We start from the raw sequence: 230,686 nt of genomic DNA, 5'->3' as shown, positions 1-230,686 counted from the left end.
ACCGGGGAAGCAACCCGGGGGCGGGAGACTTCACCTACGAGGAACTCTTTCTGGGCGTTGTCAGTAGCTACGCGGTGCTCCGCACCCACGCGATGCTCGGCACTTACCTGTAGGACTGCGACGACGTGCTTCGAGAGCATGTCCGCGTAGCCCTCCTCGGGTTCTCACGGGCGCCGGAGGGGCGCTCGCGGGCGTTCGCCCAGACGACTCCGCCATGATCGAGGCTGGTACTCGACGGAAGGTTATCTGTGAGCATGTTCAAGCGCGTTCTCGGCATGGCGTCGAAGGCGCTCGATTCCAAGGGTGGATCGTCTTCGGGCGGAACGACCGACTGGCGCGATCTGGTGCGCACGGCCGCCGACAGGGTGACGGGCGACGCCCGGACCGGGCAGCCGCCGCACGGATCCGCGCAGCCGCGTTCCTCCGCCCGCCCTCAGGACGCCCGGCCCGGGCATCAGCCTGTGGTGACGCAGGAGGACCGCGCGGCGATCGCGCGCGACGACTACCTCCTCCGCACCGCCGACCCGGAGCAGCTGGAGCAGGTGCACCGCGATGCGTTCGCGAAGCTGACGCCGGCGCAGCGCGCTCAGGTGGAGGCGCGCCTCCGAGACGAGCTGCCCGCGAACGAGCAGCCGCGATCCTCCGCCCCCGACGACCTCGCGCGCGCGGCCACGCGGGGCGAGGCGAACAACCCGGGATTCCTGAAAAACATGTTCTCGAAGCCGGGGACCCGCGGCGCCCTCGCGGGCGCGGGCGTCGGAGCCGCGGCGGGCATCGGGCTCGGAGCGGCGGGCGGACTGCTTGCGGCGGTCGCCGGTGGCGCGGTGATCAGCAGCGTCGCGGGTCCGCTCCTGGCGCAGGCTTCGGGCCTCGGAGTGGACTTCGAGAACCTGGCCGGCGGGTTCGGCGACCTGGGTGAGTTCGGTGACATCACCGGCGGTGCGGGCGAGTTCGTCTCCGGCGCGGGCGAGCACCTGTCGGGGCTCGGGGAGCAGGTGTCGGAGTTCGGCTCGGACTTCCCACTGCCGGGACTCGGCGACCTCTTCGACCGCTAGGCGGTCTCAGCCGGAGCGGCCCGGCGGCGGAGGAACGGCGACACGATCGCGAGGGCCGCTCCGAGCACGAACAGCACCGCGCCGACGATCGCCACGGCGGTCGTCGACCAGTCCGGGCGGTCAACAACGGTCGTGCCGTCGAGCAGCGTCCACTCGCAGGCCGCGCCGAGGGGCCACCACGACCAGAAGCCGCGTACCAGCTGGCCGGCTTCGGGAGGGACGCCGCCGAGGCTCCCCCGGCAGAGGTCGTCGAAGCCCTGGGCGCTGAGGGTCGCGTATTGCGCCGGCACGAGTGCGAGTGCGGCGAGGCCGGTGAGGACCAGAACCAGGCCCGCGAGGAGCGCGAGGCGGGCGGTCGTCACTCGCCGCTTCGTCGGGGTCCGGGCGGGAGCGGGCGGCGTCTCGGTCATCGTCCGATGGTGTCATGAGCGGAGGGGGACGGGGCGGGCCGACGGCACCGAGGGGGAAAGGCGTGCATCAGTGCGATGCCGCCCTCTGCTTGACGGCTGCGCCTCGGTTGCGCGCACGTCACCAGAGTCCGCCCTTCGCGCTCAGTCCGGGGTGGGTGGACGCGATGAGGAGGAGGGAGAACGACGCGACCCCGAATACGGAGATCATCACGAGGGCGACGGCGCTGCCACGTGCAGCGCTGAGTCGACCGAGCAGGGGGTGCTCCTTCCTCGGAGCCGCCGGTGTGCACCGAACGGCCCGGTCGAGGAAGGCGTGGGACGAAGGGGGTTGCACGAGGTGCGCGGAGTCGGCGGCGTCGTACCCTCGTCTGCATGGGTGTCGTGTTCTCACTGCTGGTCATCGTCCTGACCGTTCTCGCGCTGGTCGACGTCGTTCGGCAGCCCGACAACGTCGTCCGGAATCTGCCGAAGATCGTGTGGATCCTGCTGATCTTCTTCCTCCCGATCATCGGCGTCTCGCTGTGGTTCCTGCTCGGCCACGAGTGGAAGCGGGGCGACGGCGGCTCGTTCGTTCCCGGCGGCCGTGTGCCCCGCCGCCGGAAGCAGGCGCCGCCGCCGATCGTGGTCCGGCCCGCTCCCAAGAGCACGGAGGAGCAGCTGGCCGATCTCGAGCGCGAGGAGGCGCACTATGCGCGGCTCGCCGAGGAGCAGCGTCGCCGCCGCGAGGGGGAGCGGCCGCTCGACGCGTGAGCGGCCGCTCCGATCGGAGCTACCTCGCGAAGTCCGAAGCGCCCCACTGGATAGCGGCGATCTTCGCCTGGCCTACGACGCTGGGGTGGAAGTCATCGACCGTGCTGATCACGTCTTCGGTGATGGGGGCGGCGGTGAGCGCACCGCCGTCCCAGTCGCAGAGCGGGCCGTCGAGGGTGCAGGCGTGCTGCAGGGCGGAGTTGTACTGCTCAGTCCGCGTCGCGGCTGCCTTGACGGAGGCGGCCGCGGCCGTGCTGTTCAGCGCGCTGCCATCGGCGCCGACTCCGCGGGTGGTCCGGCAGGCGTTGGCGGCGGGCCAGATCACACCTCCGGGTCCGTTCTTGACGACCGACCACTCGGCGGCGATGTTGGGCGTCGACGAGAGGACGATGTGGGCGGTGGGCCAGGCGGTGCGGATGCGAGTGATCGCAGAGAACGCTGCGGACTGGAAGGCGTCGGCCGGGGTCATCGTGTATCCGTCGGCGGCGACGGCGTTCGTGGGTGCGCACAGATCGTTCCCGCCGATCAGGAGGGTGACCACATCCGCATGCACACCGGCGGCGACCGCGGCATCCACATGCGAGGGGACCTGCGCGAGGACATCGCCGCTGTGCGAGTAGTTCGCGGTCGTGATCTGCGTGCCGGGACGCGCCGCGCCCAGTCGTGTGGCGAACGAGTTCACTTCGGGGTTCGTGCCGGTGGCCCAGCTGTTGCTGGGACAGTCCGCCAAGGAGCCACAGGTCGCGTAGCCCTGGGTGATCGAGTCGCCGAGGCTCACCACCGAGAGGGTGTGCGGAGCGCAGGCGCTGGCGGCCTGTGCAGGGACCAGAGCGGCAGCGAGGGCGACGGCTGCGCCGACGGCAAGAGCCCGCGCGCGGCGGGTCCTGGCGTGTCGACGGAGGGACGGGAACAGGCGCATGATCAACCAATCTCTAGGAGTGCAACGGTGAGAAACCGTCGGTCATGAGACTAGGGGCGACGTGCAGCGTTTGTCCCTGAAATGATGACCAAAGAACGAGTCCCGTCAGTACAGACTTCTCCTCGCGCAACGGCAGCAGCTCGGTGTGCACGGCCGTCGCGATCACGGCGATGAGGGCAGCCGCCGCGACGATGAGACGGACCAGCGCGACCGGTCGGCGACCCGCGTGCACCCACGAAGAGGGGGAGAGCGGGGTCGTCGCTCGAACGTAGCGCCGGAGCGCTCAACGCCCGGGCCCATGCTCTGGGCGCGACGCTGCCGGGGCCGGTGTTTGAGGGCCGGATCAGGCCGGGATCTTCGCCCCCAGCAGGTTCGCGGCCGCCTCCGCTGCGCGCTCGGCCTCCTCGACGCTGGAGAAGGGCCCGGTGGAGACGAGGGACGGCGCGCTGGTCAGGCGGGGGTCGATCTCGAGTCGGAACCGGGGCAGCTCCGCTCCGGGAACGACGACAATCCTGACTCCGTTCCGGCTCCATCGCGCGGGTTGGATCGAAGAAATCTGTGTCATGGTGCTCTCCGCTTTCGCGATCATCCGCACAGGTGGCTGACGCCTCGACCGTGCTGGTGTCACGCTACGACCGGTAGTGATCTCTCCGAACGGGCTTGATTTCTCAGGCTCGGCGGGCGTATCGGGTCAGTGCAGCCGGTCGAGGGTGTCGCTGATCCGGCGCAGGCACTCGATCAGCACCGACATCTGTGCGGCGTCGAGATCGGCCAGCACCTCGCTCTCAGCAGCGACCAGGTTGCGCATCGCCTCGTCGACGCGTTTGGAGCCTCGCGGGGTGAGCGAGACGATCTTGCTCCGGGAGTCCGCGGCGTTCTGCTCGCGGACCACGAGCCCGCGGGCTCCGAGCCGGTCGACGCGGCTGGCGAGGTTACCGCTGGAGAGGGCCAGGTGCGTGGCGAGCGCCGAGGGGGTCATCCCGCCCGGTCCACGCTGGCGCAGCAGCGAGAGGAGCTCGAACTCCCACGGGGCGAGGTCGCTGACGGCGAAGGACTGGCGCCGCACCTCCTGCACGCGCGGACTGAGCCGACGCAGACGCGAGACGACGTCGAGCGGCGCGAAATCGAGTTCGGGCAGGGCACCGGCCCACGCGTCGATCACCAGATCGACATCGTCGTCTTCGCGCATTCCCTGATTATCCCGGGTGGCGCGGACGGCGACGACGGGTGGCTCGCGGCGGTAGACGGGCCTAGCCTGTGCGGATGACCGGCTCGGATGCGGGCTCGAGGTCGGCGGCGCAGGGGCGAACGGCGCAGGGGCGCGGGGCTCAGGCGCGGGCGGCCCGCACGTACGCGACGATCGCGTTCGCGTGGCCGTGCCCGAGGCCGTGCTCGGTCTTCAGCCAGGTGACGACCCGTAGGTGCGGCTCGGTGCGCAGGCGTTCGTCGGCGAGGTCGAGCCAGTCCTGGACGGGGCGGCCGTAGGTCTTCTCGATGCTCGGGAAGTAGGAGGCGGGGCCCGTCGGTTTCGCGCCGTCGGCGGGCGGTTCAGGAGCGAGCACGCGGTCGGTCATGCGGTCACGATAGCGAGCGCGCGTCAGTGCGTGTAGGCGGAGGGGTCAAAGCGGCCGAGCTCCTCGCGGAAGGCGAAGGCGAAGTCGGGCCAGAGCAGGGTCAGGCGTCGGTTCTCGTCGAGGTACCAGCTCTCGCAGCCGCCGTTGGTCCAGACGGTGTCAGCGCTCAGGGAGTCCAGGCGGGCGACGGAGGCGGCCTCGGCCTCGGCGGTGACCTCGAGGACCTCCGCTCCGGCGGCGTCGCGGTGGTCGAGGGCGGCCAGGACGTAGTCGATCTGTGTCTCGATCATGTGCACGGCGGAGTTGTGGCCGAGGCTCGCGTTAGGGCCGTTGACGACGAAGAGGCTGGGGAAGCCGTGCACCGCGGTGGACTCGTAGGCCGCCATCCCGTCGGCCCAGCGATCGGCGAGGAGCAGACCGTCGCGGCCGCGGATCCGCCGGGCGAAGGGCGGCCGTGTAGAGAGGAAGCCGGTGGCGAAGACGAGGACGTCGACCTCGTGCCGGACGCCGTCATCGCCGAGGGCCGCGCCCGCCTCGACGCGCCGCAGCGGGCCGGGGACGACGCTGACGTGCGGCTGCGCGAGAGCTGGGTAGTAGTCGTCCGAGAGGAGGACCCGCTTGCAGCCGATCTCGTAGTTCGGCGTGAGGACGGCGCGCAGCTCGGGATCGGCGACCTGCTCGGCCAGGTGGTCCAGCGCCTCCGCCCGGAGCCGATCGATCACCTCGGGGACGGCGACCCGGCCGGCGAAGCCGAGTTCGGCCCGCCAGAACAGCTGCTCGCGGAGGCGGGAGAGGGCTCCGGGCGCGCGGGAGAGGGTGCGGCGCTCCTGCGGCGGGTAGGCGCGGTTTCGCCGCGGGACGACGTACGGGGCCGAGCGTTGGAAGAGCACCACCTCGGCCGCACGCTCCGCGAGGTGCGGCACGATCTGCACAGCGGAGGCGCCCGAACCGACGATCCCGACGCGCGCCCCGTCGAGGTCGACGTCCTCGCGCCAGCGCGCGGAGTGGAAGGCCGGCCCGTCGAACCTGTCGAGCCCCGGCACAGCCGGGAGCCGCGGCTCGGAAAGGCGTCCCGCGCACACGAGCAGGACGGCAGCGGAGTAGTCGCCGCTCGAGGTGCGCACCCGCCAGCGTTGCGACTGCTCGTCGAAGACCGCCTCGAGGACCTCGGTGCCCAGCCGGAGCCGCGGCGCGAGGCCCTCCCGCTCGACGACCCGCTCCAGGTAGGCCTGGATCTCGGCTCCGGGGGCGTACAGCGTCGACCAGTCGGCCTCGGGGGCGAACGAGTAGGAGTAGAGGTGCGAGGGGATGTCGCAGGAGACGCCCGGATAGACGTTGTCGCGCCAGGTGCCGCCGATCCGCTCCGCGCGTTCCAGTACGACGAAGGAGGTGCCGCCGCGTCGCTCGAGGCGCACGGCGGCACCGAGGCCGGCGAATCCGGCTCCGATCACGACGACGTCGACGTCCATCAGACCCTCATCGCGGCCAGGACGCTGCCGGGCGGATCGCGGTGCGGGTCGGCGAGGAAGCGCTCGAGGGTGGCGAGGAGCTCCGCCGGGCGCTCGGCGAGGACGGCGTGACCGGAGTCGACGACGGCGTAGCGGGCGTCGTCGATCGCGCCGAGCAGCGCCTCCGGACCGTCGACACCGACGACGGCGTCGCCGGAGCAGCCGACGATGAGGGCGGGGACGCGGCAGCGCGCGGCGGCCTGGACGACCTCGGCGCGCGCGGAGGCGGCGAGCATCCGCGCGGCGTCGGCGTCCCACGGGGAGGACGGGGTGTCGGAGCGGAGGAGGGCGAGCAGGAGGGCGGCCTCCTCCTGCGCTGTAGGCAGGAGCTGCGGCCAGAGCCGCGCGGTGCGGAGCAGGCGTTCGGTAGGGCGCAGCCAGCCGGCGACGAGGGCGAGGGCGCGCACCCGATCATCGACGGTGGCGAGGGCGACGGCGGCGCCGAGGGAGTGGCCGATCAGCACGGCCTCGTCGGCTCCGAGCGCGTCGAGGGCGGCACGGACGGCGGCGGGGCCGTCGAGCCACGGGTCGCGGAGGTCGACGAGTTCGAGTGCGGCGACCCGGTGCCGCCGAGCCAGCATCGGCAGCAGCAGGGCGGTGTCGCTCCGTGCGCCGCGGCCGACGCCCGTCAGGAGCAGCACCGCCCGGGAGCCCTCGGGGCCGGCGCTCAGCAGACGCACTGCGGATCCCGCGGCCTCGATGCGCTCCTCCCGGACCAGCTCGGCTTGGCGCCGGAGGTACTCGGACTGCGTCATGACACCCGGCGGGTGTGGCGGAGCGGCAGGCGCAGCCGCTGCGGACCCGCCGTCACCGTCGGCGATGCTTGCAGGGCGCGCTCGGGGGCGACCAGTCCGTAGGTGGTGGTGCGCTGGCGCCAGCCCCGGCCGATCTCACCGCTGAGGCGGGCGACGGTCGCGATGTCGAGCGAGCGGTACGCCTCCGCTCCCGCCTCGGGCCGGAGTGCGCCGTCGAGCAGCAGGCCACCGAGGTCGTCGGCTCCACCGCGGAGGAGGATCTGCGCCGCATGCAGCCCGAGCTTGGTCCAGGCGGTCTGCACGTGTGCGATGCGGCCGTGCAAGACGAGCCTGGCAACCGCGTGCACGGCGCGGGTCTCGCGGAGGGTCGGGCCGCCGCGGCTCGCGCGCACAACGGCGGGCGGTGCCTCCGCCGGGACGAACGGCATGGCGATGAACTCGGTGAACCCGCCCGTCTCGTCCTGGATCGCGGCGAGCGTGCGGAGGTGGGCGAGCTGCTGCTGCGGCGTCTCGACGTGTCCGTAGACCATCGTCGAGGTGGAACGGAGGCCGCTTCGATGCGCGGCCGTGATCGCCTCCCGCCAGTCGGCCGCACTCGGGTCGGTGCCTTCGCTGAGGACGGCGCGGACGTCGTCGTCGAGGATGCGCGCCGCGGTGCCGGGCACGGAGTCGACGCCCGCCTCGCGCAGGGCGTCGAGCATCGCGGGCAGGGTGCGACCAGTGCGGCGCGCGACCTCGAGGATCTCCGCGGGTCGGTAGGCGTGCAGGTGCAGCGACGGCTGCCGCTGCGCGAGGGTCCGGACGATGAGGAGGAGGTCGTCGCCCGGGTGCTCGGCAGCGATCGCGCCCTGGAGGCAGAGCTCCGTGGCGCCGAGCGCGACGGCTTCGTCGGCCAGTTCCTCCAACCGTTCGACAGTGAGTCCGCCGGCACCCCAGAGGGACGTGTCGATGTTGCGGTTCACGACGACCGAGACCTCGTCGCCGGCCGCCTCGCGGCGCAGGTCGTCCGCGAGCGCGGCGAGAGCGTCGAGGTCGTCGCCGTCGGCCGCGAGCAGGGCGAGATAGTCGGCGTCCTCGAGTCCGGCCGGGCTCGCTTGTGCCCGCGCGATCACCGGGCCGAGGGTGGGCGCGAGGGGCCGGGGCGGCGCGTCGAGCGACTCCCGGTAGGGCCGGGGGAGGACCGGTGCCGCCTCGTCGGCGAGCCAGGTCTCGCGGTCGGCGAGGGCGGTGACGTAGGGAGCGACGCGGGGGTCGATCCAGGTGTCGGAGTCGCGGAGGTACTGCGGGTGCGCGGTCAGCCGCTCGTGCAGTCGATAGCCGGCGGCCGCGGAAAGCCGAGCGAGGTCGTCGATGTGGGGCCAGGGGCGCTCCGGATTCACGTGGTCGGCTGTGAGCGGGCTGACACCGCCCCAGTCGTCGACCCCGGCGCGCAACAGCAGCCCGAGCTCCTGCTCGTCGGTGAGGTTCGGCGGCGCCTGGATCGTCGCATCGGGGCCGAGCACGAGTCGGGCGACGGCCACGTTCGCGACGTACTCCTGCAGCTCGAGGTCGACCTCGTTCTGCATGGCGGTCCGCGGCTTGGCGCGGAAGTTCTGCACGATGCACTCCTGCACGTGACCCCAGCGCTCGTGCGACTCGCGGATCGCGAAGAGGGCGTCGGCCCGCTCGGCCGCGTTCTCGCCGATGCCCAGCAGCACGCCGGTAGTGAAGGGGATGCGGCTGCGGCCCGCATCCTCGAGTACGCGCAGGCGCAGTGCGGGGTCCTTATCGGGCGAGCCGTAGTGCACGCCGCCCTTCTCGGACCAGAGCCGCTCGGCCGTGGTCTCGAGCATCATGCCCATCGAGGGGGCGACCGGGCGGAGACGTTGCAGTTCAGCCCACGACATCACGCCGGGGTTGAGGTGCGCGACCATGCCGGTCTCGCTCATCACCAGGACGGCCATCGCGCGCACGTACTCGAGCGTCGAGGCGTAGCCGTGCTCGGCGAGCCAGGAGCGGGCGACTGGCCAGCGGTCTTCCGGGCGGTCGCCGAGGGTGAACAGGGCCTCCTTGCAACCCAGCGCGGCTCCGGCGCGGGCGACCTCGAGGATCTCCTCCGGCTCCATGAAGGTCGACTCGCGCTTGGCCGCGAGCCCGCCCGGGGTCTCCACGAACACGCAGTAGTGGCAGCGGTCGCGGCAGAGCTTGGTCAGCGGGACGAAGACTTTGCGCGAGTAGGTGACGATGCCCGACCGTCCGCGGCGGGCGAGTCCCTCGTCACGCACGCGACCGGCGGCGTCGAGGAGCAGGTCGAGGTCGGCTCCGCGGGCGTCGAGGAGGGTCTGGGCACTCGCGCGCGTCAGCGGCTCGCCGCGGTCGAGTCGGGCGAGGAGGGTGGCCGTGGTCATGCGGGAGCGGCCCTTCCGGAGGGGATCGGGGTGGGACGGGAGGTCAGAGCGCGCGCAACCGCGGCGCGAGATCGCGTTCGAAGCTGTCGAAGAAGCGCTGCTGGTCGTCGCCTGGGCTGTGGAAGACCAGGTGGGTGAAGCCCGCATCGACGTAGGGCTTGATCTGCGCGACCGTCTCCTCCGGGTCTGAGCCGACGATCCAGCGCTTCGCGACCTGCTCGATCGGCAGCTCGTCGGCGGCGCGCTCCATGTCGACCGGGTCGGTCAGCGAGTGCTTCTGCTCGGGAGTGAGCGAGAGCGGCGCCCAGAAGCGCGTGTTCTCAAGCGCGAGAGCCGGGTCGGGATCGTAGGAGAGCTTGATCTCGATCATCCGATCGAGGGTGGAGGAGTCGCGGCCGCCCGCCGCCGCGCCCTCCTCGACCGCGGGGAGCAGCTTCTCGGTGTAGAGCTCCATCCCCTTGCCCGACGTGCAGATGAAGCCGTCGCCGGCGCGCCCCGCGTACTTGGCGACGACGGGGCCGCCCGCCGCAATGTAGACCGGCACGCCGTTCTCGGGCTTGTCGTAGATCGACGCCTCGTGGGTGGAGTAGTACTCGCCGTCGAACGTGACGCGGTCGCCCGCCCAGAGCGCGCGCATCAGGCGGACCGCCTCGCGCAGGCGGGCGAAGCGTTCCTTGAAGTCCGGCCAGGTCTGCTCGCCGGCGCCCTGGTAGCCGGTGGCGACTTCGTTCAACGCCTCGCCGGTGCCGACTCCGAGCATGATCCGCTCGGGGTAGAGCACGCCGAGCGTGCCGAACGCCTGTGCGATGACGGCGGGGTTGTAGCGGTAGTGCGGAGTCATCACGGAGGTGCCGAGGCGGATCGTGGAGGTGCGCTCGCCGGCGGCCGCGAGCCAGGCGAGGGAGAACGGGGCGTGGCCGCCCGTGTGCCGCCAGGGCTGGAAGTGGTCGGAGACGACCGCGCTCTCGAAGCCGTGCCGCTCGGCGCTGACCGCGAGCTCCACGAGCTCGCGCGCGCCGAACTGCTCCGCCGATGCCTTGTACCCGAGCGTGATCGTCATCTGCAGCCTTTGTGAGAGGTGGGGCGGCCCCTGGAGACGGGGCAACCCCTCCATTCTGCGCCTGCTGCGCCGACGAGCGGGACGGGTGGACGGACCTGGGGAGGCCATGTCCAGATTCGCGGTTGTGGAGGAGCGTTAGGCCGCGGGAGCCGCGATGTTCACCATCCAGCCGACGCCGTAGCGGTCGACCAGCATCCCGAAGCGATCGCCCCACGGCGAGGCGACCAGCGGTTCGAGGACCGTGCCGCCTTCGGCCAGGCCCTCCCAGTAGCCGCTGAGCTCCGCGTCGTCGTCCCCGAAGAGCGCGATCGTGATGCGGGCGCCCGTCTCGGCGGGGCCCGAGGAGGGGGAGTCGGAGCCCATCAGGATCATCCCGCTGGGTGTGACGAGCTGCGCGTGCATGATCCGGTCCTGATCGGCCGGGTCCTCGCTCATCCCGACGTCGCCGAAGCGGCTCGAGGTGAGTTCGCCGCCGAGGACGCCGCGATAGAACTCCATCGCCTCCTGCGCGGAGCCGTCGAAGCCGATGTAGGGGGTCAGTGAAGTGGGCACGGCGCGCCTTTCCGTCGAGGTCCGCCCAGTATCTCCGCGTCATGCCGCGAGCACCAGAGGGATCGGCGGAGGGGCGCTGCAGCCGCCCCGCTCAGAGGTCGTCGCGGGTGGGCGGGTTCGCGCCGGGGCGTGACGTCGTGATGCCGGCGACCTGCGCCGCGTGGCGACCGATCAAGTGCAGGGCGGGGCCGTCGAGCACCGGGCCGTTCGCCGCGCCGAGTCCCTGGCGGAACGCCTCGTCGAGGATCGCGCCCATCGCGGAGTCGCCGGCGCCGATCGTGTCGGCCACGACAATCTGCGCGGCGGGCACGGTGACCCGGGTGAGGGCTGAGGCCAGGAGCAGTCCCTCCGCTCCGCGCGTCACGACCGCGAGCTGCGGCCCGAGCGCGAGCAGGCGGCTGAGCACCTCGTCCAGCTGCATCGTCGGGTACAGCCACTCCGCGTCTTCATCGCTGAGCTTCACGACCTCGCAGGCGGCCGCCACCCGCTCGAAGCGGGCGAGCGCCCCGGCGTGGGCCCCGACCAGTGCCGGGCGGATGTTCGCATCGACGCTCGCCGTCACTCCGGCCGGCAGGGCCTCGAGCAGCTCGAGCACGGCGGATCCGCCCGGCTCGAGGAAGATCGCGATGGAGCCGGTGTGCACGTGCGCGGCGCCGCTGGGATCGGCGGCCGGAGGGTTCCAGGCGAGGTCGAACACGTAGCGCGCCGAGCCGTCCGCGGCGAGCACCGCCCGCGCGGTGGAGGTGCGCGCCGCGTCACCGTGCCGCACCTCGACTCCTGAGGCCTCGAGGTGCGCGCGGATGCGGCGGCCGCGCTCGTCGTCGGCGATGTCGGTGACGAGGGTTGCGGATCGTCCGAGGCGGGCGAGGGTGAGGGCGACGTTGGCGGGAGACCCGCCGACGTGCTCCGTGGCGCTGCCGTCGCGCTCGACGATGTCGATCAGCGCCTCGCCGATGACCAGGATGTGAGATGCCGCGCTGACGCGCTCGTCGGTGGAGGACATGCCGACATCATGCCGGGTGGCGGGTGTCCCCCGCGACGCGGGGCCGCCAGGAACCGAAGTCCGTCGGCCGCTGGCGCGTGTATGCGCTGTTCTCAGCCTCGGTTCCGTCCCTCCGCCAGCACGACGTCGAGGATCGTCACCTCGATCAGCGGCGCGTACAGCGCCATCGCGTCCAGCGCCCGCCGGTGGTCGGCCTCGGAGGCGCCCGCGCAGGCGTCGGCCACGACCCGCACCCTCACCCCGGCATCCGCTGCGGCAAGCGCCGTCGACAGCACGCAGCAGTCGGTGGCGACTCCGGTCAGGACCAGTTCACGGCTGTCATCGAGCTCCGCCTCGAGTTCCGGCCCCCACTTGCCGAAGGTCGTCGCGGTGATCGTCCGGTGCCCCTCGACCCCGTCCACGAGGTCGTAGAGCCGGTCGTCCTGAGGCACGAGTGCGAACGGCCACTCGCGGTAGTAGGGGATCCACGCGCCGCTGGGCTGCTCGGGTGCGACGAAGCGGGTGGTGACCACGCGCTCCCCGAACGCGGGCAGCAGGCGCCGCGTCCCCTCGACGGCGCGCGCGAATTCGGCCGAGCCCCACGGTGAATCCGCGTCGGCGAAGACATGCTGCAGGTCGATCGCGACGAGCAGGCTCACACCGAGGCCTCCTGGCGCCGGACCGCCCCGCGCGAGAGCGCGAGCGTGCCCGCGAAGCCGATCACGAGCGCCACGAGGACGCCGAGGTTCGCGCCCGCCCAGTCGCCCTCGCGGCCGCCGAGCGGCCCCAAGAGGTAGCCCTCCCACTCGAAGCCGGGGGAGTAGTTGACCACCAGTCCCCAGCCGAGGACCGCGCCGACCACCACGAGCGCGACCGGCACCGCCGAGACGCTCCCGTAGCGGCCGCGGGAGTTGTAGAGCGCCTCCTGGTCGTAGTCGCGGCGGCGGAGCAGGAGGTCGGCGAGGAAGACGCCGAGCCAGGCCGCGATCGGCACGCCGAGCGTGATCAGGAACCCCTGGAACGGGCCGAGGAAATCGCCCGCGACGAACACGACGTACACCGCACCGAGCACCATCAGCACGCCGTCGATCCCGGCGGCCAGCGGACGCGAGACCTTCAGCCCCGTGCTCAGCAGCGCTAGGCCCGAGGAGTAGATGTCCATCACCGCTCCGCCGATCAGGCCGAGTAGCGCGACGACGATGAAGGGAAGGAGGAACCAGGTCGGCAGGATTCCGGCGAGCGCGCCGATCGGGTCGGCGGCGATCGCGTCGGAGAGCTCCTTCGAGGAGCCGGCCAGGAGCAGGCCGACGACGACGAGCAGCACGGGTGCGACGGCTCCGCCGATCGTCGTCCAGGCGATCACACCGCTCGTGCGCGCCCCGCGGGGGAGGTAGCGGGAGTAGTCGGCCGCCGCGTTCACCCAGCCCAGCCCGAAGCCGGTCATCATGAACACCAGGCCGCCGATGACCGCGGCGGCGGAGCCGGCGGGCAGGGCGCCGACGGCAGCGAGGTCGATCCGATCGAGCACGAGAGCGATGTAGACCACAGTGAGCACGGCGGTGGCGATCGTGATCGCGAGCTGGAGCCGCATGATCAGGCGGAAGCCGGCGACCCCGGCGACCACGATCAGCGCGGCGACCACGATCAGCGCGACCACCTTGGTGAGCACGCCCCCGTCCCAACCGAACTCCTCGAACACCGTCGCTGTCGCGAGCACCGCGAGGGAGGCGAGCACCGTCTCCCAGCCCACTGTGAGGAGCCAGGAGATCACCGAGATCAGGCGGTTGCCGTCGACGCCGAAGGCCGCCCGGCTGAGCACCATCGTCGGTGCGGAGCCGCGCTTGCCTGCGACCGCGACCAGCCCGCAGAAGAGGAACGAGACGACGATTCCGATCACGCCGACGAGGGTCGCCTGCCAGAAGGAGAGCCCGAAGCCGAGCAGAAACGAGCCGTAGCTCAGCCCCAGCACCGACACATTCGCGGCGAACCACGGCCAGAACAGGTCGCGCGGGCGGCCGTGCCGCTCCGACTCCTGGATCGTGTCGAGGCCGTTGAGCTCGATGCCGCCGGCGGGGCGGGTGCTCGGACGATCGGGGGAGGTCATTGCGTCCTCGTTCTCACGGGTGCCGGCCCTGCGCCGCAGCTGCACCGAACCTACAGCGCGTCGCGCTCGAACAGCAGCCGGAGCGATTCCAGATCATCGGCGACCCGGGCGCAGTCCTCGTCCCACTCGTCCATGCTCATGCCAGGGCGCCGCCGCACGGTGAAGGCCACCTCGGCGCCGTCCCCGTTCGCGAGCACCCGGAGCGGATTGTCCACCATCGTCCCGTCCGGAAGGGTGACCTCGTGGTCCGCGACGCCGAACGGGTTCTGCGGGGCGAAGCGCACCTCGACCCGCCCCATCGGCGAGTCGGCGAACCAGCGTCCGTCCACCTCGTCGAGCGCGGAGGAGGCGAGGCCCGCCGCCCAGCGCGGGAGGTTCGCCGGGTTGGACACGAAGGCGTACACCTCCGCGGCCGGTGCCTCGATCACGACGCCCACGGGGCGCGACTCGTACACAGTCATCCGCTCATCCTTCTGCTGGGTACTCGGTGCTCGTCGCTCAGTGCTCGTTGCTGAAGCTGGCGACCAGCAGGGCGGCGAGCGCCGTCCGCTCCAGCATGCCCTCGATGCCGATCGACTCGCTGCGCGCGTGCGCCCCCTCACCCGGAGCACCGAGTCCGTCGAGCACCGCAAGACCCAGCGCCGCGACGAGGTTGCCATCGCTCGCTCCGCCGACCGCGATCTCGCGCAGCGGTACGTCGATCCGCTTCGCGACCCGCTCGGCCCGGCGGTAGAGCGCGGCGACGGAGGCGGTCCGCTCGAAGACGGGGCGCTCCCACGAGCCGCGGACCTCGAGCCGGATGCGCGGATCGGCGGCGGCGAGCGCCTCGAGCTCGGACTCGACCCGCGCCGCCTCGGCCGCGCCGCGGATCCGCGCCTCCAGCTCCAGGCGCACCCGCGCGGTCGTCACGTTGACGCGGGATCCGCCGGACACCACGCCGATGTTGACCGACGTGCCCTCCTCGGCCCGCGCAATCGCGAGCACCCGCGGAATCAGCGAGCCGAGCTCGTGGATCGCGCTCGCCCCCTTCTCCGATTCGACCCCGGCGTGCGCCTCGACGCCGACGACGTCGATCACGAATCGTCCGATGCCCTTGCGCGCCGTCTTCACCGCGTCGCCGATCGCGCCCTCGAACACCAGGACCGCGTCGGCCCCCCTGCACTGCCGCTCCAGGAACGGGCGGGAGGCGGCGCTGCCGACCTCCTCGTCCCCGCTCATCACCAGCCGGATCGCGGGGTGCGGAATCCGGGCGTGCCGGAGCGCGACCACCAGCCACACCATCTGCACCAGCCCGGCCTTCATGTCGTAGCTGCCCGGTCCGCTCAACCGGTCGCCCTCGACGCAGAAAGGCCAGGATCGGGTGGTGCCCAGCGGCCACACCGTGTCATAGTGGCCGAGCAGCGCCACGAACGGACGGATGCCGCGGTGCGGACGGGTGCCGTCGCTCGCCGCCACGGTCCAGCTGGTGGCCGTCGGCGCGTCCTGTGCTCGCTGGTGCTGCACGTCGGCGTCGTGCCCGAGCCGCTCGCCGACCCAGTGGACCAGGAAGGAGTGCAGCTCGCCGAGCGCCTCGGGCGAATCGCTCGGGCTCTCGATCATGACGAGGTGCCGGACGTCGTCGAGCATCCGGGAGCGGTTGTCACGGAGGAAGGCACGCACCCGGGCGGCGTCGTCGGCATCGGGAAAAGTCATCGACTCCGGAGTACCAGAGTGCGCCCGCTCGCGCGAACCCGCCGGCTCGCGCTCAGCCGCTGACGCGCGCCGACTCGCTGACTCGCGGTGACTCGCTGAACCGTTCGCGGCGCCGTTACGTTGGAGCAGGAAGAGGTGGAGATGTCCGAGGATCAGGCGCAGATGCTGCGTGCACTGCACGATGAGCACTCGAGCGCGCTCTGGCGTTTCGTGCTGCGCCTGACCGGCGACCGCCACATGGCGGAGGACGTCGTGCAGGAGGCGCTGCTGCGCGCCTGGAAGCACCCCGAGATCCTCGCGCAGGGCGAGGCCGCCGCCCGTTCCTGGCTCTACACCGTGGCGCGGAATCTCGTCATCGACGACCGGCGCAGCGCCCGGTATGCGCGGGAGTTGGGCACCGACGAGGTTCCCGAGCGCCCGACCGCCGACCGCACCGACCAGGTCCTCGACGCCTGGCTGCTCTCGGACGCCCTCAGCGGCCTCAGCCACGACCACCGCGCCGTGATCGTGCACGCCTATTACGGCGGGCGCACGGTCACCGAGATCGCCGCGCTGCTCGAGATCGCCCCGGGGACCGTGAAGTCCCGGATGTACTACGGGATGCGCGCCCTCAAGCTCGCCCTGCAGGAGCGGGGGGTGACGGAGCTGTGAGCCACGACCCCTCCTCCGACGCCACACACGGCGACGCCTTCCGCGACTGGGACGCCGCCTACCTTCTCGGAGCACTCACCGCCGCGGACCGCCGCGCCTACGAGCTGCACCTGCGCGCCTGCCCCGCCTGCCGCGAGGCCCTGGCCGAGTTCATGCCGTTGCCGGGACTGCTCGCCCACCTCCCGCAGGAGGAGGCGCTGCGCCTGATCGATCAGCCGGAGGAGAGCGCGGAGCCTGCTCCCGCTGCGCTGCTGACACGCCTCGCCGCGGCCGCCGACTCCGTCCGCCGGCGCACGCGTGTGCGCGTTGCCGGCCTCGTGCTCGCGGCCGCGGGTGTCTCGGCGGCCGCGGCTGTCGCGCTGCCGCTCGCGATCGGCTCGTCGCTCCCGCCGGTCGAAACCACCGCCTCGACCGTCTCGCTCGCCGCCGCGCCCGGCGTCCCGGTGGAGGCCTCGGTGGCGTTCGTCCCTCAGCAGTGGGGCACCCGGATCGACATGGACTGCAGCTGGGCGGAGACGGCCGAGCAGTACGCGGGGTCGGCCGGTTACGTCCTCTACGTCACGGACACCTCGGGCGACACCGAGGCCGTCGGCTCGTGGACCAGTGCGCCGGGGACGACGATGGAGCCCAGCCTGGCCACCGGTCTGCCGCTCTCCGAGATCGCGTCCGTCGAGGTGCGGCTGCAGGGCTCGGACACGGTCGTGCTCACCGGCCACCCCTGAGACGCGCCGGCATGAACTCGCCGACCGGCACGCAGATTCGCCGGCACCCCGAGCCGGCGATCGGATTCCCAGGCGACCGCCTCGCGGACTGAGTAACTTCTCAGTCATGACGATCGCGACTCTCGCCCTCGCCTCCGCGGCGACCGCCTCCTCCTCCGACAGCATCGACGAACTCTCCGGACTCGTCGGCGTCGCGGCACGGGTAATCGCCTCGCTCGGCGAGGTCGGCGTCGGCCTGCTGACGCTGATCGAGACGGTGTTCCCGCCGATCCCGAGCGAGCTGGTGCTGCCACTGGCCGGATTCCTCGCGCATCAGGGGCGGATGAACCTCGTACTGGTCGTGGTGACCGCGACACTCGGCGCCTACCTCGGCGGCCTCGTCCTCTACGCGCTCGGGCACCGCATCGGCACGGAGCGCTCGATCCGCCTGCTCTCGAAGCTCCCGCTCGTCGACCGCGAGGACTTCGAGAAGGCCGTCGGCTGGTTCCGTCGTCACGGCACCTGGGCGGTGCTCGTCGGCCGCCTGATTCCCGGTGTGCGCAGCCTCATCTCGCTCCCGGCGGGCGCCGAGCGGATGAATCTGCTGGTGTTCTCGGGGCTGACGATCTTTGGATCCGGGGTCTGGAACGGCCTGCTGATCGGGCTCGGCGCCGCCCTCGGTACGCAGTACGACCTCGTCGACCAGTACGCGGGCGTCCTCGACGCGATCATCTACAGCGCGATCGGCGTGCTGCTGCTGGCGCTCGTGGTGCGCAGTGTGCGCAGGCACCGAGCGGCCGCGCACACCGGCTCGCGCCGCTGACCCGGGAGGCCCGGCCTGTCGGCTGCGCAGTCAGCTGCCGACGCGCAAGGCCCAGCGCCACCCCGCCCCTGTGCCCTACCGTCGAAGGGTCCGCACTCCCCGACGCGAAGGAACAGCCATGTCCGAGACCGCCGCGCCCACGATGTCCCGCACCTCCGTCGAGCGCTGGTGGATCATCGCCGTCTCGCTGATCGCGATCGTGCTCGGCGTCATCGCCGTGCTGATCCCCGGCCCGACTCTGCTGACCGTCGCCATCGTCTTCGGCATCCACCTGATCGCCGCGGGCGTCTTCCGCCTGCTGCTGGCGTTCACCGCCGCACGGCTCGACGCCCGCGTGCGCTGGCTGGCCGGTCTGCTGGGCGCGTTGATCCTGGCCGCGGGCATCCTCTGCCTTTCGAACCCGTTCCAGTCGCTCAGCGTGCTGGGCCTGGTGATCGGCGCCGGCTGGATCCTCGACGGTGTCTCGAGCATCGCCAGCGGTCGCTCCGTCGCCGGGCCGGCCTGGCTGCCCATCGCGGCGGGCATCGCCTCCGTCATCGCGGGCGTGCTGACGATCATCATGCCCGTGTTGGCCCTGGCTTCCTTCGTCACCGTCGCGGCCATCCTCCTGATCGTCGTCGGCGTTTCGGGCCTGCTCCTGCTCCCGGGCCGCACCCAGCGCCCCGCGAGCACGGAGGCGTAGCGCCGGTTCAGGAGAGCCAGTCCTCCGGCACCCAGACTCGGCCGGTGGCGGCGAAGAGGATCCAGGACGCAGGAGCCAGGGTCCAGAGCGCCACGATCCACCGGTACCCCGGCAGGCGCGAGCGCACCGCGCGCACTTTGCCTCTGGCCACTCGTGGCGAGAAGATCAGGAGCGCGTTCGCCGCGATCGAGATCAGCGCGCCGACGATGACCGGACCGCCGATCAGGTAGATGACCAGGGCCTCGTCGCGCAGCATGCTCACCGCCCCGACAAGCCAGAGCGCGATGAGGGAGCCCGCGGTGACGAGCGACACGTTCCGCGCGAGTGCGTCACCGGGGCGCGCGGGCTCGGGTGCGTCGTTCGCCGCCTCTGAGCGGGCCCGCAGCCGGACCGCGACCGCGATGGCGATCGCCAGAACGGTGGAGAACGGCCCGAGGAGCGCGATGGACCGGGAGGCTCGTGATCGCTGCGCATCCGGCGACCCTAGCCACGGGCGTCCGCGGGCCCGGAGCTCTGGGGCGTCCTCCGTGCGAGCATCGTCGGCATGGCCGATCCCGATCTCGTCCCCGAGCTGCTCGTCGCCGACCTCGAGCGCAGCCTCGCGTTCTGGTGCGGTCCCTGCGGGTTCCGGATCCGGTACTCGCGACCCGAGGAGGGCTTCGCCTACCTCGTGCTCGGCACCGCTCACGTGATGCTGGAGGAGGCGGGGCGGGGACGCAACTGGATCGCTGGGCCGCTGGAGCGTCCACTCGGCCGTGGGATGAACCTGCAGCTGCACGTCGAAGACGCCGACCGGACGGCGGCGGCGCTCGCGAAGGCCGGGACGGTGCTGTTCTCGCCGCTCGAGACCCACTGGTACCGGATCGGCGCGGAGGAGGCCGGCGTGCGGCAGCTGGTGGTCGCGGATCCCGACGGCTACCTGCTGCGGTTCCAGTCGTCGCTCGGGCGCCGACCTGCCTGAGCACACCCGCCGGCCGTGCGTCGACGTGACGCGACCAGCGGCCGACGCGCCACCATCCGTTCGGCTCGTGACGTCATGCCAGCGAGTGATGCCGAGGACGTCTCGGGGCTGGTTCCATCGGGGACATGACCCAGCACACCGCCACCGCGACCCTCGAGAAGCCCCTTGCCGCCGCCCCCGCCGCCTCCGACCTCGCGCCGATCGCCGAGGTCGAGCGCGAGCCGCTCGTCCGCCCCGCCGACCTGGTGTCGGCGCTCACGGGCATCGCACTCTGCTTCTTCTCCCTTTTCGTCTTCGCCATCGCGCACTGGCAGTACTTCGGCACCGATGTCGACGAGGTGAGCGTCCTCGGCTGGCTCACCCCTCTGATCGCCGGCGTCGCCTGCGTGCTCGTGGCCGTCGTGTCGGTCTCTTCCCGCGCCGCCGGGCGCCGTGCCGAGCGGTCGGCAGCGTGAATCCCGTCCTCGCCGGTCCCGGCCTGCGGGCGGCCGAGCAGCTCCTCGTGCGCGCCGGCTGCCTCCGCCCCGAACACCCGTGGACGAGCGGTCCGGCCACCGCCGCGGCGCCCCGGATCGACTTCGCGGTCCTCGCCGAGCAGGCCTGCCTCCTCGACCTCTCGGAAGAGGCGGTCGCCCGCATCGCGGTGTCGCTCGCCACCGGCCGCGCCGTCGACCTGCGCAGCGCCTTCGGCCACCTCACCCGCGACCACGCGGCGCTGGTCATGACCGCGGTCGCCGTCGCCTGCGGGCACGACCAGGTGAGCAGCCGGATCCGTGTGGTCGGCGAGGAGCGGCGCGTGGAGACCGTCCTGCCGCTCGCCGACTGGCCCTCGTGAGCCCGCCACCGACCCGCGTCGCTACGGCCTTTCAGAGGTCCCCGGTTTAGGGTATCCGTGTGCAACGAGTCGACGATTCTCCAGGAGCCGGACCGGTGGCGACCTCACCCGAGTCCGGTGACCAGGGGGAGGCGTCCGCTCATCGGCTCTCCCCGACGGCAACCTCTCCCGTCCAGGTGACGAGCGGCGAGGCCGGTTACCAGGGCGGCAACGTGGCCGATCCGGTCTGGCAGTCGTGGCGCGACGAGCTCGCCGGGGTGGGCGGTCCATCGCCCCTGCTGCACTTCGTCGACTCGCCCCGGACCCGCATCGAGCTCTCGACCACTCACCCCGGCGGGCTGCCCCCGTTCATCTCGGGGAAGACCACGCTGCTCTCCTCGCTCATCCGCGACGAGCTCGCCCTGCGCACGGCCAAGATCGCGGCAGGAGCGATCACCGACAAGGGGATCGAGCTGCGCTCGGTCCGCGGTATCGAGGGCGTGCACCTCGCGATCGGCCTCGCCCAGTGGCGCGCCGGCGACACGGAGTTCACTGCTCCCGTGCTGCTACGACCGCTCGCAATCCGTCGCTACGGCCGCGACTTCGAACTCAAGCTCAAGGGCCAGCCCTACTTCAACCCGCAGCTGGCGCGCGCCCTCAAGCAGCAGTTCGGCATCACCATCGATCCGGAGCAGTTCGTCGAACTCGCCGTGCAGAACGGCGTCTTCAAGCCGCAGCCGGTCATCGACCAGCTCCGCGGACTGACGTCGCACCTGCCCTGGTTCGCCGTGCACCCCCGCCTCGTGGTGTCGAGCTTCGCCGACGTCGCAGGCGACATGCTCCGCGACGCCCGGATGCTCGAGCACCCGGTGCTGGACGCGGTCGCCGGCAACCCGGCTGCCAAGCGCGCCCTGCAGCAGTCGCAGAAGGTGGCGTCGATCATCCCGCAGGACGAACGGCCGCCGGCGACCGACACCCTCCTGCTCGACGCCGATGCCGAGCAGGAGCAGGTGATCGCGAACATCGCGGCCGGCAACTCGCTCGTCGTGAAGACCCTCCCCGGCACGGGCGGCACCCAGACGATCGTCAACGCCATCGGTGCCCTGGCAGCTCAGCACAAGCGCGTGCTCGTCGTCAGCGCCCGGCGCTCGAGCCTGGACAGCATCCACCAGCGCCTGCTCTCGGCGGGCCTGAGCGGCATCGCGGTGGGTCCGCGCACGCTGCGCCGTGACCTCATCCAGTCGATCGGCCGCAACGAGAAGGCCGCGCGTCCCTCGGTCAGCGAGATCGACGACGCGCTCCTGCGCCTACGGAAGGTGTTGCTCGATTACCGCGGTGCGCTCTCCCGCCGCGACGAGAGCTTCGGCGTCTCGGCCCTGCAAGCCCTCGAAGAGCTGGCGCGCCTCTCGCAGCTGCGCACGCCTCCCTCGACCGCCGCCCGCCTGGACCGCCGCTGCGTCACCGCCCTCGCCCACAGCCGCCCCGAGGCGACGCGGATGCTGATCGAGTCCGCGCGCCTGGGCGAATTCCGGTTCGGCCCGGGCGACTCGCCCTGGTATGGTGCGCAGTTCGACTCCACCGCCGACGCCGAGATCGCGCACGAGCTGGCCAAGCGGCTGCACCTGCGCGACCTGCCGCGCCTGCTCGACCGTGGTCAGGACGTCATCGGCCAAACCCGGATGCGCCCGTTCGAGTCGGTCGCCGAGCTCGGCATCTACCTGCGCCTGCTGCAGGACGTCCGTGACACTCTCGACAAGTTCCAGCCGGCCGTCTTCGACCGCTCGATCCAGGACCTCATCGTCGCGACCTCCCCGCGCCGCGAAGCCACCGAGATGTCCGCGACCAACCGGCGGCGGTTGAAGAAGCTCGCCCGCGAGTACCTGCGCCCCGGAGCGCACGTGACCGACCTCAACGCGGCACTGCGCCGGGTGCAGCAACAGCGGACGCTGTGGCAGCGCTACGCGGTCGCGGGCACGATCCCCGAGGTCCCGGTCGGCGTCGCCGACGTGCAGGTCGCCTACCAGGCAGTCACGGATCAGCTGAGCCGCCTCGACGAGCCGCTCGGCCGTCGAGGCACCAACCTCCAGCTGGCCTCCCTTCCGCTCGCGGAGCTGGCGTCGATGATCTCGGGGCTCGCCGAGGACAGCGAGGTGCTGGCCAACCTGCAGGAGCGCACAACCCTCCTGGCGACCCTGCGCGACTGGGGCCTGGATCCGCTGCTCACCGACCTCTCGCGCCGCCACGTGCCGGCCGAGCTGGTCGCGGGGGAACTCGACCTCGCCTGGTGGCGTTCGGCGCTCGAGATCATGCTGACCGACGAGCGTGCGCTGCTCGGCGGCAACACCGGCGTGCTCGACCGCCTCGAGGCCGACTTCAAGCTCGTCGACGAGGCGCACGCCGCCTCCAGCGCGGAATTGCTCGCCTGGAAGCTCTCGGAGACCTGGAAGATCGGGCTCGTCGACTGGCCCCAGGAGCGTGACGCGCTCCGGGCGCTGCTGCGCACCGAGTCGTCGACGACGCCGCAGGAGCTGCAGAAGGCGGCGCCGCACCTCTCGCGGGTGCTTGCTCCGGCCTGGCTCGCCTCGCCGTACGAGGTGCACCGTATCGGCACCGAGACGACCTTCGACGCGGTGTTCCTCGTCGACGCGGGTGCAACGACGCTGGCCGAGAACGTCGGAGCGATCCGTCGCGCCAAGCAGGTCGTCGCGTTCGGCGACCCGGTCACGCAGACGCCCACCCCGTTCGGCCTCCGCGTCGATGAGACGCCCGAGTTCGGTTCGACCGCATCGCGCACCGACGTCGAAGCGTTGCACGCACAGTCGGCGCTCGCCCGCCTCGGCGAGCTGCTGAACACCGTCACGCTGACCCGCAGCTACCGCGCGGGCGGCGAGGACCTGGCCGAGTTGGTCAACCGTCGCTTCTACGGCGGGCGCCTCGACGCGCTGCCGTGGGCGGGGTCGTTCCTCGGGCACGACTCGCTGCGCTTCCACTACATCGCGAGCGGGCACGGCATGCCCGAGAACGACTCCGGAGCCGTCGAGTCGGTCGACGCCGAGGTCGCGAAGGTGGTCGAGCTGGTGCTCGAGCACGCCGTGATCCGTCCGCGGGAGTCGCTGATGGTCATCACCGCGAGCCCTCGCCACGCGGTACGGGTGCAGCAGGCGGTGCTGACGGCGTTCGCCAAGCGCGCCGACCTCAGCGACTTCATCCTCGGCGACCGACCCGAGCCGTTCACCGTGGTGACGTTGGAGCAGTCGGTCGCGCAGAGCCGCGACCGCGTCATCTTCTCGATCGGCTACGGTCGTACTCCGCACGGCCGTCTGCTCTCCAACTTCGGTGCGCTCGCGGAGCCGGGCGGAGAGCGCCTGCTGGCGGTCGGGATGACCCGCGCGCGTCGGTCGATGGACATCGTCTCGTGCTTCCGCCCCGGCGACATCGACGAGTCGCGCATGCGCTATGGCATGGTCGCGCTCGCCCAGGTGCTGCAGGAGGCGGAGGATCGCGTCCAGCCGAGCGACCGCGACGACTACTCCGAGCCGATGCTGGTGGATCTCGCCGCGCGCCTGGAGCGCCGCGGCCTCCGGGTGAACATCGGGCACAAGGGCAAGCTCGCGCTGGTCGCCGCGTACGGGACTCGGGCCGTGGTGGTCGAGACCGATCGCGATGTGAGCACGCAGAGCCTGCGAGTGTCGCTGCGCCTGCGCCCGGAGCTGCTGCGCCGGCTGGGCTGGCACTACCTGCGGGTGCACAACTTCGAGCTGTTCGCCGACCCCGAGGCCGTGGCCGCGCGGGTGGCCGGGCTGATCGGCGCGACGGGTGAGGAGTCGGTTGCCGCTCCCGGTGTCGCCGCAGTCGCTGCTGCTCCTGCGTCGGGCGAGACGCAGCCCGTCGAGCCGCTTTCGCGCGACTGACTGTGGCGCCGGATCCGGACGCTCCCGCGGGTGAGGACCGGCCGCTGCGGCGTACTCGCGGCGGCCGCCGGGCGACGCTCCCCGCGAAGCCCGGCACCGACCCGTCCCCGCACGACGCTCCGGCCGCAGACCCCGCCGCGACACCTGCGCGACCCGACACCGGCCCGAACGATACCCGCCTGCGCCAGGACGTTCCGCCGCACTACTGACCCTCGCGGCCCGCTCGGTCTCCCCACGGTGGAGGTGTCTGGACGACACGCGTGTCAGCGTTTCGGGCGCGCCGTTCGCGGGACGCTCTGTGGAACGCGCCCGTGTGTGGAAGTCGACTGCGGTCTTCTTCCGCCTCGGCGGAAGAAGACAGAACGGTGGAGGTGTCTAAACGAAACGCGTGTCAGCGTTTCGGGCGCGCCGTTCGCGGGACGCTCTGTGGAACGCGCCCGTGTGTGGAAGTCGACTGCGGTCTTCTTGCGCCTCGGCGGAAGAAGACAGAACAACTCAGCTCGCGCTGTTCTTCGCGAGTAGGTCGCGGATGTCGGCGAGGAGTTCGAGCTCGGTCGGGGCCTTGGCGTCGGTAGTGGAGGCGTCGGCGGCCTTCTTGGCGAAGGCGGCGTTCTTGAGGTGGTTGATCGGCAGGACGAATGCGAAGTAGAGGATGAACGCGATAATCACGAATTGAATCAGGGCCGAGATGACCGCTCCGTAGGCGAGGACGGTCGGGTCGTCGCCGTTCTCGCCCGGGCGGATGGTCCAGGTGAGGGCGTCGAGTGACGAGGCGTCGAAGATCACGCCGAGGAGGGGGTTGAAGATGCCCGTCACGATCGCATTCACAATCGTGGTGAAGGCTGCGCCGATGACGACGGCGACAGCCAGGTCGATGACATTGCCACGGAGGACGAACTCCTTGAAGCCGTTGATCATGGTCGTTCCGTTTCTCGGGCCGGGTGGTGGGTGACGGGTCAGACGCCGGAGGAAGAGGAGCCGGAGGATCCTGAGGACGACGACGTGGACGAGCCGGAGCCGGACGAGCCGGAGCCGGACGAGCCCGAACCGGAGGAGCCGGCACCGGACGCTCCGGACGACGAATCGGACGTCCCGGATCCCGACGACCCCGATCCCGACGACTCCGATCCCGACGACCCCGAGCCGCCGTCGCCCGACGTCCCGCCCGAGCGTGAGTCGGTGCGGTAGAAGCCGGAGCCGTTGAAGGTCACGCCGACCGCGCTGAACACCTTCCGCAGTGCCCCCTGGCAGCTCGGGCACTCGGTAAGGCTGTCGTCGGTGAACTTCTGCTGGATGTCAAAGGCGTTGCCGCACTGCGTGCAGCGGTAGGAGTAGGTCGGCACAGGGGGGCTCCTCGGAGGCGAGTGGGGGAGAAAGAAGACGAGTCAGTGGCGCAGGTCGACAATGCCGGAGGGAGTGACGACTCCATCGACGGCTTGGTCGTGAACCTCACTGGGCACCCGGTCGACGAGCTCGCTGTCGAAGACGACGGCGTAGACGGGCGGGCACTTCTCCATCGAGCCCAGCGTCTTATCGAAGTAGCCGCGGCCCCAGCCCATCCGCATCCCCTGCCGATCGACGGTCGCGGCTGGAACCACGATGAGGTCGACGTCATTGATCGCGATCGGTCCGAGCAGCTGACCGACCGGCTCCGGCATGCCGAACAGGCCCTGCGTCTCGGTGTGTCCATCGCCGACGGCCCAGTCGAGCAGGCCGTCCTGGCGCGAGATGGGGAAGAGGACGCGGATGCCGTGGCTCTCGGCCCAGCCCAGGAACGGGCGGGTGCTCGGCTCGTCTGCCGCGGAGAGGTAGCAGGCGAGGGAGTGGGCGCCGAGACGGGTGGCGAGCTCGATCAGGTGGGTGGTGATCTGCTCCGCAGCCTGTTCGCGGGCGGTCGAGGTCTGCGTGCGGCGGCGCTCGCGCAGCTCGGCGCGCAGCGCCCGCTTCTCATGCGTGATGTCGGCTGGCATGCGCTCAGTCTAGAACCGGGCCTTCGGTTGAGCCGTGCGAGCGGGGCGCTGAGGGACGTCGCTCTCGCAGCATTTCGGAACGGAGTTCGGCGCTCTCTGGTGCCGGTTCTGGCGCGAAACGTCCGCGACTTCCACCGCCGCTAAGATGACGCCCCATGGGCACTCGAATCCGCAAAGCCGTCATCCCCGCCGCCGGCCTCGGCACCCGCTTCCTGCCGGCGACCAAGGCCATCCCCAAGGAAATGCTGCCGGTCGTCGACAAGCCGGCGATCCAGTACGTGGTCGAGGAGGCGGCGGACGCCGGTCTTCAGGACGTGCTCGTGATCATCGGGCGCAATAAGAATGCGCTCGCCAACCACTTCGACTCGGTGCCCGAGCTCGAGCACAACCTGTCGAAGAAGAAGGACGACAAGAAGCTCGAGCACGTCAAGTACGCCAGCGACTTAGCCGACGTCCACTTCGTCCGCCAGGGCGAGCCCAAGGGTCTGGGCCACGCGGTCGCCCGTGCACAGCGCCACGTCGGCGACGAGCCCTTCGCCGTCCTGCTCGGTGACGACCTGATCGATGCCCGCGACCCGCTGCTCTCGCGCATGATCGAGGTCGCCGAGGGCCGCGACACCACGGTCGTCGCGCTGCTCGAGGTCGACCCCGACCAGATCCACCTCTACGGCTGCGCCGCGGTCGAGACAACCGACGAGGACGACGTGGTGCGGATCACCGGCCTGGTCGAGAAGCCCTCCAAGGAGGACGCCCCCTCGAACCTCGCGATCATCGGACGCTACGTGCTGAAGCCCGACGTGTTCGGCGTGCTCGAGCACACCGCCCCGGGCAAGGGCGGCGAGATCCAGCTGACCGACGCGCTGGAGCGCATGGCCCAGGACCCGGCCGAGTTCGGCGGGGTCTACGGCGTGGTGTTCCGCGGCCGCCGCTACGACACCGGAGACAAGCTCGACTACATCAAGGCGATCGTGCAGCTCGCCTCCGACCGCGAGGACCTCGGCACCGACCTCAAGCCGTGGCTGAAGGACTTCGTCGCCGGGCTCTGAGCCCCGACTCGTTCGCCGCGTCGGACGGACGGGACCCCCTGCTGCGGCTGGGGATCCCGTCCGTTCCTGCATCCGGCGAGAGCACCGGCGGCCGCAGAGTCCAGTCCCCTCCTGCGGCGCGGCGGAGCAGTAGGGTCGCATCATGCCGCTCCCGATCCCGACGCTCACCGAGGGTCGTGTCACCGTCCGCCCGATCCGCGTGCGCGACGCCCGTCCTCTGGAGCGCGAGCTGATCGCGAACCGATCGTGGCTGCGCCAGTGGGAGGCGTCCGACCCGCGCGGGGGCGCCGCGTTCGACGTGCGCGCCAGCATCCGCTCGCTGCAACAGAACGCGCGCGCCGGCGGGGGAGTACCGTTCCTGATCGACTGGGACGGCGACCTGGCCGGGCAGCTCAACATCTCGAACATCGGCTACGGCTCGCTGTCGTCCGGCTCGATCGGCTACTGGGTGTCCGAGCGCTTTGCCGGCCGCGGCATCACTCCGCTCGCCGTGGCTCTTGCCGCCGACCACGCCTTCCTCGACCTGAGCCTGCACCGGATCGAGATCTGCATCCGTCCCGAGAACCGGCCGAGCCTGCGCGTGGTCGAAAAGCTCGGCTTCCGCTACGAGGGCCTGCGGCGCCGCTTCATCCACATCAACGGCGATTGGCGCGACCACTTCTGCTTCGCGCTGGTGGCGGAGGAGGTGCCGCGCGGAGTGCTCCGCCGCTTCTTGGACGGGCAGGTCCCATCCGATGTCGGCGTGCCGAGTGACGTCGATCTCCGCGCGTCTCGCCGCTCCGGGCTTTCCGGCCCCTCCGACGGCGCCGGTGTCCCTCCGACCGGGCCCCGCCTGATCCGCGATTCACACGGACACACCTACCCGTAATGACGGATGGAAGTACCCGGTACTCCTAGCGTTGTCCGCATGAGTAGCGACTGGCTGGGCGGGGGCGTCGTCTGGGCGCTCGCCGCTGTTTTGTGGGTCGCCTACTTGATCCCCACGTGGATGCGCCGACGGTCGTACAACGCGACCGAGCGCAACGCGGTGAGGCTGCAGCAGACGCTGCGGATCCTCGCCGAGACCGCGGAGGTGCCCGAGCACGTGCGTGCGGAGGCGACAGCCCGCGAGGTGGCGCTGCAGCAGCGCCGGCTCCGGGTGACCGAGACACGACGACGAGCCGAAGAGAAGGCACAGACGATGGAGCTGGCACAGGCGGAGAAGGCGGCGCGCGAGGCGCTGCGACGGGCGGCCGCGAGCGCACGGCGGAGCACACGGTCGGGGCCCTCGGCCCTGCGGTGGCGTCAGGGAGCCGCGCTGACCGTGTTGGTCGGCGTGGTCGCCGCGCTGGTCGGGCTCGTGATGCTGCCGTTCGGCGGCACGGGGGCGGTGCCGCTTGTCGGCCTGCTCCTGTTGGTCGCGGGCCTTGGCACGCTGATCCTGTTGGCGCCCGGTCGCCGCCGTACCGCCGCTCCGGCCGCGGTCGTGCCGACAGCCGCCGCGACCCAGCGGCGCCGCGCCGAGGTCTTCGAGGCCGAACTCGCGGAGGACGAGGCGGACACGGCCTCCGAGGAGTTCGACGAGGACCGCGCGAGCTGGACGCCGAGGCCGCTGCCGAAGCCGCTCTACCTCTCCCGCGGCACGGTCGCCGCTTCGGCGATGGCCTCGATCGACGCCGTCGAGCGGCTGCGCACGGCGGCGGCGGAGGCGGAGCGCGCCCAGCGCGCCGCCGCGAACGCGCCCGAGGTGGCCCCGCTGCGTGCCCCGCGGGCCGCCGCGTCGGCTCCCGAGGCCCACCGTCCCTCTTCCCGCTTCGCCTCGATGGGCGTCGTCGACGGTGTCGACGCAATCGACCTCGACCAGGCGTTGCAGCGCAGGCGCGGAGCCTGACGCGGAGGCAGGGTGCCCGCTCGGCCGTGCTAATGTGGACGAGTTGTTCGGGCCGGTGACGGCTCGGGAGGCACGGGTCCGTGGCGCAGTTGGTAGCGCGCTTCGTTCGCAATGAAGAGGTCAGGGGTTCGAATCCCCTCGGATCCACCAGAGTGTTTTTCTTCGGCTCATCCGCGCAAGCGAGTGCCGAAGAATGTTCGGCGCGAGACCCGCTCTTCTGAGCGGGTCTTGTGCGTTTCGGGCCTGTCGGTAACCGCCTGCCGTGCGAGGCTAGGCGCTGCTCGACCGTATCGGGCTCCCAGCCGGGCATCCGTGGGAATTCGACCCCCCAAAGGGTGAAGAGGGCCACTCTCGCTGATGAGCCGGTCGCAGTGCTCGCTTGGCGCGCTCGGCGGCCTATGCCGCGGCGAATTGTGTCCAGCCCCATCATTAGCGCACACTGGGGGAGTGGCAATCAAAGTGACCCTTGTTGATGATCTCGACGGCGTGCTCGCACCCGACGGCTCGACGGTGCAGTTCTCGATCGACGACGACGTCTACGAGATTGACCTCTCTCCGAGAAACCGACAGAAGCTCCGGGCGGCCTTCCGACCCTATATCGATGCGTCGCGGCGAGCGCGCTACCGCATCACCGATCTCCCGGCTGTGGGGCCGAAGAAGTAGAGCCTGACCGCTGTGGTCGGTCGGACGTGAGGTGGCCCTGCGTTCCTCCTGGCCGAGGGTAATCTCAGCATTCGTCTGACGTCAGCCAAGGGCGGTTGCGCGGCATCCACTCCGACATGATCGTCTGGCCCAGAAGGAATACTCGTCGACGATGACGGGAGGTTCCGACGTTCCCTGGCTGGGTCGGGCTGGTCGGACCGGTCTCCGTGACCGTTCCGAGCGCAGGGGGGTCACCGTTGCTCGCGCCTTGAAAGCGCTTCGAGAGTGGGGTCTTCGCGGGGGCCGGTGTACCGGAGTAGGACTCACTCCTGTCGCGGTCCTCCAGCAATCAGCGGAAACTTGAGTGCCGACGATTCGTGAGCAGCGGTCTCGGTGAGGTGCGCTCAACGATACCGACGTCTGCCCGACCAGAAGGGTGGCAGGCCCCGGCGTCGTGGTGGTGCGCCGTGCCTCCTCGCGGATCACGAGGTGTCCACTCGACCGACGACCTCGGCCCGGGCGCGTCGATGACGCTGAGCGGCATGTGGGCGACTGACGCTCCATGTCACCCGAACGCGGACGCGAGCATCCGTCGGGTTAGGGGATAGGGTCGCTGAACGTCGGCCAGGAAGAGACCCTCGATCGACCCGGAGTCGTCTGATTCCCTCTCAATCCCCGCTGGACGTCAGGAGGTTCGCATGTCGGAAGTCACGATGGACAACGCTCCGAGTGGTCGGCTCGCGCGGTCGGTCCTGTGGATAACAGGCGTCGCGGTCCTCATCTCCGTGATGGGATCGTCGTTGAAAAACACCGTGCAGGTCTACTTCGAGCCGATGGCCGAGTCGTACGGCGAGCCCCGAGGTGCGTTCGCACTGGCGACGACGATGTTCGCCCTCACCATCGCGGTGGCCTCGCCGATCGTCGGTGTGCTCTCGGACCGGCTCGGTCCACTGGTGGTCCTTCGCAGCGGCCTGGTCGTGTCGGCCGGGATGTTCGTTTCCCTGTCCTTCGCTCAGAACTTTGTGCTTCTCGCGGTGCTGTACGGAACGCTGGGGGCGATCGGCTACGCGTCGCTCTCGTACATCCCGATCGGTGTGCTCGCCGATCGCGCCTTTCCTCCCGAGCGGCGAGGTTTTTTCTACGCCCTCCTGACCAATGGGACCGCCCTCGGCTTCATCCTCCTCGTTCCTTTGTGGATCTGGCTGGAGAGCGTCACGACATGGCAGTCCGTGATGCTCGTCCTGGGGGGCGTCTTTATCGTCGTCTTCCTCCCGCTCTCCTTCACCGTTCGCATCGTCGAACCGGCGGCGCGCTCGGTGTCGGACTCACCTCAGCGTCGCCTCCGGGGAATGACAGCGGCGCTGAGCGTGCCGTTCGCTCCGCTCGCGCTCGCCTTCATGGCCTGCGGTGCCACGATGGCATTCGTCGACGTTCACCTCATGCCCGATATGGCCGATCATGGGGTGACCTCGACGGCGATGTCCAGCGCAATGATCCTGATCGGATCGACGGAGATCATCGGTGCCTTCATCGCCGGCCTTCTCTGCGATCGCGGGTTCGTTCGAGGCGTCCTGCTTGCCGCTTACCTGCTTCGTGGCTCGGCAGTTCTGCTGCTCGCCGTCGGTCCCAACGATGTCGTGGTCCAGTTCTTTGGAGTCGTCTTCGGTTCGAGTTACCTGATGACCGTCGTTGCGACAACGGTGTGGATCGTCGAGTCCTACCCTGCGCGGGTCCGCGGTTTGCTGCTCGGGGTGCTGTGGGCCGTCCATCAAGTCGGTGCCGCACTGAGCAGCCAGGTCGGCGCGGTCCTGCACGACCACGTCGGCGGCTACGAGCCCATCCTGTACACGGGAAGCGTCTCGTGTGCGATGTCGCTCGCCATCGTTGCCTGCCTCCGTGGTCCGAAGAAGCGCGAGAAGAACGCTGGACCCTCGGACGTATCGGTGCTCGACACCACGAATTGATCAGCGTCGACCGACGCGCTCGTCCGGTAGCGCGCTCGCCCGGTAGTACGCCACGTCCGTGCACGAGGCGGAGCTGCGATGAGGAGGAAAAAAAGGATGCACGTACACGACATCATTGGTATCGGTTTCGGGCCATCGAATATCGCTCTGGCGATTGCGCTCGAAGAATCGGGTAGATACGAGGACTGGCTATTCCTCGAGGCTTCGGAAACGCCGATCTGGCAGGAGGAAATGCTTTTCGAGATCAGCCTCGACACCTACTCGAATATCCAGAACATCCCGTACCGAGACCTTGTCACGCCCCGCAATCCTCGAAGCAAATATACATTCCTCAACTATTTGGTTGAAAACGAGCTCCTGTTCTCCCATCTCAACATGGATATGTTGATGCCGCTGCGGCCCGACTACGCACAGTACATCCAGTGGGTGGCGCAGCAGTTCGACAACCGCCTTCATTGCAATCGGCGAGTGCAGACGCTCACCTACGACGAGACCGTCCCCGGGGGAGGGGCTTACCACATCGTCACTACTTCGGGGAATCACTATCACGCGCGGCACGTGGTCGTCGGCACCGGCCGGGAGCCGAATGTACCGGAACAGTTCGCGGGGCTGGAGACGGACCGAGTCGTTCATCAAGCACAGTATCGGACCAGAACCACACCGGTACTCGCCGGACTCGGGCCTGACAGTAGAGTCGCAGTGGTCGGGAGCAGCCAGAGCGCAGGTGAGATCCTGCTTCACCTCACGAAGACGTATCCTGACATCTCGGTCCACTCAATCATGCGCAGATACGCCTTCCCGCTGAAGGACACTAGCCCCTTCATGAGCGAGGCGTTCTTCCCAGAATTCACTGACATGTACTATCACGCCTCTGCACAAGTAAAACAGCGGATAGATCGGGATATCATCAGGACTAATTATGGCGCGTGCGACATGGACGTGTTGGAAGAGCTTTACCGGCAGATGTACTACGACAAGCTCCGCGGGCGCGAGCAGATCGAGCTGCATCGGTTGACCGAGGTCGTCGAGGCGGCAGCCGACGAGTCCGGCGGTGTGCGTCTGATACTCGAGAACCACGCGACGGGTGAGGTGAAGGGCGCCCTGTTCGATCTCGTCGTGCTGGCGACGGGCTTCGTCACCACCGGATCAACTCCCGGAGATCTGCCGAGGATCGGGCTGCTGGAGGGCCTGTCAGAGTGGCAGGAGCCCGCGCTCGGAGCTCTCCAGGTCGACCGCGGGTACGCTGTCCGCTTCGCGAACGCCCCGCACGATGTTTCGGGGGTGGTCGCGTTGAACGGCCTGTGCGAGCGAAGTCACGGAATCGGCGACGGCGGGTCATTGAGTCTCACCTCCATCCGATCGGCCGAAATTCTCCGTCGAATCGAGGAAGCTGATGCCGACCGTCACGCACTGTCTGCGGTCGGTGCAGGCGGTGAAAGACGATGACGACGGGAATGCGGTTTGATACCCTGGCTAGTTCTGCCGGCTACGGACATGACGAGGCGGCACGGAATCAGGGATCGATCATCCCTCCGCTCTATCTCACGACCGCCCAGCACTTCTCGTCAGCGGCCGACATGGAGTCGGCGCTCTCGGGTGAGACGGACGGGTGGATCTACAGCAGGCTGGGTAATCCGACCGTTCGCACCCTCGAAGCCGTGGTCGCTGCTCTGGAAGGTTATTGTGTCGACGGCGAAGTGTCAGCGGTCGCGACACCGTCCGGAATGGCTGCCGTGACGCTCGCCACGTCACCTTTCCTCGCGGTGTCGCCGAACGGGCCCCTCAATATCGTTGCCTCCGCTGCCTGCTACGGAGCGACCTTCATGGTCTTCTCACAACGCTATGCCAAGGAGAGGGGAGTCGAGGTACGGTGGATCCCGGAGAACGCCTCCCCCGAGGAGTGGGCTGCGCGAATCGACCAGCACACGCGTTTCGTTTACGCGGAGGTTCCCGCCAACCCGCTACTCTCCCTCGTCGATATCCCCGCTCTCGCCGCTATCGCGCATAATGCCGGCGCTCCTCTCATTATCGACGCGACACTGGCCACGCCGGCTCTGATGCGTCCGCTCGGGTTGGGAGCAGACATCGTCGTCCACGCGCTGGGCAAAGCAGCGGGCGCCAGTGGGACCAGCCTTGCCGGCGCCGTGGTCGCCAGGCGGGGCATCACGTCCTCTGTTGCGGACCCGTCGGTGGCCGAGGACTTCGCGGACTATCTCCGCCGCGGGCCGGTGCGGGATATGGGTGCTGTCCTCAGTCCCTTCACTGCATTCATGATCCTGAATGAAATTCGGGACCTCCGGCGCAGGGTCGATGCGATGTCCTGCTCCGCGTTGACCATTGCCGAACAGCTCCAGACGTCGAATCGTGTCGCCGACGTGTTCTATCCAGGGCTGGCATCGCATCCGAGTCACGAGCTAGCCCGGCAGATGGTGCTGGTCGACAGCGGAGACGAGGCCGACCTCGTCCACCGGTACGGTTTCCTCCTCAGCTTCCGCCCGGTCGGCGGAATCACGGCAGCCACTCGGGTGTTCGATCGATTGAAGCTGGTATGGCGGGCGAACGACCTCGGCCGAGTGAAGAGCACCGCCACGATCCCCGCCATCGGTACGCATCGGCAGGTGGTCGCGACGCCGGGAACACCCCCGATACCACTCGACCTCATCCGGCTGTCCGTTGGTCTCGAGCACGGTGACGACATTCTCGACGACCTGATGCAGGCGCTCGAGACCACATGAGCGCCTGGCCGGAACAGGGCGATCGCAGCAGGCTCTTTCTCCTCGGACTCGGGACGTGGCTGCCCACTAGTCGAGAGACCGTGCGGAACGCCGTCGAGGCAGGTTCCTACGACCCACAGCGTGCTGACAAGGACGACTTCACCAGCGTCGCCGTAGAACCCGCGGCGTTCCCGGCGGAGATGGGTGTGACGGCGGCGCGGCGCGCTCTGGAGGGGGTGGACGTGGATACCGTCGACTGGCTGGCGTGGACATCCATTCACCGTCACGGTCACACGACGCTCTGGCCGCCGGCGAGCTTCGCCCACCACGAACTCCAGCTCAGCTCGGCGGCGCTCGCCTTTTCGCTTAGCCAGGGCTGCAATGCAGCCTTCGTTGCCATGCGGATCGCCGCGGATCATCTGCGGTTGCATCCGCGTTCTGCGGCGCTCATCATCGGCGCGGACCGCTTCGGTGGGTCGCTGTTTAAACGCTGGTCCTCCGACAGCGGCACCGTGTTCGGTGATGCGGCCTCCGCTGTCGTCCTGGCACCTCGCCCGGGTCCGCTCGAGATCCTCCACCTCGATGTCGAGCAGGGCAGCGAGCTCGAACGGCTCTACCGTTTTGAGCAGCCGAGCGAGGAGAACGGGCAGGAGCCGGGCCGAGACTACGACGTCAGCTCGGCGAAGCGTGCATACCTTCGCCAGTACGGCGACGACAGGATTCGGTCCGTCTTCGCGCAGGCCCTCGGGTCGTTGCGGTCACGCCTCCTGGCTCGATTTCCCCTTCTCGAACGGCCGGCGCGGTTCGTCGTCTACCCGAATGTGGGCAGGGGCATCAGCGCGAGTGTGTACGAGGACATCTTCGGCGGCCTCGCCGAGGCGAACTGCTGGGAGTACGGACGCTCGATCGGGCACACGGGGGTCAGCGATCAGATCCTGGCGCTGTCCGATCTCGTCGAGAGGAAGGTGCTGTCGGTCGGTGACCGCGTGCTGCTGATCGGCGCGGGTAACGGGCTGAGCGTCGCGGTGATGCTGGTGGAGGTTCGTTCCTGCAATTCTGGCGCGTTCTAACCCTGGATCGCGCCCGGAGTCCCCCGTACGGGGTCCGCTGAGCGGGAGCCGTTCTCCGCCGCGCTTGGCGAGCAGAACGCCGAACATACGCTCGGCGCTCGCGGCCCTTTCGGCTCGCGTTTCCACTTCTACGACACTCGGGAACGGTACAGACATGGGGAAGACAGCAGGACGATCAGGACGACGGATGGCCGGGGTCGGGGTGGCAGCGCTGGCGCTGCTCGGCGGCCTCGTCATCGCTCAGCCGGCGCAGGCGGCGCAGACGCGCACGGTACTCGCGCTGGGCGACTCGGTCACGCGGGCCGCAACGACCTGCGGGATCAACCGCGACTGCGCGGAGAACTCCTGGGCGACGGGTTCTGCGAGCGCGGTCAAGTCAATCGCGTCCAGACTGGAGGCAGCGGATTCGACGACGTCCGTGCGGACCGCGAACTACGCGAAGTCGGGCAGCCTCATCAGCGGAGTGACGTCGCGGATCTCCGCGGCGGTCGCGGCGGGCGAGCAGCCCGACGTCGTCACCCTTCTGATCGGCGGGAACGACCTCTGCTCGCTGACGCTCGAGCCGAGCGCCGCTGACGGGTACGCGATGACGTCTGCGGCAGGTTTCGCCTCCTCAGCCACTGGGATCATGCGCTCGATCTCGGCGGCGTGGCCGAGAGCGACCGTGCTCGTCTCCTCGATGCCGAACGTGACGGGCGAGTGGAAAGTCGTGAAGCCGACTCTCGGAGCGCTGATCTGGGCCCAAGCCGGTGTCTGCAGCACCACGAGAGGTGTCGACGCCGAGACTGGTGCGGCGCTCACAGGCACGGCGTACTCGGCGTCGGTCGCGGCCGCAGCTGAGCGATCGGCACAGTTCAATCGCAGTCTCGCGGCGGCGTGCTCAGCGACGTCGAACGGCTGCGTCTGGGATGGTGGAGCGCTGTCAGCGACACCCGTCGGGCTCGACAAGCTCTCGACGACTGTCGACTGGTTCCACCCCAACGTGGCGGGCCAGGCGCTGATCGCCGACGTGCTCTGGGATGCCTGGGACCTCGGCGCGGGTCCGACGTCGAGCCCCAGTCCGACTCCCGCGCGCGACACCACCGCGCCGGTGGTCGCGATCACGGCTCCTACCAGCGGTACAACGGTGCGCGGCTCGGTCACGCTCGTCGCCTCGTCGAAGGACGCCGTCGGCACGACTCGCCTGAGCTTCTGGAGCGGCACGACGAAAGTGGGCGATGCGACGAAGGCCAGTGACGGCTCGTGGCGTCTGACGCTGGAGTCGTGGACATACCCGGACGGTCGCTACACCCTGGTAGCGCACGCCTACGATGCCGCCGGCAACGACGGTCGGAGCCCGTCGTTCACGCTGATTCGGTGAGGCCAGCAGGAGGACGCGGTCCGCAGGGACTGCCTCCTCCTGCCCCTTCACCGCCGCGCGAGGAGCAGCGCGTCGGGGCGGTCCCAGTTCTCGACCGTCTGCAAGACCCAGAACACTCCGAAGAGGGCGAGCGCGAGCGCCTCGCCGAGCAGGAGCCACTGCTCGCCCAGCAGCTCCGTGCCGCGTCCGCTGAGGAGAAGGGCGATCAGGGTCGCGTCGACCGCGGCGATCAGCACCGCGAGGGCGGCGTAGCAGCGGGAGTAGAAGCGGGGCGTCCCTGGTCCTGAGGCCCCCTCCTCCCGCACAGCAGCGGCGTGAATGCCGGCGGTGATGGCGATCAGGAAGAAGAAGAGTCCGGCGGCGGCGTAGTGGCCGAGGCGCAGGAAGGATGGGAACGTACTCCATCCGGCCAGCGCGATCAGGAGAGCGGCCGCGATCCCGGTGCGGACGAGCGCCCAGCGGTCCAGAACCCGGTCGAGCGCGAGCAGGACCACCGAGGTCAGCAGGACAGCGGCGGCGGTGATCAGGTAGGCGGGCAGGGACGCGGCGACCTCTTTTGCGGCCCGGTCGGGAAGGCACGCCGTCGCGCCGCCCGGGCAGGCCGTTCCGAGTAGGCGCCGCAGCTCTTCCGAGGTGAGCGGCACCGGCACCAGAGCGATCACCGGCGCCGTCATGCCCGCCAACAGTAAGAGGAAGCGTCGCACGCTCCTCCCGGCGAGGACGACCAGCGCGACGCCGACTGCGACGAGCGCTCCGGTGAAGAGCGAGCGGATCGGCGTGTAGTACGAGGCACTGATCGAGCGCAGCGGGCCGCCGGTGGCGAAGTGCCAGGCGAGGCCGGTTCCGAGGAGTACCACGGCCGCGACCAGGGAGAGGCGCGCGTAGCGGTAGGTACGGAGAGAGGAGAGTACACCGCCCCCGCCCAGTGCGTCACCGTGGGTCATCCAGCTACTCCGCGCGGAGTCCGGAGGAGGCGAGAGCGAAGTCGACGTCGATACGGATCGCGACGCGGAGGGGGTTGGGCCGCGGCGTGCGGTAGCGCGCGGCGTAGAGCTCGACGGCATGCTGCACAGCGTTCGGCTCCTCCTCGATGGTCGCGGGGCCGCCCAGGCTCAGCCAGCGGATGCCGTCGACCTGGCTGACGGTCGCGGTGCCACCGCGCCGCACGTTCAGCACTTTCTGGCTCTCCCGGGAGGTGATGACGCGGACGACCCCGTCCTCGTAGGTGAAGCCGACGGCGACCACGTGCAGGCGGCCCTGGAGGCCGGGGGTGGAGAGGGTCGCCAGGTGGCGCTCGGTAACGAAGGCGAGGCCCTCAGCGCTCAGGATGCTCATGCCGCGAGCGTAGTCGGAGGCACCGACGGGCTCCTGACGCCGAGCCGGGGGGCAAATGCTCCTCCACAGGGTCAATTTGTGGCCATTTTGTGCAGCTCGGACGGATCGGGGCCAGTTTCCGCCATACTGATGTGCGAACGCGAGATAACGTCGGGTCGTCCCATTCAGGAGCGGGACGGTCCCGCTCCACGAAAGGAGGATCATGTTCCGACACACACGGAGAGCAGCATTCCTGGGGGTCGCCGCGGCGGCTCTCCTCACCGGGCTGACGGCCACGCCGGCTCTCGCCTACGGGTCCGGTCAGTCGCAGGTCCAGCCGGGCGGCGGCTGCAACTCCGGCACCTATTACTACCGCAGCGACGCCAAGAACGACCGGGCCAATGCCTTCACCTCGTTCGACGGCTATTGCTGGGGCAACAAGACGGCCGGGGCCCGGCCCATCGCCGACGCGAAGGTGGGCCCCTGGGCCTACAGCGTGGGGAACGTGAGCACGTCGATGGACAAGCCTGCGGGATCGACGGTTCACGGCAACCACACCATCAACGGCGGATACGAGCGGTCGACGTGAGTCGATCACTGAAGAGTGCGGTCGCGGCGGTCCTCGCCGCGGCCGCACTCGCGGGCTGCTCCACCGCGCCTGCCGTGCCGACACCGGGCCAGCCGATGGGAGCCGCGCAGATCCGCGCCCTCGCCCAGGAAGAGGGGGAAGCGGGTCACGCCCAGCAGCAGGCTGCACTCGAGGACGGCGCGGTGACCTTCCAGGAGTACGACGAGGCGTTCGCCCGTCTTGAGTCGTGTCTGACCGAGCACGGCGTCACGGTCGAGGGTCCCGTCGTCAGCCCCGTCGACGGGGTGCGCTACGAGTTCAGCTCCGACTTCGGCAGCCGCGAGCAGTCCGCGGCTCTCGCCGACATCGACGAGTGCAACGCCGTGCACTGGACGAGCGTGGCCAAGGCCTACGAACTGTCGCAGCCGCAGAGTATGGATCCGCCCCTGGTCGAGGCGACGTCCGCCTGCCTTCACGCCCGCGGGCTCGACCCCGCACCGGAGGCCGACGTCATCGCCGAGTTCGTGAAGTCGGTCGGTGAGGAGAACGGGGACGCCGTGCTCGAATGCGTGCAGCACGAAGGGGCACGCCTCTACCCGGATCTGCCCTCCCTCACGGCCGGGTACTGATCATGAGCGGTGTGGAACGGCACTGGGCGGCTCGGCTCCGGCGCGGCTCGGTGATCGCTGCCCGGACCCTGCTCGCGCTCGGACTAGTGGCCTGGACCGTGCTGCCGGTGGCAGGATTCGTGCTGCTCGAGCGTTCCACCGCGTCCGCTGGTCTCGCACCCCCGGTCGACGTCTGGGCTCCGGTGCAGCCGGGCGCGGAGCACGAGCGCAGGACGGTCGGAGTGGTGCTGAGTCGGGCCGCCGCGCCCGAGCTCTACGCGCCGGCCTGGAGCGGGGTGGTCGAGGCGTCGAGCGCGAGTCCGGGAGCCGTGCTGCGCAGCGGGGACATCATCGCGACGATCGCCGGGATCGACCGGATGGCCGTCGCTTCTGAGCGGCCGTTCTCGACGGAGCTGCGGGTCGGCGACGAGGGGGATGACGCCGCGGCTCTCAACGAGCTGCTACGCGGACTCGACCTCGACGCGCCCGACTCCCACCGGTTCACGGTGCCCACGCTGCGCGCGGTCCGGGAGCTCGCTCACTCCCTCGGAGTGCCCGGGACAGCGGACCTGCAGACCTTCGACCCGGCATGGCTCGTGTACCTCCCGAGCAGCCAGGTGACGATCGCGACCTCCGCCCTGTACGTCGGCGCGCTCGCACCGGCGCCCGGACAGTCCCTCGCCACGACCCGGCCGGCCGTGACCTCCGCCGTCCTGGACGCGGTGACGACGGCCGACGCCGGCGAGGGGGGCGCGACGGGCGTGCAGGAGGCGACTACCGCGGCCGAGAGCGAGCGGCTCGAGATCGTCGGCACGGCGCTGCCGCTGTCGGAGGACCGGCGCAGTATCGCTGCGTCCGGACTCGCCGATCTGCAGCGGCTCGTCGCGGACGACCGGGCCCGGGCCGACGGGGTGCTGGTCGCGGATGCCGCAGCGGGCACCGTGGTCGTCCCGAGCGCGGCGCTTGGCACCGACGGCACCTGCGTGCTCGCGCGCGCGGCGGGAGGCGCGGCGCAGCGGCGCGAGGTCGCTGTAGAGTCGAGTTCGCTCGGCCGTTCAACCGTCTCGGGAGACCTGGCGAGTGGGGATGAGGTACTGGTGGCCGCCGGCACCGGGGATCCGCCGTGCTGACCGGGGCGTCCACTACCTTCCGAGCTGCCGCAGCGAGAGAGTCGTCGATGCTGATCGAGGCGTCCACTGTGCGGGTGGTGTTCGGTGGCCGCCCGGTCCTGCAGGACGTGGCGCTCTCGGTGTCGGCGGGCGAGGCGGTCGCGCTCTGCGGTCCCTCGGGCGCCGGGAAGTCGACGCTGCTCGCGGTACTCGCCGGTCAGCTCCGCCCGGATTCCGGTCGAATCCGCACCGTGCCGCCGGAGCGGATCGCCTGGATCGTCCAGTCCACTCCTCTCCTCGCTCGGCGGACGGCCCTCGACAATGCAGCGCTCGGCGCACTTGCGCGGGGCGCACGGCGACGGGAGGCGGAGGCGGAGGCGGACCGTGCGCTGCTCGCGGTCGGGGTGGCGGGGCTGCGCGACCGGCCGGTGCACGAGCTGTCGGGAGGGGAACGGCAGCGGATCGCGGTGGCGCGCGCGGTGGTCGCCCGCAGCGAGGTGATCCTCGCGGACGAGCCGACCGCCTCGCTCGATCCCCAGTCGCGCGCGCTCGTGATCCGGGCGCTTCTCGGCGCTACGGCGACGGGTGCGGCAGTGATCGTCGCGACCCACGATCCGGTTGTGGCCGCGGCGTGCGATCGGGCGGTGCTGCTCGACGGCGGAGTGCTCGAGCACGAAGTACGCGAGCACACAACACGTGAGCACGGACTACTCGAGCGCGGTGAACCGCGGTGAGACGCCTCAGAGCGCACTCGGTCGTGACCGAGGCGGCGCGGAACGCCCGTGCGCGCCCCTGGCCCGGCCTGCTCGCTGCCGTTGCCGCGCTGCTGGCCGGGCTGCTGGTGCCGACCCTCACCTCCGTCGAGATCGGCGCACTCGAGGCCAAGGCCGCGGCGCTCGTCACCGACGGTGCGACGGTGGTCTCGATCACCGCGGCGGAGCGCCGGCCACTCCCGGCAGCGAGGTGCGAGGAGTTGCGCGGGGTCGAGGGAGTTGTCGCGGCGGGCGGCACGATCGCGACGAGCACCATCCACGACGCGGACGGATCGGCGATCTCGCTGCTGCAGGTGACGGCCGGCTTCCCCCGAGTCCTCTGGCCGGGCGACGCCCTCAGAACCGACCTGCCGGCCTCAGCTGTGGCGGGCCGGCTGCTCGCCGAGCGCGCCGGCCTCCTCGGTCCGGGCTTCGTCGTCGGGCTCGTCGACGGCGATCCGGCGGCGCAGACGCGGGTGGACCAGATCGCCGGCCCTTCGCCTCGACTGCCGTTCGCCGATCGGGCGCTGGTCGTGGTCGAGCCGGCCGGTCGAACCGTTCAGGAGTGCCTCGTCGAAGCGGAGCCGGGCGCGGCCGCGGCGGTCGGCGCACTCGCCGCCTCCTGGTTCCCGGCCGACCTCCAGACGACCGCCGCCCCGATCGCCCCCGCCCTCGGCGGGATCGGAGCGCTCGACGCGGAGGTCGAAGGGCGCCTTTCCCGAATCGGCGCACTCCTCGGCACCCTGCTCTGCGCGCTCGGGCTCGCGGCCTCCTGGCTCGCGCAGCGCGCCGACATCGCGCTCTACCGCAGCCTCGGCCTCTCGACCGGGCGCCTGCTCCTCATGCTCGCTGTGCAGGCAGCCCTCACCACGGGGGTCGGCGTCGTCACCGGACTGGGCGCGGCGGTCGTGCTCCTGCCGTGGTCGCCGCTGGCGCTCCGGCTCGCGGCGACGGACGCGACGGCGATGCTCGCGCTGATGACGGCACTGCCCCTCCTGGGTGCGGCGATTCTCCCCCGAGGACGGGGGCTCGATGCCCTGCGCGGACGGTGACCGGTGCGCTCAGCCCTCGAGGATCAGTGCCTCGCCCTGCCCGCCGCCGCCGCAGAGTGCGGCAACGCCCAGCCCCCCGCCTCGGCGGCGCAGCGCGAGCGCCAGGTGCAGGGCCAGTCGGGCGCCGGAAGCGCCCACCGGGTGGCCGAGCGCGATCGCCCCGCCGTCGAGATTGATCGACTCGGGTGCGACGCCCAGGTCGTCCGCCGACTGCAGGACCACCGACGCGAACGCCTCGTTAATCTCGATCAGGTCGAGATCCGTCACCGCGGCTCCGCGCCTGCCGAGTGCTTGCAGGATCGCGGCCGACGGCTGCGAGTGCAGGGAGTTGTCCGGCCCGGCGACCTGGCCGTGCTCGGCGATCGTCGCGAGCCACGGCAGCCCGCGCTCCCGGGCCCAACCGCGCGAGACGACCACGAGAGCGGCCGCTCCATCGGTGATCGGCGACGAACTGCCCGCCGTAATCGTGCCCTCCGGCGAGAACGCGGGGGCCAAGCGAGCGAGCGTCTCGACGGTGCTGTCCTCCCGGATCCCGTCGTCCGCCGAGACGACGAGATCCGCACCGCGACGCTGCGGCACCGCGACCGGCACACTCTCTTCGGCGAGTACGCCGGTCGCCCGCGCCTGCGCGGCTCGCCGATGCGACAGCGCGGCGAACGCGTCCTGGCGGTCGCGGCGGATGCCCCGCGCGGTGGTGCCATCGTCCGTCACCCGTCCCATCAGACGCCCGTCGAACGGATCGAGCAGGCCGTCATGCAGCAGGGCGTCCTCGAGCGGACGTGCGCCGACGCCCAGACCGGAGCGGGAGGCGAGCAGGAGGTGCGGCGCGTTGGTCATCGACTCCTGCCCGCCGGCCACGACGACCTGCGCCTCGCCGAGCCTGATCATCCGCGCGGCGTCGATGACGGCGGTAAGGCCCGACAGGCAGAGCTTGTTGATCGTGACCGCCGGGACGTCCCAGCCCAGGCCCGCGAGGACGGCGGTCTGTCGGGCCGGTCCCTGGCCGGCTCCCGCCTGGATCACCTGACCGAGCACGACCGCGTCGACGTCGGCAGCTGAGGCGCCCGAGCGGTCGAGGGCCCCGCGGACGGCGACGGCGCCGAGCTCGACGCCGGACAGGGGAGCGAATAGCCCGGCGAAGCGGGCGAACGGGGTGCGGGCTCCCCCCAGAATCACGGGGGTGGTGTCGTCAGTGGACACGAGGACTCCTTCTCGACGGTGAGAGCGGTGGAAGCGGTGGAAGCGGTGGAAGCGGTGGAAGCGGTGGAAGCGGTGAACGCGGTGGGCGAGACGGGCGGCGCGGGGATCGGACCCGGCTCACGGCACGAGCACGATCTTCCCGCGCACGTGCCCGTCCTCGCTGAGCCGGTGCGCCTCGGCGGCCTGCTCGAGGGGGAGGCGCGGGCCGATCTCGACCGAGAAGCGGCCTTCGCTCGCCAGCCGGGCCGCCAGCGGCACGCCCTCGCGGCGGAGGCGCTGCTCCTCCTCGGTCAGCGGCACGGGACTCCCGCCCATCCAGGCGCGAATGCCGAGCTCGGCGGCCCGCGCGCCGACCACGACCGTGCCGATGTGCTGCGGATCCGCGACCAGCGCGAGCGAGGCCTCCAGGGCCTCGTCCGTCCCCGCCGCGTCGAGCACGCGGTCGACGCCCTCGGGCGCCGCGGCGCGCAGCCGCTCCAGTAGTCCCGGCCCATAAGCGACAGGCACCGCTCCGAGTCCGCGCAACACCTCGTGGTTCGCCGGGCTCGCGGTGGCGATGACCCGGGCACCCCGGTCGACGGCGAACTGGATCGCAGCGCGACCGACCGCTCCGGCACCCGCGTGGACCAGGAACGACGATCCTTCCGCGACTCCGAGCGAGATGACGGCCTGGTAGGCGGTGGAGGCCGGGATGCCCAGAGCCGCCGCCTCCTCGAAGCCGAGTCCGTCCGGGAGCGGGTCGAGCGCGTCGGGGGAGACGGCGAGCGCGGAGGCGTAGGTGCCGGTGGCGCCGCTGACGATCACCCGGTCGTCGACGCTCCACCCCACCACACCCGGACCGACGGCCACGATCACTCCGGAGCCGTCCGACCCGAGCCGCCGGGGACCGTCGAACGGCGGGCTCGGGCGCAGTCCGGAGCGCACCTTCCACTCGATCGGGTTCACGCCGGCGGCGCGGATAGCGACCACCACGGCTCCGGGCCCCGCCACGGGATTCGGTGCCTCGACCAGCTCGAGTACCTCGGGCCCGCCGATGCGCTCGTACTGCACGATCCTCGCCATGTCGTCCTCCTCGCCGCTGGGCCGCCGCCCGCGCCCGTCTCGATCCGTCACCGGTACGCGTCAGTCCAGCAGACTCTCGCGCACCTCGCGCCGCAAGACCTTGCCGATCAGTGAGGTCGGCAGCTCATCCACCGGCACGACCCGCTTGGGCACCTTGTACGGCGTGAGGTACAGGCGGCAGAAGTCGCGGAGCGCCTCGGGGTCCACGGCCGTTCCGGCGCGCAGCACGACTGCCGCCGCGACGCTCTCGCCGCCATCGGCGCGGGGGAGCCCGACGACGGCCGCACGCACTACATCGGGGTGCGACTCCAGCACCCCCTCCACCTCGGAGGGCGACACGTTGAAGCCGCCGGTGATGATCAGCTCCTTCGCTCGGTCGACGATCGTCACGAAGCCGTCGCCCGAGACGGTCGCGATGTCACCGGTGCGGAGCCAGCCACCGGGGAGGAGGGCCTCGGCCGTCTCCTCCGGCCGCTTCCAGTAGCCCTGGAACACCTGCGGCCCGTGCAGAAGCAGCTCGCCGGATTCGCCGGGAGCGCAGTCGACCGAGGGATCGGCGGGGTCGACGAGGCGGATCGTCGTGCTCGGGAACGGCACGCCGACCGTGCCGGGCCGGCGGGTCGGGCCGACCGGGTTGCCGAGGGCGACGGGGGAACTCTCGGTCATGCCGTAGCCCTCGACCAGGAGCCCTCGACTCGCGCGCTCCCAGCGATCCACCGTCGCCACCGGCAGGCTCATCGCCCCGGAGATGGCGAAGCGGATGCCGCGCAGGTCGAGTTCATTCCGCTCGGAGGCCCGCGCGAGCGCGTCGTAGACGGGCGGCACCGCGGGGAGGAACGTGGGTGGCGACCCCTTCGCGGCGGCCTTCACGAGCTCGACGTCGAAGGTCGGGAACAGCACGACTTTCGCGCCGATGCTGATCGCGAAGGTCAGGCAGAGCGTCAGCCCGTAGGCGTGGAACAGCGGGAGTACCGCATAGAACGTCTCGTCGCCCTCCCGCAGGCCCGGCACCCAGGCCCGGCCCTGCAGCGCGTTGGCGCGGAGGTTCGCGTGCGAGAGGATCGCGCCTTTCGGGGTCCCGCTCGTGCCGCTGGTGTATTGCAGCAGCGCCGTGTCGCCGAGGGTGGGCCGCGGGTGCGAACGCGCAAGGCGTCGGTTCTTCAGGAGTGACGCGAAGGCCACCAGGGAGCGGCTGCGGGGAGTCGCGGTCAACTTCGCGCGGGACCGGCGCGCGGCCGGCAGGGGGAGCCGCAGCGCCAGGCGCTTGGCGAGCGGGAAGGAGCGCGTCAGGTCGACCGAGACGACCCGTTCGATGCCCAGATCGGCGGGCATCGTCGCGACGACGTCGGCGATCATGTTCCAGACGACCGCGAATCGGGCGCCGTGGTCCTCGAACTGCCGGCGCAATTCGCGCGGAGTGTAGAGCGGGTTGTGCTCGACCACGATCGCGCCGAGGCGGAGCGCTGCGTAGAAGGCGATCACGTGCTCCGGGCAGTTGGGCAGCACCAGAGCGACCCGGTCGCCCGCGCGCACGCCCAGGCGGCGCAGTCCCTCCGCGGCGCGGGCGACCTGCTCGCCGAGTTCGGCGTAGCTGGTCGTGGCGCCGAAGAACTCGAGCGCCGTGCCGCGGCGGTACTGGGCGACTGAGTCGTCGAGGAGGTCGACGAGGGTCTGGGTGGGCGGGTCGATCTCGGCGGGCACGCCCTCCGCGTAGGAGGTCAGCCACGGCTTCATCGCCAGGTTCGAGGATCCGGACGTCACGGGCCGAGTATCGGGCACCCGCCTCCGCACTTCCTCCAAGGCCCGCGGAGGGGGGTGCCGTCGCGGCCGAGCGCGCGGCAGGCTGGCCGTATGAGCGCAGCCATCGATCTCCTCCGCGACGCCTTCGGCCGGGTGCACGAGAACGTGCACGCCGTCCTCGACGACAGCACCCCCGAGCAGCTCGCGTTCCGCGCGGACGCCCGCTCGAACTCGCCGGCCTGGCTCGTCTGGCACCTGCTCCGGGTGCAGGACGACCACCTCGCCCCGCTCGCCGGCCATGAGCAGGTCTGGACCGCCGACGGATTCCACGGCCGCTCCGGCCTAGCGTTCGGACCCGGCGAGACCGGCTACGGGCAGGAGCCCGCGGAGGTGGCGGCGCTCGCCGCGGTTCCCGCCGCGCTGCTCGCCGAGTACGCAGACGCCGTACACGAGCGGACGCTGGCGTACCTGGACACGCTCGGCGACGAGGATCTCGAGCGCGTCGTTGATGAGCAGTGGGATCCGCCGGTGACCCTCGGGGTGCGCCTGGTCTCGGTGATCGACGACGACAGCCAGCACGTCGGCCAGGCCGCGTACGCGAAGGGGATCGCCGAGCGCTCCGCCGGCTGAGCCCGGCGCCTACGCTGGCGGGTGCGCGCGATCCGGACCCTGCCTGCCAGCGTCGTCCTCGTCCTCGCGACCGCGCTGACTCTCGTCGGCTCCTGGATCCCCTCCTACTGGAACGACGAGGTCGCGACCCTCCGCCTGGCGCGGCTACCGCTGGATCAGCTCCTCGCCTTCGTGCAGGAGAAGGACGCGGTGCACCTGGTCTACGGCCTGCTGATGCACGGCTGGATCGCGGTTGCCGGAGAATCGGAGTTCGCGGTCCGCGCTCCGTCCGCCCTGGCGACGGGTGCGGCGGCGGCGGGCGTCGTGCTGCTGCTGCGGGAGTTCGATCGGCCTCGGGCCGCGCTGCTCGCCGCGGCCGTGCTGGTGGTGCTCCCTCGGTCCTCGTTCTCGGGGACCGAGGCGCGCTCCTCCGCCCTGGTCACCGCCCTGGTGGTGGGAGCGGCGGTGCTGATCGTGCACGCGGCGCGCTCCGGCGGGGCCCTGCGCTGGGCGGCGTTCGTGGCCGTCGCGGGGCTTGCGAATGCCGTGTTCCTCTACTGCGTCCTGGTGCTGCCGGCGTTCGTCGCCCTCGCCGTGGCGGCCGCGCCCCGGAACGCCGTGCGGGCTCTGGCGGCGAGCGGCCTCTCGGCTCTGAGCGCGGTGCCGGTACTGCTGCTGGCGGCCGGGCAGAGCGGGCAGGTCGGCTGGCTTCGCTCGCAGCCGGTGAACGCGTTCACGGTCCTGGTCGAACCGTTCGTCGGATCCGCGTGGTGGCTCGCGGTGATCGTCGTCGTCCTGCTCGGGGTCGCGGCGGCGCGGGGCGCCCTGCGGACACCGCTCCTGTCGGCACTGCTGTTCTGGCTCGCGCTGCCGACGGCGGTGCTGGTGCTCGGGACACTCGTCGTCGGGCCGATGTTCACGCCGCGGTACGTCGCCTCCAGCGCGCCCGCTCTCGCGGTCCTCACCGGGCTCGCACTCGGCTCCTGGACCCGGCGCACGGGCCTCGCGCTCCTCGCTCTGATCATCGCGGCCGCCCTGCCGGTCCTGGTGCAGATGCGCACCGCCGCCGGAAAACCGGCCGGGCAGGACCTCCGCGCCCTCGCCACCGCCATCCAGGAGCGAGCTCATCCCGGCGACGCCGTCCTCCTCGGCTCCTCCGGCACAGTGTCGCTCCAACCGCGTCTGGCCCTCGCCGCCTACCCGGAGGCGTTTGCGGGCCTGGACGACGTCGCCTTCGCCCACCCGTACGCGGACACAGGCAGCTACTCCGACGCACTGCTGGAGGGCGAGCCCCTCCGCGCGGCACTCGCGGGAGAGGACCGGATCTGGCAGGCGCTGCCCGAGGGCGAGGCGGATGACGTGCTCGTGGAGGCGGGGTTCGTCGCCCGTGAGCAGCTGCGGGTGCCGACGGTCGTGCTCACCCTCTGGGAGCGCCCGGGGGGCGGCTGACGGGACCCGCAGCCGCACGCCAGCCCCCCCATCAGCGCACGCCCGGAGACCCGACGACGGGAGCCGCTACCCTTGTCCCCGGCGCCGTCATGGAGCGGTGGCGCCCGCGGAGCGAGGACCGCGCCACCGAGAGGAACCGACCGTGACGTTGCCTGAGACCACCACCGCCGCCATCGCGAAGCGGAAGGGGCGCGACGTCGCCCCGGAGATCGCGCGCTCCTGGCTGCTGGTGAACGCCACCCGCACCGAGACGTTCGACGACGCACACGCCTCCCGCGCCGACCAGATCGTCCTCGACATCGAGGACGCGGTCGACCCCAAGGCCAAGCCCGACGCACGGGCCGATGTCGTCGAGTGGCTGACCGGTGAGAAGCGCGCGTGGGTCCGCATCAACGACCACTCCACACCATTCTGGTCCGACGACGTCGACGCGCTGAAGGGTCTGCCCGGCCTCGCCGGTGTCATGCTCGCCAAGACCGAGGCCGCCGAGCACGTCACCGAGACCTTCGACCGCCTCGGCGGTGCCACTCCGGTGCTCGCTCTGGTCGAGTCCGCACTCGGCATCGAGGAGGCGGTCTCGATCGCCCGCGCCCGCGGCACCTTCCGACTCGCGTTCGGCAGCGGCGACTACCGCCGCGACACCGGCACCAGCGCCGAAGACCTTGCGATGGCGTACCCGCGCTCGCGCCTGGTCGTCGCCTCCCGCATCGGCGACCTGCCCGGCCCGATCGATGGACCGACCGTCTCGAACAGCCACCCCGTCCTGCGCGAGCAGTCGGCGCTCACCGTCTCGCTGGGCCTCACCGGCAAGCTTTGCCTCGACACCGAGCAGCTCGCCGTGATCAACGAGGTCATCAGCCCGACGCCGTCCGATGTCGCCTGGGCCCGCGACTTCCTCGAGGAGTTCGAGGCCCGCGGGCGCGTCATCCGCGACGGCAGTGACCTGCCGCGCCTCGGCCGCGCGAAGAAGATCGACAAGCTCGCGACCGCGTTCGGCGTCAACCCGCTGTGAGCCGTCGCGGGGCGGGTGCCTGCGCGGCACACTGAGGGAGCCGCGGAGACCGTCTGCGCCGAAGGGAGACTCCGATGGGCGCCGCTCGCCTCTTCCTCTGGTTCGACGGCTCCGCGCTGGAGCGGGCGCATGACGGCGCGTGACTCCGCCCGCCGCCGCTCCACGTCGATTCGGCGCGCCTACCTCCGCGACTACCGCTACGCCTACGGTTCCCGCTTCGTGCACCTGCGCGAGGGCTGGGACGTCTCGCGGTACACCTCCGGCGACGGCGCCCCCGTGCTGCTCATCCCCGGGATCTACGAGACGTGGCAGTTCCTCCGGCCGATCGCGGAGCGGCTGCACAGGGCGGGGCACCCGATCCACGTGCTGCCCGCGCTCGGCTACAACACGCGGCCGATCGCCGCCGCGGCGAGCCTCGGCCAGGACTACCTGCGCGAGCACGATCTGCGCGGCGTGGTCGTCGTGGCGCACAGCAAGGGCGGCCTGATCGGCAAGCACATGATGGTGGTCGACGACCGTGAGGAGCGGCGGATCGAGCGAATGATCGCCGTCTCGACCCCGTTCAACGGCTCGTCGCTCGCCCGGATCGCCCCGGCACGGGCGCTCCGGGAGTTCGCGCCGCACCGCCCGCTCATCCGTCGCCTGCTCGCCGAGCGGGAGGCCGACGCGCGCATCACGTCGATCTACGGCATGCGCGACCAGTACATTCCGGGGGGCAGTCGGCTCGCGGGCGCGCACGAGAACATCGCGGTCTCGGTGGTCGGCCACTTCGCGCTGCTCTCGCACCCGCGGGTGCTTGACCTCATCGCGGCGCGGGTCTGAGCCGCGATGAGGGTCCGAGCCGCGGCGCGGGTCTGGGACGCAGCGCGGGTCTGGGACGCGGCGCGGATCCGAGACGCGGCGCGGGTTCGCGCTGGCCAGAGCCGGCCGGGGAGTCAGGACCAGGGCGTCAGCAGCACGAGCGGGATCTGCCGCTCGGTCTTCGTCTGGTACTCGGCGTAGTCCGGCCAGGCAGCCACCGCGCGCTCCCACCACTCCTCGCGCAGCTCGCCCTCGAGGACGCTCGCGGTGTAGTCCTTTTTCACCGGCCCGTCCTGCAGCTCGACGTGCGACTCCTTGAGCATGTTCCCGTACCAGACCGGATGCTCGGGCGCGCCGCCCTTGGACGCGACGACCACGTACTCGCCGTCGTGTTCGACCCGCATCAGCGCGGTCTTGCGGAGCTTCCCGCTTGTCGAGCCGACGGTGGTCAGGACGATGATGGGGCGGCCGCGGAGGAGGTTGCCCTCGGCTCCGCCGGTCCGCTCGTAGAGCTCCGCCTGCTCGCGGGCCCACTCGGACGTGCTGGGTTCGTACTCTCCGGTCAGCGGCATGACTCCGATCGTACGGCCGCGGCGGCCCCGGTGGACGAGCGGCGTGCAGGAGGATGGAGCGGTGCCCTCCGCAGATCCGTTCGACCGCGCCCGTATCGCCCTCCTGCGCGAGGACCTGACCCGCGCCCGCTACGGCGTCGACGCCGTGCGCGGGCTCTGGGGCGACGAGGCGGACGAGGCGCTGCACCGGGGCGACCGCGTCCCCGCCCGCCGTGCCCTCGCTCGCAGCGGCGACCACGACGCGCTGGCCACCCTCGCCCGCCTGTTCCTCCTTGCCGATCCCGTCCCCGCCGACGATGCGGAGGAGGCGTTCGGCGCCCTCGCGCTGGAGGGCGCGGTGGAACTCGGGTTGGTGCGCGTCGAGGCCGGAGCCGTCGTCACCGCGGCCCTGGACCTGAGGCCCTACGACGTGCTCGACCAGCGCGGCGCCGCGTCCTGGTGGATCGTGTCCGACCTCGGCGAGCTCGCGTTGGGCCGCCCGCTCGACGAGGACCACGTGCTCGGGGTCGGCGGCGCGAGCCTGACGCTGAGCGGGCTGATGATCCAGCGTCCCGTCGGCCGTGTCCTCGATCTGGGCACGGGCTGCGGGATCCAGGCGCTGCACGCCTCCCGTCACGCCGAGCAGGTGGTCGCGACCGACATCTCCGAGCGGGCGCTCGCGCTCGCCTCCTTCACCGCGGCGCTCAACGGGATCGAGAACATCGAGTTCCGCCTCGGCAGCCTCTACGGGCCGGTCGCGGGGGAGCGGTTCGACCACATCGTCACCAACCCGCCGTTCGTCATCACTCCGCGTGCCGAGGGTGTGCCGTCCTACGAGTATCGCGACGGCGGCCTCGAGGGTGACGAGATCGTGCGCCGGGTGATCCTCGGAGCGGCGGAGCACCTGGTGCCGGGCGGCGTCGCGCAGCTCCTCGGCAACTGGGAGTACCGCGAGCGCGCGGACGCTTTCGACCGGATCGACGGCTGGCTCGCCGATGCCCGCAGCCCGCTGGAGCAGGCGCTCGAGGCGGAGCCCGCGAGGCTCGACGCCTGGATGGGCGGTACCGCGTCACCGCTGGACGTCTGGCTGGTGGAACGCGAGCGCCAGGATCCGGCGGTCTATGCCGAGACCTGGATCCGGGACGGCGGCACGACACGAGGCCCCGCGTTCGACGCCCTGGTCGACGCCTGGCTCACGGACTTCGAGCGGCGCGGAGTGACGGGAGTCGGCTTCGGCTATGTCACGCTGCGACTGCCCGAACAGCCGCGCCCGCCGATCCGCCGGCTGGAGCGCATCACCGGCCCGGTCGCGACCGCGGGCCTCGGCGGCCACCTCGCAGCGTGCCTGGACGCCGTCGAGACGCTCTCCGGCCTTGATGACCGCGCTCTGGCCGGCCTCGCGCTGGTGGTCGCGGGAGATGTGACCCAGGAGCGGCACTACTGGCCGGGCAATGACGATCCGACCGTGCTGCGGTTGCGGCAGGGCGGAGGCTTCGCCCGGGTCGAGGAGGTCGATACGGCACTCGCGGCGGTGGTCGGCGCCTGCGACGGCGAGCTGTCGGCGGCGGCGATTGTCGCGGCGGTCGCCTCGCTCCTGCAGGTCGATGAGGAGGAGCTGACCGACTCTGTGCTGCCTCGGGTGCGCGAGCTGGTTGCGACGGGCCTGCTGCGCCTGCCCTGACGCGTCGCCGAGACACGAGGGCTGACGGCTCGTCGCAGCCACTCGCCGCCGCCGCTTCCCGCGTGCAGCCCTTGCCGGAGCCGCCGCGCTCTCGATCGCCCTCCTCACCGGCTGCACCGGCGGCGCCGCCTCCGACACGTCACGTCCGACTGTCGCCCCGGGCCCTGCGACCGGCGTCACCGATCGCAGGGCCCTGTTTCTCGTCAGCCAGAGGGACGTTTCTCGTCAGCCAGAGAGAGCGCCGGTGCGACGATCCAGAGCGACACCGGAGGGTTCTGCGCCAGTTCTTGAGGTGAGCGATCGCTCGTTCTGGTAGCGGATCGAGTACCCGGTCCGACTCAGGAAATCTCCGATCAGCGACCTGGCCCACGACGGAGACGAGGCTCTGCTCCACTCACCCAGCTTCCAGAGCCTGAGGCTAGCGGCCGTGCTCCGCGATGAAGCGCTCTACAGTCTCTCTCACCTCCGGTGCAACAGGCTTTCCTTGGAAGTAATCCTCCAACTGCGAGCCGACGGAAGACCTTATCTGCTGCAGGTCTTCGTCCGAAACAATCCAGGACCGCCCTCCCCAGATGAACAAATGCATATTGGCAGGAATATCTGCCCACTGACCAAGGCCATTGTTTCCATAGGAGTAGTCAACCGTCGAATTCATCCCGGTGACCTGGATCTTCACCGTTGGAGCGAGGGTGCCACCACGCGAGAAATGACTACTCGTTCCCACGGAGTCGATGAACGACTCCACGAGCCCGCCCGGCATGACGTAGTGTGAGTACACCTCAAACTCGCCGGCCGGCTGATTGTCGTTGGGTGAGTACGGCCTGCCAGCCGGAAAATTCAAGTTCGTGGGGTTTCCGAGCGCAAGTCCGGAACCACCGTTCAATGGTTGGAAATCACTCCGGATACCATTGCCGACGAAAGCATAGACACCCTCCGGACCGTCCATCCCCGAGGCGAACGTCTGACGATGACTGATGGTGAAGAGATATGTTTTTCCATCTTTGAAAATAAACTGGGGGCGCTCGGTCTGATCGGTGACGCAGTTCGCCGACAGGATGGGTGGCAGAAACTCCCACTCGGTCAGCGCTTCATTTTTAGCCTTCGCCAATCCGATGTTACCGATCTGGTAGGTGGCACCAGACGCGTTTACCGCGTCAACGCTCTCGGCGAAAGGATCACCAGCCCCATAGCCGAGATCGTCCTTCGTGCATCGAGCCGCTTCTCGAGAAAAGGCCGAGTTCCCCTCGAATACCATGTATGTGTCGTTAGGGTGTGCTGGATCCTTGAAGGTGAACGGATCGCGAAAGTTGTAATAGCGGTTTTGTTGCGCGTTTTGATAGAAAGAACCGTCGGGATTGAGCAATTGCTGCACCTGATCGAATCCGCTGAACGATACACCGAAAGCGTCGGCCTGGACGTGACCCACGCTCAGGACGATACGGGAATCGTAGGGTTTGATGTCCCGACCGGCGCCATCCCGGTAAAAAGCGACGTCGGTGAAAAATAGGTTGACTTGACCATCCCTGGATATGCGCGCGGAGCCTGACCACTGGGTCTGCTGGCTGAAGGACCGGTCGGCGAAGATCTGATCCGTCACTCCGTTGCGGAAGACGAGACCGCCGTAGGTCCAACCGCCATTCTGCGGCCTTGCGGACTCGGGAAGATTCGCTGGACGGTAGAAGTACCCGATCTTGGCGGAAGTGTGACGGTCATCGAAGCGGATGCTGCGATCAGCGACGAGCGAATAAATGATCTCCCACCCGTTCACGGAATACTGGTTCCCGTTTTCGTCCGCCAGGGGCCACGTATCCCACACCCAAACTTTTCCGTTCGACATGTCTGGGAAGTCCTGTGGAACGGTCGGCATCGTCAACGATGTCGGCATGGAGTTCTCCCTCGGCGGGGCAGACGGGTCTGAGAGGCGCTTGATTTGGCGGGCATCCGCACGAGTCCATTTCGACGTGAAGTTGCCCTCTGGAGCAAAAGCCTGCTGTGAATGAACCGTCGGCTGCGGCCCCTTCTGAAGTGATTCCGCAGCCGCCCCCGGCCCGCCCCCGGCGAACACCGAAGCGCACAGCGCGCTACACGCAAAAATTACCAGAAGGGAACGACGTGGACGACGTTCCCTCATTTCCTTGGTCATGACCGACCCCTTCGATATTGAGCAGCGCAACCATAGTCGTCTCCGGCTAGAAGAGGGTCGTGGAATCTGCGATGACCCCAGCTGTGGGGGCGCCCGGTGCCGTTGCTGTCGGCCAGCCGGGGCCCGTGTCGACGGGCTGCCGGCGCTGGTAGGCGGTCGCGGCGTTTCGCGCGCGCACGTCGGCGGCCTCGTTCATCCGGTGGTTCGCGTGCCCCTTCACCCACTCGAAGGTGACGGCTCGGCCCCGCAGCTCCTCGTCGAGCGCCTGGATGATCTCGACGTTCATCACCGGTTTGCCGTCGGCCTTGCGCCAGCCCTTCCGCTTCCAGCCCGGTAGCCACTCGGTGCAGGCCTTAATCGCGTACTGGCTGTCGCAGAGGATGTGCAGCGGCTCCTCCTCCTGCGCGGTCGCCCGCAGCAGCTCGAGCACCGCGGTGAGTTCGCCGATGTTGTTCGTGCCGTGCGACCAGCCGCCCGCGGCCCAGCGCTCGTCGTCCACGTACCAGGCCCAGCCGGCGGGGCCGGGGTTGCCCAGTGCGGACCCGTCTGCGGCGGCGATGATGCTCACGTTCGTTTCTCCTCGTGCTCTCGGTACTCGCGCCGGTGCGGCGCCCTCCGAGGGTAGTCGGCCTCCACCCCGGGACGGGGAGGACGGCGTGTGCCGAGGGCGTCCCCGCGGTCGAGGAAGCCACAAGCGCCCGACTGCGCGCACTGACCCTGTCGGTGTGCATGACACACCGGCCGCATCGGTGTGAGTTCTTTCACGCCTTTTCTGGATCGAAAACAGGATTCTTTCCTACCTTCTTTGTATGGTCGCCGCTGCGCGGTGCTCGTCACCGGACAGCGACAGTAGTGAAGGAAATCGAAGGTGGAGTCAGGGGTTTCGATCAAAGTTGTTTGCCCACATCGCGTCGATCGCGATGGTAGGAGGTCTTCTCGCTCCAGCCGCAGTGGCGGACGAGAACAGTACGAGTGGCGAAGTGCGCATCGGAGTCATGATCGACGGCGTTCTGACTCCGGCCGACCCTGCTGACATCGCCGCGGCGACCGCCGGCCTCCCCGACCGGTCTTCTGGACAGGGCGGCGACGCGACGCCGCAGCTGATCGACTGGAACCAGTGGTTTGGCTGTTTCAGCCTGAACCATGAAGACGACGTGTTCGCGCAATACGTGCACTGGTGGGACGGGGAATCCCAGGACGTCAGACTGAAGTGTGGGACCGGCGGGGCGAAGACTGGGTGGGGTTATATGCACATCCGGGGGGAGCACGAGCGGAACTGGCAGGATGAATTCGACGCGGCGCGAGCGGCGGGTTGGGATCCGAGGAACGATCGGATGGAGTCCTGGGACGATCTGATGTCCTTCTCCACGGGGCAGGCCATTCGCTATCCTGAGTTCCGCGGTGGAAACACTGTCAATAAGAGTCGTTGCGCGGTGAGTGAGGTCATTTTCTATCGTGTCAATTCCGGAGAGCGCGTGTATTCCTTTAGAGTACGCTCCGCCTGGGCGAGTGATAGCGACCGCTTGATTACCAGTTTCCCCCAGAAAAAGGAGATTTGCTGAATGAACGATAATTTCCGGGAAGTGCGATTCTTCCCCGACCTAACCGCTTCCTTTTGTCTCTGGGCGTCGAAGGTGGAGAACATCACCCCCACGGCGACCGAGCTCGGTGCGAGCCAGGAGCTCGAAGACAGGATCACGGCGTGGTATCAGGTGTGGGAGGATCAACGCCCTTGGGACGGCGGCTTCGACTCGCCTGACGTCGAACGCACCTGGGAAGAGGAGGGCGACCGGATCGTCCTCGAGCTACGGCGCGAACTCGAAGGAACGGGAATCACGATCGTCCCGCGCTTCGGCGGCAAGCTGACCTGACGAGCGCGACGCGATCACGCACTCGGGTGCGCGGGCCGCGAGCCGCACGAGGATCAGCTGCCGAAGGAGCGTCCGAGCCCGCTCATCGCTCATCCGCCGCTCGCGCGAGCACGTCCACCGCGTAGCCGTAGCCCGCGATGCCCGCCCCGACGATCACCGCGACCGCGATGTCCGAAAGGTAGGAGTGCTGCCGGAACGATTCGCGCCGGTGCACGTTGCTGACGTGCACCTCGACCATCGGCAGCTCGGTCGCGAGCACGGCGTCGCGGATGGCGATCGAGGTGTGCGTGTAGGCCCCCGCGTTGAGCACCACCCCCAAGGCGGTGCCGCGCGCCGCGTGCAGCCGGTCGATGATCGCGCCCTCCGAGCTGCTCTGGAAAGCCTCGATCGCCAGGCCGTGGCGCTCAGCGGCCTCGGCAGCGAGCGCCTCTGCGTCGGCGAGGGTGTCCGAGCCGTAGAGTTCGGGCTCGCGGGTGCCGAGCAGATTCAGGTTCGGGCCGTTGAGGACGAGGATCGGCAGCTTCACGCTCCGACCCTAGCGCCGGCCGTCCGCGCGAGTGGGAGCGGCCCCCGCGGGCCACAGGGTGTCCGGCCGGAACCGGCTCGGTTCGGGGTCAGGCCGCCAGCGGCAGCTTCTCGGCCAGCAGGCGCAGCCGCAGGGCCTGGAGCTCGGCGGTCAGCTCGGGCGGCAGCCGGTCGCCGAACTGCGCGAAGAACTCCTCGGTGAGCGCGCACTCCGCGAGCCAGGCCTCGACCGGGACGGAGAACAGCTCCTTTTTCTGGGCCGCGGTGAGTGGGAGCCCGTGCGTGTTGATCGCGAGCGGTAGGTCGCCGACCGGGCTGTGCCGCGCCTCCGCCAGCCCCTCCACCCGGCGGACGAGCCACTGGAGCACCCGCGCGTTCTCGCCGAATCCGGGCCAGAGGAAGTTGCCGTTCGCATCCTTGCGGAACCAGTTCACCTGGAACACGGCGGGCGCCCTGTCGCCCAGCTCGGCGCCGATCGCCAGCCAGTGCGCGAAGTAGTCGGCCATGTTGTAGCCGCAGAAGGGGAGCATCGCGAATGGGTCGCGGCGCAGCTCGCCGACCGTGCCCTCCGCGGCGGCCGTCTTCTCGGAGGCGATGGTCGCCCCGAGGAAGACGCCGTGCTGCCAGGAGGTGGCCTGCGTCACCAGAGGCACGTTGCTCGCTCGGCGGCCGCCGAAGACGATCGCGTCCAGCGGCACTCCGTCGTGGGCGTCCCAGTCGGCGGAGAGCGACGGGCACTGCACGGCCGGCGCGGTGAAGCGCGAGTTGGGATGCGCGGCGGGGGTGCCGGATGCGGGCGTCCACGGCTGCCCGCGCCAGTCGGTCAGCCGCTCGGGGACCTCGTCGGTCAGGCCCTCCCACCACACGTCGCCGTCCTCGCGGAGCGCGACGTTGGTGAAGATCGTGTTGCCCCAGAGCGTCTGGACGGCGTTCGGGTTGGAGCTCTTTCCGGTGCCGGGAGCGACTCCGAAGAATCCGGTCTCGGGGTTCATCGCCCAGAGCCTCCCGTCCTCGCCTCGGCGCATCCAGGTGATGTCGTCGCCGAGCGTCTCGACGCGCCAGCCGGGGATCGCGGGCTGCATCATCGCGAGGTTGGTCTTGCCGCACGCGCTCGGGAACGCCGCAGCCACGTGGTACCGACGCCCCTCGGGGGAGACGATGCGGATGAGCAGCATGTGCTCCGCGAGCCAGCCCTCCTCGCGACCCAGCGCCGAGGCGATCCGCAGGGCGAAGCACTTCTTCGCCAGCAGGGCGTTGCCGCCGTAGCCGGAGCCGAACGAAACGATCTCGCGGGTCTCGGGGAACTGCGTGATGTACTTCACCGGATTGCACGGCCAGGCGACATCGGCACGGGCGACCCCGTCGGCGTCACGGAGGGGCTGCCCGACCGTGTGCACGCCGCGCACGAAGACGGTGTCCTCGGTGAAGGCGGCCAGCGGCTCGGAGCCGACGCGCGCCATGATCCGCAGGTTGAGCACCGCGTACGGCGAGTCGGTGACCTGCACTCCGAGCTGCGAGAGCGGCCCGCCGACCGGGCCCATCGAGAACGGGACGACGTACATCGTCCGCCCGCGCATCGCGCCGTCCAGGAGCGGAGCGAGTTCGGCTTTCATCGCGGCCGGCTCGCGCCAATTGTTGGTGGGCCCGGCATCCGCCTCATCGGTCGTGCAGATGAAGGTGCGGTCCTCGACGCGGGCGACGTCGTCGGGGTCGGTGCGGGCGAGGAACGAGCCGGGCCGCCACTCCGGGTTCAGCGGGAGGAGCGTGCCGGAGGCGACGAGCCGCTCGGTCAGGCGGTACCACTCCGCGGGGGAGCCGTCACTCCACTCGATCGCGTCGGGCTTGAGGATTGCGGCGGTCTCGCGCACCCAGCGGCGCAGGGTCAGGGGCGCGGGCGGCACGACGGGCGCGGGGACGGCGGTCGGCGCGGTCATGGTGCTCGGCTCGAGTCGGACGGTGTTGCTGAAGATGCTCATGCTGGCTCCGCTTTCGGTGGTCGTCGTCGACGGGGGTGGGGAGTCGCCGGCCGAGGCCGGGAGGGGCGCTCGGTGGCGCCTCAAGCCAGGATGGAGGAGGATCGAGGGGTATTCCCGGCGTAAAGGGCATCAAGAACCGTCATTTTTGCGCTTTCGTCACAACCGATCGCTGGAGCTCGCCGTGACCGATCCCTCAACCCCCGCCGCCGGCTCGGATGCCGTGCTGCTCGGGCAGCGCCTGCGCCACTTCCGCACCCGTCGCGGACTCACCCTCGGGCAGCTCGCCGAGCGGGTGGATGTCTCGGGGAGCCAGTTGTCGCTGATCGAGACCGGCCGACGCGAGCCGCGGCTCTCCCTCCTCCAGCGCCTCGCCGCCGCGCTCGGCGTCGAGCTGGCGGCCCTGCTCTCTGACGAGCCGCCGAGCGAGCGGGCCGCGCTCGAGATCGAGCTCGCCCGCGTGCAGAAGGGCTCGCTGTACCGCTCGCTCGGCCTGCCGGAGTTCAAGGTCAACAAGGGGCTGACCACTCCCGTGCTGGAGGCGTTCCTCGGCGTCTACCGCGAACTCGCCCGCCGTCGCAGCGAGGCGAGCGCCACCCCGGAGGAAGCGCGCCGGGCGAACACGGCGCAACGGCTCCAGTTGCGCGAGCGCAACTCCTACCTGCCCGCGATCGAGGAGGTGGCCGGAGAGATGCTGCGCACGGTCGGGCACCGCGGGGGAGCGCTGACCCACAGCTCCGTCTCGAAGATGGCCCGGCATCTCGGCTTCGAGATCATCCACGTCGGTGACCTGCCGCACTCGGCGCGCTCGGTGATCGACCTCGCGAACGGTCGGATCTACCTCCCGCCCGCTTCGATCCCGGGCGGGCACGGGCTGCGGGCGCTCGCGCTCCAGGCGATGGCGCACCGCCTCCTCGGCCACGAGCGGCCGGTGACCTACGCCGACTTCCTCCGCCAGCGTCTCGAGATCAACTACTTCGCCGCCGCCTGCCTGATGCCGCTGGAGCCGGCCGTCGCCTTCCTCCAGGAGGCCAAGCGGGAGCGGGACATCTCGGTCGAGGACTTCCGCGACGGCTTCGGTGTTACCCACGAGGCGGCGGCGCTCCGCTTCACCAACCTGCTCACCTCGCACCTCGACATCCGGATGCACTTCCTGCGGGTCCTCGGCGACGGCTCGATCCAGAAGGCGTACGAGAACGACGGGCTGCCGCTGCCGACCGATGTGACCGGAGCTGTCGAGGGCCAGGTCGTCTGCCGCTACTGGTCGGCGCGCTCGGCGTTCACCCGCACGAACCGCACCACCGAGTACTACCAGTACGTCGACACGCCGGCGGGCACCTTCTGGTCAGCGTCGCAGACCGGCACGACCGCGACGGAGGAGTTCTCGATCACAGTGGGCGTCCCGTTCGCCGAGGCCCGCTTCTTCCGCGGCCGCGACACCGACCGCCGCGAGCTCTCCCGCTGCCCCGACGAATCCTGCTGCCGGCGCGCACCGTCCGATCTCGCCGCGCGCTGGGACGGCAACGCCTGGCCGAGCGCCCGCCTGCACGCGCACGTGCTCGCGCCTCTGCCCTCGGGCACCTTCCCCGGCATCGACGACGCCGAGGTCTACGAGTTCCTCGACACCCACGCCCGCGAGCCCTAACCGCCCTCCCCCCTCCTTCGCGAGATGCCACTTACGAGGCCTTTCCTCGGCGTGTCTTCGTCATAGGTGGCATCTCGCGGCGGGGGCTGTGGAGAACTCGAGCGGGGAGGGTGGCGGATGGGGGACCCTGCGGGCATGAGTGAGCAGCAGCATTCCGGAGTGGTCAACGCGTCGACGAGTGGCGCGTCGCGGCACGGCCTCGTCCGGGACTATCCGGTCGCCGTCTTCCGTGGTGCACGTGCGGTCGTGGAGCCGCTGGACTTCGACGAGCGGATCACTGCATTCGCGGCTGTCATGCGGCCGGGGGAGTTCTTTTCGCACGGCACGGCGGCGCACCTGCTGGGTCTGCCGGATCGGAGGAAGACAGCGACGACTGCGCTCGACGTCGCGGTCGCCCCGCCGATGCGCGCCGCGCGTCGCGTGGGCGTCCGCTCGCACCACCTCTGGGACGAGGCGGTCACGGTCGTCCACGCCACCTATCCGACGGCCGATCCGGCGTCGACGTTCTGCCACCTCGCCGCGTCCAGGACTCTCGACGAACTCGTCGTCCTCGGCGACGCTCTCGTTCTGCCCGACGAGGAGGGGACCCGTCGGGGGCTCCGCGTCGACCTCACGATCCTGGCCGAGCGCGCCCGGTGCTTCCGCGGGCGGGGCGGTCGCCTGGCCCGCGAGGCGGTGGGCTGGGTCAGGTCAGGGGCGGAATCCCCGCGCGAGACACTGCTGCGACTACTGCTTCTGCGAGCCGGACTTCCGGAACCGGAGCTGAACGTGGAGCTGTTCGATGCTGACGGGCTCTTCGTCGCCCGAGTGGACATGCTCTACCGACGTGAGCGCGTCGTCGTCGAGTACGACGGTGATCAGCACCGTACGGACCGGGCGCAATACGAGCGGGACATTGCCCGGATCGAAGCGATCGAGGCGCTCGGCTACCGAGTCGTCCGGGTCCGCGCTTCCGGTCTCCTCGCGCCCGACGCGACCGTCGCCCGCGTCCGCCGCGCCCTCGCCGTGTGACCGACCCCGCGAGATGCCTCTTATGACGACGACACGCCGAGCGGATGCCGCACAAGTGGCATCTCGCGGAGGGAGCGGGACGGGGTGCGTCAGCCGGAGATGAGGGCGCGGGCGGTGCCCTCGTCGAGGATGAGGTCGGTGATCAAGCCGGCGGCGAGGGCGCCGCGCAGGCCCGGCAGCTTGGAGGCGCCGGCCACCACGCAGATCCGGCGCGACGCGCGACGCACGGTCGAGAGGTCCGGGCCGCTTGCACGTTCGTTCATGGGGATGTCGTCCCAGCTGCCGTCGGAGCGGTAGAACACCGTCGCGACGTCGCCGACGACGCCCGAGCCGCTGAGCGAGGTGAAGTCGCTCGGCTCCAGGTAACCGCCGATGTACACCTTCGAGGGGACTGCGGCGAACGGCGACCCGAGCCCGAACAGCGCCACGTCCATCCGCTGCTGCAGCTCCAGGACCCGACGGGTGGAGCGCTCGCGCCACACCGCCTGCTTGGTGGTCGGGTCGTCGAAGAATGCCGGCACCGGGAACTGCTGCACCTTCGCGGCGTACGCGTCGCCGAAACGGCGCAGGATCTCACTGGAGTAGTTGATGCCCGTCGTCTCGGTGTTCCCCGCGCCGTTCAGCTGCACGATCTGCGTGTTGTGCGTCTCCTTGGCGATCAGGTGGCGACTGATAGCGCTCATCGTCGACCCCCACGCGATGCCGACGATCATGTTGGAGTCGATGAACTGCCCGAGGATCCGCGCCGCGGACAGCGCCACCCGCTCCAGCCGGTCGATCTCGCTGGTGTGATCCGGCACCGGCACGATGTGCGCGGTGATGTCGAAGTGCGCGCGCACCTCGGCCGAGAGGGCGCTCGCCCGGTCGAGAGGGGAGCGGATCTGGATGTCGACCAGGCCGGTCGCGCGGGCGTGCGAGAGCAGGCGCGAGACGGAGGAGCGCGACGTGTGCAGCTCGTGCGCGATGGCGTCCATCGTCAGGTCTTGCATGTAGTAGAGCTGTGCCGCCCGCAGCGCGTCGCGCGTTTTGTCTGGATGGGTCGCGTGGGTCGTCTCGTCGAGTTCGACGACCGGTCTCACCGGGGTCATTACCACTCCCTGCACGGATTTCCAGCCGTCTTGACCGGATGTGTTGTCGGGTCAAGGATGGCTGTATTCCTCCGCGAAATCAATCGTCCATCTCTTCGGTGCACGCTAGCGCGGGGGCCTCGACGACACCCCTACGACACGAAGGCGAGTACGAAGTGGCACAGTCCGACGGAACTCCCGGAAACTCCGCTCTGCGTGAGAGCGTCGCTGCTCTCCGCGACAACCCCCGAGCCACGGTCCTGGTCATCGGCGGTGGAATCAACGGCATCGGGACCTTCCGCGAACTCGCGCTGAACGGGGTCGACGTCGCCCTCGTCGAGCGCGGCGACTACGTCTCCGGTGCCTCGAGCGCCTCCAGCCACATGATCCACGGCGGCATCCGCTACCTCGAGAACGGCGAGTTCCGTCTGGTCAACGAGGGCGTGCACGAGCGCAACGGCCTGCTGAAGATCGCTCCCCATTACGTCAAGCCGCTGCAGACGACCATCCCGATCTACTCGACGTTCTCGGGCATCCTCGCCGCCCCCCTGCGCTTCCTGACTCACAAGTCGGGCAAGCCGCAGGAGCGCGGTGCGCTGCTGATCAAGGTCGGGCTCACCCTCTACGACTTCTTCTCCCGCGACGGCGGCACCGTGCCGCGCCACCAGTTCCACGGTCGGAAGCGCTCGCTGAACGAGCTGCCTCAGCTCGATCCGAAGATCAAATACACCGCCACCTACTTCGACGCCTCCGTGCACGAGCCGGAGCGCCTCGCGCTCGACGTCCTGCACGACGCGCTGATCGGTGGCAAGAAGGCCCGCGCGGCCAATTACGTCGAGGCCGTCGGCGCCGACGAGAAGGGTGTGGTCCTGCGCGATCGCGAATCCGGCGAAGAGTTCACCTTCGCAGCCGACGTTGTCGTCAACGTCTCCGGGTCCTGGACCGACTTCACCAACACCGCCCTCGGCACGAGCACGACGTTCATGGGCGGCACCAAGGGCTCGCACATCGTGCTCGACAACCCCGAGCTGGTCGAGGCCTGCGAGGGCCGCGAGATGTTCTTCGAGCACAGCGACGGCCGCATCGTCCTCATCTACCCGCTCAAGGGCCGCGTCATGGTCGGTACGACCGACATCGACGCTGACCCCACCAAGCCCGCGGTGTGCACGGAGGAGGAGATCGACTACTTCTTCGAGCTCGTCAGCCACGTCTTCCCCGCCATCCCGGTGGACCGCTCGCAGATCGTCTTCAAGTTCTCCGGCATCCGTCCGCTGCCCCGTCACGACGACGAGGCGCCCGGATTCGTCTCCCGCGACTACCGCATCGAGCCCTCGACCCTGCCCGGCAACGGCTCGCCCGTGCTCAGCCTGGTCGGTGGCAAGTGGACGACGTTCCGTGCCCTGTCCGAGCACCTCTCGAACGAGGTTTTCACGCGGATCGGCGTAACCCGTCGCGTCTCGACCGTGAAGACCCCCATCGGAGGTGGCAAGGGCTTCCCGCGCACCGACGCGTCCCGTGCGCAGTGGATCAGCCAGCACCGCTCCGGCCTGTCCTCGGCCCGCACCGGCCAGCTGCTCGAACGCTACGGCACCCGCGCGCAGGAGGTCATCGAGGCACTGGTCGACGGACACGACGAGGCACTCGACTTCGACAAGGACTTCACCACCGGCGAGGTCCGCTATCTCGCGAAGCACGAGAGCGTGGTGCACCTGATCGACCTGGTCATGCGCCGCACGAACCACGCTTTCACCGGAGGCCTGAGCCGCGAACTCCTCGAGGAGCTCGCCGAGCACACCGGAGCCGTGCTGGGCTGGGACGACGCCACCCGGGCATCCGAAGTGGATGCGACCATCGCGCACCTCAAGGAGTACAACGGCGTCGACGTCGGGGGCACGTCGGTGCAGGCCCCGACGGCCGTGCCCGCCTCCTGATCGGCCGAGAGGCTCGATCGGCGACAGCCCCGGAGTGAGGAATACCTCGCCCGGGGCTGTCGTCACGACAACGCACAAACGTGCACGCGCCGTTCCTTGTCGCTGGGACAGGGCGCCGATAACTTCACACACGGCGGGCATCGCAGCCCGCCGCGAACGCCTGCGCGCGTTCGTCTTACCCAAAGGAAAAGGTCAACGTGGACAATCTCGGAGTGGTGTTCCTCGCCGAAGTCGTGGGAACGGCGATGCTCGTGCTCCTCGGCTGCGGTGTCGTCGCCAACGTCGCACTCGTGAAGAGCAAGGGTCTCAACGGCGGAACCCTCATGGTCAACATCGGCTGGGGCTTCGCGGTCTTCGCCGGCGTGATCGTCTCGTACAACTCGGGGGCGCACCTGAACCCCGCGGTCACCCTGGGCCTGGTCGCCAGCGGAGCGACCGAATTCGGCTCGGGCGTCCCGGTGAACATCGCCTCGATCCTCGTGTACATCCTCGCCCAGATGATCGGTGCGATCCTCGGCGCCGTCTTCTGCTGGCTCGCCTACAAGCAGCACTTCGACGAGGAGCCCGACGCAGCCAACAAGCTCGGCGTCTTCTCGACCGGCCCGGCGATCCGCTCCTACGGCTGGAACTTCGTCACCGAGGTCATCGGTACGTTCGTCCTCGTCTTCGTCGTCATCGGCTTCGGCGGCGGACGTCAGGGCGACGGCGGCCTGGCCGCACTCGGCGCTCTCCCCGTCGCCATCCTGGTGATTGCAATCGGTGCCTCGCTCGGCGGCCCGACCGGCTACGCCATCAATCCCGCCCGTGACCTCGGCCCCCGCATCGCGCACGCGCTGCTGCCGATCAAGGGCAAGGGCTCGAGCGACTGGAGCTACGCCTGGGTGCCCGTGGCCGGCCCGATCGTGGGCGGTGTGCTCGCGGGCCTCGCCTCGCTCGCGCTGCTTCCGGTCCTCTAAAGCCGCCGCATTTCCTGCCACCCCCGTTACGAAGGAGTAATCATTCATGGCTGACTACGTCATCGCTATCGACCAGGGGACCACGTCGTCCCGCGCGATCATCTTCGACAAGAAGGGATCGATCGTCTCCACCGGCCAGAAGGAGCACGAGCAGATCTTCCCGCGCGCCGGCTGGGTCGAGCACGACCCGATCGAGATCTGGAACAACGTCCGTGAGGTGATCGGTCAGGCCCTCTCCCGCGCCGACCTGACCCGTCACGACATCGCCTCGGTCGGCATCACCAACCAGCGCGAGACCGCGGTCGTCTGGGACAAGACCACCGGCAAGCCCGTCTACAACGCCATCGTCTGGCAGGACACCCGTACCCAGTCGATCGTCGACCGACTCGCGGGCGACGAGGGCGCGGACCGCTTCAAGTCGATCGTGGGCCTCCCGCTCGCGACCTATTTCTCCGGTACCAAGATCGTCTGGATCCTCGAGAACGTCGAGGGTGCGCGCGAGAAGGCGGAGGCGGGTGACCTGCTCTTCGGCACCACCGACACCTGGGTTCTGTGGAATCTGACCGGCGGCATCGACGGCGGCGTCCACAAGACCGACGTCACCAACGCCTCCCGCACCCTGTTCCTCGACCTCGAGACTCTCGAGTGGCGCGACGACATCCTCGAGGCCTTCGGGGTTCCGAGGTCGATGCTCCCCGAGGTCTGCTCCTCCTCCGAGGTCTACGGCCAGGTCGAGTCCTCCTCGCTGCTGCGCGAGGTGCCGATTGCGGGCATCCTGGGCGACCAGCAGGCCGCGACCTTCGGTCAGGCGGCGTTCGATCCGGGCGAGGCGAAGAACACCTACGGCACCGGCAACTTCTTGATCTTCAACACGGGCACCGAGATCGTGCACTCGAAGAACGGGCTGCTCACCACCATCGGCTACAAGCTCGGCGACGGTGAGGTGCACTATGCGCTGGAGGGCTCGATCGCCGTCTCCGGCTCGCTAATCCAGTGGCTGCGCGACAACCTGGGCCTCATCGGCTCGGCCCCTGAGGTCGAGGCGCTGGCCGCCACGGTCGAGGACAACGGAGGCGCGTACTTCGTCCCCGCGTTCTCGGGCCTGTTCGCGCCGTACTGGCGCTCGGACGCGCGCGGTGCCCTCGTGGGCCTGACCCGCTACGTCAACAAGGGCCACATTGCCCGCGCCGCGCTGGAGGCGACCGCCTTCCAGACCCGCGAGGTCCTGGACGCGGTCAATGCCGACTCCGGTGTGCCGCTGCAGGAGCTCAAAGTCGACGGCGGCATGATCGCCAACAACTTGCTCATGCAGTTCCAGGCCGACATCCTCGGCGTCCCGGTCGTTCGACCGGTCGTCGCCGAGACCACCGCGCTCGGAGCGGCCTATGCGGCCGGTCTCGCGGTCGGCTTCTGGGCGAACCTCGACGACCTGCGCCAGAACTGGCAGGAGGACTCGCGCTGGACTCCCCAGATGGACCAGGACGAGGCTGCCCGCCAGTACCGCCTGTGGAAGAAGGCCGTCACCAAGACCTTCGACTGGGTCGACGAGGACGTGCAGTAATTTTTTCCGCGGCAGTCCCTGCCTGCCGCGGCGCGGTCGGCTCGTCGAGGCGGTCGCGTCTCGGGGAGCGGGTCGCGTCCGGCTAGCGGACAACGCGGGCACGTGTTCTCCCCGTTCGCCTTCTTCGGCGAGCGGATGACGTCAGTCCCTCACGGTGAAGCGCCCTGGTCGTCCCTCGGGTCGGGTGGGGCGCTTCGTTGTTCCGAGGAAGGCGCGGAGTCTGCCGGGCGGGAGGTCCGCGCCAGCGAGGGCGGAGGACGGGGCGGTTCTGCGAGTTGCGGGTGGGCTGCTCCTGGTGAGCGACTCCGGGTGAGCGCCGGCCGATCGCCGCGAACGAGGCCGTGCCGCTCAGCCCCCGGACAGCCCTAGCTGCGCGTCGAGTTCGTCGAGGCCGCCGATGCGCCGGACGTCCAGCGCCAGTGCTTCCGGCGGCAGCGCGCGGCCGTGCTCGGGGCCGCCAACGCGGTCGAGCCACACGCCGCGCAGCCCGGCAGCGGCCGCTCCGATCGCGTCGGTCCCGAGCCGGTCGCCGACATAGAGCGCGTCGGCCGGAGCGACGCCGAACCGCTCGCAGGCGATCGCGAAGATCCGCGCATCCGGCTTGGCGACGCCCACATCACCCGAGGCGATCACGTGCTCGACCCGGTCCGCGAGGCGCGTGCCCTTGATCTTGCCCAGTTGAAAATCGAGCACGCCATTCGTGATGATCCCGACCCGGACCCCGGCGGCGTCGAGCCGGTCGAGGACGGGCAGCGCGTCGTCGTGCAGGGTCCACGCGGCCACGTAGTGCTCCAGGTACCCGCGGAACCAGGAGCTCGCCTCCTCCGGCGACAGCGCGACTCCGGCCTCTGCGGCGAAGTCTGTCGCGCGGGCCCGTCGCTGACCCTCGTAGTCGAGCTCACCAGCGAGGTAGCGGTGGTAGTGCTCCTCCTCGAGCAGGTGCCAGTGGTGCTGCAGGTCGAGCGGAGTGGCGGCGTACGCCGCTCCCAGCGACGCAGCGTGCGCGACGATGCCCTCCCGCACGGCGTGGGCATGCGCGAAGAGCGTGTCGTCGAGGTCGAAGAGCGCGAGCTGCAGCACGGTCGGCTCAGCGGACGCGGCGGAGCAGGCCGATGCGCTCGTAGACCGCGGCGAGCGTACGCTCCGCAGTCTCGGCGGCGCGGTCGGCGGCGCGGGAGAGGACACGGTCGAGCTCTGCCGGGTCGGCCAGTAGCTCGGCGGTCCGCGCGCGGATCGGGTCGAACCTCGTGGCGACCACCTCGACGAGTCCTTTCTTCAGGTCCCCGTAGCCACGGCCCGCGTACTCCTGCTCCAGCGACTCGACAGAGCGGTCGGCGAGCACGGAGTAGATGGTGAGCAGGTTCGAGACGCCGGGCTTCGCGGCGCGATCGAAGCGCACCTCGGACTCGGTGTCGGTCACGGCGCGCATGATCTTCTTGGCCGTCACCTTCGGCTCGTCGAGCACGCTGAGCAGGCCGGCATCCGACTCCGCCGACTTCGACATCTTGGCGCCCGGGTTCTGCAGGTCGAAGATTTTTGCGGTCTCGCGCACGATGTGCGGCTCCGGCACGGTGAACGTCTCGCCGAAACGCGAGTTGAAGCGCGCGGCAAGGTCGCGGGTGAGCTCGAGGTGCTGGCGCTGGTCCTCGCCGACCGGGACCGCGTCCGTCTGGTACAGCAGGATGTCGGCCGCCATCAGGATCGGGTAGGTGAACAGTCCCACCGAGGCGGCCTCGGTGCCCTGCTTCGCCGACTTGTCCTTGAACTGCGTCATTCGGCTCGCCTCACCGAACCCGGTCAGGGTGTTCAGGACCCAGGCGAGCTCGGCGTGCGCGGGCACGTGCGACTGGATGAAGAGAGTGGACCGTTCCGGATCGATGCCCGCGGCAATGTACTGCGCGGCGGTCGCGCGAGTGCGATCGCGGAGCTGCTGCGGGTCCTGCGGAACCGTGATCGCGTGCAGATCGACGACGCAGAAGTATGCGTCGAAGTCCTCTTGCATCGCGACCCACTGCGTCAGGGCGCCGATGTAGTTGCCGAGGTGCAGAGAACCGGAGGAGGGCTGCATGCCGGAGAAGATGACGGGCGCGGCGCCCGGAGTGCTGGGGGTCATGAAGGGCCTCGAGGGGTCGGAGTCGCGGGGAGCCGCGAGGGGTCGGGGTCGCGGGGGCCGCGAGGAAGGAGGGTTAGAGCGCGTAGTCGACGACCACGGGGGAGTGGTCGGACCAACGGGTGTCGTAGGCGTCGGCGCGGTCGACCTCGTAGCTGCGGGCGAGGGCGGCGAGCGCGGGGGTCGCAAGCTGGTAGTCCAGGCGCCAGCCGGTGTCGGTGTCGAACGCCTTGCCGCGCTGCGACCACCACGTGTACGGACCAGGGACCTCGCCCGCGAATCGGCGGCCGAGGTCGATCCAGCCCAGGCCGGCGCCGGCGTTGTAGTCGGGTTCGCCCTCCGCGCCGAGGAAGCGGTCGAAGTAGGCGCGCTCCTCCGGGAGGAAGCCTGCCTTCTTGACGTTGCCCTTCCAGTTCTTGATGTCGAGTGTGCGATGCCCGACGTTGAGGTCGCCCATCACCACCGCGAGCTCGCTGTGCGCCTGGAGTTCGGGGAGGCGGGCCGTCATCGCGTCGAGGAAGCGGTACTTCTCGATCTGCTTGGGGGTGCCCACTTCGCCGGAATGGACATAGGTAGAGACGACCGTGATCGACCGGTCGCCGACCTCGTAGTCGGCCTCGAGCCAGCGCCCGGCCGAATCGAAGTCGTCGGCGCCGAACGAGACCCGGTGGATGGTGGCGCGCTTGCGCGAGGCGAGCGCGACTCCGGCCCGGCCCTTGGCGCTCGCCTCATCGTGCAGGACGTCCCACTCGTCGCCGAGCAGCCCGGTGAGATCCTCGGTGGAGGCGCGGACCTCTTGCAGGGCAAGGATGTCGACGTCGCGGCCGGCCAGCCAGTCGCCCATTCCCTTCCGGTAGGCGGCGCGAACGCCGTTCACGTTGACGGAGGCGATTCGGAGGGTGCTGCTTGTCACCACAGCATTCTACGGAAGGGGTACCGACGGCGACGGCCCGGCGGCGCTGCCCGGGGCGCCGTCTCTCCCGTCCGCCGTTCGATGTGCAGGGGATGCATGGGTCGGACGCCGTATCGTCCGGCAGGATCGCCCGGACCGCGCGGATCACCTGCTGATCGCGCGGACTCCTGCAGATCGTGCGGAGTCCTGCTGATGGCGCGGATTGCTGTAGGGGACAGGGCGGATGACCGCCCATCGCTCGGTGTGGGGTGCCGTGACCTGCACGAGCCGTTCGATGTGCAGGGGATGCGTGGCTTGAACGCCATTTCATCCGGCTCAATCGCGCAACCCGCTCGGATCGCCTGCTGATCGCACCAACTCCTGCACATGGCACCAACTCCTGCACATGGCACGGACTCCTGCACATCGCGCGGACTCCTGCACATGGCACGGACTCCTGCTGATTGCACCGGCTCCTGCACATCACGCGCGCGCCGCGAACGCAGAAGCCGGCGGCCGCCTCGCGCGCCGCCTCCCTCGGAGAGGGGAGGGGCACGGGGGTGGCCGCCGGCGGGACCGCTCAGGACGGTCGGTCGGTGGGAATCAGGCGGGGACGGCCCGCGCGGCGACGGGCTCGGGCACCTCGGCGACCACGGGGGCGCGCGCGATGCTCTTCGCGACAATCACGCAGACGGCCGTCACGACCATGCCCACCAGGATGGCGACCAGGTAGAGGATCGGCTGCCCGACGAGCCCGGTGACCCAGACCCCGCCGTGCGGCGCGCGAAGGGTCGAGCCGAACAGCGCGACGAGAGCACCCGTCACAGCCGAGCCGACCATTGCCGAAGGGATCACGCGCAGCGGGTCGACCGCGGCGAACGGGATCGCTCCCTCCGAGATGAAGGACGCACCCAGGAGGTAGGCGGCCTTGCCGTTCTGCCGTTCGGCATCGGTGAACAGGCGTTTGCGAAGCGACGTCGCCAGCGCGAGGCCCAGCGGCGGAGTCATTCCGGCGGCCATCACGATCGCCATCACCTTGAACTGCACCGAGTTCGGGTCGCCGTCGGCGGGGACGGAGGCGAGACCGGTGGTCGCGAAGGCGTACGCCACCTTGTTCACGGGGCCGCCCATGTCGAACGCCATCATCAGGCCGAGAATGATGCCGAGGATGATCAGGTTGCCACCGGTGAGGCCGGAGAGCCACGCGGACAGGCCCTCACTCAGTGCGCGGAGCGGGGCTCCGAGCACGACGAACATCAGGAATCCGGTGATGAAAGTAGCGATCAGAGGGATGATCACGACGGGCATCAGCGACTTGAACGCCGCGGGGAGCTTGATCCGCGAGATGAAGAGGGCCGCGTAGCCGGCGATGAAGCCGGAGGCGAGGCCGCCGAGGAAGCCCGCGCCGACGGTGACCGCGACCGCTCCGCCGAGGAAGCCCGGCGCAATGCCGGGGCGGTCGGCGATGCCGAAGGCGATGAAGCCGGAGAGCACCGGCACCAGGAACGCGAAGGTCGCGCTTCCGATGAGGAACATCACCCCGGCCCAGTCGGTGATATTCGCGACGCTGAAGCCCTCGTCAATGATCTGCTGAGCCGTGAAGTCCACGATCCGGTAGCCGCCGAAGAGGAACGACAGGGCTATCAGCAGACCGCCTGCCGCGACGAACGGGATCATGTACGACACGCCGGTCATCAGGTTCTGCCGGATGCGCGTGCCGACGCCGACCTTCTTCGGAGCGGCAGGAACCGCGGCCGGAGTCGATCGTGCGCCTGCCGAGCCGGTGCCGCGCAAGGCCAGCGCGCGATCGAGGACCTCGTCCGGCTTGGAGAGCGCCTCGGCGACGCCCACCTGGAGGATCGGCTTGCCGGCGAAGCGGTCCCTGCCCCGGACTTCGAGGTCGGCGGCGAGGATGACGACGTCGGCGTCGGCGATGTCGGCCGCGGTCATCTCGTCCGAGCCGGCTGCACCCTGCGTCTCGACGTGGATCGGATAGCCGCGCTTCTTCGCGGCCTGCTCCAGAGCTTCCGCCGCCATGTAGGTGTGTGCGATGCCAGCAATACAGCTGGTCACGGCGACGAAGCGCGGTTCGGAGGCGCGGCCCGCGGCGGGTGCGTTCCGCACCTGTGCGGCGGCGCGGTCGATGACGTCGGCGGCCTTCGCGAGCGCCTCCGACGTGCCCACTTCGAGGGTGGGCTTGCCGGCGAAGCGCTCCTTCCCGCGGACCTCGAGGTCGGCGGCGAGGATAACGACGTCGGCGTCGGCGATCGTCTGGTCGGTCATGGGGTCGGAGCCCGCAGCGCCCTGGGTCTCGACCTGAATCTCGTAGCCCTTTTTCTTCGCGGCCTGCTCGAGCGCCTCGGCCGCCATGTAGGTGTGCGCGATGCCGGCGATACAGCTCGTCACGGCGACGATCTTCACGAGACGACGACCTCTCGGGCGATGATGTCCGCGACCTCCTGGCCGCTGGCGGCGGCACGGAGGGACCCGGTGAAGGACTCGTGGATCAGCTTGCGGGCGAGCTGGGCGAGGATCTTGAGGTGCGCCTGGTCGGCGCCATCCGGAGCCGCGATCAGGAAGATCAGATCGGCAGGGCCGTCAGGGGCGCCGAAGTCGACGCCCTGCTTCGCGATGCCGACTGCGACACTGGGGGAGACGACGTGCGCGGAGCGGGCGTGGGGGATTCCGATGCCGCCGGGCATGCCGGTGGCCATTTGCGACTCGCGGTCGCGGACGTCGGCGAGGAAGCCGTCGAGGTCGGTGACGCGGCCGGCGTCGGCGAGCGTCTTCGCGAGCTGCGCGGTGGCCTCGTCCTTCGTGGCGGCGGTGAGGTCGACGATGACCGTCGACGCCTCGGTGAGAGCAGTCATGCGCTCAGTTCTCCAATCGGGAGGGTGGGGTCGGGGTTCTCGACGACGGTGACGTCGTCGAGGTGAAGGGAGTCGGGCCCCGGGGCTTCACTGCCCGGGAGCTGGACGGCGGCGGTTCCCCACGCGACTGCTGTCGCGAGGCGCTCCGCCTCCGTGGCGTCGACGGCCGAGAGATAGCCGGCGAGTGTGCTGTCGCCGGCGCCGACGGTGCTGAGGGGCACGACGGCGGGGGCGCCCGCCCACCACGACGCGTGCGCCGTGACGAGGAGGGCTCCGCGCTCTCCGAGGCTGACGAGCGCTCGCGCAGTCGGCAGCCCCAAGAGTTCACGGGCTCCGCTGACAACGTCTCCGACCGTCGTCAGGGAGCGCCCGAGGAGCTCCTCGAGCTCCTCGAGGTTGGGCTTGACCAGGGTGGCCGTGCCTTCCGCGACGATGGCGGTCAGGGGTGCTCCCGAGGTGTCAACGGCGAGGGGGACGCCGAAGTGCCGGGCGAGACGGCCCAGGGCGGGGTAGAAGTCCGTTCCCAATCCCGGAGGGATGCTGCCGCAGGCGACGAGCCAGCGGGGTGAGGCCGAGACGTGATCGGCGATCAGCGCGGAGAGGTCCTGCGCCTCCTCCTCCGTGACCGCAGGCCCGGGCTCGTTGATCTTGGTGGTGCGGCCGGTGCGGTCGTCGACCACGGTGATGTTGGTCCGGATCGGGCGGCCGATCGCGGCGCTAGCGGAGCGCACACCGGCGGCCTCCAGCATCGCGGAGAGGTCGAGGCCGGTGGAGGCGTCCGCGGGATACACCGCGGTGGCGTCGACTCCATTGCGGGCGAGGGCGCGGGCGACATTAACGCCTTTGCCGGCCGGGTCGCGCCGCACATCGTGTGCTCGGTTGACGTCGCCGAGGGCGAAGCCGCTGGTCGAGAGGGTGACGTCGATGCTCGGGTTTGCGGTGACGGTGACGATCATGCGCGGACGACCTCCGGGCCGGCCGACTCGATATCGTCGGCGAGCTGGTCGTCGACAGCGGTGTCGGTGATGACGGTGTCGACTGCGGACAGCGGGGCAACGTGCCCGAAGTCCTGCCGGCCGAACTTGGAGTGGTCGGCGAGAACCACGACTCGGCGGGCGGAGGCGATGATCGCAGACTTGACGACGGCCTCGTTGAGGTCGGGCGTCGTGAGCCCGCGCTCCAGGCTGAGGCCGTTCGTGCCGATGAAGGCGACGTCCACCGAGATCGAGGCGATGGCCTGCACGGCCCACGGTCCGACGGCGGCCTGCGTCACTCCGCGCAGGTGCCCGCCGATGAGGTGGAGCTCGATGGTCGGCCGACCGACGAGCGCCATCGCGACGGGGAGGGAATGGGTGACGACCGTCAGCCGACGGTCCAGGGCGAGCAACTCGGCCAGGCGCACCGTGGTGGTGCCGGCGTCGATAGCAATCGAACCGCCGTCGGGGACCTCGGCCAGCGCTGCGGTGGCGATGCGGTCCTTCTCGCCGGCGAGGTGTCCCTCGCGGGCGGCGACCTCGGGCTCGATGCCCAGGCGCTTGACCGGAATCGCGCCGCCGTGCGCGCGACGCAGGAGGCCGCGCTTCTCGAGGCTGGTGAGGTCGCGACGGATCGTCTCGGGTGTCACCGCGAGAGAGAGGGCGAGGTCACGGACCTCGACGCGCCCGTCGATGCGGGCACGGTCCAGGATCGACTGGTGCCGCTCCGGTGCGTACATATGGACTCCGTCGTCTCGCCGTGGGTGGTGCGCCTGATCCGCGGTGCCGTTGCCGGCTTCAGATCTGCGTTTCCTTCTTTTTAGACCCGTTAGCGGAGAAAGTCAACAGAAACGGACAGAGGAGGCACGCGCGAAGGGAGGGTTTGTCGCGCCGATGTCCGCAACCGAGGTGTTGCCGGTCAGGCAGCGAGCTGCTCGAGCTCCTCGTCGAGCTGTGCGAGCTGACGTTCGAGGCGGCGTCGCTTGAAGAGAGAGGCGTCCGGGAGTGCAGCGCTCAGTCGCTCGCGTTCGGCCTCGGCGAGGGTGCGGCGGGCTGTGCGGAGCTGCTCCTCCCGCTCCTTCTCGCGCTCCTGCGGAGTCAGCTTCCGCGCGGAGATACCGGCGTCGCTCATCCCGACGGAGATCCACGATGCGGCGATCAGGATCACCTGGCAGACGAGGTTGAACCAGATCAGGAGGCCGATAAGCACGGCGAAGGAGGCGAGCAGCGGGTTGCGGGACGCGCCGCCGAGCAGCTGCGTCCCGAGCACCTTGAGCGCTCCGAGCGCGATCCCGCCGAGCAGGGATCCCGCCCAGAGGTTCTTCCACGGGATCGAGATGCCGGAGAGGATGCGGAACGAGCCGGCGAGGGTGCCGGTGTCCAGCGCGAGCATGATCAGCAGGCCGACCACGCTGCCGGCCAGGCGCGCGAGCATCGAGTCGCTGCCGATCCCGAGGAAGTCGAACGCCACGTCGACCAGCGATGTGGAGAACACCGAGAGGCTCGCGGAGACCAGCAGCACCGCTCCGAAGACCAGCGCGAGCCCCGCGTCCCTGAGCTTGAGCAGCACGAAGGGGGTGGTCGGACCGGGGAGCGAGAACAGCAGGCGTACTGCCTGGCGAAGGCTCCCCAGGAAATTGAGCGCCGTCCCGAGCAGGCCGGTCGCGGCGATCGCACCGGTCCAGCCGAGGATCGAGGAGTCGAGTAGGTCCTCGACCGACACGAGGGCGTTCTTCCCGCCGATCAGCCCCGGCACCGAACGGGTGACCAGATCGAGCAGGGAGTCGCGCAGCACCGAGTCGTCGCGCACCCAGAATCCGAAGACGGCGAAGAAGACGAACAGCGCCGCGAAGACCGCGAACAGCGCTTGAAAGGCGAGCCCGGAGGCGAAGAGCGGCCCACCGGTCTCGGAGTAGTGCATCATCACCCGCACCGGCCGTGTCCGCATGATCCGCTCGACCAGTCCCGGGATCCCGCGGGGAGTGTCGGCCGCCTCGGTCATGCCTCCCAGCGTAGGACCGCGTGCCGTCCCCGGGTGCATGCTCGGCTCGCACGAACGCGTCCGGCTCGTCAGGCTCCCGTCGTCCGGCGAGCCGACGAGATTCTCGCGAGCCGAGGGGGAGGAGTGGCGTGCTCACCGCGGCCGTCCTCGCTCGAGGACTGCGCGGATGCTCGCGAGCGTCGCGGGCCAGTGGTGCATCACGTCGGAGTAGGTCAGGCGGATCGTCGTGTAGCCCAGGGCCGCGGCGGCTCGATCCCGGTGCCGGTCCCGCTCGAACGACGTCGCGTCGTCGTGCCACTGCCTGCCGTCGACTTCGATGATGGCCCAGTCGTCGATCACGAGATCGACCCGGCCGACGCCGGGGATCTCGACCTGCGACTCGCACTCGATCCCGGCGAGCGTGAGACCCACCCGCGTGACGGACTCCGGCCCTGATCCGGCGCGTGGATCGGTGAGTCGAGCCACACACGAGAGACGGCGGGGGAGTCGGCTGAGGACGTCTGCGAGAGCGGTCGGGCTGATCAGACGCAGGCGAAGGCAGGAGTCGATAACGGCTACGGCGAGCTCGATGCGCTGGCAGGTGAGGACGTGGCCCACCGCCTCCTCCCGAGTCGTTCGGATCGAGCGGTAGGGTGCCTCGCTGATCCGGTGACTCCAGTGGGTGACCACGTCTTCCGGCTGAGTCGCCGCTCGTGGGCGGGAACTCGATGTGATCGCGAGATGGAGCCGTGGATCCGGTGGTCGAAAAGCTCCGGCCTCGGCGAGGAGCGTGATGCAGGTCAGCGACCCGCAGGCGATCGCCGCGCGCAGCTCCTGGTCGGATGCGTTCGCGCCGGCGTACCAGCCTCGGCGGATCCGCCGGAGCGCCCCCGACCGAACGGCCGCCGGGGCGTCGACCCCGACAGCTCTGAGATACCCGATGTGGTGCACGCCGTACTGCATGCATCGAGCTTTGCCCGTCGGCCGCCGAGGCACCTGCCGCTCGCCGCTATCCGTGGAGAGCCCGCCCGTTCCGCCGCCTGTGGAGGGACTCCCGCCCGCTCCTCGGCTCGCAGAAACGCGTTCGGCTCGCCGGATCCGAGGATTCCGACGAGCCGAACGCGTTCTGGCGAGCCCGAGCTGCGGGTCAGGCGCGGCCGCGGATGACGGCCTGCTTCACCTCGGCGATCGCCTGGGTGATCTGGATGCCGCGCGGGCACGCCTCCGTGCAGTTGAAGGTCGTCCGGCAGCGCCACACGCCCTCCTTGTCGTTGAGGATGTCCAGGCGCGCCCCGCCCGCGTCGTCGCGCGAATCGAAGATAAAGCGGTGGGCGTTCACGATCGCGGCCGGCCCGAAGTACTGACCGTCCGTCCAGAACACCGGGCACGACGAGGTGCACGCGGCGCAGAGGATGCACTTGGTGGTGTCATCGAAGCGAGCACGGTCGGCGACAGACTGCACGCGCTCCTTGCCCTTGGGCGCCGGAGTGTTGGCGACCAGGAACGGCTGCACCTCACGGTAAGAGGCGAAGAACGGCTCCATATCCACGACGAGATCCTTCTCGAGGGGAAGACCCTTGATCGCCTCGATGTAGATCGGCTGCGAAATGTCGAGATCCTTGATCAGCGTCTTGCAGGCCAAGCGGTTGCGGCCGTTGATCCGCATCGCATCCGAGCCGCAAATACCGTGCGCGCAGGAGCGGCGGAAGGTCAGCGATCCGTCCTGGTCCCACTTGATGCGGTGCAGGGCATCAAGGACGCGGTCGGTCGAGTACATCTCGACGTCGAAGTCCTGCCAGCGCGGCTCGGCGTCCACCTCGGGGTCGAAGCGGCGGATGATGAACGTGACGGTGAACGCCTCCGGTGCCGCGGGGGCGGCGGGCGGCTGCTCGAGGGTAGCGGTGGACATGGCTAGTACTTCCTCTCCATCGGCTGGTACCGGGTGATCACGACGGGTTTCCAGTCGAGCCGGATGTGGTCACCGGCATCGGAGGAGTGGGCGTCACCGGAGAGGTACGCCATCGTGTGCTGCATGTAGTTCTCGTCGTCGCGCTTCGGGAAGTCGTCGCGCATGTGTCCGCCGCGGCTCTCCTTGCGGTTGCGCGCCGAGTAGACGACGACCTCGGCGAGGTCGAGCAGGAAGCCCAGCTCGACGGCCTCGAGGAGGTCGGTGTTGAAGCGCTTGCCCTTGTCCTGCACAGAAATGTTGCGGAACCGGTCGCGCAGGCGCTGGATCGTGTCGGTGACCGACTCCAGCGACTCATCCGTGCGGAACACCTGGGCGTTCTTGTCCATCTCGTCCTGCAGCTCCTTGCGGATCGAGGCGATCCGTTCGGTGCCGGTCGCGGAGCGGAGCGAGGTGAGCATGTCCCGAATGGCGCCGGCCGGGTCGGCCGGCAATGGGGTGAAGTCCACCGTCGTGGCGTAATCGGCCGCATTGTTCCCGCTGCGCTTGCCGAAGACGTTGATGTCGAGAAGGGAGTTGGTTCCGAGGCGGTTCGAGCCGTGCACCGAGACGCAGGCGCACTCGCCTGCGGCGTAAAGACCGGGGACGACGGTCGTGTTGTCGGAAAGGACCTCCGCCTTCACGTTCGTAGGAATGCCGCCCATCGCGTAGTGCGCGGTCGGCATCACGGGCACCGGCTCGACGACCGGGTCGACGCCGAGGTAGGTGCGGGCGAACTCGGTGATGTCGGGGAGCTTGGTCTCGAGCACCTCGGCGCCCAGGTGCGTGCAGTCCAGCAGCACGTAGTCCTTGTGCGGGCCGGCACCGCGGCCCTCCGCCACCTCCTGGACCATGCAGCGGGCCACGATGTCGCGCGGCGCCAGGTCCTTGATCGTCGGGGCATAGCGCTCCATAAAGCGCTCACCCGAGGCATTACGGAGAATCGCGCCCTCGCCCCGCGCCCCCTCGGTGAGGAGGATGCCGAGGCCGGCGAGGCCGGTCGGGTGGAACTGGAAGAACTCCATGTCCTCCAGCGGCAGGCCCTTGCGCCAGATGATGCCGACGCCGTCGCCCGTGAGGGTGTGCGCGTTGGAGGTGGTCTTGTAGATCTTGCCGAAGCCACCGGTCGCGAAGATGATCGCCTTCGCCTGGAACACGTGCAGTTCGCCGGTCGCCAGCTCGTAGGCGACGACGCCGGACGGCTTCGACACGCCGTCGACCTCGGTCATGACCAGGTCGAGCACGTAGAACTCGTTGTAGAAGTTGATGCCGAGCCGGACGCAGTTCTGGAACAGCGTCTGCAGGATCATGTGGCCGGTGCGGTCGGCCGCGTAGCAGGCTCGGCGGACGGGCGCCTTGCCGTGGTCGCGGGTGTGCCCGCCGAAGCGGCGCTGGTCGATCTTGCCCTCCTCGGTGCGGTTGAAGGGCAGGCCCATGTTCTCGAGGTCGATAACCGCGTCGATGGCCTCCTTCGCGAGGATCTCCGCCGCGTCCTGGTCGACGAGATAGTCGCCGCCCTTGACGGTGTCGAAGGTGTGCCACTCCCAGCTGTCCTCCTCGACGTTCGCCAGGGCCGCGGCCATGCCGCCCTGCGCCGCTCCGGTGTGGGAGCGGGTGGGATACAGCTTCGAGATGACGGCCGTCTTCGCCTTCGGGCCGGCCTCGATGGCCGCGCGCATCCCGGCGCCGCCGGCGCCGACGATCACCACGTCGAACTGGTGGTAGTGCACGCCGTCGGGTCCGACGGTCTGCGCGAAGGCGCTCTGGTCGGCGCCGGTGTGGGAGTGGCCTGGTGTGCTCACGGGGTGGATGCTCCGTCGTACGGGGATGGGAGGGGGAGATGCCGGGTCCGGGAGCCGCGGGGTAGGAGCGACGCGCGGCCGACTCCGCTCCGCGGCAGCACGATCACGCCGCGCAGAACGAGGGCAGCAGGTCGGCCGCTGTACCGGCGGGGCACGGGTCGAACGCGAAGACAACCCAGGTGCCGAGCGCGATCAGCGCGACGACGGCGACGAGGATGCCGCCCTTGAACGTCTTGGCCAGCAGCGGCGAGGTGGCGTAGTCGTTGACCAGCGTGCGCATGCCGTTGCCGCCGTGGATCAGCGCGAGCCAGAGCATCAGCACGTCCCACCACTGCCAGAACGGATTGGCCAGCTTCCCGCCGACGAAGCCGAAGTCGATCGCCTTGATGCCATCGCCGAGAAGCAGGTTGTAGATCAGGTGCCCGAAGATCAGGACGATCAGCACGACGCCGGAGGCGCGCATGTAGATCCAGCCCCACTTCTCCCAGTTGGTGCCGGAGGAGCGGGTAGGAGAGTGGGGAGTCCGCGGTGCCGCGACGGTCGTCATTCGGCACCTCCCTCGCTGAAGACATTGATCAGGTGGCGCGGTGCGAAGCCGAGCATCAGGACGACCCAGAGGCTCATCACCACCCAGAAGAGTACGCGCTGGTTGCGAGTGGCCCAGCTCCAGAAGTCGACCAGGATGATCCGCAGGCCATTCAGCGCGTGGAACGCGATCGCACCGACGAGGCCGGTCTCGCCGAGTCCCATGATCGGGTTTTTATAGGTGCCGATGACCGCGTTGTACGCCTCCGGGCTCACCGCGATGAGAGCCGAGTCGAGGACGTGCACGAGGAGGAAGAAGAAGATGGCGACACCGGTGATCCGGTGCAGCACCCACGACCACATGCCTTCGCGACCGCGGTACAGGGTGCCGGCCGGACGCCGGATCTTCCCCTGCTTCCGGGGTGCGAGGGTTTGAGCAGTTTGAACTGACACGAACAACCCTCCCTGGTTGTGCTCCGACGGCCTGACCGATTCCCGCGTCTCAGGGACGGGGGCGGGGCGGGGAGCGACGAGAAACTCGCCTGACGATTCTAAGTGAGCGCGCAGGTCGGCGCGGCTTAGGCGAGCCTTAGCTGCGGGGTAGTGCGAGGGAGGGTGCGCCCGCCGCGGCGTAGTGGACGAGGAGCTCGTCGGTGAGCGCGCTCCAGGTGCGGTGCAGCACTCGGCGGCGGCCGGCCTCGGCGAGACGGGCGCGCAGCCCGGGGTCGCGCACCAGCCGCTCCACCTGGCGGCGCAGATCGGAGTCGCTCTCGGGTGCGTAGAGCAGGCCGTCGACCCCGTGCTCGATCAGATCGGTGGGGCCGCCTGCGTGCGGGGCGACGACCGCGGTACCGGATGCCTGCGCCTCCTGCACCGTCTGGCCGAACGTCTCCTCCGTGCCTGTGTGCACGAAGACGTCGAGCGCGGCGAAGACGGCGGGGAGCCGCTCGCCGTCGAGCCGACCGAGCATCCGCGCCGTCGGCCCCAGGGCAGCGGCCACTCGGGAGGCGGAGGGACCGTACCCGCCGACGACGAGCTCGGCGCCGGGGAGCGAGGTGAGTGCCGCCATCCGCTCGACTCGTTTCTCGGGGGAGAGGCGGCCGATGTAGCCCACGAGCGAGCCGCCAGGGCCCAGGTGAGCGCGCACGGCCTGCGCGTAGGGGGAGGAGCGGCTGCGCGGGTGGAAGCGCTCACTCTGCACACCGCGGCCCCACAGTGCGGTGCGCTCGATACCGGCGGCGGCCAGATCGTCGAGGGCGCTGCTGGAGGGGGCGAGGGTCAGATCCGCTCCGGCGTGGATCTGCCGGATGATGCGCCAAGCGAGGGCGCGGGCACCGCGGATGCCGTAGCGGGCGGCGAACCGGGCGACGTCCGTCTGGTAGATCGCGACACTCGGCACGCCGAGCCGCCCGGCCGTCGCAATGGCGCGGGCGCCGAGGAGGAAGGGGGAGGCAACGTGGACGACATCGGGTTCGAAGGCGGCCAGCTCCCGAGTGAGCGCGAGCGTGGGGATCCCGACCGGGAAGTCGCGGTAGGCGATCGCCGGATGCTCCACCACGCGATGCCCGGCGTAGTGCCCGGGCGCGCCCGCCGCCGGGCAGATGACGAGCGCTTCGATCCCGCGCTCGGCGAACTCATCGAGCACCCGCAGCACGCTCGTGGTCACACCGTTCAAGGACGGCAGGAAGCTCTCGGTGACGACCGCGACTCTCACGCCCCGGACGCTACGGCGCTCGGGTGAACGGCGGCGCGCGCCGGGATGAACGGACGGTCGCACTCGGGCTCCCTTGTATCCTGCGGACATGACATCACCTGAGACCGATGGCCGCGCCCCGCTCGACCGCTTCTACAGCGTGATCCCGGCCGGCGGGATCGGCTCGAGGCTGTGGCCGCTCTCCCGGGCCGACGCCCCGAAGTTCTTGCACGATCTGACGGGATCGGGTCAGACGCTCCTCCGCGACACCTGGGACCGCCTGGCGCCCCTCTCCGGTGCCGACCGGATCATGGTTGTGACCGGCCGTGCGCACCGCGCCGCCGTCGAGGAGCAGCTCGAAAGTCTCGAGGACCTCAACGTCGTCCTCGAGAGCGAGCCGCGCGACTCCTCCGCCGCGATCGGATTGGCCGCCGCGATCCTCGAGCGCCGCGAGCCGGGCGTGATCATCGGCTCGTTCGCCGCCGACCACGTCATCAGCGGGCAGCAGCTCTTCCACGACGCGGTCGCCGAGGCCGTCGTCGCGGCGGACGCGGGCTACATCGCAACGATCGGCATCACCCCGACGGAGCCGGCGGTCGGCTTCGGCTACATCCGCACTGGGAAGCACCTCGGGATCGACGGAGCGACGCACACCCGCGCCGTGGACTCCTTCGTCGAGAAGCCGGACGCGGAGACCGCGCGCGCCTACCTCGCCAGCGGTGAGTACCTCTGGAACGCGGGCATGTTCATCGCTCGCGCCGACCGCCTCCTCGAGGAGCTCGGCCGTGCGAAGCCGAAGCTGCTCGCTGGTCTGCTCGAGCTCGCCGCCGCCTGGGACACCCCGGAGCGGGGCGCGGTGGTCGACCGTATCTGGCCGGGCCTGGAAAAGATTGCGATCGACTACTCCGTGGCTGAGCCCGCCGCGGCGGCGGGCAGGCTGGCCGTGGTGCCGGGGCACTTCTCGTGGGACGACGTGGGCGACTTCGCGTCCATCGCGAAGCTGCACTCGAGCGGGCTCCGCTCCGACCTCGCCATCCTCGGTGAGGATGCGCGCGTGTTGGCCGACTCCGCGACGGGCATCGTGGTCAGCGGCGGCAACCGCACCATTGCCCTCATCGGAGTAAAGGACATCGTCGTCGTGGATACCCCCGACGCGCTCCTGGTCACCACGACCGAGAACGCGCAGAAGGTCAAGGGCGTCGTCGACGCCCTCCGCCTGTCCGGCCGCACCGACGTCCTCTAGTCCCCGCGGCACCCCGCCGAAGCGCGGCCCTCCCTCGGAGGCGCCGCGCTTCGCCGTTCCCGCCCGCCCAGCGCCCCCGAGGTGCGTCCTCGACCTCAGGTACGAGGACCCGCCCGACGTCACCCGCTCTGCGGTGGCGCACCACGCATCACAGGAAGATCAACACTGTGTAACGCTTCCTGACCGCCACCGTCCAGGCGGCTGAGTGGCTTGTCATAGTGGGTAACGTGTGAGGATCGACGCCCTGCTGTGCTCGTCGCGCAGGGCCGCATTCCTGGAGGACGACATCTTGACTATCACCACGCGCACGGCCGCGTTCGGCGCACTCGCCGCCCTCGGCGTCACCACGCTTCTCGCCGGCTGCGCCTCCGCCCCCGAGCAGAGCGGCTCCAGTGCCGCCGCCGGTGGCGGCTTCCTGCCCTGCATGGTCTCCGACGCGGGCGGGTTCGACGATAAGTCGTTCAATGAGCTCGGCTACACCGGCCTCGTCAAGGCCTCGGAGGCCCTCGGCGTCACCCCGAAGACCGTCACGTCGGAGTCCGAGACCGACTACGCCCCGAACCTCACCAGCCTGGTCGACCAGGGCTGCAACCTGATCGTCACCGTCGGATTCGCGCTGGCGGAGGCGACCTCGGCCGCGGCCGAGGCGAACAACGACATCGACTTCGCGATCATCGACGACGCGACGATCGACCTGCCGAACGTGAAGCCGATCACCTTCGACACCTCGCAGGCAGCGTTCCTGGCCGGCTACGCGGCGGCGTCCTACTCAAAGACCGGTGTCGTGGGCACCTACGGCGGCCAGCAGTTCCCGACCGTCACGATCTTCATGGACGGCTATGCGGACGGCGTGAAGTACTTCAACGAGCAGAAGGGGAAGGACGTCACGGTCGTCGGCTGGGACGTCGACGCGCAGACCGGCTCCTTCACCGGCGGTTTCGCAGCGGGCGTCGAGGCCAAGTCGGCCGCGCAGTCGCTGATCGACCAGAACGCGGACGTCATCCTGCCCGTCGGCGGTCCGATCTTCCAGTCGGCGATCGAGGCGATCCGCGACTCCGGCAAGGACATCGCGATGGTCGGCGTGGACGCGGACCTGTACGAGACCTACCCGGACGGCGGCGATCTGTACCTGACCTCGATCCTCAAGGGCATCGAGGCCGGCACGACCGATGTCACCAGCTCCGCCGGAGCCGACGACTTCGACGCCACGCCGTACGTGGGCACCCTGGATAACGCGGGAGTCGGCATCGCGCCGTTCCACGACTTCGAGTCGAAGGTGTCCGGCGACCTGAAGGGCGAGCTCGACACCATCACGGCGGGCATCATCGACGGATCGATCACCGTCACCTCCCCGTCGGCGCCGAAGGCGTCCTAGTCGCCTGATCGACGAGGCCGGCGGGCCCGAGCATCTCTCGGGCCCGCCGGCCTCGTCGTTGCTCCGGCGCGCGAATCGATTCCGTGGCGACCGTCCGTCCCCGTCGAGCGCGCATCGTGGCGCGACCCGAAAGTTAGATTGGTCCCATGAAGCTCGAACTGCGTGGCATCACGAAGCGCTTCGGCGCGCTCGTGGCCAACGACCACATCGATCTCACGGTCGAACCCGGGGAGATCCACTGCCTCCTCGGCGAGAACGGCGCGGGGAAGTCGACGCTCATGAACGTGCTGTACGGCCTGTACCAGGCCGAGGAGGGGGAGATCCTGCTGGACGACGCGGTCCAGCACTTCTCCGGTCCGGGCGACGCCATGAAGGCGGGCATCGGGATGGTCCACCAGCACTTCATGCTCGTCCCCGTGTTCACCGTCGCCGAGAACGTCATGCTGGGCCACGAGGAGACGAAGGCCGGCGGACGCCTGGACCTCGTTGCCGCGCGAGCCCGGGTGCGCGAGATCTCGGACCGGTTCGGCTTCGACGTCGACCCGGACGCTCTGGTCGAGGATCTGCCCGTCGGCGTGCAGCAGCGGGTCGAGATCATCAAGGCGCTCTCGCGGGACGCCCGTGTGCTCGTCTTCGACGAGCCGACCGCCGTGCTGACCCCGCAGGAGACCGACGAGCTGATCGCGATCATGCGCCAGCTGCGCGCGTCGGGGACGGCGATCGTCTTCATCACGCACAAGCTGCGCGAGGTGCGCGAGGTCGGTGACCGCATCACGGTCATCCGCCTCGGCAGAGTCGTGGGGGAGGCGTCGCCGACGGCGAGCAACGCCGAGCTCGCCTCCCTGATGGTCGGCCGGGCCGTCGAGCTGACCGTGCAGAAGGAGCAGGCGGCGCCGGGCGACGAGGCCCTGGTCGTCTCGAACCTCACGGTGCGCGACGGCACTGGCCAGGCCGTCGTCGACGACGTCTCCTTCGAGGTGCGCCGCGGCGAGATCCTCGCGATTGCGGGCGTGCAGGGCAACGGCCAGACCGAGCTCACCGAGGCGATCATGGGCCTGCAGGAGCGGGTCGAGGGCTCGGTGACCCTCGACGGGCGCCGCCTCGACGGCTTGTCCGTGCGCCGGGTCCTGGAGTCGGGAGTCGGATTCGTGCCCGAGGATCGCACGGAGGACGGGCTGGTCGCCGAATTCACCATCGCCGAGAACCTCATGCTCGACCGCAGCGATAGGGGTCCCTTCGTGAAGGGCCTGGGTGTGCGGCTGAAGGAGCTCGAGCGTTTCGCCGAGGAGCGGGTGCGCGAGTTCGACGTGCGCGCGCAGGGCATCGGCACCCATGTCGGGCGGCTCTCCGGAGGCAACCAGCAGAAGGTGGTGCTCGCGCGCGAGCTCAGTAGGGAGTTGCGCCTGTTCATCGCCGCACAGCCGACCCGCGGAATCGACGTCGGCTCCATCGAGTTCGTGCACAAGCGCATCGTCGAGACCCGCGACACCGGCGTCCCCGTGATCGTCGTCTCGACCGAGCTCGACGAGGTCGCGGCGCTCGCCGACCGCATCGCGGTCATGTACAAGGGCGGGATCATCGGCATCGTCCCCGCCGACACCCCGCGCGAGGTGCTGGGACTCATGATGGCCGGGCAGACGCCCGCCGAGAAGGGAGCGGCGGCGTGAGCGACGCGCAACTGCCCGCGGTCGATCCCGATGCGGAGACCGAGAAGGCGACCGGGCTCGAGCCCGGTCAGAAGCCGGGTCAGGAGGCGCGCCCCGGCCCGATCGAGAGCGGCGCCTCGCGCGTGCTGCGCGAGATCCTCTCCGGCACCGCGCTGATGTCGGCGCTCGCCGTGCTGCTCTCCCTCATCGCGGGCGGAGTGCTGATCGCCGCGACCGACAAGGACGTCCAGGCGGCGTCGGGCTACTTCTTCGCCCGGCCGCTGGACACCCTGCAGGCGATCTGGCAGTCCGTCTCGGGCGCCTACTCCTCCCTCTTCCAGGGCTCGGTGTACAACCTCCGCCGCGAGGGTTTCGCCAACGGCATCAAGCCGCTGACCGACACGCTGGCGTTCGCGACTCCGCTGATCGCGGGCGGGCTCGGAGTGGCACTGGCGTTCCGCGTGGGCCTGTTCAACATCGGCGGCCGCGGCCAGATGCTGATCGCCGCCGCCTGCGCGGGCTGGGTCGGCTTCTCCTTCGACCTGCCGTGGGGCGTGCACCTGCTGGTGACCCTCGCCGCCGGCATCCTGGGCGGCGCGCTCTGGGGCGGACTCGTGGGCCTGCTCAAGGCCCGCACCGGCGCGCACGAGGTGATCCTCACGATCATGCTCAACTACGTCGCCTTCTACCTGATCTCGTACCTGCTGCGGACGCCCGGAGCGCTGCAGGCGCCCGGGTCGAACAACCCCAAGTCGCCCGGGATGAAGGAGACCGCGGTCTTCCCGGCCCTACTCGGCCCCGGCTACTCGCTGACCCTGGGCTTCGTCTTCGCGGTCCTGGCGACAGTGTTCGTCTGGTGGCTGCTGAACCGCTCGACGATCGGCTTCAAGTTCCGCGCGGTGGGCGAGAATCCGCACGCCGCGCGCGTCGCCGGCATCGACGTGAAGAACAGCTACGTGTTCGCGATGCTGCTCTCGGGCGGCCTGCTGGGTCTGGCCGGCAGCGCCCAAGTGATGGGCACGGTGACCACCGGCTTCACTTCCGGGATCGACGCGGGCATCGGCTTCGACGCGATCACGGTCGCGCTCCTGGGCCGCTCGCGGCCGTGGGGCGTGTTCTTCGCCGGCATCCTCTTCGGCGCCTTCAAGGCCGGCGGCTACTCGATGCAGGCCGCCGAGGGCGTGCCGATCGACGTCGTCCTGGTCGTCCAGTCGCTGATCGTCCTGTTCATCGCCGCACCGCCGCTGGTGCGCGCGATCTTCCGCCTCCCGACGCCCGGAGCCGCCCCGACGCGCCGCACCCGCCGCACCTCGGAGGCGTCCGCATGAGCACCGCCGTTGCCACCGCCTCCGATCGGATCATGATCCGCAGCTGGAAGGCGCCGATCGCGTTCGGGATCTTCGCGCTGCTCGCCGTCGTCCTCTTCGTGGCCCTGGGGCGCGACGGGACGAGTTCGTTCCGCCTCGCCGCGGGTACCGACTTCTTCGCCCTGCCGGACATCCCGTTCCCGACGCGGGGCACGGGCGTGGTCGTCGCGGTCCTCCTGGTCGCGCTGGCCGTCGTGGCGGCCGCGCTCACCCGCGCCGGCCGGCGGATCCCGCTCTGGCTCTCGGCGGTCTTCGCCCTGGTGTTCCTGATCGGGTTCCTGGTCTGGGCCTCGGCCGGGGCCGCCCTCCCCGTCTCCGGGCTGCTGCTGGGGACTGTCGGGCTCGCCACTCCGCTGATCTTCGGCTCCCTCGGCGGAGTCATCTCGGAGCGGGTCGGAGTGGTGAACGTCGCGATCGAGGGGCAGCTGCTCGCCGGCGCCTTCACCGCGGCGATGGTCGGCTCGCTGACCCGACAGCCGGTGCTCGGCCTGCTCGCGGCGATGGTTGCGAGCGTCCTGGTCTCATTCGTGCTGGCGGCCTTCGCGATCAGGTACCTGGTCGACCAGGTGATCGTCGGCGTCGTGCTCAACGTGCTGGTGACGGGCCTGACGAGCTTCCTCTACTCCCAGGTGCTCTCGGCGGACGCGTCGACCTTCAACTCGCCGGTGAAGTTCGATCGGCTGCCGATCCCGGTGCTCAGCCAGGTGCCGATCGTGGGCGCGGTGCTGTTCAACCAGACGGTGATCGTCTACCTGATGTACGTCGCGATCGTCGCCGTCTGGTGGGGGCTGTTCAGGACGAAGTGGGGACTGCGCCTGCGCGCGGTGGGTGAGCACCCGCAGGCCGCGGATACTGTCGGGATCGACGTCGCGCGCACGCGCTTCTGGAATGTCTCGCTGGCCGGAGCGATCGCCGGAGTCGGCGGCGCGTACTACACGCTCGACGCGGTCGGCGCGTTCGGCAAGGAGATGACCGCGGGCGCCGGCTTCATCGCCCTGGCCGCCGTGATCTTCGGCCGCTGGGATCCGATCAAGGCAACGCTCGCCTCGCTGCTGTTCGGCTTCGCGACCAACCTGCAGAATGTGCTCGGCGTCATCGGCTCGCCGGTGCCGAGCGAATTCATGCTGATGCTGCCCTACGTCGTGACGATCTTCGCGGTCGCCGGCCTCGTCGGTCAGTCCCGCGGACCGGCGGCCGCCGGCAAGCCGTATCTGAAGTCGTGAGAGGAGTCGCCGTGACCGACATCGACTGGGAGATGCTGCGCACCGCCGCACTCGAGGCCATGAGCCATGCCTATGTGCCGTACTCGACGTTCCCCGTGGGGGCGGCCGCGCTCGTCGACGACGGCCGCGTGATCTCGGGCTGCAATGTCGAGAACGCCTCCTACGGACTGACGCTCTGCGCGGAGTGCGCTCTGGTGTCCGCGCTGCACATGACGGGCGGCGGACGACTCGTCGCCTTCACCTGCGTGGACGGCAAGGGCGGCGTACTGATGCCGTGCGGGCGCTGCCGTCAGCTGCTCGTCGAGCACTCGGCCGACGGGATGCTGCTCCAGACCGTGTCGGGCGTGAAGACGATCGACGAGGTCATCCCCGACGCGTTCGGCCCGCGCACCCTCGAGGCCTACGCGGCGCAGTAGCACCACACCCTTCCACTCGTGAACCGAGGACTCCGCATGACCCGCTCCACACCCGTCGAAGCCTTCGACGCCGTCGAGATCATCCGCACCAAGCGCGACCGGGGCACCCTCTCGACCGCCCAGATCGACTGGCTGATCGACGCGTACACCCGCGGTTACGTCGCCGACGAGCAGATGGCGGCGTTCGCGATGGCCGTGCTGCTGAACGGGATGGAACGCGACGAGATCCGCGACCTCACGCTCGCGATGATCGCCAGCGGCGAGCGGATGCACTTCGACGGGCTCGGCAAGCGCACCGTCGACAAGCACTCCACCGGCGGGGTCGGCGACAAGATCACGCTGCCGCTCATGCCGCTGGTCGCCTCCTTCGGACTGGCGGTACCGCAGCTCTCGGGGCGCGGGCTCGGGCACACGGGCGGCACCCTCGACAAGCTGGAGGCGATCCCTGGCTGGCGGGCCGACCTCGGCAACGAGGAGATGCTGGAGCAGCTGCGCACGGTCGGCGGAGTGATCTGCGCGGCTGGCTCGGGCCTCGCTCCGGCCGACAAGAAGCTCTACGCGCTCCGCGACATCACGGGAACGGTCGAGGCGATCCCGCTGATCGCGTCCTCGATCATGTCGAAGAAGATCGCCGAGGGGACCGACGCCCTGGTGCTCGACGTGAAGTTCGGCTCCGGCGCGTTCATGGTCGACATCGAGCGCTCGCGCGAGCTCGCCCGGGCGATGGTCGATCTCGGCAACGACGCGGGGGTGCGCACGACCGCGCTTCTGACCAACATGCATGTGCCGCTGGGATTGGCCATCGGCAACGCGAACGAGGTGCGGGAGTCGGTCGAGGTACTGGCCGGCGGCGGACCCGCTGACGTCCGAGAGCTGACCCTGGCCCTGGCCCGCGAGATGCTCGCGCTCGCCGGGCAGCCCGACGCGGACGTCGAGCGCGCCCTCGACGGTGGCGCGGCGATGGACACCTGGCGCGCCGTCATCCGCGCCCAGGGCGGAGACCCGGACGCGGCCCTCCCCGAGGCGCGAGAGGCCCACGTCGTGCTCGCCGAACGCGACGGTGTGCTCGTGGAGCAGCAGGCGCTGCCATTCGGAATCGCCGCCTGGCGACTGGGTGCCGGGCGCGCACGTCAGTCGGACGCCGTGCAGCACGCGGCGGGGGTCGACCTGCACGCGAAGCCCGGCGACGCGGTCCGCGCGGGTCAGCCGCTGTTCACGCTCTCGGCCGACGAGCCGGAGCGCTTCGCGCGAGCCCTGGAGGCGCTGGACGGCGCCTACCGGATCGGCGACGAGGGCGACGAGGTGCTCGACGGTGGGCCCCTTGTGGCGGAGCGCGTCTCGTGACCGGGACCGGCTCCGCCTGAGCGCCGGTCCTGCGGCGAGAACGTGGGCTCGCAGAAACGGGTTCGGCTCGCGAGACCTGGCGAGTCCCGCGAGCCCAACGGAATTCGACGAGCCGAGGGGCTCGGTCGCGCCGTTGTCGGCCGGGAAGCGCCGCTCGGTGAAGCGCCGTCGCCCACCCTCTAAGGTGGTCCGGGAACCACCGACCCGTGAGGAGCACCGTGACCGATCACACTGAGGAGTACCTCCTCCCGGGCGAGGGAATCCTCATCGACGGGCTCCCCAAGGTGTCGCTGCACGACCACCTCGACGGGGGCCTGCGCCCCGCGACGATCATCGAGATCGCTCGCGAGACGGGCGTGCCGCTGCCGGCCGAGGAGCCCGAGGCGCTCGCCGAGTGGTTCCGCGCCACCGCCGACTCCGGGTCCCTCACCGACTACATCGCCACCTTCGAGACGGCGGTCGCGGTGATGCAGACGGCCCCGTCCCTCGAGCGCGTGGCCCGTGAGTTCGTGCTCGACCTCGCCGCCGACGGTGTCGTGTACGGCGAGGTGCGCTGGGCGCCCGAGCAGCACCAGCGCGCAGGACTCGCACTCGACCAGGCCGTCGAAGCGGTGCAGGAGGGCCTTCAGCAGGGCGTCCAAGAAGCGGCGGCCCAGGGACATCGGCTCCGCGTCGGGCAGCTGATCGCCACGATGCGGCACGCCGACCGCTCGCTCGAGATCGCGGAGCTGGCGCTGCGCCACCGCGAGCGCGGCGCCGTCGGCTTCGACATCGTAGGAGCGGAGGCGGGTTTCCCGGCCTCGCGCCATCGCGCCGCCTTCGAGCTGCTCGCGACGGCGCACTTCCCGGCCACTGTGCACGCCGGAGAGGCGGACGGCCTCGACAGCATCCGCTCGGCCCTGCTCGACGGACGCGCGCTGCGCCTGGGCCACGGCGTTCGACTCGCCGAGGACATCCGCATCGAGCGCCAGGACGACGACGCGAGCTACGTGACACTCGGCGAACTCTCGGAGTGGGTGAAGGACCGCGAGATCGCCCTGGAACTCAGTCCCTCCTCCAACCTGCAGACCGGCGCCATCGCCGCGTGGGGCGCGGAGCTGATCGACCACCCCTTCGACCTGCTCTACCAGCTCGGCTTCCGGGTGACGGTGAACACCGACAATCGGCTGATGAGCGCGACCACCCTGAGTCGCGAGCTCGCCCTCCTCTCCGACGCGTTCGGCTACGACCTCGACGACATCGAGGCCTTCCAGCTCAACGCGGCCCACGCCGCGTTCCTCCCGCTCGACGAGCGCCGAGACCTCGTCGAGACGATCAGCGCCGGCTTCGAGGCGGTCTGAGCGTGCCGCTGGACGCCCTGCCCGAGGAGGCGGTGGCCCTGCGCCACTCCGCTGGATCCTGGCGAGAGGCCGTGCTCGAGGCGGGCCGCGCCCTCGAACGCACCGGGGCGGTGGACGCCGCCTACTCCCGGCGGATGGTCGAGCAGGTCGACGTTCTCGGCCCCTACATCGTCATCGCGCCGGGGCTCGCCCTCGCGCACGCCCGGCCGGGGAACGACGTGCTCGCCGACGGCCTCTCCGTCGTCACTCTCGCCGAACCGGTCGCTTTCGGACACAGCACCAACGACCCGGTCTCGGTCGTCATCGGAATCGCAGCCACCCGCGCGCACGGTCACCTCGGCTTCGTCTCCGGGCTCGCCGACGTGCTCAGCCGCCCGGACGCGGTCGCCGCGCTCGCCGCCGCCCGCACCGTCCGCAGCATCAACGCGGTCCTCACCGACGACACCCCGCACCACCCGCACCACCCGCACCACGGAAGAAGCGCATGAAGATCATCACCCTGTGCGGCGCCGGAATCGGTACCTCCGCCATCCTCAAGCTCGGGGCCGAGCGCGCACTCGAAACCCTCGACCTCGAAGCCGACGTCATCGCCTCCGACCTCAGTTCCATCGCCGCGCTCGCCGCCGACGCGCAGGTGATCCTCACCTCCCGCGAACTCGTCGACCACATCGGCCGCACCTTCGCCGAGGTCGTCGTCATCGACAACTACCTCGACCAGAACGAGATCACGGCGAAGATCGAGAGGGCGCTGGGCTGAGTCGTTTCTGAGCCGCTCCCTGGCAGGGGGCGGTCAGGCGAGCAGGGCGGCGGCGGCGGCGCGGAGGGCGGCGAGGCGGGACAAGACGGCGAAGCGGCGGGCGGCGGGGTCGGGGTCGTGCGACCAGGCGTCGAGGTAGAGCTTCACCTTCGGCTCCGTGCCGCTCGGGCGCGCGATGAGGCGGGCGCCGTCGAGCGAGAAGCGCAGCGCATCCGTCGGGGGCAGCGCGCCGCCCGTGGCGAGGAGGTCCTCGCTCCGCTCGACGGCGAGCCCGCCGATCGCGGTGGGAGGGGTCGCCCGCAGCCCGGCCATGATCCGGCCGATCTCGGTGAGGTCGGTCACCCGGAGCGAGATCTGTTCCGAGCCGAAGAGCCCGAACCGCTCCGCGAACGCCGCCAGCTCATCATCGACGGTGCGTCCCTCCGCGGCGAGAGCACTGGCGAGGGAGAGGAAGGCGAGAGCGGCCGAGATGCCGTCCTTGTCGCGGACGGTGCCGGGGTTCACGAGGTAGCCGAGCGCCTCCTCATAGCCGAAGACGAGGCCGGGGACCCGCGAGATCCACTTGAAGCCCGTGAGCGTCTCGGCGAAGTCGAGACCGTAGTCGGCCGCGACGGCGCTCAGAGCGGGGGAGGAGACGATCGAGCAGGCGAGCGCCCCGCCGGCTCGGCCCTCGCGGCGGGCCTGCTCAGCGGCACGCCAGCCGAGCAGCGCGCCGACCTCGTTGCCGGTGAGTCGACGGAAGCCCTCGGGTGCGGACGCGTCGGGCACGGCGGCGGCGAACCGGTCGGCGTCGGGGTCGTTCGCGACGATCAGCTCGGCACGGCCGGAGCGCGCGGTCGCGAACGCTAGATCCAGCGCACCCGCCTCCTCCGGATTCGGGAACGCGACCGTGGGAAACGCCGCATCGGGCTCGATCTGCTCGACGACGACGGCCGGCTCGTCGAAACCGGCGGCCGAGAGCACCCGGTGCGCCGTCTCCCAGCCCACCCCGTGCATCGCTGTGTAGACGACGCGCAGCGGAGCCGACTGACGGCCGACCGCAGCGGTCGCCTCGACGTAGGCGGTCACCACCGATTCGTCCGCGAGCCGGTACTCGCCGCGCGGCAACTCCGGGACCCGCCTGTCCCGCGCGACCGCGAGGATCCGCTCGGCGATCTCGGAGTCGACGGGCGGCACGATCTGCGAGCCCTCGTCGGCGCCGCCGAGGTACACCTTGTAGCCGTTGTCCTGCGGCGGGTTGTGGCTCGCCGTGACCATGACTCCGGCGTGCGCGCCGAGGTGACGCACGGCGAAGGCCAGCACAGGAGTGGGCAGCAGGCGCGGCAGCAGCACCGCGTCGACCCCGGCGCCCGCCATCAGCGTGGCGGAGTCCTCGGCGAAGACCCGCGAGTTCTTCCGGCCGTCATAGCCGATCACGACGACCGGCCGCTCCAGGCTCTGCGCGAGGAGGTGGTCCGCGAGGCCGACGGCGGCCTGCGAGACCAGCACGCGGTTCATCCGGTTGGATCCCGCTGCGATCGCGCCGCGCAGACCTGCGGTGCCGAAGGCCAGACGGGCGCCGAAGCGGTCCTCCAGCTCGGCCCGCGCTGCGGCGTCACCGGAGTCGGAGGCGCTCAGCAGGCCGACCAACTCCGCGCGCGTCTCGGGGTCGGGGTCCTGCGCGAGCCAGTCCTCGGCGAGGTCTCGGACGTCGGCGCTCACAGGGCGCCCGTGATCCCGGCGAGCAGGCGGGCGAGGTCGTCCTCGGCGTCGCGACCGGCCTCCAGGACCTCCTCGTGGCTCAGGGGCGTCTTCTGGATACCTGCGGCGAGGTTCGTGATCAGCGACATACCCAGCACCTCCATGCCCGCCTCGCGCGCGGCGATGGCCTCGAGCGCAGTGGACATGCCGACAATGTGCCCGCCGATGGTCTTCGCCATCTGCACCTCGGCCGGGCTCTCGTAGTGCGGGCCGCGGAACTGCACGTACACGCCCTCGTCGAGTTCCGGCCGCGTCCCGCGGGCCAGCTCGCGGAGCCGGGCGGAGTAGAGGTCGGTGAGGTCGATGAACGTCGCGCCCTCCAGCGGGGAGTCGGCGGTGAGGTTGATGTGGTCGCTGATCAGCACCGGCGTTCCCGGCGTCCAGTGCTCCTTGATCCCGCCGGCGCCATTGGTGAGGATCATCACCGAGGCCCCCGTCGCGGCGGCGGTGCGGACACTGTGCGCGACGCGGCGCACGCCGTAACCCTCGTAGTAGTGGGTGCGCGCGCCGATGATCAGTGCGCGCTTGCCGGTGGGCAGTAGCACGGAGCGCAGAGTGCCGCCGTGACCGTGCACGGCCGGCTTCGAGAACCCGAGGATCTCGGTGGCCTGGACTGTCGCGGTCGTCTCGCCGATCGCGTCAGCGGCCTTGCCCCAGCCGCTGCCGAGGGTGAGGGCGATGTCGTGCTTGTCGACACCCGTTGCTTCGGCGATCTGTGCGGCGGCACGGGCCGCGATCTCGAAGGGATCGGCGTGGGGAGCGTCGAGCGGATGCAGAGTCTGGTCGGCCATCCCTCCACCCTACCGAGGGGTCGTGCCGGGTCGGGGGCGACTCCCGCGGGCGCTCGGACACCCCGCGATTGGGTGAACACTCAGTCAGAGGGGACAATGGGACTCATGGCTTACGAGTTCGAGCGCGCGCAGAGAATCGCTGTACTCGGAGGGGGGCCAGGAGGCTACGAGGCCGCCATCGCGGGGACGCAGCTCGGCGCAGAGGTCACTCTGGTCGAGCGGGTCGGAGTGGGCGGCTCGGCTGTGATCACGGACGTCGTTCCGTCGAAGTCGCTGATCGCGACGGCCGAGGCCACGAACGCGATCGGCGAAGCTGCCGACCTCGGTGTGCAGTTCTTCACCCGCTCGGAGCAGAACAAGCCGGTTCGTCCCGACGTGGCGGTGAACCTCGCGACGGTGAACAAGCGCCTGCTCGGCCTCGCGCGTCAGCAGTCCGAGGACATGCGCGCGAATCTGGTGCACCACGGCGTGCGCATCGTGCAGGGCGACGGTCGCCTGGACGGCTCCACTGCGCTGATCGTATCGACGGCGGCCGGCGGCGAGGGCATGGACTTCGACCGCATCGAGGCGGACACCATCGTCGTGTCGGTCGGCGCCAGTCCGCGAGTGCTGCCGACGGCCGCTCCCGACGGCGAGCGGATCCTCAGCTGGACCCAGCTCTACACCCTCAAGTCCGTCCCCGAGCACCTCATCGTGGTCGGCTCCGGAGTGACCGGTGCGGAGTTCGCCTCCGCCTACCGCGCGCTCGGCGCCCGCGTGACCCTGATCTCCTCCCGCGACCAGGTGCTGCCCGGCGAGGATGCCGACGCGGCCGCCGTGATCGAGAACGTGTTCAAGCGCAACGGCATGGTCGTGCTCTCGAAGTCCCGCGCCGATCGCGTCGAGCGGACCGAGAAGGGCGTGCAGGCCGTGCTCTCGGACGGACGCGTCGTCGAGGGCTCGCACTGCCTGATGGCCGTCGGCTCGGTGCCGAACACGGCGGGTATCGGCCTCGAGGACGCCGGAGTGCAGCTGACGGAGTCGGGTCACATTCGCGTCAATCGCGTCGCCCGCACCAGCGTCCCCTCCATCTACGCGGCCGGCGACTGCACCACGTTCCTCCCGCTCGCCTCCGTCGCCGCCATGCAGGGCCGCACGGGCGTGTTCCATGCGATGGGGGATGCCGTGAACCCGACCGAGGTGCGCAATGTCGCGGCGAACATCTTCACGCAGCCCGAGATCGCGACCGTCGGCTGGAGTCAGCGCGAGATTGAGGAGGGGATCGCGCAGGGCGACATCTACAAGCTCCCGCTCGCCGCGAATCCGCGGGCGAAGATGATGGGCATCCGCGACGGTTTCGTGAAGCTGTTCGCGCGTACCGGCTCCGGCACCGTCATCGGAGGCGTCATTGTCGCACCGAAGGCGAGCGAGCTGATCTTCCCGCTGGCCCTCGCCGTCGAGCACCGACTGACCGTCGACCAGGTCGCCCGCGCCTTCACCGTCTACCCGAGCCTCACCGGCTCGATCTCGGACGCCGCCCGCGCCATGCACATCGTCTCCTAGGCCACTCCCCGCGTCGGCTAGGGGCTGACGATGTGCAGGAGCACGTGGCCGGCGGCGACGGTGGAGCCGGCCTCCGCGTTGAGGGCGGTGACGGTGCCGTCCTTGTGGGCGGTGAGCGGCTGCTCCATCTTCATCGCTTCAAGGACGACGACGAGGTCGCCGGTGACGACGGTGTCGCCCTCGGCGACGGCGACCTTGACGATCGTGGCCTGCATCGGCGAGGCGACCGAGTCGCCCGTGACCGTGCTGACGGAGGAGGAGCCGCGGCGCTTCGGGGTGGCCGCGGCGGCTCCGCGCGCGGGGGCGGAGCCGACGAGGTCGCCGGGCAGGGTGACCTCGACGCGGCGTCCGTCGACCTCGACGACCACGTTCTGGCGGGCTGCTGCCTCGGGGGTCGCTCCGGGCTCGCCGCTCCAGGCCGGGATCGTGTTCTCGAACTCGGTCTCGATCCAGCGGGTGTAGATCGAGAAGGGGGCGCCGCCCTCAGGGGCGAAGGCCGGGTCCTCGACGATCGCGCGGTGGAAGGGGAGCACCGTCGGCAGTCCGGTGACCTCGAACTCGGCCAGAGCGCGCCGCGATCGCTCGAGCGCCTGCTCGCGGCTATCGCCGGTGACGATCAGCTTCGCGAGGAGCGAGTCGAAGGAGCCGGAGATCACGTCGCCCGCGACGACACCGGAGTCGACGCGGACACCGGGTCCGCCGGGCGCCTTGAAGACGTGCACCGGGCCGGGGGCGGGGAGGAAGCCGCGGCCCGCGTCCTCACCGTTGATCCGGAACTCGAAGGAGTGGCCGCGGGGCGCCGGGTCGGCGTCGTCGAGCGCGCCGCCCTCCGCGAGCCGGAACTGCTCGCGGACGAGGTCGATACCGGTGACCTCCTCCGACACGGGGTGCTCGACCTGGAGGCGCGTGTTGACCTCGAGGAAGGACACCGTGCCGTCCTTGCCGATCAGGAACTCGCAGGTGCCGGCGCCGAGGTAGCCGACCTCCTTCAGGATCGCCTTCGAGGCGCGGTAGAGCTCGGCGTTCTGCTCGTCGGTCAGGAACGGCGCAGGCGCCTCCTCGACGAGCTTCTGGTGGCGGCGCTGGAGGGAGCAGTCGCGAGTGGAGACGACGACGACGGTGCCGTGCGCATCGGCCAGGCACTGGGTCTCGACGTGGCGCGGCTGATCGAGGTACTTCTCGACGAAGCACTCGCCGCGACCGAAGGCGGCGACGGCCTCGCGGGTAGCGGAGGCGAAGAGTTCCTCGACCTCCTCGCGTTCGCGGGCGACCTTGAGGCCGCGCCCGCCGCCTCCGAACGCCGCCTTGATCGCGACGGGGAGGCCGTGCTGGTCGACGAACTCGAGCACTTCGGCGGCGCCCGAGACGGGGTTGAGGGTTCCCGGAGCGAGTGGAGCGCCGACCTTCTCGGCCACGTGGCGGGCCGAGACCTTGTCGCCCAGGCGTTCGATCGCGTCGGGACCGGGGCCGATCCAGATCAGTCCGGCGTCGATCACGGCGCGGGCGAAGTCGGCGTTCTCGGCGAGGAAGCCGTAGCCGGGGTGCACGGCGTCGGCGCCGGAGCGGCGGGCCACCGAGAGCAGCTTGTCGATGACGAGGTAGGTCTCGGCGCTGGTGGTCCCGCCGAGGGCGTAGGCCTCGTCGGCGAGGCGGCTGTGCACGGCGTCGCGGTCCTGGTCGGCGTAGACGGCGACGGAGGCGATCCCGCTGTCGCGGGCTGCGCGGATGACTCGGACGGCGATCTCGCCTCGGTTGGCGATGAGCACCTTCGTAATCTTCGGCATGGTTCCTAACCCTAGGGGGCGCCTGCGCGCGGCCCGTCGCGGCTCACGACAAAGAAGCGGGGGGCGTTCGTCGGATCCTCACAACGGCGCGCGGGCGCTCACCGGTTCCAGAGTGCGGTCCAGTCGACGCCGAGACTGCGCACGAGCGAGCGGAGGGTCGGCACCGACATCCCGATCACGGTCGAGGGGTCGCCCTCGATCGCGGTGATGAACCCGGCGCCGCGGCCGTCGATGGTGAAGGCGCCGGCCACCTCGAGCGGCTCGCCGGTGGCGACGTAGGCGTCGATCTCGGTGTCCTCGATGTCCGCGGCGAACGTGACGGCGGCGGACGTGACCGCACCGGCCTCCGCGACGATCCGTCCGCCGCGGTGGTCGATCAGCCAGTGACCGGAGTGGAGGCGGCCGGTGCGTCCGCGCTGAGCCCGCCAGCGCTCGCGGGCCCGTTCCGGCTGGTGCGGCTTGCCGTGGACGACCCCGTCGAGCACGAACGCCGAGTCGCCGCCGAGCACCAGTCCATCGACCTCGGAGCTCAGCACGGCGTGCGCCTTGGCATGCGCGAGCAGCGACACGGTGGCGTCCGCATCCAGCACCGCGCCCCGCTCCTGCTCGGAGCGGGCGACGGCCGCGGGCTCGTCCACCTCGGAGGGGACGACGACGGGCTCGATCCCTGCGGCCCGCAGCAGCGCGAGGCGCGCCGGGGACGTGGAGGCGAGGTAGAGGCGCACGAAGGCTCCCTGCGGCCGGGCCCACGCTGTGGGATGCTCGACGGATGGCACAGACCCCGCCCCGAGCATCCGCCCGCTCCGATGGAGCCGACGACGCACTCGGGACCGAGATCGAGCTCGACATTAGCAACGTTGCTCACGGCGGCGTGTTCGTCGCCCGACACGAGGGCCGCGTGGTCTTCGTCCCGGATGTCCTCCCCGGTGAGCGCGTCCGGGTCCGGATCAGCGAGGTGCGGCACGACAGCTTCTGGCGCGGCGAGGCCCTGGAGGTACTGGAGGCGTCGGAGCACCGGGTCGAGCACATCTGGCCCGAGGCCGCTCTCGGCCGTCGTCCCGAGGAGCGGGTCGGAGGCGCTGAGTTCGGCCACGCCGATCTGGCCTATCAGCGCGAGCTCAAACGCCTGGTGCTGGTCGACTCCTTCGCCCGCTTCGCCCACCGCGACGTCGGGGTGGAGGTCGCGCCGATCGCCGGCGACGACGCCTCCCACGGGCTCGGCTGGCGCACCCGCAACCGCCTGCACGTCGACGACGCTGGCCGTGTCGGCCCCTACGCCGCGCGCAGCCACCACGTCGTCACGGTGCGGACGCTGCCATTAGCGACCGCCGATTCGTCGCTGGTCGCACCCCTCGGCGAGCGCCTCGCGCCCGGATCCGTCGTCGACCTCGTGGACGCCGCCGGCTCCGAGGGCGCCGCGGTGCTCGTGCACGACCCCGCCGACAAGCGCGCGCGCCGCGACCGCACTGTGGTGAGCGAGTTCGTCGCCGGCCGCACCTTCCGGGTCGATCGCACCGGCTTCTGGCAGGTGCACCGCGGAGCGGCCGCCACGCTCTTCGAGGCCGTTCAGGCCGCCGTCGATGCGGAGTCGGCGGATCCGGATGCGGCGAACCACGACCTCTATGGCGGTGTGGGCCTGCTTGCCGCCGCTCTGGCCGACCGCCTCGGAGCCGGAGTCCGTGTGACCAGCGTCGAGAGCGACTCCCGCGCCACCGAGCACGCGCTCGAGAACCTTGCCGACCACGTCGGCGCCCGGGCGGTGACAGCCCGGGTGGACCGTTACCTCCGCGACGTGCTCGCCCAGGCCGATGCTCGCGAGCGGGGGCGGTGGCGGGCGGCCACCGTCGTCCTCGATCCGCCCCGCTCGGGCGCTGGCCGCGCGGTCACCGAGGCGCTGGCGCAGCTGCGACCGGCCCAGCTCGTCTACGTCGCCTGCGACCCGGTGGCGCTCGCCCGCGACGTCGGGGCACTGACCGCTGAGGGTTACGAGCTCGCGACTCTCGACGGCTTCGACCTCTTCCCGCACACCTCGCACGGAGAGGCCGTCGCGCGTCTGGTCCGCCAAGGGGACTGACCGCGGCCTCGCGCCTGCGTAGCATGGGTTGGATGGAGTTCCCTGCCGACCATGATGCAGCCGAGGGTCCGCGGGTGCGGGTGGCGATCGTGGACGACCACGAATCGGTGCGCCTCGGCGTCGCCGCTGCCGTCCACAGTGCGGGGATGCAGGTGATCGCCGCCGCCGAGACGGTGCAGGCGCTCGAGTGCACGATCGGCAGTGCCGAGATCGATGTGCTCGTCCTGGATCTGTCCCTGAACGACGGGTCGAGTATCACCAGCAACGTGAAGTGGGGGCAGGTGCGCGGCTCCGCCGTCCTCGTGCACAGCATTGCCGATCGTGTGGTGGCGGTGCGGGAGGCGCTCGCCGCCGGTGCCGCCGGGGTCATTCCCAAGTCGTCGCCGATGTCGACCGTGGTCGCCGCCATCCGCACCGTCGCTCGCGGCGAGGTGCTGAACAATCTGGAGTGGGCGTCAGCGATCGACGCCGATGACGACTTCGCCCGGGCCGTGCTCGGCCGCCGCGAGCGCGACGTCCTGCACCTCTACGCTTCGGGCCTGCCGTTGAAGCGGGTGGCCGAGCGGCTCCAGATCTCGGTGTCGACGGCGAAGGAGTATCTCGACCGGATCCGCGAGAAGTACGTCGAGATCGGCCGTCCCGCGCCGACGAAGGTCGATCTGTTGCGGCGTGCGGTCGAGGACGGCATCCTCCCGGGCATCGACCCGGATGACGGCGATGGCGGGCGCTGAGGCTCCGATCGCCCGCCGGAACGCCGGGCGCGAGCGGATCGACACGATCATCAGCACGGTCGTGTCCTTCTTCGGCTTCGGTTTCGGCGTGCAGACCGTCCCGCCGATCCTCGCCCAGCTGCCGTTGCTGCGCCCCGAGGTCGCCTGGCCGGTGCTGGTACTGGTGTTCGGGTCGCTCAGCGGCGCCGTCGTCACTGCCGTGCTGCGGCGCGGTTCCCGGATCACTGCGGTCCTGGTCGCCGTCGGGGTCTTCGTCTCGGTGGTGACCTGGCCGGCAGCCGTCGCTCCCGGGGTCGCCAGTCGCGAGACGCCCTGGGTCTGGTACCTGATGACCATCGGCACCGCCTTCTGCACCATCGCGGCACCGCTGCGCGTCGCCATCGCCTACGCCGGCGTGACGACGGTGCTGTTCGGGGTGCTCCGCGTGCTGCCCGCCGGGGGTGGAGCGGAGCCGACTCGCGCGATCCTCGACGCCGCGTACGTCGGCATCGTCGGGTTCGTGATGCTGGTGCTGATCACCGTGCTCCGGCAATCGGCCGATCAGGTCGACCGCGCTCAGACCACGGCCACACAGCAGTACGAGGCCGCGATGCGCCAGCACGCCGGCGAGGTGGAGCGGGTCGAGGTCGACGCGCTGGTGCACGACAACGTGCTCGCCACCCTCCTCTCCGCCGCGTCGGCCGAGTCGCCGGCTGAGCGTGCTCTCGTCTCGTCGATGGCTCAGCGCACACTCGGAGTGCTCCTGCCGGATCACGAGCCCGACACGCCGAAGGGCATGATCCCGCTGGAGCGCTTGCAGCGCCGACTCGCGCACGCCGCGTCCACCTTCGGGACCGAGATCGCTGTGGAGACGGCCGAGGGTGTCGATCCGCGGCGGACGACCCTGCCCCGCTCGGTGGCCGAGGCCTTGCTCGGAGCCGTCTACCAGGCCCTCGCTAACAGCGTCCAGCACGCCGGGCCGAGCGGCAGAGTGCACCGCGTCGTCCACGGGGTGCTCGGCGACGGCGTGGTGGAGATCGTGGTGGAGGACGACGGCCGCGGCTTCCAGCTGGCCGATGTGCCGCGTGAGCGGCTGGGCATCCGGCTGTCCATCCTCGAGCGGGTGCACAATGCCCGGGGCGTCGCCCGGATCGATTCGACACCGGGCGAAGGGACGCGGGTCGTCCTCACCTGGCGCCCGGACGCGGGCGGTGCGCGATGATCGCGTACCCGCGGCCTCTGCTCCAGGGGCTCGGCGCCGGCTTCTCGCTCTATCACGTGGTGCTCGCGTTCTTCTCGTTCCGTCTCTCCCCGGCCACTGCGGCCGACCTGGTCGCGGTGGCGCTCTACGTCGCGGCGACGGTCGTCGCCCTCTGGCCCGGATCGACCACCCGGCTCGCGCTCCCGGTCGCGATCGGGATGGCCGTGGTCGCCGTCGCCCTGCCCCTGCTCGTGTCGCCATCTTTGGACCCGGCCGCCTCCAACGGCTACTCCACCTGGTACATCGCCGCCGTCGGAACCCTGATGACGATCGTCTGCGCCCGGCGCCGGGCCATCTGCGCGTGGATCGGCGTTGGCTTCCTGATCGTGCACACCCTGGTCTGGGCGGGTCCCGCCGCGCTCGCCACCCTCGGCGTCGTCGGCGGAATCGCCTGGGTCGCGATCGCGCAGCTGCTCATCGTCGAGCTGGGGCGGGCGGGATCGGAGGCGCGTGTGCTCGAGGCGGCCGAGCGCGCGGCCGCGTCGTGGCGTGCGGCGGAGGAGGCGCACCTCACGGAGCGCGAGGTGCGCCTCGAGCAGACCCGCGCTCTCGCCTCCGACATGCTGCTGCGCATCGCGCAGCCGGGGCCGGGTCTGACCGACGACGAGCGGCGCGAATGCCGCCTGCTCGAGGCGGCGGTGCGCGACGAGATCCGAGGCAGGCGATTGCTCGACGACGAGGTGCGGCGCCTGGTGCTCGACGCGCGGCGCCGCGGGGTGAGCGTCTCGGTGCTCGATGACGGCGGACTGGACCGCAGCTCGGAGAGCGAGAGCCGCCGGGTGCTGGGCGAGCTCGCTCGGGCGCTCGACGGCATTCGCGAGGAGGTGGACCGGGTGGTTGTGCGGACCGCGTCGGCCGATTCGGCGTCGGCGGTGACCGTTGTGGGGTTGCGGACGGCGGGTGACGGCAGTGCGGGCGCTCTGGGTTCCGATGACCCGGGCGACGAGGTGGACGCGTGGGTCGAGATCCGACGCGGCGGACCGGGCGAGCGGGACGCCTGAGCGGTCGCGGTCGGCCGGTCGCGGAGAAATCCAGCCGCTTAACGGAGTGCGGCGGGCCGTCCACTCCTCCGAAGAGGGGGCCCGGCCCGCCGTCAAACCCCGAGTGAGGGTAACAACCCGAATATTACCCTCACTCGCCCCCAACACACCCGCCTGCTTACCCTGGTCGGCGAGTGATTGGCGGCGCCCCTTCTGAAGGAGGAGCACCGTACATCGACAAGTGTGCTCGCTCCCTTCGAAGGCGCATAGTCAGCACTTTAGGGGACTAATCGGGGGACAAAGTTCACCTTCGGTCGCACGGTTCGCGCCATCGGCGGCCGGGTAACCCCACGAGTGCGATCAGCCGGAGAAGGAGCGCCACGCTCCGGACGCCGGACGCAGCGGCGAGCGCACTGCGCTGGCGCGGTCATTCCACCCTCCGCTGAGCTCGCGGGGTGTCTCCGGCTCCGCCTCGGTCCGTGACGCCAGCGCGGCGACGACGGCCGTGATCGCGGCGATGTCGGCGGTGCCGAGGCCGGGGGTGGAGATGACGACAGCGGGGGCGGACTCGGTGGCGACCATGCCGTGACGCTATCGCATGCCGTTCACGGCGTGGTCCAGCGGTGCATGGCTATGCTGACGCCGGATGGCGCCGGAGCGTCGTCCGTCCGTTGTGAACAGGAGCCTCCCGCATGCCGACCTGGTTCCCGAGGAGCGGCGCCGCGGCCGTGCGTCCCCTGCGGCTGCTGATCCGGAGATCCCCGGCCGCCGTGGGGATCGTCCTGGTCCTCCTGACCGCGAGTGCGGTCGCCGGCACCCTCACCGCCCCCGCGGAGGCGATGACCGCGGCCTGGTGGGCGGCCGGCGCGACCACGACGCTCGACGGCCGCCCGTGGACGGCGGTTACGGCGCTGGTGATCGCCGCCGATCCGCTGCAGCTGCTCCTCGATGTCGCCCTGGCGCTGCCGATGCTCCTCGCGGCGGAGCGCCGCCTCGGCTGGGCCCGGACCGTCCTCGCCTTCCTCGTCACCGGAGTGATCGGCGTGGTCGTCGGCACATCCCTCCAGTCGCTTGGCGCTCTCGCAGGCGAGTGGTGGGCGGGTGACACGGTCGGCGACCGCACCTTCGACCCCCTGATCGGTGCGGTCGGAGCCCTGATCGCCTCGACCGCGGTCATGGGCGCGCTCTGGCGGCGCCGCCTCCGAGTGAGCGTGTTCGCTGTCGTGCTGATGTTCGTGCTCTACGCGGGCGACTCCGCCGACGCTTATCGGCTCCTCGCGGGGGCGGCGGGCCTCGTGGTCGGGTCGGTGCTGGCGAGAGGAGCGTCGGGGCTGCGTCCTCAGCGGCCGGCGCCGAGCTCGCACCGGGAGTCGCGGGCCCTGCACGGGGCCGTCGTCGCCGTCACCGCGATCGGCCCGCTCGTCGCCGTCCTCTCTGACTCGGGCTACGGGCCGTTCTCGTTCCTCGGCCGCCTGCTGCAGAGCGCCTTCACCGGCACGACCGATCTCGAGGACCCCTGCAGCCGCGCCGTGCGGCACTGCGCCCACCACGTGAAGCTGAGCCTCGTCGCACCCGGGCCGATCCTGCTGACCTTCGTTCCGCTGATCCTGCTGCTGGTCGCGGCCTACGGCCTGCGCTCCGGGCGCCGCCTCGGCCTGCTCCTCGCGGTCGGCGTCAACGTCGCCATCGCGGTCCTCAACATCTTCTCCTTGCAGCGCGCGGCTCGGCACCCCGAGTTCCAGTACTACGCCGAGTACCTGCTCTGGGTGGCGACCACCGTGCTCGTGCCGCTGGCGGTCGTGGCGATGCTCGTGATCGGGCGCCGGCACTTCCGCATCCGCGCTCCTCGCGCCGCCTCGCGGCTGTGGACGCGAGTCGTGGCGTCCGCCTTCGTGGTCCTGCTCGGCAGCTACCTCGTGCTGTCGGCGGGCGTGCGCACCAGCTTCGAGCCGCTGCTGGGGTTCGGACGGCTGCTGCTGGACGGCCTGCTTCGCTTCGTTCCGGTGAGCTTCCTGGGCGGCGCCGGCCTGCTCGCCGTGCCGCGCGATCCCGCGGCGCGAATCGTCTTCGAGTGGGCCGGTCCGGTGTTCTGGCTGCTCGTCATCGTGGCGATCGTCTCGCTGCTCCGCGCGACCGATGTGCAGCGCGTCCGCGGCGACGAGGCCCGCTACCGCGCGCTCCTCTCGCAGCACGGGGCAGGCAGCCTCGGCCACCAGGGGACCTGGGCGGGCAATGCTCACTGGATCTCGGCCGACGGGACCGGCGGAGTCGCCTACCGGGTGATCGGCGCCGTGGCGATCACCCTGTCCGACCCCGCCTGCGCCCCCGAGCGGCGGGCCGCGATCGTGGCCGAGTTCGTACGGTTCTGCGACGAGCGCAGCTGGACCCCCGTCTTCTACAGCATCCACGACGAGGTGCTGCCCGTCTTCGACGACCTGGGCTGGTCGCGCCTCTCGGTGGGCGAGGAGACGATCATCGAGCTGTCCTCGTTCGAGCTCACCGGCAAGCAGTGGCAGAAGGTCCGCTATCCGCTGAACCGGGGCATCAAGCTCGGGATCGAGGCGCAGTGGACCAGCTGGCACGAGCTCTCCCTCGGCATGGCCAACCAGATCGTCGATCTGTCGGAGCGGTGGGTCGCCGAGAAGGCGCTACCGGAAATGGGTTTCACCCTGGGCGGGATCGACGAGGTGCGCGATCCCGACGTCGCCCTCCTGCTCGCGGTCGGACCCGACGGCGCCCTGCAGGGCGTCACGAGCTGGCTGCCGGTGCACCGTGAGGGTCGGATCGTCGGCTGGACGCTCGACTTCATGCGCCGGTCCGACGACGCGATGCCCGGCATCATGGAGTTCCTGATCGCGTCGGCGGCGCTGCGCGTGAAGGAGGAGGGCGCCGAGTTCCTGTCGCTGTCCGGCGCGCCGCTGGCCACCGCCCCGATCCAGGAGGGGCAGGAGACGCCCGATCCGACCGTCCTCTCGCGGCTGCTCGAGTTCCTCTCGCGCACGCTGGAGCCGGCCTACGGCTTCACGTCGCTCTTCCGCTTCAAGGCGAAGTTCCACCCGCGCTACGCGGGTCTGTGGATGACCTACCCCGATGCCCTGCAACTCCCGCGCATCGGAGCCGCCCTGGGGCGCGCCTACCTGCCGGACCTCTCCGCGTCGCAGGCCCTCGCCTTCGCGCGCGTGGTCGGCGCGAAACCGGAGGAGAAGGCCCCCGCGCCCGCGCAGCCGGTGGCGCAGCCGGCTCCGCCACGCACCTCCGACTGACCCGCTCGAGACACCATCGGTGCGACGGGACACCGCGGCGGACGTGGCGTCTCCGCCCCGGTGTCTCGGCGGCCGGGGATCAGAGCGGGATGTTGCCGTGCTTCTTCGCGGGGAGGTTGGCGCGCTTGGTGCGCAGCGCCCGCAGCGCCTTGACGATGGACACGCGGGTCGCCGACGGCTCGATCACGCCGTCGAGCTCGCCGCGCTCGGCGGCGAGGAAGGGGCTCGCGACGTTGTAGGTGTACTCGCTCGCGAGGCGGGCCCTGACGGCCGCGACGTCCTCGCCGGCCTCCTCCGCCTTGCGGATCTCGGGGCGGTAGAGAATGTTGACCGCGCCCTGGCCGCCCATGACGGCGATCTCGGCGGTCGGCCAGGCCAGGTTGATGTCGGCACCGAGCTGCTTGGAGCCCATCACGATGTACGCGCCGCCGTAGGCCTTGCGGAGGATCACCGTGACCAGCGGCACGGTCGCTTCGGCGTAGGCGTAGAGCAGCTTCGCCCCGCGGCGGATGACGCCCGTCCACTCCTGGTCGGTGCCGGGCAGGTACCCCGGAACGTCGACCAGGGTGAGGATCGGCAGCGAGAAGGCGTCGCAGAAGCGCACGAAGCGGGACGCCTTCTCTCCGGCCTCGATGTTCAACGTGCCGGCCATAGCGCTCGGCTGGTTGGCGATGATCCCGACCGAGCGGCCCTCGACACGGCCGAAGCCGATCACGATGTTCGGCGCGAACAGCGGCTGCACCTCGAGGAAATCGCCCTCGTCGACGATGTGCTCGATCACGGCCCGCATGTCGTACGGCTGGTTCGGGCTGTCCGGGATGACCGTGTCGAGGAAGCGGTCGGCGTCGGTGGTCTCGAGGTCGACCTCGGTCTCGAAGACGGGCACCGGCGACAGGTTGTTGTCGGGGAGGAAGGAGAGGAGTGTCCGCGCATAGTCGAGCGCGTCGTTCTCATCGCTCGCGAGGTAGTGCGAGACGCCCGAGATCTTATTGTGCGTCAGCGCGCCGCCCAGCTCCTCCATACCCACGTCCTCGCCGGTGACGGTCTTGATCACGTCGGGGCCGGTGACGAACATCTGGCTGGTCTTATCGACCATGATCACGAAGTCGGTGAGGGCGGGGGAGTAGACCGCACCGCCCGCAGCCGGACCGCAGATGATCGAGATCTGGGGGATCACTCCGCTCGCCGCTGTGTTGCGGCGGAAGATCTCGCCGTACTTGCCCAGGGCGACCACGCCCTCCTGAATGCGCGCTCCACCGGAGTCGAGGATGCCGATGATCGGCACGCCCGTCTTGAGGGCGAGGTCCATCACCTTGATGATCTTCTCGCCGGCCACCTCGCCGAGCGAGCCGCCGAAGATCGTGAAGTCCTGCGAATAGACGGCGACCTGTCGGCCGTGGATGGTGCCGGTTCCGGTAACGACCGCGTCGCCGTAGGGGCGCTTCTTCTCCATGCCGAACGCATGCGTGCGGTGCCGGACGAACTCGTCCAGCTCGACGAACGAGCCCGGGTCCAGGAGGGTGTCGATCCGCTCGCGCGCGGTCATCTTGCCCTTGGCGTGCTGCTTCTCGATCGCCGCCTCGCCGCTGGCCGTGACGGCCTCGTGGTAACGGTTCCTGAGGTCCGCGATCTTCCCCGCGGTCGTGTACAGATCGGGCGCGGGACGTTCGGTGTTCGCGGTCACCCGCTCACCCTACCGGCGGCGCGGACGGCGCCTCTTGTCGCATGGGTACAGGGAGCAGCGGCCCGGGCGGGAGGATCCGGACAAGGACGGGCGGGCGGAACAGCCGGGCGAAACAGGCAGATGACCGGCGCAGGCGGGCCGCTGCGACGTGCCGCTCGGAGCGGCCTCGCGGGAGCCGCCGCTACCGTTGCCGGATGCAGCTCCCGCTCTCCGCAGCCGTCTCCCCCCGCATCCTCGTGCTCGAGTCGGCGGGGTCGACGAACGACGAGCTCCGCGAGCGGGCCTGTGCCGAGCCCGCCGCGTGGCCGCACCTCTCGGTGATCGCGACCGACGACCAACGGGCGGGCCGCGGTCGTCTGGGGCGTGTCTGGCAGGCTCCCGCGGGCCGGACACTTGCGGCCTCGACCCTGGTCGACGCCTCCGCGCTCGGTGGAGCCGCCACCGGCTGGTTGCCGCTCGTGGCGGGTGCCGCCCTGGCCCGCGCGCTCGCGCCGCTGGTCGACGGGGACGTCGCGGTGAAGTGGCCCAACGACGTCCTGATCGACGGGAGGAAGGCCGCCGGGATCCTCGCCGAGCGGCTGCCCGACGGCCGGGTCGTCGTCGGCACGGGGGTGAACCTCCTGCTGAGCGAGCAGGAGCTGCCGGTGCCGACCGCCACCTCCCTCGCCCTCGCCGGAGCGTCGCGGACGAGCGCGGACGCCGTGCTCGCCGCGTTCCTCGCCGAGTTCTCCGCGCTCCTGAATCCGTTGCTCGCCCGGGGCGATGCCGAGTCCTCCGGCGCGGCCGCCGCGGTGCGCGCCTCCTGCACCACGCTCGGGACTCGCGTGCGGCTGGAGCTGCCCGACGGCACACAGGAGGAGGGCACCGCCGCCGCCCTCGACTCCGACGGCTCGCTCGTGCTCGAGCAGGGCGGCGTCCGCCGATCCTTTCTCGCGGGCGACGTGACACACCTGCGCTCCTGATGGCCCGCTCCGATCCCGGCGACCGCGAGCTGGCGCGGCTGACCCCGCGGGCCCGGCACGCCGTCGCGCCGGCCATCGGGTTCCTCGTGCTCACCTGGACGGGCTTCTACTTCGCGGCGCAGTTCGAGCTCGCTCTGCAGCGCTGGATCATCGCGCTCGGAAACGCCGTGCTGGTGCTGCTGCTGTGCGCGCCGGGAGTCGCGGGCTGGGCGAGTGTGCGGTACCGCGTCACCGCGACCGGCCTCCGTGCGCGCCGGGGGGTGGGGGCGGTCCGTCGCGCCGAGGTCATTTTCGACCGGCGGATGGACGTCTCGGTCCAGCGCTCGCTCGGGCAGCGCCTGGCCCGCTGCGGCGACGTCCGGATCGGGCAGGCCGGCGCCGAGGTCTTCGTGCTGCGCGATCTGCCCGACCCGGAGCTGACGGCAGACCTGCTCCGGGAGGCCATTTCCGCGGCCCCGGCCCTCGAACCGGAGTGGCCGCCGCCCGCGTGACGCCGGTGGCCTCTCGCTAGCATGGAGCCGCCCCGCGTCAGCGGGCGGAGATGGAGGCGTGTCATGCGCGTCGGCGTGATCGGAGGCGGCCAGCTCGCCCGGATGATGATTCCTGCGGCGGTGGAGCTCGGTATCGAGATCGCCGTGCTCGCCGAGAACGAGGGGGCGTCGGCGTCGCTCGCCGCAACCCGGGTCGGCGACTACCGCGACGAGGCGACGGTGCTCGCCTTCGCCGAGACCGTGGACGTGGTCACCTTCGACCACGAGCACGTGCCCCAGCCGATCCTCCGCGAGCTCATCGCCCGCGGCGTCGCGGTGCACCCCGGCCCCGATGCGTTGCTCTACGCGCAGGACAAGCTGATGATGCGGCGCCGTCTGAGCGCTCTGGGTGTCCCGGTGCCGGAGTGGGCCGAGGTGTCCTCCGCCGACGAGCTGGGCGAGTTCCTGGCCGGGCACGGCGGCCGCGCCGTGGTGAAGACCGCGCGGGGCGGCTACGACGGCAAGGGCGTTCGCGTGGTGCGCGGTGCCCATGAGGCGGACGACTGGTTCGCTGCCCTCGCCGAAGACGGCCGCGGCGGGTCCCTCCTGGTCGAGGAGCTGGTCGATTTCCGCCGTGAGCTCGCGCAGCTCATCGCCCGTCGGCCCTCCGGCGAGAGCATTCTGTGGCCCGTCGTGGAGTCGGTGCAGCGCGACGGCGTCTGCGCCGAGGTGATCGCGCCGGCCCCGGCTTCGGCCGGACGCCTCGCGGGAGCAGCCGCCGAGATCGCCCAGACCATCGCCGACAGCCTCGGCGTGACCGGCGTCCTCGCCGTCGAGCTGTTCGAGACGACGGACGAGCGGATCCTCGTCAACGAGCTCGCGATGCGCCCGCACAACAGCGGGCACTGGACGATGGACGGCTCGACCACCTCCCAGTTCGAGCAGCATCTGCGCGCTGTCCTCGATCTTCCGCTCGGAGCGACGGGCTGCCGCGATCGGTGGACGGTGATGGTCAACGTGCTGGGCGGACCGGCGGGGGAGTCGCTGACCGACCGCTACTCGCGGGTGCTGGCCGATTACCCCGCCGTGAAGGTGCACAACTACGGCAAGCAGCCGCGCCCTGGGCGCAAGGTCGGGCACGTGAACGCCACGGGAGACGAGCTCGACCTCGTGGTCTACGAGGCGCGCGCGGCGGCGGCGGTTCTCACGGACTGACCCGTACGATGGTCGCCGTGACACGCCTGCCGACCTACCCGATCCCTGCCGGAGCCCTCTCGTGAGCGCGGACGCGCTCGTGAACGGCTCGGCGCCCCTCGTCGGCGTCGTGATGGGCTCGGACTCGGACTGGTCGGTGATGCAGGCGGCGTCGACGGTCCTCCGCGAATTCGGCGTCGCGCACGAGGTGCGCGTCGTCTCGGCGCACCGCACTCCGGAGGCGATGATCGCTTACGGCCGGGAAGCGCGCGACCGAGGGCTGAGAGTCGTCATCGCGGGTGCCGGCGGTGCCGCGCACCTGCCGGGCATGCTCGCCGCCGTGACTCCGCTTCCGGTCATCGGTGTGCCGGTGCCGCTCGCCCGTCTCGACGGGCTCGACTCCCTTCTGTCGATCGTGCAGATGCCCGCCGGTGTCCCGGTCGCCACCGTCTCCATCGGTGGAGCCCGCAACGCCGGACTGCTCGCCGTGAAGATCCTGGCGACGGCGGACGACGCTCTCTCCACGGCGCTCGAGGCGTTCGCAGCCGACCTCCAGGAGCAGGTCGCCGCGAAGAACGACGCCCTGGTGGCAAGCCTGTGACGGCCGTCGCTCTGCCGCTGCGGCACCCGGACGTCGCCTCCCGCGCGTTCATGACGCGGCGGGCGTGGTGGCTGCTGATCGTCAACGTCCTGGTACCCGGGTCCGCGCAGATCCTGGCGGGCAACCGCCGGCTCGGGCGGCTGGGGCTCGGCTTCACGCTCGGACTCTGGGTCGCCCTGCTCGTGGCTGTGTTTCTCTACTTCGTGTTCCCCACGGGTCTGTACACGCTCGCCACCTTCGACGTCTCGATGCTCGCGCTCCAGGCCGCGCTCGTCGTGTACGGCGTCGTGTGGGCCGTGTTGACCCTGGACACCCTCCGCCTGATCCGCGTCGTGCGCGTGCGCCCTCGGATGCGCGGGGTGCTCGCCTTCGCGACGATCGCGGTGATGGCGGCGTCGGTGGGCACCACCGCCTACGGCACCTACCTGGTCGGCGTCACCCGCGGAACGCTCTCGTCGATCTTCGGCGGCGGAGCGATCGAGCAGCCCATCGACGGCCGCTACAACATCATGCTGCTGGGCGGCGACGCGGGGGAGGACCGCGACGGATTGCGTCCGGACAGCATCTCGGTGGTGAGTATCGACGCGTCGACCGGCAAGGCCGCGATCATCGGAGTGTCGCGCGAGTTCCGCAACCTCCCCATCCCCTCTGACAGTCCGATGCATGCTCGCTACCCCGACGGCTACAACTGGGGCGCGTGCGATGTCGACACGTGCAAGCTGAATTCGATCTACACCGAAATGCAGCTGAAGCATCCGGACTACTACCCCGATGCCGTCGCTCACGGCAGCGAACCCGGCATCGAGGCGATGCGCGACGCCGTCGAGGGCATCCTCGATCTGAAGATCCAGTACTACGCGCTCATCGACATGGAGGGCTTCGCTCAGCTGATCGACGCGCTCGGTGGCATCGACATCGACTACGTGGCCAACGATCCGCTGCCGCTGGGTGGCCTGCCCGATGATGACGGCGTGATGCAGGGCGTGAACCAGTGGATTCAGCCGGGCCACTGGCATTTCAACGGTGAGCAGGCGCTCGCCTATGCGCGCTCGCGGTACACGACGAGCGATTACGACCGGATGGCGCGTCAGAGGCAAGTGCAGGAAGCGCTTCTCGCCCAGTTCGATCCGGGCAACGTGCTCGCAAAGTTCCAGGACGTCGCGGCCGCCGGCTCGCAGGTGATCAAGACGGACGTGCCGCAGGGGATGCTCGGCTACTTCGTGCAGCTCGGGCTGAAGACGAAGTCGCAGCCGGTGGACCCGATCGAGCTCGTGCCGCCGGATGTGGATCCGGAGAAGCCGGACTACGACGTCGTGCACTCGCTGGTCAAGGCGGGACTCTCGGGCGACTCCGCGCAGTAGAGGCGCTCCCCGAGCACCGCGGTGACGGCTGCGCTCCGACGCGCCGGAACCCGGGACCGTGCCGACCCGGGACCGTGCCGACCCTGGACCGTGCCGACCCGGGGTCGGAGGGCGCCATGTCATCGCCGTGGGGACATTTCCGGCTAACGTGAGTGAATCTCTACTGGGTTCTCGTTCTCTGGGCCCATCCCTACCGGGAGGTTCTCATGCTGCGATTCGACCAGGCGCAGGCCGCCGCGCTCGTGCGAGGCTCTCTCGCAGCGCGAGGCGCCGTCCAGTGCCACCAGATCGCGCTCCACGACGCGGCCGGAACGGCGCTGGTCGACTTCGCCGGCCCGTACGCCGGTGTCTTCCGCGAGAACGTCCTCCGTCACCTGGACGACTCCGGCCAGCTCTCCCGCGCTCTGGGCTCGCTCGCGGACGACGTGGAAGCCGCGTGCTGGCAGGCGCACCAGGAGCTCGAGCGGCTCGAGGAGCTGGCGGCGTGGCAGGCGCGGGAGGCCGCGCGGGAAGACCGACGACGCCAGAGCGCCGCGGTGGGCGTGGTGAGCGTGGACGAGGCAGTCCTGGACCGGATGCCCTCCACCTCGCCGTTCGCCGTGCCGGAGGTGTCGGCGGTCTTCCTCCCGCTCCCTCATCGACGCGGCAGCGGAGGCGGTTCGTCGGGGTCGAGCTCCGCCGATCCGGATCGCCTGCGGATGTTCGTCTCCCGCGCGCAGTCCTCCGCGACCGATCTCGAGGCGGCGCTCTGCCGCGTGCGGTCGGACTGGGCGGGCTTCGTCGACCGGTGCGGTTGGGCGCGGACGGGGTCACCCGAGTTCCTCACCGGGTTCGCCCTGTTCATCGAGGAGTGCCGCGCCGATGCCCTCTGGATCGAGTGGATAGCGAGCGCCTTCGAGGCGGCGGGTGGAGGGACGCTCTCGGTCGGCGCTCTCGACCTCGCGGCGACGACGAAGGCGGATCTCAGCGAGCGGGACCTGCTCCAGGCGCTGGCGTCTGTCCCCGCCGGCGAGCTCAGCACGATGGTCGCGGGGTCACCCGAGCTCGCGGCGCGCATCGCGGGCCTGCGCCCCGAGCTGGTGGCGGACTGGTGGGCGACGTTGGATCCGCAGGACGAGGAGTCGGACCTCTCCGAGCGGCAGGGGCTGCTCCTGGCGACTCTTCCGGCGCTGCTCGGGAATCTCGAGGGGCTGCCCTACGGAGCCCGAGACAAAGCGAACAGGATCGCGCTGCGACGCGGCCTCGAGTCGGTCGAGCGCGAGATCGCGACGACGCAGCGGCTGGTGCTGCACACCGCGCTCCTCCCGACCGGCCCCGTGGCGCTGCCGCTGCTGATGGCGCGACTGGATGAGCTGAAGGAGAGGCAGGCCTGCTTGGCGAACGTCGATGAGACGCTCGGCTCGGCCGTTGACGGCGTACCGCGCTTCCTCCTCTCGCTCACCAGCGACCAGCCGCCGCTAGCGGCGGTCTCGATCGGCGATCTCGACACGGCGACGAACGCCTCGTTCGTGGTTCCCGGGATGGGGACGACGACGCAGGACATGAGCACGCTGGCCACCGGGGCCCAGGCGGTCCAGGCGCAGCGAGGGAGCGACAGCGCTGTCGTCGCGTGGATCGGCTACGAGACACCACCCGTCCCCTTCTCTCCGGAGCCGGACCTCAGCGTCTTCGGCTTAGCGGACGCGGAGAAGGGCGGTGCCGCTCTGGCCTCGGCTCTGAAGGGCTTCGACGCGGTTCGTCGCGAGTCGCCGCCCGAGCTCGGGGTGGTTGCCCACTCCTTCGGCAGCACCGCGGCGTCGATCGCGCTGACCGATCCGGACGTCCATGTCGACAGCTTCACCACCCTCGGGTCGGCCGGTCTGCCGAACTGGATCACGAGCGCGAGCCAGCTGCACGCCGACCGGGTGTACGCCGGTCAGGCCACCGACCGGTCGCTCATCGATCCTGAACCCGGAGACAGGTACTCGTGGGTGGGCAGGTCGTTCAGCCCGTGGCACAGCGTCGACCCCACGGACCCCGCCTTCGGCGCCTGGGTTTTCGGCGTGGAGACGGGCGGCGACGCGGGACTGCCGGTGACGACCCACGACCTGGTCGTCGGCGAGGCGTCGGAGGACCGGGGGTACCTCGATCGAGGGACGGAGTCATCCCGCAACGTCTCGCGGGCGCTGGGCGGCGAGGAGGAGAAGCTGACTCCGCCGTCGCCGCGTCGGGAGTCGGTGCCGCATCCGCGTCCTCAGGACCCGCCGGAGGTGCCGAAGCATGACTGAGCGGCGGCGAGCGGGGAGTCGGTGGCGGTTCGTTCCGATGATTGTCGCGGTGGTGCTGCTCTGTGCCTGTGGTGATTCAGCGTCGGTGACGCCGGAGGAGAACCGGCTGGGGGTGGTCGAGTTCGTGAAGGGGTCCGCCGCAGTCGTGCCGGGGGACGGCTGGTCGACGATCGAGGGATCGCCGCGGGCCGATCGGTGCGGGCTCGGCTGGGGGAGCAAGGGTGCGCGGTTCGCTTACACCTACTGGGCGCGTCCCGGGGCGGACGTGGACGGGGACGCGCAGCGGGTGGCGGAGTACTGGCGGTCACTCGGGATGTCGGTGCGGGTCACGGACTCGACGCCCTGGCCCACCGTGTACGGGGAGGGCGGCCCGGTGCAGCGCGCGAGCTTCGACACCTCCTCGCCGTGGAACGACCGGTACACGATCGATGCGGTCTCGTGGTGCCAGCCGGGGGACTGGGCGGAGTTGAACCGCTCCTACCGGCGCCGAGCGCAGGAGGGCGAGGTCCAGCCCGGCGATGAACCGCGGATGAGCGACGAGGACCGGGCCTGGACGCCGCCTCCGACGGCGGAGCCGACCCCCGAGCCGCCGTCCGCTTCGCCGACCGCCGGGTCTGAGGTTCCGGCGGAGTGACCGCACGCCTGCTCACCAGCGAGACGTCGCAGCGGCCGGCCCAACCGCTCAGAGGTCGGCGTGCAGAGCCCAGACGCGCTCGGCCGAGTCGCGCCAGCTGAAGGCGCGGGAGCGGTCGCGGCCGGCCACGGACATCCGCTCGCGCAGCCCGGTATCGGCGAGCACGCTGCTCATCGCCAGGGCGAGACGCTCGGGGTAGTTCTTCGCGTCGGCGCGCTCGACGGCGACCCCGGCGTCCGCGGCGACCTCCATCAGCGCGGGGTCGTCCGAGTGGACCACCGGCACGCCGAAGTGCATCGCTTCTAGCACCGGTAGGCCGAACCCCTCGGCGATGCTGGGATACACGAAGAGCGTCGCGCGAGAGAGGACGACGGCGAGGTCGGCGTCGCTGAGGACGCCGAGCGCGCGCACCCGCGTCTCGTCGAGGCCCTGCTCATCGGCGACCGAGGCCACGTCAAGGTCGCCCCAGCCGGTCGGTCCGACCAGGAGGAGCGGGATCGTCGGCGCCGACGCTCCGCCGAACGCCGCGATCAGCGAGACCAGGCCCTTGCGGGGTTCGAGCGTGCCGACGCTCAGGACGTATTCGCCCGGGAGCGTCAGGGCGGCAGCGCGCTCGTCGGCGTCCTCCGGCAGCACCAGGCCCGAGCCGACCGCTCCGCCGATGACGCGCAGGCGGTCGCCGAAGTCCATCACCTGCGAAAGCTGGTCCGCGACCGCGTGGGTGGGTACGACGACGGCGTCCGCGTGCTTGTGAGCGCGCTTGGCCATCGCCCGGTGCCACTTCGCCCCGTGCGGGGTGAGCGTCTCCGGATGTGTCCAGGGCACGGTGTCGTGGATGGTGACCGCGATCTGCTCGCCCTCGCCGCCGTCGTGGCCGCGCAGCGGGGCGAAGAGGCTCGGAGCGTGCATCATGCCGCCACCGGCCGGGATCCCGATCCCGTACTGCCAGGCACGCGAGAGTTCCCGGCGGCCGAGGGGGAGCCGGTGGATGCGCGCGAGGCCGGGCAGGCGCAGGCGCAGTTCCTCCTCCTTCTCGGGCGGGTGAGCGGAGACCACCGCCTCGACCTCGCAGTCGCGCGGTGCGGTGGCGATGAGCTCGCGGGTGAGCTCCTCGGTGTAGCGGCCGATGCCGCCGGGCACGCGGGCGAGCATCTGGTCGACGACGACGCGGAGGGTGGTGGTCACGGAGTCACCGCCAGGAGGGGAGCGGCGGCGAGGGCGTCCTGCCAGGGGCGCAGCGGAGCGAGCGCCGCCCGGCTCCAGCCGTCATGCCCGAGCACCGAGTAGGCGGGGCGCGGGGCGGGGCGGACGAACGAACCGCTGTCGGTCGGCCGCAGACGCTCGGGGTCCAGGCCCACCTTGGCGAAGACGGCGCGGGCGAAGCCGAGCCAGGTCGTCTCGCCGGCGTTGGTGCCGTGGTAGACGCCGGCCGGGGCGAGCGAGTCGACCAGCTCGACCAGGCGCGCGGCGAGGTCGGCCGTCCAGGTCGGCTGGCCGTGCTGATCGTCGACGACGGCGAGGGTGTCGTGGCTGCCGGCGAGGCGCACCATCGTCTTGGCGAAGTTCTGGCCGTGTTCGCCGTAGAGCCAGCCCGTGCGGACCACGTAGCCGCGCTCCGGGTTTGCTTCGAGCACCAGCCGCTCCCCCTCGGCCTTGGTGCGGCCGTACGCCGAGAGCGGGTGGCGCGGATGGTCCTCGGAGTAGGGGCTCGTGGCGGAGCCGTCGAAGACATAGTCGGTCGAGACCTGCACGAGCGCCGCTCCGGTCTCGGCCGTGGCGAGCGCGAGGTGGTGTGCGCCGACGGCGTTGACCCGGTGCGCCTCCTCTTCGTCGGTCTCCGCGTCGTCGACCCGCGTGTAGGCGGCGCAGTTCATGATCGCGTCGTGGCCCGCCACGGCGGCGCGCACCGCGTCGAGGTCGGTGACGTCGAGATCGCTGTGCCTGAGGGCGGTGCAGGGGCGGGAGCCGAGGACCGCCCGAAGGTCGGTGCCGAGCATGCCGGAGGCGCCCGTGATGAGGAAGGTCACCTCCTCATCATGCCGGAGGGCTGCACCGGTGGGCGGGTGGCGCACCGGTCGCCGGGCGGTCCTCCCGCAGAGACAGGCCGTCGTTACACTGGCGATTGTGCAGATCCGAGAGCTCGCCGTTCCCGATGCCTATGAAGTGACTCCGCGCCAATTCCCCGACGATCGCGGAGTCTTCTACGAGTTCTACCGCTTCGATCACCTGGCCGAGAAGGTCGGGCATCCGCTCTCGCTCCGCCAGGGCAACACCTCGGTCTCCCGCCGCGGCACGGTGCGGGGGATCCACTTCGCGCAGTTCCCTCCGTCGCAGGCCAAGTACGTGTCGTGTTTCTCGGGTGCGGTGCTCGATTACATCATCGATGTTCGAGTGGGTTCGCCGACCTTCGGGCGGTGGGAGTCGATCCTGCTCGATGACGTCGACCGCCGCTCCGTCTACATCGCCGAGGGGATCGCGCACGCCTTCGTCGCGCTGACGGAGCGCGCCGTCGTCTCCTACCTCGTCACCGCCACCTTCGATCCCGTGCGCGAGAAGGGGATCGACCCGCGTGACGAGCAGATCGGCCTCCGCTTCCCGGCTGAGGCCGGCGAGCTCCTGCTCTCCCCGAAGGACACGGACGCGCCGACCCTCGCCGAGGCCGAGGGGCAGGGCCTGCTGCCGACGTGGGACGAAGCACGCGCGTTCTACGCGCAGCTCGACGCCGCCACCTGATCGGGGACGTCGGCCGTTCAGTTCCGGGAGCGCAAGCGCATCAGCGCGACGCGCGCGCCCAGCCCGACGCGGACGGCCGCGCGGACCGGCGCCTGGTACCAGGCTCCGTACTTCTGTGCGAGGTACAGGTACGCGCTGCGGTGGTGCACGGCGAGCATCCGGGCCGAGGCCAGGCGCGTCGAATGCCCGCCGAGGTGGGACACAACGGCATCCGCGAGGTAGACGTTGATCCAGCCGCGCTGCCCCAGCGAGTCGCCCAGCTGGACGTCCTCGAAGTACATGAAGTAGCGCTCGTCGAAGCCGCCGATCTCCTCGAAGGCCGTGCGTCGCACCATGACGCAGGCGCCGGAGAGCCAGCCCGCCTCCATCCGGCCGTGCTGGAGCGTGCCGACCGCGCGGGAGCGCCGGTACGTCGCCGACCACGGGTTGCCCGGCCAGACGTGGGCGAAGAGCGCGTGGCCGACACCCGTGCCGAGTGAGGGGAGGGCGCGGGCCGAGGGGTAGATCGTGCCGTCGGAGTCGAGAATCCGCGGCCCGATCGAGCCGATTCGCGGTTCCGCCATTGCCGCGTCGTAGAGCGCGTCGATCGAGCCGGGCAGGAAGACCGTGTCCGGATTGGTCACGAGGATCCACTCGACCTCGGGACCGAGGCGGTCGACCGCGTAATTCACGGCCCGGCCGTAGCCGAGGTTCTGCCCGGTCTCGTGGAACTCGACCCCGGGCAGTCGCTCGACCACGCTGCGCACGGAGTCGTCGGTGGTGAGGTTGTCGACCACCACGACGCGCACGTCGTGCTCCGTCGCCTCCGGCACCGACTCGAGGCACGCACGCAGGACTTCACCCGAGAAGTGGGTGACGACGACCACTGCGATGGGCAAGGCCGAGCGGGCGATGGGAGCCTCCGGGAAGTGCGGCGTCGACGGGAGGGGTGCCCCGTGGGAAGAACTCGACGAGGCTAGCATGCTGCTCCGCCGGGTCTCAGCGGGCTGAGGAGCCGACCTCGTCGACGATCTCGCCGAGTTCGGTTGCGACATCGGCGGTGACAGCGGGTTGACGGAACACCACAAATTTGTAGAGGCAGAAGTTCCAGACCAGGCCCACGAGCACAGCGACCGCCTTGGCGACGTTGATCGCCAGGAACGCTTTCTCGCCGGGGCTGGGCAGGAAGAGGAGAGACGTGCCGAAGCGGGTGTCGAAGAAGACCTCGAACCCGTAGATGATCAGTGACTGCAGGACCAGGGAGCTGAAGCCGGTGACGAGGAAGAACTGGCCGAAGCTCCGCAGGGTGGGGCGGTCGGGGTGGCGGAAGACGAAGAAGTGGTTGAGGAAGTACGAGATCGAAATCCCGACCGTCACCGAGACCACGTTCGCGAGGAGTGTCGGCAGGCCGACCATCAGCGACAGTGCGTTCAGGATCAGGAAGTCCAGCGCCGTGTTGAGTGAGCCCGCGACAAGGAACCGCACCTTCTGGGATTCCAGCCAACGCGCCACGGGTACTCCTCCTGCCGACGACCGCCCGGAGGGACGACTCTGGCTGAGGGTACGCGGTCGATCTGTGCGGCGGCCCCCCTGCGGGCGAACTCTTCCTGAGAAAGCACGGCGGTGGCGCGGATGCCCTTCCCATCTGGAGACGGCGCGCGCCCGGCGCTCCTCACGGCCGATGGTGCACGCTGGTACTGTTCCACCGCCTCCGCCCCGGCGCGAGCGTGCCCGACGCCGCTCCGCCACCGCCCGAATCGGATCGTCATGCTCTCCCTCACCATCGTCACTCCTACGTACAACGAAGCGGACAACATCGGCGAACTGCTGCGCCGGCTGGCCACCGCCGCCGCAGCCGAGCCGGATGTGCTCGTGCGTTCGGTCATCGTGGACGACTCCTCGCCCGACGGCACGGCCGATCGGGCGCGTGCGCTCGGTGCCGAGCTGTCCACAGGAACGTTCTCAGTCGAGGTACTCTCGCGCGCGGCGAAGGAGGGGCTCGGCGCCGCCTACCTCTGGGCCTTCGAGCAGGTGCTCGGGCGTGAGGACCCACCGACGCACATCTTGCAGATGGACGCCGATCTCTCGCACGACCCGGCCTATCTCTCCGACTTCCTCCGCGAGGTCCGCGCCGGTGCGGACCTGGTGGTCGCCTCGCGCTACATCCCCGGCGGAGGGACGCCCGACTGGACGCTGGATCGCAAGATCCTCAGTCGCGGCGGCAACCTCTACTCGCGGGCACTGCTCGGCTCGCGGCTCACCGACTGGACGGGCGGTTTCAATCTCTTCAGCCGCGAGCTGCTCGAGCGGATCCACTTCGAGACCGTCGATGCGACGGGCTACGGCTTCCAGATCGCGCTGAAGCATCGAGCGTCGGTCGCGGCGCGACGCGTTCGCGAGATCCCGATCGTGTTCCTCGACCGCACGGAGGGGACCTCCAAGATCCCGGGAAACACGATGCTGCGCAGCCTCCTACTGGTCGTGCGGATCCGGTTCACGCGCGACTCGTCCCGGTAGCGTTTCCGCTGGAACGGCGGTTCGCCTGCTCGGCCGGGCTCGCGGCCGACGGTGGGACCGTGCGATCAGGAGCCGGTGCGGAAGAGCAGCCAGCGCCGATCCGAGTCCGTGCTGACGACGCTGGGCCGGTCGGGGTCGGCCACCGCGTCGACGAAGGGCTTCCAGCCGTCGAGGTCGTCGACGTAGGCGAAGGTGTCGACCAGGACCGCGCAGGCTCCTGACGCGTCGTACTCGCGCTCGAACGCCCGGGGCGTGCTGGCGCGATTCCAGTCATCGGCCGATCGGGTGCCCCGGACCGCGCCGTAGCTGTAGCGCAGGCCGCCGTCGTCCGAGGAGTAAAGGTAGGGCAGGGCCTCGTCGTAATCGCCCATGTTCCCGATCGGGTCGGTCTCGGGGAAGTCCTTGAGCGGGAGCTGCACGATCCCGCAGCCGTCGGCGAGTCGGCGCTCGGTCTCCTGAGCGAACGCGCGAACGGAGGAGTCGCTGGTCGGAGCGAGCGGGATCGCTGCCGCCGTTCCCGCCACCTGGTCGATCAGTCCGACCGCGGCGACGACCGCCAGCGCGGGGAAGAGGAGCCGCCGGCGACGAACGAGCGTCTCGAGGGCGATGCCCGCGACGCCGAGCGCGAGAACGCTGAGCACGATCGACATCCGTGACCACGCTCGAATCTCGGGGCTCACGACGTACGAGAGGATGGCTCCGAGTCCGGCGACGATGAAGAACAGCAGTGCGACGACGAACGCCTGACTGAGCAGCCCGACCCGAGCGTCCATGACCAGCAGGGCGAGGCGCGAGCGCGGAGCTGCGCCGGTGCGTCCCGCCCGGCCGAGCGCCGACAGCACGATCAGCAGGACGAGCAGGAACGCGGCAGAGACGACCACGGCCGTCGAGGGGTTCTCGGTCGTCGGGAGGATCGCGCTCGAGCGGGCGTACCCCTGCGCGAGTTCGGCCAGCGAGGAGAACCCGCTGGTGGGCGAGGGTAAGAGCAGGCTCTGCATCTTGCCGCCGTAGAACTCCGACTCCTGCGCCGAGCGGCCCTGGAAGTACTTCTCGTAGCGATCGCCCTGGTCGATGGAGAGCACGGCGAGCTGGACGGCGATGAAGCTCAGGAATGAGCCCAGCGCGAGCGTGGGCCAGGCGAGGCTGCGGACGGGGGATCGGCGTATGAGGGCCGCGAGCACCGCGAGAACCCAGGCCGAGCCGAGCACGATCGCACCGAAGACGAAGTAGTACGACTGCGTCCACGCGATCGCCAGCGCGAGGGCGACGACGATCCCCGCTCGCACAAGGCGACGACGGCGCCGGCCTGCGATGCCCGCGGTCCACCGGTTCAGCGGATCCGTCTCCCGCCCGCCGATGACCAGCAGCAGCACGCCGATGAGCGGTACCGCCCAGTACTGCGCGAGGAAGGGGTGGCCGAAGGATAGTTGCACGAAGTGGTAGGGCAGCACCGCCGTCAGCACACCGAGCACCACGGACGTGACGCGGCGCAGACGCAGGGCTCGGAAGAAGACGTAGGCGGTGGCTCCCACGGCGGTGAAGCCGGCGATGCTGTAGAGGTTGAGCAGCCAGACGCCGTCGGGCGTGAGCGGCCCGACGACAGCGACGAAGACGGCCGACCAGGGATCGAACAAGGGCGCGAAGAAGAGATTCTGCGCCGCGGGGAACCCGAGCCTGCCGTTGGGGAGGAACGGGAACACCTCGCGTGCACTCGAGAAGATCGTGTAGTGCAGCACCTGGTCCGGGCCGCCGAACGTCCACCTCTTTTCCAGGATCTTCGGAGTGATTCTGAGCGCGAGCATCCCGAGCGCTGTCGAGAGCACGGCGGTGACGGCGGCGAACCCTGCGTCGAGGAGGATCGCCGGACGGTGACGGCGCTGTCGGCCCTCCACAGGTTTGCTGACGGCAGCCTCCTCGATGATCATCCGATCGTGGTCCTTCCGATCCGCGGACGCGCCAGGTGTGCCAGGCGCGACCGAAACCCTATGGTAATTTCTTCGGGTTCCGCCGGGATGTCGCCGCCCAGCACACATGCTCGACGAAAGCTCTTCTATGACACGCACTGTTCTCCTCGCCGGTGGCGCCGGATTCGTGGGATCGAATCTGGCCACCGAACTCCTTCTCCGCGGCGACCGGGTAGTCGTCCTCGACTCCCTGCTGACCGGCTCGACCCGCAACGTCGCCGCCCACCTCGGCCACCCCGCACTCACGGTGATTCAGGAGGACGCGGCCAACGCACGCGACCTCGACGGTCCCTTCGACGTGGTGCTGCACTTCGCCTCGCCGGCGTCGCCACCGCGGTACCTCGCGCATCCGATCGAGACGCTGCATGCGGGGTCCGTGGTCACAGAGGCGCTGCTGGATGTGGCACGCCGCGACGGTGCCCGATTCGTGCTCGCTTCCACGTCGGAGGTCTACGGCGATCCGCACGTGCACCCGCAGCACGAGGAGTACTGGGGCAACGTCAACCCGAACGGTCCGCGGAGCGTCTACGACGAGGCGAAGCGGTACGCGGAGGCGTTGACGTTCGCCTACCGTCGCAGCTTCGGGGTCGACACCGGAATCGTCCGGATCTTCAACACCTACGGCCCGAACATGGATATCGACGACGGGCGTGCGGTGCCGGCGTTCGTGAAAGCCGCACTCGCGTCTTCTCCGCTACCGATGCACGGCGACGGCACCCAGACCCGCTCGCTCCTCTACGTCGACGACCTGGTCGAGGGCGTCCTGCTGATGGCGGAGTCCTCCGAGCCGGGGCCGATCAACCTGGGATCCGTCGAGGAGCTGGAGCTGGGCGAGATCGCCCGTCGCGTCGTGGAGCTCGTCGGAAGCGACTCCGAGGTCCACTACGGTCCTCGCCCGGTCGATGACCCGGAACGTCGTCGCCCGGACATCACGCGGGCCCGCGAGGTCCTCGGCTGGGAGCCCGCGGTGTCGATCGAGGAGGGCCTGGCGCGCACGGTGCGCTGGTTCTCCGAGGGCATGTCGAACGAGAGAGGCGCGCTGTGAGACTGTCGATCCTGATGCCCGTGTACAACGAGGAGGCGACGCTGCGCAAGGCCGTGGGGCGTGTCCTGGCGGTGACGTTCCAGGAGGGCGTCGAGGTCGAGTTCGTGATCGTGAACGACGGCAGCCGTGATGGGACCCGCGAGATCCTGGACTCCCTGGACGATCCGCGAATCCGGGTGTTCCACCAGCCGCGCAACCAGGGCAAGGGAGCGGCGATCAGCCGGGCCGTCCAGGAGGCGACGGGCGACTACGTGATCATCTGCGACGCCGACGAGGAGTACCGGCCGAGCGAGATCCCGTCGCTGCTGCAACCGGTTCTGGACGGCGAAGCGGAGCTCGTCTATGGAAGCCGCACGTTCGGAAGCCACACCTCGTTCTCATACTGGTACGTGCTGGGCAACAAGGGCGTGAACCTGATCACGAATATCCTCTTCAACGCCTACATTTCGGACGTCGAGACCTGCTTCAAGCTGATGCCGTTGAGCCTCTACCGCTCCCTCGGCATCACGGAGAAGGGGTTCGGCATGGAGGCGGAGGTCACCGGGAAGCTCCTCGCGCGCGGCTACCGCCCGTACGAGGTCGCTATCAGCTACAAGGCCCGCACCCGCGAAGAGGGCAAGAAGATCACCGTCAGGGACGGCTTCGAGGCCCTGTGGATTCTCGTGCGGATCCGCCTGCGCGAGGGCTCCCGTAGCCGCCCGCCGAAGACGCTCGCCTCCTGATCCCGTGGTTGACTCCCGCGTGATTCCCGCCGCGACTCCGCCTCGCCGGGGCCCGATTGCGCTCCTGCGCGTGGTCTCCTCCGGTTTCATCTCGTACGCACTCAAGTTCGGCGTGGTCGGGATCATCGGCCTGGTCGTCGACGTCACGGTGTTCAACCTCCTGCGGGTCGGCGGGATCGGCGGCGAGCACCTGCTCTCCGGCCCCATCGGCGCGAAGGTGGTCGCCGTTGCAGCCGCAACCGTCGTCACCTGGTTCGGCAATCGCTACTGGACCTTCCGTGAGCACCGTCGAGCGAACTACCTGCTCGAACTGGCCGAGTTCAGCGTTGTCGCCGTCGCGGGCATGCTGGTCAACCTGCTGCCCCTGTATGTGTCGCACTACGTGCTCGGTTTCGACAATCTGGTGGCCGACAACATCTCGGCCAACGTCATCGGCCTCGGCCTGGCGACAGCCTTCCGCTTCATCCTTTACCGCTTCTGGGTGTTCGGTCACCACCGCTCCGGGGGAGTGATCGATCGCCGCGAGGCCGAGATGGCTGCGGCAGCCCTGTTCGAGGACGACGTCGCCGCCGTCGCGGACACCTCCGGAATTCGGCACCCCCGCTCCTGAAGGCCCCGAGCCCCGAGGTGGGGTGGCGCGGTCAGCGTCGGCCGGAGCACCGCGGGACGGACTCGGCGAAGGCGAGGTCGAGGAGTGCCTCCGCCGTGATCCCCCAGCTCGGGATCGGCCGGAGTGCGATCCTCCGCGGCGCGCGCAGCGCTTGCTCGATCGCGGCGGTCCACCCCGCTCCGTCACCCGGATCGGTGAACACGGCGTCCGCCTCCCGCCCGGCGAGGGCGTCGCGCAGGCCCGGGATGTCGGCGGCGAGCACGGGGGTGCCGCAGGCGACCGCTTCGAGCGCCGGGAGTCCGAAGCCCTCGTGCCAGGAGGGCATCGCCACCGCGTCGGCGCCCGTGAGCAGGGCCGGGAGGTCTTCGTCGGGCACGTACGAGAAGGCGAATCGCACGTCGGCACCCGCCGCGACGGCGCGCGCGACTGCCGCATGGACGTCCTCGTTGTCCCAGCCGTCCCCGCCTACCAGGAGCAGGGTATGTCCTTCGGGTCGCTCCGCGAGCCGGTAGGCGTCGACCAGCGTCACCAGATTCTTGCGCCGCTCGATCGAGCCGACGAAGAGGAGGTAGGCGCCGAGCGCGTGCGCCGTGCGGACGCGAGCCACCTCGTCCGCTCCGCGCGGGTGGAAGAGTTCGGCGTCGATCGTGGTCGGCAGCACCCGGATTCGCTCGGAGGAAACGTCGAGCGCGCGCGCGACCTCGACGGCGGAGGACGGCGTGCCGGTGAGGACGACGTCGCTCCGAGCGATCCACCGCGGCACCGAGCGCGCGAGCAACTCTCGGCGCTCCCGCGGGACCAGCTCCGGCATCACGGCGTAACAGACGTCGTGTACAAAGGTGAGCGAGCGGGAGCGGGCGAGCGGCCAGCTGCGGAAGTTCGGGAAGAAGTACGCGCCGCGCCCGAGCAGGAGGTCGATCCCGGGCGCCGGGAGTCGCGTCAGCGCACTCCAGACCCGTCGGGGAACGGGGACGGGCCGGATCTGCAGGGTGCGGAAGCCGAAGCGTGCCAGCGACCGCGCCTCGCTCGCGGGGACGACGAGGCGGATGTCGGCGCGCCGGGCGAACTCCTCGGTGTCGAGCGCCCGCATCAGGCCGAGCAGGACCCGGCCGACACCCGTCAGCCGGGGTGCCGCGAGCGGTGTGGCATCGACGAAGAGGCGGCGGCGCCCCGCGGTCACGGTCGGCTGAGGCGGACGGTGGAGTCGATGTCGACGACGCCGTCGTGCACGGAGGCGCGCTCGACCGTGAAGGTGGCAGCGACCGGTATCCGCATGGTCTCGCCCTGCGAGAAGGTGGCCGACGAGGCGTGCACGGCGTAGTTGCCGGCACCCAGGTGGAGGTCGGGGAGGGTGAACGTGACCGTCATCTCTCCGTCGACCGCGCTCAGAGGCGTGCCGATGCGCTCGGTGTTGGTGCCGAAGACGCGCTGGCCGAGCGGGGTGTCGATGCCCATGCCGATGTTCCAGTCGTCGACCGCGCGGTTGGTGCGCACCGTGACGTCGAACTCGAGGGTCTCACCGCTGCGGACGACCGTGCCGCCGTGCTCGATGGAGCCGCCGCGCAGTCGGCAGCCCAGGATCTCGATCAGCTGGGGAGCGGGCTCGTCGACGGCTCCGGCGGCCGCCGCCTCGCGCTCCTGACGGGCGGCGCGACGGTCCTCGAAACTCTCGCGCAGGACCTGGAGTCCCTCGGAGGTCTCGCCGTCGAAGACGACGGTGCCCTTCTCGAGCACGATGGTGCGGTCGCAGAGCTCGCCGACCTGCTCGAGGGAGTGGGTGACCAGCACGATGGTCTTGCCCGCGCGCTGGAAGGCGCGGATGCGGTCCATGCACTTGCGCTGGAACGGCTCGTCGCCGACCGCGAGGACCTCATCGACCAGCAGCAGATCCGGATCAGTGTGGATTGCGATCGCGAAGGCGAGTCGCACGTACATGCCGGAGGAGTAGAACTTGACCTGCGTGTCGATGAACTCGGCGATCTCGGAGAAGTCGACGATCGACTCGAACTTGCTGTCGAGCTCGCTGCGCGAGAGGCCGAGGATGGCGCCGTTGAGGTAGACGTTCTCGCGGCCGGTGAGGTCGGGGTGGAAGCCCGCGCCGAGTTCGAGGAGCGCGGCGAGGCGTCCGCGGCGTTCGACCGTACCGGTCGTCGGCTGCACGATGCCGCCGATGAGCTTGAGGAGCGTGCTCTTACCTGAGCCGTTCGCACCGATCAGGCCCACCGTCGAGCCCAGGGGGATCTCGAGGTCGACGTCGCGCAGGGCCCAGAACTCGTCGCGGTGCTTGCGCCCGCGACCGAAGTTGACGAGCCGCTCCTTGAACGACTTGTCCTTACGGATGACAAAGCGCTTGGAGGCGTTCCGCACTCGAACGACCGTCGGACTGCCGGAGGCGGCGGGGGTGGCCTCCTGCTTGCTGGTGAGGGTCATGATCAGATCTCCTGGGCGAAGTTGCCCTCGAGGCGGCGGAAGATCCGGTGGCCGATCCACACGAACACCACCCCGACGACGAGGACGAGGACAAGACGCAGCTGCATGTCCGGCGGCCAGACCTGAGGGCCGATCTCCCGGCCGTCGATGATGCTCACGCGCGAGCCGTCGCCCCAGATCGCGCGCTGGAAGGCGAGGATCGCATTCGAAATCGGGTTGATCAGGTACAGCTGCTCGGCCCAGCCGTGACCGGCGCCCGAGGAGGCGGCGACGACGAAGTTCCACGCGTAGACGATCGGGGAGAGCCAGAAGAAGATCTGCAGCCCGACCTCGACCAGGAACTGGACGTCGCGGAGGTAGACGTTCAGGGCGGAGAGCGCCAGCGCCAGGGCGAGGCCGTAGACGAGCACGATCGCCAGCGCTGGAACGATGTAGAGCAGGTGGATCCCGAAGATGAGCGAGCCTGTGATGACGGCGCCCGCAATCAGGACGATGAACTGCACCCCGAAGTTGAACAGTGCCGAGCCGATGGCGGCCACCGGGAAGATCTCGCGCGGCAGGTAGACCTTCTTGATCAGCCCGCCGTTGCCGAGGATCGACGTGGTCCCCGCGGTCACGATCTCGCTGAACAGACCCCACAGCGTGAGTCCGGAGAACACGAAGATCGCGAAGTTCGGGACGCCGCGCGAGGCCCCGAGGATCTGGCCGATCGCCACGTAGTAGATCAGCAGCATGATCAGCGGCCGAACGAGGCTCCACACGAAGCCGAGGCTGCTGTCTTTGTAGCGCGACTTCAGCTCGCGGCCCACGAGGAGCCGGAGCAGCTCGCGGTGCCGGAGGATCTCGGCCAGGGAGGCGAGGAAGCCGCCGGAGCCGCCGCCGACGGCCGATGTGGTGCCGGCGGTCTGGAACGGCTCGTCGGCGATCGCGCGCGCACGATCCACAGCTTTGCTGGGCATGGAACTCCAAGCTCTCGGCCTCCGCCGGGCGACGGACCGCCTCATTATACGTGCGAGGTCGTCTCGGCCACCCGGGATGGCGTGTCCGAGCTGGTGCTATCGCGGGTAGTCTTGCTCCCGCTCGCCGATCGACCGACACGAACAAGGGGTCCGCCTTGCCCATGCAGCCATCCGACGTCCCGCTGGAGCCTGCCCCCCAGAGTGCTGGGGATCCTGCTCCTATTCTGAGCAGCGCCGGCGAGAGCGCTCCTTCCTCTCCCGACCCGAGTCTTGAATCGGCCATTGACGAGGCCGCTGAGCCCGACCCGGTCGCTCCGGCGCCCGCCCCCATTCGAGTGACGTCCGCTGCGACTGCTGCCACCGTGGTCCGCGAGCCCGAGTCCGAGACGGCCGAGCTGGCGCGACTGCGTGCGCAGGTCGACGCCCTCCTCAACGACCCCTTCGACGAGTGGGTCGAGCGGATCCAGGTGGGCGGCGTCACCGCCTCCGGCTTCGAGCGCACCCTCTCGTGGCGGATCACCAAGCCCCTTCGTCTGGTGCGCACCTTCCAGATGCGCGTCGACCAGCTCGGTCTCCCCGGCGCGGTCCGCCACAGCGCACGCTTCGTCAAGCGCCGCCTGTCCGGACGGGTTCGATGAGCGAGCGGTCGGCCTCCCCGAGTGCGAGCGCTGTCGCCGCGCGCGCCGAGCGCACCGAGGCCATGCTGCAGCGCCTCGAGCAGATCGGCGCGCTGCTCTTCGACGAGGAGCGACGGGCGTCCCTGCGCCGACGCGGAGCCGGGCGCTACCTCGACGACGTGGCCCGCGAGATCCGCTTCCGCCAGGACGACGAGCTGACCTGGGTCGCTCTCGTGTCCTTCACCGCCGCCTACCCGACGAGCGAGCTCTTCGACTGGTTCCGCCGAGCCCTCGAACTCGCGCCCGAGGAGTCGGCGCTACGGATCTTCCTCGAGGCGGGCTCCCGCACCGCGACCGGCTTCGCCGATCTGGACGCCCGCGTCGAGGTCGTCACGGGAGCCGTCGTGGTCGACGTCGACTTCCCCGCGCGGCACTCGCACAACACCGGTGTCCAGCGCGTGGTCCGTCAAACCGTCTCGCGCTGGGACGCCGAGCAGGAGATCGTGCCGGTCGCCTGGGTGCACGGCTCGATGTCGTTCCGCCGTCTCAGCACCATTGAGCACGAGCGGGTCGTCGACTGGTCCTCCTCCGCCCGCCGTGAGTGGGAACACGGCGACCCGGAGCGGACGGAGTTCGTCGTCCCCTACCGCAGTGTCGTGGTGATCCCCTCCGTGCCCGACTACAACCAGTGCGGGCCGCTCTCGGCTCTCGCTGAGTACTCCGGGAACGAGGTCGTCGTCCTCGGCCACGACGCCATTCCGGTCGTCAGCGCCGACACCGTGCCGCCGGAGGAGACGGTGCGCTTCGTCAACTTCCTCTCGGTGGTCAAGCACTCCGAGCGCGTCGCTACGGTCAGCGCCGCGGCCGCTCTCGAGTTCGACGGCTTCGTCCGGGCGCTCCCGGCGCAGGGCCTGACCGGCCCGTCGGTGGTGCCCGTGCCGCTGCCCGTGGAGCTGCCCGACGGCCTCCGCTCGGAGGGTCGCGGTGCCGGGGGATTGCCGCTCGTGCTCTGCGTCGGCAGCCAGGAGCCGCGCAAGAACCACCTCGCGGTGCTGCACGCCGCCGAGGTCCTCTGGCGCGAGGGCCTGCGCTTCCGGGTCCGCTTTATTGGCGGGGCCAATCCCTGGGCGCACCAGGTCTTCGATCCGCGAGTGCGCGAGCTGGTCGCGGCCGGCCGCCCCGTGGAGGTGCTCCGCGGCGCCGACGACGACGTCCTGGTCGCGAGCTACCGGGAGGCGCTGTTCCTGGGATTCCCGTCGCTGCACGAGGGCTACGGCCTGCCGGTCGCCGAGGCGCTGGCGATCGGGCTCCCCGTGCTGACCTCGCGGTACGGGAGCACCGCGCAGATCGCCGAGCACGGCGGCTGCATCCTGATCGACCCCGAGTCCGACGAGGAGATCACCGACGGCATGCGCCGCCTGCTGACCTCTCCGGAGCTGGTCGAGACGCTCCGCCAGGAGGCGGCCGCGCGGCCCGAGCGCACCTGGGACGACTACGCCCGGGAGCTCTGGGCGGCCCTGATCGGCCCTTCGGCCCTCATCCAGCAGGAGGAGACGCCCCGTGCGCTCTAAGCAGTATCTGGTCGACCGCCTCGCCACCCTGGTGCGCACCCTGGCCCCCTCCGTGGAGCCTCTGGCTACCGTCGACGCGTTGACGGGTCAGCTCAGCGTCTTGCTGCCCGCACCGAGCGACCGCGAGGTCTGGTTGGTGCTCGCGGTGCTTCGCGGTACGCTCCCGCGCCGTGAGGATGTCGTCGACGGCCGCCGTCGGGCCCGCCTGGACGGCACGGCCGCCCTGCTCGCCCACGCCGCGTCGACCATCGTCTCGAACCGTGTGTTCGCCCGCTTCCACCACCCGGACGTCGAGGTGGTCGTCGGCGCGGTCGTGGTGGATGTCCACCACACAGCGCGCACAGGTCTGGCCACCGGGATCCAGCGCGTGGTGCGCCAGAGCCTGGTCCGCTGGACGCGGGACCACGAGATCCTGCTCGCAGGCTGGGACTCGTCCCACGAATCGCTCGTCGAGCTCACGTCGGAGCAGAGCCGCAATGCGGTCTCGGGCGATGTGCCCGACGCCGCTGAGGACCGCTCCCGCGTGATCGTGCCCTGGCAGGGCACCTACCTCCTGCCCGAACTCGCCGTCGAGGACGAGCGGACCTCGCGCGTCTCGGCGCTCGCGGAGTTCAGCGGGAACCGCACGGGCACGATCGGCTTCGACTGCGTTCCGGTCACCACGGCCGAGACGGCGAGTACCGGCATCAGCGCCGCGTTCTCGCGGACGCTGGTCGCGGTGTCGCACATGGACCGCATCGCGACGATCTCGGAGGCCGCTGCGACGGAGTACTCCGGCTGGCGCCACATGCTCGGCAGCGTCGGGATGCAGGGGCCGGACATCCGTCCGATCCTGCTGCCCTCGCAGTCCGAGAGCGTGTCGGACGAGGAGCTGGCAACCGCCGCGCGCTCACTGGTGACCGGGGAACTCCCGCTCATCGTCTGCGTGGGCAGCCACGAGCCGCGCAAGAACCACCTCGCCGTCCTGCAGGCTGCCGAGCTGCTCTGGCGGCGCGGACTGGAGTTCAGTCTGGTCTTCATCGGCGGCAACGCCTGGAGCAGCGCGGAGTTCGAGTACCGCCTCGAGGTGCTCGAGGGCTTCGGACGACCGGTCCGCTCGCTCTCGAAGATCACGGATGCGCTGCTCTGGAGCGCCTACCGACTGGCTCGGTGCACGGTGTTCCCCTCGATCAACGAGGGCTACGGGCTCCCGATCGTGGAATCGATCTCGGTCGGCACGCCGGTCGTGACCTCCGGCTTCGGCAGCATGCGCGAGGTGGCCTCGAGCGGCGGCGCGCTGTTCGTCGACCCGCACGACGACCACGACATCGCCGCGGCCCTCGAGCGCCTGCTGACCGACGACGAGCTGCACGCCCGCCTCAGCGCGGAGGCGCTGGCCATCGACGGCGGCACCTGGGACGAGTACGCCGAGCGCATCTGGTCGTATCTGGTCGAGGGGGAGGGAGCCGACGAGGACGCCCGCCCCGAGCAGGCCGGAGTAACCGCCTGAGCGTCCTCGCCCGATCGCACGACGAAGGCCCCCGCTCCACGAGCAGGGGCCTTCGTTGTCAGCGCCGGTGCCGCCGGGAATCAGTCGATGCGGCGCGCCAGCTCGAGGTCGTTTCCGACCATCCGGGCGACGATCTCCTCGAAGCCGACGGTCGGCGTCCAGCCGAGCACCTCGTGGGCCCGGGAGGCGTCCCCGCGCATCTCGGGAGCGTCCACCGGGCGGGCGAAGCGCGGGTCGATCGTGACCCGCTGCTCCCAGTCGTCGATGCCGGCGGCAGTGAAGGCGGCACGGACGAAGTCGCGTACCGAGTGCGCGACTCCGGTGGCCACGACGTAGTCGCCGGGCTCGTCGGCCCGGGAGGCGCGGACGAGCGCATCCACGTAGTCCGGGGCCCAGCCCCAATCGCGGCGTGCGTCGAGGTTGCCCAGCGAGAGCTCGGACTCCGTTCCCGCGGCGATTGCGGCGACGCCCGCGGTGATCTTGCGGGTCACGAAGCTGAGCGGGCGACGGGGCGACTCGTGGTTGTAGAGGATCCCCGACGAGGCGTGCAGTCCGCGCCCCCGGTAGACCGCGACGAGGTGATGCGCGAACGCCTTCGCCGCCCCGTACGGCGAGACGGGGCGCAGCGGTGTCCGCTCGGTCTGCGGGTTCTCGGTCGCGGCGCCGAAGATCTCGGAGGAGGAGGCCTGGACGAAGCGGACCTCGCGGCCGGCCGACTCCTGTAGCGCGAGCGAGGCCTCCAGGAGCGCGGCCACCGCAGTGCCGGTCACCTCGGCGGTGAGCACCGGCTCCTGCCAGGAGAGCGCAACGGAGGAGAGGCCCGCGAGGTGGAAGACCGTGTCCGGCTCCGCCTCCACGACGAGGCGGCCGAGGCCGACGGCGTCGCGGAGGTCGCCTTCGAAGCAACGGACGGCGGCGGGCAGAGCGGTATCGTCGGCCTCGCGCACGAGCGCGGAGACCTCCCAGCCGTCGACGAGCAGGCGCTCGACGAGGTAGCCGCCGTCCTGTCCGCTCGCTCCGGTAACGAGAGCGGCAGGCATGACTACTTGATCAGCGCGGACTGCTCCGCGAGGTCGTTCTCGACCATCATCGCCACGAGCTCGGGGAACGAGACCTTCGGCTCCCAGCCGAGGACGTCGCGCGCCTTCGCAGGGTCGCCGATCAGGAGATCCACCTCGGCCGGACGCATGAACGCGGGGTTCTGCGTCACGTAGGGGGCCCAGTCCTCGATGCCGACGTGGCGGAAGGCGATGTCGAGGTACTCGCGGATCTCGTGAGTCTCGCCGGTCGCGACCACGTAGTCGTCGCCCTCGGGCTGCTGCAGCATGCGCCACATCGCGTCGACGTAGTCGCCGGCGAAGCCCCAGTCGCGCTTCGCGTCGAGGTTGCCGAGCTCCAGGGTCTCCTGGAGGCCGAGCTTGATCCGCGCGACCGCGAGGCTGATCTTGCGCGTGACGAACTCCGGGCCGCGGCGGGGCGACTCGTGATTGAACAGGATGCCGGAGGAGGCGTGCATGCCGTACGACTCGCGGTAGTTGATGGTCATGTAGTGGCCGAAGACCTTGGCCACACCGTAGGGCGAGCGCGGCCAGAGCAGCGTCTCCTCGCTCTGCGGGACCTGCTGCACCTTGCCGAACATCTCGGAGGAGGAGGCCTGGTAGAACTTCACGCGCGACATGTCGGCGCCGGCGTAAAGGCGGGTCGCCTCGAGGATGTTGAGCACACCCTTGCCGGTCACGTCGGTGGTGAGCGAGGCGTTTTCCCACGAGTAGGCGACGAACGAGATGGCGCCGAGGTTGTAGACCTCGTCGGGCTGAGCCGCGGCGAGCACGCGCACGAGGCTCGACACGTCCGTCAGGTCGCCGGTGAGCAGGGTCACCTCGGGCACGGTGCGGCGGACCAGCTCGTACTTGGGGTTGTTCTGCCCGCGGACGAGTCCGAACACCTCGTAGCCCTTCGAGAGAAGGAGCTCGGCGAGGTAGAGGCCGTCCTGGCCGGTGATTCCGGTGATCAAAGCGCGGGGCACGTGGTGGTCCAATTCGTCTGGGGTCGATGACAGCGGAACACATACTACCCGCGGGCACGGCCGAGCACCGGGAGCAGTGCGGCCCGCCGGTATCCTGGCCCCCGCCGGAACCGATTGGACGCCATGCCGCACTCCCGCCCCGTCACGCTCGCCGTGCTCACCGTCGATCCGGGCGGGATGGGCGGCGGTGAGACCTACGCGCGCGCACTGACCCGCCTCCTGGCGCCGCGAGTGGGGGAGGACGGACCGGAAGTGCAGGTGCTCGTCCCCGAGAACGCGCGCGGCTTCAGCGAGGGCGTGCCCGAGGTCGTCGCCGACGGTGTGGTCAGCGGCGCGGGTCACCGACGGCGGGCCATAGGCATGCTCCAGGCGCTGCTGCGGACGTCGCGCCTGCGCCGCCTGATCGGCCCGGACGCCGTGCTCTACTTCCCCTTCACCGTGCCGCTGCCCTGGCCCTCGCGCCGCCAGGGTCACGTGCAGATGCTGTTCGACCTCCAGCACCGCGACCTCCCCGAACTCTTCCCCCGCATCGAGCGCGTCTTCCGCCGTCTCGCCTACGAGGCCACCGCCCGCCGTGCCGACGCGGTCATCACCATCAGCGCCTTCACGAAGGGGCGGATCGTCGAGCTGCTGGGCATCCCCGAGGAGCGGGTCCACGTGTCGCACCTCGGCGTGGACACCGAGCGCTTCGTCGCGAATCTGGGGACTCGGGAGGACTTTGTCCTCTACCCGGCGCGCGCCTGGCCGCACAAGAACCATGCCCGGCTCTTCGAGGCGGTGCGCCTGCTGCGCGAGGAGGGGCACCCGCTCCGGCTGGTGCTGACCGGAGGGGATCTGGACCGGCTCGGCGCGCTGCCGGACTTCGTCGAGTGGCGCGGCCACGTCACTCCCCAGGAGCTCGCCGATCTTTATCGACGCGCCGCAGTGCTGGCGTTCCCGAGTCTCTACGAGGGCTTCGGGCTGCCGCCGATCGAGGCGATGGCGTCGGGCTGCCCCGTCGCGGTCTCAGGCTCGGGGTCGCTGCCGGAGATCTGTGCAGACGCGGCGGTCTACGTCGACCCGCTCAAGCCTCGCTCGATCGCGGACGGGATCCTCGAGGCGATCGAGCGCACCACCGAGCTCGGGCCGCTCGGGGTCGAGCGGGCGCGGACGTTCAGCTGGGAGCGCTGCCGCGAGGAGCATCTCGCCGTCTTCCGCGCGGTCGCCGAGCGCCGCGCGCGCTGAGGCGGGTCAGCCCGGGGGGTGCAGGAGGCGGCGCCAGCTCAGCCCCTGCGCCGCCCGCATCGCGCAGAGCACCACGAGCAGCCAGCCCGCGTCGAGCAGGATCGAGCTCTCGGCCAGCGCGGTGACGATCAGGACGCTCAGCACCAGCACCGGCCAGACGTGCACGACCGCCTTGCGCTCGGAAGCGATCAGCCAGGAGCGCCAGAGTGCGAGGCCGATCAGCACGACGAAGAGCACGACCCCCACCGCGCCGAGCTGCAGCGCCACGTCGAACAGCGCGTTCAGGCTCGACGAGTGCGGGCGGCCGGAGAGGTAGTCGATCGCGGTGAAGGGGTAGAGGTCGGGGCGCCAGTAGCCCACCCAGCCCCAGCCGATGATCGGCGTCAGATCCGTGAACCGCCAGACCTGCTGCCAGAGCCGCAACCGAAACTCGAACTCACTGCCCGCGTTCAGCAGCTCGATCACCCGGTAGCGCAGGAGCCAGGCGGTCACAGCGGCGGCCGCGGCGACTCCGAGCACCGTGAACTGTCGCCGTCGCCGACGAGTGCCGTCGGCGCGGCGCACCCAGCGCAGGGCCAGGGCGACGACGGCGGCCACCGCGAGCACGCCCGCGCTCACGGCCGAGCGCGTGAAGAGCAGGGTCAGCGCGGCGAGGGTGATCGAGGCGATCGCCGGTCCGCGGGTGACCGAGCGGGTCGCCAGCTCGACCGAGAACGTTACGATCGCCAGGAGGCAGACCAGCCCGAGCTGGTTGCGCGTGCCGACCAGACCCTGGATCGGCCCGCCGACGGCGAGCAGCCCCTCGACGCCGACGAAGCGCAGTGGCCGGTCGATCAGCACGCCCGAGAACACCTCCACGGCGACCGAGGCGATCAGCACCACCCGCAGCACGTCGCCGACGGAGCGGATGATCTGGATGATGTCGCGCGTGAGTCCGATCGCGATCGCCAGAAACGCCAGAGCGAACTGGTAGACGACGCTCGAGACCGTCGCCCAGGTGTAGTCGCTCCACAGCACGCTGAGCGCGACCCAGCCCAGGAACACCAGGATGCTCGTGGGCAGCAGGCCCTCCCAGTCGAGCAGGCCGCGACGCAGGACGAGCACGACCGCGGCGAGTGCGGTCAGCGTGGCCACGGCGGCGAGGTAGCCGGGCCAGCCGATCAGGCCGCGGACCGCCGGAGCGCAGAGCACCGTGACGAGGGTGGTCTGCGCGAGGGCTGCGGCGAACTGCGGGGACGCCGTCGCGTCGGCGACGGAGGCGGGGAGGGAGGGGCGGCGCGGCCTCATCGCCTCGGGGAGGCGTCGACGAGGGGCAGCGGAGTCGCGGTGAGGACCTCGGGCGACTCCGTCGCCGGCTGCTTGGTCTGCACGGCGAGCACGACCAGGAGCAGCCAGCCGCCCTCGATCAGGATCCGGCTCTCGAAGAGCGATTGCGCCAGCAGGGCGACGACGATCAGCAGCGGTGCGAGGCCGACGGCGGTGTAGGGGAGGATCGAGGTCGCATCCCGCCGGGGGCGGTCGACCGCCCGGAACCATGAGCGCCAGAGGGTCGAGACCGCGAGCGCCGCGAAGAGAACGAGTCCGACCACTCCGAGCTGGAGGGCGACGTCGAGCCAGGCGTCGTGCGCCTGCAGGTAGAGCACGCCGCGGCGCTCGGCGAGAGTGTCGAAGGGAGCGACCCACGGCGCCCAGTAGCTGACCCAGCCCCAGCCGAGGACCGGCCGCTGGAGGGCGAGTCCGATCACCGAGTCCCAGATGTCCAGGCGCCCCGTCGCATCCTCGCTCTTGCCGAGCAGGCCGAGGAGGGCGCCCCAGCCGGCCGCTGCTCCGGCGACCGCGGCCACCGCGAGGCCCGCTGCGCTCAGGTAGACGGGTCGGCGGCCGGACTCGCCCCTCCGGCGGGCCCACACGGCGAACACGGCGGCGAGGACGACGGCGACGAGGCAGAGCAGGACGGTGGCGGAGCGCGTGAGCAGGAGGGTCGCGGTGAACAGGGCGATCCACAGCGCTCCCCAGCGACGCCGGATCGAGCGGGCAGCCAGCTCGATCGCGATCACGATCAGGCCGAGCAGGGCGAGGAAGCCGAGGAGGTTGCGGTTGCCGACGATCCCCTGGACGGGCTCGCCGGTGAAGAGCGCGGCCTGCGACCAGTAGAAAGCGTCGGGGGTCGGTCCGTCGGCCGGCCGCTCGACGCCGACCGGCAGGACAGGCTGCCGCACCACGACCGCGATCACGAGCTCGAACAGCAGCGACACTCCGACGCAGAGGCGCAGGGCTCGGCCGAGCGCCGTCAGGAGCTCGCGGCTGCTCAGCGTGACGGCGAGGACCGCGCCGCCGAGGGTCGTCGCCAGCTGCGCTGCGACTCCGATCGCGCTCGCGCCCGGATAGGCCGACCAGAGCAGCGAGAGCACGGCGAGGCCGAGGAAGAGGACCAGCGACTTCGGCGTGCGGGCCCAGCGCAGGCGCGGGCGTGCGCGGACCAGCACGGCGATCGAGGCGGCGAGGAGCACCGCAATGACCAGCCCCCAGCCCCACCAGCCGACGAGATTGCGCAGCGACTGACCCGCCAGCAGCACGGCGAGCACCGCCACCGCGAGCGCTCGGGGAGCGGCGGGCGCGGAGCGATGGATCATGGCGACCAGTCTAGGGAGCGACCCCGGCGCGCCGGGGTCCTCCGTCTGCTGCCCGGCCGACGCCCGGGGCGCGGCCCCGCGAGGGATCAGACGAAGGCGGCCGTTCCCGTGATCGAGCGGCCCACGATCAGTGTGTTCATCTCGCGAGTGCCCTCGTAGGAGTAGAGCGCCTCCGCGTCGGCGAAGAACCGCGCGACGCCGTAATCGAGCACGATGCCGTTACCGCCCATCACCTCGCGGCACCAGGCGACGGTCTCGCGCATCCTCGCCGTGGTGTACGCCTTGGCGAGAGCGGAGTGCTCATCGCGCTGCTCGCCGGCGTCGAGCATCTCGGACAGGCGGGTCGCCAGGGCGATGCTCGCGGTGATGTTGCCGATGCTCCTGACGAGCAGGTCCTGCACCAGCTGATGCCCGACCAGGGGCTTGCCGAACTGCACGCGCTCCTTCGCATAGCGCAGGGCCGCGTCGTAGGCACCGATCGCGACTCCGATGGCCTGCCAGGCGACCTCGGCGCGGGTGAGCCGCAGCACCTTCGCGGTGTCGCGGAACGAGTTCGCGCCCTGCAAGCGCAGCGACTCCGGGATCCGCACGCCCTCGAGCACAATGTCGGCGTTCTGGACGGTGCGCAGGCTCTGCTTGCGCGCGATGGCGGTGGCCCGGTAGCCCGGGGTGGAGGTGGGGACGAGGAAGCCCTTCACCTGGCCGTCCTGCACGTCCTTGGCCCAGATCACGGTGACGTCGCTGAAGGTCGCGTTGCCGATCCAGCGCTTCTCGCCGTCGAGGACCCAGCTGTCGCCGTCGCGCCGCGCGGTCGTGCGCAAACCCTGAGCGGAGTCGGAGCCGGAGTGCGGCTCGGTCAGCCCGAAGGCGCCGATCACCTCGCCCGAGGCGAGCTTCGGCAGCCACTCGGCGCGCTGCTCCGGGGAGCCGGCGACGCCGATGGTGCCCATCACCAGGCCGTTCTGCACCCCGACGTAGGTCGCGATCCCGGCGTCGACCCGGCCCAGCTCGAGCGCTACCCAGCCGCGGAACACCGCCGAGTTCTCGATCGCGCGCGTCTCGGGCCAGGAGAGTCCGATGACGCGGGTGGCGTGGATACCGGGGATGAGCTGCCGCGGGAACTCTGCGCGCTCCCAGTACTCATCGGCGATGGGCCGCACCTGCTCCTCGAGGAAGGACCGCACGCCGACCAGCAGCTCCTTCTCGGCGGCGGTGAGCGCCGCCTCGAACCCGTAGAAGTCGGCCCCCAGGGCCTCGAAGGTCGTGCTGTCCATGCTCTGTGCTCCTCGCTCGTCGGACGCGGCACGGTGACCGCTCTAACGGCGACAGTGCTGCGGCTCTCAGAGTACGAAGGCATCCTGCGATCGCAGCGTCCTCTGGCGGAGAGCGCCAACAGCCGGCCCTGCTCCCGGGCCCGTGTTGTGGATCCTGCTAGCGTCGCAGCGGAGCGGCCCCCGCGGACCGGGGCGAGCGGCTCCGATCCCACATCCTTGGACGGAAGGCCAGCGCTCCCGTGTTCATCCCGATCGGCAACACGCCCCGCGACTACGCCTGGGGCTCGCTCACCGGCATCTCCGAGGCGCTCGGCACCGCGCCCTCCGGCGGCCCCGAGGCCGAGCTCTGGCTCGGGGCGCACTCGGGCTCACCCGCGCGCATCCTCGACCCCTCCTCCGTCGGCGCCGCGACGCTCGCCGAGTGGATCGCGCAGGAGCCCGCCGCGGCGCTGGCCGGGGTCGAGGGCTCGGTCGATCCGGTCTCGGGCGCCCCTCGCCTGCCATTCCTGCTCAAGATCCTCGCCGCGGGCGGACCGCTCTCGCTCCAGGCGCACCCCTCGGCCGAGACGGCGCGGCGCCGCTTCGTCGAGGAGGAGGAGGCGGGGATCGCCCGCGATGCGGCCGAGCGCAACTACAAGGACCCGTTCCACAAGCCCGAGCTGATCTACGCGCTCAGCGAGAGCTTCGACGCGCTCTGCGGGTTCCGCGAGCCGGCGCACGCCCGCGCCCTGCTCACCGAGCTGGCCGGACGCGCCGCGGGGGAGGAGGCGGCCGGGATCATCCGCTTCGCCGACACCCTCGACGGGGAGCCCGCTGCGGTGCTGCGCCGAGCGGTGTCCTGGCTGCTCGCCGACGGCGACCGAGCCGAGGTCGCGAGCCTGGTGGCGGCCGTCGTCGGAGCCTGCGCGGGCGATCACCGTCTCGAGACGACCACGGTCAGGGAGCTCGCCGCGAGCTACCCCGGAGACCCCGGGATCGTGCTCTCGCTGCTGCTCAACCGCGTCCGCCTCGCCCGCGGCGAGGTGCTCTACCTGCCGGCCGGCAACATCCACGCCTACCTCGCGGGTACCGGTGTCGAGCTGATGGCGGCCTCCGACAACGTGCTGCGCGGCGGACTGACCCCCAAGCACATCGACGTGCCCGAGTTGGTGAGCGTGCTCGAGTTCTCACCCCTGCCTGTGCCGTACCTGCCCGCGGAGCAGTCGGGGCCGGGCGTGCGCGTCTACCGGCCCGACGTCCCCGATTTCGTTCTCGCCGTTGTCCAGCCCGAGTCGGAGGAGCCCGCTCGTGTCGCCCTTCGCGGGCCGGCGATCGCGATCGCGACCGAGGGCTCGTTCTCGCTCGCGGGCGCCGAGGGGTCGGTGCGCGTCGAGCGCGGTGCGAGCGTGTTCGTGACCCCCTCGGAGGGCGACCTCGCGGTCACCGGGCGCGGCACGCTCTTCGTCGCGACGGTGTGAGCCCCGGGCCGCGCTTCGGGCGGCACCGGGGCGGCACACCGAGAGAGGGCGCCGCGGGGCGGCACGACCTCCCGCAGCGGCGTCGTCCGGCGGATCGGTGCCGTCGATCCGCGCCGCTAGGGTGGCTTCCGGCGCGCGCAGTCGCGGGCCGAGCACCGAGGAGGATCGACATGGCATGGCTGGTCACCGGGGGAGCCGGGTACATCGGGGCACATGTGGTGCGCGCGTTCTCGGAGCAGGGGATCGACCCCGTCGTGCTCGATGACCTCTCCTCGGGGCACGCGTCGTTCGTGCCCGAGGGAATCCCGTTCCACCGGGGCTCGATCCTCGACGACGCGCTGCTCGATCGCGTTGTCGCCGAGCACGACATCGAGGGCGTCGTGCACGTTGCGGGGTTCAAGTACGCCGGAGTGTCGGTTCAGCGCCCGCTGCACACCTACGAGCAGAACGTCACCGGTACGATGCGCGTGCTCGCGGCGATGCAGCGCGCCGGAGTCTCCTCGATCGTGTTCTCCTCCAGTGCGGCCGTCTACGGCGCTGTCGACGTCGAGATCGTCACCGAGGACACTCCGAAAAGACCGGAGTCGCCCTACGGCGAGTCGAAGCTGATCGGCGAGTGGCTGCTCGCTGACGCCGGGCGTGCGCACGACGTGCGGCACGCCTCGCTGCGCTACTTCAACGTCGTCGGCTCCGGTTACCCCGACGTCTACGACACCAGCCCGCACAATCTGTTCCCGCTCGTATTCGAGGCGTTGCTGGCCGGGCGCACGCCGCGGATCAACGGCGATGACTACCCGACCCCGGACGGCACCTGCGTGCGCGACTACATCCACGTCGCCGACCTCGCCCTCGCCCACGTCGCCGCGGCTCGACGTCTGGCGGCGGGCGAGCCGATCGACCCGGTCTACAACCTGGGCAGCGGATCCGGCGCCTCCGTCGGCGAGATCATGCGGGCGATCGCGGACAGCACGGGTATCGCGTTCACTCCCGAGGTGGTCCCGCGTCGGCCGGGCGATCCCCCTCGGATCGTTGCGTCCGGGGAGACGGCGGCGCGCGATCTGGGCTGGGAGATGCGGCACACCGTGGCCGAGATGGTTGAAAGCGCTTGGCGCGCGCGGAGTGCCGCGACGGCGTGAGCGGAGTTCACCTTCGCGACACGCCGGTGTGTCGTAAACCCTCCACGGCGGGTTGAGGGTTTATGGTCCGCGACTTGACCTGAGCGAATGACACCGCTGTAATTACCTAGGCAGTGGCTCCGCGAGGGGCGGCTTCCGTTCATCAGTTCGCAGGCGGGGTAGGAGACGGCATGACGCTTCCGGAACAGCACTCCGGAGTCCCCGAGGACTGGTTCGTCGACCCCGTGCGCCTGGGCGTTCCCGGGGTCAGGCCCGGCATCGACACCGAGCTCGAGGCGCCGGGGGGTGCGCTGTCCTGGCAGGTCGACTCGCTCTGCGCGCAGACCGACCCCGAGGCGTTCTTCCCCGAGAAGGGCGGCTCGACCCGCGACGCGAAGAAGATCTGCACCTCGTGCGAGGTGCGGGCGCAGTGCCTCGAGTACGCGCTCGAGAACGACGAGCGGTTCGGCATCTGGGGCGGCCTCTCCGAGCGCGAGCGCCGGAAGCTGCGCCGCCGCGCCTGAACTGTCGCGCCCGAACCGCCGCGCCCTCACCATCGCGTCCGAACCGTCGGGCGTACGTCATCGCGTCTGTGTCATCGCGTCTGCGCCAGCGTGGTTCTGCCACCGCGCCTGAGTCGCCCCTCGTCGAGGCGCGTTCCGAGCGCCGACCGGCGGGGCGGCGAGCCGCAGGCGGGCGGCACGGCGGCATCGCTTAGGGTGGTCCGCGATGTATCCACGAGTCACCGCCGTCCTCGTCGCGCGTAACGGCGCGGCCTATTTGGAACGAACCCTCGCGGCACTGCGGGCACAGACCCGCCTGCCCGACGCGACGGTGTTCGTCGACGGCGCCTCGAAGGACTCCACCGGTGAGCTCCTCGCCTCCTGGGGGCCGACACAGCTCGTCCAGGTGGCCGAGAACCTCCCGTTCGGCCAGGCGGTGGCGCGCGCGGTTCGGGTGATGCAGCCCCCGGCCGGCGACGACGAGTGGCTGTGGCTGCTCGCCCAGGACTCCGCCCCCGAGCCCGGCGCCCTCGCCGCCCTGCTCGGAGCCGTCGAGGTCGCTCCCTCCGTCGCCGTCGCCGGGCCGAAGATCATGGACTGGACGCGCTCCGGCTACATCCGCAGCTACGGCGAGTCGGTCACCAAGCACGGCACCACGGTCCACCTCGTCGAGGACGAACTCGACCAGGGTCAGCACGATTCCACCCCCGACATCCTGGCGGTCGCCGCCGGCGGCATGCTCGTGCGCCACTCCCTCTGGGAGGAGCTCGGCGGCTTCGACCCCGGCCTGCCGGTCGTAGACGACGCACTCGACTTCTCGATCCGGACCCGCCTGGCCGGGCACCGCGTCAGCCGCGTGCCCGACGCCCGCGTCACCACCGCCCGGATCGGCCTGCAGCGTCCCGACGGCCGCCGCATCGACAGTGGGGAGCGGCGCCGTGCGCGCCAGCACCGCACCGCGCAGTTGCACCGCCGGCTCGCCTACGCTCCCGTCGCACTCCTGCTGCTGCACTGGCTCTCGCTCGTTCCGCTGGCCGTTGGTCGCGCGGTCGTGCGCCTGCTGCGCAAGCAGCCGGGATTGGTCGGCGGTGAGCTGCTCGCCTCCCTCGTCGTCGCCTTCGGTGGCACGAAGGTGTTCCGGGCCCGCACAGTGCTGCGCTCGTCGAAGAACGTGGGCTGGAAGGCGATCGCTCCGCTGCGCATCCCGCTCGACGTGGTGCGGCAGCTGCGCTCGGTGCGCCACGATGCGGTGCGCGTTCAGGCCGGGCGGGGGCGCCACCCCCTGCACTTCTTCCAGGGCGGAGGAGTGTGGGTCGTCCTCGTCGCCGCGCTCGCGGGCCTGGTGATCTATGCGCGGCTCCTGCCCGCTACCGCGCTCAGCGGCGGAGGGCTCCTGACACTCTCGCCGACCGTCGGCGAACTCTGGCGCAACGCGGCTTACGGCTGGCGCGACCTCGGCCCCGGATTCATCGGAGCCGCCGATCCCTTCACGGCCGTCCTCGCCGTGCTGGGCTCGCTGACCTTCTGGTCACCGAGCTACGCGATGGTGCTGCTCTATCTCGTCGCGCTGCCCGCCGCGGCGATGGGCGCCTGGCTGATGATCGCGCGACTGACTCCGCGCGCCATCGCCCGTGCCGCCGGAGCCCTCGTCTACGTCCTCGCTCCCGCCTTCTTCGCGGCGCAGGCCGACGGGCGTCCCGCGCCGCTGCTGGTGCACGTGCTGCTGCCGTGGCTCTTCTTCGCCGGCTTCGGCGCGTACCGCTCGTGGTCCGCCTCCGCGTCCGCGTCGATCCTGGCTGCCGCCGTCGTCGCCTGTGCGCCGGTGCTCGCCGTGCCGCTCCTGGTGATCTGGCTCGTGGTCGTCGCCACGTCCGGCCGTCGGATCGGACGCTTCCTCGGCCTGCCGATCCCTGCGGCCGTCCTGCTCTTCCCGCTGGTGCTGGCCCGAGCTCCCCGCGGCGACTGGCTCGCGATCCTCGCCGATCCGGGCGTGCCGCTGCCGTCGGCGCAGTCCGACCTCGTCGCGCTGCTGGCCGGATCCCCATCCGGGCTGCCCGCGGGCTGGCTCGCGTTCCTCGGCGGGTTGGGGGTCGACGCCTCCGCCGCCGGGCTGGTGACCGCTGCGCTCGCCGTCCCGCTGATTGTCGCGGCACTGGCCGCTCTGCTGCTCCCGAACAACCTCGCGGCGCTCGGCGGAGTCGGCGTTGCCGCGAGCGGCCTGGTGACGGCCTCGCTCGCTCAGGGCGTCCAGGTCGCCACCACGGGCTCCGAGGCGGTGTCCGTGTGGAGCGGGACCGGCCTCAGTCTTTACTGGCTCGGTCTGGTGATCGGCGCCTCGCTCTCGATCGCCGCGATCCGCTCGGTCCGCGTCGTTCCGGCGCTCGTCGTGACCGCTGCGGTCGCCGCTCTCGTCGGCCCGCTCGCGGTCGCTTTCCCGGCGGGTACCGGCACCTCGGTGTCGACGACCTCGGACCGCTCGCTCCCCGCGTATGTTGCCGCCGAGGCGCAGAACGACCCGAGGGTGGGCACTATCGTGCTCGTCCCGCAGGCCGACGGGGGAGTCCTCGCGCGCCTGGAGCGCGGGGCAGGCGCAACACTCGACCAGCAGTCCACCCTCGCGAGCACCGGCGCAGAGCGCACCGATGCCATCGACGAGCTGGCCGGCAACCTCGTTTCGCGCACGGGCTACGACGTCCCTGCCGCCCTTGCGCAGCTCGGCGTGCGGTTCGTCGTGCTGACCCAACCCGCCGGTACGCAGGTCGGCGACGCCGCGGCGGCCGTCCGGGCGCGCGCCGCCGTCTCCCTCGACGGCAATGCGGCCTTCTCGGCCATCGGCGACACCCGCTACGGGCTGCTCTGGACGGCCGTCGACGCCGGGGCGACTCGCACCGAGGCGGCTCCGTCGGGCGTCGTCGGGCCCTTCGGGATCGCCTACACGATCGCCCTGCTCCTCGTCTTCGTCGTCGCCCTGCTGCTGGCGGTGCCCACCGGTCTCTCGCTCGAGCGCGGCCGCTCCAGCGCCGCTGTCGCCGGGATCGACGACGAGCCGGGCGAAGCCACCGGCCAGTTCGACGACGGGAACGACGATGTCTGACCCGGCCGATCAGGAGAAGCAGATGCCCGAGTCCTCCGCCCGCCGCTCCCGCGCCGAGCGCCGAGCCGGCCGTGCCGCCGCAGCGACACCGCAGCCCGCCCCCTCGGCCGCGCACCGGCGCCGCACCGCCCTGCGCAGTGCCGTCGGAGTCGCCGGAGTCGTCATCGCTGCGGCCGCCGTGGCCGTGCCCCAGCTCGTCCCGACGCCCCTGGCCTCCCGGGCTGCCCAGGGGGTGGTCGTGTCCCCGGTCGCCGCCGACGCCTCGCTCGTCTGCGGAGGCGACCTGATCGACGCGAGCGAGCCGGAGCAGTTGCGCGCCCTGGACGGCTCGACGACCGCGCTCTGGCCCGACGGCTCGACCTCTGGCTCGAGCGTCCTCGGCGAGAACGACATCGCCGCCCCGGGCACGGGCATCACCGGCGTCCAGGTTCCCGCCGACTCCGCGCCCACCCCCGGCGGGGCGAGCGTCCAGGTCATCGCCACAGCCACGCTCTCGGGGCTCTCTGCCCGCGCCTGCGCCGAACCCTCCGCCGACAGCTGGCTCGTCGCCGGCTCGACCGACGTCGGACGCACCTCCGTGCTGATCCTGGCGAACCCGAGCGCGGTCGCGGCGACCGTGGACCTCACCCTCTTCGGTGAGAACGGCAGGATTCAGGCCACCGGAGCCACGGGCATCGTCGTCCCGGCCGGCGCCGTCCGCGCCCTCCCGCTCGCGGGACTCGCCCCCGGAGTCGTCCAACCCGTCGTGCATGTGACCGCGCGCGGCGGCGAGGTGGCCGCCAGTATGCAGAGCAGCGCCATCTCCGGGCTCACCCCCGAGGGTGTCGAGACCACCGGCCCCTCCGCCGGCCCGGACACGCTCGCCGTGATCGCCGGCCTCGAGATCACCTCACCGCCCACTCAGACCGCGAGCGACGACGGCAGCGGAGGGGCGGGCACCCCGGTGCTGCGCATCCTGACCCCCGGCGACGCCGACAGCACCGTCTCGGTCGAGGTGACGAACGCGGATCCGAGCGGCTCCGGCACTTCCACCCAGGTCGTCGTCCCGGCGGGGCTGGTCGGCGAGGTCCCGCTCACGGGCCTAGCGGACGGCTCCTACCGCGTGGTGCTGCGCGCCGACCAGCCGATTGTGGCGGCGGGGCGGACGACGTCCACCGGCCCCGCAGGGACCGACTTCGCCTGGTTCGCCTCCGGCTCCTCGATGACCAGGCCCTTCGGGATCGCGAACACGGGCGAGGGCGGCGCGCGCCTGCACCTCATCAACGGCAGCGATTCGACCGCCTCGGTCGTGATCGCGGGAGCGAGCGGCTCGCGGACGCTGGAGCTCGGTCCGTTCGGGGCCCTCGCGACTCCGCTCGGCACGGACTCCGTCGTCGTCACCAGCACGCAACCGGTGCAGGCGTCGGTCTCGATCGCGGGCGACGGGAAGATCGCCTCCTACGCGGTCGTGCCGCCGGGGCCGCTGTCGTCGCCGATCACCGTGTATTCGCACTGATCCGCCTGCCTGGGCTGGTCTGCCTGCTGGCACGGGTCAGCCTGGGCACTGGGCCGTGCGGGGCGGCGTCTCAGGGGTGGCGGTAGCGGTCCGGGGAGATGTCCCACGGATCGCGACCGAGCAGCTCGGCAACGGCGCGGAACACGTAGCTCTCGATCAGCATCCGCTGGTGCCACTCGTCGCGCCGATGCAGTTTCGCGAGGCGCTCGATCGGGACGCGGTACAGCGTGATGCTGCGTGCAGCGTGATCGACGCGCCAGCGCGCGATGCCGGTGCCCCGGAGGAGGTCGGGGTCGACGTCGGGGGTCGCGGCGACGCCGACGCGGATTCCGGCGAGCTCCTCCGGCCAGCTGCCGCGGAGGTAGTCGATCGCCGAGCCGATCGTCACCTCGAAGAAATCGGTGCGCGTCTGGAGCGGTGGCAAGTGCGGCCCCGTGATCGGGCCGCGCGCCCCACGGCCGTGCCGGTCGCGGGAACCGCCGCGCGACTCGCTCGTCGAGCGAGCGGCGGAACGGCGAGCGCGGGGCATACCTCCAGCCTATTGCTACTGTGGTCGGCGATGACCGGACGGCACTGCTCGCGGACGGGCTGCCGCGCGGAGGCCGTCGTCACGCTGACCTACGACTACCGCGACTCGCTGGTGGCGGTCGGGCCGCTCAGTCCTGCGCCTGACCCGCACGGCTACGACCTCTGCGCCGAGCACGATCGGCGGCTGCTCGTGCCGCGCGGCTGGCGGAGCGTCCGCTACGGTCCGACACCCCCGTAGGAGCCGACCGGGCGGCGTTCACGGGCGCTCGGGGAAGCCGCGCGGGGTGCTGGAGAGCACCGGAGCCAGCCGCTCGAGGCGCTGGTCGGCGAGGCGCAGCGCCCGCTCCTCCCGAGCTCGGCGGAGGGCGGCGACGGCGAGGAGGAGATCTTCGGCGGGCGCGGCGGGCAGCGGAGAGACGTGGGCTGCGGTCTCGTCCGCCAGCGCGGCGGCCAGCTGCGAGCGTGAGGGCTCGGTCATCCCGTGGCGCTGACGGAGGAACTGCGCCAGGCGGCGCGCCAGGGCGTCGGGGAGGCGCGCGGTGTCGGCGGTGACCGCCCAGCCCCGCAGCGGCTCCGGGACCTCAACGACCAGCGGCTGCACCCGGGGTACGCGCTCGAGCTGGCTGTGCGTGCCGGCGAGGACATCGCCGAGGCGGCGCGAGCGGCGGGAGAGCAGGCCGACGACGGCGGCCAGGCCGCCGACGGTCATCACACTGTCGAGCACGCCGGTGAGACCGCGCACCAGTGCGTGCCGGAAGCCGATCGACCCGCCGTCGTCGCGGACCACGCGGGCACCGACGGCCAGCTTGCCGAGCGAGCGTCCGCGGCTGGCAGTCTCGACGGTGACGGGCACGATCACCACGGCGACGACCAGCGCCACGATCGCGACGGCGGCCGACGCGGCCGGGTCCAGCCCGCCGTCGCCCGAGAGAGCGGTGACCACGAGGAACAGGCCGAGCGCGAGCAGGAGTTCCGCGACGAGATCGATGATCGCGCCGACCGCACGGAGGACAAAGGAGGTGACCGGCACCTCCAGCGCGATCGCCTCGCCCGTGACCAGGTCGGCGTCGTCGAACTCGCTGCGCTGCTCCTCCACGGTGCTCCTCCCGGATGCTCGGCCTCGGCGGCATGCCTGGCTATCCTGTCAGGAGATGGACATCGACGCTCTCTCGGCCGCGCGCGCTGCGCAGTGGACCCGCCTGGACGAACTCTCGCGTCGGCGCCGACTGAGCGGAGCCGAGGCGGACGAGCTGATCGAGCGCTATCAGGCCGCGTCCGCGGATCTCGCCGCGATCTCCGCCACCGCCGGATCGACGGCCGTCGGCGCGAGACTGGCCGTCTCGCTCTCGCGGGCACGGGGGCGGCTGACCGGGACCCGCGCGGAGCCGCTGGCCGCTGTCTCCCGCTTCGTCGTCCTGTCCCTCCCGGCGGCGCTGTATCGGCTCCGCTGGCTGACGCTCACCGTGGCCCTGGCGACCGCGGTGGTGGCGACGCTGTATGCGGTCTGGATCCTCGGCGACCCGCGCCTGCTCGCGGCGCTCGGTGACGACGAGGAGCTGCGGCGCTTTGCCCGCGGCGACTTCATCGACTACTACTCCGAGAATCCGGCCGCGTCGTTCGCCGGCCAGGTGTGGACCAACAACGCCTGGATCGCGGCACAGTGCGTGGCTTTCGGGATCGTCGGCGTCTACGTGCCGTACATCCTGCTGCAGAATGCGCAAAACCTCGGCACCTCGATCGCGGTGATGTTCCACGTGGGCGAGGGCGACACCTTCTTCCTCTACATCGCGCCGCACGGGCAGCTCGAGCTGACGGCCGTGTTCGTTGCGGCGGCGGCGGGCCTGCGGATCTTCTGGGCCTGGATCGCTCCGGGACCGCGCACCCGCGGGCAGGCGCTCGCCGAGGACGCGCGCAGTCTGTTCACGGTCGCGATCGGCCTGGTCTTCGTGCTGGGGGTCTCAGGCGTGATCGAGGGTTTCGTCACTCCCGCGCCGTGGCCCTGGTGGCTGAAGATCGGGATCGGCTCGCTCGCGCTGGGCGCTTTCCTGGTCTACATGGTCGTCGTCGGGGGCCGGGCCGCCCGGGCGGGCGAGACGGGCGACCTCGACCGCTTCGAGGCCGGGTCGCGGAGCATCGCGGCCGGCTGACCACGGCGGAGCGACCTCGGTGTGTCAGAGCCGCCCGGCGGCCTTCAGCGCGAGGTAGCGGTCGGCGAGCGCCGGCGGCAGTGCGGACGGGCTGCCGAGCACCACGTCCCCGCCGAGGCGGCGGACGGCCGCGGAGAGTCGCTCCACGTCGGCGAGTGCGCGCTCTGCGGCGGCAGCGGAGTAGATCGCGGCCCGGTCACCGCGGTCGGCCGCCATCCGTTGCAGCTCAGGATCGAGCGCGCAGGCGACCACGACGGTGTGCACTCGGGTGAGCTGCGGGAGCACCGCGAGCAGTCCCTCCGCCGAGCCGACCGAGTCGAGTGCGGTGAGCAGCACCACCAGGGAGCGCTGGGAGGCGAGGGTGCGCACCTGCGCGGGGACGGCCGCCCAGTCGGTCTCGATCAGCCGGGGCTGCACGGGGACGAGGGCGTCGACCACGCGGGTCAGCACCTCCGATCCGGTGGCGCCGTGGACGCGAGCGCGGCGGGCGCGGTCGAACGCCAGCACGTCGACCCGGTCGCCGGCGGAGGCGGCCAGGGCGGCCAGCAGGAGCGAGGCCTCGATCGCCGTGTCCAGGCGCGGCTCGTCCTCGATCCGGGCGGCGGAGGTGCGGCCCGTGTCGAGCACGACGATCACGCGCCGGTCGCGCTCGGGGCGCCAGGTCCGGACGACCGGCTCCCGGCGACGCGCGGTCGCCCGCCAGTCGAGCGAGCGGACGTCGTCGCCACGGACGTACTCGCGCAGGCTGTCGAACTCCGTCCCCTGCCCGCGGATCATGACGCTGGTGCGTCCCTCCAGCTCCCGCAGCCGCGCGAGACGCGACGGCAGGTGGCGACGGGAGCGGAAGGCGGGGAGCACCCGGACGACCGCCGGCGCGGCCCGCGTGGCCTGGCGCCCGGCCAGGCCGAGCGGCCCGAGGGAGCGGATCGTCACGTGGACCGCCCGGCGCTCGCCGCGGCGGCGCGGCTCGAGCACGGTGACGACTGCGCGGCGCTCGCCCGGAGGCAGACGCACGGGCGACCGGGTCTCGAGCGCACCGGCCGAGGGCTCCCAGGCATCGCGAAGGACTCCCGTGACCCTTCTGGGCCCGGTGTTCGTGACCAGGAGGGTCGCCTCGGCCCGCTCGCCGAGCCGCACTCGGTCCGGCGCCCGCCGCTCAAGTGCGACGGCGCGCGGCGAGCCGGCGACCGCGACGTCGATTCCGACCAGGACCGCCCAGACCAAAAGCCAGAGCCCGAGCACAGCGAAGGCGACCTCGGCGCGGCCGCCGAGCAAGACGACCGGCACGAGGCCGACGAGGAGGACGAGGACACTGCGTCCGGTGAGGTGCACGGGCTCAGACCGGGACGCGGACCTGCTGCAGGATCCCGCCCAGGACCGCCTCGGTGCGCACGCCCTCGAGCTCCGCCTCCGGCTCCAGCTGAATGCGGTGGCGCAGCACCGGCAGGACCATCGCCTGCACGTGGTCGGGGGTGATCGAGCCGTAACCGTTCAGCCAGGCCCAGGCGCGAGACGCGGCCAGCAGCGCTGTCGAGCCGCGGGGGCTGGTGCCGAGTTTGACGCTCGGGCTTTCGCGGGTGGCTCGGGCGAGGTCGACGATGTAGCCGAGGACGTCGGGGCCGGCGCCGACTCGGCGGGCCGAGGCCTGCGCGACGCGGAGCCGGGCGGCGTCGAGTACGGGGCGCACGCCTGCTGCACCGAGGTCGCGCGGATCGAATCCGGCGGCGTGGCGCGAGAGGACCTCCACTTCGACGTCGCGCGGCGGGATGTCCAGCACGAGTTTCAGGAGGAACCGGTCGAGCTGCGCCTCCGGGAGCACGTAGGTGCCCTCGTACTCCACCGGGTTCTGCGTCGCGGCGACGAGGAAGGGATCCGGCAGCGCGAGCGTGCGCCCGTCGACGCTGACCTGGCGCTCCTCCATCGCCTCCAGGAGCGCGGCCTGGGTCTTCGGCGGGGTGCGGTTGATCTCGTCCGCCAGCAGGAGATTGGTGAAGACCGGGCCCTCGCGGAAGGCGAAGTCGGACGTCGATGCGTCGTAGACCAGCGAGCCGGTGATGTCGCCGGGCATCAGGTCAGGGGTGAACTGCACGCGCCGGGTGTCGAGCCCGAGCGAGACGGACAGCGCGCGCACCAGGAGCGTCTTCGCGACTCCGGGGACGCCCTCCAGCAGCACGTGGCCGCCCGCGAGCAGAGCGATCAGCAGCCCGGACACAGCGCCGTCCTGGCCGACGACCGCGCGGCCGACCTCGGAGCGGACACGGTCGAGCTCGGCGCGCAGATCGTCGTCGGAGACCGGCGCTCCGTGCCGGGCAGAGGGGGTGGTGTCGCTCATCGGGAGGGGCCTTCCGGTCGTCGGGCGGGAGTCGGGGAGAGGGCGGCGCGCAGCGCGCTCTCGAAGCGCAGGAGTTCGTCGGAGGCGGCGACGAGCGCGGTGTCGTCGCCGGGCACGTCGTCGATCAGGAGCCGGCGCAGCGCGGCCGGATCGCGGCCGAGGCGCTCGGCCGCGACCGCCACGATCTCGTCGGCTCCGGTCGCTGGAGCCAGGCCCAGGAGCGCGGCCGTGCGCCGGAGGGTGGCGATGCGCAGGGCGTCGAGAGCGCGCGGGCGCAGCGCACCGCGAGCGTACAGCCGGGCCCGGCCCCGGGCGGTCTCGCTCGCGTGCACGATGACCGGCAGCGGCTCGACGGCGAGCGGGCCGAAACGGCGCCCGCGCCAGAGTGCGGAGGCGACGACGACGGCGACCAGGAGCAGGAGGGCCGGAGTCACCCAGCCCGGCGCGAGGTCGGCGGTCGAGGGGACGGCGCTCGCCGAATCCGCTGGCTGTGCGCGGTACCAGACCAGCCGGTCCTCGCGGCCGAGCAGGCCGAGCGCGAACGCGGCCCGGCCTTCCTGAGCGATGGTGCCATTGCGGAGCAGATCGGCGTCGCCGATCGCCGTGACCTGCGCACCCTGGGGGAACGTGCTGCTCACCACGAGAAATCCGTCGTCGCCCGAGGGGAAACAGCCCACGGCACCCCCCTCGAGGATCCGAAAGGCGTTCCCTCCGGAGGGGAGCGTGCCGGCGCGCTCGGCCGCGGGCAGCGTGCACTCGGCGCGGAGCGGGCCGTCGTCGGCGGGTGAGCCGGCGAAGCGGACGTCCGGCAGCAGCGCGTCGAGCGCAGCTCCGCCGGGGGCGACCAGTACCAGTGCAGCGGAGGCTCGGGCGAGCCGGCGGTACTGGGACTCGTCGAGGGCGACGTCCGGGTCGTCGACGAGCAGGGTCGCGCCGGGGGAGAGGGCGGCGAGGGCGGAGTCAAGGTCGTCGGCTCGCGCGACGTCCACGCCCTGATCGCGCAGCACCTGCGCGAGCGCGCGGGCGCCGTCCGGAGTCGCGCTGTCGACGTCGAGGTCCGGGGCGGCCACGCGGGCGCCGGTGGCGACGGTGATCAGCAGAGTGCCGACCGCGACGATCACCAGCAGCAGCGCCCACACCCGCCCCCGCCGCAGCAGCGCACCGAGAGTCGGGGTCCATACCGCGGCAACGCTCACCGGGTCGCCCCGAGGGCGTCCAGGATCGGCGAGGCGGCGGCGAGCTCGCGGTCCAGAGCCGCGATCCGCTCGTACTCGGCGGATCCGCACGGGTGCCCGAGGTAGCGGACGCGGTCGAAGTCGTCGGCCGCGCGGCGCAGCGCGGCGGTGGAGGAGGGGAACGCGGCCGAGGCCCGTGAGGACAGTCCGAGCGCAGTGGTGCCGGGCGAGACCCGCAGGACCGTCCGCTCGTCGAGCGAACGCACCAGAGCGCGGAAACGCTCGACCAGCGCCTCATCCCAGTCCCCGCGAGCGGCGGCGGCCTCGGCGAGCGATCGGAGCGCCGCGGCCGAGCGGGTGTCGTCGTCGGCGAGCACCGCTCCGGTGACAGCGCTGCGGCGTGCGACGCGCGGGCGCCCGGCGATCAGCAGTGCCGCGACCACGAGCGCCACCAGCACCAGCACACCGATCACCGCGGCGACCGGCACCGGCGGCCCGTCGCCCGGCAGGGTGAGCGAGGTGAACCAGTCGCGGATCGCCTGCACCACCCGATCGAAGAGAGTCGGCTCGGCCGCGCGGTAGCGCGGGTCGGCGAGCTCCTCGAGGAGGAGGCGGCGGGCCTCGTTCGCGTCGGGGTCGAGGGGAACCGCGGCCAGGGTCACGGGCGTTCCGGCACGGGGAAGGGATCGGGCGACGGGCGCCCTGCGGCGCGTTCCTCGACGTGGCGCAGCAGCACCAGGTCGAAGCCCTCCCGGCGCATCCGCCGGTCGAGGTAGACCAGGCCCGTCAGCGCCGACTGCAGCACCGTGCCGACAGCGCCGATCACCAGGCCCAGGGCGACGGAGGCGATGGAGACCACCAGCGAGGAGACGACCTGCGCCTCCGGGTCGGTCGGAGCGATCAGGGCACCGGCGATCGGGATGAGCAGGCTGAACGGGAGGGCCACGATCTGGCCCGCCGTCTGGATGATCGCCGTCATCAGCGCGAGCGAGCCGAATGTCCGCCAGAATCCCCCCGTCACCAGGCTCCAGGAGCGGGCGACCGCTCGGCGCAGCGGTCGCCGCTCCAGGACGATCAGAGTCGGCACCAGGGCCAGCTTCGTCGAGAGCCAGACGCTGAGGGCGAGGGCCGTCAGGCCGGATCCGATGAGGACCAGGATCCCGCCGATGATCGCGCTCGAGGAGTCGTTCTGCGCCCCGATGAGGAAGAGCGGCACGGCCAGCGCCACCGCGAGGAGCACCAGGAGCAGGTAGCCGACACCCTGCAGGACGGTCCAGCCGATCAGCGCCCAGAAGCGGCCGCGGAGCCGGGCGAGCAGCTGCCGGAGAGTCGAGCGCTCGCCGAGGACCCCGCGCGAGACCTCCAGCACGACCACGCCCTGAACCAGGGCGCCGGTGGTGAGGGAGACGGCGAGGGGGATCAGCGCCGCGAGGATCACGACCGCCAGGGATCCCGCGCCGACCGCGTCGCGGTCCGCCGCCTGTGCCTGCGCGATACGCCCGACGGCGAGCACGGCGATCAGGCCGTACACCGCCAGGGCGAGCACGGAGCCCAGGCCCTGCACCAGCAGGGCGACCCCGAGAGTGGTGCGGGGACTGCGGCGGAGGACCTGGAACGGCGCCCCGAGCAGGGTGCCGAAGCCGAGTGGGCGCAGCGGCACGAGGCCGGGCCTGGGCGGGGGAGTCCAGCCCGCAGCGGAGCGACCGGGGCCGCTCGTCTCCGAACCGGCTGCGGGAGACCAGGGGCCGGCGGCGGGGGTCGGCGACCACGGCCCGGCGACCGGCGGCGCGGGCGACCAGGATGCGGGGGCGGGCGCTGCCGGCGGTGCGGCGGGCGCTGCCGGCGGGTGCCGGGAACCGTCCTGCGCCGGGGCGGCCGCGTCATCCGGGCGCCCTGCGGGCGGAGGCCAAGGAGGTGCGTCGGTCATCCCTCCCATGCTGTCACAGGCGTGCGGCCGGGAACCTCCCCTGGCGGGCCTTTCCCGCTCCCCGCCCGGAGCGAGGTGCGTCGGTTAGCCTGGAGCGGTCACCGTGTGCGCCGTCGGCGGGCGCGACCCGAGACGAGGAAGAGCAGACCGATGAGCGCGCGCATTCTGGTGGTCGACGACGACGCCGCCCTGGCCGAGATGATCGGCATCGTGCTCGGCGCGGACGGCTACGACGTCTCCTTCTGCGCCGACGGCTCCGGCGCGCTCGAGGCCTTCCGTCACAGCCGTCCCGACCTGGTGCTGCTCGACCTGATGCTCCCCGGCATCGACGGCATCGAGGTGTGCCGCGCGATCCGTGCCGAGTCCGGCGTCCCGGTCATCATGCTCACCGCCAAGTCCGACACCGCCGACGTGGTGCAGGGGCTCGAGTCCGGCGCCGACGACTACATGGTCAAGCCGTTCGACCCCAAAGAGCTCGTCGCGCGGATCAAGACGCGCCTGCGCCCGTCCACCGCCGCCGCCAACGCGGTGCTGCAGGTCGGCGACCTGAGCCTGGACGTCGCCGGGCACGAGGTGCGCCGCGGCGAGACTCGCATCGGCCTCACGCCGCTCGAGTTCGACCTCCTCCTCGCTCTCGCCTCGAAACCGCAGCAGGTCTTCACCCGCGAGATGCTGCTCGAGCAGGTCTGGGGCTACCACTACAAGGCCGACACTCGGCTGGTGAACGTGCACGTGCAGCGTCTGCGGGCGAAGGTCGAGAAGGACCCGGACGATCCGCGCATCGTGATGACCGTGCGCGGAGTCGGCTACCGCGCCGGTGCCGTGCTGCCGAGCTGACCGTGCCTCGCTTCGCCGCTCCCCGCCTGCGCCGCTGGCCCCGTCGCGTGCTCGGGGTGTGGCGCACCTCGCTGCAGTTCCGGGCCGTCGCCATCACCGTGCTGCTCAGCGGCATCGCGATCGGCTCCACCGGCGTCTACCTCTCGTACAGCATCAGCGACAACCTGTTCCAGTCCCGGCTGACCCAGGTCACGGGCGACACCTCGCGTGCGACCCGCGCGGCACAGGCCTACCTCGACGCTGCCACCGTCTCCACCCGGCAGGACATGGAGGAGGTGATGAGTTCGGTGCGTACCGCCGTCCGCGATGCGTCCTCCTCCGCGCTGATCGCCGTCGTGCGCTCGCCCGACCAGGAGGCGTCCTCGCTCGCACCGCAGGACATCTACAACCGCGAGCTGCAGAACGGCGTGATCAGCGACGAGCTGCGGGAACGGGTGCAGGCCGGCTCGGACGGTCAGTACTGGCAGTCGGTGACGCTCAGCGCCTCCGGTCAGCAGCGGCCGGGGATCCTGGTCGGCTCGACCCTCCAGCTGCCCAGCTCTGCCGGCCGCTACGAGCTGTACATCGGCTACTCCCTCGCGGACGCGGAGCGCACCCTGCAGTTCGTGCAGCAGGTGCTCAACGTGGCCGGGATCCTGCTCATCCTCCTGATCGGCGCGGTCAGTTGGGTGGTGGTGCGGATCGTCGTCGCACCGGTGCGCGTCGCGGCCGAGACGAGCCAGCGTCTCGCCGGCGGCGACTTCGACGTGCGGATCCCGGAGCGCGGCCAAGATGTGATCGCGACCCTCGCCCGCTCCTTCAACGGCATGGCCGACAGCCTCCAGGACCGGATCAGCGAGCTGGCGACGCTGAGCCAGGTGCAGCAGCGCTTCGTCTCGGACGTCTCGCACGAGTTGCGCACCCCGCTGACGACGATGAAGCTCGCGGGCGACGTCCTGTACGACCAGCGCGAGGGCTTCGCGCCGGTCGCCGAGCGCACCGTCGAGTTGCTGCACAGCCAGATCGGCCGCTTCGAGAGCCTGCTGGCCGACCTGCTCGAGATCTCCCGGCACGACGCGGGCTCGGCCGAGCTGGAGCTCGAGCCGGTCAACCTGGTGAAGCTCGCGGGCGAGGAGATCGACGCGATGCGCGGGATCGCCGAGGCCAACGGCTCCCAGCTCACCCTCTCCGCTCCCGGCGGCTACTTCGATGCCGACCTCGACCCGCGCCGCATCCGCCGGATCGTTCGCAACCTGCTCGGCAACGCGATCGAGCACGGCGACGGCCGCGAGATCGTCGTCACTGTGGACAGCAACGCCAGCGCCGTCGCCCTGGCCGTCCGCGACTACGGCCACGGCATGAGCAGCGAGGAGGTGGTGCGCGTCTTCGACCGCTTCTGGCGTGCCGATCCGTCCCGCCGCCGCACCCTCGGCGGCACCGGGCTCGGCCTCTCGATCGCCCAGGAGGACACCGCTCTGCACCACGGCTGGCTCCAGGTCTGGTCGATGCCCGACCGCGGTGCCTGCTTCCGCCTCACCGTGCCCCGCCACCGCGGCGAGCGGATCGAGGCCTCCCCGCTCCCGCTGCCCCCGCTGGACGCGGGCGAACAGGCCTACAGCGGCCTGATCGTCCTCCCGCCGGTTCAGGAGCCGCCGGTCCCCGCGGCAGGTGTGCTCCCGTGAAGCGCGGTGCTCTTCGCGCGGCCGCGGTCGCCGCCTTGCTCGCACTCGGGTTGACCGGCTGTACGGGGATTCCGCGCGACGGCGACGTCGGGGTGGGACGGCCAGACGTGGCCCCGCAGGACCTGCAGTACGACTTCCTCCCGTCGGGACCCGCCGTCGGAGCGTCGCAGCGCGACATCCTCACCGGCTTCATCGACGCCGCGTCGAGCCCGCAGAACAACTACAAGATCGCGCGCGAGTTCCTCTCCACCGGAGCCGACTGGACCCCGGGCGAGCACGTGACGGTCGACGAGGGCCAACGCTCCGCCTCGCCGCAGTCGGCATCCACCCTCTCGCTGACCATCACCCCGGTCGCCGAGGTCGACGCGACCGGCGTGTACACCGACGTCGCCACCACCGCTGCCCTCAGCCTGGACTACGGCTTCGTGCAGGAGAACGGGCAGTGGCGTATCAGCGCGCCGCCGAGCGGTGTCGTCATCGACCGCACCACCTTCGAGCAGGTCTTCTCGACGCACGCCCTCTACTTCTTCGACCCGAGCTACCGCTACCTGGTGCCGGATCTGCGCTGGTTCGCTTCGCGCGCCGACAGCTCGACCAGTACCACGATCGTCACGGAGCTCCTGCGCGGGCCGACGCCCTGGTTGCGCGACTCCGCCGCCGTCGTCTCCGCGTTCCCGACGGGGACGACTCTCGCGGCCGAGACGGTGCCGGTCGAGTCGCAGCGCGCGGTGGTCGATCTGAACTCGGCCGCGCTCGAGGCCGATCAGGCGCAGTGGAGGCTGATGGCGCTCCAGCTCAAGCGGAGTCTCGCGAAGGTCTCCAATGTCACCGCAGTCGCGCTCTCGGTCGAGCAGAATCCGATCGAGGTGCCCGCTGAGGTCACCGGACTGCCGACCTCGCCCCGCGTCGACACCCGGCCGCTCGTCCTCACGGACGACGCGTTCGGCTTCCTCGGCTCCTCCGGACTCGTCGGCATCGGGGTCTCCGACCGGATCGAGGCCTTGCGGCCGCAGGCGGCGGTCCTGGGCGGGCAGCGCGGGGCCGACTCCGACGCGGCGGCCGCGGTGCTCACCTCCGCGGGCGTGAGCCTGATCGACTCGGGCGGGGGCGACGTCCTGCTCGATGCCCGCTCGGCTCTCCTCGCGCCGACACTCGATCCGCTCGGCTACGTCTGGTCGGTGCCGTCCGCTTCTCCGGGCCAGCTGGTGGCCTACTCCGCCGACGGCTCCCGATCGCTGCAGGTCGCGACCGCCTGGAGCGAGGTCGAGTCGCTCGCCTCGATCGCCGTGTCACGCGACGGCACCCGGATGCTCGCGCTGGCGCAGGACGGCCAGCAGGCGACGGTTCTCGTGGCCGGGATCACTCGCTCCCGCGACGGCGATCCTGTCGCGGTCGGCGAGCCGGTGGTCCTGCGCTCCACGCTCGGGACCGCGGTCGCCGCCGCCTGGACGGACGAGCTGGACGTCGTCTCGGTCGTCCGCGCTTCGACGGGGGAGGACGCCGTGACGATGAACCTGATCGGCGGAGGAGCGACCGCGCTCGGCACGACGACCGGCACCGTGCAGATCGCCGCAGGCAACACCGCGACCCAGATCCGCATCTTGGCGGAGGGCGGCGAGCTGCGGCAGCAGCGCGGCTCGGCCTGGCAGACGATCGCGACCGAGATCCGCCTGCTCGCCGGGCAGACCGGCATCCGGTCCTGATCGGTCCGATGCCGGGTGGTCCGGGAATCGGCTGCTCCGGGTGCCGGGTGCTCCTCCACAGGCGCCGACGGGCCTCCGATCGTCCCGATCAGGTCGTTTCGCCCCCGGGGCCGGCGAGGGAGCGGCGACTGTAGAGGCATGCTTTCCGCTTACCTCCTCGACGCCCTCGCCGTTCTCCTTCCGCTCGACTGCCCCGCCTGCGGAGCCGCCACCAGCCGAGCGCCCTGCTCGGGCTGCCGCGCCGAGGCCGCCCGCGCCGGGGGCGTGCGGACGCGCGTGCTCGGGCCGCCGGAGGATCCGCTCCTGGTCGCCGTCGGCGCTGCCTACGCCGGGACGGTGCGCCGTCTCCTCGTGGCGCTCAAGGAGGAGGGGCGCACCGCGGCCCTCGCCCCGCTCGCCGCCCTCCTGCGCCCGGCGCTCGGAGCGGCGCTCGCCGGAAGTGCCGCCCCGCTGGTCGTGCCGCCAGGCTCGTGGGCAGCGCGAGTGCGGCGCGGGGCCGACCCCGTCGCGCTGCTGGTCGCCGCAGCGGGCGGGCGCGCCATGCATCCGTTGCGGCGGTCCCGGGTGCTCCGGGACCAGGTCGGTCTCGGCCGCGCCGACCGGCACGGCAACCTCGACGGCGCCTTCCTCGCCCGTCGGCGGCTCTCCTGCTGGCCGCCGGTGGTGCTCGTGGACGACGTGGTCACCTCCGGAGCGACTCTGCTCGAGCTGCGGCGCGCCGTGCGCGCGGCGGGCGGCTCGGTCCGATCGGCGGCCGCGCTCGCAGGCACAGAGAGACGGGCGGGTGACGTACCAGCAGAATCCCGTGGAACTCCCGGTGACGATCGGGTGACCGGGGTCTACGGTGGGGGCACGGCGTGAACGGTCCGCCCCGGAGCAAGGCGGCACGCCGTACTCGACTGGGAGGTTGTCATGGACATCGACATCACAGGACGCAACATCGACATCACCGATCGCTTCCGCGCGTACGCGACGGAGAAGTCGGACAAGGTGGCGCACCTCGCCGATCGTGCTCTCGCACTCGAGATCAAAGCGAGCAGGCACGCCGAGGGCAAGGGCTCGGCCGGCGGCGACCGAGTGGAGCTCACGCTGATCGGCAAGGGGCCCGTGGTGCGGGCCGAGGCGAGCGGAGCCGACAAGTACGCGGCGTTCGACGTCGCCATCGGGCGGCTCCTGGAACGCGTGCGACGAGCCAAGGACCGCAAGAAGGTCCATCGGGGCCAGCATCGGCCGACCTCGCTCCGCGACGCGGCCGCCGACGACTTCAGCGTCGTCGCCATCCAGCCCGCCGACGCCGCGGTGCTGGAGCAGCTGAGCACGGGTGTCGTCCCGGTTCAGGAGGCGCCGGAGCCGGCGGAAGACGAGGCCGAGGAGCCGTACTGCCCCGTCGTGATTCGCAAGAAGGTCTTCGCCTCCGTCTCGATGAGCGTCGATGATGCGGTCGACTACATGGAGCTGGTCGGCCACGACTTCTACCTCTTCATCGACTCCGACACGAACCGCCCGAGCGTGGTCTACCGCCGCAAGGGCTGGGATTACGGCGTGATCGGCCTCGGCGACCAGGCCGACGAGCTGGCCGAGCAGGCCGCCGGCTGAGAGTCGACCCTCGGGCCCCGGAGCACCGGCTCCGGGGCCCTCCCCGCGCCCAGGCGAGAAGTCCGCCCGTGCCCTGCCAGGGAGTCCGCCCAGGGCGGACACGTCGTCCGGACCGCTCGCCGTCCGCCCCGGCTAGGCTGGTCGCGGTCCGCGCTCCGGCGCGCGACTTCGATCTTCTACTTATTTGGAGTACCCCGTGGCCTCTGTCCTCGAAAAGGTCCTTCGCGTCGGGGAGGGGCGGGTCATCCGCCGCCTCGAGAACTACGCGAAGGCCGTCAACGCCCTCGAAGAGGACTTCACGCACCTCAGCGACGAGGAGCTGAAGAACGAGACCGTCGAGCTGCGCGAGCGCTACTCGAACGGCGAATCCCTCGACGACCTGCTGCCGGAGGCGTTCGCCGCCGTCCGCGAGGCGTCGCGCCGGACGCTGGGCCTGCGCCACTTCGACGTGCAGCTGATGGGCGGTGCCGCCCTGCACCTGGGCAACATCGCCGAGATGAAGACCGGAGAGGGCAAGACCCTCGTCGCGACTCTCCCCGCGTACCTGAACGCGGTCGCCAGCCGCGGCGTGCACATCGTCACGGTCAACGACTTCCTCGCGTCCTACCAGTCGGAGCTGATGGGCCGAGTGTTCCGCGCCCTCGGCATGACAACCGGCGTGATCCTCTCCGGTCAGACCCCGGAGCAGCGCCGCGAGCAGTACGCGGCCGACATCACCTACGGCACGAACAACGAGTTCGGCTTCGACTACCTGCGCGACAACATGGCCTGGCAAGCGCAGGACATGGTCCAGCGCGGCCACTTCTACGCCATCGTTGACGAGGTCGACTCGATCCTCATCGACGAGGCCCGGACGCCGCTGATCATCTCCGGACCCGCATCGGGCGAGGCGAACCGCTGGTTCGCGGAGTTCGCCAACCTCGCCAAGCGCCTCGACGAGGACGAGGACTTCGAGGTCGACGAGAAGAAGCGGACCGTCGGCGTTCTCGAGCCCGGCATCGAGAAGGTCGAGGACTACCTCGGCATCGACAACCTCTACGAGTCCGCGAACACCCCGCTGATCTCCTTTCTCAACAACGCGATCAAAGCGCGTGCTCTGTTCAAGAAAGACAAGGACTACGTCGTGCTGAACGGCGAGGTCCTGATCGTCGATGAGCACACCGGCCGCATCCTGGCCGGTCGCCGCTACAACGAGGGCATCCACCAGGCCATTGAGGCGAAGGAGGGCGTGCAGGTCAAGGCCGAGAACCAGACTCTCGCGACCGTCACGCTGCAGAACTACTTCCGCCTCTACTCCAAGCTCTCCGGTATGACCGGAACGGCCGAGACCGAGGCCGCCGAATTCATGTCGACCTACAAGCTCGGCGTCGTCCCGATCCCGACCAACCGCAAGATGCAGCGCATCGATAACGCCGACCTCGTCTACAAGAACGAGCAGGTCAAGTTCGCGCAGGTCGTGGAAGACATCGCGGAGCGCCACGCGGCCGGGCAGCCGGTGCTCGTGGGCACGACCAGCGTCGAGAAGAGCGAGTACCTCTCCCGCCTGCTCGCCAAGAAGGGCGTCCGGCACGAGGTGCTCAACGCCAAGAACCACGCGCGGGAGGCGGCGATCGTCGCTCAGGCCGGTCGCCTGGGCGCGGTCACCGTGGCGACGAATATGGCTGGTCGAGGCACCGACATCATGCTCGGCGGCAATGCGGAGTTTCTCGCCGTCGCCGAGATGACGGCGAAGGGTCTGAACCCCTCCGAGACCCCGGAGGACTACGAGGCCGCCTGGGACGACGTCTTCGCCACGGTCAAGGCGACGGTGGCCGAGGAGGCCGAGAAGGTGCAGGCCGCCGGCGGTCTGTATGTCCTCGGCACCGAGCGCCACGAGTCGCGACGAATCGACAACCAGCTTCGCGGACGCTCCGGCAGGCAGGGTGACCCGGGGGAGAGCCGCTTCTACCTCTCGCTCACCGACGATCTGATGCGCCTGTTCAACTCCGGCGCTGCGGAGGCGCTGATGGGGCGTGGCAACGTTCCGGACGATATCGCGATCGAGTCGAAGGTCGTCTCGCGCGCCATCCGCAGCGCGCAGTCGCAGGTGGAGGCGCGCAACGCCGAGATCCGCAAGAACGTCCTCAAGTACGACGACGTCCTCAACCGCCAGCGCGAAGCGATCTATTCGGACCGCAGGCACATCCTCGAGGGCGACGATCTCCACGAGCGCACCCAGACGTTCCTGGTCGATGTGATCGACGAGATCCTCGAGGTGCACACCGGAGACGGCAACGGCGATGACTGGGACTTCGATGCCCTCTGGACCGAGCTGAAGACGCTCTACCCGGTCAGCCTGACCATCGACGAGGTGGTGCAGGAGGCGGGCAGCCGCGGCCGCATCAACAAAGAGTTCATGCGCCGCGAGATTCTTTCGGACGCGAAGCTCGCCTACCAGGGTCGCGAGGAGCAGCTGGGTTCTCCGGCCATGCGCGAGCTCGAGCGCCGCGTCGTTCTCTCGGTGATCGACCGCCGCTGGCGCGACCACCTCTACGAGATGGACTACCTCAAGGACGGCATCGGCCTTCGCGCGATGGCGCAGCGCGATCCGCTGGTCGAGTACCAGCGCGAGGGCTTCGCCCTGTTCCAGCAGATGATGGGACAGATCCGCGAGGAGACCGTCGGCTTCCTCTTCAACCTCGAGGTCGAGGTGACGCAGCAGCAGGGCGAAGTCGCCGCAGTCGCGGCCAAGGGTCTCGCACAGCCGGTTGCCCCGGCCGAAAAGCTCAGCTACTCGGCTCCGAGCGACTCCGGCGGTGTCGAAGTCCGCAACCAGCGCGGCCAGGTGCAGCAGGCGGCGACCGCCAAGGCCCGGGCCGAGGAGGCGCGCGCGGCGCTCCCCGAGGGCCAGGCGGACGAGGCTCCCACGGTGACCGGTGCGTTCGGCCAGAAGACGGGCGGCTCGGAGGCGACGCCCGCCAACCGCGAGGAGCGCAGAGCGCAGTCCAAGCGCCGCTGAGTTCTCCCGGACGACGTCCGACGGCCCCGGTCCCGCAGCAGCGGGAACCGGGGCCGTCGGCGTTCAGCGGGAGGGAGGCGCTCGGCCGGGCGACCCCGCCGTCGCCTTCCCGTGGCGCGCGTAGGAGACCAGACCTGGCTCGAGGAACGCGAGGCACCGCGATGACGATGAGTCCCACCCCCCTTCGCTGTGTCCCGAGGCGACGGTGCAGGGCTGCGGAGCGCTCTCCGAGGACGGCCTCGCCCCGGATCGAGGACGATGCCGGTGTCGACCCGATCCGCTCTCCGCTCCTCGGCCGCTAGCAGCTCGGGGGAGGAGGCGATCCGCGACAGAAGCGTTGAGATCACCCTGCCGGCCGCGCGAGACCGCGACCGCTGACCACCTGGTCAGAGAACGTTGATCGCGGTCGCCCGCCAGCGCGCATCCGTGCCCTCGAGTCGAATCGCGACGGCCCGTGTGCGGGCGCGATTGTGCACCAGGACCACCCCCTCGACGACGCCGTCCCGCGGCTCCGTGATCACCACCCGGCCGACCGTGAACGGGACCCGCTGCCCCGTCTGCTTGCCCAGGGCTCGCGAACGAGCGGAGAGCACGACGCGCTTCTGCAGATGGTGGTAGACCTCGTCGCTCAACCAGCGGGCGATCTGGTCGATCTCGCGTGAGCCCTCGAGGATCTCGACGACCAGGAGGGTGAGGCGCGCGAGCACAGGAGCCGGATCGGGCAGTTGCGCCCGGGTCGCCGGCTGCGGGGCGAAGAACTCTGCGGTGCTCGGCGGCTCGTCCTTCGGCTGGGGCTCGACGGGCAGGGTGCGGTAGTCGAAGGCGTGGAGGGGATGGCTCATGCGGCGATCTCCAGGGGCAGGACGAGCTGTTCACGGGTCCGGGTCACCTCTCGGCTCGATTGGGCGGAGCGCACTGGGTGTAGCGCGCAGGGACGCCCTCATCGAAGCAGTCGAGGGAAGCTCATAGCGTATTACCGGCGAGACTGTGGATAACCCGGCGCATCAGGTGACAGTGCGGTGCTCCCGCGGCGCCGGCGCACCGAGCGCACCCTAGGCTTGACCGGTGTCGACCCTCAGTGACCTCGTCCTCTCCCACGGCCGATCCGACGAAGCGGATGTCGAGTGGCTGCACCTGCTGGTCGGCGACCTGCAGCTGCTCGCCGACCTGGCCTTCGCCGACATCGTGCTCTGGGTTCCTACCGCCGAGGACAGCTTCGTCGCGGTCGCGCACGCCCGTCCCTCCAGCGCAGCGACCCTGTTCTACCGCGACTTCGTCGGCCAGCGGATCAAGTCGGAGTGGCGCGCCCAGGTCGTCGAGGCCTTCGAGACGGCGCGCATTGTGGACACCTCCGCCCCGGACTGGTTCGAGGAGACGCCCACACGGGTGCGCGCCGTCCCCGTCCTGCGCCGGCTCAGCTCCTCCGACAGCGGCACCACCGACCAGCCGATCGCCGTCGTCACGCGCCACACCAACCTCAGCGAGACGCGCACTCCGAGCCGTCAGGAGTTGACGTTCAACGACTGCGCGAACGATCTCTTCTCGATGATCGCCTCCGGGGACTTCCCCGACCTCGGGGCGCCGACCGGTCCGCGGCGCGGCGCCCCGCGAGCGTCCGACGGGCTGATCCGCCTGGACGTCGACGGCATCACCACGTTTGCGAGCCCCAACGCCCTCTCAGCGTTCAATCGCATCGGGTTCGCCGACGAGCTCGAGGGGGAGTCGCTCGCCGAGGTCACCACGACGCTGATCGCGGGCAAGGTCGTTATCGACGAGTCCCTGCCGCTGGTCGTCACCGGGCGGGCTCCGTGGCGCACCGACATCGAGGCCCGCGGAGTGACGGTCTCGCTGCGCGCGATCCCCATCCGGGACCGCGGCGAGCGGGTCGGCGCCGTCGTGCTCTGCCGCGATGTCACCGAGCTGCGCCACCAGGAGCGGGAGCTCATCACGAAGGACGCGACGATTCGGGAGATCCATCACCGCGTCAAGAACAATCTGCAGACCGTCGCGTCGCTGCTGCGGATTCAGGCACGGCGCACCCACTCCGATCTGGCCCGGGAGGCGCTCACCCAGGCGATGCGGCGTGTCGCCGCCATTGCGGTCGTGCACGACACTCTCTCGGAGGGACTGAACCAGAACGTCGACTTCGACGCCGTCTTCGACCGGGTGCTGCTGCTGATCGCCGAGGTCGCCTCGACCCACAACACCACGGTGCACCCCAAGCTCACGGGTAGCTTCGGCAACCTGCCCAGCGAGTACGCGACTCCGCTGGCACTCGCCCTGACCGAGCTGGTCACCAACGCCGTCGAGCACGGCCTGGCCGGTCGCGAGGGCGACGTGGAGATCGTGGCCTCGCGCAGCGACGACGAGCTGACCGTGAAGGTTCGCGACACCGGCGTCGGGCTGCCCGAGGGCAAGGTCGGCTCGGGACTGGGCACGCAGATCGTGCGCACGCTGATCCAGGGCGAGCTCGGCGGCACCATCGACTGGCACACGCTGGTCGGGCGCGGCACCGAGGTCACTATCGAGGTGCCGCTGCGCTGGCTGGAGCGCGCTCGCTCCTGAGCGGGAAACGACGAGACCCCCGCTGCCGTGAGGCGACGGGGGTCGTGGTCGTCCGGCCGGGAGCGGCCGGTGCGCGTCTAGGAGGCGCGGCGGGCGCGGGCGGCGCGGCGCTTGAGGGCGCGGCGCTCGTCCTCGCTGAGGCCGCCCCACACACCCGAGTCCTGACCGGTCTCGAGGGCGTATTGGAGGCAGACCTCGGTGACGGTGCAACGACCGCACACCGACTTCGCCTTCTCGATCTGGTCGACGGCCGGGCCGGTGTTACCGACGGGGAAGAAAAGCTCGGGGTCTGCGGTGAGGCAAGCGGCCTTGTCGCGCCAGTCCATGCGGATGCTCCTTGTGTGAAGGCGTGCGTAGAGGAACCACGCAGTGTTCGGGTGGGATGATCGATTCACGCCGACGATCACGACCAGTACTCGATCGTCGCGCCGTCACCGGTGCACGCCGCGAGGCCCCGCGCGAGCGCAGGGTGAATCGGGTGGTGGTCGAGACGACGCTCGGTTCTTGCCGGTGCACTCGGTGCGATGCGAGAGCACTGCGCCGGCCACCCGACTCCAGTGCTGATCATCCGGTTCGCCCCCACGCCTGACGGCGCGGCGGGATCGGATGTTCACATCGGCGGAAACCCACGACCCTGTGAGCGGTGAAACGAACTGGACTAGCCTGTCACGGGTATGAGCCCGAATCAAGAGTCCTGGATGGGATGTGGCTGTGATCGCTGACGCGAACGGGTCCCGCGAGCCCCGCTCGGGCGGCTTGAGACCGCTTGGTCTGCTCGTGCTGATCGCAGTCTTGGCTCTGGAGACGCTCGCCGTCGCCGCGGTCGCGATCTGGTTGATCCTGGAGCTGCTGACGACCAGGCCCGACACGCTGGGAGGTGGGATCGCCATCGTCGTCCTCGCGCTGATCGCGGTCGGCTGGGCCGCAGCGACGACGCTCGGCGCCGTCCGCCGCCGCGGCTGGATGCGCGCCTCCGCCCTGACGATGCAGCTGGTGCTGATGGCCGTCGCACTCGGAGCATTCCAGGGCCAGTACGCGGTCCCCGATATCGGCTGGGCTCTCCTGGCGCCGGCCGTGGTGGCTGTCGTCGCGCTGTTCCTCCCGAGCGTCGTCGCCCTCACCCGCCGCGATTCCGGCGCCTAGGGGGAGCGGCTGGCGCGCCGCCGCTCGCGGGTGCGAGGCTTGGAGTGACCCGCCATCGACACGGAAGCGACACGCATGGACTCCATCCGACTCGGCTCCAGCGGCCTGCAGGTCTCCTCGATCGTTCTCGGCTGCATGAGCTTCGGTGCGCCCGATCGCGGCGCGCACGGCTGGAGCATGGGCGAGGAGGAGTCGCGACCGTTCCTCCAGCGGGCACTCGAACGGGGCATCACCACCTTCGACACGGCGGATGTCTACTCCGACGGCACGAGCGAGGAGTTCGTTGGCCGGGCCCTCGCCGACTTCGCCGTCCGCGAGGAGGTCGTGATCGCGACCAAGGTGCACGGGCGGATGCGCCCCGGCCCCAACGGCGGCGGGCTCTCCCGGCGTCACATCCTCAGCGCGATCGACGACAGCCTGCGTCGGCTCGGCACCGAGTACATCGACCTCTACCAGATCCACCGCTGGGACCCGGAGACGCCGATCGAGGAGACGATGCAGACGCTCCACGACGTTGTCCGCTCGGGCAAGGTGCGCTATATCGGAGCGTCGAGCATGTGGGCCTGGCAGTTCGCCAAGGCGCAGTACACCGCGGATCTCGGCGGCTGGACGCGGTTCGTCTCGATGCAGGATCAGTACAACCTGATCCAGCGCGAGGACGAGCGCGAGCTGCACCCGTTCTGCCTCGATCAGGGGGTGGGCGTGATCCCGTGGTCGCCGCTCGCCCGCGGCCGCCTGACCCGCGACTGGGACGCGACGACGGCGCGTACCGAGAGCGACGTCTTCGGCGGCACCCTCTACCGCCAGCAGGAGGAGGCCGATCGCCGGACTGTCGCGACCGTGGCACGCATCGCCGAGGAGCGCGGCGTCTCCCGAGCGCAAGTGGCGCTGGCCTGGGTGCGGCAGCAGGAGGCGGTCACCGCGCCGATCGTGGGCGCCACCAGGCTCCGGCACCTCGACGACGCTGTTGCGTCCCTCGAGCTGGAGCTGAGCGCGGACGAGCTGGCGGCGTTGGGCGCCGACTACCTGCCGCGCGCCAGCGAGGGCTTCTGATCCGCGGTCGTCCGACGCGCCAGCGCTGACCCGAGCGGAACATCCCCGCTACGCTTCCAGTCGAAGATGATGGAAGCTCGGATCGGGGGACGGTATGACGGTGAGTCCCGGCGTAGCCCTGGGTGCCCGCTACCGGCTGCTCGAGCGGATCGGGTCGGGCGCAGCGGGCGAGGTGTGGCGGGTCGGTGACGCTCAGGGCCCCGACCTCGCGGCGAAGCTGCTCCGCCGAGAGCACGCCCACGATGCGGGGCTGGTCGAGCGGTTCGTGCGGGAGCGGTCGGTGCTCACCCGGCTGCGGCACCCGAACGTCGTGGAGGTCCGCGATCTGGTGGTCGAGGGCGAGACGCTCGCGATCGTGATGGAGCTCGTCGGCGGCGGCTCGTTGCGGGAGCTGCTGCGGCTCGAGGGGCCGCTTCCCGCGGCGCGCGCTCTGCCGGTGGTCGCCTCGATTCTGGACGGGCTCGCGGCGGCTCACGCGATCGGCACGGTCCATCGCGACGTGAAGCCCGACAACGTGCTGCTGGCCGAGGGGTCGGCCGATCTCGGCTCCGCCGTCCGCGTGTCCGACTTCGGCATCGCCCATGTCGTCGCCGAGGGGCCGAGAGCGACGACGGGCATCATCGGGACGCCCGAGTACCTCTCGCCCGAGATGCTCGCGACCGGCGAGGCTGGACCGCCGAGCGACGTCTACTCGACCGGCGTGCTGCTCTACGAGCTGCTCTGCGGCCGCACTCCCTTCGCGGGCCTCGGCACCGATTTCGCGGTCGCGTACCGACACGTCTCGACGCTCCCGCCCCCGCTGGACCTGCCGCCCCGGCTCGCGTCGCTGCTCGACCGGATGCTCGCGAAGGATCCGCTGTCCCGGCCGACGGCTCCGGAGGCGGCGGGGATCCTCCGCGCTCTCGTCCCGGAGCTGGCCGGGCTGCCTGCGCTGCCGCTCGCGTCGGGCGTGCCGGTGTTCGAGGAGGCGGACCGGCCGGGCACGGTCCTGCGCGGGGTCGCGGTGGCGACGCAGCCGGAGCCGATCGACGAGGGACCGGCGCCCGAGCTCGGTCCGTCGTCGCAGGCGACGATGCTCCGTTCCGTGCCGCGTCGGGAGCTGCGCGCGTCGGAACGGCCGACGGTCGCGGCTCCCGCGCGGCGGCGTGGCGGTCTTCGGATGATCCTCGCGGCCGCCGGAGCCGTCGTCCTGCTCGTCGCCGCGGTGGTCATCGCCGTCCAACCGCGCGGTGACGACGCGCACGCACCTGCTTCGGACGCCGCACTGTCGGCTCGGCAGCAGGACCGGCCGCTGCCCACGGGTCTCGGGGTGACGCGGTCCGCCGCCTGGGACGCGACGAGGCGGTCCGTGGTCGTCGAGATCACCTACTCGGCGCAGAGCGCGCCTCTCTCCGGTCCTCTCCTGGAGGTGCTGCCGGGCCTCGATGCTGCGGACGGCTGCCCCGCCGTCACCTGGTCCGGGGCGACAGCCGTCCGCAATCAGCCGAGCGTCACCGGGGTCGGAACGCGCTGCGGCTGGAGCCTGACGGATGTGGAGGTCCCGGCGCAGGGGAGTGTCGAGGTGACGGCGGTCGTGCCGCTCGCCGTGGCCGAGCAGAGCGCCCTCGACGCGTGGCTCTCCGAGGCCGCGTCCGCCACGATGCAGGCCGTGTCCGATTCCGCGGTGGCCGGAACGGCGTACCCGGTGCAGCGCCTGCGGGATGTGCGGATCCAGACGCCCGCGCGGACGGTGAGCCAGACGCCGCTGCCGGTGACGCTGGTGCCGGTCTGGCCCAGTGGAGCGGACCCCGTGAATCCGCTGCTCGTCACCCCGTCGTCGGGGCCGGCGAGCAGCATGCTCGACGCGATCGCCGGGGGAGTGGGCGGGGTGCGCTTCAGCGACGGCTGCGGGGGCGCGGTCGCCGTGTCCTCCGATGGGCTCACCGTGACCGCCCTGTCGGTGACCCCGTCCTGCGAGCTGCGAGCCCGCGTGGGCGCCTTCTCGGACCTCGCGAGCAGCCCCTTCGCGATCACGACCCGCGATTGAGGCAGCATCTTGCGCCAGAGGGGCTGAACGGACGCCGCCAGCACACGTCACCACTCGCAACCTTCTACGATGACGAGGTATCCTCACAACACTGAGGTGGAGTGGGGAGCGGGCGGGACGGTCCCGTTCGCAGTGGAAGAAGGGTGTGGTCCATGTCACGTGTTCTCTCGACCGAAGAGGCGAAGTCGGCGATCCAGCAGATCCAGTCGATCGTCAACGGCGGTCTGACCGATCAGATCAGCCAGCTCGATGCGCAGGGACGGACGCTGTCCGACCCGAACGTCTGGGACGGCCCGCTGGCGTCGCAGTTCCGGTCCTCCACCTGGCCGGAGACGAAGTCGGCCCTCGAGAAGGCCAAGCAGGAGCTCGAAGAGCTGCGCAGCCAGCTGGCGACGATTTCGCAGAACATCTTCGCCGCCGGCGGCGGGAGCTGACCGGTCGTCCCGCCCCCACGCGCTCCGGTGCGCAGGGGCGGGACGTCTCCTGACCTTCATTCTCTAGAGAGGCGGCGGTACAGATGCATCTGGGTGCGATCGAGGAAGACGTCCCGTTCGACGACGGGGCGGCGGAGGCGCTGATCTCAGCGTTCGATGCGGCTGCGTCGATGCTCGTGGGACAGGCGGGCTCGCGCTCATCGCTCGTGACGACGGCGCTCGCGGAGTTCCGCGGCCGGTTTGCGCAGGTGTTCGAGAGCAACGCGCGGGTGGCGGCATCCGACGTGCAGGAGCTGGCGCAGCGCCTGCGGGAGGTGTCCTCGGGAGCGCGCCAACTACGGCGCGAGGCGCACAAGGAGCAGAAGCGGCGACAGATCGCGCGCGAGTGGCAGCGTGAACAGGACGCGCGCAACCTCCTCGAACGTGCCGGGGACGCGCTGTTCGGCTCGGACGATCCGCCCGTGGGACCGGCGGCGGACGAGCCGCGGATCCCGGTCGAATCGGCGAGCACGGGCGCACGGGAGGTCCCGGCGCTCAGCGGCGGTGGCACCGGCGGCGGAACCTCGGCCGCTCGTCCCGACGACCTACGCACCTTCGCGACGTCGGCATCGGCCCTCGACGACGAGCTGGGTACCGCTACCGCCGTGCTGCGAGGACGCCTCGCAGACTTCGCCGAGCGGTGCCGCTGGGGCGCACTCTCGGCAGACGGTGTGGTGAGTGGTGCCGAGCAGTGGCTGGCCGCGAACCGCCAGGACGCGGCCTGGGCGCGTACCGTCGCCGATGCGTTCGCTGCTGCGGGTGGCGAAGGCGTCGTCTCGAACGTCGCCGACAGCGCACTGGCCGTTGCGCTAGCCTCCGCCGGCATCCCCGCTGATCGACGGGACCTCACGATCACGCCGGCGCAGGCCTTCGGTGCACCGCCGAGCACGGGGTACTCCGATGACCCGGTCAACACGGCCACCGGGAACTTCCTCGAGGTCGAGCGCGATCTCACCTTCGACGGTGGCTGCGCGACGCTTCTGCTGGAGCGCAGCTACAACTCGCTTGACGAGCGCATCGGCGCGTTCGGTCGTGGCTGGTCCTCGATTGTGGAGCAGCGGCTCCGTCTCGGGGACGAGGGCGCCGTCTGGGTCATGCCCGATGGTCGCGAGGTCATCTTCCCCCGCGAGGGCGCAGGGTGGGCTCGGGCGGTCGGCGAGAACTGCTGGCTCGAGGCCCGCGACGGGCTGCTGGTCGTGTCGGACTCCCGTGGGACGACCGTCGAGTTCTCCGCATCCGGGCGATGGCGCGCACACGATTCTGGTCCGGGAACGGGGATCACGGCGGAGTACGTCGACGAACGACTGGTCCGGTTGCGTCACGCGCGCGGCCGCTGCATCGACCTCGAGTGGAGCGGCGATCTGGTCGTCGCCGCACTCGCGTCCGACGGTCGCCGCGCCGAGTACCGCTACGACGAGGACCGGCTCGCGTCGGTCTCGCTAGCGGCGGGGATTCGACGGTACTCCTGGAACGACGCGGGCCTGATCGAGTCGGTGACCGCAGCGAGCGGAGTCGTGGAGGTCGTCAACGAGTACGACTCCCGACGACGGGTGCGCAGCCAGCGCTCGCCGTTCGGCCGAGCGACCCGCTACGCCTACCTCTCCGGGCGCGCGAGCGTCGTTTCCGATCTGGACGGCTCGCGCTCGAACACCTGGGTCGCCGACGCGGCAGGCCGCCTCGTCGGTGTCCTCGACTCCGAGGGCCGTCGGCAGTCGATGAGCTACGACGCTCACGGGAACCTCCTGTCGGTCGTCGAGCGCGACGGCGCCGTCACGGCCCACGCCTACGACGAGCGTGGTCGCCGTGTCCGCACGCGCACTCCTTCCGGAGCGGACGTGCGGCTGAGCTATGACGACCGTGACCGGGTGGTCGCGGTCTCGACGGGCGACAGCGTCACCTCCTACGAGTACGGGAGCGACGAGGCACGCGAGCCTGTCCTGATCGTGGATCCGGAGGGCGGGCGCACGGCACTGACGTGGAGCGACGGGCTGCTGACCCAGGTCGTCGATCCCGTCGGTGTGATGCTGCGGATGACCCACGACGAGTACGGCGACCTGGTCGCGACGACCAACGCCGACGGACGTACCGCGCGTCTCGAACGGGACGAGACCGGCCGAGTGACGGCCGCCGTCTCACCCTCCGGAGCACGGACATCCTTCCGGTACGACCCCGCTGGTCAGCTGATCTCCCGCCGCGACGCCGGCGGATCGACGTGGCAGTACGAGCGGGATACCGTCGGTCGCCTCGTCGCAACCGTGGACCCCCTCGGCGGGCGTACTGAGCTGACGTACGGCGAGCACGGCGAGACGACGCGGACGATCGATCCGCTCGGCCGCTCCATCAGCCGAGAGTTCGACGATCTCGGGAACGTCGCTGCCGCGATCCTCCCGGACGGTGCCGCCTGGCGGTTCGCCTACGACGCGGTGACAAGGCTTGTGGCGACGACCGATCCGGCCGGCGGTGTCTGGCGGCGCGAATACGACGCTACCGGTGCGCTGACCGCGACGATCGACCCGACCGGGGTTCGGCGCTCGTTCGTCATACAGGCGACGTGCATCGCTCTCGGTGACGGACCCACTCACTCGCGCGTCCGATTCGACCCGCTCGGCCGCCCGATCGCCGAGGAGGGACCCGATAATTCGGAGTCGAGGACCAGCTACGACCGCTGCGGACGGCCGGTCGAGCTCGTCGATGCGGAGGGCGGATCAACCGCGCTCCACCGCGACGCGGCTGGCCGGGTCGTCGAACAGGTGTCGCCGACGGGCGCGAGCACGAGCCTCGAGTACGACGTCTGTGGGCGTCTCTCCGGGATCGTGGACCCGGTAGGAGGCCGGACGCGCCTGGAGTACGACGCCGACGGCCGGATGGTTCGTCGAGTCGACCCTGCAGGCGGCGTCACCACGGTGGAGTACGACGCGATCGGGCGGGTCGTCCTTCGCCGGGTTCCCGGCGAGGGGACTTCGCGGTATCGCTACGACGCTGCCGGTCGGCTCATCGGGACACGCGATTCGCGGTACGGTGTGCGCCGGTTCCGCTACGACGCCGCCGGTCAGCTGGTCGAGGCAGTCAACGGTGTCGGGGGAGTGACGCGGTACGACTACGACCAGCGGGGTCGCCTGGTGACGATCGTCGATCCGGCCGGTGGAGTGACTCGGCGCGAGTACGACGCGGCCGATCGCGAGGTCGCGACCGTCGATCCGCTGGGCCGCAGGACGACCGGCGGCTACGACGCCGCTGGTCGATGGGCGTGGCAGGAGACCCCGGACGGGCACCGGTGGGACTGGCGCTTCGACGCCTTCGGCCGCGAGAAGAGTGGTCACATCGACGGAGTGCTGCACTGCGAGATCGACCGTGATCCACACCATCGTCGATTGACGATCACGGACCACACAGCGAGCGAGCCGGTCGTGCACACGCTGGAATGGGACCGCGCCGGCCGACTCCTTCACCGGCGACGGGACGGTGACGGACTCGCCTGGGAGTACAACGCCGACGGTACCCGCTCTGCCACGATCGGGCCCGAGGGTGCTGCGACGCGCTATGAAAGGGATCTCGCGGGCAGGATCACTGCGATCGAGCACCCGCTGGTCGGTCGAGCCGAGTTCTCGTACGACGCCGCCGGGCGGATCGCGTCGTCGTCCGCCGGTGGTGGCCGACAGACGTGGCAGTACCGCGACGGCTTCCTCGTTGAGCACGTCGAGGGTGGGCGCGTCACCGCTCTCGATCGCGACGGCGAAGGACGACTCTCCAGGGTGCGCAGCGGCGACGGGACGGTGGAGTACCGCTACGACCAGGCGTGCCAGCTTGTGGAGGCGAGCGGAGACGTCGTCTCCTCCTGGGCGTACGACGCCTGCGGCCGGCCGATCGCAGAAAGCACGGCGGGGAGGATGAGCAGCCGTTCGTACGACATCGCCGGTCAGCTGCGAACGATGACGGACGCCGACGGGACGGTAACCGAATACCAGTACGACGGGCTCGGCCGACGCACGGGCGCACTCGGCTCGGACGGCTCTGCACGCAGCTTCGCCTGGTCGCGTTCCGGGCGGCTGGAATCCATCGAGGACCGGCGGGCGGATGGCTCCACGTCTGTGGTGTCTCTCCACGTCGATGCGCTCGGTGAACTGGCCCGAGTGGGTTCCACGGAGCTGCGGTGGGACAGCGCCGATGCCGTTCCGTCCCTGCACTCGGTCGGGCCCCTTCCCGTTCTGGCGACTCCCGGCGGTGTCACGGGCATCGGTGAGCGCTGGGTGAGTGCCGGGTGGAGGGCGCAGCGCCCGACGCTGCCGACGAATCCGTGGGACCTCCCAGCCACCGAGGACTCCACACTGCCGTCCGAGCTCTCGCTCGCTGCCGGCGGTGGAGTCGCGGTGGCGGGCCTGGAGTGGTTGGGCCATCGGGTGTACGACCCGGCGACGCGCGGCTTCTTGTCGACTGATCCGCTGGAGCCGGTCGTCGGTTCGGGTTGGTCGGGTAATCCGTATTCATACGCGGGTAACGATCCGTTGCATGCGCTTGATCCGTTGGGTCTGCGGCCGGTGACCGATGCAGAGTTGCGTGCGTATCGGGATGGGAACAATGGTGCGTTCGCCGATGTCGGCCGGTTCGTCGTGGATGCGAATCGGTGGGCGTGGGAGAACAAGGAGTACCTCCTTGCGGGTGTTGCGGTGCTCGCCGGGATTGCGTTGATGTGTACGGGGGTGGGTGGTCCTGTTGGTCTTGCTCTGATGGCGGGTGCTGGGGCTCTTGTGTCGGGTGGTGTGTCGGTGGCGACGCAGAAGGCGGGAACGGGGTCGGTGGATTGGGGGCGGGTCGGGATTGACGCGGCGGTGGGGGCCGTCTCCGGGGCCGCGGGTGCAGGCGTCGGCGCGGCATTCGCGAAGCTGGGATCGGGGATCGCGGTGCGGACTGCCGGTGCTGCTGCTGGTGGCGCGTCTGAGGGCGCGGTGAACGGTGCCGGCACGTACCTTCTGGAACCGGGCCCGCACACACTCGATGGTCTGGTGATGGCAAGCGCTGAGAACGCCCTGATCGGCGGCGCCACCGCCGGGATTACGGCGAAGATGCCGCCGTGGTTGTCTCTCGATGACATGAAGTGTTTCGACAAATGGATTTACCGATCAAGGTATACGACGGAGCCGACTGTCATGTTCCGGGCGGGGGACATCGACGGGTATCACACGGGCGACTGGTGGTCTACGGATGCCCCTTGGAGTATCAGTCGAGTGCGTTCCGAGAAAGCGCTTCCTCCGGTGTGGCGGACTGGCGATTCTACTGTGGTCAATGCGGGTTTCTCGGCGGAGCTTTCTCCCGGTCTGCCCAGCTATGTTGGGCGAGTAGCGCGGCAGCGTAGCTTGACTGGGGAGCTGTATCCCGGGGGAACCAATCAGACCTTCATTCCTGATAGCAAGTATAGTGCGAAGGAGATTGATTCATGGCATCTTTTGCCCTGACTGATGCTGGAAAAAATCGATTCGCGGACGCGATAGACGATTGTGGCTCGTATTTTATGTCTATTGATGCGCCTGTTTCGTCTACGCGATTCGAGGAATATGCTCATACCGTGCGGAACGCTACTTCGGTCCGACAAGTGAGGCAGGTGGCATCGCTTGTCAGGGGAACGTTTGTAGGAACGATGAATGGCCTGAAGGAACGGTGCGTCCTCGATGCTGATCGGACCATCGATCGGGAGCGGACTAAAAGTTATGACGAGGCTGTGCGCACAGTGCTGAGAGAAGCAAGCTTTTTCCGATGGTGGTACTGAGAGCGTTATTCATTAGGTCTGATTCGGGCGTGTCGTTCCGAGACATCGGCTTCCCATTCGGGAGAAGAGAAGTTCCAAAGCTCGCTATTTTCGGAACGGGAAGCCGATGCGGTACGACTCTACTACAGGCCTGGATGCGGAGCAATTGACGGAGCTGATCTGTCGGATATGGCAGATTGTCGCGGGGAGGGGTGAGATTTCGGGACGCCCGGTGCTGCTGAACATTCGCGAGCAGGTCGTTATGACTTTGATCATATTGCGGCAGAACGTGAACCAAGCGACTATCGCGGATATGTTCGGTGTGTCGCAGCCCACGATTTCTCGCGCATATCGGCGGATCGTCCCGCTGATCGAGCAGGCCTGCTGTTTGTCGGGGGTGTGTTTAAAGACGAGCGTGTCTGATGGTGTGTGTAAGGAGTGGGCCTCCTGATGGAAGGAATGACTCTGTTGGCTATCGATAGGGTGTCACGTGAAGCGCGGCGCAGGACCCAGGAGGCGGGCGCTGCGCGTTTGGTCGAGTCGGGCGTGATGGATGACCTGTTCGCGAAGATCGACGCGGGCGAGATCGAGTTGGAGGGCGCTGGAGGGCTGATCCAGCAGCTGATCAAGTCCGGGCTCGAGCGGGGGTTGCAGACGGAGCTGACCGAGCACGTCGGATACGAGAAGGGCGACCCGGACGCGGCGTTTCACGAGAACTCCCGGAACGGGTCGTTCCCGAAGACCGTCGCCACGAACGTCGGCGACGTTGAGCTGCGGATCCCGCGGGATCGCAAGGGAACGTTCACGCCTCGGCTGGTCCCGACGGGCAGCCGGCGGTTGTCGCAGTTGGACGAGATGATCGTGTCGCTGTATGCCGGTGGGATGACTGTCCGCGATATCGAGCATCACCTCGCCGCGACGGTGGGCACGGAGCTCTCGCGCGAGACGATCTCGAAGATCGTCGATGAGATCTCCGACGAGGTCCTCGCCTGGCAGTCGCGGCCGTTGGAGGCGTTCTATCCGGTGATCTACCTCGACGCTCTGATCGTGAAGGTCCGCGACGGCGGGCACGTGCGCAACAAGGCCGCGCACCTCGCGGTCGGCGTTGACATGGACGGCATCAAGCATGTTCTCGGGATCTGGGTCCAGCAGGCCGAGGGCGCGAAGTTCTGGGCGTCGGTCTGCGCGGAACTCGCGAACCGCGGCGTCCGTGACGTGCTCATCGTCTGCTGCGACGGGCTGACGGGGTTCCCGGAAGCGATCGAGGCGACCTGGCCGGACTCGATGGTCCAGACCTGCGTCGTGCACCTGATCCGCAATGCCGTGCGGTTCGTCGCCTACGGGCAGCGCAAGGCCGTCGCCGCCGCATTGAAGCCGGTCTATCAAGCGCCGACCGCGGACGCCGCCAGGACCGCGCTGGAGGCGTTCACGACGTCAGAGCTGGGGCGCGCGAACCCGCACGCGGCAGCGGTGTTCGAGAGCGCGTGGGAGCGGTTCACGCCGTTCCTCGCGTTCCCGCCCGAGGTGCGCCGGGTGATCTATACGACCAACGCGATCGAGTCGCTGAACTTCCAGCTGCGCAAAGTCACGAAGAACCGCGGACACTTCCCCAACGACGCGGCCGTGATCAAGCTGCTCTGGCTCGCGATCTGCGACATCGAAGACAAACGCGCCCGCGACCGAGCCCGCGACCGAGGACGCCCCGCCGCCGAACGTCGAGCTGAGGGACGCCTCGTCGAAGGACAAGTCGTCACGAATTGGAAGAAGGCTCTCGAGCAGCTCTCGATCGCGTTTCCCGAACGAATCCACCGCTACCTCTAAACCCCCGAGGACCACGCACTTACACACACAACTTGACAGGCTCTTAAAGACGGCTATCCAGGGCCGAGTGGTCCTGGTCGACGGCACCGATGTTCCCACCGGGAACCGCGCCGTGACGGGGAGAGCGAACTACTCCGGGAAGCGACACCGTCAAGGGCTGAACGTGCACGTTGCCTCGGACGTGAACGGTAACTTGCTCTGCGTGTCCGATCCGACCCCCGGCGCTCGGCACGACCGAGCGACCATCAGCCTGTGTGGATGGGAACCGATTCTCGATAATGCCGAGTGGATAGCGGACCCAGCGTACGTCGGGACCACCGCAGTCACTCCACGGAAAAAATTTCACCACGGACAACATGATGACAACACACGTACAGCCAACCGATACATCTCCTCCATCCGTTCGGCGGTCGAAAGATGCATCGCGCACTGGAAGAACTGGAAAATCCTCAAGACCGGCTATCGCGGACGTCTTACAGAACTTCCCAACCTCATTCGCACCGTCACCCGCCTCGAACTTTACCGACTCGGCTGGTAAATGCTTATGAATAACGCTCTCTGACTCAGTTTTTACTGATTGGTGATTGACATACGTCGAAGGCGCTTTGCGGCGATCGTGCCTAAGCCGCGTGGGATTGCCGGCAAGGCTCATTCCTGTGCAAGGATAGTGCGAAGGAGATTGATTCATGGCTTCTACTGCCCTGATTGACGCCGGAAAAAATCGATTCGCGGACGCGATAGACGATTGTGGCTCGTATTTCACGTCTATTGATGCGCCTCTCGCTTCCAAGCAATTCGAGGAATATGGCCATACCGTGCGGAACGCTACTTCGGTCCGACAGGTGAGGCAGGTGGCATCGCTTGTCCGGGGAACGTTTGTGGGAACGATGACTGGCCTTGAGGAACGGTGCGTCCTCCACGCTGATCGGACCATCGATCGGGAGCGGACGAGGGGTTATGAAGAGGCGGTGCGCACAGTGCTGCGAGAAGCGCGCTTTTTTCGATGGTGGTATTGACATCCAGATTCTCCGGTATCGTGTCTGGTGAGTAGTTTCGGCCAACGGCTTGGTTCCCGGAAGGACAGGTATGCGGGTCGGCCGAACGACTCAACCGATCTCGAAGCGTCACTGCGACTCCAGTAAATATCTGGAAGGAAACACTCCTATGAAACTCTTCCGTCTGAGCGACCGACGCCGAGACGGGTACGCTGCGGCGCTCGCCCATCTGGCGGATCGATCGCCGCGAGAAACCTAGAGACTTATGCAAAATTCCCTGGCGCGCCCAGCGAACAGGCCTCTGACCAGGATTTTTGTGAAGCCCTACTCGAATTTTGCATAAGCCTCCTTTTACGCCGACCTTTTCGCCAAGCACGCCTGCCGAGCGCGAGAGGCGACGACGCTGGGGGAGATGCGGCAGGTGTGCAGGGCTGTCCTCTCCTCCTACGGGCTCAAGGACTGGGGCGTCGACAGTCAATGCGTCCGCCGACCCGACGGCTCTCTCGACGCCGAAGCGACGAATGAGCTCGGCGAGCACGCTGAGAACGTGCGGCAGCGTGCGCAGCTCATTTGGTGGCTGATCTGAGGCCCGAGGGCAGCCGACGGGTTCGCGACGCCGGGGGCCTGCTGACGCCGCACGCTCGGCGACTCCCACGCTCGGCGACTCTTCATGGAGCCGAGCGCCTCCGTCCCCCTGAATCTCCTCGGTAGGTCTAGGCACCGCCGTCCGCCGGTGTCGGGGACACCGACTGGACGAAATGGACCTCGCCGTTCAGGCTGACGAAGCCGCGGCCCACCGTCGGCGGCACCGGGAAACGGCGGGGGATCTGCGAACCGAAAAGATTGTTGTCGTTATCGATGTCGGGCTGCAGCAGCAGGATCGAACGGGAGGCCGCAGCCTTCTTCGTCCAGTTCCCGAAGTGATGACGCAGGTCGTTCGATCGGCCGGCCAGGACGACACAGAGCCCCGGCCTGCCCGACGAGATCAACCGCAGCAGCGACTGGTCGGAATCGTCCCAGCGCTCGGCGTCGTCGAGGAGGAGCAGCACGGGGCCGTCCTCCATCAGAAGCGACCCGAGAAGAGTCCGCAGCTCATCCGCGCCGACGGCGAGCCGGTCGAGGTCGGCGCCCGCCAGCGGGGACCGGCGATCACACGCGCCCCAGATCGCGACGGAGCCCGCGGCCCGCGCCGCTTCAGCCAGGGCGAGCAGCACGGTGGACTTGCCGGATCGCGCGGGGCCGGTGACGGTGATGTGCTCACCCTCGAACACCTGGAACGCCAGCGGGGCGAGGTCCGATTCGCCCAGACCGATCGGAAGCAGCCACGGCTCCTGGTCGAAGCGGGCTTTCAGCCCGAGCGCGCTCACCGCGACCCGCTCGGGGAGCGTGCCGACCGCGCTCGTCTTACTCCCGGCGTCCGGCCACAGGGCCACCACTTCGGCGATCGCCCGGTCGAGACCGACCGCTGCGGTCGCGACGTGGGTCTGCAGGAGCGACGCGACCAGGACGCAGCGACCCGGCACCGGAGCGGGCGCAGACGCCGGCTTCACGCCCGAGACGGAGTAGTCCTGTGGGTCCGCGAGGCGGAACAGCCACTTCTGCGTCGTCACCTCCTCCATGACGGAGGGGATCGCCTTCGCGCGGCTGGTCGTCACCGCGAAATGCAGGCCGAGCTCCGGTCCATCGGCGTAGGCGCGGGAGAACGCCTCCATCAGGGCTAGGCCCTCCCAGTCGGCGAACTCGTCCTTCAGCGTTGCGAGCCCGTCGATGAGCACCAGCGCCCGACGATGCTCACCGGGTGACGCCCGACGCCTGCGCACCTCGTCGCGGAGGTGACGGAGGAAACGGGTTTGCTTCTCGTGGGCACCGGCTCCCGCGCCCACGTAGGAGACGGTGTGCGGGAGGCGCGCGAGCGGGGCGCCGTCGCGGGAGCCGGCATCGAGGACGTACAGGTCGAGTTCGTCCGGTGAGAAATGGCGGGTCGCGGTCAGAGCGATCGAGGCGAGAGCCGTGCTCGTGCCGCTGCCGGGGATGCCGAGCAGGAGCAGATTCCCCTCGCCGAGGTCCCAGCCGGTCGCGACCTGGCGCTGGCGGTCGGGGTCGTCCGAGAGAGCGAACTGCAGGACGTCGTCGACGACGCGGCCGAGGTCGGATTCCTCCGCACCGAACCCACCGAAGGGCACAGCGTCGCCGAGTGGCGCCGGCCAGATCGGACGAGGTGGCGCGAATCCGGCATCGGCGTCCGCCTCCACCACGGCGTCGATCAGGAGGTCGAGATCGGTCGGTGCCGTCTCGTCGGCCGTGACCGGAGAGGGATCCTCGAGCGGCACCCCCGTGAATCCGACCAGCCGGACCTCGATCGCTTCGACCGCCGCCGCCTCCGCGCGCCCGGTGACCAGCGCGGTCTGCACCGGGGAGATGTCGTTCTGGCCGAGCTTCACGAAGGCCCGACCGGTCTGCGAGCGGGAGATCTCGGCAGCGCTCGCGACTCCGATCACGTTGGCGGAGTCGTCGCGGCTCTGCACGCGGAGAGCGACGCGGAGGTTGGTGTTCGCGAGAATGTCGTCGTTAACCACGCCCGCGGGACGCTGGGTTGCGAGGATCATGTGGACCCCGAGCGTCCGGCCGACGGCCGCGACGCTGACCAGCGAGGTCAGGACGTCGGGATGCTCTTTCGCCAGCATGGCGAACTCGTCCACGACGAGCAGGAGTCGTGGCATCGGCTCCGCCGGCGAGGTGGCCCAGTAGGCGTCGAGAGTGTCGACGCCCTCGCCCGCCGCGGCGAAGATCCGCTGACGCCGCTTCATTTCGGCCTCGAGGGCGCGCAGGGCACGGTCGGCGAGCTGCGCGTCGAGGTTGCTGATCGTGCCGATCGTGTGCGGGAGCCGCTCGCAGGCCGCGAACGCCGCTCCGCCCTTGAAGTCGATCAGCACGAAGTTGAGACGCGTCGGATCGTTCCAGGCGGCCAGGCCGGCGACGAAGGAGCGCAGGAACTCGCTCTTCCCCGAGCCGGTGGTGCCTCCCACCAGGCCGTGCGGGCCGTCGGCGACGAGGTCGAGCACGAGAGGACCGTGCTCCCCGGCTCCGACGGGCGCACGGACACCTCGTGCGCTCGACCACCACTTCCGGACGTCGGTGGCCGTCGGACGATCGGTCCCCAAGAGTGGCGGGAGCCGCACGAGCGAGGGGAGAGCCGCGCCCGCGGTGACGAGCTCGGGGTCCTCGAAGCGTGCCAGGTCTCGCGCGCAGCGCTCGGCCGTGGCGGGGGCGAGTCCGGCGAGCACCACATCCTCGACCGTCGTCCGCTCGTCGGGACGCGAGAGGACCGCCGATGCGTCCGCCCCGACCCGCACGACGACCGTGCAGGAGGCGGGGAGTTGCTCCTCCGACGCCGCGAGGACGACCCCGGAGATGCGGGTCGCGGGCTCGCGCTCACCGCGTCCGAGCCCGAGGAGCTCGCGTGCGGGGGCGTCGCGGCCCTCGGTCAGCACGTCCGAGTCCAGCACCAGGAGCACCCGCGGCGCGCGTTCGTCGCGAAGAGCGCGGAGGAGTTCGGTGCTGCGCTCGCGCCGGTCGGAGAGACGGCGCTCGCCACCGAGGAGCCGGGTGTGGGGGAGCCAGGAGGCCCAGCTCCAGTCGGAGTCGCGTCCCCGGTCGCAGAACACGCCGACGGCGAGGTCGGCCGGTCCGCAGTGGACGGCTGCCTGGCAGAGCAGGCTCCGCGCCAGGGCGAGGCTGCCCTCGCGATCGCCGACGATGCCGACAACACCCCCGTCGGCGAGATCGATCGACACGGGTGCGCTCGGGACCACGCTCTCCGCGAGGATCGCACGTACCTGCTCCTCGAGCCGTGACACTCCGCGCTGGTCGAGTGGGGGAGACCACGGGACGTCGCCCACGCCGATGTGCAGGCCGAGCACGTCCGGGGAGGTCGCGCGCCGCTGCCACAGCGAGGTGGCGGGTAGCGCTGCGCGACGGATCGTCGTCGCCGGGTCGGGCGCGTCCTCCTCGAGGCGGGCTCGCTCGAGACGTGCCGCGCGGGCGACGTCGTCGCGGAGCGTCTGCAGCGCCTCGCCGAAGCGGTGCTCCTCGGTTCGGATCGCTCGGGTGTGCCGGTGCCTCTGCTCGAACCACATGCCCACTCCGGCGACCGGACTGAGCGCGGCGAACAGGGCGTATCGGGCGTCGCCCATGATCAGGACCATCGCGAAGGCGAGGACCAGCGGCGCCGCGACGGTGATCACACTGAACTTCGTGGCGGACGCGATCTCGACGCGGGAGGGTGGGACGACCGCGTCGGCGGCGGCCGGTCGCCCCGGTCGCGGCGGCCGGTTGAAGGGCACGGTCGCATTCGCGGTCAGGTTGTTCAGGCTCCCCGGTTCGGGGGCGAGGGGCTCGTGCGGCGCGGCGCGGAGCAGGAGCGCCGCTCCTCCGGCGATGACGACCGCGGCGTCGGCCACGAGGACGCCCTCGCCGGTCGCGGGGACGCCGTCCACCAGGGTGCCGTTCGTGCTGTCCGCGTCCCGCACCCGCAGGGCGTCGCCCTCTCGGGTCGCAGAGAAGTGCTCCCAGGACGCGCTCGCCGTGTCGAGGACGACATCGGCGTGCGGGGATCGGCCGACGGTGAGCGGTCGACTCCGCGGGATCTCGATCACCGCCCCGGCCCCGAGCCCACCGGAGAGCGTGGCCGTCCAGCCGCGGACCGGTGCCGGCCGCGGCTCGGGAGAGCGGGCGATCCGTGTTCCCTCGAGCAGAAGCAGGTCGACCAGCCTGGTGTCGACCGGATGCAGGGCGGAGTCGACGGCGAGGGCCGTTCCGGACGGCGGACGATGCCCGGTGACGGCGTCGACGAGATCGCCGAGGGTCGCGGAACTGCGGTAACGCCCGAGGTCGATGTCGGTGCGGGCGTCGTCGAGGTCGAGGAGGAGTCGCATCGGTGCCCTCAGGTTCGGGTCTGCCCGGCGAACCAGAGCAGTGGCGGATCGGTGGGCCGCAGGCCGAGGTCCTGTGGCGACGCGTGCAAGGGAACGACCGCACTGGTGAGCGCGCTCGCCGTACCGAAGTCGAGCGCCGGCCCGACGAGGCCGTCGGCCGGTCCGACCGTGGATCCTGCGAGAGCGGCGGCGACCGAGGAGGGCGTGCTGCTGCCCGCTGCTGCCGCGGCTCGCACCAGCGCCACCACCGCGTCGTGGCTGGAGGCATCGGCGACTGCGGCGACGTCGTCGAACTCGCGATCTCCGAGGAGGGTCGTCCCCGCGGAGTCGTCCGCGGTCATCCGCACGGCGCCCAGGAAGGCGGAGGCCGCGCGGCCGCGCTCATCGCCGCGCAGGGCGACGGCGTCACCGGAGTCCGCACCGACGGTGGTGAGATCTCCCGAGAGAGTCCCTCCGGCGGCGATGAGTGCGGGAGCGAAGGCAGGGCTCAGGGCATCGGGCGTGAGGAGGACGGGCGCGCTCGTCCCGGCGGCCTGCAGAGCAGCGACCGCGACCGCCTGAGCGGCGGCGGGCCCGGACACGACCACGCGGTCCACCGTCTGCGTGCCCTCGAGGTGAGGTCGCGCGGCAGCGATCAGGGCGTCAGCGGTGGCCCCCGGGTCGGCAGTCACCGTCGCAGCGGGCGAGAGACCGTGCGGGGTGCCGCCACCGGCATCGACGAGGAGCACTCGGGCGTCGGCGCCGACCACCTCCACGAGTGCCGCGTCCGCCGCCGCGGTGTCCGGCGTGATCAGCCAGGCACCGTCGCCGGACCCGGCCGGGTCGCCGCCGTAGGGGAGGACGAGGGCGATCCCCGCGGCTCGGGCGGCCTCCACCGCGGCGCCGGTGTGCCCTCCACGAGTCGCGAGCACGATCCCCGACACGTGCTCGCCTGCCAGCTGCTCGATCGCGGCACGCGCTCCCTCGGGTGTCCCGTGATCATCGGCGGCGACGAGACCGACCTCGCACCCGCCCATCTCGAACCGGCGCGCGGCGACGACGGCTCCGTTCGCCGCATCCTTCCACTCCGCGCCCTCGCCCGGAGCCGCACTGAGGGAGACGACGACCCCGAGCTGCAGCTGCTCGGGCACCCGGGCGCAGGAGAGACCGACGGGGAGCGCCGCGACCGCGGTCGTTGGCGCCGATTGCGGAGGGAGGAGCGAGACGAGTGCCCCGCCGAGGGCCAGTAGTGCGCCGACCGTCGCGCCGATCAGCAGAAGTGTTCGCCGGTTTGGCCGGGACCGCGGCGCGGCGCGGCGAGCGAGGCGAGTCATCGGACGTCCCCGATCCGGAAGGAGTAGACAGTCTGCGTCCGTGTGCCGTCGGGGAGCTCGAGGTGGAACGCCGGCAGCGCGTCTGCGGCCCGGATCGAGGCCCGCTCCTGCGCTTGGGTGAGGAGGATTCCGGAGACGTCCTCGGAGCGGACCGCGGCATAGCCCTGAGCGCTCTGCGAAGCGAGGGCGAGCTGCACGTCCGCCGTGCCGACCTTGGCGGCGCTCGTGGTCATCGATCCGAGCAGGCCAGACCCGCCGACGCTCCGATCGCCCAGGTCGAGAAGCACCTTGTGCAGATCCGCGGCGAGCAAAGCGGAGGCCGCCTCGGTGTCGCGTGTGGAGGCGTCGATGGTCGTAGCGATCCTCGCGAGTGAGTCGCGGGTGCGCTCGGAGACCGCCTCCCCGATGCGGGCCTCAGCGGTGCTGAGTGCCTGATGCTCGGCATCGACGGTCGCTGCCGCGTCGGTGCGAATCCCGGACGCCGCCCCGTGCAGTCCCGACACCGACCGGCCGAACATCGCGGCGATCGCCTCGGCGTCGGCCTCCGACCGGGTCGATGCGCGTCGCACCTGCTCGTCGAGGAGCGCGGAGACCGCCGAGGAGGCGGCCGCATCGGCCTCGGCGAACGCCTGCTCGATCGCCGGGGCGAGGGCGTCCTGCTGAGCGCTCAGAGCGTCGACGCGCACGCCGAGCGCGTCGCGTCGGGCCGTCAGCGCAGCGGCATCGGTGCGAAGCGCGGTGAGCAGCCCGGTGAGGCGCGCGTCGTCGGAGCCGGCGGTCGCTGCGGCCGCGGCCACGTCGCTGCGGAGCGTGGCGAGCGCGGTCCGAAGCTCGGTGAGGTCGGCACCGGCGCCGGTGTCGCCGACGGCCGAGGCGACCGACGTCCACGCCTCGACCTGCTCCTTCAGCCGGTCGGCCACGGGGGCGGAGTAGCCCTTGGGCGTGTCGAGACGGCCCTTGCCGGAGCAGGGAGTCGCGGTGAGATAGGCCCGGAGCTCCTCGACGGAGCTGCGCGAGAGTCCGGTGGGAGCGCTCGTCGGGCGCGAGGTCGGAGACGGGGTCGGAGTCGTCGCGGTGGGAGTCGCGGGCAGCAGCTCGCAGAGCCGATCGGCCAGGTCCTGGTTCTGCGCCGACAACGAGCCCGCGGTACTCGGTGTGCCGATTTCGTCGAGCGCGGTCGTCGCGGCCGCGCCGACCGAGGCGACTGCCGTCTCCAGCTCGCCAGCGCCGGTGTCGAGCCCATCGAGGGTCGATGACAGTCCGGCCAGAGCCTCCGCGACGGATCCGTCCGGATCCGCGAGAGCACCGACGGCGCTCGAGGTCGCATCGACTCGGCTCGAGAGCGCGGCGTACTCCGCCTGCACCCCGGCCATCAGCTCGGGCTGTAAGGAGTCCACGAGCTCCTGCCCGCGACCGAGTAGCCCGAGCAGCACTGCGTCCACTGCGGCGCCGGAGGCGGCGAGCGAGCAGGTCATCGAGGGAGCGGTGCAGGCCTCGGCGGACGGCGCCTCCGGTCCGACGGCGCTGCGGAGCGCGGCGACGACCTCGTCCCGACAGGATCCGGTGGCCGTTCCGTAGGCGTCGAGCTCGGTCGTCAGGCGCAGCAGCTCCGAGTGGATCGAGCTGGGGCCGCTGCTGCCGCGCTCGACGGCTACGGCACAGCCGCTGCCCGAGAGCTTCGGCGTCGGCACCGTGGCGGACGTGTCGCCGAGCATTGCATCGACCGCGTCGATTGCCTGGGAGAGCTGCTGCAGCAGGCCGGACTCGGTGCCCGAGACCGTCTCCGACAGCTGGGACTTCAGCGTGGTGAGCTGCCCGGAGAGGCCCTGCATCGAGGCTGCCGTCGAGGCACTGCTGCTGCGCAGCTCCTCCGCCGTGCGGACGCCGAGCGTCTCGGAGGTCGCGTCGAGCGAGGTCCGTACTTCGGCGACGGTCGTGCCCGCCTGGGTGAGCAGGTCGTCGACGGCGGTGATCACCTCGATCGTGCGACGCTCGAGCGCGAGCGGCGAGGCGGCTCCGGTGTCGAAGGCCGCGTCGAGGGCACCCGCGATCGTCGGATCGGTGCTCAGCCCCGGCTGCACCGCCAGATCGAACGCGGGGACGGAGAAGTCGGTGACGTCCGCCACGAGTGTCAGCGTGGCGGTCGCGCCTCCGCCGGGCGGTGCGAGGAGGGAGGCCCACTGCACGACGGCGTCGCCGTGATCGTCGCGGCTCAGCACGCCGTTTGTGACGGCGCCCGACTCGCTCGAGGTGACCACGCGGCTCGGTGAGACGCCCGGCAGGACGGTCGAGGCGACGATTGTCAGCGGAGCGCCCACGAGCGCCGCGCGGCTCGCTGAGCGCCCAGCCACATCGAACGCGACCTCCTCGGCATGCACCGTCAGATTCTCGATCGCGAGTGAGATCTCTACCCGACCGGAGCGGCCCGCGAGCCCGGCCAGATCGGTGCCCGAGGCGTCGTCGGTGCGCCAGGTGGCGCGGATGCGGACCGGTAGGTCGGCGGCGACGGCGTGGGGATCGTAGGCGGTGGTCGTGACCGCGGTGTGGGACGCGTCGTCCCCGACGCCGAGGGCCGTCCCCTCGATCGCCCGCACGCCTCCGTCGGTCGAGGCGGACACGCTGACCGATTGCAGCACCCGCGACGCGGTGAGGGGCGGCGGCGCCGGCGGCGTGCAGCCCGCCAGCAGTCCGGTTGTGGCCGCGAGCGCGGCTCCGACGAGCGTCCTACGAATTCTCGTGCGCACTCTGTCCACCCCTCGTTTCGACGGGGCGCCGGTGGCGCCGCTCTCATCGACATGAGCGATGCTCGCAGAGAGGACGGGTGCAGGGAGGCGTTTGGCGCGCGGTGACCGGCACTGCGCGCCAGGGTCAGATCAGCTTCAGTTTCCTCCGTAGCGCCTGCACATGCCCGGTCGCCCGGACCCCGTACTGAGCGAATTCCAGTGCACCCTCAGCCCCGACCACGAACGTCGAGCGCAGGACGCCGACGACCGTCTTGCCGTAGAGCTTCTTCTCGCCCCAGACCGCGTAAGCACGGTGGACCGTCATGTCGGGGTCGCTCAGCAGCGGGTAGGTGATGCCCTGCGCGTCCGCCCACCGACGCAGGGCGTCCGGGGTGTCGCGCGAGAGCCCGAGCACCTCGTAGCCGGACTCTCGGAGGGACGCCGCGTTGTCGCGGAAGTCGCACGCCTCCGTGGTGCAGCCGGGGGTGTCCGCTTCGGGGTAGAAGAAGAGGATGACTCGACGCCCGTGGTACTCCGCCAGCGAGACGGGCTCCCCGTCCTGGTTCGGCAGCGTGAAAGCGGGAGCGGTGTCGCCGACGGCGAGGCGCGCCTCGGTCGGGAGGGGGGAGAGGTCGGTCATCGTCTGCTTCCGTCGGTCGTGGCGAAGGTGGTGAGGAGGCGCTGGAGCGAGTCGAGCCGCTCCGGTCCGCTGGCGCCCAGCAGGCCGCCCTCGACCGCCTCGATGATCGCGCAGTCGGGGGAGTCGGGCAGGTGCGTGCAGCCCCGCGGGCAGTCCTGCGCGATCACGGCGAGGGTCGTGAAGGCGCCGAGAATGTTGTCGGTGTTCACGTGGCCGAGTCCGAACGAGCGGACGCCGGGGGTGTCGATCACCCAGCCGTGTCGGTCACTGCGCTGCACGCGCAGCGAGACAGTGGAGGAGGAGGTGTGCCGGCCGCGGCCCGTCACCGTGTTGACGTGCCCGGTGGCGCGGTGCGCATCCGGGACGAGCTTGTTGACGAGCGTCGACTTGCCGACTCCGGAGTGCCCGACGACGACGGTCTCGTGGCCGAGCAGGGCCTCGGCGATCTCGTCGACGGGCGGCTCGTCCTGGCTCGAGAGGAACACGCGCAGGTCGAGCCCCTCGAAGTTGCGCAGGAACGGGGCCGGGTCCGCGAGGTCGGTCTTGGTGATGCAGAGCATCGGAGTGATCCCGGCGTCGAAGGCCGCGACGAGGTAGCGGTCGACCAGGCGCGTGCGCGGCTCGGGGTCGGCAGCGGCCACCACGCACAACATCTGGTCGGCGTTCGCCACGATCACGCGCTCGATCGCGTCGGTGTCATCGGCGCTGCGGCGCAGGAGGGTCGAGCGCTCGCGGATGCGGACGATCCGCGCGAGGGTCCCCTCATCCCCGCTGGAGTCGCCGACCACGTCGACGCGATCGCCGGCGACGATGGCCTGCCGCCGCAGCTCGCGGGCGCGAGCTGCCGTGAACTCGTGCTCCTCGGGCGTCCCGTCGCCGATCATCACCGTGTAGCGGCCGCGGTCGACTCCCAGCACCATCGCGCTCTCGGCGTCCTGGTAGGCCGGCCGGTTCTTCGTGCGCGGCTTGGTGCCCTTCGGATTCGGCCGCACCCGCGCGTCCGATTCGTCGTAGCCGTCGAAGTCGTCGAGAGCGCCGTCGGCGTCGAGGCCGCTGTCCGTCCACCACGACACGGGTCAGACCGATCGGGCGAGGGTCGACCACAGCTCCGGGAACTGGGGGAGGGTCTTCGCCGTCGTGGCGATGTCCTCGATCACCACGCCGGGGACGACCAGCCCGATCAGCGCACCGGCGTGCGCCATCCGGTGATCGGAGTAGGTGCGCCAGCGTCCGCCGTGCAGCTCGGCGGGCTCGATCCGCAGGCCGTCCGCGAGTTCGGTGACGATCCCGCCGAGGCCGGTGATCTCGGCGGCGAGCGCGGCGAGGCGATCGGTCTCGTGGTGGCGGATGTGGCCGATGCCGGTGAAGGTGCTGGGGGTGGAGGCGAGCGCTGCGAGGGCCGCGAGGGCGGGAGCGAGCTCGCCGCCCTCGGAGAGGTCGAGGTCGACACCGAGGATCTCGTCGCCGCCGGTGACCACGAGGTCCTGCCCGTCGCGCTCGACGACGGCGCCGAACAGCGGCAGGATCCGCTCGAGATGCGCTCCGACCTGCGTCGTGACCGCGGGCCAGTGCCGCAGGCGGACGCGACCGCCGGTGACGAGCGCCGCCGCGAGGAACGGCGCCGCATTCGAGAGGTCGGGCTCGATCAGCACGTCGGCACCTGCGATCGGCTGCGGCGCGACCGCCCACTCGCCCTCGGCGGGTGTGCCCACCTCGACTCCGCGGGCCGCCAGAGCGGCAATCGTCATGTCGATGTGCGGTCGCGAGGGAACCGCGCTGCCCTCGTGGCGCAGGTGCAGCCCCTCGTCGAATCGCGCACCGGCCAGCAGAAGAGCCGAGACGAACTGGCTCGATCGGGAGGCGTCGACCACGACATCTCCGCCGCGGACGGACCCCGAGCCGTGCACGGTGAAGGGGAGCGCGCCGCGACCGTCATCGGCCACGTCGACTCCGAGCGAGCGGAGAGAGGTGACCGTGGCCCCCATCGGCCGTTTCGCAGCATACGCGTCGCCGTCGAAAGTGGTCGGGCCGAGCGCGAGGCCGGCCAGCGGCGGGACGAAGCGCATCACAGTGCCGGCGAGGCCGCAGTCGACCGTGGTCGAGCCGAGCAACTCCTCGGCCGGCTCGACGACGAGGTCGGGACCGAAGTCACCGGTCGCGCCCGTTTCGCGGATCGTGGTTCCGAGCGAGCGCAGCGCCTCGATCATCAGAGCGCTGTCGCGCGAGTGCAGCGGCGCTCGGAGCGTCGAGGGCCCGTCTGCCAGCGCCGAGAGCACGAGCTCGCGGTTGGTCAGCGACTTGGAGCCGGGCAGGCCGACCTCGGCGTCGAGGGCGCCGGCCGCCAGAGGTGCGGGCCAGGAGTCGTCGCCGGGCAGCGCACGGGCGTCGCCGTACGGATCGAACTCAGGAGCGGAATAACGCGAGAAGACCATCGGTTGTCAGGATAGTCGGCGCGCAGGGCGTCGGCCGGAGCGTGACGGAGGTGGAGCATGACAGCAGCACCCTCGACCCTCCCGCTCACCCGCAGGCGACCTCGACCCGCAACCCCGGTCCTACGCCGCGCCGCCGCCCTAGAATCGCTCGTGATGACTCGCGATGACGAACCCCGCACCACCTCCGCCGACGAGGCTCCCGCGCCCGCCGATGCGGAGCAGACGATCGTGGAGACCGTCGAGGAGTCCCTGGACGACGCTCCGGTCGAGGCACCCGTCGATCTGCGGTCCCTCTTCGAGCAGCAGGCCCTGCCCTTCATCGACCAGCTCTACGCGGCGGGTCTGCGGATGACGAAGAACCCCTCGGACGCGCAGGACCTCGTGCAGGAGACGTTCGCGAAGGCGTTCGGCGCATTCCGCCAGTTCGAGCAGGGCACCAACCTCAAGGCCTGGCTCTACCGCATCCTCACCAATACCTTCATCAACTCGTACCGCAAGAAGCAGCGCGAGCCCTACCAGAGCGCGATCGACGAGTTGGAGGACTGGCAGCTCGGCGGCGCCGAGTCGACCACCGCCACGTCCAGCCGCTCGGCCGAGGCGGAGGCGATCGACCATCTCCCCGACACCGCGGTGAAGGAGGCGCTCCAGGCGATCCCGGAAGACTTCCGGCTCGCCGTCTACTTCGCCGATGTCGAAGGCTTCTCCTACCAGGAGATCGCGGACATCATGAAGACCCCCGTCGGGACCGTCATGAGCCGGCTGCATCGCGGCCGGCGGATGTTGCGCGAACGACTCACCGACTACGCACGCGAGCGCGGATTCCGCGCCGCATTCACCACCGGGAGCACGACATGACCGACAGCGGCTGCACGAAGGCGAAGGCGGAACTGGAGGAGTACCTCCACAACGAGCTGTGCAAGGAGGACGCCGCCGACATCCGCGAGCACATGGCCGGATGCGTCGACTGCACCGACGAGGCGAAGGTCGGCGTCGTGCTGACTGTTGCCGTGCAGCGCGCCTGCAAGGAGACGGCGCCGGAGGACCTGCGTGCCCAGGTGCTCGGCATGCTCCGCGACGAGCACGCTGCGCACTCGTCCGCTCCTGCGCGCCTCTAGTCGAGCCGCTCGAAGCACCGCCGGCTCGCGAGAACAGGTCCGGCTCGCCGGATCGCGAGGATCCGACGAGCCGAACAGGATGTCGCGAGCCCGAGTCAGCGGCTGAGGGCCCGCGACAGCAGGTCGGCCTGCTCTGCGGCGTGCCGCTTGGCCGAGCCGGCCGCGGGGGAGGCTGCCGCCGGACGCGACACCACACGGATCGGGCGGCCCAGCGTCGGAGCCACCTCGAGCGCGATGAACGGCCAGGCTCCCTGGTTCTCGGGCTCGTCCTGCACCCAGACGAACTCCGCGTCGGGGTAGCGCTCGGCGATGCCGCGCAACTCCTCGATCGGCGCCGGGTAGTACTGCTCGACCCGGACCAGTGCGATGGCGTCGTCCGGCTTCTTCTCCAGCTCGGCCTTGAGGTCGTAGTGGACCTTGCCGGCGTGCAGCAGCACGCGCCGCACGGCCGAGGCGTCCTGGATCCGCGCATCGTCGATCACCGGTTCGAAGCGGCCCGAGGTGAAGGCCTCGACGGGACTCGACGCTCCGCGCAGGCGCAGCATCGCCTTCGGGGTGAAGACGACGAGCGGACGGCGCGGCCGCGAGTAGGCCTGTCGGCGCAGCAGGTGGAAGTACGACGCCGGCGTCGACGGGCGCGCGACGGTCATGTTCCGCTCGGCGCACATCTGCAGGTAGCGCTCGATCCGGGCCGACGAGTGGTCGGGCCCCTGGCCTTCGTAGCCGTGCGGAAGCAGAAGCACGAGTGAGGAGCGCTGGCCCCACTTCTGCTCGGCCGACGAGATGAACTCGTCGATCACGATCTGGGCGCCGTTCGCGAAGTCGCCGAACTGCGCCTCCCACAGCACGAGCGAGTCGGGCCGCTCGACCGAGTAGCCGTACTCGAATGCCATCGCCGCGTATTCCGAGAGCAGCGAGTCGTAGATCCAGAGCCGTGCCTGCTGCTCCGAGAGGTTCATCAGCGGCAGCCACTCCTGGCCGTTCTCGCGGTCGTGCAGCACGGCGTGGCGCTGGACGAAGGTGCCGCGGCGGGTGTCCTGGCCGACCAGTCGCACCGGGGTGTCCTCGAGCAGGAGTGAGCCGAGTGCGAGCAGCTCGCCGAACGCCCAGTCGATCGAGCCGGAGCGGCTCATCTCTGTGCGCTTGGTGAGGAGCTGCTGGAGCTTCGGGTGCACGGTGAAGCCCTCGGGCGGAGTGGTGAACGCGTCGCCGATGCGGGTGATGACCTCGTTCTTCACTCCGGTCACCTCGGGCTCGCCCGGGTAGTCCTCGCCCTGCTGCGCGTCGGGCAGCTCGAGGTCGGCCACGGAGTCGCCATTGGCGGTGATCACGGGGATCGCGCCGGTCTGCGCCGCGTGCGTCTCGGCGAAGGCGCGCTCCAGGCGGTCCTGGAAGTCCTGGTGCGCGTGGTCGTACTCCTCCTCGGTGATGTCGCCGCGGCCGACGAGCGCCTCGGTGTAGAGCTTGCGCACCGAGCGCTTCGCCTCGATCAGGCTGTACATCAGCGGCTGAGTCATCGAGGGGTCGTCGCCCTCGTTGTGCCCTCGGCGGCGGTAGCAGATCAGGTCGATGACCACGTCGCGGTGGAAACGCTGGCGGTATTCGAACGCGAGCTGGCCGACATGCACGACGGCCTCCGGGTCGTCACCGTTCACGTGGAAGATCGGCGCCTGGATGGACTTCGCGCCGTCGGTCGAGTAGATCGAGGTGCGCGCCTCGTGCGGCGGGGTCGTGAATCCGACCTGATTGTTGATGTTGATGTGGATCGTGCCGCCGGTGCGGTACGCGCGCAGCTGTGACATCTGCAGGGTCTCGACGACCACGCCCTGCCCCGCCATCGCCGCGTCGCCGTGGACGAGGATCGGCAGCGTGGTGAACGTGCCGATGGGCTTGCGGTCCTGCTTGGCACGGACGATGCCCTCGAGCACGCCGTTGACGGCCTCGAGGTGGGAGGGGTTCGCCGCGAGGTACACGGGGATCTCCTCGCCCGCCGCGCCGCGGAAGGTGCCCTCGGTGCCGAGGTGGTACTTCACGTCTCCGGAGCCCTGGACCGTGCGCGGGTCCTGCGTGCCCTCGAACTCGCGGAAGATCTGGCCGTAGGTCTTACCGGCGATGTTGGTCAAGACGTTCAGACGGCCGCGGTGGGCCATGCCGATCGCGACCTCGTCGAGCTGCTCGTCGGCCGCGCCCTGCAGGACGGCGTCCAGGAGCGCGATGAGCGACTCCCCGCCCTCGAGCGAGAAGCGCTTCTGGCCCACGTACTTGGTCTGCAGGAAGGTCTCGAAGGCCTCGGCCTCGTTGAGCTTGCCGAGGATGCGCAGCTGCTCGTCGTGGCCCGGCTTCTCGTAGCCGCGTTCGAGCTTGTGCTGCATCCAGGCGCGCTGGTCCGGATCCTGGATGTGCATGTATTCGACGCCGACCGTGCGGCAGTACGAATCGCGCAGGATCCCGAGAATGTCGCGGAGCTTGAGCTGGCGCTTGCCGCCGAAGCCGTCGGTGACGAACTCGCGGTCGAGGTCCCAGAAGGTGAGTCCGTGGCTCTCGATGGCGAGGTCGGGGTGGGAGCGCTGCACATACTCCAGTGGATCCACGTCGGCCATCAGGTGGCCGCGGACGCGGAACGAATTGATGAGCTCCTGCACGCGGGCGGTCTTGGAGACGCGCTCGGCGAGATCGACGGCGATGTCGGTCGACCAGTGGATCGGGTCGTACGGGATGCGCAGTGCGGCGAAGATGTCCTCGTAGAAGTCGCGGCCGCCGAGCAGTAGCTCGTGCACGATCCCCAGGAATTCGCCCGAGCCGGCGCCCTGAATGACGCGGTGGTCGTACGTCGAGGTGAGGGTGATGGTCTTGCCGATGCCCAGCTCGACCAGCGTCTTCTCGGACGCGCCCTGGAACTCGGCCGGGTATTCGAGGGCGCCCGCGCCGATGATGCAGCCCTGGCCCTTCATCAGCCGGGGGACGGAGTGGACCGTCCCGATGCCGCCGGGGTTCGTCAGCGAGAGGGTGGTGCCGGCGAAGTCGCCGGCGACGAGCTTGTTGCCGCGGGCGCGCTTGACCAGGTCCTCATAGGCCGAGAGGTAGGCGGTGAAGCTGAGCGTGTCGGCCCGCTTGATGCTCGGGACGAGCAGGGCACGGGTGCCGTCGGGCTTGGGCATGTCGATCGCGATGCCCAGGTTGACGTGCGCGGGAGCGACGACCGCCGGCTTGCCGTCGACCTCGTCGTAGAAGACGTTCTGGCTCGGGAAGTCCTTGAGAGCGCGGATGAGCGCCCAGCCGATCACGTGGGTGAACGAGACCTTGCCGCCGCGGGTGCGGCGCAGGTGGTTATTGATCACGATGCGGTTGTCGATCATCAGCTTCGCCGGGATCGTGCGGACGCTCGTGGCAGTGGGGATGCTGAGGCTGGCGTCCATGTTCGTCGCGAGGCTTTTCGCCATACCGCGCAGTGGAGTGACGACGTCCTCGTCCGGCGTGGAGTCCTCCGCCGCAGGCTTGCTCACCGGCGCGTCGGCCGGGATCGGCTGGGCCTTGGGCTGCATCGACGTGGTGCGGGAGGCGGGGGTCTGCTCGGAGGAGGTGGCGGCAGGATGGGTCACCGCACCTCCGCCGCTCGAGGAGATCCGCTCGGCGGCCGGTGCCTGCTTCGCCGCGGCGGGGGCGGGCGCCGGCGCCGTCTTGCCGGAGTTCGCGAGCTGGGCGCCGTAGCGCTCGAGAATCGGCCACCAGGACTCGTCCACCGAGGCCCGGTCGGCTCTGTACTGCTCGTACAGCTCCTCCACGAGCCACTCGTTGGCTCCGAAGTCCTCCGCGCCCTGCTCTGTTCCTGCTCCGGTCAACTGGCTCGACACAGCCGATCGCCCACTCTCTCCGTTGATTCGTCTTCGATCATCCGGACGGGCCCGTCGCATCCCTCGGCTCCTGCTCCCGCAGCGGAGGAGGTCGTCCTCGCACCACGGGAACCGGTGCCCTCGCCTGGTCCCGTCCCGGTCGCCCAGCCTAGCCCCGTTCCCTGCACGGCCGACCCGGGGCCGCGCCGCAGTAGCGTTTCCTCATGCGTTTCTCTGGCGGCACCCCCTCAGGCGACCTCACCTACTCGGACGTGTTCCTCGTCCCCGGCCGCTCGTCCGTGACGAGCCGCCTGGACGTGTCCCTTGCTCCGGGCGACGGCACGGGGGCGACGATCCCGATCGTCTCCTCGAATATGAACTCCGTCACGGGGCAGCGTCTGGCGGCGACGCTGGCTCGCCGCGGCGGCCTCGGTGTCCTCCCGCAGGACATGCCCCTGCAGGCCCTGGACGCCGCGATCCGCTGGGTGAAGCGCCAGCCGGTCGCCTTCTCCGGCGCCCTCACCGCCTCGCCGGCCACCACCGTGGAGGAGGCGCTGCGCATCCTGCCGGCCGTCGCCGGCCACGGGTTTGTGGTGCAGGAGGAGGACGGCGCGATCCTGGGCTGTGTCCCGGCCTCGCGCCTGGCGACCGCCCTGCCGGACGCGCGGCTGGGCGACCTCGTGCACAGCGCCACTGCCTCCATCGACGCCGACGACGTGCCCACCGCGCGCGCCGCCTTCGATCTCATGGTGGCCGCCGACCTCGACTTCGCCCCGGTGCTGCACCACGGCGCTCTGGTCGGCACGCTCTCGCGCACCGGCGCGCTCCGCTCCACCGTCTACGACCCCGCCCTGGACGCCGACGGGCGGCTGCGCGTCGCGGCGGCGCTCGGCATCAACGGCGATGTGGAGGCGAAGGCGCGCGCGCTCGTCGCGGCGGGCGTCGACGTGCTGGTCCTCGACACCGCGCACGGCCATCAGGAGGGGATGCTGCGGGCGCTCCGGACGGTCTCGGCGCTCGATCTCGGCGTGCCGATCGCGGCGGGCAACGTCGTCACGGCCGATGCGGTGCACGACCTCGTCGACGCGGGGGCGGACATCCTCAAGGTCGGTGTCGGCCCCGGCGCGATGTGCACGACCCGGATGATGACGGCGGTCGGTCGCCCGCAGTTCTCGGCGGTCCTCGAGACGGCGGAGCGCGCTCGCGAGCTGGGCGCCCACGTCTGGGCGGACGGCGGTGTGCGCTACCCGCGCGACGTCGCCCTCGCGCTGGCTGCGGGCGCCGCCTCCGTGATGATCGGCTCCTGGTTCGCGGGCACGATCGAGGCGCCGGGGGAGCTGCGCAGTGACGCGGCTGGCCGGATCTACAAGGAGAGCTGGGGTATGGCGTCGGCCAAGGCGGTGCAGGAGCGATTCGACCGCCTCGACGCGTACGAGTTGGCCCGCAAGCGCCTCTTCGCCGAGGGCATCTCCTCCTCCACCATCTATCTCGACCCGCTGCGCCCCTCGGTCGAGGATCTGCTCGACATGATCACCTCGGGCGTACGTTCCTCTTTCACGTACGCCGGCGCCCGGAGCGTGGCCGACTTCCACGAGCGCGCGCACGTCGGCCTCCAGTCCGCCGCAGGCTACGAGGAGGGCAAGGCGCTGCCGGTCAGCTGGTGAGCGGTCCCCGCGTGCTAGAACCGAGCCCATGACCATCGTCGACAACGCCGTGTACGTCGACGGCCGCCGGATCCGGAACCCCGACTCGCTCGAGGACACCTTCGAGTTGATGCGGGACGAGCGCGGTATGGCCTGGATCGGGCTGTACCGGCCGAGCCGCGAGGAGGTCGAGGCGGTCGCTGAGGAGTTCGGCCTGCATCCGCTCGCCGTGGAGGACGCGCTCAGCGGGCACCAGCGGGCCAAGCTCGAGCGCTACGACGACGGGCTGTTCGTGGTGTTGCGGCCGGCGCGCTACGCGGACGCCGCCGAGGCGGTCGTCTTCGGCGAGCTGCACGTCTTCGTGGGCCCGGACTTCGTGGTGACCATCCGGCACGCCGACTCGCCGGACCTCGCCCGAGTGCGGCGGCGGCTGGAGGAGGATCCGGCGCTGCTGGCCCGAGGCCCGGAGGCCGTCCTCTACGCGATCCTCGACCAGGTCGTCGACGAGTACGCGCCCGTGGTCTTCGGCGTGCAGGGCGACGTGGACGAGATCGAGGACCAGCTCTTCGGCGACGACTCCGAGGACGGACTCTCGGAGCGCATCTACCGCCTCTCGCGCGAGGTCATCCACTTCCAGCGCTCGGTGCAGCCGCTGACCGCGCTGGTGCACGAATTGCTGCAGGAGTCCGCGCCCGCGGAGGGGGAGCCCGCGCCCTCGCCGGAGCGGATCGAGCTGCGCCGTTCCCTGCGCGACGTGCTCGATCACACCATCCGGGTCACGGAGGCGGTCGACTCCCTCCGCGCGATCCTGGACAAGGCGCTCACGGTGCACTCCACCTTGGTCTCGCGGCGCCAGACCGAGGCCGGGCTCGCTCAGAACGACGTGGTCCGCAGGATCTCCTCGTGGGCGGCGATCCTGTTCGCTCCGACGCTCGTGGCCGGCATCTACGGGATGAACTTCGACGACATGCCGGAGCTGCACTGGCGGCTCGGCTACCCCTGGGCGCTGGGCCTGATGGTGCTGTTCGGATTCGCGCTCTACGCGGTGTTCAAGCGGAAGAAATGGCTCTGACCAAGCGCCGCGGAGCAGTCCCGCCCCTGGCCCCCGCCCGGTAGACTCGACGCCACAATGGACGACCCTCCCTCTGCGCATCCGCCCTGTGCTGACTTCTTCTGTGCTGACTTCTCCTGTGCTGACCATTCCTGTGCTGACGTCTCCTGTGCTGACCATTTCTGTGCCGCCGCTTTCCCGGTCCGGCTCGTTCAGTACGGCTCGCACCACGCTCTCGTGACCGGGGGCGCGCACCGTGGGAAGTGAGTGGCTCCTGCTCGGCGTCGGCCTCCTGCTGACGGTGGGCACCGGCGTCTTCGTCGCCAGCGAGTTCGCGCTGGTCAACCTCGACCGCGCCGACCTCGAGGCCCGACGCGACCGCGGCGAGACCCGCCTCGGGATGACGATCGCCGCACTCCGGGTCACCTCGACGCACCTCTCGAGCGCGCAGCTGGGAATCACGCTCACGACGCTGCTGACCGGGTACACGATGGAGCCGGCGCTCTCGACGCTGCTCCAGGAGCCGTTCAGCGGGCCCGGCATTCCGGAGGAGGCGCTCGCGCCGGTGATGACGGTCGTCGCGATCGTCATCGCGACCCTGCTGTCGATGATCCTCGGCGAGCTGGTCCCCAAGAACTTCGCCCTCGCGCTGCCGCGAGCGACCGCGAAGCTCGTCGTACCGCTCCAGACCGCGTTCACGACGGTGTTCCGCCCGGCCGTCGCCCTGCTGAACGGCAGCGCGAACGCCCTGCTGCGCCTGGTCGGCATCGAGCCGAAGGAGGAGCTCTCCGGCGCCCGCAGCGCCGAGGAGCTCTCGAGCCTCGTGCGCCACTCGGCCAGTGCCGGACTGCTCGAGGAGGACACTGCCGACCTGCTCGGGCGCACCCTCCGCTTCTCCGCTCTGACCGCGGGCGACGTGATGACGCCGCGCCTGCGCCTGTCGACGGTCGAGCGGGCGAGCACGGCCCAGGACGTGCTCGACCTCGCCCGCACCACCGGGTTCTCTCGCTTCCCGATCACCGACGACGACATCGACGACATCGTCGGAGTCGTGCACGTCAAGCAGGCCGTCGCGGTGCCCCGCGGCAAGCGTTCGGACGTGCCGGTCACGGCGCTGCGCTCGGAGCCGCTCCGCGTCCCCGAGACGATGAAGCTCGACGTGCTGCTCACGGAGCTGCGCGGGCGGGGCTTCCAACTCGCGGTCGTCGTCGACGAGTACGGCGGAACGGCTGGCGTCGCGACGCTCGAGGACCTCGTCGAGGAGCTGGTCGGCGAGGTCGCCGACGAGCACGACCGCTCCCGCGCCGACGTGGTGAAGCTCCCCGGCTCCACCACCTTCCCCGGAATGCTCCGCCCCGACGAGGTCCTCGACCGCGCGGGCGTCCACATCCCCGAGGAGGGACCCTACGAGACGGTCGCCGGCTTCGTGATGAGCGAGCTCGGCCGCCTCCCCGCCGTCGGCGACCAGGTCGACGTCGAGGGCGGCTCCCTCCGCGTCGAGCGGCTCGACGGCCGCCGCATCGACCGCCTCCGCTTCACCCCGGACCCCGACGCGGATCCCGACGGGATCCCCGATCCGCTCGCCGACGTCGCCCGCGGACACCGCGGCCGGAAGGAGACCGACGATGAGTGACTGGGCCGGAATCGCCTGGCTCGTGGTGCTCCTCGCCGCGAACGCCTTCTTCGTCGGAGCGGAGTTCGCGGTCATCTCCGCGCGCCGCTCCCAGATCGAGCCCCTCGCAGAGAGCGGACGTCGCAGCGCGATCACCGCGCTCGCCGCGATGGAGCACGCAACCCTCATGCTCGCGACCACGCAGCTGGGTATCACGGTCTGCTCGCTGCTGATCCTGAACGTCAGCGAGCCGGCGATCCACCACCTGCTCGAAGTGCCGCTGCACGCCGTCGGCATCCCCGACGAGTTCTCCGGCACCGTCGCCTTCGTGATCACCCTGCTGATCGTGTCCTTCCTGCACGTGGTGCTCGGCGAGATGGTGCCCAAGAACATCTCGTTCTCGATGCCCGACCGCGCCGTCCTGCTCCTGGCGCCGCCACTGGTCGCCATCGCCCGAGTGCTCCGGCCGATCATCGTCGCCCTCAACGCGATCTCGAACGGGGTGCTCCGCCTCGTCAAGGTGGAACCCAAGGACGAGGCGAACAGCACCTTCACGCTCGAGGAGGTGCAGACGATCGTCGACCAATCCACCCGCGAAGGCACCCTCCGCGACTCGACCGGCACCCTCCTCGCCGCGTTCGAGTTCACCGAAAAAAAGGTCCAGGACGTCGCCCTGCCCCTCGACGGCATTGTCAGCCTCCCCAGCGGAGCGACCCCCGCAGACGTCGAACGCGCCGTCGCCAAACACGGCTTCTCGCGGTACGTGATCCTCGGAGACGACGGAACCCCCGAGGGCTACATCCACCTCAAGGACGTCCTCGACCTCGACGGCGACACCGAAGGCGCGAAGTTCCGCCTCCCCGTCCCCGCGAAACGGATCCGCCAACTCGCCTCGATCTTCGAAGCCACCGACCTCGAAGACGCCCTCGCGATCATGCGACGCACAGGAGCCCACCTCGCGCGCGCGTTCGACGAGAAGGGCCGCGCCACGGGAGTGCTGTTCCTGGAGGACATTATTGAGGAGCTTGTCGGCGAAGTCGACGACGCCACCCGTCGCTAGGCGCGGGCGCTGGAGGGGGCATTCGCGGCGTTGTCGTCGGGCGCGATACCGCCGGTATCGCTTCCTCCTCCGCCTTGCGACTGCCCCCTCCAGCACCCGCGCCCACCCCTGGAGGGAGGGGGGGTGCGGCTGCGCCGGCACGGGGGGGTGCGGCTGCGCCGGCACGAGGGTGGGGGGTGCGGGTGTGCCGGCACGGGGGCGGACGTAGGGTGGCGGGATGGGTGAGCGGGTCGGGATGGCGGAGGCGGTGCGGAGTGTTCGGGTGCCGCGGGAGGGTGACGACAAGTACACGCGGGGGGTGCTGGGGGTCGCTACGGGGTCGGAGCAGTACCCGGGAGCGGCGGTGCTCGGTGTCGAAGCGGCGGTGCGGACGGGGATCGGCATGGTCCGGTACCTCGGGCCGGAGCGGCCCTCGGGGCTCGTGCTCGCGCGGCGACCGGAGGTGGTGACTGCGGGGGGACGCGTGCAGGCCTGGCTGGTCGGCTCCGGAACCAGCGCGAGCGACCGGGACGACGACCAGCGGCGCACGCTGATCGAGCAGCTGCACTCGGGAGTTCCAGTTGTGCTCGACGCAGGCGCCCTCGACCTGATCGACGAGGTCGCCGGAGCGGTCGTCATCACGCCGCACTACCGCGAACTCGCACGAGTTCTCAGCCGGGCGGGCCTGAACGTGGACGCCGCCACCATCGCGGCGGCGCCGGGGGAGTGGGCGCGCCGCGCGGCCGACCGCCTCGGAGTCTGCGTGCTGCTCAAGGGAAGCACCACCCACGTGGTCGCCGGTGGCACGGAGCTCGAGGTGTCCGGATCCACGCCCTGGCTCGCGACCGCGGGCAGCGGCGACGTCCTCGGCGGTGTGCTCGGCGCGCTCGTCGCCGGCCGCTCCGCCGACGCCGAAACAGCAGGCACAACGCTGAAGGCCGAGGACCTCGCTCCGCTCGCCGCCGCCGCCGCGGTGCTCCACGCAGAAGCGGGCCGCGCCGCCTCCGCGGGCGGGCCGATCGCGGCCCTGGACATCGCCGAGCACCTGCCTGGAGTCGTCGCAGCCGTCCTGCGCTGACACACCCGGGCGGCGATCGCTGAACCGAAGGGGAACCGCTGCCGTTGTTCTAGGAGAAGCGACACCCGCAATCCGGTTCACCGGGCCCGCACCGCCGCTTCATCGAATGCTCGAAGCGAGCACCCCTACCGTCGGATCCGCCGCGTCCGCCTTGACCAGGAGAACAGACATGACCGCGAAGACCACGACTCCCGCCCGCTACGCCCTGACCCTCCTCGCCGGAGCCGGTACGCTCGCCGCCCTCGCCGCCTGCTCCAGCCCCACCACGACCGGGAACGACGCCGACGCGGCGACCGCCACCTCTCCGACCACCGCCACCGGCTCGACCCCCGCGTCGACCGACAGCGACACCGCCGCCGCGAGCGGCAGCAGTTACGCTGACGGCACCTACCAGGCCGAAGGCTCCTACACCTCGCCCGGCGGCAACGAGAAGGTCGGCGTGTCGCTGACTCTCGCGGGCGGGGTCGTCACCGACGTGACCGTGACCCCGGAGTCGGAGAACCCGACCGGCCAGCAGTACCAGGGGCGCTTCGCCAGCGGTATCTCGGGCGAGGTCGTCGGCAAGTCGCTCGACGACCTGAAGGTCTCGAAGGTGTCGGGATCCTCCCTCACCTCCGGCGGCTTCAACGACGCCGTCGAGACCATCAAGGCCGATGCCACGGCCTGATCCGGCGCCCACCCTCGACCACGGGTGGCGATTCGACGCGATCGGCACCACCTGGCACATCGACACTGCCGAGCCGCTCGACGCGTCCCGGCGTGCCCGGGTGACGGCGCGCATCACGGAGTACGACCGCACCTGGTCGCGCTTCCGCGAGGACTCCGCCGTCTCCCAGCTGCGCGAGGGGGGCGAGCGCGTCTTCCCTGCCGAGGCCGACGAGCTCTTCGCCCTCTACGACGTGCTCGACGAGCTGACCGGCGGCGCCGTGACTCCGTTCGTCGGCGGCCCGCTCGAACAGCTCGGCTACGACCCCGCCTACACCCTCGTGCCCCGCGGACCCGCGGCCGCTGCCCCGGCCTGGGCAGCGGCCCGGTACGGCGCGGCAGGACTCCGGATCGAGCCGGGCACCGTCGTCGACGTCGGCGCGGCCGGCAAAGGGCAGCTCGTCGACCTCGTGCTCGACGAGCTGGACGGAGTCGGGCCCGCCCTCGTCGACGCCAGCGGCGACCTCCGCGGCACGGGCGCCGGAGCCTACCGGGTCGGCCTCGAGCACCCGTGGGACGCCAGCAGCGCGATCGGCGTGGCCCTGCCCGGAGATCGCGCGCTCTGCGGCTCCGCGAGCAACCGCCGGGCCTGGGGCAGCGGCCTCCACCATGTCCTTGACGGGCGGACCGGCGCTCCGGTCGAGAGCATTGTCGCCACCTGGGCGGTGGCCGACACGGCCCTCGTCGCCGACGGGCTCGCGACCGCGCTGTTCGTCTGCCCGCCCGAGACCCTCGCCGAGCGCTTCGACTTCGAGTTCGTCCGCGTCCGCAGCGACGGCACCCTCCACTACTCGTCTTCCTTCCCCGGAGAGGTCTTCCGATGATCGGCACACTCGACCGCGCCCTCGGCCGCGTCACCACCTACCGGCTGGTCTGGATGACGCTCGCCGCGCTCCTGCTCCTCGCCGTCGGCTACGCCTCGGCCGGCCTGATCTTCTCGACTCCGCTCGAGATCCTCGGCAGCACTCTGGTCGCGGTCGTCTCGACCGCCCTCGTGAGCGCGGTCCTCGCGAGGCTCTTCCGCAGCCGCGCGCACCTCGAGTCCTCCCTCGTCACGGGGCTGCTGATCGCGTGCCTGCTCTTCCCGACGGCGGATCCGCGCGGGCTGGCGGTGATCGCTCTCGTCGGCGCAATCGCGGCCGCCTCCAAGTACGTCCTCGCCTGGCGCGGTCGGCACCTCTTCAATCCGGCCGCGGTCGCCGTGCTGATCATCGGATTCACCGGGCTCACCGCCGGAGCCTGGTGGATCGCCAGCGGCGCGATCTGGCCGTTCGTCGTCGTGGGTTCTCTTCTGGTCGTCGCGCGGGTCCGGCGCTTCGCCGTCTTCGCCGTCTTCGTGCTCGTGGCGGGCGGAGTCTCGGTGCAGCAGGCCGTCCTGAACGGTCAAGAGCTCGGGGCCGCGGCCTCCCTGGTCTTCACCGCCTACCCCTTCGTCTTCGCCGGCGCCTTCATGCTGACCGAGCCGCTCACGCTCGCACCCCGCCGCTCGCAGCAGCTGATCATCGCGGTTGTCGCCGCACTGGTGGCGAGCGTGCCCTTCCACATCGGCGTGATCTCCGCCACTCCGGAGCTGGGCCTCGTCGTCGGCAACGCGCTCGCCTTCGCTGTCGCGTACCGCCAGCGCCGTCGGCACACGCTCGAGCTGGCCTCGACTCGCGTGCTGGCCCCCGGCATCGCCGAGTACCGCTTCCGCTCCCGCTTTCCGCTGCCATTCGAGCCGGGTCAGTGGCTCGAACTCGACCTGCCGCACCGCGCCGACAGTCGGGGGAGCCGTCGCACCTTCTCCGTCTCCTCGGCTCCCGCGAACGGCGAGATCGCGATCGCGCTGCGGATGCCCGAGAAGGCCAGCAGCTTCAAGCGAGCGCTCGCCGCCCTGGAACCCGCCGACTCGCTGCGCGCGACGAGCGTCGGCGGCGACTTCGTCCTGCCGGCCGACCCCTCCGTGCCGCTGCTGCTGGTGGCCGGCGGCATCGGGATCACCCCGTTCGCGAGCCAGCTGCGCTCCCTCGCGGGAGGGCCGGAGCGGGACGTGGTCGTCGTGGTCGCTGCGCCGAGCCTCGCGGACGTGGCCTACCGCGATGTGCTGCAGGAGTCGGGTGCGCGGGTCGTACTCTGCTCGAAGGAGGCCCCGGCCGACCTACCCAGCGGCTGGTCGCACGTGTCCGGACGCCTGAGCGCCGAACTGCTCGCCGACGCCGTGCCAGACGCGGGCCGACGGGTCGGCTACGTCTCCGGATCGCCGTCCTTCGTCGACTCCGTTCGCGGTGCGCTGCGGGCCGCGGGGGCGAAACGGATCCGCACCGACGCGTTCGCCGGGTACTGACGCGTCCAGGGAGCGCCGCTTCCCGCGCGGGCAGTGCCGCTGCCAGCGTCCCGCTGAGCGGCCCCTCTACAATGACGCGGTGCCGTCCTCCCCTCCTCGAGCGTTCTCCCGCCCCCTCACCCGGCTGCGCGAGAACCGCGACTCCGTCGCCGTGCTCTGGGGCGGCTTCGCGCTCGTGCACGTGCTGCTCTCGCTCCTGGCGCTGTTCGCACCCGGCCTGCCGATGGGCGACGTCAGCATCGTCTACCGCGAGTGGATGAGAACCACCGTCGAGGGTGGCGGGATCGCCGGGATCGACACGGGCTGGGTCTACCCGATCCTCGCCTGGGGCCCGATCGCCGCCTCGTGGCTCTTCGGCGCGGCAGGCTACGACCTCGTGTGGCTCGTCCTCGTCGCCCTCGCCGACGCCGCCGTGTTCGCCCTTTTGCTGCGGCGCCGCTCGGCCCCGCGCCTCGCCGCGGCACGCTGGTGGCTGCTGTTCCTCGTCCTGCTCGGGCCGATCGCGATCGGCCGGATCGACGCGTTCACCACGCCTCCCGCCATCGCCGGGATGCTCTGGGCCGCGACTCGGCCGGGCGTCGCCGCAGCTCTGCTGACGGTCGCCACCTGGATCAAGGTGTGGCCCGCCGCGATCCTCGCCGCCGCTGTCCTCGTGCTGCGCGGCCGGGTGCGGATGATCCTCGTGCCAGCGGTCATCTCGGTGCTCCTCGTGCTCGCGGTCGTCTTCGTCGGCGGCGGTGACCAGGTCTTCAGCTTCGTCACCGACCAGACCGACCGCGGCCTCCAGATCGAGGCCGTCGTCAGCACCCCGTGGATGTGGCTGTCGGTCATCCCGGGCACCGGCAGCTACGTCTACTACGCGGCCGACATCAACACGTTCGAGATGCACGGGCCGGGCACCGAGTTCGCGGCGAGCCTGATGACTCCGCTGCTCGCCCTGGCAATGCTGGGCGTGGCTGTGCTCGGAGCGCGGGCCCTCGCGCGGCAAGCGGACGCGGCACGGCTGTTCCCGCTGCTTGCGCTCACCTTCGTGGTCGTCTTCATCGACACCAACAAGGTGCTCTCGCCGCAATACATCGTCTGGCTCGCGCCGCCGGTGATCGCGGGGCTGATCGCATGCCGCGACGGCTCCTTCGACCGGCCGGCGAAGTTGACGATGCTCACTGCGGCGCTGACCCAGGTGGTCTACCCGTACCTCTATCTCTTCCTGCTCTGGTCGCACTGGTGGATGGTGCTCGTGCTGAGCGTGCGGAACGTCCTGCTCGTCGTGCTGCTCGGCTGGCTGCTGCGGGAGCTGTGGCGGATCGGCGCGGCGCGCGGCACCACGCTGTCGGAGCCGGCGCTGACCGGGCAGGCGCGCCTCGCGGCCCAGGGCTCGTAGGCTCGGACGGAGCGCGGCCGACTCCCGGCGGCGCAGTCAGGGAGGCTCCCATGCTCGTCGCATTCTCGGTCGCACCGTCCGGGGGCGAAGCGCCCGACGCGTCGGTCCACGACGCGGTCGCCGCCGCTGTCCGCATCGTCCGCGAGAGTGGGCTGCCGTCGCGCACGACGTCGATGTTCACCGAGATCGAGGGCGAGTGGGATGAGGTCTTCGACGTGATCAGGCGGGCGACGGAGGCGGTGGGCGCATTCGGGACCCGGGTCTCGCTCGTGCTGAAGGCCGACATCCGCCCCGGGTACTCGGGCGAGATCGACGGGAAGATCGCCCGGCTGAACGAGGCGCTCGGGGAGTAGCCGGAGAGCTGGGCGCACTCGTGGCGCGCGAGTCGGAGGCGGGTTCGAATCGATTCGACATCCTGTCGATCCTCGGTAACCTTGTCCGGTGACACTCTCGCCCGCTCGAACCCGACTCGCCCTGCTCGCCCTCGCGATGGGGGGCTTCGGTATCGGCTCCACCGAGTTCGTGGCAATGGGACTGCTCCCGCAATTAGCCGCCGACCTCCTGCCCGGTGTCTACGCCGAGAGTCAGGAGCAGGCCGTCTCGCAGGCCGGGATGCTGATCTCGGCCTACGCGCTCGGGGTCGTGGTCGGTGCGCCGACGATCGCGGCCGCAGCGGCGCGCTGGCCGCGCAAGCGCCTCCTGTTGACCCTTCTCGTCGCCTTCACGATCGGAACGATCGGCTCGGCGCTGCTGCCGAGCTTCCCGCTCGTCCTCGCAGCACGCTTCGTCGCGGCGCTGCCGCATGGCGCCTACTTCGGTATCGCCTCTCTGGTCGCGGCCGACCTGATGGGCCCGGGCAAGCGCGGCAAGGGTGTCGCCTTCGTTCTCTCCGGCCTCACGATCGCCACTGTGGTCGGTGTTCCGGCGATCACCTGGGTGGGCCAGGTGGCGGGCTGGCGCAGCGCCTATCTCGTCGTCGCAGCTCTCTTCGCGCTGACTGTCGTGGCCGTGCAGCTGCTCGTGCCCGCCCAGCCTGGAAATCCCGCCGCGACCGTCCGCAACGAGGTGCGCGCCTTCGGCCGCCTGCAGGTCTGGATGACACTGCTGGTGGGCGCCATCGGCTTCGGCGGCCTCTTCGCGATGTACAGCTACATCTCGCCGCTCGCCACTGAGGTGACCGGGCTGCCGCTGGGGGCGGTGCCGTGGATCCTGGTCGTTATCGGCCTCGGGATGACCGTGGGCAACCTCGTCGGCGGTTGGGCGGCCGACCGCGACGTACGCCGCGCGCTCGTGGTGTTCTACGCGGGTGTCGGCGTCTCGCTGATCGGGCTCGCCCTCTCGGCGTCGTCCATCGTCGGCCTGGTCGTGTTCGCGTTCCTCGCCGCAGGCTTCTCGGCGGCCGCGTCACCGGCGATCCAGACCCGGCTGATGGACGTCGCGCGCGACAGCCAGACCATCGCGGCGGCACTCAACCACTCCGCCCTGAACATCGGCAATTCGATCGGAGCAGCGCTCGGCGGCCTGACGATCGCGGTCGGCCTGGGCTATCTCTCGCCGATCTGGGTCGGCGTGGGCCTCACCGCCGCGGGCATCGCGCTGGCGCTGACCAGCATCGCTATCGACCGTGCCCGCGGGACGGTCTACCCGGTGCACCGCGAGGCGACCGCTCCGAGCACCGACGGTATCCCCATCGACGCGCTGTAGGGCGTCCGGCGATCCTCTGCCCGATGCTGGAATCTGTGCGCCAGTCGGTGTTCTCGCCACTGCGGCGAGCGGTGTCGCGGCGCTCGTTCCGGCGACCGCGGCGGCACGAGGAGAACCGGTGAAGGAAGTGCGAGTCCCTGAGGACAGCACCGGCTGCGAACGTCGCTGGCTGCGAACGTCGGCGATGCCGTCGGAGCGCGGTTCGCACGGTCAGGGCGCGCCAGAGTCCGGGGGCGGCACCGGGTGCTCTGGAACACTGGCGTCATGCGCGCCGTCAGTTACTCCTCCTTCGATGCCCTCCCCGAGATCGTCGAGGTGCCCGATCCGATCTGCCCCGTCGACGGGGCCGTGGTCCGGGTCGCCGCGACCGGGGTCTGCCGGAGCGATTGGCACGCGTGGAAGGGGCACGACGACTCCGTGGTGCTCCCGCAGATCCCCGGCCACGAGTTCGCGGGGACGGTAGCGGAGGTCGGGTCTGCCGTCACCCGCGTTGCAGTGGGCGACCGGGTCACCGCCCCCTTCGTGTTCGCCTGCGGTGACTGCGAGCAGTGCCGCGAGGGAGCGACGCAGGTGTGCCTCCGCCAGGAGCAGCCGGGCTTTACCCTCGATGGATCGTTCGCTGAGGCGCTGGTCGTGCCGAACGCGGAGCTGAATCTGGTGCGCCTGCCCGACGCAGTCGGCTTCGTCGAAGCTGCCGGGCTCGGCTGCCGTTTCGGGACCGCCTACCACGCTCTGCACGTGCGCGGGCGGGTCGCCCCGGGGGAGTGGGTGGCGGTGTTCGGCTGCGGCGGGGTGGGGCTGTCCGCGGTGATCGTCGCGCTCGCGGCCGGGGCTCGGGTGGTGGCGTCAGACGTGTCGACCGCGGCGCTCGAGGCTGCTCGGACGCTCGGTGCGGTCGTCGTCGCGGGCGGTTCAGGAGCCGTCGAGGCGATTCGGGCGGCGACCGGCGGAGGGGCGCATCTCGCGATCGACGCCGTCGGCAGCAGGGTCACAGCGGAGGCGTCGATCGCCGTGCTGCGTCCGCGCGGCCGGCACGTGCAGGTCGGTCTGCTCCTCAGGCCCGAGGCGGCGCCGACGATCCCACTCGGCCGGGTCATCGCCCTGGAGCTGGAGCTGCTCGGCAGCCACGGCATCGCCCGCAGTGGCTACGCCGCCCTCCTGGATGACGTTGTTGCCGGACGTCTGCGCCCCGCCGAGTCCGTCGGCCGCACGATCCCCTTCGAGGATCTCCCCGCCGCCCTCGCCGCAATGGACGCCCCCGCCACCACCCCCGGCATGACAGTCGCGGTCCTTCACCCCTGAGGCGCGCACTCCGGACCCTGCCGTCCCTGCCCCCGTGGCTGAGCAAGACGCTCCTCGCCGAGCGCATCCTCGCCCGCCCGAGTGCCGGTACCGCTACCCTCCGCGAGATGCCACCTATGGTGCCGACACGCCGGCGAGGCCCGTCATAAGAGGCATCTCGCGGAGGGGCCGACCCCTAGTCCGTCTCGATCAGGATGCCGTCGTGGATGGCGCGCTTGCGCAGCGCGACCTTGGTGCCCACATCGATGCCGACGACGCGGTACTTCTCGCGGATCCGCTTGAGGTACGACTTCGCCGTCTCCTCCGAGATGCCCAGCTCGAACGCGACCGACTTCACCGGTTCGCCTCCGCCGTAGAGGGCCATTACGCGCCGCTCCTGGGCGCTGAGCTTGGGGGCTCCGTCGGAGTCGCCGGTGGAGAGCGCCATGTCGAGTTCGTGGGAGATGTAGGAGTGGCCGTCCTTGGCCGCGCGGATCGCTTCGACGATCATGTCGGCGTCCTCGGTCTTCACCAGGTAGCCGAGCGCGCCGGAGGCGAGTGCTTCGCGCACCACGGCCGGCTCGGAGTAGGTGCTCATCAGGACGGTCTTGACGCCGGTGGTCTTGAGCGTCGACAGCTTCACCGAGATCGGGATGTTGTCCTTCAGGTCGAGGTCGAGGAGGACGACGTCGACGGGGAACTCGGGGTGCGTGAGCAGCTCGGGCCAGGAGGCGACTGCGGCGACCAGCTGGATGTCGGAGGCGGCTCCGCGAATCCACTCCGTCAGCGCCCCGAGGAGCATCTTATGGTCGTCCACGACTGCGAGCGTGATCTTCGATTCAGCGGTGGGTGTCATCGGTGTCCTTCGGTCGTCGGTCGTCGGTCGTCTACGGCCTCACGGCGGCTGCTCATCGGTCGGCAGGGTTGTCGACCAGGCAGTCGATCTCGATTCGGAGTTCCCCGTCGCGCGAGGTGTCGCGAAAGACGCCGACCTGAGCGATAGCTTCCCACGTCGCAGGATCGACTACACGCAAGGGCGCGCCTGAGGAGTAAAGGACGATCGGAACGAGGAGGCCACGGGTCGTCGTCTCGGCTCCAGAATCACGGGGGCTGCCCGATTCGACGTGCAGGACCACGGCGAGCCCGGTCGCGCTGTCGGCGATCAGCCAGATCGCTGAGAGGAGCCCGTCGCGCTGGTCGTGGCCGAGGAGCCCGGCGGTTCCGTCCGGGTCGTCGAGGTCGACCAGGGGCGAGAGCAGCTCCGATTCGAGGACGGCGTGGTGCAGCCAGGTCTCGCGGCGTCCCTCGATCAGGTGGAGGCGGAGCTGCGTGGCGAGCGAGGTCGCATGGGCGGCGCGCTGGGCGTCGAGGGGGAGGCGGACCGAGCCGTCCCCGACCTCGGCGAGGAGGCGCTCGGCGGCCAGGTCGAGCCGTGCCAGCTCCTCGGAGGCGAGCATCCCGACCGCGTAGCGCGGGCCGAGGGTGGTGCTCTGCACGAGTGCGCGGTCGGTCTCGAGCTGCACCATCCTGCGGAACCCGCGCATCATCACGACCACGACGACAGCCGGGGCGAGTGTCACGACGAGTGCACTGATCCGCACCGAGAGCACATCGGCGCCGCCGGACTCCATCGAGAGGAACACGACCACCTCGGCGATCGAGACGAGCACGCCCACCGCGAGGATCTCGACTCCGCGCCGGTGGACGATCAGCGCGGCGTGAGCGACGGCCGCGGCGACGGCGGCGGTAGGGACGGTGCGCGCGGATCCAGAGTCGATCACCGCCACCAGATCGAGCACGACGGCGACGCCGACCGCGAGGAGGAAGCAGAGGTAGACAGCGAGCGGGAGACGCCGCCCGCTCAGGCGGATCGCGAGCACGATGGAGCCGAAGGCGAGGATCACGAGGACCCAGGCGGTCGCGGCGGGTGCGACGTCGCTGTAGCGGGTCGAGGTCGAGAGGAAGATCAGGAGCTGGAAGGTCAGGATCGCGGCGGCGATGCCGTTCAGGCCGCTGCCGAGGTAATTGGTGCCCAGTCCCTCCTGCCGACGGCGCGCCGACCGCGCCGACCGCCACGACCGGGCGGAGCGATCCGCCGGGCCGGACCCGCCCCCGCCGAGCAGCGGCGCCGGCGCTCGGGGTTCCGCGCTCACTTGGGCACTTCCAGCACCACCGTGGTCCCGGATCCCGGCGCGCTGAACAGCCGGGTGCGCCCACCGACATCACCGAGCCGGGCGATCACGGATTCCTTGAAGCCGAGCTTGGAGTCCGGGACGGTCGCGATGTCGAACCCGGCGCCCGCATCCGTGACCATCGCGCGGACGGTCGTCTCGTCCTCGGTGATCGTCACGTCGGCCGAAGCGACCCCGGAGTGGCGGCGCACGTTCTCAAGGCATTCCGCGAGGGCGAGCACGAAGGAGTCGAGCGCGGCACCCGTGAGCGCCACCTGGCCGGAGCCGTGCCAGATGACATCCAGACCCATCCGGCCGAAGCGGTGGCGGACACTCTCGAGGGTGTTGGCTGCCGGAGCGGTGGTCACGCTGGTCAGCTGGTAGGACCCGGAGGCGCTCGGCGTCGGTGTTCCGCCGAGCCGCAGTTGGCGCAGCAGTTGCGCGTCCTGGGCGGCCTGCTGCCGGAGTGCGTCGACCGACACTCCGCGGCCCGAGTGTGCGAGGAGGGTGAGCGTGGCCAGGACGGTGTCGTGCAGGAGGCGAGCACCCTGTCGGCGCTGAGCCTCCGTCTCGCTGGCCAGTCGCTCGACGCGGTGTGCGTTGCCGATGCTGTCGATCCGCCGTACCGCCCGGGGAACCGCCGTGCTGATCCACAGTGCGAAGCCGCACAGCGTGCCCCAGGGCAGCAGCGACTGGAAGAGGACGGCGGGGATCGTGGTACCGGTGGAGACGAGCACCGAGGGGATCACGCTCGGGATCAGCACCGGAAGCACGAGGGCCAGGCGGCGCGACGAGGTCGTCACCACCACGGCGATACTCGCGGTCACGGCGTTCGCCGTGTTGACCAGGACGAACCCGGCAAAGTCCGCGCCCGATTCGAGCCCCAGTGCGAGACCCCACACCAGAACCACACCGCCGACCGCCACGGCGATCACGCGGCTGAGGCGTCCCGACCGCGCGAGCTCGACATGGGCGGCCATCATGCCCAGGAGCAGGGCGACGGCGAAGGGGACGGCGGCGGTCTGCAGGGTCCCGGGAATGAGTACCATGCCCAGTACCCCCGCGTCGGTGAGCAGGCCGACTCCGCAGGCGGAGTGGCGCAGTAGCCGGTCGCGCTCGCGAGCGCTGCGGATCATCGGCACGCTCTGGCCCCCTCCGATCGTGGCGCGGGGCTCACCCCCGACACACGATAGTCACTGGCCGGGCCGGTCGGACCGGATCGGCACGTCGAAGTGCGCCGGACTCAGCCGGAGAGGCGGTCGCCGGAGTGCGCGAGCAGCCGGGCGAGGTGGGCGCCTACAGCGTCGTCCTCGATCAAGAAGCCGTCGTGGCCGAACGGCGACGTGATCACCGCGACCGCTCCGCCGTCGAGGGCGCCGGGAGCGTGCGCGGCGATGATCCGTTGCCCCTCGACCGGAAAGAGGCGATCACTGTCGATGCCGAGCACGAGCGTGGGACTGGTGATCCGGCCGAGGGCCGCCGCCTCGCCGCCGCGGCCGCGACCGACGTCATGCGAATTCATCGCCTCCACCAGAGTGATGTAGCTGTTCGCGTCGAAGCGACGGGTGAACTTGTTGCCGTGGAAGTCGAGGTACGACTCGACGGCGAATCGGCCGCCGCCGCCGAGCGGGCTGAGCCCCGACTGCCAGCTGCGCTCGAAGCGGTCGTTGAGCTCGGAGGGGCTGCGGTAGTTCAGCAGCGCCATTCTGCGGGCGAGCGCAAGGCCGTGGTACGGCCCCTGTCCGTCGCCCGCGTCGTAGTAGGCACCGCCTGCGAAGGCCGCATCGGTGCGGATCGCCTCCAGCTGCACGAAGTTGAGCGCGATCTGGTCGGCGGTGGCGCGCGGGGGAGCGGCGAGGACCGCGAGTCGGGCGACGCGCTCGGCGTGGTCGATGCCCCACTCCAGAGCCTGCATTCCGCCCATCGAGCCGCCGATGACCGTGTGCCAGCACTCGACGCCGATCAGCTCGCTGAACCGCACCTGTGCCCGCACCTGGTCGCGGATGCTCGTGTAGGGGAAACGCGCGCCCCACTCGCGGCCGTCGGGAGCGAGGGACGCGGGGCCCGTGGAGCCTTGGCAGCCGCCGAGCATATTCGGGGCGACCACGAAGAAGCGGTCCGTGTCGATCGCGAGCCCGGGGCCGACCAGTCCGGACCACCAGCCGTCGGTGGCGTGGCCGGGGTCGCCCCGGCCGATCAGGTGGGAGTCGCCGGTCAGCGCGTGCAGGACGAGGACGGCGTTATCGCGCTGGGCGTTCAGCTCGCCCCAGCTCTCGTAGGCGATGCGGGCGTGGGGGAGGTGTCCGCCGGCCTCGAAGTCGAACGGGCCGAGGTCGACGAAGCGGCGGCCGCCCGGGTGGTCGCCCTCTCGCCACGCTCCGGTGGCGGGCGGCTTGCCGATCACCGAGAGGAGCTGACGCTCCGTGATGAAGGCCGATGGGACCGTGTCCTCGAGTGTCTGCTGCCAGTCCATACCGCTGTCTATGGTGTCACGCCCTGCCCGTGCGCCTTCGCCCTCGGCCGGTCCAGTGCGCGGTGGATCCCCCGGACGGGGCAGGGGAACCCACCGCGTCGGCGGCACGCTCAGGCGTTCGCGCGCGAGGCCTCCACGACGGCGCGCGCAGCGCGGAGGGCCTGGTCGAGGTCGGCGCGGAGGTCGTCGATGTTCTCGAGGCCGACCGACAACCGCACCAGGCCCGGCGTGACTCCGGCCGTGAGCTGCTGCTCGGGCGAGAGCTGCGAGTGCGTGGTCGACGCGGGGTGGATGACCAGCGAGCGGACATCGCCGATGTTCGCGAGGTGCGAGAACAACTCCAGCGAGTCGACGAAGGCGCGACCAGCGTCCACTCCGCCCTTGAGCTCGAACGAGAGCACTGCGCCCACACCCTTCGGCGCGTAGCGGTTCGCCGCGGCGTACCAGGGCGAGGTCGGCAGGCCCGAATAGTTCACCGAGGCGATGTCCGAGTGGTTCTCCAGGTGCTCCGCGATCTCCTGCGCGTTCTGCACGTGGCGCTCGATCCGGAGCGAGAGGGTCTCGATGCCCTGGATGAGCTGCCAGGCGCTGGCCGGGGCGATCGAGGCGCCGAAATCGCGCAGCAGCTGCACGCGGGCTTTGATGATGTAGGCGAGGGAGTCGCCGACTGCCGCGGTGTAGACGGCGCCGTGGTACGACTCATCCGGTGTGGTCAGGCCGGGGAAGCGCTCGGCGTTCCTACTCCACGAGAAGCGGCCGCCGTCGACGATCGCGCCGCCGATGACCGTCCCGTGCCCGCCGAGGAACTTCGTCGCCGAGTGCACGATGATGTCCGCGCCGTGCTCGAAGGGGCGGATCAGGTACGGCGTCGCGATGGTGTTGTCCACGATCAGGGGCACGCCGGTGTCGTGTGCGACATCGGCGACAGTGCGGATATCGAGGATGTTGATCTTGGGGTTGCCGACGGTCTCGGCGAAGAACAGCTTGGTGTTCGCTCGGACGGCGCGACGCCACTCCTCCCGGTCATCCTGGTTCTCGACGAAGGTGGTCTCGATGCCGAGCTTGGCGAGGGTGTACTTGAACAGGTTGTAGGTGCCGCCGTAGATCGAGGACGACGAGACGATGTGGTCGCCGGCCTGCGCGATGTTCAGCACGGCCGCGGTCTCGGCCGCCTGGCCCGACGCGAGCAGCAGGGCACCCGATCCGCCCTCGAGAGCCGTGAGGCGCTCCTCCACAACCGCCTGGGTCGGGTTCTGGATGCGCGTGTAAATGTTTCCGAACTCGGCGAGCGCGAAGAGGTTCTGCGCGTGCTCGGCACTGTCGAAGACGTAGGAGGTGGTCTGGTAGATCGGCGTCGCGCGGGCCCTGGTCACTGGGTCCGGTGCGGCTCCCGAGTGGATCTGCTTGGTCTCGAACTGCCACTTCTCGGAGTCGGTCATGATTCTTCCCATCGGATCGTCGGGGTCGAGGACGGGGCCGGTCTCCGTCGCGACGAGCGTACGCGCGCCCCTGAACGGCGGCCAGGGTCCCCGACACACGGGGTAACGCCGGTCAGCGTCGCTCGGGTTGCCGGTCGCGCTCGGCTCCGGTGGGGCTGGCGCGGTTCGGCCGCGCGTCGGCGTCCGGGGCGAACAGCCAGGCCGCGCGGGGCTCGACCAGCCGGTGGAAGACGGTGCGCGTCCAACCCAGCGAGAGGGCGATCGAGACGCCGATGCAGAACAGGATCATCAGCACCAGCGCGAGCGTGCTGTCGGTCCGGAACAGGACACCTGACTCCCGCAGCGGGTACAGGACGAAGCTGTGCAGCAGGTACACGTACATCGTCGAGCGGCCCCGCGCAGTGAACGGCGTGCGTCGGCGCGGAACGAGGGCGAACAGCGCGAGTGAGAGGACCGCGGCGGCCGCCATCAGCGCCAGGCGCACGAGGCCGGCCCACCACTGCGTCTCGCCGAGAGCGTCGTAGGGGCGGTCGTAGAAGAACCAGAACCGAAGGTCGGCCGCGCGGAACGCCTCGATGTTGACGCTCATCACGACCACCGCGACCGCGAAGAGGAGGACCGCGACGATCCGGACTCCGAGTACGCGCGCGGGCGGCTGTGCCAGCCACCGCTCGAACACGGAACGACCACCCGGTGTGACACCGCGCAGCCGCCAGCCGAAGACGAAGAACGGCAGAATCCCGATCGCGCGCGCGAGCGAGAAGGTCGAGTCGATGTTGTCGTAGTAGCTGACCCCGACCGCGAGCACCACGCTGATCAGCAGCGGCCAGCGCAGCAGCGCCAGATAGGGGAGAACCAGGCGGAAGATGCCCAGAGCGAGCAAGAACCACAGCGTCCAGCTCGGCCTGGTCGGATTGAACTCCTGCTTGCCCTCGACCAGGAACTGCACGAGTGTCCAGATCGTCTCCATGATCAGGTAGGGCAGCAGGATGTCCGTCAGCACCCGGCGCATCGCCCGCGCGCTCGGCGCGCCACTCTGCGAGAAGTAGCCCGAGATGATCGCGAACGCCGGCATGTGGAAGGAATAGATCACCAAGTAGACGATCAGCGCGGTGTCCGACTGGGCTGTCAGCCGCTGGATCCCGTGGCCGATCACGACGAGGGTCACGCAGAGAAAGCGCGCGTTGTCCCAGAGGGGCACGCGGCGCGAGGGAGCAGCGGCGGTCCCGGTGGTCGCGGGGGCCGGGTCGGCGGGCGGCACGCGGCCAGACTAGCGTTGGGCTGCGACGACGAAGTCGAGGGTGTCCGAGGCTTGACGGAAGGGAACGGGCGTGGATCGACGCGTTGTGGTGACAGGAGCGAGTTCGGGGATCGGAGCGGCGACGGTTCGCCTGTTCCGGCAGCACGGCTGGGAGGTCGTCGCTGTCGCTCGCCGCCGCGACCGACTCCAGGCGCTCGCCGCCCGGACGGGCGCCGGGTTCTTCGTCGCCGACCTCACCGACGCCGCCCAGGTCGACGCGCTCCGCGACCATCTGGCCGCGTCAGGGCCGGTACACGCCCTGGTGAACAACGCGGGCGTCGCGTTCGGACTCGACCCGATCGAGACGTCCGACGCCGAGGACTGGCGCCGTATGTTCGAGATCAATGTGCTGGCGGTCAAGCTGGTGACCAGCGCGCTGCTCCCGCTGCTGCGTGCGGGGATCCAGGGGAGCGGCTCCTCCGCCGACATCGTGACGGTCACGTCGATCGCCGGGCACACCGCCTACGAGGGCGGAGGCGGCTACAACGCCTCCAAATTCGCCGCGCACGCGCTCGTCGCCGTGCTGCGGCTCGAGCTGGCCGGGGAGCCGATCCGCGTGATCGAGATCGCCCCTGGGATGGTCGCCACCGACGAGTTCGCGCTGGTCCGCTTCCGCGGCGACCGCGAGCGCGCGGACGCCGTCTACGCGGGCGTCACCGATCCCCTCGTCGCCGAGGACGTCGCGGCCGCGATCGTCTCCGCCGTCGAGCTGCCAGCCCACATCAACCTCGACCTGGTGACCATCAAGCCGGTCGCCCAGGCGGCCGCGCACAAGGTGGCACGAAGGCCCCTGGCACCGCGCGCCTGACCGATGTGACGCGACGGCCCGCGACGGCCTAGCCTGTCCCTCATGGTTTCCGACGCCGACGACTCCGCCGCCCTCCTCGCCGCTACGGAGAAGGAGGTGCTTGGCTGGCTCGAATTCGGTGATGCAGCACGCCACTTGGCCGACGATGTGGTGGCGTCGGGCTACCGCCCGGAGCTGGTCGTCGCCATCGCCCGGGGCGGACTCCTGCTCGCGGGCGCGGTGGCCTACGCGCTCGGCATCAAGAGTTGCGGGGCATTGAACGTCGAGTTCTACACCGGCGTCGAGGCGCGTCTGGCGGAGCCCGTCGTGCTGCCGCCCCTGCTCGACGAGGCGTCGGTCCGCGGCAAGCGCATCCTCCTGGTCGACGACGTCTCCGACTCCGGCCACACCCTCGCCCTTTCGGTGACGCTCATTCGCGCGATGGGCGCCGAGGTGCGCACCGTCACCCTCTACACGAAGCCGCGTACCGTTCTCGAGCCCGACTTCTTCTGGCGCCGCACCCCGCGCTGGATCGTCTTCCCCTGGTCGGCTCTGCCCCCGGTGGACGGAGCTCTCGCCGAGGACGGCGAGTGAGCGTCCACCTGATCGGCGGCGGAGGCGGCGCCGAGCACGACCAGGAGTTGTACGGGGCGTTCCTGGCGGAGGCGCGCACGCACGCCCTCGACGCCGGTCGCATCGAAGGGCCGCGCATCGCGATCGTCGTCGTTCACGACGGGCTCGGTCCGGAGGCCTACTCCGGCTATGCGGCGCTGCTGGCGACGGTCGGCCCGCTCGACCCGCTCGCCGTGATGAAGCCGGAGGGCGGCAGGATCGACCCCTCGGTTCTCGACAATGTCGACGGCATCTTCGTCGGCGCAGGGCTCACCCCCGCCTACCGCGATGCGCTCCACGACTGCTTCCCGCGCCTGCGCGATCTTGTCTCCTCCGGCGTGCCCTACGCCGGCTATTCGGCGGGAGCGGCGGTCGCGGCCGACCGCGCGATCGTCGGCGGGCACCGGATCGGAGCGGTCGCGGTCGCCCCGGAGGCCGCGGCGGAGGAGCTCGACGAGGTGACGGTGCTCGAGGGCATCGGCCTCATCGACGTCTCGGTCGATGTGCACGCCGCGCAGTGGGGCACCCTCGGGCGCCTGGTCGCGGCCGTCGAGGCGGGCCTGGTCGACGGTGGTGTCGCGCTCGATGAGTCCACCGTGCTGATCGTGGGCACCGGCGCGTTGCGCGTGGGCGGCGCAGGATCGGTGTGGCGCGTGACCCGGAGCGATGCCGGAGTCGTCGTCGCGACGCTCGCGGCGGGCTGACTCGATGGATCTTCAGGAACTCGCCACCGCGGGACTGATCGATAAGGGCTGGGCCGACGCGCTCGCTCCCGTCGCCGGAGAAATCGCCGCGATGGGCGACGTCCTTCGCGCCGAGGTCGCGGCCGGCCGGCCCTACCTCCCGGCGGGCCGCGACGTCCTCCGCGCGTTCGCCGCTCCGCTCGCCGACGTGCGCGTCCTGATCGTCGGGCAGGATCCGTACCCCACGCCGGGGCATCCGATCGGCCTCTCCTTCGCCGTCGAGCGCCACGTGCGCCCGCTGCCGAGGAGCCTGCAGAACATCTACCGCGAGCTGCGCGACGACCTCGGCGTCGCACCGCCCCCGCACGGCGACCTCAGCGGATGGACCTCGAGCGGAGTGATGCTGCTCAACCGCGTACTCACCGTCGCTCCCGGAGCTCCCGCCTCGCATCGCGGCAAGGGCTGGGAGGTGGTCACCGAGCACGCCATCCGCACCCTTGCCGCGCGGGAGACGCCGCTGGTGGCGATCCTCTGGGGTCGCGACGCCGCGTCGCTCCGCCCGATGCTGGGACAGGCCGGAGTGATCGAGAGCGCGCATCCGAGCCCACTGTCGGCCGCGCGCGGTTTCTTCGGCTCCCGGCCCTTCAGTCGCGCGAACGCGCTGCTGGTGGAGCGCGGCGCGGAGCCGGTCGACTGGAGCGCTCTCACGTGAGCGGGGCGGCGGCCACGGGGCCGCTACGCTGGCTCGGATCGATGGGTGGAGCCGAAGGGGACACGGATGCTTGAGGAAGAGTACGAGCAGAGGCGTGTCCTGCCGCCGCACCTGCGCAAGGCGCCGCCGCCCGAGCCCGACTTCTCGTTCGAGATCCGCGAGGCGCGCGACGCCGACCTGCCGGACATTCGCGAGATCTACAACCACTACGTCCGCAACACGGTGGTCACCTTCGACGAGGACGACTCGACGCTGAAGGAGTGGCGCACGAAGTTCTCGCGCAACCAGAAGCTCGGGCTCCCCTTCATCGTTGCCGTCTCGCCGTCGGGTCAGATCCTCGGCTATGCGATGGTCTCGCCGTGGTCGTCCAAGCGCGCCTACCGCTTCACCGTCGAGAATTCGATCTACCTGCGCGCGGCGTCGACGGGCAAGGGCCTGGGCAGGGCGCTGATGACCGAGCTGCTCGAGCGGGCCAGGGCGGTCGGCATTCGGCAGATCATGGCCGTCATTGCCGACAAGGGGGCGGAGGCATCGCTCGCGATGCACGCGCAGTTCGGTTTCGTCGAGGTCGGCCGAATGGGTCGAGTCGGCTTCAAGTTCGAGCGCTGGCTCAGCACGGTGCTGCTGCAGAAGACGCTCAAGTAGGCCGCCCCCGCCCCTGCGAATGCGCCTCATCGACAGGTGGCGGGCACCGGGTGCTCCCTACACTGGACCGCATGGAATGGCTCGTCCCGCTCATCGTCGTCGTCGCGCTCGTCGTCATCCTCGGGGTCTACCTCTGGGCGACGTACAACTCGCTGGTCACCCTCAACGTCCGTGTGGATGAGGCGTGGAGCGACATCACCGTCCAGCTGAAGCGGCGCGCCGACCTCATCCCGAACGTGATCGACTCCGTCAAGGGCTACGCCTCGCACGAGCGGCAGGTCTTCGAGTCGGTGACACAGGCGCGCGCCGAGACCCTGCAGGCGCAGGGTCCGGCGGAGGCGTCCCTCGCCGAGGACCACATGCAGAGCGCGCTGAAGTCGATCTTCGCGGTCGCAGAGGCCTACCCGCAGCTCCAGGCGAGCCAGAACTTCCTCCAGCTGCAGGGCGAGCTCGTCGACACCGAGGACAAGATCCAGTCGGCCCGTCGCTTCTACAACGGCGGAGTACGCGAGATGAACACCAAGGTGAAGGTGTTCCCTAACACGCTCTTCTCTCGCCGGCTCGGCTTCTCGGAGCGCGACTTCTTCGAGGTCGGCACTCTCGCCGCGATCTCGGAGCCCCCGCGCGTCCAGTTCTAGGCGGGTCCCATGTACCGTGCCATCGCCCGCAACAAGCGCAACACCGTCCTGATCCTCGTTCTCTTCCTGGCGATCATCGGCGGCCTGGGCGCCCTCGCCTCCGCGGTCTACCGCAGCACGGCGATCGTGGTGGTGGTGCTCGTGATCGCTGCCGCATACGCACTGTTCCAGTACTTCTTCGCCGCTGGACAGGCGGTCGCCCTGAGCGGAGGCGTGCCCGTCGAGAAGGCGCAAGAGCCGCGGCTGTACCGCATCGTCGAGAACCTCTCGATCGCGACCGGCACACCGATGCCGAAGGTCTACCTCATCGACGATCCTGCGCCCAACGCCTTCGCGACCGGTCGTGATCCGGAGCACGCCGTGGTTGCTGCAACGACCGGTCTCCTCGCGATCATGGACGACGCCGAGCTGGAGGGCGTGATGGCCCACGAACTCGGTCACGTCCGGAACTACGACATCCGCGTCTCGATGATTGTCTTCGGGCTCGTCGTAGCGGTCGGCTTCCTCTCGGACGCGTTCCTGCGTCTCGCGTTCTTCGGCCGCGGCGGCACCAACAACGGCGGAGGCAATCCGGCGCTCCTGATCGTCGGACTGGTGTCGATGGTCCTCGCGCCGATCGTCGCGACGGCGGTGCAGCTCTCCATCTCGCGCCAGCGCGAGTACCTCGCCGATGCCACCAGTGCTCTGACCACTCGCCATCCCGATGCTCTCGCCCGCGCCCTGCTCAAGCTGGAGTCCACGGGGCGGCCGATGCAGCGCCAGAACAGCTCGATGGCCCACCTCTGGATCGCCGATCCGTCGAAGCCGGGCGTCGTCGCGCGCCTCTTCGCGACCCACCCGCCGATCGCCGACCGCGTCGCCCGCCTCTCCGAGATGGGCTCGCGCTTCTAGGGAGTGTCTCCTCGTTCGTCGAGTCGGAGGAAAGGACGCGGAGCGGGTCATCTCGCTCGGCCTCACCGTCGACCCCTCCGGCTATCCGGGCGAACGTCCGCCACCTGTCCGCAGGCGGCGCTGACGTCGCCTCTCTCGAGGTGCCATGATTGCAGCGACGCTATGAGGCGCAGGCGAGGGAGCCCATGAGCACAGCACTGTCAGCTACCGCGATGTTCTGGATCGGCGTCAGCGGCGTATCGCTAGGTGTGACGTTCGGCCTGATAGTACCGATCTGGATCGCTCCCTACCAGGCGAACGGTTCTCCCACGATCAGCCAGATCCTTTCAACGATACCAGTGCTCAGTCGACTAGCAGAGGGAACGGGATACTCGTTCATCGCCGGAGCGTTTGTCGTACGTCATTTCGAGAACTGGCAAGCTACGGATGCTCGCCGTTCTGTTCATGTCATCGGGCGCACGGCTCGGAAAGACGACGCCTAGCGCGCGTGCACGAACTGCCCGCCCGCGCGCCCCCAAGCGGGACCTTGGGCTGAGTGCCGTCTGTGGCGGGGTGGGTCGGACGCCGGCCACGGGTGGTCGATCGCGTGAGGGCGAAGCGTGGCGACAATCAGAGGACGATCTCGCCTGCAACGACGCTCGTAGCGACGTCGGAGACGCGGGCCCCGTGGGATCGGGCGCGCTGACGCAGGACCTGCCAGGCAGTCTCCATATCGACGTCCTGGCTATGAGCGACGACTCCCTTGGCCTGCTCGATGACGATCCGGGTGTCGAGGGCATGCTGCAGGTGCTCGCGTGCGAGCGCGGATTCGCGGATCGCTCGCTCCTGGACGAGGCCGATCGTGGCGACGTCGGCAATGGTCTGCGCGGCGAGGACATCATCCCCGTCGAACTCGCCGGGCCGGTCTCTGAAGAAGTTGAGCGAGCCGATGGTGCTCTGGCGCAACCGCAGCGGCACGGCGTGCACCGACTCGTAGCCCGAGTTCCGTGCTGCTTCCGCGAATGCCGGCCATCGCGCGATGATGTCCTCCAGTGTTCCCGCGGTGACGACGCTGCCGGCGTGGTACGAGTCGACGCAGGGCCCGTCTCCCGCTGAGAGCTGGAGGACCTCGATGAGGTGAGTGCGCTCGCTGGTCGAGGCCATGACGACGAGCTCGTCATGCTCGTCGCCCAGGACGAGGCCGACATCGACGGCGTCGAAGATCATGGCGCACCGCTCGACGAGGTCGTGCAGGAACTCGACGATATCGAAGTCGTCGACAAGAGTGTCGGCAACCGCAGTGAGGGTCTCGAGAAGCAGCTGCGTGCGTTCGGGGGCAGACATGAAGAACCTACTTTCAGTGATCGTGGTCAGGGGAAAAGTCGAGGCGGCGGGCGACGACATCGGCGGCGACGTCCCGAAGAGTTCGGGAGTGGCTGTAGGCATATGCGCGCAGGATGAGCAGCGCGTCATCGGGGGCGATTCCTGTCTGGCTGAGGATCATGCCGGTTGCCTGGTGGACCTCACGGCGTGCGAGCGACCCATCGCGTTCCCCCGCCCCGGACTGGGTTTCGGCGAGAGCGCGGGAGCTTACTGCGCGTCCCATCAGTGCGACGATGCTCTGAGCCAGCTTCACCGCGGTGTCGTCGGTGTGCTCTACGTCAGAGGCGAACAGCGTGACGGCGCCAATACGCAGTGGCCCGAATGACAGGGGTAGTGCAAGCACCGAGCACACGCCGGCGAGACCGAACGAGGACGCGAGAAAGGGCCAGCCGGGGTCGCTCCCCGTCTCGGCGAGAGAGGCGTGGACCGGCCTCCGGCTGCGGAAAGCGTCCCAGGCCGGCCCTTCACCCAGGTCGAGCTGCGCCTCGTCTAGTGAGGCGGCGCGGAGACTGCTCGACGCGAGCGTCTCGACATCGAACGGGGGGCCGAGAGAGGACGCGGCCGCCTCTTCGAAGGGAAGCAACGTGATCAGCGAAGCCAACATCACAGCGAGATCCTCGGTATCGCTCACTGCAGCCGCGTCATCAGTGGGGGGACGGTAGGAATGATGAGTCATCGGTTGATCGACTCGATGGGTGTTGCCTTCAGCTGGCCCGGCTCGCGGCTGTGCTCATCCGAGAGGTTCAGGCCGATGCCCAGCGGCATACCGGTCGAGATCCAGACAGAATGCCGGCCGGAGCCCGTCTCCCTGCTCGGCAGCCACGAAAGGTAGAAAGGCTCTGAACGGCGAGGTTTCAGGCCCACCACGATCTCAACATGAGTGAAAAGCCGGTCGTCGAAATCGAACGACCGTTGGTCGTCGTGCAGAACGCCCATCCCAGGACCTCTCGTCTCAGCAGACTCGCCGGGGTCATGGGCGGAAGTGACTCAGTGTGACAGACGAATGGGCCCTGCTCCCACAATCGGGTGAAACCGGTGCGGAGGGAACCCTCGAGTCGGCTCCGCGTGGTTCCCGATGCAGTGGGTGCCGCGAGGCTCGGCGCGGGGCTATCGCCGCGACCCTCCCGCCCCTACGCTGACCCTCAGCGACCCTGACTTCGCCGCTGATCACCGAGGGACGATCAGGAGCGGAGTCGTGAGGATGGCACCAACCCAGCCGGATCCACCGAGCGCCTCATCTGAACCGGATGGAGCGGACGCTGAGACCGTCCGTATCCTCTAGGCTCTCCTCGAGGCTCTCGAAGAGCCAGGAGGCGTTCACCCCGCGCTCGCTCTCCTTGTCGAAGACTCAGCACGAGCTCTGCTCGGTCTCGAACCCGTCGTCCCGTCAGGACCACGGCTTCTGCACGGCATCGAGCGCCCGGCGAAGGGCTGACTCAGCGACAGCGGCCGAGACGGCGTCTCGTGAACGCTGCAGCCGGGGCGCGCGGAATCCATCGTGGCGCATATCGGCTTTTTCGTTCAAGACGGTCGTAACCCGCTACGGTCCGGAGATGAAGAGAATCACGTACAGCGGGGGATCGATCGTCACGAGCAACGCGATCACAGCCGCTCTGCTCGAGTACACAACCACCGTCGCCGACGCAGAGAACAGCACGACCGTCGAGATTACGGTGCTGGAGGAGAACGGCGAGACCTCCGTGCACACCCTTCTCTTGAGCCCCGCCAGCCAGTTCGATGTCGCCGACGTGGGGGGTGTCGCCGCGGAGGCGGAGGCGGATCGATTCCCGCTCCCCGTGATGCCGAAGGTCGGAATCACGGGAACGGTCGAGAGCAACGGAGACGCCGCTCGCACTGCCGACGACATCAACTCAGTCATGGATCATATCGAGCACGGATTGGGTCAGTAGTCATGGGGAAATTCATCTACGGCACGCCCTCCATTTCCGTCGATTTTGACGATCGTGTCCTCGCGCATCTGAAAGCCGCGATTATGGCCAAAGTGCGGCGGGGCGAGAGCTTCATGTTCTCGTGGGAGTGCACCCGGGAATCCGGTTCGGGACACAGTACGATCTGGATCCACCCGGCGATCCCGTTGCAATTCGACTATTTCGGTGGCCGCGAGCCGCGCCTCAATCGGGCCTGGATCGAACAGCTTGTGCGGCTCTCCAACTCGCCCGCAGGCCTGCGGGTGATTCCCGAGCCGCCCGAGGTCGCCTAGGCCGTCGCCGTCGCCTAGGCCGTCGCCGTGGTGCGCGTGGCGACGGATCGCTGCAGCGACCTCGGCCGCTACGGCGACTGCAGGGCGGGCGAGCATCGCGGCGACCCCGTTGAAGTGCCCTCCGGTCCGGTCAGATGGCGGCGGTGACGACGACGGCGTCGGTGGTGAAGTGTGTCTCAGCGCTGGTCCGGCTGCATTGGTAAGGTGTGCTCGCCCAGGGGGACTGCCCCGCACGGGCGCCCTGCCTCGGGGAGGTCTCGTTCGCACGTCGATGCAACGGCCGAGTCCTGGGTAGGGCCAGCAGCCGCTCTCAGCATCGTTCAGCCGTCTCCCGGCTCTGGTGATGAGCCCGACGTCAAGGATGCATATGCGCCTCTCTCTCCTCCCCGGACACCGACGTGGACGGTTCACGGCTCGCCTGCTCGTCATGGCCTGCGCCATCGCCGCAACGGTGGGAGGTTCCAGCTTCAGTGGCATCGGAGTTCAGGCCGCGGATGCCTCACCCCTGACGTCCGAGCGTCTCGACGGAACCTCGACGGACGCCGATGCTGTTACGGGTACAAGCTTCTCCGACGAGGAGGACGCTGCCTCAGCCGCGTACTGGACGCCCGAACGCATGCAGAAGGCAGAGGCGGCCCCTGCGGACGGCCCCGACGCCGCCGCGAGCCTGGCACAGTCCAGCGGAGTAACGCACCACGAGCCCGTCTACTGGATCGGGCGGTTGTACTTCGTTCGCGGAGGACTCGAGGGGTCGTGCACGGGATCCGTCGTCAAGTCGGACTCTCGGCTCGTCGTGGCCACTGCAGCTCACTGTCTCTCCTTCGACCGTGAATTCGCGACCAACCTGCGGTTTATCCCCGCCTGGGACGGAGCGAACAAGCCGCTTCTCACCTGGGGTGCTGACTTCTACCAGGTCACGGCCTCGTGGCAGGCATCGATGGACGCTCAGCATGACACCGCCTTCATCAAGATGAAGCCTCGGGAGGATTGGGACGGGAAGAAGACGTACCTGTCTGATGTCGCCGGTGCCCCTCGGGTGGACTTTGCTCTCGCAACTCCGGGCCTGCACTATGAGATGTTCGGTTACTCCCAGGTCTCTGCCTACACGCCGGCCCCCCTCGTCACCTGCTCGGGTGAGGGCGGCCGTTTCATCGGATCTCCTCGGCGCCTGGGCCTTATGCAGTGCCAGTTCCCGCCCGGATCCTCGGGAGGGCCCGTGTACCACGCCTCCACGCGCGGTCCGAACGGAACGCAGGTCGGCAACACGAGTTCCGTCCAGACCCTGGGGAATACTGTTATCTCCTGGTTCGTACCCTGGGGCAGCGAGGAAGAGACCGCATACAAGAACGTCGACACGTTCGTCGGCTGATGCCGCTCGAGGAGCGCGATGACCTCTCGGTGATCGGTGCATCCGCATCGACCGTCAGGATCCACGTCGCGGCGGACTCCGGCAGGTGGACGAGCGGGGGAGACTTCGGTTGATCAGAGCCTGAGGATCGGAGGAGCCGGGACACTGCGCCGCTGAGCGCTAGTACGCTCTCGCCCTCAGCGCGACGGCGAGGTCGGCGGCGAGGTCGCCCCGCCCGACGACCTCGACGGCGTCGAGCCCCTGCCAGGCGGAGGCCTCGGCGAGCAGCACGGCCAGCCTCTCGGCCGTATCGGCCGGTGCCCCCGGCTCCCGCCACGCCGCCTGCACGAGCAGGACCCGGCTCCGCCGATCGCTCTTGAGGTCCACCCGCGCGGCGATCACGTCGTCGAGCAGGACCGGAAGGACGTAATAGCCGTGCACCCGCTGCTCGGCCGGCGTGTAAATCTCGATCCGGTAGTGGAACCCGAAGAACAGCTCCGCGCGCGGACGATGCCAGACGACGGGGTCGAAGGGTGAGAGCAGCGCGTCCGCCCGGAGCGTGCGGGGGCGGCGGGCTTCGACGTGCCGCCAGAGCGGGATCGGGCGCCCGCCGCGCTCCCAGCCGCGCACCTCGACGCGCTCGAGCTCGCCCGCCTCGACCAGTTCGTCGACCGCGACGCGGGTGGGTGCCTGGAGCAGTCGGTGGTAGTCGGCCAGGTCGCCGAGGGTCGCGATGCCGTGCGCCCGCGCGGCCCGCCGCACGAGTTCACGGACAGCATCCGGGAGAGCGACCTCGGCCTCCAGCACCTCGCGCGGGAGCAGCTGCGAGGCCAAGCCGTAGGAGCGCTCGAAGCGCGTCCGCCCCGCCGTCACCACTTCGCCCCAGCGGAACAGGACCTCGAGACCCCGCTTGATGTCGGACCACCCCCACCAGGGTCCGGTGCGGACGTTGGCCTCGTGCTCGATCTCGGAGGCTCGCAGCGGGCCGTCGGCGAGTGCCGCCCGCAGCCAGTCGAGGGTAGCGCGGTTCTCTGCGGCCCAGCCCTCGTGCTCGGGGAGGCGGACGAAGCGGTACTGCTGCATCCGCCAGCGGTAGAGCGGGAGGTCTTCGCGGCGGACGAGGGCCGCCTCGTGCGCCCAGTACTCGAGGTAGTGACCGCCGGGTGAGAAGGCGGCCGCGTCGAGGAGGGAGCGGTCGTAGGGGCCGAGGCGCGCGAGCAGCGGCAGGTAGTGGCTCCGCTCGAAGACGTTGACTGAGTCGAGCTGCAGCGGGCGGATGCGGTCGACGGCGGCGCGGATCTGCCGCGCGCCCACTCTTGAGGGCCGGGGTGCGCCGAAGCCCTGCGCGACCAGGGCGATCCGGCGCGCGAGCGCGGGGGAGAGCTGCTCGGTCATGGTCTGCTCACGCTAGCGAACACCTCCGACATCGTTGTCACCGATTCGGCGCCCGGCGTTCGCCCGGCATTCACCGGCGCGTACCCTCGCCGTTTCGCACCGCTCCTAGCGTGCCCGAGGTCGTCCCACCGGGTCGACCCAGCCGACTCCTGGAGGACCCTTGACCATTCAGCGACTCTCGCGCACCGCCGCCGTCACCGCGGCCGGCACCGCTCTCGTCCTCGCGCTCTCTGCCTGTTCCGGCGGCGTGACCGCCTCCACGGAAGGCTCCAGCGCGGCGGCCGCGTCCGCCACGTCCGCCGCCGACCTGGGCGGACTCGACGCCCTGGTCGAGGCCGCGAAGGCCGAGGGGCAGCTCAGCGTGATCGCCCTGTCCGACACCTGGGCGAACTACGGCAAGCTGATCAGCGGCTTCGAGAACACGTACGGCATCACCGTGAACGCCGCCGACCCCGACGCCTCCTCGGCCGAGGAGATCAGCACGGCGAAGAACCTCGCCGGTCAGGACACCGCTCCTGACGTGTTCGACCTGGGACCGGCCATCGCACTGGCCAACACCGACATGTTCGCCCGGTACAAGGTCGAAGCGTGGGACGACATTCCGGAGGGGAACAAGGAGCAGTCGGGCCTCTGGGTGAACGACTACACCGGGCTGATGTCGATCGGCTACGACGCGGCGGCCGTGCCCGCGCCGACGTCGCTCCAGGACCTCCTCGGCTCCGGCTACCGCGGCTCGGTCGCGATCAACGGCGACCCGACCCAGGCCGGCGCCGCCGCCGCCGCGGTAGAGCTCGCGGCCCTCCAGACCGGCGGATCCGCCGACGACGTCCAACCCGGGATCGACTTCTTCCACACGCTCAACGACGCCGGGAACTTCCTACCGCTGGACCCGACCGAGGCCACGATCGCCTCCGGTGAAACCCCGGTGGTCTTCGACTGGAGCTACAACAATCTCGCGGCGGGTACGGCGAATGCGGGCAGTCGTGAGTGGAGCACGACCGTTCTGCCGGGCGCGGCTGTCGGCAGCTACTACAGCCAGGCGATCAACGCCCACGCCCCGCATCCCGCGGCCGCACGGCTCTGGCAGGA

At 70.4% G+C, this 230,686-nt stretch carries 207 protein-coding genes, 1 tRNA gene and 1 pseudogene (1 of these 209 running past the window's edge); 120 read left to right on the top strand and 89 right to left on the bottom strand.

Annotation, left to right across the window (positions count from 1 at the left end):
* Positions 1-254 precede the first annotated feature (254 nt).
* Positions 255-1,055: a hypothetical protein gene (locus A6122_RS10655; RefSeq protein WP_237358170.1), complete on the top strand. Its 801-nt coding sequence runs from the start codon at positions 255-257 to the stop codon at positions 1,053-1,055.
* On the opposite strand, the gene A6122_RS10650 is transcribed toward A6122_RS10655, so the two are convergent.
* Positions 1,052-1,465 carry a hypothetical protein gene (locus A6122_RS10650; RefSeq protein ID WP_104261876.1) on the bottom strand — a complete coding sequence of 138 codons (414 nt, stop codon included), beginning with the start codon at positions 1,463-1,465 and terminating at the stop codon, positions 1,052-1,054. The genes A6122_RS10655 and A6122_RS10650 overlap by 4 nt on opposite strands.
* A 372-nt stretch (positions 1,466-1,837) precedes the next feature.
* Between A6122_RS10650 and A6122_RS10640 the strand changes: the two genes are divergently transcribed.
* Entirely contained in the window at positions 1,838-2,215 is a 378-nt protein-coding gene (locus A6122_RS10640; protein ID WP_068254697.1) for a PLD nuclease N-terminal domain-containing protein, read from the top strand.
* 19 nt (positions 2,216-2,234) lie between these two features.
* Here A6122_RS10640 and A6122_RS10635 read toward each other — a convergent pair whose 3' ends face one another.
* The 14 genes from A6122_RS10635 to A6122_RS10565 form a co-directional block, all read right to left on the bottom strand.
* Complete coding sequence (locus tag A6122_RS10635; RefSeq protein WP_068254696.1) at positions 2,235-3,134, bottom strand: SGNH/GDSL hydrolase family protein; 900 nt, start codon at positions 3,132-3,134, stop codon at positions 2,235-2,237.
* 343 nt (positions 3,135-3,477) lie between these two features.
* Entirely contained in the window at positions 3,478-3,699 is a 222-nt protein-coding gene (locus A6122_RS10625) for a hypothetical protein (protein WP_146076687.1), read from the bottom strand.
* Between the two features lie 126 nt (positions 3,700-3,825).
* A complete protein-coding gene (locus A6122_RS10620) occupies positions 3,826-4,323 on the bottom strand; it encodes a MarR family winged helix-turn-helix transcriptional regulator (RefSeq protein ID WP_068254685.1) in 498 nt (165 codons plus the stop codon).
* Between the two features lie 139 nt (positions 4,324-4,462).
* A complete protein-coding gene (locus A6122_RS10615; protein ID WP_068254684.1) occupies positions 4,463-4,708 on the bottom strand; it encodes a DUF4287 domain-containing protein in 246 nt (81 codons plus the stop codon).
* A 23-nt stretch (positions 4,709-4,731) separates the two neighbouring features.
* On the bottom strand, positions 4,732-6,177 hold the full coding sequence (locus tag A6122_RS10610) for a flavin-containing monooxygenase (RefSeq protein WP_068254683.1): 1,446 nt from the start codon (positions 6,175-6,177) through the stop codon (positions 4,732-4,734).
* On the bottom strand, positions 6,177-6,971 hold the full coding sequence (locus tag A6122_RS10605; protein WP_068254681.1) for an alpha/beta fold hydrolase: 795 nt from the start codon (positions 6,969-6,971) through the stop codon (positions 6,177-6,179). The genes A6122_RS10610 and A6122_RS10605 overlap by 1 nt, the downstream gene beginning before the upstream one ends.
* Complete coding sequence (gene cofG, locus A6122_RS10600) at positions 6,968-9,358, bottom strand: 7,8-didemethyl-8-hydroxy-5-deazariboflavin synthase CofG (RefSeq protein WP_068254679.1); 2,391 nt, start codon at positions 9,356-9,358, stop codon at positions 6,968-6,970. Before cofG ends, A6122_RS10605 begins: the two co-directional genes overlap by 4 nt.
* A 43-nt stretch (positions 9,359-9,401) precedes the next feature.
* Positions 9,402-10,418 carry a glucose-6-phosphate dehydrogenase (coenzyme-F420) gene (gene fgd, locus A6122_RS10595; protein ID WP_068254676.1) on the bottom strand — a complete coding sequence of 339 codons (1,017 nt, stop codon included), beginning with the start codon at positions 10,416-10,418 and terminating at the stop codon, positions 9,402-9,404.
* A 135-nt stretch (positions 10,419-10,553) separates the two neighbouring features.
* Positions 10,554-10,970: a VOC family protein gene (locus A6122_RS10590; protein ID WP_068254675.1), complete on the bottom strand. Its 417-nt coding sequence runs from the start codon at positions 10,968-10,970 to the stop codon at positions 10,554-10,556.
* A 91-nt stretch (positions 10,971-11,061) separates the two neighbouring features.
* Positions 11,062-11,973, bottom strand: coding sequence for a carbohydrate kinase family protein (locus A6122_RS10585; protein ID WP_068254674.1), 912 nt, complete (start codon positions 11,971-11,973; stop codon positions 11,062-11,064).
* Positions 11,974-12,065: 92 nt separating this feature from the next.
* Positions 12,066-12,611, bottom strand: a complete 546-nt coding sequence (locus A6122_RS10580) for a cysteine hydrolase family protein (protein ID WP_068254671.1) — start codon at positions 12,609-12,611, stop codon at positions 12,066-12,068.
* The gene (locus A6122_RS10575; RefSeq protein WP_068254670.1) at positions 12,608-14,056 is read right to left on the bottom strand and encodes a purine-cytosine permease family protein; all 1,449 of its coding nucleotides are present in this window, start codon (positions 14,054-14,056) and stop codon (positions 12,608-12,610) included. The genes A6122_RS10580 and A6122_RS10575 overlap by 4 nt, the downstream gene beginning before the upstream one ends.
* 50 nt (positions 14,057-14,106) lie before the next feature.
* Positions 14,107-14,517, bottom strand: a complete 411-nt coding sequence (locus tag A6122_RS10570; protein ID WP_068254667.1) for an SRPBCC family protein — start codon at positions 14,515-14,517, stop codon at positions 14,107-14,109.
* A gap of 37 nt (positions 14,518-14,554) precedes the next feature.
* Entirely contained in the window at positions 14,555-15,748 is a 1,194-nt protein-coding gene (locus tag A6122_RS10565; RefSeq protein WP_208855020.1) for a M20/M25/M40 family metallo-hydrolase, read from the bottom strand.
* Positions 15,749-15,889: 141 nt separating this feature from the next.
* Between A6122_RS10565 and A6122_RS10560 the strand changes: the two genes are divergently transcribed.
* The 4 genes from A6122_RS10560 (at position 15,890) to A6122_RS10545 (ending at position 18,605) form a co-directional block, all read left to right on the top strand.
* The gene (locus A6122_RS10560; RefSeq protein ID WP_068254664.1) at positions 15,890-16,399 is read left to right on the top strand and encodes a sigma-70 family RNA polymerase sigma factor; all 510 of its coding nucleotides are present in this window, start codon (positions 15,890-15,892) and stop codon (positions 16,397-16,399) included.
* Positions 16,396-17,121 (top strand): anti-sigma factor family protein, encoded by a 726-nt coding sequence (locus A6122_RS10555; RefSeq protein WP_068254661.1) that lies wholly within the window; start codon positions 16,396-16,398, stop codon positions 17,119-17,121. Before A6122_RS10560 ends, A6122_RS10555 begins: the two co-directional genes overlap by 4 nt.
* Positions 17,122-17,227: 106 nt before the next feature.
* Positions 17,228-17,923: a DedA family protein gene (locus A6122_RS10550; protein ID WP_068254659.1), complete on the top strand. Its 696-nt coding sequence runs from the start codon at positions 17,228-17,230 to the stop codon at positions 17,921-17,923.
* Between the two features lie 118 nt (positions 17,924-18,041).
* Positions 18,042-18,605: an HdeD family acid-resistance protein gene (locus tag A6122_RS10545; protein WP_084415968.1), complete on the top strand. Its 564-nt coding sequence runs from the start codon at positions 18,042-18,044 to the stop codon at positions 18,603-18,605.
* Between the two features lie 7 nt (positions 18,606-18,612).
* Here A6122_RS10545 and A6122_RS10540 read toward each other — a convergent pair whose 3' ends face one another.
* Positions 18,613-18,918 (bottom strand): hypothetical protein, encoded by a 306-nt coding sequence (locus A6122_RS10540; protein WP_068254656.1) that lies wholly within the window; start codon positions 18,916-18,918, stop codon positions 18,613-18,615.
* A 231-nt stretch (positions 18,919-19,149) separates the two neighbouring features.
* On the opposite strand from A6122_RS10540, the gene A6122_RS10535 reads away from it, so the two are divergent.
* The 4 genes from A6122_RS10535 (at position 19,150) to A6122_RS10520 (ending at position 24,291) form a co-directional block, all read left to right on the top strand.
* Positions 19,150-19,566, top strand: a complete 417-nt coding sequence (locus A6122_RS10535) for a bleomycin resistance protein (RefSeq protein WP_068254654.1) — start codon at positions 19,150-19,152, stop codon at positions 19,564-19,566.
* Positions 19,567-19,691: 125 nt separating this feature from the next.
* Complete coding sequence (locus tag A6122_RS10530; RefSeq protein ID WP_068254653.1) at positions 19,692-20,021, top strand: hypothetical protein; 330 nt, start codon at positions 19,692-19,694, stop codon at positions 20,019-20,021.
* Positions 20,018-20,401 (top strand): hypothetical protein, encoded by a 384-nt coding sequence (locus A6122_RS10525; RefSeq protein WP_068254652.1) that lies wholly within the window; start codon positions 20,018-20,020, stop codon positions 20,399-20,401. Before A6122_RS10530 ends, A6122_RS10525 begins: the two co-directional genes overlap by 4 nt.
* A gap of 95 nt (positions 20,402-20,496) precedes the next feature.
* Positions 20,497-24,291, top strand: coding sequence for a DEAD/DEAH box helicase (locus A6122_RS10520; protein WP_068254651.1), 3,795 nt, complete (start codon positions 20,497-20,499; stop codon positions 24,289-24,291).
* A gap of 495 nt (positions 24,292-24,786) precedes the next feature.
* Here A6122_RS10520 and mscL read toward each other — a convergent pair whose 3' ends face one another.
* Positions 24,787-25,209, bottom strand: coding sequence for a large conductance mechanosensitive channel protein MscL (gene mscL / locus A6122_RS10510; RefSeq protein WP_068254647.1), 423 nt, complete (start codon positions 25,207-25,209; stop codon positions 24,787-24,789).
* 30 nt (positions 25,210-25,239) lie between these two features.
* On the opposite strand from mscL, the gene A6122_RS17570 reads away from it, so the two are divergent.
* The gene (locus tag A6122_RS17570; RefSeq protein WP_068254644.1) at positions 25,240-25,479 is read left to right on the top strand and encodes a hypothetical protein; all 240 of its coding nucleotides are present in this window, start codon (positions 25,240-25,242) and stop codon (positions 25,477-25,479) included.
* A gap of 14 nt (positions 25,480-25,493) precedes the next feature.
* On the opposite strand, the pseudogene A6122_RS17565 reads toward A6122_RS17570, so the two are convergent.
* Positions 25,494-25,634, bottom strand: a pseudogene (locus A6122_RS17565) (FmdB family zinc ribbon protein); the annotation flags it as partial.
* Between the two features lie 42 nt (positions 25,635-25,676).
* Positions 25,677-26,261 carry a 5-formyltetrahydrofolate cyclo-ligase gene (locus A6122_RS10500; protein WP_068254642.1) on the bottom strand — a complete coding sequence of 195 codons (585 nt, stop codon included), beginning with the start codon at positions 26,259-26,261 and terminating at the stop codon, positions 25,677-25,679.
* Positions 26,262-26,416: 155 nt separating this feature from the next.
* On the opposite strand from A6122_RS10500, the gene galU reads away from it, so the two are divergent.
* The 10 genes from galU to A6122_RS10450 all read left to right on the top strand — a co-directional run bounded on the left by galU (position 26,417) and on the right by A6122_RS10450 (position 36,927).
* Complete coding sequence (gene galU, locus A6122_RS10495; RefSeq protein WP_068254640.1) at positions 26,417-27,307, top strand: UTP--glucose-1-phosphate uridylyltransferase GalU; 891 nt, start codon at positions 26,417-26,419, stop codon at positions 27,305-27,307.
* 142 nt (positions 27,308-27,449) lie between these two features.
* Positions 27,450-28,175 carry a GNAT family N-acetyltransferase gene (locus tag A6122_RS10490; protein WP_084415966.1) on the top strand — a complete coding sequence of 242 codons (726 nt, stop codon included), beginning with the start codon at positions 27,450-27,452 and terminating at the stop codon, positions 28,173-28,175.
* Between the two features lie 39 nt (positions 28,176-28,214).
* Complete coding sequence (locus tag A6122_RS10485; protein ID WP_068254639.1) at positions 28,215-29,177, top strand: hypothetical protein; 963 nt, start codon at positions 28,215-28,217, stop codon at positions 29,175-29,177.
* 74 nt (positions 29,178-29,251) lie between these two features.
* Positions 29,252-29,327 (top strand) — tRNA-Ala (locus A6122_RS10480).
* Between the two features lie 297 nt (positions 29,328-29,624).
* Positions 29,625-29,840, top strand: a complete 216-nt coding sequence (locus A6122_RS10475; RefSeq protein ID WP_167542370.1) for an Lsr2 dimerization domain-containing protein — start codon at positions 29,625-29,627, stop codon at positions 29,838-29,840.
* 677 nt (positions 29,841-30,517) lie between these two features.
* Positions 30,518-31,783 carry an MFS transporter gene (locus A6122_RS10470; protein ID WP_068254634.1) on the top strand — a complete coding sequence of 422 codons (1,266 nt, stop codon included), beginning with the start codon at positions 30,518-30,520 and terminating at the stop codon, positions 31,781-31,783.
* A gap of 96 nt (positions 31,784-31,879) precedes the next feature.
* The gene (locus tag A6122_RS10465) at positions 31,880-33,229 is read left to right on the top strand and encodes a SidA/IucD/PvdA family monooxygenase (RefSeq protein WP_167542369.1); all 1,350 of its coding nucleotides are present in this window, start codon (positions 31,880-31,882) and stop codon (positions 33,227-33,229) included.
* An 8-nt stretch (positions 33,230-33,237) separates the two neighbouring features.
* Positions 33,238-34,518, top strand: coding sequence for a trans-sulfuration enzyme family protein (locus A6122_RS10460; protein WP_068254627.1), 1,281 nt, complete (start codon positions 33,238-33,240; stop codon positions 34,516-34,518).
* On the top strand, positions 34,515-35,567 hold the full coding sequence (locus A6122_RS10455; protein ID WP_084415964.1) for a ketoacyl-ACP synthase III family protein: 1,053 nt from the start codon (positions 34,515-34,517) through the stop codon (positions 35,565-35,567). The genes A6122_RS10460 and A6122_RS10455 overlap by 4 nt, the downstream gene beginning before the upstream one ends.
* A gap of 154 nt (positions 35,568-35,721) precedes the next feature.
* The gene (locus A6122_RS10450; protein WP_084415963.1) at positions 35,722-36,927 is read left to right on the top strand and encodes an SGNH/GDSL hydrolase family protein; all 1,206 of its coding nucleotides are present in this window, start codon (positions 35,722-35,724) and stop codon (positions 36,925-36,927) included.
* 47 nt (positions 36,928-36,974) lie between these two features.
* On the opposite strand, the gene A6122_RS10445 is transcribed toward A6122_RS10450, so the two are convergent.
* Both A6122_RS10445 and A6122_RS10440 read right to left on the bottom strand, forming a co-directional pair.
* Positions 36,975-37,871 (bottom strand): hypothetical protein, encoded by an 897-nt coding sequence (locus tag A6122_RS10445; protein WP_068254618.1) that lies wholly within the window; start codon positions 37,869-37,871, stop codon positions 36,975-36,977.
* Positions 37,872-37,875: 4 nt separating this feature from the next.
* The gene (locus A6122_RS10440) at positions 37,876-38,262 is read right to left on the bottom strand and encodes a pyridoxamine 5'-phosphate oxidase family protein (RefSeq protein WP_068254615.1); all 387 of its coding nucleotides are present in this window, start codon (positions 38,260-38,262) and stop codon (positions 37,876-37,878) included.
* Positions 38,263-38,464: 202 nt separating this feature from the next.
* Here A6122_RS10440 and A6122_RS10435 point away from each other — a divergent pair, with 202 nt between their 5' ends.
* Genes A6122_RS10435 through A6122_RS10415 form a run of 5 tightly spaced genes read left to right on the top strand, consistent with a single transcriptional unit; the run spans position 38,465 to position 42,330 of the window.
* A complete protein-coding gene (locus A6122_RS10435) occupies positions 38,465-38,830 on the top strand; it encodes a hypothetical protein (RefSeq protein WP_068254605.1) in 366 nt (121 codons plus the stop codon).
* On the top strand, positions 38,827-39,438 hold the full coding sequence (locus A6122_RS10430) for a hypothetical protein (protein ID WP_068254602.1): 612 nt from the start codon (positions 38,827-38,829) through the stop codon (positions 39,436-39,438). Before A6122_RS10435 ends, A6122_RS10430 begins: the two co-directional genes overlap by 4 nt.
* Positions 39,439-39,440: 2 nt before the next feature.
* A complete protein-coding gene (locus A6122_RS10425; protein WP_068254600.1) occupies positions 39,441-40,547 on the top strand; it encodes a hypothetical protein in 1,107 nt (368 codons plus the stop codon).
* Between the two features lie 47 nt (positions 40,548-40,594).
* Positions 40,595-41,260, top strand: coding sequence for an ABC transporter ATP-binding protein (locus A6122_RS10420; protein WP_084415962.1), 666 nt, complete (start codon positions 40,595-40,597; stop codon positions 41,258-41,260).
* Entirely contained in the window at positions 41,257-42,330 is a 1,074-nt protein-coding gene (locus tag A6122_RS10415) for an ABC transporter permease family protein (protein WP_068254597.1), read from the top strand. The genes A6122_RS10420 and A6122_RS10415 overlap by 4 nt, the downstream gene beginning before the upstream one ends.
* Positions 42,331-42,339: 9 nt before the next feature.
* On the opposite strand, the gene A6122_RS10410 is transcribed toward A6122_RS10415, so the two are convergent.
* The 3 genes from A6122_RS10410 to A6122_RS10400 all read right to left on the bottom strand — a co-directional run bounded on the left by A6122_RS10410 (position 42,340) and on the right by A6122_RS10400 (position 46,353).
* Positions 42,340-43,530 carry an acetyl-CoA C-acyltransferase gene (locus A6122_RS10410; protein WP_068254596.1) on the bottom strand — a complete coding sequence of 397 codons (1,191 nt, stop codon included), beginning with the start codon at positions 43,528-43,530 and terminating at the stop codon, positions 42,340-42,342.
* A 117-nt stretch (positions 43,531-43,647) separates the two neighbouring features.
* The gene (locus A6122_RS10405; protein ID WP_068254594.1) at positions 43,648-44,592 is read right to left on the bottom strand and encodes an NADP-dependent oxidoreductase; all 945 of its coding nucleotides are present in this window, start codon (positions 44,590-44,592) and stop codon (positions 43,648-43,650) included.
* A 60-nt stretch (positions 44,593-44,652) separates the two neighbouring features.
* Positions 44,653-46,353, bottom strand: coding sequence for a long-chain-fatty-acid--CoA ligase (locus tag A6122_RS10400; protein ID WP_257722297.1), 1,701 nt, complete (start codon positions 46,351-46,353; stop codon positions 44,653-44,655).
* Positions 46,354-46,443: 90 nt separating this feature from the next.
* On the opposite strand from A6122_RS10400, the gene A6122_RS10395 reads away from it, so the two are divergent.
* The 4 genes from A6122_RS10395 (at position 46,444) to A6122_RS10380 (ending at position 50,224) form a co-directional block, all read left to right on the top strand.
* On the top strand, positions 46,444-46,962 hold the full coding sequence (locus tag A6122_RS10395) for a mycothiol transferase (protein WP_068254591.1): 519 nt from the start codon (positions 46,444-46,446) through the stop codon (positions 46,960-46,962).
* A 21-nt stretch (positions 46,963-46,983) separates the two neighbouring features.
* Positions 46,984-48,390, top strand: a complete 1,407-nt coding sequence (locus A6122_RS10390; RefSeq protein WP_068254588.1) for a glycosyltransferase family 39 protein — start codon at positions 46,984-46,986, stop codon at positions 48,388-48,390.
* Positions 48,391-48,538: 148 nt separating this feature from the next.
* Positions 48,539-49,402, top strand: a complete 864-nt coding sequence (locus tag A6122_RS10385) for an HpcH/HpaI aldolase/citrate lyase family protein (RefSeq protein WP_237358276.1) — start codon at positions 48,539-48,541, stop codon at positions 49,400-49,402.
* A 129-nt stretch (positions 49,403-49,531) separates the two neighbouring features.
* Positions 49,532-50,224 carry an esterase/lipase family protein gene (locus A6122_RS10380; protein ID WP_068254585.1) on the top strand — a complete coding sequence of 231 codons (693 nt, stop codon included), beginning with the start codon at positions 49,532-49,534 and terminating at the stop codon, positions 50,222-50,224.
* Between the two features lie 113 nt (positions 50,225-50,337).
* Here the strand turns inward: A6122_RS10380 and A6122_RS10375 are convergent, their stop codons facing one another.
* Positions 50,338-50,775, bottom strand: a complete 438-nt coding sequence (locus A6122_RS10375) for a nitroreductase family deazaflavin-dependent oxidoreductase (RefSeq protein ID WP_068254582.1) — start codon at positions 50,773-50,775, stop codon at positions 50,338-50,340.
* Here A6122_RS10375 and A6122_RS10370 point away from each other — a divergent pair.
* A complete protein-coding gene (locus tag A6122_RS10370; RefSeq protein WP_084415961.1) occupies positions 50,774-52,435 on the top strand; it encodes a DUF7059 domain-containing protein in 1,662 nt (553 codons plus the stop codon). The genes A6122_RS10375 and A6122_RS10370 overlap by 2 nt on opposite strands.
* Before the next feature lie 418 nt (positions 52,436-52,853).
* Here A6122_RS10370 and A6122_RS10365 read toward each other — a convergent pair whose 3' ends face one another.
* Entirely contained in the window at positions 52,854-54,578 is a 1,725-nt protein-coding gene (locus A6122_RS10365; RefSeq protein ID WP_237358169.1) for a glycoside hydrolase family 68 protein, read from the bottom strand.
* Between the two features lie 46 nt (positions 54,579-54,624).
* The gene (locus A6122_RS10360) at positions 54,625-55,146 is read right to left on the bottom strand and encodes a ribonuclease H family protein (protein WP_068254579.1); all 522 of its coding nucleotides are present in this window, start codon (positions 55,144-55,146) and stop codon (positions 54,625-54,627) included.
* A 427-nt stretch (positions 55,147-55,573) separates the two neighbouring features.
* On the opposite strand from A6122_RS10360, the gene A6122_RS10355 reads away from it, so the two are divergent.
* Together A6122_RS10355 and A6122_RS10350 are read left to right on the top strand one after the other, a co-directional pair.
* Positions 55,574-56,140 (top strand): hypothetical protein, encoded by a 567-nt coding sequence (locus A6122_RS10355; RefSeq protein ID WP_146085072.1) that lies wholly within the window; start codon positions 55,574-55,576, stop codon positions 56,138-56,140.
* Positions 56,141-56,449, top strand: a complete 309-nt coding sequence (locus tag A6122_RS10350) for a hypothetical protein (protein ID WP_068254573.1) — start codon at positions 56,141-56,143, stop codon at positions 56,447-56,449. It begins immediately after the preceding gene.
* 82 nt (positions 56,450-56,531) lie between these two features.
* Here the strand turns inward: A6122_RS10350 and aroQ are convergent, their stop codons facing one another.
* Together aroQ and A6122_RS10340 are read right to left on the bottom strand one after the other, a co-directional pair.
* Entirely contained in the window at positions 56,532-56,975 is a 444-nt protein-coding gene (aroQ, locus tag A6122_RS10345; RefSeq protein ID WP_068254570.1) for a type II 3-dehydroquinate dehydratase, read from the bottom strand.
* 88 nt (positions 56,976-57,063) lie between these two features.
* Positions 57,064-58,950, bottom strand: coding sequence for a phosphoenolpyruvate carboxykinase (GTP) (locus A6122_RS10340; RefSeq protein ID WP_373408568.1), 1,887 nt, complete (start codon positions 58,948-58,950; stop codon positions 57,064-57,066).
* A gap of 181 nt (positions 58,951-59,131) precedes the next feature.
* Between A6122_RS10340 and A6122_RS10335 the strand changes: the two genes are divergently transcribed.
* Positions 59,132-60,592 carry a helix-turn-helix domain-containing protein gene (locus tag A6122_RS10335; RefSeq protein WP_237358168.1) on the top strand — a complete coding sequence of 487 codons (1,461 nt, stop codon included), beginning with the start codon at positions 59,132-59,134 and terminating at the stop codon, positions 60,590-60,592.
* A 135-nt stretch (positions 60,593-60,727) separates the two neighbouring features.
* Complete coding sequence (locus tag A6122_RS10330) at positions 60,728-61,603, top strand: endonuclease domain-containing protein (RefSeq protein ID WP_068254568.1); 876 nt, start codon at positions 60,728-60,730, stop codon at positions 61,601-61,603.
* 89 nt (positions 61,604-61,692) lie between these two features.
* Here A6122_RS10330 and A6122_RS10325 read toward each other — a convergent pair whose 3' ends face one another.
* Entirely contained in the window at positions 61,693-62,691 is a 999-nt protein-coding gene (locus tag A6122_RS10325) for a sugar-binding transcriptional regulator (protein WP_068254565.1), read from the bottom strand.
* A gap of 155 nt (positions 62,692-62,846) precedes the next feature.
* Here A6122_RS10325 and A6122_RS10320 point away from each other — a divergent pair, with 155 nt between their 5' ends.
* The 3 genes from A6122_RS10320 to glpK all read left to right on the top strand — a co-directional run bounded on the left by A6122_RS10320 (position 62,847) and on the right by glpK (position 67,118).
* The gene (locus A6122_RS10320) at positions 62,847-64,601 is read left to right on the top strand and encodes a glycerol-3-phosphate dehydrogenase/oxidase (protein WP_237358167.1); all 1,755 of its coding nucleotides are present in this window, start codon (positions 62,847-62,849) and stop codon (positions 64,599-64,601) included.
* Between the two features lie 197 nt (positions 64,602-64,798).
* On the top strand, positions 64,799-65,557 hold the full coding sequence (locus tag A6122_RS10315; protein WP_084415957.1) for an MIP/aquaporin family protein: 759 nt from the start codon (positions 64,799-64,801) through the stop codon (positions 65,555-65,557).
* A 46-nt stretch (positions 65,558-65,603) separates the two neighbouring features.
* Entirely contained in the window at positions 65,604-67,118 is a 1,515-nt protein-coding gene (glpK, locus tag A6122_RS10310) for a glycerol kinase GlpK (RefSeq protein WP_068254562.1), read from the top strand.
* Positions 67,119-67,466: 348 nt separating this feature from the next.
* Here the strand turns inward: glpK and A6122_RS10305 are convergent, their stop codons facing one another.
* The 14 genes from A6122_RS10305 to A6122_RS10240 all read right to left on the bottom strand — a co-directional run bounded on the left by A6122_RS10305 (position 67,467) and on the right by A6122_RS10240 (position 81,931).
* A complete protein-coding gene (locus tag A6122_RS10305; RefSeq protein WP_068254560.1) occupies positions 67,467-68,198 on the bottom strand; it encodes an HAD family hydrolase in 732 nt (243 codons plus the stop codon).
* Between the two features lie 7 nt (positions 68,199-68,205).
* Positions 68,206-69,231, bottom strand: coding sequence for a tryptophan--tRNA ligase (gene trpS, locus A6122_RS10300; protein WP_084415956.1), 1,026 nt, complete (start codon positions 69,229-69,231; stop codon positions 68,206-68,208).
* Between the two features lie 73 nt (positions 69,232-69,304).
* Positions 69,305-70,141 (bottom strand): exodeoxyribonuclease III, encoded by an 837-nt coding sequence (locus tag A6122_RS10295; protein WP_068257483.1) that lies wholly within the window; start codon positions 70,139-70,141, stop codon positions 69,305-69,307.
* Positions 70,142-70,723: 582 nt separating this feature from the next.
* The gene (locus A6122_RS10290; protein WP_084415955.1) at positions 70,724-72,541 is read right to left on the bottom strand and encodes a PTS fructose-like transporter subunit IIB; all 1,818 of its coding nucleotides are present in this window, start codon (positions 72,539-72,541) and stop codon (positions 70,724-70,726) included.
* A complete protein-coding gene (locus A6122_RS10285; RefSeq protein ID WP_068254557.1) occupies positions 72,538-72,990 on the bottom strand; it encodes a PTS sugar transporter subunit IIA in 453 nt (150 codons plus the stop codon). The genes A6122_RS10290 and A6122_RS10285 overlap by 4 nt, the downstream gene beginning before the upstream one ends.
* Positions 72,987-73,946, bottom strand: coding sequence for a 1-phosphofructokinase family hexose kinase (locus tag A6122_RS10280; protein ID WP_068254554.1), 960 nt, complete (start codon positions 73,944-73,946; stop codon positions 72,987-72,989). The genes A6122_RS10285 and A6122_RS10280 overlap by 4 nt, the downstream gene beginning before the upstream one ends.
* Positions 73,943-74,704: a DeoR/GlpR family DNA-binding transcription regulator gene (locus A6122_RS10275; RefSeq protein WP_068254551.1), complete on the bottom strand. Its 762-nt coding sequence runs from the start codon at positions 74,702-74,704 to the stop codon at positions 73,943-73,945. The genes A6122_RS10280 and A6122_RS10275 overlap by 4 nt, the downstream gene beginning before the upstream one ends.
* Before the next feature lie 179 nt (positions 74,705-74,883).
* Positions 74,884-75,966: a YihY/virulence factor BrkB family protein gene (locus tag A6122_RS10270; protein ID WP_068254548.1), complete on the bottom strand. Its 1,083-nt coding sequence runs from the start codon at positions 75,964-75,966 to the stop codon at positions 74,884-74,886.
* 132 nt (positions 75,967-76,098) lie between these two features.
* A complete protein-coding gene (locus tag A6122_RS10265; RefSeq protein WP_068254545.1) occupies positions 76,099-76,908 on the bottom strand; it encodes an endonuclease domain-containing protein in 810 nt (269 codons plus the stop codon).
* 184 nt (positions 76,909-77,092) lie between these two features.
* Complete coding sequence (locus A6122_RS10260) at positions 77,093-77,854, bottom strand: succinate dehydrogenase iron-sulfur subunit (RefSeq protein WP_068254543.1); 762 nt, start codon at positions 77,852-77,854, stop codon at positions 77,093-77,095.
* Positions 77,855-77,856: 2 nt separating this feature from the next.
* Complete coding sequence (gene sdhA / locus A6122_RS10255) at positions 77,857-79,620, bottom strand: succinate dehydrogenase flavoprotein subunit (RefSeq protein WP_237358274.1); 1,764 nt, start codon at positions 79,618-79,620, stop codon at positions 77,857-77,859.
* 175 nt (positions 79,621-79,795) lie between these two features.
* Entirely contained in the window at positions 79,796-80,239 is a 444-nt protein-coding gene (locus A6122_RS10250; protein WP_068254538.1) for a succinate dehydrogenase hydrophobic membrane anchor subunit, read from the bottom strand.
* Positions 80,236-80,670 carry a succinate dehydrogenase, cytochrome b556 subunit gene (sdhC, locus tag A6122_RS10245; RefSeq protein WP_084415953.1) on the bottom strand — a complete coding sequence of 145 codons (435 nt, stop codon included), beginning with the start codon at positions 80,668-80,670 and terminating at the stop codon, positions 80,236-80,238. The genes A6122_RS10250 and sdhC overlap by 4 nt, the downstream gene beginning before the upstream one ends.
* A gap of 136 nt (positions 80,671-80,806) precedes the next feature.
* A complete protein-coding gene (locus A6122_RS10240) occupies positions 80,807-81,931 on the bottom strand; it encodes a glycosyltransferase family 4 protein (protein ID WP_068254533.1) in 1,125 nt (374 codons plus the stop codon).
* A gap of 88 nt (positions 81,932-82,019) precedes the next feature.
* Here A6122_RS10240 and A6122_RS10235 point away from each other — a divergent pair, with 88 nt between their 5' ends.
* The 10 genes from A6122_RS10235 to A6122_RS10190 all read left to right on the top strand — a co-directional run bounded on the left by A6122_RS10235 (position 82,020) and on the right by A6122_RS10190 (position 92,621).
* Positions 82,020-83,153, top strand: a complete 1,134-nt coding sequence (locus A6122_RS10235; RefSeq protein WP_068254530.1) for a mannose-1-phosphate guanylyltransferase — start codon at positions 82,020-82,022, stop codon at positions 83,151-83,153.
* A 289-nt stretch (positions 83,154-83,442) separates the two neighbouring features.
* The gene (locus A6122_RS10230; protein ID WP_068257478.1) at positions 83,443-84,528 is read left to right on the top strand and encodes a BMP family lipoprotein; all 1,086 of its coding nucleotides are present in this window, start codon (positions 83,443-83,445) and stop codon (positions 84,526-84,528) included.
* 146 nt (positions 84,529-84,674) lie between these two features.
* The gene (locus tag A6122_RS10225; RefSeq protein ID WP_068254525.1) at positions 84,675-86,195 is read left to right on the top strand and encodes an ABC transporter ATP-binding protein; all 1,521 of its coding nucleotides are present in this window, start codon (positions 84,675-84,677) and stop codon (positions 86,193-86,195) included.
* Positions 86,192-87,502 (top strand): ABC transporter permease, encoded by a 1,311-nt coding sequence (locus A6122_RS10220; RefSeq protein ID WP_237358166.1) that lies wholly within the window; start codon positions 86,192-86,194, stop codon positions 87,500-87,502. Before A6122_RS10225 ends, A6122_RS10220 begins: the two co-directional genes overlap by 4 nt.
* Positions 87,499-88,764: an ABC transporter permease gene (locus tag A6122_RS10215; protein WP_068254523.1), complete on the top strand. Its 1,266-nt coding sequence runs from the start codon at positions 87,499-87,501 to the stop codon at positions 88,762-88,764. The genes A6122_RS10220 and A6122_RS10215 overlap by 4 nt, the downstream gene beginning before the upstream one ends.
* Positions 88,765-88,775: 11 nt before the next feature.
* On the top strand, positions 88,776-89,180 hold the full coding sequence (locus A6122_RS10210; RefSeq protein WP_084415951.1) for a cytidine deaminase: 405 nt from the start codon (positions 88,776-88,778) through the stop codon (positions 89,178-89,180).
* 36 nt (positions 89,181-89,216) lie between these two features.
* Positions 89,217-90,524, top strand: a complete 1,308-nt coding sequence (locus tag A6122_RS10205) for a thymidine phosphorylase (protein ID WP_068254520.1) — start codon at positions 89,217-89,219, stop codon at positions 90,522-90,524.
* Positions 90,525-90,742: 218 nt separating this feature from the next.
* The gene (locus A6122_RS10200) at positions 90,743-91,864 is read left to right on the top strand and encodes an adenosine deaminase (RefSeq protein ID WP_068254517.1); all 1,122 of its coding nucleotides are present in this window, start codon (positions 90,743-90,745) and stop codon (positions 91,862-91,864) included.
* A 2-nt stretch (positions 91,865-91,866) separates the two neighbouring features.
* Positions 91,867-92,352 carry a PTS sugar transporter subunit IIA gene (locus A6122_RS10195; protein ID WP_068254514.1) on the top strand — a complete coding sequence of 162 codons (486 nt, stop codon included), beginning with the start codon at positions 91,867-91,869 and terminating at the stop codon, positions 92,350-92,352.
* Complete coding sequence (locus A6122_RS10190; protein ID WP_068254510.1) at positions 92,349-92,621, top strand: PTS sugar transporter subunit IIB; 273 nt, start codon at positions 92,349-92,351, stop codon at positions 92,619-92,621. The genes A6122_RS10195 and A6122_RS10190 overlap by 4 nt, the downstream gene beginning before the upstream one ends.
* A 33-nt stretch (positions 92,622-92,654) precedes the next feature.
* Here A6122_RS10190 and A6122_RS10185 read toward each other — a convergent pair whose 3' ends face one another.
* Together A6122_RS10185 and A6122_RS10180 are read right to left on the bottom strand one after the other, a co-directional pair.
* Positions 92,655-94,322, bottom strand: coding sequence for a phospho-sugar mutase (locus tag A6122_RS10185; RefSeq protein WP_068254508.1), 1,668 nt, complete (start codon positions 94,320-94,322; stop codon positions 92,655-92,657).
* A complete protein-coding gene (locus A6122_RS10180) occupies positions 94,319-95,152 on the bottom strand; it encodes a purine-nucleoside phosphorylase (RefSeq protein WP_068254505.1) in 834 nt (277 codons plus the stop codon). Before A6122_RS10180 ends, A6122_RS10185 begins: the two co-directional genes overlap by 4 nt.
* 105 nt (positions 95,153-95,257) lie before the next feature.
* On the opposite strand from A6122_RS10180, the gene A6122_RS10175 reads away from it, so the two are divergent.
* Entirely contained in the window at positions 95,258-96,694 is a 1,437-nt protein-coding gene (locus A6122_RS10175; protein ID WP_068257470.1) for an NAD(P)H-quinone dehydrogenase, read from the top strand.
* A 17-nt stretch (positions 96,695-96,711) separates the two neighbouring features.
* On the opposite strand, the gene A6122_RS10170 is transcribed toward A6122_RS10175, so the two are convergent.
* Both A6122_RS10170 and A6122_RS10165 read right to left on the bottom strand, forming a co-directional pair.
* Positions 96,712-98,478: an acetyl/propionyl/methylcrotonyl-CoA carboxylase subunit alpha gene (locus tag A6122_RS10170; RefSeq protein WP_068254502.1), complete on the bottom strand. Its 1,767-nt coding sequence runs from the start codon at positions 98,476-98,478 to the stop codon at positions 96,712-96,714.
* Between the two features lie 98 nt (positions 98,479-98,576).
* Positions 98,577-99,203 carry a Maf family protein gene (locus A6122_RS10165; protein WP_068254499.1) on the bottom strand — a complete coding sequence of 209 codons (627 nt, stop codon included), beginning with the start codon at positions 99,201-99,203 and terminating at the stop codon, positions 98,577-98,579.
* A gap of 44 nt (positions 99,204-99,247) precedes the next feature.
* Here A6122_RS10165 and A6122_RS10160 point away from each other — a divergent pair, with 44 nt between their 5' ends.
* Genes A6122_RS10160 through A6122_RS10145 form a run of 4 tightly spaced genes read left to right on the top strand, consistent with a single transcriptional unit; the run spans position 99,248 to position 103,524 of the window.
* Positions 99,248-100,552 carry a class I SAM-dependent RNA methyltransferase gene (locus A6122_RS10160; RefSeq protein WP_084415950.1) on the top strand — a complete coding sequence of 435 codons (1,305 nt, stop codon included), beginning with the start codon at positions 99,248-99,250 and terminating at the stop codon, positions 100,550-100,552.
* A 32-nt stretch (positions 100,553-100,584) separates the two neighbouring features.
* Positions 100,585-101,283: a response regulator transcription factor gene (locus A6122_RS10155; protein ID WP_237358165.1), complete on the top strand. Its 699-nt coding sequence runs from the start codon at positions 100,585-100,587 to the stop codon at positions 101,281-101,283.
* Positions 101,270-102,484: a sensor histidine kinase gene (locus tag A6122_RS10150; protein ID WP_104273962.1), complete on the top strand. Its 1,215-nt coding sequence runs from the start codon at positions 101,270-101,272 to the stop codon at positions 102,482-102,484. Before A6122_RS10155 ends, A6122_RS10150 begins: the two co-directional genes overlap by 14 nt.
* On the top strand, positions 102,481-103,524 hold the full coding sequence (locus A6122_RS10145) for a hypothetical protein (protein ID WP_068254492.1): 1,044 nt from the start codon (positions 102,481-102,483) through the stop codon (positions 103,522-103,524). The genes A6122_RS10150 and A6122_RS10145 overlap by 4 nt, the downstream gene beginning before the upstream one ends.
* Before the next feature lie 339 nt (positions 103,525-103,863).
* Here A6122_RS10145 and A6122_RS10140 read toward each other — a convergent pair whose 3' ends face one another.
* Positions 103,864-104,085 carry an acyl-CoA carboxylase epsilon subunit gene (locus tag A6122_RS10140; protein WP_068254489.1) on the bottom strand — a complete coding sequence of 74 codons (222 nt, stop codon included), beginning with the start codon at positions 104,083-104,085 and terminating at the stop codon, positions 103,864-103,866.
* A 110-nt stretch (positions 104,086-104,195) separates the two neighbouring features.
* On the opposite strand from A6122_RS10140, the gene A6122_RS10135 reads away from it, so the two are divergent.
* Positions 104,196-106,766: a bifunctional lysylphosphatidylglycerol flippase/synthetase MprF gene (locus tag A6122_RS10135; protein WP_068254486.1), complete on the top strand. Its 2,571-nt coding sequence runs from the start codon at positions 104,196-104,198 to the stop codon at positions 106,764-106,766.
* Between the two features lie 79 nt (positions 106,767-106,845).
* On the opposite strand, the gene A6122_RS10130 is transcribed toward A6122_RS10135, so the two are convergent.
* Entirely contained in the window at positions 106,846-108,450 is a 1,605-nt protein-coding gene (locus A6122_RS10130; protein ID WP_068254484.1) for an acyl-CoA carboxylase subunit beta, read from the bottom strand.
* A gap of 194 nt (positions 108,451-108,644) precedes the next feature.
* On the opposite strand from A6122_RS10130, the gene A6122_RS10125 reads away from it, so the two are divergent.
* The 7 genes from A6122_RS10125 (at position 108,645) to A6122_RS10095 (ending at position 115,939) form a co-directional block, all read left to right on the top strand.
* Entirely contained in the window at positions 108,645-109,412 is a 768-nt protein-coding gene (locus A6122_RS10125; protein ID WP_068254481.1) for a biotin--[acetyl-CoA-carboxylase] ligase, read from the top strand.
* On the top strand, positions 109,412-109,903 hold the full coding sequence (locus A6122_RS10120; RefSeq protein ID WP_068254478.1) for a PH domain-containing protein: 492 nt from the start codon (positions 109,412-109,414) through the stop codon (positions 109,901-109,903). Before A6122_RS10125 ends, A6122_RS10120 begins: the two co-directional genes overlap by 1 nt.
* 63 nt (positions 109,904-109,966) lie before the next feature.
* Positions 109,967-111,097, top strand: a complete 1,131-nt coding sequence (locus A6122_RS10115) for a 5-(carboxyamino)imidazole ribonucleotide synthase (protein ID WP_068254475.1) — start codon at positions 109,967-109,969, stop codon at positions 111,095-111,097.
* 112 nt (positions 111,098-111,209) lie between these two features.
* Complete coding sequence (purE, locus tag A6122_RS10110; RefSeq protein WP_068257464.1) at positions 111,210-111,677, top strand: 5-(carboxyamino)imidazole ribonucleotide mutase; 468 nt, start codon at positions 111,210-111,212, stop codon at positions 111,675-111,677.
* Positions 111,674-113,038: an LCP family protein gene (locus A6122_RS10105; protein WP_237358164.1), complete on the top strand. Its 1,365-nt coding sequence runs from the start codon at positions 111,674-111,676 to the stop codon at positions 113,036-113,038. The genes purE and A6122_RS10105 overlap by 4 nt, the downstream gene beginning before the upstream one ends.
* A gap of 206 nt (positions 113,039-113,244) precedes the next feature.
* Positions 113,245-115,305, top strand: coding sequence for an alpha/beta hydrolase (locus A6122_RS10100; RefSeq protein WP_068254472.1), 2,061 nt, complete (start codon positions 113,245-113,247; stop codon positions 115,303-115,305).
* Positions 115,298-115,939: a hypothetical protein gene (locus tag A6122_RS10095; protein WP_146076668.1), complete on the top strand. Its 642-nt coding sequence runs from the start codon at positions 115,298-115,300 to the stop codon at positions 115,937-115,939. The genes A6122_RS10100 and A6122_RS10095 overlap by 8 nt, the downstream gene beginning before the upstream one ends.
* 48 nt (positions 115,940-115,987) lie before the next feature.
* Here the strand turns inward: A6122_RS10095 and A6122_RS10090 are convergent, their stop codons facing one another.
* Positions 115,988-117,124 carry a glycosyltransferase family 4 protein gene (locus A6122_RS10090; RefSeq protein WP_237358163.1) on the bottom strand — a complete coding sequence of 379 codons (1,137 nt, stop codon included), beginning with the start codon at positions 117,122-117,124 and terminating at the stop codon, positions 115,988-115,990.
* The gene (gene rfbD / locus A6122_RS10085; RefSeq protein WP_104259068.1) at positions 117,121-117,966 is read right to left on the bottom strand and encodes a dTDP-4-dehydrorhamnose reductase; all 846 of its coding nucleotides are present in this window, start codon (positions 117,964-117,966) and stop codon (positions 117,121-117,123) included. Before rfbD ends, A6122_RS10090 begins: the two co-directional genes overlap by 4 nt.
* A 97-nt stretch (positions 117,967-118,063) precedes the next feature.
* Here rfbD and A6122_RS10080 point away from each other — a divergent pair, with 97 nt between their 5' ends.
* Positions 118,064-118,672: a dTDP-4-dehydrorhamnose 3,5-epimerase family protein gene (locus A6122_RS10080; RefSeq protein ID WP_068257452.1), complete on the top strand. Its 609-nt coding sequence runs from the start codon at positions 118,064-118,066 to the stop codon at positions 118,670-118,672.
* A 17-nt stretch (positions 118,673-118,689) separates the two neighbouring features.
* On the opposite strand, the gene A6122_RS10075 is transcribed toward A6122_RS10080, so the two are convergent.
* The gene (locus A6122_RS10075; protein ID WP_068254467.1) at positions 118,690-119,538 is read right to left on the bottom strand and encodes a glycosyltransferase family 2 protein; all 849 of its coding nucleotides are present in this window, start codon (positions 119,536-119,538) and stop codon (positions 118,690-118,692) included.
* Between A6122_RS10075 and A6122_RS17305 the strand changes: the two genes are divergently transcribed.
* Positions 119,525-119,662: a hypothetical protein gene (locus A6122_RS17305; protein WP_237358162.1), complete on the top strand. Its 138-nt coding sequence runs from the start codon at positions 119,525-119,527 to the stop codon at positions 119,660-119,662. The genes A6122_RS10075 and A6122_RS17305 overlap by 14 nt on opposite strands.
* Here the strand turns inward: A6122_RS17305 and A6122_RS10070 are convergent.
* Positions 119,651-120,163 (bottom strand): GtrA family protein, encoded by a 513-nt coding sequence (locus A6122_RS10070; protein WP_068254464.1) that lies wholly within the window; start codon positions 120,161-120,163, stop codon positions 119,651-119,653. The genes A6122_RS17305 and A6122_RS10070 overlap by 12 nt on opposite strands.
* Before the next feature lie 255 nt (positions 120,164-120,418).
* Here A6122_RS10070 and A6122_RS10065 point away from each other — a divergent pair, with 255 nt between their 5' ends.
* Complete coding sequence (locus A6122_RS10065) at positions 120,419-121,168, top strand: polyprenol monophosphomannose synthase (protein ID WP_068254462.1); 750 nt, start codon at positions 120,419-120,421, stop codon at positions 121,166-121,168.
* 65 nt (positions 121,169-121,233) lie between these two features.
* On the opposite strand, the gene A6122_RS10060 is transcribed toward A6122_RS10065, so the two are convergent.
* Positions 121,234-123,093, bottom strand: coding sequence for a hypothetical protein (locus A6122_RS10060; protein ID WP_068254460.1), 1,860 nt, complete (start codon positions 123,091-123,093; stop codon positions 121,234-121,236).
* 127 nt (positions 123,094-123,220) lie between these two features.
* Between A6122_RS10060 and A6122_RS10055 the strand changes: the two genes are divergently transcribed.
* From A6122_RS10055 to A6122_RS10045, 3 genes are read left to right on the top strand one after another with little or no spacing between them, the layout of a single operon-like run.
* Positions 123,221-124,177 (top strand): NAD-dependent epimerase/dehydratase family protein, encoded by a 957-nt coding sequence (locus A6122_RS10055; RefSeq protein WP_068254457.1) that lies wholly within the window; start codon positions 123,221-123,223, stop codon positions 124,175-124,177.
* Complete coding sequence (locus A6122_RS10050) at positions 124,174-124,899, top strand: glycosyltransferase family 2 protein (RefSeq protein ID WP_068254454.1); 726 nt, start codon at positions 124,174-124,176, stop codon at positions 124,897-124,899. Before A6122_RS10055 ends, A6122_RS10050 begins: the two co-directional genes overlap by 4 nt.
* A 4-nt stretch (positions 124,900-124,903) precedes the next feature.
* Complete coding sequence (locus tag A6122_RS10045) at positions 124,904-125,509, top strand: GtrA family protein (protein WP_068254451.1); 606 nt, start codon at positions 124,904-124,906, stop codon at positions 125,507-125,509.
* Between the two features lie 31 nt (positions 125,510-125,540).
* Here A6122_RS10045 and A6122_RS10040 read toward each other — a convergent pair whose 3' ends face one another.
* Genes A6122_RS10040 through A6122_RS10030 form a run of 3 tightly spaced genes read right to left on the bottom strand, consistent with a single transcriptional unit; the run spans position 125,541 to position 128,898 of the window.
* A complete protein-coding gene (locus A6122_RS10040) occupies positions 125,541-126,689 on the bottom strand; it encodes a glycosyltransferase family 4 protein (protein ID WP_068254448.1) in 1,149 nt (382 codons plus the stop codon).
* A complete protein-coding gene (locus tag A6122_RS10035; RefSeq protein ID WP_068254446.1) occupies positions 126,686-127,939 on the bottom strand; it encodes an ABC transporter ATP-binding protein in 1,254 nt (417 codons plus the stop codon). Before A6122_RS10035 ends, A6122_RS10040 begins: the two co-directional genes overlap by 4 nt.
* 2 nt (positions 127,940-127,941) lie before the next feature.
* The gene (locus A6122_RS10030) at positions 127,942-128,898 is read right to left on the bottom strand and encodes an ABC transporter permease (RefSeq protein WP_068254443.1); all 957 of its coding nucleotides are present in this window, start codon (positions 128,896-128,898) and stop codon (positions 127,942-127,944) included.
* Positions 128,899-129,260: 362 nt separating this feature from the next.
* On the opposite strand from A6122_RS10030, the gene A6122_RS10025 reads away from it, so the two are divergent.
* From A6122_RS10025 to A6122_RS10015, 3 genes are read left to right on the top strand one after another with little or no spacing between them, the layout of a single operon-like run.
* Entirely contained in the window at positions 129,261-129,536 is a 276-nt protein-coding gene (locus A6122_RS10025) for a hypothetical protein (protein WP_068254440.1), read from the top strand.
* Positions 129,533-131,086, top strand: coding sequence for a glycosyltransferase (locus A6122_RS10020; RefSeq protein ID WP_068254436.1), 1,554 nt, complete (start codon positions 129,533-129,535; stop codon positions 131,084-131,086). Before A6122_RS10025 ends, A6122_RS10020 begins: the two co-directional genes overlap by 4 nt.
* Complete coding sequence (locus A6122_RS10015; RefSeq protein ID WP_068254433.1) at positions 131,076-132,575, top strand: glycosyltransferase family 4 protein; 1,500 nt, start codon at positions 131,076-131,078, stop codon at positions 132,573-132,575. Before A6122_RS10020 ends, A6122_RS10015 begins: the two co-directional genes overlap by 11 nt.
* Before the next feature lie 80 nt (positions 132,576-132,655).
* Here A6122_RS10015 and A6122_RS10010 read toward each other — a convergent pair whose 3' ends face one another.
* Together A6122_RS10010 and A6122_RS10005 are read right to left on the bottom strand one after the other, a co-directional pair.
* Positions 132,656-133,615: a GDP-mannose 4,6-dehydratase gene (locus A6122_RS10010; RefSeq protein WP_068254430.1), complete on the bottom strand. Its 960-nt coding sequence runs from the start codon at positions 133,613-133,615 to the stop codon at positions 132,656-132,658.
* Positions 133,616-133,617: 2 nt separating this feature from the next.
* Entirely contained in the window at positions 133,618-134,601 is a 984-nt protein-coding gene (locus tag A6122_RS10005; RefSeq protein ID WP_068254427.1) for a GDP-mannose 4,6-dehydratase, read from the bottom strand.
* A gap of 123 nt (positions 134,602-134,724) precedes the next feature.
* On the opposite strand from A6122_RS10005, the gene A6122_RS10000 reads away from it, so the two are divergent.
* Positions 134,725-135,825: a glycosyltransferase family 4 protein gene (locus A6122_RS10000; protein ID WP_068254424.1), complete on the top strand. Its 1,101-nt coding sequence runs from the start codon at positions 134,725-134,727 to the stop codon at positions 135,823-135,825.
* Between the two features lie 6 nt (positions 135,826-135,831).
* Here the strand turns inward: A6122_RS10000 and A6122_RS09995 are convergent, their stop codons facing one another.
* From A6122_RS09995 to A6122_RS09985, 3 genes are all read right to left on the bottom strand, one after another.
* On the bottom strand, positions 135,832-137,112 hold the full coding sequence (locus A6122_RS09995) for an O-antigen ligase family protein (protein ID WP_068254422.1): 1,281 nt from the start codon (positions 137,110-137,112) through the stop codon (positions 135,832-135,834).
* Positions 137,109-138,458 (bottom strand): O-antigen ligase family protein, encoded by a 1,350-nt coding sequence (locus A6122_RS09990; RefSeq protein WP_068254418.1) that lies wholly within the window; start codon positions 138,456-138,458, stop codon positions 137,109-137,111. Before A6122_RS09990 ends, A6122_RS09995 begins: the two co-directional genes overlap by 4 nt.
* Before the next feature lie 86 nt (positions 138,459-138,544).
* Entirely contained in the window at positions 138,545-139,732 is a 1,188-nt protein-coding gene (locus A6122_RS09985) for an acyl-CoA dehydrogenase family protein (protein ID WP_068254415.1), read from the bottom strand.
* 239 nt (positions 139,733-139,971) lie between these two features.
* Between A6122_RS09985 and manA the strand changes: the two genes are divergently transcribed.
* The 5 genes from manA to A6122_RS09960 all read left to right on the top strand — a co-directional run bounded on the left by manA (position 139,972) and on the right by A6122_RS09960 (position 147,396).
* Complete coding sequence (gene manA, locus A6122_RS09980) at positions 139,972-141,189, top strand: mannose-6-phosphate isomerase, class I (RefSeq protein ID WP_068254413.1); 1,218 nt, start codon at positions 139,972-139,974, stop codon at positions 141,187-141,189.
* Positions 141,190-141,359: 170 nt separating this feature from the next.
* Positions 141,360-142,325 carry a UDP-glucose 4-epimerase GalE gene (gene galE / locus A6122_RS09975; RefSeq protein WP_068254410.1) on the top strand — a complete coding sequence of 322 codons (966 nt, stop codon included), beginning with the start codon at positions 141,360-141,362 and terminating at the stop codon, positions 142,323-142,325.
* 170 nt (positions 142,326-142,495) lie between these two features.
* Positions 142,496-142,828 (top strand): WhiB family transcriptional regulator, encoded by a 333-nt coding sequence (locus tag A6122_RS09970; protein WP_084415948.1) that lies wholly within the window; start codon positions 142,496-142,498, stop codon positions 142,826-142,828.
* 205 nt (positions 142,829-143,033) lie between these two features.
* Positions 143,034-145,901 carry a glycosyltransferase family 2 protein gene (locus A6122_RS09965; protein WP_068254407.1) on the top strand — a complete coding sequence of 956 codons (2,868 nt, stop codon included), beginning with the start codon at positions 143,034-143,036 and terminating at the stop codon, positions 145,899-145,901.
* Entirely contained in the window at positions 145,894-147,396 is a 1,503-nt protein-coding gene (locus A6122_RS09960) for a DUF5719 family protein (RefSeq protein WP_104261881.1), read from the top strand. Before A6122_RS09965 ends, A6122_RS09960 begins: the two co-directional genes overlap by 8 nt.
* A gap of 70 nt (positions 147,397-147,466) precedes the next feature.
* On the opposite strand, the gene A6122_RS09955 is transcribed toward A6122_RS09960, so the two are convergent.
* Positions 147,467-147,925 (bottom strand): metallopeptidase family protein, encoded by a 459-nt coding sequence (locus tag A6122_RS09955; RefSeq protein WP_068254400.1) that lies wholly within the window; start codon positions 147,923-147,925, stop codon positions 147,467-147,469.
* Positions 147,926-147,955: 30 nt separating this feature from the next.
* Here A6122_RS09955 and A6122_RS09950 point away from each other — a divergent pair, with 30 nt between their 5' ends.
* On the top strand, positions 147,956-148,162 hold the full coding sequence (locus A6122_RS09950) for a DUF3499 family protein (protein ID WP_068254396.1): 207 nt from the start codon (positions 147,956-147,958) through the stop codon (positions 148,160-148,162).
* A gap of 18 nt (positions 148,163-148,180) precedes the next feature.
* On the opposite strand, the gene A6122_RS09945 is transcribed toward A6122_RS09950, so the two are convergent.
* Positions 148,181-149,020, bottom strand: coding sequence for an RDD family protein (locus A6122_RS09945; RefSeq protein ID WP_068254393.1), 840 nt, complete (start codon positions 149,018-149,020; stop codon positions 148,181-148,183).
* Positions 149,021-149,075: 55 nt separating this feature from the next.
* Here A6122_RS09945 and A6122_RS09940 point away from each other — a divergent pair, with 55 nt between their 5' ends.
* A complete protein-coding gene (locus tag A6122_RS09940; RefSeq protein ID WP_068254391.1) occupies positions 149,076-150,071 on the top strand; it encodes a stage II sporulation protein M in 996 nt (331 codons plus the stop codon).
* A gap of 24 nt (positions 150,072-150,095) precedes the next feature.
* Here A6122_RS09940 and A6122_RS09935 read toward each other — a convergent pair whose 3' ends face one another.
* The 5 genes from A6122_RS09935 to A6122_RS09915 are packed head-to-tail and all read right to left on the bottom strand — an operon-like array spanning position 150,096 to position 155,238.
* On the bottom strand, positions 150,096-151,403 hold the full coding sequence (locus tag A6122_RS09935; RefSeq protein ID WP_068254388.1) for a DUF58 domain-containing protein: 1,308 nt from the start codon (positions 151,401-151,403) through the stop codon (positions 150,096-150,098).
* A gap of 4 nt (positions 151,404-151,407) precedes the next feature.
* Positions 151,408-152,403, bottom strand: coding sequence for an AAA family ATPase (locus A6122_RS09930; protein WP_068254386.1), 996 nt, complete (start codon positions 152,401-152,403; stop codon positions 151,408-151,410).
* Complete coding sequence (locus A6122_RS09925; RefSeq protein ID WP_068254384.1) at positions 152,400-153,599, bottom strand: DUF4350 domain-containing protein; 1,200 nt, start codon at positions 153,597-153,599, stop codon at positions 152,400-152,402. The genes A6122_RS09930 and A6122_RS09925 overlap by 4 nt, the downstream gene beginning before the upstream one ends.
* Positions 153,596-154,240 carry a DUF4129 domain-containing protein gene (locus A6122_RS09920; RefSeq protein WP_068254381.1) on the bottom strand — a complete coding sequence of 215 codons (645 nt, stop codon included), beginning with the start codon at positions 154,238-154,240 and terminating at the stop codon, positions 153,596-153,598. Before A6122_RS09920 ends, A6122_RS09925 begins: the two co-directional genes overlap by 4 nt.
* Complete coding sequence (locus A6122_RS09915) at positions 154,237-155,238, bottom strand: hypothetical protein (RefSeq protein ID WP_084415946.1); 1,002 nt, start codon at positions 155,236-155,238, stop codon at positions 154,237-154,239. The genes A6122_RS09920 and A6122_RS09915 overlap by 4 nt, the downstream gene beginning before the upstream one ends.
* 417 nt (positions 155,239-155,655) lie before the next feature.
* On the opposite strand from A6122_RS09915, the gene mtrA reads away from it, so the two are divergent.
* The 6 genes from mtrA to secA all read left to right on the top strand — a co-directional run bounded on the left by mtrA (position 155,656) and on the right by secA (position 164,300).
* On the top strand, positions 155,656-156,342 hold the full coding sequence (gene mtrA / locus A6122_RS09910; protein WP_068257444.1) for an MtrAB system response regulator MtrA: 687 nt from the start codon (positions 155,656-155,658) through the stop codon (positions 156,340-156,342).
* 2 nt (positions 156,343-156,344) lie between these two features.
* Positions 156,345-158,003, top strand: coding sequence for an MtrAB system histidine kinase MtrB (mtrB, locus tag A6122_RS09905; protein ID WP_237358161.1), 1,659 nt, complete (start codon positions 156,345-156,347; stop codon positions 158,001-158,003).
* Between the two features lie 107 nt (positions 158,004-158,110).
* The gene (locus A6122_RS09900) at positions 158,111-159,706 is read left to right on the top strand and encodes an LpqB family beta-propeller domain-containing protein (RefSeq protein WP_167542368.1); all 1,596 of its coding nucleotides are present in this window, start codon (positions 158,111-158,113) and stop codon (positions 159,704-159,706) included.
* Between the two features lie 138 nt (positions 159,707-159,844).
* A complete protein-coding gene (locus tag A6122_RS09895; RefSeq protein ID WP_068254375.1) occupies positions 159,845-160,567 on the top strand; it encodes a ComF family protein in 723 nt (240 codons plus the stop codon).
* A gap of 51 nt (positions 160,568-160,618) precedes the next feature.
* Positions 160,619-161,302 (top strand): ribosome hibernation-promoting factor, HPF/YfiA family, encoded by a 684-nt coding sequence (gene hpf, locus A6122_RS09890; RefSeq protein ID WP_068254372.1) that lies wholly within the window; start codon positions 160,619-160,621, stop codon positions 161,300-161,302.
* Between the two features lie 196 nt (positions 161,303-161,498).
* Positions 161,499-164,300 carry a preprotein translocase subunit SecA gene (secA, locus tag A6122_RS09885; RefSeq protein ID WP_068254368.1) on the top strand — a complete coding sequence of 934 codons (2,802 nt, stop codon included), beginning with the start codon at positions 161,499-161,501 and terminating at the stop codon, positions 164,298-164,300.
* 386 nt (positions 164,301-164,686) lie between these two features.
* Here secA and A6122_RS09880 read toward each other — a convergent pair whose 3' ends face one another.
* Complete coding sequence (locus A6122_RS09880; RefSeq protein ID WP_219817263.1) at positions 164,687-165,142, bottom strand: Rv3235 family protein; 456 nt, start codon at positions 165,140-165,142, stop codon at positions 164,687-164,689.
* A 223-nt stretch (positions 165,143-165,365) separates the two neighbouring features.
* Between A6122_RS09880 and A6122_RS09875 the strand changes: the two genes are divergently transcribed.
* Positions 165,366-166,865 carry a sensor histidine kinase gene (locus A6122_RS09875; protein ID WP_068254365.1) on the top strand — a complete coding sequence of 500 codons (1,500 nt, stop codon included), beginning with the start codon at positions 165,366-165,368 and terminating at the stop codon, positions 166,863-166,865.
* A 77-nt stretch (positions 166,866-166,942) separates the two neighbouring features.
* On the opposite strand, the gene A6122_RS09870 is transcribed toward A6122_RS09875, so the two are convergent.
* A complete protein-coding gene (locus A6122_RS09870) occupies positions 166,943-167,191 on the bottom strand; it encodes a WhiB family transcriptional regulator (protein ID WP_068254363.1) in 249 nt (82 codons plus the stop codon).
* 451 nt (positions 167,192-167,642) lie between these two features.
* Between A6122_RS09870 and A6122_RS09865 the strand changes: the two genes are divergently transcribed.
* The 9 genes from A6122_RS09865 to A6122_RS16570 all read left to right on the top strand — a co-directional run bounded on the left by A6122_RS09865 (position 167,643) and on the right by A6122_RS16570 (position 180,702).
* Positions 167,643-168,008, top strand: a complete 366-nt coding sequence (locus tag A6122_RS09865; protein ID WP_237358160.1) for a hypothetical protein — start codon at positions 167,643-167,645, stop codon at positions 168,006-168,008.
* A gap of 75 nt (positions 168,009-168,083) precedes the next feature.
* Entirely contained in the window at positions 168,084-169,061 is a 978-nt protein-coding gene (locus A6122_RS09860) for an aldo/keto reductase (RefSeq protein ID WP_068254358.1), read from the top strand.
* Positions 169,062-169,161: 100 nt separating this feature from the next.
* On the top strand, positions 169,162-171,087 hold the full coding sequence (locus A6122_RS09855) for a serine/threonine-protein kinase (RefSeq protein ID WP_237358159.1): 1,926 nt from the start codon (positions 169,162-169,164) through the stop codon (positions 171,085-171,087).
* A gap of 152 nt (positions 171,088-171,239) precedes the next feature.
* Entirely contained in the window at positions 171,240-171,521 is a 282-nt protein-coding gene (locus A6122_RS09850) for a pyrophosphorylase (RefSeq protein WP_068212091.1), read from the top strand.
* An 83-nt stretch (positions 171,522-171,604) separates the two neighbouring features.
* The gene (locus A6122_RS09845) at positions 171,605-177,010 is read left to right on the top strand and encodes a DUF6531 domain-containing protein (RefSeq protein ID WP_068254353.1); all 5,406 of its coding nucleotides are present in this window, start codon (positions 171,605-171,607) and stop codon (positions 177,008-177,010) included.
* Positions 177,011-177,427: 417 nt separating this feature from the next.
* The gene (locus A6122_RS09840) at positions 177,428-177,751 is read left to right on the top strand and encodes a helix-turn-helix domain-containing protein (RefSeq protein ID WP_068254351.1); all 324 of its coding nucleotides are present in this window, start codon (positions 177,428-177,430) and stop codon (positions 177,749-177,751) included.
* A 98-nt stretch (positions 177,752-177,849) separates the two neighbouring features.
* Positions 177,850-179,121 (top strand): IS256 family transposase, encoded by a 1,272-nt coding sequence (locus tag A6122_RS09835; RefSeq protein WP_418320007.1) that lies wholly within the window; start codon positions 177,850-177,852, stop codon positions 179,119-179,121.
* Positions 179,122-179,188: 67 nt separating this feature from the next.
* Positions 179,189-179,659, top strand: a complete 471-nt coding sequence (locus A6122_RS15810; protein WP_167542367.1) for a transposase family protein — start codon at positions 179,189-179,191, stop codon at positions 179,657-179,659.
* A gap of 869 nt (positions 179,660-180,528) precedes the next feature.
* Positions 180,529-180,702 (top strand): hypothetical protein, encoded by a 174-nt coding sequence (locus A6122_RS16570; RefSeq protein WP_157593796.1) that lies wholly within the window; start codon positions 180,529-180,531, stop codon positions 180,700-180,702.
* A gap of 127 nt (positions 180,703-180,829) precedes the next feature.
* Here A6122_RS16570 and A6122_RS09830 read toward each other — a convergent pair whose 3' ends face one another.
* From A6122_RS09830 to aroA, 6 genes are all read right to left on the bottom strand, one after another.
* Positions 180,830-185,050: an FtsK/SpoIIIE domain-containing protein gene (locus A6122_RS09830; RefSeq protein WP_068254348.1), complete on the bottom strand. Its 4,221-nt coding sequence runs from the start codon at positions 185,048-185,050 to the stop codon at positions 180,830-180,832.
* An 8-nt stretch (positions 185,051-185,058) separates the two neighbouring features.
* Positions 185,059-186,363 carry a hypothetical protein gene (locus tag A6122_RS09825; RefSeq protein WP_068254343.1) on the bottom strand — a complete coding sequence of 435 codons (1,305 nt, stop codon included), beginning with the start codon at positions 186,361-186,363 and terminating at the stop codon, positions 185,059-185,061.
* The gene (locus A6122_RS09820) at positions 186,360-189,107 is read right to left on the bottom strand and encodes a hypothetical protein (protein ID WP_146077300.1); all 2,748 of its coding nucleotides are present in this window, start codon (positions 189,105-189,107) and stop codon (positions 186,360-186,362) included. Before A6122_RS09820 ends, A6122_RS09825 begins: the two co-directional genes overlap by 4 nt.
* A gap of 124 nt (positions 189,108-189,231) precedes the next feature.
* Entirely contained in the window at positions 189,232-189,726 is a 495-nt protein-coding gene (bcp, locus tag A6122_RS09815; protein WP_068254341.1) for a thioredoxin-dependent thiol peroxidase, read from the bottom strand.
* Positions 189,723-190,799 (bottom strand): ribosome small subunit-dependent GTPase A, encoded by a 1,077-nt coding sequence (rsgA, locus tag A6122_RS09810; RefSeq protein WP_068254340.1) that lies wholly within the window; start codon positions 190,797-190,799, stop codon positions 189,723-189,725. Before rsgA ends, bcp begins: the two co-directional genes overlap by 4 nt.
* 3 nt (positions 190,800-190,802) lie before the next feature.
* The gene (gene aroA / locus A6122_RS09805; protein ID WP_068254336.1) at positions 190,803-192,158 is read right to left on the bottom strand and encodes a 3-phosphoshikimate 1-carboxyvinyltransferase; all 1,356 of its coding nucleotides are present in this window, start codon (positions 192,156-192,158) and stop codon (positions 190,803-190,805) included.
* A gap of 153 nt (positions 192,159-192,311) precedes the next feature.
* Here aroA and A6122_RS09800 point away from each other — a divergent pair, with 153 nt between their 5' ends.
* On the top strand, positions 192,312-193,013 hold the full coding sequence (locus A6122_RS09800; protein WP_068254335.1) for a sigma-70 family RNA polymerase sigma factor: 702 nt from the start codon (positions 192,312-192,314) through the stop codon (positions 193,011-193,013).
* Entirely contained in the window at positions 193,010-193,273 is a 264-nt protein-coding gene (locus A6122_RS09795; protein WP_068254334.1) for a zf-HC2 domain-containing protein, read from the top strand. Before A6122_RS09800 ends, A6122_RS09795 begins: the two co-directional genes overlap by 4 nt.
* A gap of 95 nt (positions 193,274-193,368) precedes the next feature.
* On the opposite strand, the gene A6122_RS09790 is transcribed toward A6122_RS09795, so the two are convergent.
* Positions 193,369-197,124 (bottom strand): multifunctional oxoglutarate decarboxylase/oxoglutarate dehydrogenase thiamine pyrophosphate-binding subunit/dihydrolipoyllysine-residue succinyltransferase subunit, encoded by a 3,756-nt coding sequence (locus A6122_RS09790; protein ID WP_181137187.1) that lies wholly within the window; start codon positions 197,122-197,124, stop codon positions 193,369-193,371.
* A gap of 203 nt (positions 197,125-197,327) precedes the next feature.
* Here A6122_RS09790 and guaB1 point away from each other — a divergent pair, with 203 nt between their 5' ends.
* The 12 genes from guaB1 (at position 197,328) to A6122_RS09730 (ending at position 210,941) form a co-directional block, all read left to right on the top strand.
* Positions 197,328-198,767, top strand: a complete 1,440-nt coding sequence (guaB1, locus tag A6122_RS09785; RefSeq protein ID WP_068254333.1) for a GMP reductase — start codon at positions 197,328-197,330, stop codon at positions 198,765-198,767.
* 28 nt (positions 198,768-198,795) lie between these two features.
* Entirely contained in the window at positions 198,796-199,818 is a 1,023-nt protein-coding gene (gene corA / locus A6122_RS09780; protein ID WP_068254332.1) for a magnesium/cobalt transporter CorA, read from the top strand.
* Between the two features lie 235 nt (positions 199,819-200,053).
* Entirely contained in the window at positions 200,054-201,430 is a 1,377-nt protein-coding gene (locus tag A6122_RS09775; protein ID WP_068254329.1) for a hemolysin family protein, read from the top strand.
* Entirely contained in the window at positions 201,423-202,469 is a 1,047-nt protein-coding gene (locus tag A6122_RS09770) for a hemolysin family protein (RefSeq protein WP_068254326.1), read from the top strand. The genes A6122_RS09775 and A6122_RS09770 overlap by 8 nt, the downstream gene beginning before the upstream one ends.
* 217 nt (positions 202,470-202,686) lie before the next feature.
* Positions 202,687-203,526 carry an ADP-dependent NAD(P)H-hydrate dehydratase gene (locus tag A6122_RS09765; protein ID WP_068254323.1) on the top strand — a complete coding sequence of 280 codons (840 nt, stop codon included), beginning with the start codon at positions 202,687-202,689 and terminating at the stop codon, positions 203,524-203,526.
* Positions 203,527-203,695: 169 nt separating this feature from the next.
* Positions 203,696-204,193: an FMN-binding protein gene (locus tag A6122_RS09760; RefSeq protein WP_068254315.1), complete on the top strand. Its 498-nt coding sequence runs from the start codon at positions 203,696-203,698 to the stop codon at positions 204,191-204,193.
* A complete protein-coding gene (locus A6122_RS09755) occupies positions 204,180-205,055 on the top strand; it encodes an FAD:protein FMN transferase (RefSeq protein ID WP_068254314.1) in 876 nt (291 codons plus the stop codon). The genes A6122_RS09760 and A6122_RS09755 overlap by 14 nt, the downstream gene beginning before the upstream one ends.
* Positions 205,052-206,554 carry a hypothetical protein gene (locus tag A6122_RS09750; protein ID WP_068254313.1) on the top strand — a complete coding sequence of 501 codons (1,503 nt, stop codon included), beginning with the start codon at positions 205,052-205,054 and terminating at the stop codon, positions 206,552-206,554. The genes A6122_RS09755 and A6122_RS09750 overlap by 4 nt, the downstream gene beginning before the upstream one ends.
* A gap of 79 nt (positions 206,555-206,633) precedes the next feature.
* On the top strand, positions 206,634-207,935 hold the full coding sequence (locus A6122_RS09745; RefSeq protein ID WP_084415943.1) for a glycosyltransferase 87 family protein: 1,302 nt from the start codon (positions 206,634-206,636) through the stop codon (positions 207,933-207,935).
* Between the two features lie 50 nt (positions 207,936-207,985).
* Entirely contained in the window at positions 207,986-208,288 is a 303-nt protein-coding gene (locus A6122_RS09740; RefSeq protein WP_068254312.1) for a thiamine-binding protein, read from the top strand.
* Positions 208,289-208,424: 136 nt separating this feature from the next.
* Positions 208,425-209,639 (top strand): MFS transporter, encoded by a 1,215-nt coding sequence (locus A6122_RS09735; protein WP_068257425.1) that lies wholly within the window; start codon positions 208,425-208,427, stop codon positions 209,637-209,639.
* Positions 209,640-209,903: 264 nt separating this feature from the next.
* Positions 209,904-210,941, top strand: a complete 1,038-nt coding sequence (locus A6122_RS09730; RefSeq protein ID WP_068254311.1) for an alcohol dehydrogenase catalytic domain-containing protein — start codon at positions 209,904-209,906, stop codon at positions 210,939-210,941.
* Between the two features lie 175 nt (positions 210,942-211,116).
* Here A6122_RS09730 and A6122_RS09725 read toward each other — a convergent pair whose 3' ends face one another.
* The 6 genes from A6122_RS09725 to A6122_RS09700 all read right to left on the bottom strand — a co-directional run bounded on the left by A6122_RS09725 (position 211,117) and on the right by A6122_RS09700 (position 218,264).
* On the bottom strand, positions 211,117-211,776 hold the full coding sequence (locus A6122_RS09725) for a response regulator (RefSeq protein WP_068254310.1): 660 nt from the start codon (positions 211,774-211,776) through the stop codon (positions 211,117-211,119).
* A gap of 52 nt (positions 211,777-211,828) precedes the next feature.
* Positions 211,829-213,073, bottom strand: a complete 1,245-nt coding sequence (locus tag A6122_RS09720) for a hypothetical protein (protein WP_068254309.1) — start codon at positions 213,071-213,073, stop codon at positions 211,829-211,831.
* Positions 213,070-214,227 (bottom strand): sensor histidine kinase, encoded by a 1,158-nt coding sequence (locus tag A6122_RS09715; RefSeq protein ID WP_068254308.1) that lies wholly within the window; start codon positions 214,225-214,227, stop codon positions 213,070-213,072. The genes A6122_RS09720 and A6122_RS09715 overlap by 4 nt, the downstream gene beginning before the upstream one ends.
* 107 nt (positions 214,228-214,334) lie before the next feature.
* The gene (gene metX / locus A6122_RS09710) at positions 214,335-215,564 is read right to left on the bottom strand and encodes a homoserine O-acetyltransferase MetX (protein ID WP_068254306.1); all 1,230 of its coding nucleotides are present in this window, start codon (positions 215,562-215,564) and stop codon (positions 214,335-214,337) included.
* 110 nt (positions 215,565-215,674) lie between these two features.
* The gene (locus A6122_RS09705; RefSeq protein WP_068254304.1) at positions 215,675-217,003 is read right to left on the bottom strand and encodes a bifunctional o-acetylhomoserine/o-acetylserine sulfhydrylase; all 1,329 of its coding nucleotides are present in this window, start codon (positions 217,001-217,003) and stop codon (positions 215,675-215,677) included.
* A gap of 112 nt (positions 217,004-217,115) precedes the next feature.
* Positions 217,116-218,264: an acyltransferase family protein gene (locus A6122_RS09700; protein ID WP_068254301.1), complete on the bottom strand. Its 1,149-nt coding sequence runs from the start codon at positions 218,262-218,264 to the stop codon at positions 217,116-217,118.
* Between the two features lie 70 nt (positions 218,265-218,334).
* On the opposite strand from A6122_RS09700, the gene A6122_RS09695 reads away from it, so the two are divergent.
* From A6122_RS09695 to A6122_RS16565, 8 genes are all read left to right on the top strand, one after another.
* Positions 218,335-219,111 (top strand): SDR family oxidoreductase, encoded by a 777-nt coding sequence (locus A6122_RS09695; RefSeq protein WP_068254300.1) that lies wholly within the window; start codon positions 218,335-218,337, stop codon positions 219,109-219,111.
* Between the two features lie 42 nt (positions 219,112-219,153).
* Entirely contained in the window at positions 219,154-219,684 is a 531-nt protein-coding gene (locus tag A6122_RS09690; RefSeq protein ID WP_068254299.1) for a phosphoribosyltransferase, read from the top strand.
* Complete coding sequence (locus tag A6122_RS09685; protein WP_084415942.1) at positions 219,681-220,406, top strand: type 1 glutamine amidotransferase family protein; 726 nt, start codon at positions 219,681-219,683, stop codon at positions 220,404-220,406. Before A6122_RS09690 ends, A6122_RS09685 begins: the two co-directional genes overlap by 4 nt.
* Before the next feature lie 4 nt (positions 220,407-220,410).
* Positions 220,411-221,097 carry a uracil-DNA glycosylase gene (locus A6122_RS09680; RefSeq protein ID WP_237358158.1) on the top strand — a complete coding sequence of 229 codons (687 nt, stop codon included), beginning with the start codon at positions 220,411-220,413 and terminating at the stop codon, positions 221,095-221,097.
* 66 nt (positions 221,098-221,163) lie between these two features.
* Positions 221,164-221,742, top strand: a complete 579-nt coding sequence (locus A6122_RS09675) for a GNAT family N-acetyltransferase (RefSeq protein WP_068254296.1) — start codon at positions 221,164-221,166, stop codon at positions 221,740-221,742.
* A 71-nt stretch (positions 221,743-221,813) separates the two neighbouring features.
* Positions 221,814-222,380: a LemA family protein gene (locus A6122_RS09670; RefSeq protein WP_068254295.1), complete on the top strand. Its 567-nt coding sequence runs from the start codon at positions 221,814-221,816 to the stop codon at positions 222,378-222,380.
* Positions 222,381-222,389: 9 nt separating this feature from the next.
* The gene (locus A6122_RS09665; protein WP_068254292.1) at positions 222,390-223,271 is read left to right on the top strand and encodes a M48 family metalloprotease; all 882 of its coding nucleotides are present in this window, start codon (positions 222,390-222,392) and stop codon (positions 223,269-223,271) included.
* A 185-nt stretch (positions 223,272-223,456) separates the two neighbouring features.
* Positions 223,457-223,753, top strand: a complete 297-nt coding sequence (locus tag A6122_RS16565; protein WP_146076699.1) for a hypothetical protein — start codon at positions 223,457-223,459, stop codon at positions 223,751-223,753.
* Positions 223,754-223,880: 127 nt separating this feature from the next.
* Here A6122_RS16565 and A6122_RS09660 read toward each other — a convergent pair whose 3' ends face one another.
* From A6122_RS09660 to A6122_RS09650, 3 genes are all read right to left on the bottom strand, one after another.
* Entirely contained in the window at positions 223,881-224,594 is a 714-nt protein-coding gene (locus A6122_RS09660) for a GAF and ANTAR domain-containing protein (protein WP_068254291.1), read from the bottom strand.
* 13 nt (positions 224,595-224,607) lie between these two features.
* Complete coding sequence (locus A6122_RS09655) at positions 224,608-225,237, bottom strand: GAF and ANTAR domain-containing protein (RefSeq protein WP_167542366.1); 630 nt, start codon at positions 225,235-225,237, stop codon at positions 224,608-224,610.
* Between the two features lie 68 nt (positions 225,238-225,305).
* Positions 225,306-225,569, bottom strand: a complete 264-nt coding sequence (locus tag A6122_RS09650; protein WP_068254283.1) for a DUF7882 family protein — start codon at positions 225,567-225,569, stop codon at positions 225,306-225,308.
* A 311-nt stretch (positions 225,570-225,880) separates the two neighbouring features.
* On the opposite strand from A6122_RS09650, the gene A6122_RS16560 reads away from it, so the two are divergent.
* The 3 genes from A6122_RS16560 to A6122_RS09635 all read left to right on the top strand — a co-directional run bounded on the left by A6122_RS16560 (position 225,881) and on the right by A6122_RS09635 (position 228,223).
* Positions 225,881-226,543, top strand: coding sequence for a hypothetical protein (locus A6122_RS16560; RefSeq protein ID WP_146077236.1), 663 nt, complete (start codon positions 225,881-225,883; stop codon positions 226,541-226,543).
* 2 nt (positions 226,544-226,545) lie between these two features.
* The gene (locus A6122_RS09640; protein WP_068254280.1) at positions 226,546-226,854 is read left to right on the top strand and encodes a DUF7882 family protein; all 309 of its coding nucleotides are present in this window, start codon (positions 226,546-226,548) and stop codon (positions 226,852-226,854) included.
* A 367-nt stretch (positions 226,855-227,221) separates the two neighbouring features.
* The gene (locus A6122_RS09635; RefSeq protein WP_068254279.1) at positions 227,222-228,223 is read left to right on the top strand and encodes a trypsin-like serine peptidase; all 1,002 of its coding nucleotides are present in this window, start codon (positions 227,222-227,224) and stop codon (positions 228,221-228,223) included.
* Positions 228,224-228,382: 159 nt separating this feature from the next.
* On the opposite strand, the gene A6122_RS09630 is transcribed toward A6122_RS09635, so the two are convergent.
* Positions 228,383-229,597: a winged helix-turn-helix domain-containing protein gene (locus tag A6122_RS09630; RefSeq protein ID WP_068254278.1), complete on the bottom strand. Its 1,215-nt coding sequence runs from the start codon at positions 229,595-229,597 to the stop codon at positions 228,383-228,385.
* A gap of 160 nt (positions 229,598-229,757) precedes the next feature.
* Between A6122_RS09630 and A6122_RS09625 the strand changes: the two genes are divergently transcribed.
* On the top strand, positions 229,758-230,686 hold the 5' portion of the coding sequence (locus A6122_RS09625; protein ID WP_373408569.1) for an ABC transporter substrate-binding protein. 214 nt of this gene lie beyond the right edge of the window; 929 of the gene's 1,143 nt are visible here — the first part of the coding sequence; its start codon is at positions 229,758-229,760; its stop codon lies off the right edge, out of view.

The sequence above is a fragment of the Rathayibacter tritici genome (assembly GCF_001641005.1).
Classification (GTDB): domain Bacteria; phylum Actinomycetota; class Actinomycetes; order Actinomycetales; family Microbacteriaceae; genus Rathayibacter; species Rathayibacter tritici.
This window is presented reverse-complemented; position numbering and strand designations above follow the sequence as displayed.

Coding starts and splice junctions, on each gene's coding strand:
- A6122_RS10455 (WP_084415964.1), top strand. CDS start 34,515: ATGAGCGCCTGGCCGGAACAGGGCGATCGCAGCAGGCTCTTTCTCCTC.
- A6122_RS10375 (WP_068254582.1), bottom strand. CDS start 50,775: ATGCCGCTGACCGGAGAGTACGAACCCAGCACGTCCGAGTGGGCCCGC.
- A6122_RS09795 (WP_068254334.1), top strand. CDS start 193,010: ATGACCGACAGCGGCTGCACGAAGGCGAAGGCGGAACTGGAGGAGTAC.
- A6122_RS09990 (WP_068254418.1), bottom strand. CDS start 138,458: ATGATCCATCGCTCCGCGCCCGCCGCTCCCCGAGCGCTCGCGGTGGCG.
- A6122_RS09770 (WP_068254326.1), top strand. CDS start 201,423: ATGAGTGACTGGGCCGGAATCGCCTGGCTCGTGGTGCTCCTCGCCGCG.
- A6122_RS10095 (WP_146076668.1), top strand. CDS start 115,298: ATGACTGAGCGGCGGCGAGCGGGGAGTCGGTGGCGGTTCGTTCCGATG.
- A6122_RS10615 (WP_068254684.1), bottom strand. CDS start 4,708: ATGACCGACCGCGTGCTCGCTCCTGAACCGCCCGCCGACGGCGCGAAA.
- A6122_RS10610 (WP_068254683.1), bottom strand. CDS start 6,177: ATGGACGTCGACGTCGTCGTGATCGGAGCCGGATTCGCCGGCCTCGGT.
- A6122_RS09830 (WP_068254348.1), bottom strand. CDS start 185,050: ATGCGACTCCTCCTCGACCTCGACGACGCCCGCACCGACATCGACCTC.
- A6122_RS10055 (WP_068254457.1), top strand. CDS start 123,221: ATGACACGCACTGTTCTCCTCGCCGGTGGCGCCGGATTCGTGGGATCG.
- A6122_RS10565 (WP_208855020.1), bottom strand. CDS start 15,748: ATGACTTTTCCCGATGCCGACGACGCCGCCCGGGTGCGTGCCTTCCTC.
- A6122_RS10215 (WP_068254523.1), top strand. CDS start 87,499: ATGAGCACCGCCGTTGCCACCGCCTCCGATCGGATCATGATCCGCAGC.
- A6122_RS09965 (WP_068254407.1), top strand. CDS start 143,034: ATGTATCCACGAGTCACCGCCGTCCTCGTCGCGCGTAACGGCGCGGCC.
- A6122_RS10535 (WP_068254654.1), top strand. CDS start 19,150: ATGGCCGATCCCGATCTCGTCCCCGAGCTGCTCGTCGCCGACCTCGAG.
- A6122_RS10160 (WP_084415950.1), top strand. CDS start 99,248: ATGGCACAGACCCCGCCCCGAGCATCCGCCCGCTCCGATGGAGCCGAC.
- A6122_RS10370 (WP_084415961.1), top strand. CDS start 50,774: ATGACTCCGATCGTACGGCCGCGGCGGCCCCGGTGGACGAGCGGCGTG.
- A6122_RS09740 (WP_068254312.1), top strand. CDS start 207,986: ATGCTCGTCGCATTCTCGGTCGCACCGTCCGGGGGCGAAGCGCCCGAC.
- A6122_RS09670 (WP_068254295.1), top strand. CDS start 221,814: ATGGAATGGCTCGTCCCGCTCATCGTCGTCGTCGCGCTCGTCGTCATC.
- A6122_RS10155 (WP_237358165.1), top strand. CDS start 100,585: ATGGAGTTCCCTGCCGACCATGATGCAGCCGAGGGTCCGCGGGTGCGG.
- A6122_RS10250 (WP_068254538.1), bottom strand. CDS start 80,239: ATGACGACCGTCGCGGCACCGCGGACTCCCCACTCTCCTACCCGCTCC.
- A6122_RS09630 (WP_068254278.1), bottom strand. CDS start 229,597: ATGACCGAGCAGCTCTCCCCCGCGCTCGCGCGCCGGATCGCCCTGGTC.
- A6122_RS09895 (WP_068254375.1), top strand. CDS start 159,845: ATGCTTTCCGCTTACCTCCTCGACGCCCTCGCCGTTCTCCTTCCGCTC.
- A6122_RS10575 (WP_068254670.1), bottom strand. CDS start 14,056: ATGACCTCCCCCGATCGTCCGAGCACCCGCCCCGCCGGCGGCATCGAG.
- A6122_RS10260 (WP_068254543.1), bottom strand. CDS start 77,854: ATGTCCACCGCTACCCTCGAGCAGCCGCCCGCCGCCCCCGCGGCACCG.
- A6122_RS10650 (WP_104261876.1), bottom strand. CDS start 1,465: ATGACCGAGACGCCGCCCGCTCCCGCCCGGACCCCGACGAAGCGGCGA.
- A6122_RS10330 (WP_068254568.1), top strand. CDS start 60,728: ATGAGTGAGCAGCAGCATTCCGGAGTGGTCAACGCGTCGACGAGTGGC.
- A6122_RS10000 (WP_068254424.1), top strand. CDS start 134,725: ATGCCGCACTCCCGCCCCGTCACGCTCGCCGTGCTCACCGTCGATCCG.
- A6122_RS10180 (WP_068254505.1), bottom strand. CDS start 95,152: ATGGCCGACCAGACTCTGCATCCGCTCGACGCTCCCCACGCCGATCCC.
- A6122_RS09660 (WP_068254291.1), bottom strand. CDS start 224,594: ATGTCTGCCCCCGAACGCACGCAGCTGCTTCTCGAGACCCTCACTGCG.
- A6122_RS09635 (WP_068254279.1), top strand. CDS start 227,222: ATGCGCCTCTCTCTCCTCCCCGGACACCGACGTGGACGGTTCACGGCT.
- A6122_RS10190 (WP_068254510.1), top strand. CDS start 92,349: ATGAAGATCATCACCCTGTGCGGCGCCGGAATCGGTACCTCCGCCATC.
- bcp (WP_068254341.1), bottom strand. CDS start 189,726: ATGACCGACCTCTCCCCCCTCCCGACCGAGGCGCGCCTCGCCGTCGGC.
- cofG (WP_068254679.1), bottom strand. CDS start 9,358: ATGACCACGGCCACCCTCCTCGCCCGACTCGACCGCGGCGAGCCGCTG.
- A6122_RS09690 (WP_068254299.1), top strand. CDS start 219,154: ATGGTTTCCGACGCCGACGACTCCGCCGCCCTCCTCGCCGCTACGGAG.
- A6122_RS09985 (WP_068254415.1), bottom strand. CDS start 139,732: ATGGACAGCACGACCTTCGAGGCCCTGGGGGCCGACTTCTACGGGTTC.
- A6122_RS10420 (WP_084415962.1), top strand. CDS start 40,595: ATGCTGATCGAGGCGTCCACTGTGCGGGTGGTGTTCGGTGGCCGCCCG.
- A6122_RS09995 (WP_068254422.1), bottom strand. CDS start 137,112: ATGAGGCCGCGCCGCCCCTCCCTCCCCGCCTCCGTCGCCGACGCGACG.
- guaB1 (WP_068254333.1), top strand. CDS start 197,328: ATGCGTTTCTCTGGCGGCACCCCCTCAGGCGACCTCACCTACTCGGAC.
- A6122_RS10560 (WP_068254664.1), top strand. CDS start 15,890: ATGTCCGAGGATCAGGCGCAGATGCTGCGTGCACTGCACGATGAGCAC.
- A6122_RS09800 (WP_068254335.1), top strand. CDS start 192,312: ATGACTCGCGATGACGAACCCCGCACCACCTCCGCCGACGAGGCTCCC.
- A6122_RS10530 (WP_068254653.1), top strand. CDS start 19,692: ATGACCCAGCACACCGCCACCGCGACCCTCGAGAAGCCCCTTGCCGCC.
- A6122_RS10325 (WP_068254565.1), bottom strand. CDS start 62,691: ATGACCCCGGTGAGACCGGTCGTCGAACTCGACGAGACGACCCACGCG.
- A6122_RS10445 (WP_068254618.1), bottom strand. CDS start 37,871: ATGACCCACGGTGACGCACTGGGCGGGGGCGGTGTACTCTCCTCTCTC.
- A6122_RS09960 (WP_104261881.1), top strand. CDS start 145,894: ATGTCTGACCCGGCCGATCAGGAGAAGCAGATGCCCGAGTCCTCCGCC.
- A6122_RS09870 (WP_068254363.1), bottom strand. CDS start 167,191: ATGGACTGGCGCGACAAGGCCGCTTGCCTCACCGCAGACCCCGAGCTT.
- A6122_RS10585 (WP_068254674.1), bottom strand. CDS start 11,973: ATGTCCTCCACCGACGAGCGCGTCAGCGCGGCATCTCACATCCTGGTC.
- corA (WP_068254332.1), top strand. CDS start 198,796: ATGACCATCGTCGACAACGCCGTGTACGTCGACGGCCGCCGGATCCGG.
- A6122_RS09840 (WP_068254351.1), top strand. CDS start 177,428: ATGCGGTACGACTCTACTACAGGCCTGGATGCGGAGCAATTGACGGAG.
- A6122_RS10100 (WP_068254472.1), top strand. CDS start 113,245: ATGCTGCGATTCGACCAGGCGCAGGCCGCCGCGCTCGTGCGAGGCTCT.
- A6122_RS10470 (WP_068254634.1), top strand. CDS start 30,518: ATGTCGGAAGTCACGATGGACAACGCTCCGAGTGGTCGGCTCGCGCGG.
- A6122_RS10115 (WP_068254475.1), top strand. CDS start 109,967: ATGCGCGTCGGCGTGATCGGAGGCGGCCAGCTCGCCCGGATGATGATT.
- A6122_RS09940 (WP_068254391.1), top strand. CDS start 149,076: ATGGACATCGACGCTCTCTCGGCCGCGCGCGCTGCGCAGTGGACCCGC.
- A6122_RS10425 (WP_068254600.1), top strand. CDS start 39,441: ATGAGCGGTGTGGAACGGCACTGGGCGGCTCGGCTCCGGCGCGGCTCG.
- A6122_RS10275 (WP_068254551.1), bottom strand. CDS start 74,704: ATGTACGCACCGGAGCGGCACCAGTCGATCCTGGACCGTGCCCGCATC.
- A6122_RS09655 (WP_167542366.1), bottom strand. CDS start 225,237: ATGTTGGCTTCGCTGATCACGTTGCTTCCCTTCGAAGAGGCGGCCGCG.
- glpK (WP_068254562.1), top strand. CDS start 65,604: ATGGCTGACTACGTCATCGCTATCGACCAGGGGACCACGTCGTCCCGC.
- A6122_RS09955 (WP_068254400.1), bottom strand. CDS start 147,925: ATGCCCCGCGCTCGCCGTTCCGCCGCTCGCTCGACGAGCGAGTCGCGC.
- trpS (WP_084415956.1), bottom strand. CDS start 69,231: ATGACCCCCAGCACTCCGGGCGCCGCGCCCGTCATCTTCTCCGGCATG.
- A6122_RS10135 (WP_068254486.1), top strand. CDS start 104,196: ATGCCGACCTGGTTCCCGAGGAGCGGCGCCGCGGCCGTGCGTCCCCTG.
- purE (WP_068257464.1), top strand. CDS start 111,210: ATGGGCTCGGACTCGGACTGGTCGGTGATGCAGGCGGCGTCGACGGTC.
- galE (WP_068254410.1), top strand. CDS start 141,360: ATGGCATGGCTGGTCACCGGGGGAGCCGGGTACATCGGGGCACATGTG.
- A6122_RS09665 (WP_068254292.1), top strand. CDS start 222,390: ATGTACCGTGCCATCGCCCGCAACAAGCGCAACACCGTCCTGATCCTC.
- A6122_RS16560 (WP_146077236.1), top strand. CDS start 225,881: ATGGAGCGGACGCTGAGACCGTCCGTATCCTCTAGGCTCTCCTCGAGG.
- A6122_RS09750 (WP_068254313.1), top strand. CDS start 205,052: ATGATCGGCACACTCGACCGCGCCCTCGGCCGCGTCACCACCTACCGG.
- A6122_RS10270 (WP_068254548.1), bottom strand. CDS start 75,966: ATGACCGAGGCGGCCGACACTCCCCGCGGGATCCCGGGACTGGTCGAG.
- A6122_RS09850 (WP_068212091.1), top strand. CDS start 171,240: ATGTCACGTGTTCTCTCGACCGAAGAGGCGAAGTCGGCGATCCAGCAG.
- A6122_RS10175 (WP_068257470.1), top strand. CDS start 95,258: ATGGCTTACGAGTTCGAGCGCGCGCAGAGAATCGCTGTACTCGGAGGG.
- A6122_RS10125 (WP_068254481.1), top strand. CDS start 108,645: ATGCAGCTCCCGCTCTCCGCAGCCGTCTCCCCCCGCATCCTCGTGCTC.
- A6122_RS10225 (WP_068254525.1), top strand. CDS start 84,675: ATGAAGCTCGAACTGCGTGGCATCACGAAGCGCTTCGGCGCGCTCGTG.
- A6122_RS10065 (WP_068254462.1), top strand. CDS start 120,419: ATGCTCTCCCTCACCATCGTCACTCCTACGTACAACGAAGCGGACAAC.
- A6122_RS09880 (WP_219817263.1), bottom strand. CDS start 165,142: ATGAGCCATCCCCTCCACGCCTTCGACTACCGCACCCTGCCCGTCGAG.
- A6122_RS10450 (WP_084415963.1), top strand. CDS start 35,722: ATGGGGAAGACAGCAGGACGATCAGGACGACGGATGGCCGGGGTCGGG.
- A6122_RS10440 (WP_068254615.1), bottom strand. CDS start 38,262: ATGAGCATCCTGAGCGCTGAGGGCCTCGCCTTCGTTACCGAGCGCCAC.
- A6122_RS10035 (WP_068254446.1), bottom strand. CDS start 127,939: ATGACCCTCACCAGCAAGCAGGAGGCCACCCCCGCCGCCTCCGGCAGT.
- A6122_RS10140 (WP_068254489.1), bottom strand. CDS start 104,085: ATGGTCGCCACCGAGTCCGCCCCCGCTGTCGTCATCTCCACCCCCGGC.
- A6122_RS10655 (WP_237358170.1), top strand. CDS start 255: ATGTTCAAGCGCGTTCTCGGCATGGCGTCGAAGGCGCTCGATTCCAAG.
- A6122_RS10485 (WP_068254639.1), top strand. CDS start 28,215: ATGAGTAGCGACTGGCTGGGCGGGGGCGTCGTCTGGGCGCTCGCCGCT.
- A6122_RS10380 (WP_068254585.1), top strand. CDS start 49,532: ATGACGGCGCGTGACTCCGCCCGCCGCCGCTCCACGTCGATTCGGCGC.
- A6122_RS10235 (WP_068254530.1), top strand. CDS start 82,020: ATGACATCACCTGAGACCGATGGCCGCGCCCCGCTCGACCGCTTCTAC.
- A6122_RS10405 (WP_068254594.1), bottom strand. CDS start 44,592: ATGGCGAGGATCGTGCAGTACGAGCGCATCGGCGGGCCCGAGGTACTC.
- A6122_RS10625 (WP_146076687.1), bottom strand. CDS start 3,699: ATGACACAGATTTCTTCGATCCAACCCGCGCGATGGAGCCGGAACGGA.
- A6122_RS10265 (WP_068254545.1), bottom strand. CDS start 76,908: ATGCAGTACGGCGTGCACCACATCGGGTATCTCAGAGCTGTCGGGGTC.
- A6122_RS10545 (WP_084415968.1), top strand. CDS start 18,042: ATGTCCGAGACCGCCGCGCCCACGATGTCCCGCACCTCCGTCGAGCGC.
- A6122_RS10550 (WP_068254659.1), top strand. CDS start 17,228: ATGACGATCGCGACTCTCGCCCTCGCCTCCGCGGCGACCGCCTCCTCC.
- A6122_RS10280 (WP_068254554.1), bottom strand. CDS start 73,946: ATGATCGTCACCGTCACCGCAAACCCGAGCATCGACGTCACCCTCTCG.
- A6122_RS10365 (WP_237358169.1), bottom strand. CDS start 54,578: ATGACCAAGGAAATGAGGGAACGTCGTCCACGTCGTTCCCTTCTGGTA.
- A6122_RS09735 (WP_068257425.1), top strand. CDS start 208,425: ATGGGGGGCTTCGGTATCGGCTCCACCGAGTTCGTGGCAATGGGACTG.
- A6122_RS09970 (WP_084415948.1), top strand. CDS start 142,496: ATGACGCTTCCGGAACAGCACTCCGGAGTCCCCGAGGACTGGTTCGTC.
- A6122_RS09705 (WP_068254304.1), bottom strand. CDS start 217,003: ATGACCGACTCCGAGAAGTGGCAGTTCGAGACCAAGCAGATCCACTCG.
- A6122_RS10640 (WP_068254697.1), top strand. CDS start 1,838: ATGGGTGTCGTGTTCTCACTGCTGGTCATCGTCCTGACCGTTCTCGCG.
- A6122_RS09725 (WP_068254310.1), bottom strand. CDS start 211,776: ATGACACCCACCGCTGAATCGAAGATCACGCTCGCAGTCGTGGACGAC.
- A6122_RS09860 (WP_068254358.1), top strand. CDS start 168,084: ATGGACTCCATCCGACTCGGCTCCAGCGGCCTGCAGGTCTCCTCGATC.
- hpf (WP_068254372.1), top strand. CDS start 160,619: ATGGACATCGACATCACAGGACGCAACATCGACATCACCGATCGCTTC.
- A6122_RS10340 (WP_373408568.1), bottom strand. CDS start 58,950: ATGAGCATCTTCAGCAACACCGTCCGACTCGAGCCGAGCACCATGACC.
- A6122_RS09650 (WP_068254283.1), bottom strand. CDS start 225,569: ATGGGCGTTCTGCACGACGACCAACGGTCGTTCGATTTCGACGACCGG.
- A6122_RS09675 (WP_068254296.1), top strand. CDS start 221,164: ATGCTTGAGGAAGAGTACGAGCAGAGGCGTGTCCTGCCGCCGCACCTG.
- A6122_RS10020 (WP_068254436.1), top strand. CDS start 129,533: ATGAGCGAGCGGTCGGCCTCCCCGAGTGCGAGCGCTGTCGCCGCGCGC.
- A6122_RS09845 (WP_068254353.1), top strand. CDS start 171,605: ATGCATCTGGGTGCGATCGAGGAAGACGTCCCGTTCGACGACGGGGCG.
- A6122_RS10350 (WP_068254573.1), top strand. CDS start 56,141: ATGAACGATAATTTCCGGGAAGTGCGATTCTTCCCCGACCTAACCGCT.
- A6122_RS10635 (WP_068254696.1), bottom strand. CDS start 3,134: ATGCGCCTGTTCCCGTCCCTCCGTCGACACGCCAGGACCCGCCGCGCG.
- A6122_RS09930 (WP_068254386.1), bottom strand. CDS start 152,403: ATGAGCGACACCACCCCCTCTGCCCGGCACGGAGCGCCGGTCTCCGAC.
- A6122_RS10395 (WP_068254591.1), top strand. CDS start 46,444: ATGAGCGCAGCCATCGATCTCCTCCGCGACGCCTTCGGCCGGGTGCAC.
- mscL (WP_068254647.1), bottom strand. CDS start 25,209: ATGATCAACGGCTTCAAGGAGTTCGTCCTCCGTGGCAATGTCATCGAC.
- A6122_RS09835 (WP_418320007.1), top strand. CDS start 177,850: ATGGATGACCTGTTCGCGAAGATCGACGCGGGCGAGATCGAGTTGGAG.
- galU (WP_068254640.1), top strand. CDS start 26,417: ATGGGCACTCGAATCCGCAAAGCCGTCATCCCCGCCGCCGGCCTCGGC.
- A6122_RS10010 (WP_068254430.1), bottom strand. CDS start 133,615: ATGCCTGCCGCTCTCGTTACCGGAGCGAGCGGACAGGACGGCGGCTAC.
- A6122_RS10500 (WP_068254642.1), bottom strand. CDS start 26,261: ATGCCAGCCGACATCACGCATGAGAAGCGGGCGCTGCGCGCCGAGCTG.
- A6122_RS09950 (WP_068254396.1), top strand. CDS start 147,956: ATGACCGGACGGCACTGCTCGCGGACGGGCTGCCGCGCGGAGGCCGTC.
- A6122_RS09760 (WP_068254315.1), top strand. CDS start 203,696: ATGACCGCGAAGACCACGACTCCCGCCCGCTACGCCCTGACCCTCCTC.
- A6122_RS10620 (WP_068254685.1), bottom strand. CDS start 4,323: ATGCGCGAAGACGACGATGTCGATCTGGTGATCGACGCGTGGGCCGGT.
- A6122_RS10465 (WP_167542369.1), top strand. CDS start 31,880: ATGCACGTACACGACATCATTGGTATCGGTTTCGGGCCATCGAATATC.
- fgd (WP_068254676.1), bottom strand. CDS start 10,418: ATGACGATCACGCTCGGGTACAAGGCATCGGCGGAGCAGTTCGGCGCG.
- A6122_RS09640 (WP_068254280.1), top strand. CDS start 226,546: ATGGGGAAATTCATCTACGGCACGCCCTCCATTTCCGTCGATTTTGAC.
- A6122_RS10170 (WP_068254502.1), bottom strand. CDS start 98,478: ATGCCGAAGATTACGAAGGTGCTCATCGCCAACCGAGGCGAGATCGCC.
- aroA (WP_068254336.1), bottom strand. CDS start 192,158: ATGGTCTTCTCGCGTTATTCCGCTCCTGAGTTCGATCCGTACGGCGAC.
- A6122_RS10570 (WP_068254667.1), bottom strand. CDS start 14,517: ATGACTGTGTACGAGTCGCGCCCCGTGGGCGTCGTGATCGAGGCACCG.
- A6122_RS10060 (WP_068254460.1), bottom strand. CDS start 123,093: ATGATCATCGAGGAGGCTGCCGTCAGCAAACCTGTGGAGGGCCGACAG.
- A6122_RS10490 (WP_084415966.1), top strand. CDS start 27,450: ATGCCGCTCCCGATCCCGACGCTCACCGAGGGTCGTGTCACCGTCCGC.
- A6122_RS10435 (WP_068254605.1), top strand. CDS start 38,465: ATGTTCCGACACACACGGAGAGCAGCATTCCTGGGGGTCGCCGCGGCG.
- A6122_RS10605 (WP_068254681.1), bottom strand. CDS start 6,971: ATGACGCAGTCCGAGTACCTCCGGCGCCAAGCCGAGCTGGTCCGGGAG.
- A6122_RS09765 (WP_068254323.1), top strand. CDS start 202,687: ATGGGTGAGCGGGTCGGGATGGCGGAGGCGGTGCGGAGTGTTCGGGTG.
- A6122_RS10205 (WP_068254520.1), top strand. CDS start 89,217: ATGACCCGCTCCACACCCGTCGAAGCCTTCGACGCCGTCGAGATCATC.
- A6122_RS10355 (WP_146085072.1), top strand. CDS start 55,574: ATGATCGACGGCGTTCTGACTCCGGCCGACCCTGCTGACATCGCCGCG.
- metX (WP_068254306.1), bottom strand. CDS start 215,564: ATGGACTGGCAGCAGACACTCGAGGACACGGTCCCATCGGCCTTCATC.
- A6122_RS10460 (WP_068254627.1), top strand. CDS start 33,238: ATGCGGTTTGATACCCTGGCTAGTTCTGCCGGCTACGGACATGACGAG.
- A6122_RS09755 (WP_068254314.1), top strand. CDS start 204,180: ATGCCACGGCCTGATCCGGCGCCCACCCTCGACCACGGGTGGCGATTC.
- A6122_RS10145 (WP_068254492.1), top strand. CDS start 102,481: ATGATCGCGTACCCGCGGCCTCTGCTCCAGGGGCTCGGCGCCGGCTTC.
- A6122_RS09825 (WP_068254343.1), bottom strand. CDS start 186,363: ATGACTCGCCTCGCTCGCCGCGCCGCGCCGCGGTCCCGGCCAAACCGG.
- A6122_RS16570 (WP_157593796.1), top strand. CDS start 180,529: ATGCGGCAGGTGTGCAGGGCTGTCCTCTCCTCCTACGGGCTCAAGGAC.
- A6122_RS09730 (WP_068254311.1), top strand. CDS start 209,904: ATGCGCGCCGTCAGTTACTCCTCCTTCGATGCCCTCCCCGAGATCGTC.
- A6122_RS10120 (WP_068254478.1), top strand. CDS start 109,412: ATGGCCCGCTCCGATCCCGGCGACCGCGAGCTGGCGCGGCTGACCCCG.
- A6122_RS10150 (WP_104273962.1), top strand. CDS start 101,270: ATGGCGGGCGCTGAGGCTCCGATCGCCCGCCGGAACGCCGGGCGCGAG.
- A6122_RS10285 (WP_068254557.1), bottom strand. CDS start 72,990: ATGACTGCTCTCACCGAGGCGTCGACGGTCATCGTCGACCTCACCGCC.
- A6122_RS16565 (WP_146076699.1), top strand. CDS start 223,457: ATGAGCACAGCACTGTCAGCTACCGCGATGTTCTGGATCGGCGTCAGC.
- A6122_RS09680 (WP_237358158.1), top strand. CDS start 220,411: ATGGATCTTCAGGAACTCGCCACCGCGGGACTGATCGATAAGGGCTGG.
- mtrA (WP_068257444.1), top strand. CDS start 155,656: ATGAGCGCGCGCATTCTGGTGGTCGACGACGACGCCGCCCTGGCCGAG.
- A6122_RS09715 (WP_068254308.1), bottom strand. CDS start 214,227: ATGATCCGCAGCGCTCGCGAGCGCGACCGGCTACTGCGCCACTCCGCC.
- A6122_RS10030 (WP_068254443.1), bottom strand. CDS start 128,898: ATGCCCAGCAAAGCTGTGGATCGTGCGCGCGCGATCGCCGACGAGCCG.